This window comes from Herbiconiux aconitum (assembly GCF_024979235.1).
In the GTDB taxonomy this organism is placed as follows: domain Bacteria; phylum Actinomycetota; class Actinomycetes; order Actinomycetales; family Microbacteriaceae; genus Herbiconiux; species Herbiconiux aconitum.
The window spans coordinates 1,984,570-2,215,255 of sequence record NZ_JANLCM010000001.1 but is presented as its reverse complement, the minus strand read 5'-3'; the positions used below and the strand labels follow the sequence as shown (position 1 = coordinate 2,215,255).

General features: G+C 68.2%; 196 protein-coding genes, 2 tRNA genes, 1 pseudogene and 1 riboswitch (2 of these 200 running past the window's edge). Of the genes and pseudogenes, 85 read left to right on the top strand and 114 right to left on the bottom strand.

The features are described 5' to 3' along the window. Positions 1–6,278 carry the 5' portion of a PA14 domain-containing protein gene (locus tag N1027_RS10495; RefSeq protein ID WP_259507534.1) on the bottom strand. 586 nt of this gene lie to the left of the window's left edge, so 6,278 of the gene's 6,864 nt are visible here — the first part of the coding sequence; its start codon is at positions 6,276–6,278; the stop codon falls past the left edge of the window. 140 nt (positions 6,279–6,418) lie between these two features. Between N1027_RS10495 and N1027_RS10490 the strand changes: the two genes are divergently transcribed. The 5 genes from N1027_RS10490 (at position 6,419) to N1027_RS10470 (ending at position 12,706) form a co-directional block, all read left to right on the top strand. Next, on the top strand, positions 6,419–7,444 hold the full coding sequence (locus N1027_RS10490) for a LacI family DNA-binding transcriptional regulator (protein WP_259507532.1): 1,026 nt from the start codon (positions 6,419–6,421) through the stop codon (positions 7,442–7,444). A gap of 236 nt (positions 7,445–7,680) precedes the next feature. Further along, on the top strand, positions 7,681–9,435 hold the full coding sequence (locus N1027_RS10485) for a xylulokinase (protein WP_259507531.1): 1,755 nt from the start codon (positions 7,681–7,683) through the stop codon (positions 9,433–9,435). Positions 9,436–9,464: 29 nt separating this feature from the next. Then, positions 9,465–10,166, top strand: a complete 702-nt coding sequence (locus N1027_RS10480) for an L-ribulose-5-phosphate 4-epimerase (protein WP_372499720.1) — start codon at positions 9,465–9,467, stop codon at positions 10,164–10,166. Then, positions 10,163–11,686, top strand: a complete 1,524-nt coding sequence (gene araA, locus N1027_RS10475; protein ID WP_259507527.1) for an L-arabinose isomerase — start codon at positions 10,163–10,165, stop codon at positions 11,684–11,686. The genes N1027_RS10480 and araA overlap by 4 nt, the downstream gene beginning before the upstream one ends. 183 nt (positions 11,687–11,869) lie before the next feature. Further along, positions 11,870–12,706 (top strand): alpha/beta fold hydrolase, encoded by an 837-nt coding sequence (locus N1027_RS10470; RefSeq protein ID WP_259507526.1) that lies wholly within the window; start codon positions 11,870–11,872, stop codon positions 12,704–12,706. 47 nt (positions 12,707–12,753) lie between these two features. Here N1027_RS10470 and ftsY read toward each other — a convergent pair whose 3' ends face one another. The 5 genes from ftsY to N1027_RS10445 all read right to left on the bottom strand — a co-directional run bounded on the left by ftsY (position 12,754) and on the right by N1027_RS10445 (position 16,458). Beyond that, positions 12,754–13,629: a signal recognition particle-docking protein FtsY gene (gene ftsY, locus N1027_RS10465; RefSeq protein WP_259507525.1), complete on the bottom strand. Its 876-nt coding sequence runs from the start codon at positions 13,627–13,629 to the stop codon at positions 12,754–12,756. Next, entirely contained in the window at positions 13,622–13,918 is a 297-nt protein-coding gene (locus N1027_RS10460; RefSeq protein ID WP_284438734.1) for a mycoredoxin, read from the bottom strand. The genes ftsY and N1027_RS10460 overlap by 8 nt, the downstream gene beginning before the upstream one ends. Beyond that, the gene (locus tag N1027_RS10455) at positions 13,915–14,892 is read right to left on the bottom strand and encodes a ribose-phosphate diphosphokinase (protein WP_259507523.1); all 978 of its coding nucleotides are present in this window, start codon (positions 14,890–14,892) and stop codon (positions 13,915–13,917) included. Before N1027_RS10455 ends, N1027_RS10460 begins: the two co-directional genes overlap by 4 nt. Before the next feature lie 20 nt (positions 14,893–14,912). Beyond that, on the bottom strand, positions 14,913–16,358 hold the full coding sequence (gene glmU / locus N1027_RS10450; RefSeq protein WP_259507521.1) for a bifunctional UDP-N-acetylglucosamine diphosphorylase/glucosamine-1-phosphate N-acetyltransferase GlmU: 1,446 nt from the start codon (positions 16,356–16,358) through the stop codon (positions 14,913–14,915). A 28-nt stretch (positions 16,359–16,386) separates the two neighbouring features. Continuing rightward, positions 16,387–16,458: transfer RNA gene (locus N1027_RS10445), tRNA-Gln, on the bottom strand. A gap of 78 nt (positions 16,459–16,536) precedes the next feature. Here N1027_RS10445 and N1027_RS10440 point away from each other — a divergent pair. After that, positions 16,537–17,037: a MarR family winged helix-turn-helix transcriptional regulator gene (locus tag N1027_RS10440; RefSeq protein WP_259507519.1), complete on the top strand. Its 501-nt coding sequence runs from the start codon at positions 16,537–16,539 to the stop codon at positions 17,035–17,037. A gap of 12 nt (positions 17,038–17,049) precedes the next feature. Here N1027_RS10440 and N1027_RS10435 read toward each other — a convergent pair whose 3' ends face one another. Continuing rightward, positions 17,050–18,852, bottom strand: a complete 1,803-nt coding sequence (locus N1027_RS10435) for an ABC-F family ATP-binding cassette domain-containing protein (RefSeq protein WP_259507517.1) — start codon at positions 18,850–18,852, stop codon at positions 17,050–17,052. A 92-nt stretch (positions 18,853–18,944) separates the two neighbouring features. Here N1027_RS10435 and N1027_RS10430 point away from each other — a divergent pair, with 92 nt between their 5' ends. Continuing rightward, on the top strand, positions 18,945–19,913 hold the full coding sequence (locus N1027_RS10430) for a spermidine synthase (protein WP_259507515.1): 969 nt from the start codon (positions 18,945–18,947) through the stop codon (positions 19,911–19,913). A gap of 199 nt (positions 19,914–20,112) precedes the next feature. On the opposite strand, the gene N1027_RS10425 is transcribed toward N1027_RS10430, so the two are convergent. The 8 genes from N1027_RS10425 to rsmI all read right to left on the bottom strand — a co-directional run bounded on the left by N1027_RS10425 (position 20,113) and on the right by rsmI (position 28,248). Continuing rightward, positions 20,113–20,742, bottom strand: a complete 630-nt coding sequence (locus N1027_RS10425) for a Pr6Pr family membrane protein (protein ID WP_259507513.1) — start codon at positions 20,740–20,742, stop codon at positions 20,113–20,115. Between the two features lie 59 nt (positions 20,743–20,801). After that, positions 20,802–21,737, bottom strand: coding sequence for a 4-(cytidine 5'-diphospho)-2-C-methyl-D-erythritol kinase (locus N1027_RS10420; RefSeq protein ID WP_259507511.1), 936 nt, complete (start codon positions 21,735–21,737; stop codon positions 20,802–20,804). A 90-nt stretch (positions 21,738–21,827) separates the two neighbouring features. Continuing rightward, positions 21,828–22,838: a cell wall-binding repeat-containing protein gene (locus tag N1027_RS10415; protein ID WP_259507510.1), complete on the bottom strand. Its 1,011-nt coding sequence runs from the start codon at positions 22,836–22,838 to the stop codon at positions 21,828–21,830. Positions 22,839–22,970: 132 nt separating this feature from the next. Continuing rightward, positions 22,971–23,855: a 16S rRNA (adenine(1518)-N(6)/adenine(1519)-N(6))-dimethyltransferase RsmA gene (gene rsmA, locus N1027_RS10410; protein ID WP_259507508.1), complete on the bottom strand. Its 885-nt coding sequence runs from the start codon at positions 23,853–23,855 to the stop codon at positions 22,971–22,973. After that, positions 23,852–24,778, bottom strand: a complete 927-nt coding sequence (locus tag N1027_RS10405) for a TatD family hydrolase (protein ID WP_259507506.1) — start codon at positions 24,776–24,778, stop codon at positions 23,852–23,854. Before N1027_RS10405 ends, rsmA begins: the two co-directional genes overlap by 4 nt. Continuing rightward, positions 24,775–26,343, bottom strand: a complete 1,569-nt coding sequence (gene metG, locus N1027_RS10400; RefSeq protein WP_259507504.1) for a methionine--tRNA ligase — start codon at positions 26,341–26,343, stop codon at positions 24,775–24,777. Before metG ends, N1027_RS10405 begins: the two co-directional genes overlap by 4 nt. A 69-nt stretch (positions 26,344–26,412) precedes the next feature. Next, on the bottom strand, positions 26,413–27,336 hold the full coding sequence (locus N1027_RS10395; protein WP_259507502.1) for an NADP-dependent oxidoreductase: 924 nt from the start codon (positions 27,334–27,336) through the stop codon (positions 26,413–26,415). Between the two features lie 87 nt (positions 27,337–27,423). Further along, positions 27,424–28,248 carry a 16S rRNA (cytidine(1402)-2'-O)-methyltransferase gene (rsmI, locus tag N1027_RS10390; protein WP_259507500.1) on the bottom strand — a complete coding sequence of 275 codons (825 nt, stop codon included), beginning with the start codon at positions 28,246–28,248 and terminating at the stop codon, positions 27,424–27,426. Positions 28,249–28,313: 65 nt separating this feature from the next. On the opposite strand from rsmI, the gene N1027_RS10385 reads away from it, so the two are divergent. Genes N1027_RS10385 through N1027_RS10375 form a run of 3 tightly spaced genes read left to right on the top strand, consistent with a single transcriptional unit; the run spans position 28,314 to position 32,605 of the window. Further along, positions 28,314–30,017 carry a dolichyl-phosphate-mannose--protein mannosyltransferase gene (locus N1027_RS10385; protein ID WP_259507498.1) on the top strand — a complete coding sequence of 568 codons (1,704 nt, stop codon included), beginning with the start codon at positions 28,314–28,316 and terminating at the stop codon, positions 30,015–30,017. Then, positions 30,014–31,066 carry a YeiH family protein gene (locus N1027_RS10380; protein WP_259507960.1) on the top strand — a complete coding sequence of 351 codons (1,053 nt, stop codon included), beginning with the start codon at positions 30,014–30,016 and terminating at the stop codon, positions 31,064–31,066. Before N1027_RS10385 ends, N1027_RS10380 begins: the two co-directional genes overlap by 4 nt. 33 nt (positions 31,067–31,099) lie before the next feature. Next, positions 31,100–32,605, top strand: coding sequence for a Vgb family protein (locus N1027_RS10375; RefSeq protein WP_259507496.1), 1,506 nt, complete (start codon positions 31,100–31,102; stop codon positions 32,603–32,605). A 79-nt stretch (positions 32,606–32,684) separates the two neighbouring features. Here the strand turns inward: N1027_RS10375 and N1027_RS10370 are convergent, their stop codons facing one another. Next, positions 32,685–32,999, bottom strand: coding sequence for a DMT family transporter (locus tag N1027_RS10370; RefSeq protein WP_259507495.1), 315 nt, complete (start codon positions 32,997–32,999; stop codon positions 32,685–32,687). Between the two features lie 14 nt (positions 33,000–33,013). Beyond that, positions 33,014–33,077: riboswitch (guanidine-III (ykkC-III) riboswitch) on the bottom strand. A 136-nt stretch (positions 33,078–33,213) separates the two neighbouring features. On the opposite strand from N1027_RS10370, the gene N1027_RS10365 reads away from it, so the two are divergent. From N1027_RS10365 to N1027_RS10355, 3 genes are all read left to right on the top strand, one after another. Then, positions 33,214–34,503, top strand: a complete 1,290-nt coding sequence (locus N1027_RS10365) for an O-acetylhomoserine aminocarboxypropyltransferase/cysteine synthase family protein (RefSeq protein ID WP_259507494.1) — start codon at positions 33,214–33,216, stop codon at positions 34,501–34,503. A gap of 17 nt (positions 34,504–34,520) precedes the next feature. After that, entirely contained in the window at positions 34,521–35,093 is a 573-nt protein-coding gene (locus N1027_RS10360) for a CoA-binding protein (RefSeq protein WP_259507492.1), read from the top strand. Positions 35,094–35,202: 109 nt separating this feature from the next. Then, positions 35,203–38,682: an AfsR/SARP family transcriptional regulator gene (locus N1027_RS10355; protein WP_259507491.1), complete on the top strand. Its 3,480-nt coding sequence runs from the start codon at positions 35,203–35,205 to the stop codon at positions 38,680–38,682. Here the strand turns inward: N1027_RS10355 and N1027_RS10350 are convergent. Both N1027_RS10350 and N1027_RS10345 read right to left on the bottom strand, forming a co-directional pair. Further along, the gene (locus tag N1027_RS10350) at positions 38,679–39,494 is read right to left on the bottom strand and encodes an ABC transporter permease (RefSeq protein ID WP_259507490.1); all 816 of its coding nucleotides are present in this window, start codon (positions 39,492–39,494) and stop codon (positions 38,679–38,681) included. The two genes, N1027_RS10355 and N1027_RS10350, sit on opposite strands and share 4 nt — an antisense overlap. Beyond that, positions 39,491–40,513 (bottom strand): ATP-binding cassette domain-containing protein, encoded by a 1,023-nt coding sequence (locus N1027_RS10345; RefSeq protein WP_259507488.1) that lies wholly within the window; start codon positions 40,511–40,513, stop codon positions 39,491–39,493. Before N1027_RS10345 ends, N1027_RS10350 begins: the two co-directional genes overlap by 4 nt. A gap of 217 nt (positions 40,514–40,730) precedes the next feature. On the opposite strand from N1027_RS10345, the gene N1027_RS10340 reads away from it, so the two are divergent. After that, positions 40,731–41,648, top strand: coding sequence for a sulfurtransferase (locus N1027_RS10340; protein WP_259507486.1), 918 nt, complete (start codon positions 40,731–40,733; stop codon positions 41,646–41,648). A 64-nt stretch (positions 41,649–41,712) separates the two neighbouring features. On the opposite strand, the gene N1027_RS10335 is transcribed toward N1027_RS10340, so the two are convergent. The 3 genes from N1027_RS10335 to N1027_RS10325 all read right to left on the bottom strand — a co-directional run bounded on the left by N1027_RS10335 (position 41,713) and on the right by N1027_RS10325 (position 45,421). Continuing rightward, positions 41,713–43,953: a thioredoxin domain-containing protein gene (locus N1027_RS10335; RefSeq protein WP_259507484.1), complete on the bottom strand. Its 2,241-nt coding sequence runs from the start codon at positions 43,951–43,953 to the stop codon at positions 41,713–41,715. Between the two features lie 97 nt (positions 43,954–44,050). Then, the gene (locus N1027_RS20120) at positions 44,051–44,770 is read right to left on the bottom strand and encodes a DUF1684 domain-containing protein (RefSeq protein WP_259507483.1); all 720 of its coding nucleotides are present in this window, start codon (positions 44,768–44,770) and stop codon (positions 44,051–44,053) included. Between the two features lie 9 nt (positions 44,771–44,779). After that, positions 44,780–45,421, bottom strand: coding sequence for a TetR/AcrR family transcriptional regulator (locus N1027_RS10325; RefSeq protein WP_259507481.1), 642 nt, complete (start codon positions 45,419–45,421; stop codon positions 44,780–44,782). A gap of 90 nt (positions 45,422–45,511) precedes the next feature. Here N1027_RS10325 and N1027_RS10320 point away from each other — a divergent pair, with 90 nt between their 5' ends. Then, positions 45,512–46,363, top strand: a complete 852-nt coding sequence (locus N1027_RS10320; RefSeq protein WP_259507480.1) for an alpha/beta fold hydrolase — start codon at positions 45,512–45,514, stop codon at positions 46,361–46,363. Positions 46,364–46,431: 68 nt separating this feature from the next. Here N1027_RS10320 and N1027_RS10315 read toward each other — a convergent pair whose 3' ends face one another. The 4 genes from N1027_RS10315 to N1027_RS10300 are packed head-to-tail and all read right to left on the bottom strand — an operon-like array spanning position 46,432 to position 49,256. Further along, positions 46,432–47,184: an ABC transporter permease gene (locus N1027_RS10315; RefSeq protein ID WP_259507478.1), complete on the bottom strand. Its 753-nt coding sequence runs from the start codon at positions 47,182–47,184 to the stop codon at positions 46,432–46,434. Beyond that, positions 47,184–48,296 (bottom strand): ABC transporter ATP-binding protein, encoded by a 1,113-nt coding sequence (locus tag N1027_RS10310; RefSeq protein WP_259507476.1) that lies wholly within the window; start codon positions 48,294–48,296, stop codon positions 47,184–47,186. Before N1027_RS10310 ends, N1027_RS10315 begins: the two co-directional genes overlap by 1 nt. Further along, complete coding sequence (locus tag N1027_RS10305) at positions 48,293–48,589, bottom strand: transcriptional regulator (RefSeq protein WP_259507474.1); 297 nt, start codon at positions 48,587–48,589, stop codon at positions 48,293–48,295. The genes N1027_RS10310 and N1027_RS10305 overlap by 4 nt, the downstream gene beginning before the upstream one ends. Next, the gene (locus N1027_RS10300) at positions 48,582–49,256 is read right to left on the bottom strand and encodes a hypothetical protein (protein ID WP_259507473.1); all 675 of its coding nucleotides are present in this window, start codon (positions 49,254–49,256) and stop codon (positions 48,582–48,584) included. Before N1027_RS10300 ends, N1027_RS10305 begins: the two co-directional genes overlap by 8 nt. 107 nt (positions 49,257–49,363) lie before the next feature. Here N1027_RS10300 and hrpA point away from each other — a divergent pair, with 107 nt between their 5' ends. The 3 genes from hrpA to N1027_RS10285 are packed head-to-tail and all read left to right on the top strand — an operon-like array spanning position 49,364 to position 55,624. Further along, a complete protein-coding gene (gene hrpA, locus N1027_RS10295) occupies positions 49,364–53,533 on the top strand; it encodes an ATP-dependent RNA helicase HrpA (RefSeq protein ID WP_259507471.1) in 4,170 nt (1,389 codons plus the stop codon). 12 nt (positions 53,534–53,545) lie between these two features. Next, on the top strand, positions 53,546–54,751 hold the full coding sequence (locus tag N1027_RS10290; protein ID WP_259507469.1) for an MFS transporter: 1,206 nt from the start codon (positions 53,546–53,548) through the stop codon (positions 54,749–54,751). Between the two features lie 30 nt (positions 54,752–54,781). Further along, complete coding sequence (locus N1027_RS10285; RefSeq protein WP_259507466.1) at positions 54,782–55,624, top strand: aldo/keto reductase; 843 nt, start codon at positions 54,782–54,784, stop codon at positions 55,622–55,624. A gap of 72 nt (positions 55,625–55,696) precedes the next feature. On the opposite strand, the gene N1027_RS10280 is transcribed toward N1027_RS10285, so the two are convergent. Further along, complete coding sequence (locus N1027_RS10280) at positions 55,697–56,686, bottom strand: aldo/keto reductase (RefSeq protein WP_259507464.1); 990 nt, start codon at positions 56,684–56,686, stop codon at positions 55,697–55,699. Positions 56,687–56,840: 154 nt separating this feature from the next. On the opposite strand from N1027_RS10280, the gene N1027_RS10275 reads away from it, so the two are divergent. Then, positions 56,841–57,725 (top strand): DUF4349 domain-containing protein, encoded by an 885-nt coding sequence (locus tag N1027_RS10275; RefSeq protein ID WP_259507462.1) that lies wholly within the window; start codon positions 56,841–56,843, stop codon positions 57,723–57,725. On the opposite strand, the gene N1027_RS10270 is transcribed toward N1027_RS10275, so the two are convergent. The 4 genes from N1027_RS10270 to N1027_RS10255 form a co-directional block, all read right to left on the bottom strand. Next, complete coding sequence (locus N1027_RS10270; RefSeq protein ID WP_259507460.1) at positions 57,722–59,074, bottom strand: glycoside hydrolase family 3 N-terminal domain-containing protein; 1,353 nt, start codon at positions 59,072–59,074, stop codon at positions 57,722–57,724. The two genes, N1027_RS10275 and N1027_RS10270, sit on opposite strands and share 4 nt — an antisense overlap. A gap of 284 nt (positions 59,075–59,358) precedes the next feature. Then, the gene (locus N1027_RS10265) at positions 59,359–60,528 is read right to left on the bottom strand and encodes an acyl-CoA dehydrogenase family protein (protein WP_259507458.1); all 1,170 of its coding nucleotides are present in this window, start codon (positions 60,526–60,528) and stop codon (positions 59,359–59,361) included. A 111-nt stretch (positions 60,529–60,639) separates the two neighbouring features. Further along, on the bottom strand, positions 60,640–61,158 hold the full coding sequence (locus tag N1027_RS10260) for a gamma carbonic anhydrase family protein (RefSeq protein ID WP_259507456.1): 519 nt from the start codon (positions 61,156–61,158) through the stop codon (positions 60,640–60,642). Positions 61,159–61,196: 38 nt separating this feature from the next. Further along, the gene (locus N1027_RS10255) at positions 61,197–62,882 is read right to left on the bottom strand and encodes a cation:proton antiporter (protein ID WP_259507454.1); all 1,686 of its coding nucleotides are present in this window, start codon (positions 62,880–62,882) and stop codon (positions 61,197–61,199) included. Between the two features lie 79 nt (positions 62,883–62,961). Between N1027_RS10255 and N1027_RS10250 the strand changes: the two genes are divergently transcribed. Further along, a complete protein-coding gene (locus N1027_RS10250) occupies positions 62,962–63,363 on the top strand; it encodes a DUF3592 domain-containing protein (protein ID WP_259507453.1) in 402 nt (133 codons plus the stop codon). 75 nt (positions 63,364–63,438) lie between these two features. Further along, a complete protein-coding gene (locus N1027_RS10245; RefSeq protein WP_259507451.1) occupies positions 63,439–64,677 on the top strand; it encodes a low temperature requirement protein A in 1,239 nt (412 codons plus the stop codon). Here the strand turns inward: N1027_RS10245 and N1027_RS10240 are convergent. After that, positions 64,646–66,325 (bottom strand): AMP-binding protein, encoded by a 1,680-nt coding sequence (locus N1027_RS10240; protein ID WP_259507449.1) that lies wholly within the window; start codon positions 66,323–66,325, stop codon positions 64,646–64,648. The genes N1027_RS10245 and N1027_RS10240 overlap by 32 nt on opposite strands. Positions 66,326–66,384: 59 nt before the next feature. On the opposite strand from N1027_RS10240, the gene N1027_RS10235 reads away from it, so the two are divergent. After that, on the top strand, positions 66,385–66,537 hold the full coding sequence (locus N1027_RS10235) for a hypothetical protein (protein ID WP_259507447.1): 153 nt from the start codon (positions 66,385–66,387) through the stop codon (positions 66,535–66,537). 66 nt (positions 66,538–66,603) lie between these two features. On the opposite strand, the gene N1027_RS10230 is transcribed toward N1027_RS10235, so the two are convergent. The 5 genes from N1027_RS10230 to N1027_RS10210 all read right to left on the bottom strand — a co-directional run bounded on the left by N1027_RS10230 (position 66,604) and on the right by N1027_RS10210 (position 71,805). Further along, positions 66,604–66,813, bottom strand: a complete 210-nt coding sequence (locus tag N1027_RS10230; RefSeq protein WP_259507445.1) for a hypothetical protein — start codon at positions 66,811–66,813, stop codon at positions 66,604–66,606. 30 nt (positions 66,814–66,843) lie between these two features. Continuing rightward, entirely contained in the window at positions 66,844–67,608 is a 765-nt protein-coding gene (locus N1027_RS10225) for a hypothetical protein (protein ID WP_259507443.1), read from the bottom strand. 74 nt (positions 67,609–67,682) lie between these two features. Further along, complete coding sequence (locus N1027_RS10220; protein WP_259507441.1) at positions 67,683–68,918, bottom strand: FAD-dependent oxidoreductase; 1,236 nt, start codon at positions 68,916–68,918, stop codon at positions 67,683–67,685. Between the two features lie 193 nt (positions 68,919–69,111). Continuing rightward, a complete protein-coding gene (locus N1027_RS10215; protein ID WP_259507439.1) occupies positions 69,112–70,002 on the bottom strand; it encodes a type IV toxin-antitoxin system AbiEi family antitoxin domain-containing protein in 891 nt (296 codons plus the stop codon). A 240-nt stretch (positions 70,003–70,242) separates the two neighbouring features. Next, positions 70,243–71,805, bottom strand: a complete 1,563-nt coding sequence (locus tag N1027_RS10210; protein ID WP_259507437.1) for a DUF7059 domain-containing protein — start codon at positions 71,803–71,805, stop codon at positions 70,243–70,245. Between the two features lie 56 nt (positions 71,806–71,861). Here N1027_RS10210 and N1027_RS10205 point away from each other — a divergent pair, with 56 nt between their 5' ends. The 3 genes from N1027_RS10205 to N1027_RS19880 all read left to right on the top strand — a co-directional run bounded on the left by N1027_RS10205 (position 71,862) and on the right by N1027_RS19880 (position 77,218). Then, a complete protein-coding gene (locus tag N1027_RS10205) occupies positions 71,862–73,463 on the top strand; it encodes a carboxylesterase/lipase family protein (protein ID WP_259507436.1) in 1,602 nt (533 codons plus the stop codon). A gap of 118 nt (positions 73,464–73,581) precedes the next feature. After that, positions 73,582–74,340 carry an HAD-IIB family hydrolase gene (locus tag N1027_RS10200; RefSeq protein ID WP_259507434.1) on the top strand — a complete coding sequence of 253 codons (759 nt, stop codon included), beginning with the start codon at positions 73,582–73,584 and terminating at the stop codon, positions 74,338–74,340. Between the two features lie 232 nt (positions 74,341–74,572). Further along, the gene (locus tag N1027_RS19880; RefSeq protein ID WP_284438732.1) at positions 74,573–77,218 is read left to right on the top strand and encodes a helix-turn-helix transcriptional regulator; all 2,646 of its coding nucleotides are present in this window, start codon (positions 74,573–74,575) and stop codon (positions 77,216–77,218) included. A gap of 9 nt (positions 77,219–77,227) precedes the next feature. On the opposite strand, the gene N1027_RS10185 is transcribed toward N1027_RS19880, so the two are convergent. Beyond that, on the bottom strand, positions 77,228–78,535 hold the full coding sequence (locus N1027_RS10185; RefSeq protein ID WP_259507432.1) for a glycosyltransferase family 2 protein: 1,308 nt from the start codon (positions 78,533–78,535) through the stop codon (positions 77,228–77,230). A 359-nt stretch (positions 78,536–78,894) separates the two neighbouring features. Here N1027_RS10185 and N1027_RS10180 point away from each other — a divergent pair, with 359 nt between their 5' ends. The 6 genes from N1027_RS10180 to N1027_RS10150 are packed head-to-tail and all read left to right on the top strand — an operon-like array spanning position 78,895 to position 86,312. Next, positions 78,895–80,244, top strand: a complete 1,350-nt coding sequence (locus N1027_RS10180) for a nucleotide sugar dehydrogenase (protein ID WP_259507430.1) — start codon at positions 78,895–78,897, stop codon at positions 80,242–80,244. A 46-nt stretch (positions 80,245–80,290) separates the two neighbouring features. After that, on the top strand, positions 80,291–81,313 hold the full coding sequence (locus N1027_RS10175; RefSeq protein ID WP_259507428.1) for an NAD-dependent epimerase/dehydratase family protein: 1,023 nt from the start codon (positions 80,291–80,293) through the stop codon (positions 81,311–81,313). Further along, complete coding sequence (gene glmS, locus N1027_RS10170; RefSeq protein WP_259507426.1) at positions 81,313–83,124, top strand: glutamine--fructose-6-phosphate transaminase (isomerizing); 1,812 nt, start codon at positions 81,313–81,315, stop codon at positions 83,122–83,124. Before N1027_RS10175 ends, glmS begins: the two co-directional genes overlap by 1 nt. A gap of 9 nt (positions 83,125–83,133) precedes the next feature. Next, entirely contained in the window at positions 83,134–84,732 is a 1,599-nt protein-coding gene (locus N1027_RS19875) for a polysaccharide deacetylase family protein (RefSeq protein ID WP_308199791.1), read from the top strand. Next, the gene (locus N1027_RS10155; protein WP_259507425.1) at positions 84,729–85,568 is read left to right on the top strand and encodes a hypothetical protein; all 840 of its coding nucleotides are present in this window, start codon (positions 84,729–84,731) and stop codon (positions 85,566–85,568) included. Before N1027_RS19875 ends, N1027_RS10155 begins: the two co-directional genes overlap by 4 nt. A 51-nt stretch (positions 85,569–85,619) precedes the next feature. Beyond that, positions 85,620–86,312, top strand: a complete 693-nt coding sequence (locus N1027_RS10150; RefSeq protein WP_259507423.1) for a FadR/GntR family transcriptional regulator — start codon at positions 85,620–85,622, stop codon at positions 86,310–86,312. Between the two features lie 2 nt (positions 86,313–86,314). Here N1027_RS10150 and N1027_RS10145 read toward each other — a convergent pair whose 3' ends face one another. From N1027_RS10145 to N1027_RS10135, 3 genes are read right to left on the bottom strand one after another with little or no spacing between them, the layout of a single operon-like run. Next, entirely contained in the window at positions 86,315–87,175 is an 861-nt protein-coding gene (locus N1027_RS10145) for an amidohydrolase family protein (RefSeq protein WP_259507421.1), read from the bottom strand. Further along, entirely contained in the window at positions 87,172–88,146 is a 975-nt protein-coding gene (locus N1027_RS10140; RefSeq protein WP_259507419.1) for an aldo/keto reductase, read from the bottom strand. The genes N1027_RS10145 and N1027_RS10140 overlap by 4 nt, the downstream gene beginning before the upstream one ends. Then, complete coding sequence (locus N1027_RS10135; protein ID WP_259507417.1) at positions 88,139–89,425, bottom strand: L-fuconate dehydratase; 1,287 nt, start codon at positions 89,423–89,425, stop codon at positions 88,139–88,141. The genes N1027_RS10140 and N1027_RS10135 overlap by 8 nt, the downstream gene beginning before the upstream one ends. Before the next feature lie 153 nt (positions 89,426–89,578). Between N1027_RS10135 and N1027_RS10130 the strand changes: the two genes are divergently transcribed. After that, positions 89,579–90,421 carry a fumarylacetoacetate hydrolase family protein gene (locus tag N1027_RS10130; RefSeq protein WP_259507415.1) on the top strand — a complete coding sequence of 281 codons (843 nt, stop codon included), beginning with the start codon at positions 89,579–89,581 and terminating at the stop codon, positions 90,419–90,421. Continuing rightward, on the top strand, positions 90,421–91,170 hold the full coding sequence (locus tag N1027_RS10125; RefSeq protein ID WP_259507413.1) for an SDR family NAD(P)-dependent oxidoreductase: 750 nt from the start codon (positions 90,421–90,423) through the stop codon (positions 91,168–91,170). The genes N1027_RS10130 and N1027_RS10125 overlap by 1 nt, the downstream gene beginning before the upstream one ends. Before the next feature lie 85 nt (positions 91,171–91,255). Here N1027_RS10125 and N1027_RS10120 read toward each other — a convergent pair whose 3' ends face one another. From N1027_RS10120 to aceA, 3 genes are all read right to left on the bottom strand, one after another. Continuing rightward, positions 91,256–92,839 (bottom strand): Na+/H+ antiporter, encoded by a 1,584-nt coding sequence (locus N1027_RS10120; protein WP_259507410.1) that lies wholly within the window; start codon positions 92,837–92,839, stop codon positions 91,256–91,258. A gap of 192 nt (positions 92,840–93,031) precedes the next feature. Next, entirely contained in the window at positions 93,032–94,675 is a 1,644-nt protein-coding gene (gene aceB / locus N1027_RS10115; protein ID WP_259507408.1) for a malate synthase A, read from the bottom strand. Between the two features lie 119 nt (positions 94,676–94,794). Beyond that, the gene (aceA, locus tag N1027_RS10110; protein ID WP_259507407.1) at positions 94,795–96,084 is read right to left on the bottom strand and encodes an isocitrate lyase; all 1,290 of its coding nucleotides are present in this window, start codon (positions 96,082–96,084) and stop codon (positions 94,795–94,797) included. A gap of 178 nt (positions 96,085–96,262) precedes the next feature. On the opposite strand from aceA, the gene N1027_RS10105 reads away from it, so the two are divergent. The 4 genes from N1027_RS10105 (at position 96,263) to N1027_RS10090 (ending at position 98,798) form a co-directional block, all read left to right on the top strand. Beyond that, positions 96,263–96,544, top strand: a complete 282-nt coding sequence (locus N1027_RS10105; protein ID WP_259507405.1) for an ArsR/SmtB family transcription factor — start codon at positions 96,263–96,265, stop codon at positions 96,542–96,544. Beyond that, complete coding sequence (locus N1027_RS10100; RefSeq protein ID WP_259507404.1) at positions 96,541–96,930, top strand: VOC family protein; 390 nt, start codon at positions 96,541–96,543, stop codon at positions 96,928–96,930. The genes N1027_RS10105 and N1027_RS10100 overlap by 4 nt, the downstream gene beginning before the upstream one ends. 10 nt (positions 96,931–96,940) lie before the next feature. Beyond that, a complete protein-coding gene (locus N1027_RS10095) occupies positions 96,941–97,195 on the top strand; it encodes a toxin-antitoxin system YwqK family antitoxin (protein WP_259507402.1) in 255 nt (84 codons plus the stop codon). A gap of 172 nt (positions 97,196–97,367) precedes the next feature. After that, positions 97,368–98,798 carry a helix-turn-helix domain-containing protein gene (locus N1027_RS10090; protein WP_259507400.1) on the top strand — a complete coding sequence of 477 codons (1,431 nt, stop codon included), beginning with the start codon at positions 97,368–97,370 and terminating at the stop codon, positions 98,796–98,798. 96 nt (positions 98,799–98,894) lie between these two features. Here N1027_RS10090 and N1027_RS10085 read toward each other — a convergent pair whose 3' ends face one another. Then, a complete protein-coding gene (locus tag N1027_RS10085; protein WP_372499719.1) occupies positions 98,895–101,987 on the bottom strand; it encodes a GH32 C-terminal domain-containing protein in 3,093 nt (1,030 codons plus the stop codon). 203 nt (positions 101,988–102,190) lie between these two features. Continuing rightward, positions 102,191–103,186: a LacI family DNA-binding transcriptional regulator gene (locus N1027_RS10080; protein WP_259507398.1), complete on the bottom strand. Its 996-nt coding sequence runs from the start codon at positions 103,184–103,186 to the stop codon at positions 102,191–102,193. A gap of 160 nt (positions 103,187–103,346) precedes the next feature. Between N1027_RS10080 and N1027_RS10075 the strand changes: the two genes are divergently transcribed. The 5 genes from N1027_RS10075 to N1027_RS10055 all read left to right on the top strand — a co-directional run bounded on the left by N1027_RS10075 (position 103,347) and on the right by N1027_RS10055 (position 107,733). Next, entirely contained in the window at positions 103,347–104,447 is a 1,101-nt protein-coding gene (locus tag N1027_RS10075; protein WP_259507397.1) for a substrate-binding domain-containing protein, read from the top strand. Positions 104,448–104,517: 70 nt separating this feature from the next. Further along, positions 104,518–105,564: an ABC transporter permease gene (locus N1027_RS10070; protein WP_259507396.1), complete on the top strand. Its 1,047-nt coding sequence runs from the start codon at positions 104,518–104,520 to the stop codon at positions 105,562–105,564. Next, positions 105,561–106,355: an ATP-binding cassette domain-containing protein gene (locus N1027_RS10065; RefSeq protein ID WP_092555057.1), complete on the top strand. Its 795-nt coding sequence runs from the start codon at positions 105,561–105,563 to the stop codon at positions 106,353–106,355. The genes N1027_RS10070 and N1027_RS10065 overlap by 4 nt, the downstream gene beginning before the upstream one ends. Beyond that, a complete protein-coding gene (locus tag N1027_RS10060) occupies positions 106,352–106,654 on the top strand; it encodes a putative quinol monooxygenase (protein WP_259507393.1) in 303 nt (100 codons plus the stop codon). The genes N1027_RS10065 and N1027_RS10060 overlap by 4 nt, the downstream gene beginning before the upstream one ends. An 89-nt stretch (positions 106,655–106,743) precedes the next feature. After that, positions 106,744–107,733: a carbohydrate kinase family protein gene (locus N1027_RS10055; protein WP_259507391.1), complete on the top strand. Its 990-nt coding sequence runs from the start codon at positions 106,744–106,746 to the stop codon at positions 107,731–107,733. A gap of 42 nt (positions 107,734–107,775) precedes the next feature. Here the strand turns inward: N1027_RS10055 and N1027_RS10050 are convergent, their stop codons facing one another. Both N1027_RS10050 and N1027_RS10045 read right to left on the bottom strand, forming a co-directional pair. Beyond that, entirely contained in the window at positions 107,776–107,928 is a 153-nt protein-coding gene (locus N1027_RS10050) for a hypothetical protein (RefSeq protein WP_259507389.1), read from the bottom strand. A 242-nt stretch (positions 107,929–108,170) separates the two neighbouring features. Then, on the bottom strand, positions 108,171–108,332 hold the full coding sequence (locus tag N1027_RS10045) for a hypothetical protein (protein WP_259507387.1): 162 nt from the start codon (positions 108,330–108,332) through the stop codon (positions 108,171–108,173). Positions 108,333–108,611: 279 nt separating this feature from the next. Between N1027_RS10045 and N1027_RS10040 the strand changes: the two genes are divergently transcribed. Further along, a complete protein-coding gene (locus N1027_RS10040) occupies positions 108,612–109,871 on the top strand; it encodes a low temperature requirement protein A (protein WP_259507385.1) in 1,260 nt (419 codons plus the stop codon). Positions 109,872–109,887: 16 nt separating this feature from the next. On the opposite strand, the gene N1027_RS10035 is transcribed toward N1027_RS10040, so the two are convergent. Both N1027_RS10035 and N1027_RS10030 read right to left on the bottom strand, forming a co-directional pair. Continuing rightward, entirely contained in the window at positions 109,888–110,160 is a 273-nt protein-coding gene (locus tag N1027_RS10035; protein WP_259507383.1) for a type II toxin-antitoxin system RelE family toxin, read from the bottom strand. Then, positions 110,157–110,480: a type II toxin-antitoxin system Phd/YefM family antitoxin gene (locus N1027_RS10030; protein WP_259507381.1), complete on the bottom strand. Its 324-nt coding sequence runs from the start codon at positions 110,478–110,480 to the stop codon at positions 110,157–110,159. Before N1027_RS10030 ends, N1027_RS10035 begins: the two co-directional genes overlap by 4 nt. Positions 110,481–110,613: 133 nt before the next feature. On the opposite strand from N1027_RS10030, the gene N1027_RS10025 reads away from it, so the two are divergent. Continuing rightward, the gene (locus N1027_RS10025; protein WP_259507379.1) at positions 110,614–111,246 is read left to right on the top strand and encodes a nucleotidyltransferase family protein; all 633 of its coding nucleotides are present in this window, start codon (positions 110,614–110,616) and stop codon (positions 111,244–111,246) included. Between the two features lie 123 nt (positions 111,247–111,369). Then, positions 111,370–114,099 (top strand): bifunctional diguanylate cyclase/phosphodiesterase, encoded by a 2,730-nt coding sequence (locus tag N1027_RS10020; RefSeq protein ID WP_259507377.1) that lies wholly within the window; start codon positions 111,370–111,372, stop codon positions 114,097–114,099. 330 nt (positions 114,100–114,429) lie between these two features. Here N1027_RS10020 and N1027_RS10010 read toward each other — a convergent pair whose 3' ends face one another. Both N1027_RS10010 and N1027_RS10005 read right to left on the bottom strand, forming a co-directional pair. Continuing rightward, the gene (locus tag N1027_RS10010) at positions 114,430–114,792 is read right to left on the bottom strand and encodes a type II toxin-antitoxin system PemK/MazF family toxin (RefSeq protein WP_259507376.1); all 363 of its coding nucleotides are present in this window, start codon (positions 114,790–114,792) and stop codon (positions 114,430–114,432) included. Next, positions 114,789–115,013: a DUF8778 family protein gene (locus N1027_RS10005; RefSeq protein WP_259507374.1), complete on the bottom strand. Its 225-nt coding sequence runs from the start codon at positions 115,011–115,013 to the stop codon at positions 114,789–114,791. Before N1027_RS10005 ends, N1027_RS10010 begins: the two co-directional genes overlap by 4 nt. A 182-nt stretch (positions 115,014–115,195) precedes the next feature. On the opposite strand from N1027_RS10005, the pseudogene N1027_RS10000 reads away from it, so the two are divergent. Continuing rightward, a pseudogene (locus tag N1027_RS10000) lies at positions 115,196–115,813 on the top strand (XRE family transcriptional regulator); the annotation flags it as partial. Positions 115,814–116,368: 555 nt separating this feature from the next. Here the strand turns inward: N1027_RS10000 and N1027_RS09995 are convergent. Next, on the bottom strand, positions 116,369–119,806 hold the full coding sequence (locus N1027_RS09995) for a hypothetical protein (protein ID WP_259507373.1): 3,438 nt from the start codon (positions 119,804–119,806) through the stop codon (positions 116,369–116,371). Positions 119,807–120,558: 752 nt separating this feature from the next. Here N1027_RS09995 and N1027_RS09990 point away from each other — a divergent pair. Both N1027_RS09990 and N1027_RS09985 read left to right on the top strand, forming a co-directional pair. Then, positions 120,559–120,999, top strand: coding sequence for a hypothetical protein (locus tag N1027_RS09990; protein WP_259507371.1), 441 nt, complete (start codon positions 120,559–120,561; stop codon positions 120,997–120,999). Next, positions 120,996–121,502 carry a hypothetical protein gene (locus N1027_RS09985; RefSeq protein ID WP_259507369.1) on the top strand — a complete coding sequence of 169 codons (507 nt, stop codon included), beginning with the start codon at positions 120,996–120,998 and terminating at the stop codon, positions 121,500–121,502. The genes N1027_RS09990 and N1027_RS09985 overlap by 4 nt, the downstream gene beginning before the upstream one ends. Before the next feature lie 190 nt (positions 121,503–121,692). On the opposite strand, the gene N1027_RS09980 is transcribed toward N1027_RS09985, so the two are convergent. Beyond that, entirely contained in the window at positions 121,693–121,986 is a 294-nt protein-coding gene (locus N1027_RS09980; RefSeq protein ID WP_259507367.1) for a hypothetical protein, read from the bottom strand. A 1,232-nt stretch (positions 121,987–123,218) separates the two neighbouring features. Here N1027_RS09980 and N1027_RS09975 point away from each other — a divergent pair. The 6 genes from N1027_RS09975 to N1027_RS09955 all read left to right on the top strand — a co-directional run bounded on the left by N1027_RS09975 (position 123,219) and on the right by N1027_RS09955 (position 125,914). Further along, complete coding sequence (locus tag N1027_RS09975; RefSeq protein ID WP_259507365.1) at positions 123,219–123,722, top strand: helix-turn-helix domain-containing protein; 504 nt, start codon at positions 123,219–123,221, stop codon at positions 123,720–123,722. Continuing rightward, entirely contained in the window at positions 123,682–123,900 is a 219-nt protein-coding gene (locus N1027_RS20230; RefSeq protein WP_372499705.1) for a HepT-like ribonuclease domain-containing protein, read from the top strand. Before N1027_RS09975 ends, N1027_RS20230 begins: the two co-directional genes overlap by 41 nt. Before the next feature lie 123 nt (positions 123,901–124,023). Then, on the top strand, positions 124,024–124,443 hold the full coding sequence (locus N1027_RS09970) for a hypothetical protein (RefSeq protein WP_259507363.1): 420 nt from the start codon (positions 124,024–124,026) through the stop codon (positions 124,441–124,443). A gap of 111 nt (positions 124,444–124,554) precedes the next feature. Further along, positions 124,555–124,722 carry a hypothetical protein gene (locus tag N1027_RS09965; protein WP_259507361.1) on the top strand — a complete coding sequence of 56 codons (168 nt, stop codon included), beginning with the start codon at positions 124,555–124,557 and terminating at the stop codon, positions 124,720–124,722. Positions 124,723–124,838: 116 nt separating this feature from the next. Then, positions 124,839–125,366: a helix-turn-helix domain-containing protein gene (locus N1027_RS09960; protein WP_259507359.1), complete on the top strand. Its 528-nt coding sequence runs from the start codon at positions 124,839–124,841 to the stop codon at positions 125,364–125,366. Then, positions 125,363–125,914 (top strand): PIN domain-containing protein, encoded by a 552-nt coding sequence (locus N1027_RS09955; protein WP_259507357.1) that lies wholly within the window; start codon positions 125,363–125,365, stop codon positions 125,912–125,914. The genes N1027_RS09960 and N1027_RS09955 overlap by 4 nt, the downstream gene beginning before the upstream one ends. A 446-nt stretch (positions 125,915–126,360) precedes the next feature. Here N1027_RS09955 and N1027_RS09950 read toward each other — a convergent pair whose 3' ends face one another. From N1027_RS09950 to N1027_RS09940, 3 genes are read right to left on the bottom strand one after another with little or no spacing between them, the layout of a single operon-like run. Next, entirely contained in the window at positions 126,361–127,245 is an 885-nt protein-coding gene (locus tag N1027_RS09950; RefSeq protein WP_259507355.1) for an EamA family transporter, read from the bottom strand. After that, complete coding sequence (locus tag N1027_RS09945) at positions 127,242–128,129, bottom strand: helix-turn-helix domain-containing protein (RefSeq protein ID WP_259507354.1); 888 nt, start codon at positions 128,127–128,129, stop codon at positions 127,242–127,244. The genes N1027_RS09950 and N1027_RS09945 overlap by 4 nt, the downstream gene beginning before the upstream one ends. A 22-nt stretch (positions 128,130–128,151) precedes the next feature. Continuing rightward, the gene (locus tag N1027_RS09940; RefSeq protein ID WP_259507351.1) at positions 128,152–129,006 is read right to left on the bottom strand and encodes an SDR family oxidoreductase; all 855 of its coding nucleotides are present in this window, start codon (positions 129,004–129,006) and stop codon (positions 128,152–128,154) included. Between the two features lie 233 nt (positions 129,007–129,239). Here N1027_RS09940 and N1027_RS20115 point away from each other — a divergent pair, with 233 nt between their 5' ends. Both N1027_RS20115 and N1027_RS09930 read left to right on the top strand, forming a co-directional pair. After that, a complete protein-coding gene (locus N1027_RS20115) occupies positions 129,240–130,580 on the top strand; it encodes a HupE/UreJ family protein (RefSeq protein ID WP_259507349.1) in 1,341 nt (446 codons plus the stop codon). 20 nt (positions 130,581–130,600) lie between these two features. Beyond that, the gene (locus N1027_RS09930; protein ID WP_259507348.1) at positions 130,601–130,996 is read left to right on the top strand and encodes an LPXTG cell wall anchor domain-containing protein; all 396 of its coding nucleotides are present in this window, start codon (positions 130,601–130,603) and stop codon (positions 130,994–130,996) included. 59 nt (positions 130,997–131,055) lie between these two features. Here N1027_RS09930 and N1027_RS09925 read toward each other — a convergent pair whose 3' ends face one another. Next, positions 131,056–132,144, bottom strand: coding sequence for a DUF916 domain-containing protein (locus N1027_RS09925; RefSeq protein ID WP_259507346.1), 1,089 nt, complete (start codon positions 132,142–132,144; stop codon positions 131,056–131,058). Positions 132,145–132,266: 122 nt separating this feature from the next. Continuing rightward, positions 132,267–134,237, bottom strand: a complete 1,971-nt coding sequence (locus tag N1027_RS09920) for a purple acid phosphatase family protein (RefSeq protein WP_259507344.1) — start codon at positions 134,235–134,237, stop codon at positions 132,267–132,269. 270 nt (positions 134,238–134,507) lie between these two features. On the opposite strand from N1027_RS09920, the gene N1027_RS09915 reads away from it, so the two are divergent. After that, positions 134,508–135,167: a type 1 periplasmic-binding domain-containing protein gene (locus N1027_RS09915; RefSeq protein ID WP_259507342.1), complete on the top strand. Its 660-nt coding sequence runs from the start codon at positions 134,508–134,510 to the stop codon at positions 135,165–135,167. An 88-nt stretch (positions 135,168–135,255) separates the two neighbouring features. Further along, positions 135,256–135,648, top strand: a complete 393-nt coding sequence (locus N1027_RS09910; RefSeq protein ID WP_259507340.1) for a DUF7144 family membrane protein — start codon at positions 135,256–135,258, stop codon at positions 135,646–135,648. Positions 135,649–135,689: 41 nt separating this feature from the next. On the opposite strand, the gene N1027_RS09905 is transcribed toward N1027_RS09910, so the two are convergent. The 3 genes from N1027_RS09905 to N1027_RS09895 all read right to left on the bottom strand — a co-directional run bounded on the left by N1027_RS09905 (position 135,690) and on the right by N1027_RS09895 (position 139,365). After that, positions 135,690–136,247, bottom strand: coding sequence for a hypothetical protein (locus tag N1027_RS09905; protein WP_259507339.1), 558 nt, complete (start codon positions 136,245–136,247; stop codon positions 135,690–135,692). A 137-nt stretch (positions 136,248–136,384) separates the two neighbouring features. Then, on the bottom strand, positions 136,385–138,607 hold the full coding sequence (locus N1027_RS09900; RefSeq protein WP_259507337.1) for a sensor domain-containing protein: 2,223 nt from the start codon (positions 138,605–138,607) through the stop codon (positions 136,385–136,387). Positions 138,608–138,801: 194 nt separating this feature from the next. Continuing rightward, positions 138,802–139,365 carry a dihydrofolate reductase family protein gene (locus tag N1027_RS09895; protein WP_259507336.1) on the bottom strand — a complete coding sequence of 188 codons (564 nt, stop codon included), beginning with the start codon at positions 139,363–139,365 and terminating at the stop codon, positions 138,802–138,804. Between the two features lie 116 nt (positions 139,366–139,481). Here N1027_RS09895 and N1027_RS09890 point away from each other — a divergent pair, with 116 nt between their 5' ends. Continuing rightward, positions 139,482–139,709: an RNA-binding S4 domain-containing protein gene (locus N1027_RS09890; protein ID WP_259507334.1), complete on the top strand. Its 228-nt coding sequence runs from the start codon at positions 139,482–139,484 to the stop codon at positions 139,707–139,709. A 97-nt stretch (positions 139,710–139,806) separates the two neighbouring features. Here the strand turns inward: N1027_RS09890 and N1027_RS09885 are convergent, their stop codons facing one another. Together N1027_RS09885 and N1027_RS09880 are read right to left on the bottom strand one after the other, a co-directional pair. Further along, positions 139,807–140,346 (bottom strand): hypothetical protein, encoded by a 540-nt coding sequence (locus N1027_RS09885; RefSeq protein ID WP_259507333.1) that lies wholly within the window; start codon positions 140,344–140,346, stop codon positions 139,807–139,809. Between the two features lie 138 nt (positions 140,347–140,484). Beyond that, complete coding sequence (locus N1027_RS09880; RefSeq protein WP_259507331.1) at positions 140,485–141,090, bottom strand: TetR family transcriptional regulator; 606 nt, start codon at positions 141,088–141,090, stop codon at positions 140,485–140,487. A gap of 79 nt (positions 141,091–141,169) precedes the next feature. Here N1027_RS09880 and N1027_RS09875 point away from each other — a divergent pair, with 79 nt between their 5' ends. The 4 genes from N1027_RS09875 to N1027_RS09860 all read left to right on the top strand — a co-directional run bounded on the left by N1027_RS09875 (position 141,170) and on the right by N1027_RS09860 (position 143,411). Beyond that, a complete protein-coding gene (locus N1027_RS09875; protein WP_259507329.1) occupies positions 141,170–141,865 on the top strand; it encodes a GOLPH3/VPS74 family protein in 696 nt (231 codons plus the stop codon). 121 nt (positions 141,866–141,986) lie between these two features. Further along, positions 141,987–142,574, top strand: coding sequence for a small multidrug efflux protein (locus N1027_RS09870; protein ID WP_259507327.1), 588 nt, complete (start codon positions 141,987–141,989; stop codon positions 142,572–142,574). Positions 142,575–142,605: 31 nt separating this feature from the next. Continuing rightward, positions 142,606–143,085, top strand: coding sequence for a PPOX class F420-dependent oxidoreductase (locus N1027_RS09865; RefSeq protein ID WP_259507325.1), 480 nt, complete (start codon positions 142,606–142,608; stop codon positions 143,083–143,085). A 65-nt stretch (positions 143,086–143,150) separates the two neighbouring features. Further along, on the top strand, positions 143,151–143,411 hold the full coding sequence (locus N1027_RS09860; protein WP_259507323.1) for a hypothetical protein: 261 nt from the start codon (positions 143,151–143,153) through the stop codon (positions 143,409–143,411). A gap of 18 nt (positions 143,412–143,429) precedes the next feature. On the opposite strand, the gene N1027_RS09855 is transcribed toward N1027_RS09860, so the two are convergent. From N1027_RS09855 to N1027_RS09840, 4 genes are all read right to left on the bottom strand, one after another. Further along, positions 143,430–143,951: a putative immunity protein gene (locus N1027_RS09855; protein ID WP_259507321.1), complete on the bottom strand. Its 522-nt coding sequence runs from the start codon at positions 143,949–143,951 to the stop codon at positions 143,430–143,432. A gap of 78 nt (positions 143,952–144,029) precedes the next feature. Then, on the bottom strand, positions 144,030–145,031 hold the full coding sequence (locus tag N1027_RS09850; protein WP_259507319.1) for a hypothetical protein: 1,002 nt from the start codon (positions 145,029–145,031) through the stop codon (positions 144,030–144,032). 145 nt (positions 145,032–145,176) lie between these two features. Beyond that, entirely contained in the window at positions 145,177–146,151 is a 975-nt protein-coding gene (locus N1027_RS09845) for a zinc-binding dehydrogenase (protein ID WP_259507317.1), read from the bottom strand. 160 nt (positions 146,152–146,311) lie between these two features. Next, on the bottom strand, positions 146,312–146,710 hold the full coding sequence (locus tag N1027_RS09840) for a VOC family protein (protein WP_259507316.1): 399 nt from the start codon (positions 146,708–146,710) through the stop codon (positions 146,312–146,314). A gap of 101 nt (positions 146,711–146,811) precedes the next feature. On the opposite strand from N1027_RS09840, the gene N1027_RS09835 reads away from it, so the two are divergent. The 5 genes from N1027_RS09835 (at position 146,812) to N1027_RS09815 (ending at position 150,946) form a co-directional block, all read left to right on the top strand. Next, positions 146,812–147,768 carry a helix-turn-helix transcriptional regulator gene (locus N1027_RS09835; protein ID WP_259507314.1) on the top strand — a complete coding sequence of 319 codons (957 nt, stop codon included), beginning with the start codon at positions 146,812–146,814 and terminating at the stop codon, positions 147,766–147,768. A gap of 100 nt (positions 147,769–147,868) precedes the next feature. Continuing rightward, positions 147,869–148,126, top strand: a complete 258-nt coding sequence (locus tag N1027_RS09830; RefSeq protein ID WP_259507312.1) for a BatC protein — start codon at positions 147,869–147,871, stop codon at positions 148,124–148,126. Beyond that, complete coding sequence (locus N1027_RS09825) at positions 148,123–149,451, top strand: cupin domain-containing protein (protein WP_259507309.1); 1,329 nt, start codon at positions 148,123–148,125, stop codon at positions 149,449–149,451. The genes N1027_RS09830 and N1027_RS09825 overlap by 4 nt, the downstream gene beginning before the upstream one ends. Further along, positions 149,448–150,395 carry a ferredoxin family protein gene (locus tag N1027_RS09820; protein WP_259507307.1) on the top strand — a complete coding sequence of 316 codons (948 nt, stop codon included), beginning with the start codon at positions 149,448–149,450 and terminating at the stop codon, positions 150,393–150,395. Before N1027_RS09825 ends, N1027_RS09820 begins: the two co-directional genes overlap by 4 nt. A gap of 71 nt (positions 150,396–150,466) precedes the next feature. Next, positions 150,467–150,946, top strand: a complete 480-nt coding sequence (locus N1027_RS09815) for a MarR family winged helix-turn-helix transcriptional regulator (protein ID WP_259507305.1) — start codon at positions 150,467–150,469, stop codon at positions 150,944–150,946. A gap of 83 nt (positions 150,947–151,029) precedes the next feature. Here N1027_RS09815 and N1027_RS09810 read toward each other — a convergent pair whose 3' ends face one another. The 7 genes from N1027_RS09810 to N1027_RS09780 form a co-directional block, all read right to left on the bottom strand. Further along, the gene (locus N1027_RS09810) at positions 151,030–151,644 is read right to left on the bottom strand and encodes a hypothetical protein (protein WP_259507303.1); all 615 of its coding nucleotides are present in this window, start codon (positions 151,642–151,644) and stop codon (positions 151,030–151,032) included. 99 nt (positions 151,645–151,743) lie between these two features. Next, complete coding sequence (locus N1027_RS09805; RefSeq protein WP_259507301.1) at positions 151,744–158,040, bottom strand: ThuA domain-containing protein; 6,297 nt, start codon at positions 158,038–158,040, stop codon at positions 151,744–151,746. A 244-nt stretch (positions 158,041–158,284) separates the two neighbouring features. After that, positions 158,285–159,514: an ROK family protein gene (locus N1027_RS09800; RefSeq protein WP_259507299.1), complete on the bottom strand. Its 1,230-nt coding sequence runs from the start codon at positions 159,512–159,514 to the stop codon at positions 158,285–158,287. A gap of 193 nt (positions 159,515–159,707) precedes the next feature. Continuing rightward, positions 159,708–160,946: an ROK family protein gene (locus N1027_RS09795; protein ID WP_259507297.1), complete on the bottom strand. Its 1,239-nt coding sequence runs from the start codon at positions 160,944–160,946 to the stop codon at positions 159,708–159,710. A 9-nt stretch (positions 160,947–160,955) separates the two neighbouring features. Beyond that, on the bottom strand, positions 160,956–161,957 hold the full coding sequence (locus N1027_RS09790; protein WP_259507296.1) for a sugar phosphate isomerase/epimerase family protein: 1,002 nt from the start codon (positions 161,955–161,957) through the stop codon (positions 160,956–160,958). 37 nt (positions 161,958–161,994) lie between these two features. Continuing rightward, positions 161,995–163,134, bottom strand: a complete 1,140-nt coding sequence (locus N1027_RS09785) for a Gfo/Idh/MocA family protein (RefSeq protein ID WP_259507958.1) — start codon at positions 163,132–163,134, stop codon at positions 161,995–161,997. A gap of 120 nt (positions 163,135–163,254) precedes the next feature. Then, the gene (locus N1027_RS09780) at positions 163,255–164,307 is read right to left on the bottom strand and encodes a substrate-binding domain-containing protein (protein WP_259507294.1); all 1,053 of its coding nucleotides are present in this window, start codon (positions 164,305–164,307) and stop codon (positions 163,255–163,257) included. A gap of 279 nt (positions 164,308–164,586) precedes the next feature. Between N1027_RS09780 and N1027_RS09775 the strand changes: the two genes are divergently transcribed. The 4 genes from N1027_RS09775 to N1027_RS09760 all read left to right on the top strand — a co-directional run bounded on the left by N1027_RS09775 (position 164,587) and on the right by N1027_RS09760 (position 170,996). Next, entirely contained in the window at positions 164,587–166,107 is a 1,521-nt protein-coding gene (locus tag N1027_RS09775) for a sugar ABC transporter ATP-binding protein (protein WP_259507293.1), read from the top strand. A 47-nt stretch (positions 166,108–166,154) separates the two neighbouring features. Next, positions 166,155–167,162 carry an ABC transporter permease gene (locus N1027_RS09770; RefSeq protein WP_259507957.1) on the top strand — a complete coding sequence of 336 codons (1,008 nt, stop codon included), beginning with the start codon at positions 166,155–166,157 and terminating at the stop codon, positions 167,160–167,162. A 51-nt stretch (positions 167,163–167,213) separates the two neighbouring features. After that, positions 167,214–168,404, top strand: a complete 1,191-nt coding sequence (xylA, locus tag N1027_RS09765; protein WP_259507290.1) for a xylose isomerase — start codon at positions 167,214–167,216, stop codon at positions 168,402–168,404. A gap of 159 nt (positions 168,405–168,563) precedes the next feature. Then, positions 168,564–170,996 carry a lamin tail domain-containing protein gene (locus N1027_RS09760; protein ID WP_259507288.1) on the top strand — a complete coding sequence of 811 codons (2,433 nt, stop codon included), beginning with the start codon at positions 168,564–168,566 and terminating at the stop codon, positions 170,994–170,996. Between the two features lie 60 nt (positions 170,997–171,056). Here N1027_RS09760 and N1027_RS09755 read toward each other — a convergent pair whose 3' ends face one another. Both N1027_RS09755 and N1027_RS09750 read right to left on the bottom strand, forming a co-directional pair. Further along, the gene (locus tag N1027_RS09755; protein ID WP_259507286.1) at positions 171,057–171,917 is read right to left on the bottom strand and encodes an MBL fold metallo-hydrolase; all 861 of its coding nucleotides are present in this window, start codon (positions 171,915–171,917) and stop codon (positions 171,057–171,059) included. A 10-nt stretch (positions 171,918–171,927) separates the two neighbouring features. Continuing rightward, a complete protein-coding gene (locus N1027_RS09750) occupies positions 171,928–173,040 on the bottom strand; it encodes a low temperature requirement protein A (protein ID WP_259507284.1) in 1,113 nt (370 codons plus the stop codon). Between the two features lie 104 nt (positions 173,041–173,144). Between N1027_RS09750 and N1027_RS09745 the strand changes: the two genes are divergently transcribed. Next, positions 173,145–174,008 carry an Fpg/Nei family DNA glycosylase gene (locus N1027_RS09745; protein WP_259507283.1) on the top strand — a complete coding sequence of 288 codons (864 nt, stop codon included), beginning with the start codon at positions 173,145–173,147 and terminating at the stop codon, positions 174,006–174,008. A gap of 119 nt (positions 174,009–174,127) precedes the next feature. After that, on the top strand, positions 174,128–174,490 hold the full coding sequence (locus tag N1027_RS09740; RefSeq protein WP_259507282.1) for a DUF2255 family protein: 363 nt from the start codon (positions 174,128–174,130) through the stop codon (positions 174,488–174,490). Positions 174,491–174,514: 24 nt separating this feature from the next. Here N1027_RS09740 and N1027_RS09735 read toward each other — a convergent pair whose 3' ends face one another. The 15 genes from N1027_RS09735 to N1027_RS09665 all read right to left on the bottom strand — a co-directional run bounded on the left by N1027_RS09735 (position 174,515) and on the right by N1027_RS09665 (position 194,135). Beyond that, positions 174,515–176,974: an alpha/beta hydrolase-fold protein gene (locus tag N1027_RS09735; protein WP_259507280.1), complete on the bottom strand. Its 2,460-nt coding sequence runs from the start codon at positions 176,972–176,974 to the stop codon at positions 174,515–174,517. A 158-nt stretch (positions 176,975–177,132) separates the two neighbouring features. After that, complete coding sequence (locus N1027_RS09730; RefSeq protein ID WP_259507279.1) at positions 177,133–178,128, bottom strand: HpcH/HpaI aldolase/citrate lyase family protein; 996 nt, start codon at positions 178,126–178,128, stop codon at positions 177,133–177,135. Continuing rightward, positions 178,125–179,333 carry a CaiB/BaiF CoA transferase family protein gene (locus tag N1027_RS09725; RefSeq protein ID WP_259507278.1) on the bottom strand — a complete coding sequence of 403 codons (1,209 nt, stop codon included), beginning with the start codon at positions 179,331–179,333 and terminating at the stop codon, positions 178,125–178,127. Before N1027_RS09725 ends, N1027_RS09730 begins: the two co-directional genes overlap by 4 nt. Beyond that, on the bottom strand, positions 179,330–181,786 hold the full coding sequence (locus N1027_RS09720; protein WP_259507276.1) for an SUMF1/EgtB/PvdO family nonheme iron enzyme: 2,457 nt from the start codon (positions 181,784–181,786) through the stop codon (positions 179,330–179,332). The genes N1027_RS09725 and N1027_RS09720 overlap by 4 nt, the downstream gene beginning before the upstream one ends. Continuing rightward, positions 181,783–183,243, bottom strand: coding sequence for an ADP-ribosylglycohydrolase family protein (locus N1027_RS09715; RefSeq protein WP_259507274.1), 1,461 nt, complete (start codon positions 183,241–183,243; stop codon positions 181,783–181,785). Before N1027_RS09715 ends, N1027_RS09720 begins: the two co-directional genes overlap by 4 nt. Then, on the bottom strand, positions 183,243–184,403 hold the full coding sequence (locus tag N1027_RS09710; protein ID WP_259507273.1) for an ADP-ribosylglycohydrolase family protein: 1,161 nt from the start codon (positions 184,401–184,403) through the stop codon (positions 183,243–183,245). The genes N1027_RS09715 and N1027_RS09710 overlap by 1 nt, the downstream gene beginning before the upstream one ends. A 94-nt stretch (positions 184,404–184,497) precedes the next feature. After that, a complete protein-coding gene (locus N1027_RS09705) occupies positions 184,498–185,793 on the bottom strand; it encodes an ABC transporter substrate-binding protein (protein ID WP_259507271.1) in 1,296 nt (431 codons plus the stop codon). A 39-nt stretch (positions 185,794–185,832) separates the two neighbouring features. Next, positions 185,833–186,690, bottom strand: a complete 858-nt coding sequence (locus N1027_RS09700) for a carbohydrate ABC transporter permease (protein WP_259507270.1) — start codon at positions 186,688–186,690, stop codon at positions 185,833–185,835. Further along, positions 186,687–187,649 (bottom strand): carbohydrate ABC transporter permease, encoded by a 963-nt coding sequence (locus tag N1027_RS09695; RefSeq protein WP_259507268.1) that lies wholly within the window; start codon positions 187,647–187,649, stop codon positions 186,687–186,689. Before N1027_RS09695 ends, N1027_RS09700 begins: the two co-directional genes overlap by 4 nt. Then, positions 187,646–188,674, bottom strand: a complete 1,029-nt coding sequence (locus tag N1027_RS09690) for a LacI family DNA-binding transcriptional regulator (RefSeq protein ID WP_259507267.1) — start codon at positions 188,672–188,674, stop codon at positions 187,646–187,648. Before N1027_RS09690 ends, N1027_RS09695 begins: the two co-directional genes overlap by 4 nt. Before the next feature lie 114 nt (positions 188,675–188,788). Then, positions 188,789–189,190: a hypothetical protein gene (locus N1027_RS09685; RefSeq protein ID WP_259507265.1), complete on the bottom strand. Its 402-nt coding sequence runs from the start codon at positions 189,188–189,190 to the stop codon at positions 188,789–188,791. 68 nt (positions 189,191–189,258) lie between these two features. After that, positions 189,259–190,161 carry a sigma factor-like helix-turn-helix DNA-binding protein gene (locus N1027_RS09680; protein WP_259507263.1) on the bottom strand — a complete coding sequence of 301 codons (903 nt, stop codon included), beginning with the start codon at positions 190,159–190,161 and terminating at the stop codon, positions 189,259–189,261. Beyond that, positions 190,158–191,102 (bottom strand): RNA polymerase sigma-70 factor, encoded by a 945-nt coding sequence (locus tag N1027_RS09675; RefSeq protein WP_259507261.1) that lies wholly within the window; start codon positions 191,100–191,102, stop codon positions 190,158–190,160. Before N1027_RS09675 ends, N1027_RS09680 begins: the two co-directional genes overlap by 4 nt. Positions 191,103–191,219: 117 nt before the next feature. After that, entirely contained in the window at positions 191,220–192,953 is a 1,734-nt protein-coding gene (locus tag N1027_RS09670; RefSeq protein ID WP_259507260.1) for an MOSC and FAD-binding oxidoreductase domain-containing protein, read from the bottom strand. Between the two features lie 39 nt (positions 192,954–192,992). Continuing rightward, on the bottom strand, positions 192,993–194,135 hold the full coding sequence (locus N1027_RS09665) for an epoxide hydrolase family protein (protein WP_259507258.1): 1,143 nt from the start codon (positions 194,133–194,135) through the stop codon (positions 192,993–192,995). Between the two features lie 67 nt (positions 194,136–194,202). On the opposite strand from N1027_RS09665, the gene N1027_RS09660 reads away from it, so the two are divergent. After that, positions 194,203–195,162: a helix-turn-helix transcriptional regulator gene (locus tag N1027_RS09660; RefSeq protein WP_259507256.1), complete on the top strand. Its 960-nt coding sequence runs from the start codon at positions 194,203–194,205 to the stop codon at positions 195,160–195,162. A gap of 3 nt (positions 195,163–195,165) precedes the next feature. On the opposite strand, the gene N1027_RS09655 is transcribed toward N1027_RS09660, so the two are convergent. Next, positions 195,166–195,621, bottom strand: coding sequence for a YbhB/YbcL family Raf kinase inhibitor-like protein (locus N1027_RS09655; protein ID WP_259507255.1), 456 nt, complete (start codon positions 195,619–195,621; stop codon positions 195,166–195,168). A gap of 160 nt (positions 195,622–195,781) precedes the next feature. Between N1027_RS09655 and N1027_RS09650 the strand changes: the two genes are divergently transcribed. After that, on the top strand, positions 195,782–196,303 hold the full coding sequence (locus tag N1027_RS09650; protein ID WP_372499704.1) for a ribonuclease H family protein: 522 nt from the start codon (positions 195,782–195,784) through the stop codon (positions 196,301–196,303). A gap of 13 nt (positions 196,304–196,316) precedes the next feature. Here the strand turns inward: N1027_RS09650 and N1027_RS09645 are convergent, their stop codons facing one another. After that, the gene (locus N1027_RS09645) at positions 196,317–196,823 is read right to left on the bottom strand and encodes a hypothetical protein (protein WP_259507253.1); all 507 of its coding nucleotides are present in this window, start codon (positions 196,821–196,823) and stop codon (positions 196,317–196,319) included. 38 nt (positions 196,824–196,861) lie between these two features. Next, on the bottom strand, positions 196,862–199,228 hold the full coding sequence (locus N1027_RS09640) for an arylsulfatase (protein ID WP_259507251.1): 2,367 nt from the start codon (positions 199,226–199,228) through the stop codon (positions 196,862–196,864). Positions 199,229–199,367: 139 nt separating this feature from the next. Between N1027_RS09640 and N1027_RS09635 the strand changes: the two genes are divergently transcribed. Next, positions 199,368–201,611 carry a winged helix-turn-helix domain-containing protein gene (locus tag N1027_RS09635; protein WP_259507249.1) on the top strand — a complete coding sequence of 748 codons (2,244 nt, stop codon included), beginning with the start codon at positions 199,368–199,370 and terminating at the stop codon, positions 201,609–201,611. A 12-nt stretch (positions 201,612–201,623) separates the two neighbouring features. Here N1027_RS09635 and N1027_RS09630 read toward each other — a convergent pair whose 3' ends face one another. Together N1027_RS09630 and N1027_RS09625 are read right to left on the bottom strand one after the other, a co-directional pair. Beyond that, positions 201,624–201,953 (bottom strand): carboxymuconolactone decarboxylase family protein, encoded by a 330-nt coding sequence (locus N1027_RS09630; protein ID WP_259507247.1) that lies wholly within the window; start codon positions 201,951–201,953, stop codon positions 201,624–201,626. Between the two features lie 49 nt (positions 201,954–202,002). Further along, complete coding sequence (locus N1027_RS09625) at positions 202,003–202,404, bottom strand: DUF7144 family membrane protein (RefSeq protein ID WP_259507246.1); 402 nt, start codon at positions 202,402–202,404, stop codon at positions 202,003–202,005. 147 nt (positions 202,405–202,551) lie between these two features. Here N1027_RS09625 and N1027_RS09620 point away from each other — a divergent pair, with 147 nt between their 5' ends. Both N1027_RS09620 and N1027_RS09615 read left to right on the top strand, forming a co-directional pair. Then, positions 202,552–202,977, top strand: coding sequence for a DUF6325 family protein (locus N1027_RS09620; protein WP_259507245.1), 426 nt, complete (start codon positions 202,552–202,554; stop codon positions 202,975–202,977). A 66-nt stretch (positions 202,978–203,043) separates the two neighbouring features. After that, positions 203,044–203,388, top strand: coding sequence for an SHOCT domain-containing protein (locus N1027_RS09615; protein WP_372499718.1), 345 nt, complete (start codon positions 203,044–203,046; stop codon positions 203,386–203,388). Between the two features lie 31 nt (positions 203,389–203,419). Here N1027_RS09615 and N1027_RS09610 read toward each other — a convergent pair whose 3' ends face one another. The 11 genes from N1027_RS09610 to galU all read right to left on the bottom strand — a co-directional run bounded on the left by N1027_RS09610 (position 203,420) and on the right by galU (position 213,340). Next, positions 203,420–203,764, bottom strand: a complete 345-nt coding sequence (locus N1027_RS09610) for a hypothetical protein (RefSeq protein ID WP_259507241.1) — start codon at positions 203,762–203,764, stop codon at positions 203,420–203,422. Between the two features lie 95 nt (positions 203,765–203,859). After that, positions 203,860–204,264 (bottom strand): hypothetical protein, encoded by a 405-nt coding sequence (locus N1027_RS09605; protein WP_259507239.1) that lies wholly within the window; start codon positions 204,262–204,264, stop codon positions 203,860–203,862. A gap of 97 nt (positions 204,265–204,361) precedes the next feature. Further along, entirely contained in the window at positions 204,362–205,570 is a 1,209-nt protein-coding gene (locus N1027_RS09600; protein WP_259507238.1) for a serine hydrolase domain-containing protein, read from the bottom strand. A 48-nt stretch (positions 205,571–205,618) separates the two neighbouring features. Further along, the gene (locus N1027_RS09595) at positions 205,619–207,205 is read right to left on the bottom strand and encodes an MFS transporter (protein WP_259507235.1); all 1,587 of its coding nucleotides are present in this window, start codon (positions 207,203–207,205) and stop codon (positions 205,619–205,621) included. A gap of 94 nt (positions 207,206–207,299) precedes the next feature. After that, positions 207,300–207,824, bottom strand: a complete 525-nt coding sequence (locus N1027_RS09590; RefSeq protein ID WP_259507234.1) for a cell wall-binding repeat-containing protein — start codon at positions 207,822–207,824, stop codon at positions 207,300–207,302. A gap of 103 nt (positions 207,825–207,927) precedes the next feature. Then, positions 207,928–208,003 (bottom strand) — tRNA-Ala (locus N1027_RS09585). A 29-nt stretch (positions 208,004–208,032) separates the two neighbouring features. Further along, the gene (locus N1027_RS09580) at positions 208,033–209,376 is read right to left on the bottom strand and encodes an acyltransferase family protein (RefSeq protein ID WP_259507232.1); all 1,344 of its coding nucleotides are present in this window, start codon (positions 209,374–209,376) and stop codon (positions 208,033–208,035) included. Between the two features lie 67 nt (positions 209,377–209,443). Continuing rightward, positions 209,444–210,325, bottom strand: coding sequence for an SDR family oxidoreductase (locus N1027_RS09575; RefSeq protein WP_259507230.1), 882 nt, complete (start codon positions 210,323–210,325; stop codon positions 209,444–209,446). Between the two features lie 142 nt (positions 210,326–210,467). Next, positions 210,468–211,442: a hypothetical protein gene (locus N1027_RS09570; protein ID WP_259507227.1), complete on the bottom strand. Its 975-nt coding sequence runs from the start codon at positions 211,440–211,442 to the stop codon at positions 210,468–210,470. Between the two features lie 298 nt (positions 211,443–211,740). Then, positions 211,741–212,394: a GNAT family N-acetyltransferase gene (locus N1027_RS09565; protein ID WP_259507225.1), complete on the bottom strand. Its 654-nt coding sequence runs from the start codon at positions 212,392–212,394 to the stop codon at positions 211,741–211,743. A gap of 55 nt (positions 212,395–212,449) precedes the next feature. Continuing rightward, complete coding sequence (gene galU, locus N1027_RS09560) at positions 212,450–213,340, bottom strand: UTP--glucose-1-phosphate uridylyltransferase GalU (RefSeq protein ID WP_259507223.1); 891 nt, start codon at positions 213,338–213,340, stop codon at positions 212,450–212,452. A gap of 86 nt (positions 213,341–213,426) precedes the next feature. Here galU and N1027_RS09555 point away from each other — a divergent pair, with 86 nt between their 5' ends. From N1027_RS09555 to mscL, 3 genes are read left to right on the top strand one after another with little or no spacing between them, the layout of a single operon-like run. Beyond that, complete coding sequence (locus N1027_RS09555; RefSeq protein WP_259507222.1) at positions 213,427–214,011, top strand: 5-formyltetrahydrofolate cyclo-ligase; 585 nt, start codon at positions 213,427–213,429, stop codon at positions 214,009–214,011. A gap of 42 nt (positions 214,012–214,053) precedes the next feature. After that, complete coding sequence (locus N1027_RS09550; protein WP_259507221.1) at positions 214,054–214,377, top strand: FmdB family zinc ribbon protein; 324 nt, start codon at positions 214,054–214,056, stop codon at positions 214,375–214,377. 9 nt (positions 214,378–214,386) lie between these two features. Further along, positions 214,387–214,809: a large conductance mechanosensitive channel protein MscL gene (gene mscL, locus N1027_RS09545; RefSeq protein ID WP_259507220.1), complete on the top strand. Its 423-nt coding sequence runs from the start codon at positions 214,387–214,389 to the stop codon at positions 214,807–214,809. Between the two features lie 3 nt (positions 214,810–214,812). Here mscL and N1027_RS09540 read toward each other — a convergent pair whose 3' ends face one another. Together N1027_RS09540 and N1027_RS09535 are read right to left on the bottom strand one after the other, a co-directional pair. Further along, positions 214,813–215,019, bottom strand: coding sequence for a hypothetical protein (locus N1027_RS09540; RefSeq protein ID WP_259507219.1), 207 nt, complete (start codon positions 215,017–215,019; stop codon positions 214,813–214,815). 44 nt (positions 215,020–215,063) lie between these two features. Next, positions 215,064–218,849 carry an AAA family ATPase gene (locus N1027_RS09535; protein ID WP_259507218.1) on the bottom strand — a complete coding sequence of 1,262 codons (3,786 nt, stop codon included), beginning with the start codon at positions 218,847–218,849 and terminating at the stop codon, positions 215,064–215,066. 154 nt (positions 218,850–219,003) lie between these two features. On the opposite strand from N1027_RS09535, the gene N1027_RS09530 reads away from it, so the two are divergent. After that, positions 219,004–220,101 carry an LLM class flavin-dependent oxidoreductase gene (locus N1027_RS09530; protein WP_259507217.1) on the top strand — a complete coding sequence of 366 codons (1,098 nt, stop codon included), beginning with the start codon at positions 219,004–219,006 and terminating at the stop codon, positions 220,099–220,101. A gap of 123 nt (positions 220,102–220,224) precedes the next feature. On the opposite strand, the gene N1027_RS09525 is transcribed toward N1027_RS09530, so the two are convergent. Beyond that, positions 220,225–220,959, bottom strand: a complete 735-nt coding sequence (locus N1027_RS09525) for a VIT1/CCC1 transporter family protein (RefSeq protein ID WP_259507215.1) — start codon at positions 220,957–220,959, stop codon at positions 220,225–220,227. Between the two features lie 37 nt (positions 220,960–220,996). Continuing rightward, positions 220,997–222,898, bottom strand: a complete 1,902-nt coding sequence (locus N1027_RS09520) for a cell wall-binding repeat-containing protein (protein ID WP_259507213.1) — start codon at positions 222,896–222,898, stop codon at positions 220,997–220,999. 113 nt (positions 222,899–223,011) lie between these two features. Here N1027_RS09520 and N1027_RS09515 point away from each other — a divergent pair, with 113 nt between their 5' ends. After that, positions 223,012–223,725 (top strand): 4'-phosphopantetheinyl transferase family protein, encoded by a 714-nt coding sequence (locus tag N1027_RS09515; RefSeq protein WP_259507211.1) that lies wholly within the window; start codon positions 223,012–223,014, stop codon positions 223,723–223,725. 38 nt (positions 223,726–223,763) lie between these two features. Here the strand turns inward: N1027_RS09515 and N1027_RS09510 are convergent, their stop codons facing one another. Next, a complete protein-coding gene (locus N1027_RS09510) occupies positions 223,764–225,098 on the bottom strand; it encodes a M1 family metallopeptidase (RefSeq protein WP_259507210.1) in 1,335 nt (444 codons plus the stop codon). Positions 225,099–225,106: 8 nt separating this feature from the next. Continuing rightward, positions 225,107–229,147: a Pls/PosA family non-ribosomal peptide synthetase gene (locus N1027_RS09505; protein ID WP_372499717.1), complete on the bottom strand. Its 4,041-nt coding sequence runs from the start codon at positions 229,145–229,147 to the stop codon at positions 225,107–225,109. A gap of 217 nt (positions 229,148–229,364) precedes the next feature. Between N1027_RS09505 and N1027_RS09500 the strand changes: the two genes are divergently transcribed. Then, entirely contained in the window at positions 229,365–229,946 is a 582-nt protein-coding gene (locus N1027_RS09500; protein WP_259507208.1) for a TetR/AcrR family transcriptional regulator, read from the top strand. A gap of 210 nt (positions 229,947–230,156) precedes the next feature. Here N1027_RS09500 and N1027_RS09495 read toward each other — a convergent pair whose 3' ends face one another. Then, positions 230,157–230,686, bottom strand: partial view of a GNAT family N-acetyltransferase gene (locus tag N1027_RS09495; protein ID WP_259507207.1) — the end only. 757 nt of this gene lie beyond the right edge of the window; only the last 530 of its 1,287 coding nucleotides appear in the window; the start codon falls outside the window, past its right edge — the gene reads right to left on this strand; the stop codon is at positions 230,157–230,159.

Below are 230,686 nucleotides of genomic sequence, written 5' to 3'. Positions count from 1 at the left end.
GGAGCCAGGAAACGACCCAGCATGGCCGAGTACATTCGGGCGCCCATCTCGATCGTCGCGATGGAGCCCAGGTGCTCGTATCCCTTGCCCTTTGAACCGACCCAACCGGGGTCGAAGGAGCCGGGCATCGTGTCAGGGATCGACTCGTCGGCTGCAGCACTGCCGATGACCATCGTCGCAAGGTCGATGGGCTGACCGAACGGGTCGTAAAGGTACACGCCCGTGCGGACGCCGGACGGGCCCGCCGTCCAGGTCACATCTCCGTGCAGATTCGGGTAGCACCAGACGGCATCACCCGTCGCCGGGAGTGAAACCGTGACACCGCCGGGCAACGACAGCGTCCGCTGCTCGATGACATTCGTCTCCGACAGCACCAACGATCCCGAGTAGCGGTGGGTGACCGGCGCCGCCGCACCATCGGTCTCCGTGCGGGCGACGATCGCGCCCGTCACGTCACGCACGTAGGTGACCGTCGATGAGACGCCGGCGTCGAGAACCGTCGTCGACATGTGCCGATCGGTGGAGTCGTAGGTGAAGGTCTGATTGCCGAGCTTCGTCATGTTGCCGTGCGAGTCGTAGACGATGTCGGTCGGAGCCAGCGAGCGGGCTGGTCGAATCATCGACGTTGGAGCGGAACCCGCGCCCACGACGGTTTCGGGGGCCGCGGTGAGTCGATCGGAGCTGTCGTAGCAATACGAGGTCGAGTACTGCAGCCCTCCGCCACCTGTCGGGGTGTCCGACGTCCTGGTGCGGTTGCCGTTCGCCCCGGCGCGCGCGGCCGATCCGCAACCGCCATTGCCCGCGTAGTCATAGCTGAGCGAGTGCCCGGGGATCGACGCTGCGGTCAGGCGACCCGCCGTGTCGAACGAGTACGTGGAGGTGTAGATCGCACCCGCTGTCGAGTCAGCGACCGTGGCTCGGATAACGCGGCCGGCCTGAGATCGGATGACGCTGTCTCCGACCGAGCCTGGTTCTCCGCTGAATTGCCAGACGAGGGCCTTGTCGCGGCCGGCCTCGTCTCGGGCGACAGCGGCGAGCTGGGTGCCGTTGCCGGCATTCGTGCCATCGGCCGCCGGGTAGGCGACGGTGGCCAGCAGGCCGCCGGCGTAGCTGGGATCAGCGATGAGTTTGCCGTTGTCGGACACCGTTTCGACTCGCCCGTCGAGTGAGTAGGTGAACGTCGTCGTGTTCGTCACACCGCCGGCAACCACGGCGGTACCCGTCACCCGTCCGAGGATGTCGTAACTCGTGGTGGTCACCGTGCCCCACACATCCGTCTTGGACAGCACCTGGCCGAGCAGGTTCGTCACGGTCGTGATGCGCCCGGTCGTCGGGGACCCGGTGGTGAGATCGTCTTGCACCCACGTCGTCAAGGGGTCACCCGTCGGCGATGCGTAGCCGAACTTCGTCGTGCGTATGGGTGCGGACAGGGATGCCGAGGTCTTCGTCGTCGGGCGCCCACGCGCGTCATACGACACACATGACCAGGCGCTGTCACCTGTCTTCTTGGTGCCGGCGACCCTGCCCATCGTGTCGTAGACGTAGTCGACGGTGATGAGGCCGACGCCGGTCTCGGCGGATGCCTGCGACAACGTCGCTGTCTTCAGCATCCCGTACTGTCGCGTCGACGTGGACACGCCACAGTTGGCCGAAGTGGGTGTGCCATCGATCGGCCAGTAGGCATAGCTCGCTCCGTTCGCAGGGCTCGGGCTTCCCGCGTCGGCCGGAGACAGCTTGCCGATGCGGCGGTTGTAGAGACCCGAGCTCTCATAGACCGTTTGGGTCGTGAGATTCAAGCCTGAGGGGTCGATGCTCGAGGATGTCGCAAGGCCGAGCCAGGGATTCGCGTACGCCGTGGAGGTCATGAGCGACGACACCTGGGTGCGCGAGATGCCGGCGATCCCCGTCGGCGCGGTGTCGTAGTTGATGGAGGTGGTCTCGAGCCCGTAATCAGGCGTGAGCGCCGAACCGGGCGTCACCTCCCAGGTCGCGGCGCCGGGCTTCCACCAGTTCAGCTGCACGTTCGCCGACCCGGTGTTCTCGGCGTAGTCGATGCGGATGCGCGCCGTCTGGCCCGCGGTCGCGTTGAAGACCTTCCAGTCCCCGACGAACGCTGGTCCGTGGTAGGTCCAGTTGTCGATCACGAGCACATCGTCGAGGTAGACCCGCACCGCGTCGTCGGCCCACACGTTGAATCGATAGGCGCCGGTCTGATCGAACCGGATCAGACCGGTCCCCCTCAGCGACCAGGTCTCTGGATCTGCCACCCCCGAGATCGGTGATGCGGTTCCGAAGTCCCGGGCGAAGGCGCCGCCGGAGACTCCGGCGAGACCCAGGTTGAAGTCTTTCGGTTGAGCGAACAGCGACTCGTTGTCCCAGTAGGCGACATTCAGTCCCTGCAAGCCCTGATCGTAGATTGTTCGAGACACAGGGAAGGCGACCATGCAGGGCGTGATGAATCGCCGATCGGCCTCGAAGCAGCTCGCCGGTGCCGGACCGTATCGCTCGGTCATCCTGTCCTGAGCGTTGTACAGGGTCGTCGTCTTCAGGCCCTGCGCGTCGATCGACGACAAAGCCTGGTCTTTGGAGTTCCATTCCGTCTGGGCGGTCAACCCCTCCGCAGTGACCGATGACGTCGCCTGGAGGATCGAGTTGAACGTGACCTTCGCGGCGTGAGCATCGCTTCCTGTGCCCGGGGGCACCGAGAGGCCTGTCGAGTCGACGTAGCTCGTGCCGCTCGCGTAAGTGTATTTCTTGCCCGGCCGGGACGCCTCTGTGACGCCATCACCCGTGGGGAGCCCGACCGCTGACACCCGCCCGACCGAGTCGTAGGTGATGTCGGTGCGGTTTGCGGGGCCGGCGGTTCGGCTTGTGTCGGCCATCAGCCAGTCGTTCGCCAGGGCGTTGCGAATCTGCGTCATCCGGCCTCCCGAGTCGTACGTGAAGGTCACGACCTCGTTTCCGGGGTTGACGATGCGCACGAGATAGCCATTCGGGTCGTACTGCAGCTTTGTGACGCTGGAGTCCGGGAACTCGATCTGACACAGCATCCCGACCGGTGCCGGTGAGAACCCGGCATCGACGACGCACTGACTGTCACCGCGGTAGCGGTAGACGACCCTCCGGTCGTACGAGATCGGAGTGGTGCCGACGCGCGACAGGGGGTCGGCGACGCTGTCGACGAGCCGACTCCCGGGGCGATACGTGACGACGGGAGCGGTCGGTTTCCGCACATCTCCCGGGGAGGTCGCCGACGCGAAACTACCGTCCTTGTTGAACGCGAACAGCGTTCCGGAATCGTCGGTGAACGTCACCGCCCCAGTCGTGTCCAGCGCCACGACGCCGTACTCGCCGCTCGGTGGTGTGTATCCGCCTGCGCTCTTCTTCGTGTACGAGTGCACAGTGCCGTAGACATCGGTGATCTTGACACCCCCCTCGGTGGTCTCGGCCTTGGTGTACGTTCCGGAAACGCCGGCCAGGATGTTCGAGGCGCCCCAGCCGGACGGGAGGATCTCGGGTGCGCGGGTGAACCAGGCTGCGGGAACCGGGGTCTCGGTACCGCCGCCGACCTTGAATTTGAACACGACGCCTGCAGGGCCTCCGTGTTCGAAGTACTCGAACTTGAAGGCATAGGCGCGCCCGCCTGCCGGAACATCGATGGTCGACGTCGACCAGGTGGTCGACGCGCCTGTCGCCCAGTGATCGACGACCTTCGTTGAGTCCAGCCACACCCGGTAGCCGTCGTCGCCCGTGACCCCGAACGTGTATTTGCCCTCAGGAAGCGTGATGATTCCCGTCCAGCGCGTTAGGAACCGGTCGGCCGGTACCAACGGTTTCGCAGCCCCCGGAGCGGCATCGGTCGGTGAGCTGAGGGCCCAGTTGAAGTTGATCGCGGGGTCGATCCGCACCATCGCGACCGCGCGACCATCGAACGAGAACGGCGGAGTCGCGGAGGCCGGCTCGGTCGCGTCGAAATACTCGCCACGAAGTCCGGTGTTCGAGGGCTTCTGCGAGTTGTAGGAGAACGCCATCCCCAGCGGCCCGCCGGCCGTCGACACGACCGGTGAGGAAAACTGCAGCCCGGCGTTGCCGTTCGCGAGATTGACGGTCACGGGCCCCGCGGAATCAGTGGGTGCTGGACCGGGGTCAGTGATCCGCCGGTTCACCCTGAACCGCCCGACCCATGGAGTCGCCGAGTCGGAGTACTGATCCTGCGACAACACCGTCCACGTGTAGGAGGAGCCATCTTGCAAGAAATTCGCCGGAACGGTCCACGTCGTCCCCGTCTGCCAGCCCGACGAGACGATGACACCGGTCTTGGAGTCGGAGCCCGACGCGATCCGGAACCAGTACTTCATGGTCCGCCCGGTGATGCCGGCGGGTGTGCCGACACTCAGTGTGGGTGTCGTCGTTACGACGATCCCGTTGTCGGCAGGGACGGCTGATGCGAGCGTGGTCAGCGGGACCGTGTTCGTCGTGAACGACCAGGTGACGGGACTCTGGCGCACGGTCGAGTCGCCGAGATGACCGTCGGTCGTGTCGCGCACCCAGTACATCCAGCGATACGTCATGCCCGGCTGCAGCTTCGCTTCCGGCACGGTGACCTCGCTCGACCCCACCCAGTCAGAATCATAAGCCGGGTTGGGGTCGGAGGCAGGATTCGACGACGTCGACGCGCGGAACCGGTAGTGCAGCTGCCACGACGGATCGGTGGTGGCACCCTGCACGGACAGCTTCGGCACCAGACTCACATTCACTGCGCCGTTCGCGGGACTCGACGCGCCCGGTCGCCCCGGAGTCGCATACTCCTTCCAATTCACCACCAGCTGGGTCTCGACGTGCTTGTAGGTGAAGACATCGGGGCTTTCATCGCCGACCAGGGTGAAGAACCCGCCCGAGTAGCTCGTGCGCACGTATTCGGAGATCTTGTTCTGCAGCCTCATATCGGTGCTCAGCCCTCCACTGGGCCCGATCGAGAACCCTCCGAGGTCTTGCCCCACGCTCTCGTAGCCGAAGGTCGTCGCCGTCGACAGCGCGACGCCGTACTCGTCGTAGGAACTGTCGCCATAGATGTCCGTGACCTCGAGACCGGCACCGATGACCTGCTTGCCGAAGAACTGCTCGTAATTCACATGGAAGACCGTGCGCCAGAACCCGCCATTGTTCGAATTGCCGACCTGCATGCCATTGCTGGTCATCCCGTTGGACTTGTAGGCGCGCATGAATTCATTCGCCGCCGTCGAGATGGTCGGATCGACCAACACCGGATACACCCGTGCCGGGTCGTTCAGCCAGTCGCGATCGGCGCTCAACGTCAGCGTCCAGGCGTCACCTCGGCGGAGCACGGTGGTTCGCACGGGCGCATCAGCACTCGTGCGCACTCCAGCCACAGCCGACGAGTCGGACATGCTCGGCGAGGGCAGCAGAAACACGACCGCGCCGCCTTCGTCTTTGAACTCGACACCGCCGTCAGCGGTCTTGTGCAGGATCAGCCCGTCGGCATCCACCGCCCACGACCACGACACCCTCCCGCGACTTCCGGGCGCCGCCCCGAGCCGCAGGTTCTCCTTCACACTCGACTTGGTGACGTCGTAGAGCAAATCGGTCTTCGGAAAGACCGCGTCGTATTGCACGTGACTCCTACCGTCGTCTCCGCCGACCGCGTCACGCCGGATCGGGCTGTCCGCTGAATCCTGCAGCGTGAACCCGATGGTGTGATCGGCCCTGCTGAGAGTCAGCACATCGTGATCGCTCGCAGTCGGAGCGAAGGTGGGCGCGAGCGGATGGCGCTCCACCGCGGCTCCCCCGATGCCGAACAGCGACCACGGGCCGGATGCGGCCACCCCGGTCTCGATCGGAACCCACGACCCATCGACCCTCACGTTCTGCACCTCGGGCGACACCACCGTCGTGAGCGTGCTGTCAGCGTTTCGGTACGTGGAGTCGTACTCGCTGCGGGAGACGAGCTCCGCGACATCCGGGTCGAAGTCGGTGACGGCGGTCTCCGAATCTCCCGGGGCACGATCGACCAGCAATGGCGTCGCCGGTTCGGGAGCAGGCAGCGGATTCGGGTCTGGCTCGTCGCTGAAATCACCGCTCGGCACCGCCACAGGGTCGATGACGGGAGGGTCGGATGCCTCAGACTTCAACGACGCTGGGTCGGGCTCCACGATCTCGTCGGAACCGGACGTCACCGGCTCGAGCGCCGCTCCCCACGCGGGAGCACCGGTGCCCACGATCAGAGCGATGGTGGTTATTGCTGACAGGACGAATGGCATCCTGGTGAGGCGACGCGACACAGAGATCTCCACGACAGCGAGACCGCGATCTCGAACGGCGACGTTCCCCCAGATGACCTGGGTCGAGCATACAGAATCTGAGTGAATCTCACAATAGACATGCACGGCATAATCGACGCATGACGCCCGAGCCCATTCCCGACGCCGCCAAGCCGCCGCGTGCGGCGAGCGTGTTCGACGTGGCGAAGGCGGCCGGGGTGTCGCATCAGACGGTGTCTCGCGTGCTGAACGGGCATCCGAGCGTGCGGCCAGCGACCCGGCAGAAGGTGCTCGATGCCATGCGCGCCCTCAGCTACCGACCGAATCTCGCCGCCCGCGCGCTGGTGACGAGCCGCTCGCGCATCATCGGCATCCTGTCGACCTCGAGCGGAGAGTACGGGCCCGCCTCGGGCATCAGCGCCGTCGAAGCCGCCGCCCGGAGCCGGGGATACAGCGTGACCATCGCGAACGCCGACGGCCTCGATCAGGCCTCCATCGACGAGGCCATCAACCACCTGGTCGACCTCTCCGCCGAAGGTCTCGTCGTCATCGCCCCGCAACTGCAGGTCTTGGCGAGTCTCTCCGATCGCTCGTTCAGCGTGCCCTTCGTGACGCTCCAGACCCTCGCGACGGTCGGCACCTCCGAACTCGCCCTCGATCAGGTGGAGGGTGCGCGCATCGCCACGGCTCATCTCGCCGAGCTCGGACACCGACGGATCGGGCACGTCGCCGGGCCTGCCGACTGGATCGACGCCACCTCCCGCCTCGCCGGATTCACGGCTGAACTCGACGACCGGGCGTTGCCGACCGACCTGGTCTCCGCCGGGGATTGGAGCGCGTCATCGGGCTACAGCGCTGGGCAGGACTTGATCGCCCGGGGCGCGACGGCGATCTTCTCGTCGAACGACCAGATGGCGCTCGGTGTGCTTCACGCGGCGAGCGACGCAGGGGTGGATGTTCCGCGCCAGCTGAGTGTCGTCGGCTTCGACGACACTCCCGAGGCCGCGCACTACCTCCCGCCGCTCACCACTGTGCGCCAGGACTTCGCCGAGGCCGGGCGGCGCTGCGTCGCTCTGCTGCTCGGTGAGCAGCCGGCTCCCCCGTCAGCGCTGCCCATGCTCGTGACACGCGCATCGACGGCACCGCCGCCCTCCGACCTCGCCTGACCGCGCGCATCCGGCACACGCCGCGCACCTGACCGCGCCCATCCGGCACCCCGCCCGACTCCCGCCCCGCCCCGCCGATTGTTGCCGCCAACCGCCCCGAAATCGTGGGCCGGCCACCTGGAGCGGCAAGAAGTTCACAGGGAAGGGAGCTCGCGCTTCCAGAGGAGGGGGTGGATGTCGTAAGCTCGATGCGCAATGTGAGCGATCACATTCCGAGCCGAGGGAGTCACTGCACCATGAGCGAGCCAGTCGCGGAGTCCACACTGAAAGCCCGCGACGCCATCCTGAACGGCCGCACGTCGCTCGGCATCGAACTGGGGTCGACCCGCATCAAGGCCTGCCTGATCGGCGACGACCCGTCCACCGTGCTCGCCGTCGGCAGTCACGACTGGGAGAACGAGTTCGTCGACCGCATGTGGACCTACTCGATCGACGACGTCTGGTCGGGCCTCCAGGCCGCCTACGCCGATCTCATCGCCGACGTCGAGCAACGCTACGGCGTGCGACCCGAGACCTACGGCGCCATCGGTGTCTCCGCGATGATGCACGGCTACCTCGCCTTCGACGCCGCCGGCGAACTTCTGGTTCCTTTCCGCACCTGGCGCAACACCACCACCGGGCCCGCTGCCGCCGAGCTCACCGAGCTGTTCGGCGTCAACATCCCGCTCCGCTGGTCGATCGCCCATCTACACCAGGCGGTGATCGATCGCGAGCCGCACGTCGCGCAGATCCGGCACATCACGACCCTCGCCGGCTACCTGCACTGGCGCCTCACCGGCCGCTCTGTTCTCGGGGTCGGCGATGCGTCGGGCATGTTCCCCATCGATGCGGCAACCCACGACTACGACGCAGAACTCGTCGCGCGATACGACGGGCTGGTCGCCTCGACGGCGCCGGGTCTGAAGCTGACGGAGCTGCTCCCCCACGTTCTGGTGGCCGGCAGCCCGGCCGGCGAACTCACCGCCGACGGCGCCGCGCTGCTCGACCCGAGCGGAGCGCTCCAGCCGGGCATCGTGCTCTGCCCGCCCGAGGGAGACGCCGGAACGGGCATGGTCGCTACCGGCGCCGTCGCACCGCGCACGGGCAACGTCAGTGCAGGCACGAGCATCTTCGCCATGGTCGTTCTCGAGCGTCCGCTCGAGAACGTGCACCACGAGCTCGACCTGGTGACCACCCCGGCCGGCGACCCCGTCGCGATGGTGCACTGCAACAACGGGGCGAGCGAACTCGCCGCGTGGGCCGGGCTCTTCGGCCGGTTCTCGGCGGCCGCCGCATCCGCCGCATCCGCATCTGGCGCATCCGTCGCCGCCCCATCGGCCCCATCCGCATCCGTCGACTCCGATGCGGTGTTCGATGTACTCTTCCGCGAGGCCCTCGACGGCGAGGCGGATGCCGGGGGCCTGCTCGCCTACAACTACCTCGCGGGTGAGCCGATCGCGGGCCTGACCGAGGGCCGACCGCTCGTCGCGCGCACGCCCGACAGCCGCTTCACCCTCGCGAACTTCATGCGAGCCCAGCTCTACGGAGTGTTCGGCACCCTCGCGCTCGGCATGCGCGTGCTCGCCGATGAGGGGGTCGCGCTCGACCGGATGTTCGCCCACGGCGGCATGTTCCGCACGGCCGGGGTCGCCCAGCGCTTCCTGGCCGGGGCGCTCGATGCCCCCGTGGCCGTGGCCGAGACCGCGTCGGAGGGTGGCGCGTGGGGCATCGCGGTGCTGGCGTCGTATGTCTCCTACGTCTCGGAGGCGACATCCGACGTCGACGAGCCCGACAGCTCCGGCAACACCAGCGGCGCCCCCGGCTCGGCGGCCGCCTCCGGCCTCGACGCCTATCTCCGCGACCGCGTCTTCGCCGGCGCCGGCATCCAGACCACCGACCCCGATCCGGCCGACGTGGCCGGCTTCGCCGCCTACCTCGACCGTTACCGCGCCGGCCTCGCCGTCGAGCGTGCCGCCGTCGAAGCGCTCACCCTGAAAGGAACGACCGCGTGACCGACCCGACGACAACCGCCGCGCCCGCCATCTCCCCTGAACTGCAAGAGGCGATCGACGGCGTGCGCGCCGACGTCGCCGCCCTGCACGCCGAGCTCACCCGCTACGGCCTCGTGGTCTGGACCGGCGGCAACGTCTCCGGCCGCGTGCCCGGCGCCGACCTCTTCGTGATCAAGCCCTCCGGCGTCGACTACGACGACCTCGCGCCCGAGAACATGATCCTCTGCACCCTCGACGGCACCGTCGTGGAGGGCTCCCCCGGCTCCGACCGCTCACCGAGCAGTGACACCGCTGCGCACGCGTACGTCTACCGCAACATGCCCGACGTGGGCGGGGTCGTGCACACGCACTCCCCCTACGCCGTCGCGTGGGCGGCTCGCGGCGAGGCGATCCCCTGCGTCATCACCGCGATGGCGGACGAGTTCGGCGGCGAGATCCCCGTGGGCCCGTTCGCCGTCATCGGCGACGACTCGATCGGCCGCGGCATCGTCGAGACGCTCCGCGGGCACCGGTCACGCGCCGTGCTGATGAAGAACCACGGCCCCTTCACGATCGGCAAGGATGCGCGCGACGCCGTCAAGGCGGCCGTGATGACCGAAGACGTCGCCCGCACCGTGCACCTCTCCCGGCAGCTCGGCGAGCCGGTGCCCATCGACCCGAACGCCGTCGACTCCCTTTTCAACCGCTACCAGAACGTCTACGGACAAGACCCGACAGGATCCCTCAATTGAGCAAGCTCGCAACCTCCCTCGACCCGTTCGAGATCTGGTTCTTCACCGGCAGCCAGAACCTCTACGGTGAGGAGACCCTCCGCCAGGTGGCCGACCAGTCGCAGCAGATCGTCGCGACCCTCGACGGCGCCTCGTCGATTCCGGTGAAGATCGTCTGGAAGCCCGTGCTGAAGGACTCGGAGTCCATCCGCCGCGCCGCGCTCGACGTGAACGCCGACGACAAGGTGATCGGCGTGATCGCCTGGATGCACACCTTCAGCCCCGCGAAGATGTGGATCGCCGGGCTTGACGCCCTGCAGAAGCCGCTGCTGCACCTGCACACGCAGGCGAACGTCGAGCTGCCCTACGCCGAGATCGACTTCGACTTCATGAACCTCAACCAGGCCGCTCACGGCGACCGCGAGTTCGGCTACATCCAGACCCGTCTGGGCGTGGCGCGCAAGACCGTGGTGGGGCACGCCTCCAACCCGCTCGTGCAGCAGCAGATCGCCGACTGGTCGCGCGCTGCCGCCGGATGGCAGGCCGTCAAGACCCTGAAGCTCGCCCGTTTCGGCGACAACATGCGCTACGTCGCGGTGACCGAGGGCGACAAGACCGAGGCCGAGATCCGTTTCGGCGTGCAGGTCAACACCTGGGGTGTCAACGACCTGGCGGCCGCCGTGGCTGTCGCCGAGGCCGACAGCGCGGCCGTGGATGCGCTGGTCGCCGAGTACGAGGAGCTCTACGACGTCGTGCCCGAACTGCGGGCCGGTGGCGACCGCCACCAGTCGCTCCGCGACGGGGCTGCGATCGAGATCGGACTGCGCTCGTTCCTCGAGGAGGGCGGCTTCGGCGCCTTCACGACGAGCTTCGAAGACCTCGGATCGCTGAAGCAGCTGCCCGGCCTCGCCGTGCAGCGTCTGATGGCCGAGGGCTACGGCTTCGGCGCGGAGGGCGACTGGAAGACGGCCATCCTGGTGCGCGCCGCGAACGTCATGGGTGCGGGCCTCCCGGGCGGAGCCAGCCTCATGGAGGACTACACCTACGACCTCGTCGAAGGCGCCGAAACCATCCTGGGCGCGCACATGCTCGAGGTGAGCCCCTCGCTCACCACGGCGCGCGCCTCGCTCGAAGTGCACCCGCTCGGCATCGGCGGCAAGGACGACCCGGTGCGGCTCGTCTTCACGGCCGACCCCGGCCCGGCCGTGGTGGTGGCGATGAGCGACATGCGCGACCGCTTCCGCCTCGTGGCGAACGTGGTCGAGGTCGTCGAGCCGCGCGCGCCGCTGCCGCACCTTCCGGTGGGCCGCGCCGTCTGGCGCCCGGCTCCCTCGTTCGCGGTGTCGGCCGCTGCCTGGCTGACCGCCGGTGCGGCACACCACACCGTGATGTCGACTGCCGTGGGCATCGAGGTGTTCGAGGACTTCGCTGCGATCGCCCGCACCGAGCTGCTCACGATCGACGCCGACACCACCCTGAAGGGCTTCGCCAACGAGGTGCGGTGGAACCAGGCCTACTACCGCCTGGCCCAGGGCCTCTGACCCTGCCCGCCTCCGTTTCGGGAGGAGCTGCGTGAGAAGAAGGCCCCATGAGGGTGTCTTCTCACTCTGCTCCTCCCGAAACGCACCGAAGTCGTGCTCGGGCCGGTTCAGGATGCGACGGTAGCCGTCGCGACGGTTGTCGAGACGGTCGAACCATGCCCATGAGAGCGGTAGCGTGAGGGTGTGGAGCACGCGATCAACCCGACGGACGGCGCGCGCATCGCCTACCGCGTCACTCCGCCAGGCCCCGAGGCGGCTCCGGATGCCACACCGATCCTGCTCGTGCACGGCACGGCTCTCTCCCAGGCCATCTGGCGCGGTTTCGGCTACCTCCGCGCCCTCTCGCCCGAGCGCACCGTCATCACCCTCGACCTCCGCGGCCACGGCCGCAGCGACACCCCGCACCACCAGCCGGCCTACGGCATGGAGCTCTTCACGGGCGACGTCGTCGCCGTGCTCGACACCCTGGGCCTTGACCGCGTGCACTATCTCGGCTATTCGCTCGGGGCACGCGTCGGCTTCTCGCTCGCGGTGTCGCATCCGCACCGCCTCCGCAGCCTGATCAGCATCGCCGGAGCGCCCGGAACCGGCCAGGGTGCATTCGACCGCGTGTTCTTCCCCGGCGCTCTCGACGAGCTCGAGAGGGGCGGCATGGCGGGGTTCCTGACCGGCTGGGAGGAAGCATCCGGCCAACCCGTCGATGCCGTCACCCGTGCCGCGTTCAGCGCCAACGACGAGGTCGCACTGGCTGCCTACATGCGCGAGACGCAACGCGAAGGCCGGGTGACGGATGCCCAACTGGCCGCCTTCGCCATGCCGCTCCTGCTTGTGGCGGGCACCCGCGACCCCGAGCGCCTGCGCGCCGCTGAGCACGTCAAGAGCGTGCTCCCCGCGGCGGAAATCCTGGTGGTCGACGGAGCAACCCACGGGGCGACTCCTCGGCACCCGGAGGTGCTCCCGGCCCTCCGCGACTTCTTGGCGCGCACGGAACGACGGACTATCGCCCCCGTAGCGGACTGAGGCTCCGTCGTAGCGCGCACCGCGCGCGAAACTCCGTCGTTACGAACTCAGCCGACGAGGTTCTGCGCGAACACATGCGGCGTGAACCCCGTGAGGTCGTTGATGCCCTCACCCTGCCCCACGAGCTTGATCGGAATACCCGTCTTCTCCTGCACGGCCAGCACGAACCCGGCCTTCGCCGAGCCGTCGAGTTTCGTGATGACGAGCCCGGTGACTCCGGCGTGCTGGATGAACGCATCCGCCTGCGCGAGCCCGTTCTGCCCGGTGGTCGCATCGAGCACGAGCAGCACCTCGGCCACAGGCGCCTGCTTCTCGATGACGCGTCGGATCTTTCCGAGCTCATCCATCAGACCACCCTTGGTCTGCAACCGGCCGGCTGTGTCGATGAGCACGATCTCCGTGCCACGCGCCTTCGCCTGTTCGATGGTCTGGAAGGCGACGGATGCCGGATCCTGACCTTCGTGCTGAGGCCGCACCACGTCGGCTCCCGCCCGTTCGGCCCAGGTGGCCAGCTGTTCCACGGCCGCCGCGCGGAAGGTGTCGGCCGCGCCGACGACGACCGTGCGGTTGTAGGTCTTGAGGAACCGCGCGAACTTGCCGATCGTGGTCGTCTTGCCCACGCCGTTCACGCCCACCACGAGCACCACCGCCGGGCGTTCGGTGAGCTTCAGCGTCGGATCGTATTTCGCGAGGCGCTCCTCGATCGCCTCGCGGAGCATCCGCTGCAGGTCTTTCGGGTCGGTGGTGGAGTAGCGCTGCACCTTGGCGCGCAGGTCGTCGACGACGTCTTCGGTAATCGCCGGGCCGAAGTCGGCCTTGATCAGCGCGTCTTCGAGGTCTTCCCAGGTCTCCGCGTCGATGGTGCGCTTCGCGAACATGCCGCGGAGCGCGCCCGAAAGCGACCAGGGAGTGCGATCAGCCAAGGCGGGCCGCCACGTCGCGAGCCGAAGGGTTGGTGGCGGTCGACCCGTCAGGGAACACCACGGTCGGCACCGTCTGGTTGCCGCCGTTCACGGCGGCCACCAGCTCGGCCGTTCCGTCGACCTCCTCGATGTTCACCTCGGTGTAGCCGATTCCGGATGCGTCGAGCTGCTTCTTCAGACGCGCGCAGTAGCCGCACCAGCTGGTCGAGAACATCGTGATCGACCCCTCGGCCGGGGTGAAGGCCTCGAGCGTCGCGGCCGACGAGGGTGCCGCGGATGCGCCGCTCATGCGTCGCCGTCGAACATCGTGGTGACCGATCCATCGGAGAAGACCTCGTTGATGGCCCGCGCGATCAGTGGAGCGATCGGCAGCACGGTCAGCCTGTCCCAGTGCTTCTCGGGAGGCAGCGGCAGGGTGTCGGTGACGACCACCTGGTCGATGAACGGCGACTGCAGGATCTCGGTGGCCGGGTCGGAGAACACGGCGTGCGTCGCCGCCACCACGACTCCGGTGGCGCCGTTGGCCTTCAGGGCCTCGGCGGCGGCGACGATGGTGCGCCCGGTGTCGATCAGGTCGTCGACGAGCAGACAGACCCGGCCCGAGACCTCACCGACGATCTCGTGCACGCTCACCTGGTTGGGCACGCGCGGGTCACGACGCTTGTGGATGATGGCCAGCGGCACTCCGAGCTTGTCGCTCCAGACATCCGCCACCCGCACCCGGCCCATGTCGGGCGACACGACCGTGAGGGTCGCAGGGTCGAGCGACTTGCGCATGTGCTCGAGCAGCACCGGCATGGCGAAGAGGTGGTCGACCGGGCCGTCGAAGAAGCCCTGGATCTGCGCCGCGTGAAGGTCGACCGACATGATGCGGTCGGCGCCGGCGGCCTTGAACAGGTCGGCGACCAGCCGTGCCGAGATGGGCTCCCGGCCGCGGCCCTTCTTGTCTTGACGGGCGTACGGGTAGAACGGGGCGACCACGGTGATGCGCTTGGCCGACGCGCGCTTCAGGGCGTCGACCATGATGAGCTGTTCCATCAGCCACTCGTTGATGGGAGCGGTGTGCGACTGCAGAACGAACACGTCGCTGCCGCGCACGCTCTCGCCGTAGCGGATGTAGAGCTCACCGTTGGCGAATGTGCGGGCCTCGGTTTCGACGAGATCCGTGCCGAGAGCGGCAGCGATGTCCTCCGCCAGCTTCGGATGCGCTCGTCCTGAGACGACGACGAGGCTCTTCTCCGTGCTGGCCTTGATTCCGGACACTGTTCTCCGCTCTTGTTGGGCTATTCGGCAGCGGAGTCGGATTGCGACCCGGCCGCCTGCGCCGCCGTCGCCGCATCCGTTCCGGGCCGGTTCTGTTCGACCCAGCCGGCCATGTTCCTCTGAGGAGCCACGGTGATCGCGAGAGCGCCGGACGGGACGTCTTTACGGACGACCGTCCCCGCACCCGTGTAGGCGCCGTCTCCAATTCTAACCGGCGCGACGAACACGTTGTGCGACCCGGTGCGCACGTGCGACCCCACCTGGGTGCGGTTCTTGTTCACGCCGTCGTAGTTGGCGGTGATGGTTCCGGCCCCCACGTTCGAGCCGACACCGATCTCGGTGTCACCGATGTAGGAGAGGTGCGGCACCTTGCTCCCCTGCCCGATGTGCGAGTTCTTCGTCTCGACGAACGTGCCGATCTTGCCGTCGGCGTCGAGCACCGTGTTCGGCCGCAGGTAGGAGAACGGGCCCACGGATGCGCCGGCGCCGATCACGGAGAGCGTCGCGTCGGTGCGCTTCACGACCGCGTTCTCACCGACCTCGCAGTCGACCAGGGTGCTGTCGGGGCCCACGGTCGCGCCGCGCGCGATGCTCGTGGCGCCCTTGATCTGCGTGCCCGGGAGGATCGTGACGTCTTCGGCGAGGCTTGCCTTGAGGTCGATCCACGTCGTGGCGGGGTCTTGGATCGTCACCCCGCTCAACTGCCAGCCGCGCACGATGAGAGCGTTGAGCTTCGCCGCCGCCTCACCGAGCTGGGCGCGGTCGTTGATCCCGGCGACCAGCCAGGGCTCGCTCACCGGCATGGCAGCCACGTCGGACCCCGCGCGTCGGAGAAGGCCGATCACGTCGGTGAGGTACTTCTCGCCCTGGGCGTTGGCCGTGGTGATCTGCGCGAGCTGGTCGCGGAGTTCGGAGAGCCCGAAGACGTACACACCGGCGTTGATCTCGTGGATCGCGAGTTCGGAGTCGGTCGCGTCTTTGTGCTCGACGATGCGGTCGAGCATCCCGTCGGCAGTGCGCACGATGCGGCCGTAGCCCGCGGGCTCGGTGAGCACGGCGGAAAGCAGCGTCGCGGTGGCGTGGCTCGCGCGGTGGGCGGCGATCAGCTCGGTCAGGGTCGCCGCGTCGAGTAGCGGCACGTCGCCGCTGACGACGAGCACGTCGCCGTCGAAATCACCCGGGAGTGCTGCGACGGCCTGCTCGACGGCCCGCCCGGTGCCGGGTACGTCGTCCTGGTCGACGATGAGGGAGCTCGGGAAGTGGTCGTGCACGACGCCTTGCACGGCGTCGCGTTCATGCCGCACCACGGTGACCGTGTGGGCGGCATCCAGCTGTCCGGCGGTGGCGAGCACGTGACCGATGAGCGGCACGCCCGCGATCTCGTGCAGCAGCTTGGGAGTTGCGGACTTCATCCGGGTGCCCTGGCCCGCGGCCAGGACAACGATGGCGAGCTTCTCGTCGGTCATTCAGTACCCCTCCACTTACTTCAGCATGCTCCGCCTCCAGGACTCGAACCTGGACCTAACAGCTCCAAAGGCTGTCGTGCTGCCATTACACCAAGGCGGACCGCCGGACGCACCGGCAGTTACCCAGTTTGCCAGACGCACAGCCCCACCAAGCGACGCCGGTGAGGATAATGGGGGGATGAACGCCAGGGAGAGCCGCGACTCAGTCGACGAGATCGTCGAAGCGTGGATGCGCGAGCATCCCGGGCTCGACTTCTCACCGCTGAAGATCTTGTCGCGCGTCACCCGGCTCGCGAAGCAGCTGGAGAAGACCCGTCGGGCCTCGTTCGCCACCGCGGATCTCGAGCCGTGGGAATTCGATGTGCTGGCCGCGTTGCGTCGTGCCGGGTATCCGCACGAGCTCAGCCCCAAGGCTCTGCTCGAGCAGACCTACGTGTCCAGCGGCACGATGACCAATCGCATCGACGGCATGGTGCGGCGCGGTCTGGTGGAGCGGCGCACGCATCCGAACGACGGGCGCGGCGTGCTGGTGTCGATGACCGACGACGGTCGCGACCGGGTGGATGCCGCGATCTCGCACCTGGTGCAGGCCGAGACCGAGCTGCTCTGCGGCCTCTCGAAGGCCGACCAGGAGCGCCTGGCCACGCTCCTCCGCCGCCTCTCCCTCGACATGGCCTGACGCCCGCAGACCTCAGTTGAGGAGCTCGGAGAGCTCCAACCAGTGGGTCTCGAACTCGGCGATCTGACGCTCGAGCGGCGCGACCTCCGCCGTGAGCGCCCCGAGGCCCTGATAGTCGGACTGGTCGTGCTCGGCGATCTTCACGTGCAGCGCATCGATCTGCTCGGTGTACTTCGCGATCTTGCGCTCGAGCGACGCCAGTTCTTTCTGCGCATTGCGGAGCTCGGCACCGTTCAGCGCGGGCTTCGCGGCTTCGGCGGCACGCGCATCCGTCGCCTTCTGATCGGAGACCGCAGAGGCAGCCGATGCCGCCCCCGACTTGCGGAGCGCCAGGTACTGCTCGAGCCCGCCCGGCAGGTGGCGGAACTTGTGGTCGAGCACCGCGTACTGCTGGTCGGTGACGCGCTCGATGAGGTACCGGTCGTGCGAGACCACGAGCAGGGTGCCCGGGAAGGAGTCGAGCAGGTCTTCGAGGGCCGCGAGCATGTCGGTGTCGAGGTCGTTGGTGGGCTCGTCGAGGATGAGCACGTTCGGCTCGTCGAGGAGGATCAGCAGCAGCTGCAGGCGCCGCTTCTGCCCGCCGCTCAGGTCTTTCACGGGCGTCGAGAGCTGCGCGCTGGTGAAGCCGAGGCGCTCGAGCAGCTGGCCGGGCGTGAGCTCCTTGCCACCCGCGATGTAGGAGGTGCGCTGCCGCCCGATCACCTCGCTTACCCGGTCGTTCCAGACGTCTTCGAGTTCGGAGAGCTGCTGGGTGAGGCTCGCGATCTTCACGGTCTTGCCGTGCTTGACGCGCCCGCTCGTGGGCTGCACGGTGCCCGTGACGAGCCCGAGCAGCGTGCTCTTGCCGGCCCCGTTGACGCCCAGGATGCCGGTGCGCTCGCCGGGAGCGATGCGCCACTCGACGTCCTTCAGCACGAGCTTGTCGTCGAAGGAGACCGAGACGTCGAGCAGGTCGACGACGTCTTTTCCGAGGCGGGCGGTGGCCATCTGCGTGAGCGAAACCGTGTCGCGGGGCGGCGGCTCGTCGGCGATGAGCTCGGCTGCCGCATCCATCCGGAACTTCGGCTTCGTCGAGCGCGCGGGCGCGCCGCGGCGGAGCCACGCGAGCTCCTTGCGCATGAGGTTCTGTCGCTTCGACTCGGTGGCCGCCGACATCCGGTCGCGCTCCACGCGCTGCAGGATGTAGGCCGCGTAGCCGCCCTCGAAAGGCTCGACGATGCGGTCGTGCACCTCCCAGGTGGCGGTGGAGACCTCGTCGAGGAACCACCGGTCGTGCGTCACGACCGCGAGACCGCCACTGCCGGCCGGCCACCGGCGCTTGAGGTGCTCGGCGAGCCAGGCGATGCCCTCGACGTCGAGGTGGTTGGTGGGCTCGTCGAGGAAGATGACGTCCCAGTCGCCCACGAGGAGCGCGGCGAGCGCGACACGGCGGCGCTGACCACCTGAGAGGGTGCCGATGACGGCGTGCCAGTCGAAGTCGGAGAGGAGGCCCGCGATGACGTCGCGGATCTTCGCGTCGCCCGCCCAGACATGCTCGTCGATGTCGCCGACCACGGCCTGCGCCACGGTGAGGGCGGAGTCGACGGTGTCGGCCTGGTCGAGCATGCCGAGGGTGACGCCTCGGCGCCGGGTGACGCGGCCGCCGTCGGGTTCGATGCGCCCGGCGAGGAGTTTGAGCAGGGTCGACTTGCCGTCGCCGTTGCGCCCCACGATGCCGACGCGGTCGCCTTCGTTCAGGCCCAGCGTGACGGAATCGAAGATGACTCTGGTCGGGTATTCGAGATGGAGCGCCTCAGCGCCCAGGAGATGAGCCACCCATCGAGGTTACCTGCTTCGCTCGGGAGGGAGCCGCGCGCGGACCGCCCGGCCCGACCGACCGAGGCCGAGCCCGCGCCTAGACTGTGCGGATGCACGCCGACCGCCGCGCCTTCTCGATCGACCTGGCGCACCACCGGGCCGAACTGGTGCTCTACTACCGCAAGAGCCAGAGCTACGAGCTGATCGTGGGCGGCATCCCGCAGTCGCGGGTCTCCCTCGCCTATCCCGAGCTGCTCGACTACCCCTACGTGCGTCACATCGCGCGGATGCTCGACGCCGCCGCTCCCGCGGGCGTGCCGCTGCACACGGTGCACCTCGGCGCCGGCGCGCTCACGCTGCCGCGCTACGTCGCGGCCACGCGGCCCGGGTCGCCGCAGCTCGTAGTGGAGTACGAGCGGTCGCTCGGCGAAGCCGTGCTCGAGGCCCTGCCCCTGCCGGCCGGCGCCGACGTGACCATGCTCTGGGGCGACGCCCGGGAACTCGCCGCTGGGGCTCCCGACTCGAGCGCGGCATCCGACTCGCTTTCGCCGCTGACGCCACCTCGTGGGGAGCAGCAGCCGTTGCAGTCGCCGCCTGCACCACGGGCGTATTGGGGCTGGCACGACGTTCCCTTCACGATCGTCGACCTCTGGGATGCCGCGCGCGTCTCGGCCCACGTCTCCAGCGCTGAGTTCTACACGCTGGTGGCGGCACGGATGGCGCCCGGCGGCGTCATGGCTGTGAACCTGCTCGACGGCGGCGCCTTCGAGTACGCCCGCAGCCAGGCGGCGACCCTCGCGACTCTCTTCGAGCACGTGGCCGTGGTGCTCGACACGGAGCCCTTCGGGCATCCGCCGATCGACAACGTGGTGGTGTTCGCGAGCGATGCCCCGCTCGCCGTCGCGGCGCATCCGGAGCTCCTCGACGACAACGACAACGACGAAGACGACCTGGCCGGCCCGCGTCCCACCGTCTTGAGTGGTACGGACCTCGCCCGGTGGATCGGCGACGCCTCCCCGGTGACGGATGCGACGGCCATCGACTCCCCCGACCCCGACGACCCGCGCTTCCCTGGCTGAGCAGAAGGGGCAGGCCGGCCCGGAAACAGGAGGCCGACCTGCCGCTGCGCGCTAAGGCCGCGGCTTAGGGGGAAGTGTGCCCATGCGGTCGCCTCTCTCAGATCGGGAATCGGACTCGGCCACCGTAACCCGCCCGGCCTGAGCAGGGAGCTGAGTAATTTCTACCTGTGGCCGCGATTGCCGGCGGGACACGCCGGGGCTAGCGACGGAGGATGCGGGTGCGGCTGAGGCCGATGACCGCACAGGCCATCAGACCGATGAACCCGGCGATGGCGATGACGTAGATGACGACGGCGCCGTATCCACCCGGCTGCGCAGGGTTGAGGAACGGATACGGATACCAGCCGACGATCGGCCCGCGGATCATGGTGTACACCGCCCAGGCGATCGGGAAGGCGATGATCGCCCAGATCGAGTTCCACTTCAGCGGCGACTTGCCGGGGGTCAGAATCCAGACCAGCACGATGTAGATCGGCGCGATGAGGTGCAGCACCTCGTTCGACCACCCGAGCGTGCGGCCCTGCTCGAGGGTGATGTTGCGGAGCAGCAGGTTGTAGACCACACCCGTGGTGGCCATGTAGGTCACGACGGCGGCCAGCGACAGGTTGTACCAAGGCGGGTCTCGGCGCACCGTGAACGAGTAGCACGCCCCGATCAGCAGGGCGATCGCGGCCAGCGCGTTCGAGAGGATCGTGAAATAGCTGAAGAAGTTCACGAGGAACAACGGCACGTCGGGCGTGACCTCGAGGCTGTAGATCAGTTGACCCACGATCGCGGCGATGATGATCCCGGCCGCGATGATGCGGATGACCCCGAACACTGTGCGCATGGCGTCACTCTAGCGAGGAGCCGCCGCCCTCCCGGGGAGGCGACCGTTGCGTCGTCGGGTCAGTCGCCCACGACCCGCGCGCCGGCCACCGGGCCCGTCACCCGCACCACGTGGTAGCGAGCGGCCGAGAGCGCGATCTGCAGTTCGAGGGCGCTGTCGATGTCGGCGGCGAGGAACGCGACCGTCGGCCCCGATCCGGAGACGATGCCCGCGAGCGCACCGTTCTGCTCACCCACTTCGAGAACGGATGCGAGCCCCGGGTTCAGATGCAGCGACGGCGCCTGGAGGTCGTTGTGCAGCGACTCGGCGAGCATGTGCGGATCGCCCGCCCGCAGGGCCTGCAGCACGTCGGTGTCGACCACCGGCTGGCCTCGGGCGGGGAAGATGTCCTGCGAGTGGCGTTCGCGGTGCCGATCGAGTTCGCGGTAGACCTCGGGGGTGCTCACCCCGTGATCGGGCAGCACGAGAATCCAGTGGAATTGACCCTTGGCGAGAGCGGGGCTCAGCTGGTCGCCGCGGCCCGTGCCGATCGCCGTGCCCCCGGTGAAGGCGAAGGGCACGTCGGCGCCGAGCTCGGACGCGAGCACCAGGAGTTCTTCGCGCCCGACATCGGTTCCCCAGAGGGCGTCGCAGGCCAGGAGTGTGGCCGCGGCATCCGCTGACCCTCCGCCCATGCCGCCCGCGATCGGCACGTTCTTGTCGATCGCGAGGCTCACGCCACCGCGGAATCCGGTCTTGCGGGCCAGCAGGCGGGCGGCCCGGATGGCGAGGTTCGAACCGTCGGTCTCGAGGGCGCCGGTGTAGATGTGGCCGCCGAAGCGCACCGAGAAGTCGTTCGCCGGCGAGGCATAGACGTCTTCGTAGAGCGAGACGGCCTGGTAGGCGGTGGCGACGTCGTGATAGCCGTCGTCCATCACCGCGCCGACCTTGAGGAACACGTTGATCTTGCCCGGGGCCCGCACGTGCACGGTCTTCTCTAGGCCCCGAGTGGTCATGCGTCCAACCTATCCCACGAGCCGTGGTCGCCTGTTCAGGGGGCGATCAGGGCTCGCTCCGGGCGACACGAGCCAGTCGTGCCACACAGCTTAGGCCGGCAGATATCCGCTCAGTTGCGTCAGGACGGCGTCGGAGATGGTGTTGACACCGCCGAGCACGACGATCGCAGTGGGGTCGAGGCGCTTCAATTCCGCGTCGATGACCTCCGGGATGTCGGTACGCGTCACGAGGAGCACCGGTGCGCCGACGTGGATCGCTGCGGCGGAACCGGAAAGGGCATCGGGAAAGACCGCACCGGAGGAGATGTACACGGTGTGCGTGTCGGCGACGGTGAAGACGCTGGAGGAGACCGCCGCTGAAACCGCGAAACGGTCGGCGCCCGCAACTCGGGACGTGTTGGCGGTGATCGACTTCAGGGTGTCAAATACCGTTGACGAAATCGTGTTCTCCCCGCCGAGCACCACGATCTTGCCTGGCTTGAATACGCCGAGCGCTTCGCGGATGAGCGCGGGAACCTCGCCCTTCTGGACGAGGAGCACGGGGCCGTCCTGCTGTCCGGCCGCCGCCGAACCGGAGAGGGCGTCGGGAAAGACTTCGCCGGAGGCTATGTACACCGTGGGGTTCTGCGGCCACAGTCCGCCGAACGCGATCTTCGCCGAAACGGCGTAACGATCGGGTCCGTCCACTCGCACGACCTTCGAGGCAAACCCCTCCAGGGCGGCCTCAATAACTGGACCGACGGAGTTGACACCGCCGACGACCACGATTCCTTCGGGCTTGAGCCGAGTCAGTTCCGCGAGTACGGGATCGGAAATCGAGTCCTTGCCCACCAACAGCACCGGCGCGTCGTAATTTCCCGCCACAGCCGACGCAGACAGGGCATCGGCGAATTTCTCCCCCGAAGCCACGAAGACGAGTCGCGATGCCGGGAAATCGTGGTGTGCGACCGCGGCCGAGACCGCGTACCTGTCGACACCTCCGATGCGTTCGACCGTCGCGCCCAGCGTCGCATCACCACCAGTTACGTGAGCGTCATCGCCGCCGCCAAGCGCGGCATACGCAGCCGTCGGGGCCAGCACGATCGCGGCGGAAACGGCCATGACACCAACAGCCGACGCCAGCCGACCGCGGATCATACGAAAAGCCTCAGACACGCGCCACACTCCATCGTTCCATGATGAGTAATGCTCGCTATTCTCTCACCGGATCCACCGCGGCGTTATGAGTACTCGCTACTCCTCGACGGCGAGGGAGGCGCGCGCCACCGCCAGGAAGTCGTGCACCGTCAACTCCTCGCCGCGCGCGGTAGGAGGAACGCCGGCCGCCGAGAGCACTTCTGAGGCCCTCGCCGAATCGCCCAGCACCACCGACAGCGCCTGCCGCAGCATCTTGCGGCGCTGCTGAAACGCCGCGTCGACGATTTCGAAGGTGCGCACCCGCAGCTCCTCGGTGTCGAGCCCGGCGCCCACCCGTTCGAAGCCGACGAGCACGGAGTCGACGTTCGGCACCGGCCAGAACACCTGTCGGCTGACGGTGCCGGCCGTGCGCCAGTCGCCGTACCAGGCGGCCTTGACGCTCGGCGACCCATAGATCTTCGATCCGGGGTCGGCGGCCAGCCGGTGCCCGACCTCGGCCTGCACCATGACCACGCCCGACTGGATCGAGGGAAAGTGTTCGAGCAGGTGCAGCAGCACCGGCACCGACACGTTATAAGGCAGGTTCGCCACGAGCCGCGACGGCGACGAGGGAAGCGACAGGATGCGCAACGCGTCGTCGCGCACGACCGTCAGCGCCGCATCCGGTGCCAGTTGCGACACCGTCAACGGCAGTTGCTCGGCGAGTCGCCGATCGATCTCGACCGCCACGACGTCGGCACCGGCCTCCAGGAGGCCGAGAGTCAGCGATCCGAGACCAGGACCCACTTCGAGCACCACGTCGCCGGGCTCGACGCCCGCGACGCGCACGATCTTGCGCACCGTGTTCGCGTCGATCACGAAGTTCTGGCCGAGCTTCTTCGTGGGCGTCAGATCGAGCAGCGCCGCAAGGTCGCGGATCTCGGCCGGACCGAGCAGAGAGACGGATGCGGGCGACGAGTCGACGCCGTCGGCCCCGCTCACGAGGCCTGCACCGGGTCGTCTTCCCAGCGCCCGTACACCAGCTCGGTGTTGGAGGAGATCTGCGCCGCGAGCATCGACACGTCGGTGCCGAGGTGCGCCGCCATCGCCCGCAGGGTGTGCGGAATCAGATAGGGCGCGTTCGGCCGGCCGCGGAACGGCGCCGGGGTGAGGTAGGGCGCATCCGTCTCGACCATGATGAGCGAGCGAGGCGCGACCGACAGCGCGTCGCGCAGTGCTCCTGCGTTCTTGAAGGTCACGTTGCCGGCGAACGACATGTACCAACCGTTCTCCGCGCAGAGCGCCGCGAACGAGGCATCGCCCGAGAAGCAGTGGAACACCGTGCGCTCCGGGGCGCCCACGCGGCGAAGCGTCGCGACGACCTCGTCATGAGCATCCCGGTCGTGGATCTGCAGCGCAATGCCGTTCTCTTTGGCGATCTCGATGTGCGCCTCGAACGAGCGGTACTGTGCGGCCCGGCCGGCCTCGGAATCGGTGCGATAGAAGTCGAGACCCGTCTCACCCACGGCGCGCACCCGCGGCCACGAGGCCAGCTCGGCGATCTCGGCGAGCGCGTCGTCGAGCCCGCCGGCCTCGTCGTACGACGGCGCATCGTTGGGGTGGATGGCGACAGCGGCGAGCATCCGCGGTTCCCGCGCCGCTTGCTCGGCCGACCAGCGGCTCGTCTCCAGGTCGGTGCCCACCTGCACGACACCGCGCACGCCGACCGCCGACGCGCGATCGAGGTGCTCGTGGTAGTCGATCGGATCGTCGCCGTCGGCGACCTCCAGGTGCGTGTGGTTGTCGTAGACCGGCACGACGAGTGCCTCGGGCAGCGGCGGGTAGGTCTGGTCGCCGCGGTCGGAGGGCTCGCGTTGCCGAAGATACGCGGGCGGTTCCCCGGATTCCGGAGAAGGAGACGTCACGACGCGTCGACCTCGATTCGCGGGAACAGCGCCTCGAGGGGTTCGACGCGAGCACCGCCCGCCCATTCCCAGGCCGAACGGATCGGCTGGTCCTGCACAGTTCCGGTTCCCGAAAGCGCCGTCCACAGTTTTTCGGCGGCGGCGGGCAGCACCGGCGAGAGAAGTACCGTGAGCGTACCGAGCCCGCGCACTGCGGTGTTCAGCACGGTGGCCAGCCTGTCGGCCTGCGACGGGTCTTTCGCCAGAACCCAGGGCTCTTGGAGAGTGATGTATCCGTTCAGCTCGTCGACCAGTTCCCAGACGCGCGCGATGGCCTCGTGCACGGCCAGTCGCTCGATCGCCGAGTCCGCCGCCACCGTCACCCGGCGCTCGGTCGCGCGGATGGCGAGATCGGCCTCCGTCACGGCAGCGTCGACGGCCGCCGGCACGGTGCCGCCGTGGTAACGCGTCACCATGGCGATCACGCGAGAGGCGAGGTTGCCGAACCCGTTGGCGAGTTCGGCCTGGTAACGCGCCGAGAGGTCCTCCCAGCTGAAGGAGCCGTCCTGCCCGAAGTTGATGGCGCGCATGAAGTAGTAGCGGAAGGCATCCGACCCGAAGGTGTCGGTGATCTGCTCAGGCGCGATGCCGGTGAGCTTCGACTTCGACATCTTCTCGCCACCGACCAGCAGCCAGCCGTGGCCGTAGACCTGCTTCGGTACTTCCAGGCCCGCGGCCATCAGCATGGCCGGCCAGATGACGGCGTGGAAACGGGCGATGTCCTTGCCCACGATGTGGGTCGCCGGCCAGCGCCGTGCGAACTCCGCCTCGTCGGTTCCGTAGCCGATCGCCGTGACGTAGTTGAGAAGAGCGTCGAACCAGACGTACACGACGTGCGATTCATCCCAAGGCACCTTGACGCCCCAGTCGAAGGTCTGGCGCGAGATCGAGAGGTCGGTGAGACCGCGGCGCACGAACGACACGATCTCGTTGCGCACGCTCTCGGGCTGCACGAAGTCGGGGCGCGCCTCGTAGAGGTCGAGCAGCGGCTGGGTGAAGTCGCTCATGCGAAAGAAGTAGTTGCGCTCCTTCAGCAGTTCGACGGGCAGCGAGTGGATCTTGCAGACCAGCTGACCTTCGTATTTTCCGGTGCCCTCTTCGAGGTCGGAGAGCTGCTTGTACTCCTCGCAGCCGACGCAGTAGTAGCCCTCGTATTCGCCGGTGTAGATGTAGCCGGCGTCGTAGAGGCGCTGCAGGAAGAGCTGCACATTGACCTCGTGCCGCTCTTCGGTGGTGCGGATGAAGTCGTCGTTCGAGATGTCGATCGTGTTCAGCAGCGGCTGCCACGATTCGGCCACGAGCTTGTCGGCCCACTCCTTGGGGGTCATGCCGTTCGCCGTGGCGGTGCGCAAGATCTTCTGGCCGTGCTCGTCGGTTCCGGTGAGGAACCAGGTGTCGTCGCCCGCCTGACGGTGCCATCGGGCGAGCACGTCGGCCGCCACCTCGGTGTAGGCGTGCCCGATGTGGGGCACGTCGTTCACATAGAAGATCGGCGTGGTGACGTAGAACGAAGAGCCGTCGGACATGCTGACCATCCTAAAGGCCGCAACCAGCCGGGGGGTTCGTGTGACAGAAGACGGAACGGATGTGCGGAGTCACTCCATCCGCAGCACGATCTTGCCTCGCACGTGCTGCGTGTCGAGGTGGTCGTAGGCTTCGGCCACGCGTTCGAACGGGTAGATGGTGTCGATCGGGATGCGCAAATCGCCTTCCACGATGAGTGCCGCCAGCTCGCTCAGCGTGCGGGCGCCGCCACCCGCGGCGTTGCCCTCGCCCTTCACGCCGTATCGCTTCACGGCGGCGAAGTCGGCGATGGTGTCGATGCGCGCCGGACTGACGCCGAGTTCGATGGCAGCCGCGACGTTGCCGCTGCCGTGGGTGTCGATGAAGGCGTCGACCCCCTCGGGAACCAGGGCGCGGATGCGCTCGACCACGCCGTCGCCGTAGGTCACCGGCATGATCTCGAGACCCCGCAGGAAGTCGTGGTCCTCGTCTCGAGCGGTGCCCACGACCGTTGCGCCGGCATGGCGGGCGAGCTGAGCGGCGAACACGCCGACGCCTCCGGCGGCGCCGGCGACCACGACCACGTCACCGAGATCGGCGCCGACGGCGCGCACGGCGGCGAAGGCGGTGGTGCCGGCGACATACAGCGTCGCCGCCTCTTCCCACGTCACGGTGGCGGGTTTCGGCACGACGTTCGTTGCCGGCACCACGACATCCGTCGCCTGCGCCGACCGGCTGTCGCTGAACCCGATCACCTCTTCTCCGACGCCGATACCCTGCACCCCAGCGCCCCGCGCCGTCACCCGGCCGGCGAAGTCGCTGCCCTGCCCGGATGGGAAGGTGGCGGGAAAGACGGCGTCGTACAGCCCGCGACGAATCGCCGCTTCTCCGGGATTGATGGATGCGGCCAGCACCTCGACGCGAACCTCGCCCGGTCCGGGCTCGGGCCTCTCCACCTCGACCACGCGAAGCACTTCCGTGCCGCCGTACCGCTCGAATCGAACCGCTCGCGTCATGGGGTCCTCCTTCTCACGCCTGCCAGATGCAACGCCGTCGCTCGCAACCGTATGCCCGGCGCGACGGATCGGCGCCCCGAGCTGCGGTCAGGAGGGGCGACGGGCCGCCAGCGCACCCTCGTAGAGGTCGCGCTTGCCGAGGCCGGTGGCCTCGGCGATGCTCGCGGCCGCGTCTTTCAGGCGGTAGCCGTCGGAGACCAGCTCGAGCACCTGCGCGATACCCGACGGGAGGTCGGCCACGAGGGCCTCGGCTCCCGCAACGACGATGCAGATCTCGCCCTTCACTCCCCCGGCCGCCCATGCGGCCAGCTCCGCCGCGGTGCCGCGCCGCGCCTCTTCGAACATCTTCGTCAGCTCGCGCACCACCACCACCCGCCGCTCCGCACCCAGCACCGTCGCGAGGTCGGTCAGCGCATCCGCCAACCGGTTCGGCGACTCGAAGAACACCATCGTGCGGGGCTCGCGTTCGAGCATCCGGAAGGTCTGCAGGCGCTCCCCCTGCTTGCGCGGCAGGAAGCCTTCGAACGTGAATCGATCGGTCGGCAAGCCCGACAAGGCAAGCGCCGTGACGACGGCCGACGGGCCGGGAATGACGGTCACATCGACACCGGCCTCGACGGCCGCGACCACCAGCTGGTACCCGGGGTCGGAGACGGTCGGCATGCCCGCGTCGGAGAGCAGCACGAGGTCGGTCTCCCGCGCCAGCTCGACGAGCGACGCCGACTTCTCGCGCTCGTTGTGCTCGTGCAACGGGATGAGACGGGGCCGGTTCTCGATTCCGAGACCGCGCAGGAGCTTCGCGGTCACCCGGGTGTCCTCGGCCGCCACCACAGTCGCTTCGGAGAGCAGTTCGATCAGCCGCAGCGACGCATCCTTGAGGTTCCCGATGGGCGTGGCCGCGAGAATGAGCATGCCCACAGTCTCGCACTGCCGCTGCACGGCCGATTGCGAACAGACGCACCCGTTAGCATGGCCCGGTGAGCACAGAGGTGACGACCCCGCCCGAGCCGGGGCGTGGGCCCGGCGGAGGAGACGGCGAGACGGCGAACGAGTCGGCGACCGGTGCCGACACCGGCGCGTCCCCGGTCTCTGTCGCCGCCATCGAGCCGATCGGTTCGCGCCTCGACGACTGGTGGCTCCGCACGGTGAGCACTCCCACCCGCCAGCGCATCTGGCGCTGGGGCGGACCGATCGCCGTCACGCTCCTGGCTGCCGTTCTTCGCCTGGTGAACCTGGCGCATCCGCATTCCCTCGTCTTCGACGAGACCTTCTACGTCAAAGACGCCTGGACCACCTGGAACCTCGGCTACGAGGCCTCGTGGCCGGCCAACCCCGATCAACAGTTCGCGGCCGGCGACACGAACATCTTCCGCACCGAGCCCTCGTTCGCCGTGCATCCGCCGCTCGGCAAGTGGATCATCGCCCTCGGCATGGCGGTGTTCGGGGCCGACAGCTCCTTCGGCTGGCGCATCTCGGTGGCGGTCTGCGGCATCCTGCTGGTGCTACTCACGACCCTCATTGCCACGAAGCTGTTCAAGTCCACCTTGCTCGGCACCATCGCCGGCTTCCTGCTCGCGATCGACGGGCACGCCATCGTGATGAGCCGGATCGGCATCCTCGACGGCATCGTGGCATTGTTCTGCCTGCTCGGTTTCGGGGCGATCCTGATGGACCGGCAGTGGCACGAGGGGCGGCTCGCCGCCGCGGTCGCCGCACGCAGCGGGCCACCCGGGCCCGACGGTGCGCTCTCCCGTCCCTCCTGGGGTCCGGTCATCTGGTGGCGCCCTTGGCTGCTCGCCGCGGCCCTCGCCTTCGGCTTCGGCTCAGGGGTGAAATGGTCGGCCTTCTACTTCTTGGCCGCGTTCGGCATCTACCTCATCGTGGTCGACGCGCTCGCCCGACGGCGTCTCGGCATCCCGTTCTGGTTCAGCGCAGCCGCACTCAAGCAAGGGCCGGCGACGTTCCTCCTGTTGGTTCCCGTGGCCGCCGTGTCGTACTTCATCACCTGGATCGGCTGGTTCGCGACATCCGGCGGCATGTACCGCACCTGGGCCCAGACCTCGAACGGTGAATGGACCGGCGCACTCTCCTGGGTGCCGCTGTCGCTGCAGAACTTCTGGCATCTCGAGACGGCGGTGTACAACTACCACGTCAACGAGCACTCGCCGCATCCCTACCAGGCGAATCCGTTCAGCTGGCTCTTCCTGGTGCGACCGACGCAGATGTATGTGCAGTCCGTCGACCCGAGCCAGTGCGGCGGGCAGATCTGCTACGAGAACATCACCTCGATCGCCAACCCGATCATCTGGTGGTGCGCGACGGCGGCCTTGTTCTATCTCGTCTACCGCCTGGTGCGCAAGCGCGAGTGGCAGGTGGGGTTGGTGCTGATGGGCATGGTCGCCGGGTATCTGCCGTGGCTGCTCTACGTGAACCGCACGATCTTCCAGTTCTACACGATCACGTTCGAGCCCTACATGATCCTCGGATTGACCTTCGTGATCGGCCTCGCACTCGGGTCGAGGGCAGACCCGAGATGGATGCGCACACGCAACCTCACGGTCGTCGGGGTCTTCCTGGGGTTGTGCGTCGTCGTGTCGGCGTTCTTCTATCCGGTGTGGGTCGGGATGCCGGTGCCCGCCTGGTTCCTGAGCCTGCACTACTGGCTTCCCACGTGGCGGTGACCGGGCGGGTTCCCTGGCTGGCAGGCCTCGCCGTCGCGGGGGCGGCTGCACTCGTGGCGTTCGGCATCCACCTGGCGATCCCCGCAGTTCCGATGCTCACCGCGGCCGTCGGGCTCGGAATCGTCGCGGGGCAGATCCCGGCCGTGCAGCGTGTGCTCGACGGGGTGTTGAAGCCGGGCCTCGGCATCGCGGCGCGACGGCTGCTGCGCATCGGCATCGTGCTGTTGGGCCTGAAGCTCAGCCTGGTCGACATCGCCGGGCTCGGCTGGGAGGCGATCGTCGTGATCGTGCTCATCGTGTCGATCACGTTCGCCTTCACTCTCCTGCTCGGCAAACTGCTGGGGCTGCCGGGCACGCAGCCCCTCTTGATCGCCGCAGGGTTCTCGATCTGCGGCGCATCAGCGGTCGGTGCGATGAGCGCGGTCACGCGCTCGAAAGACGAAGACACCGCCACGCCGATCGCGCTGGTGACCCTGTGCGGAACCCTGGCGATCTTCGTGCTGCCGGTGCTGCGCATCCCGCTCGGCCTGTCGGCGGAGGACTTCGGCGTGTGGGTCGGGCTCAGCGTGCATGACGTGGGGCAGGTGGTCGCCACGGCGCAGATCGCCGGGCCCGCGGCACTCGCCTCGGCTGTCGTCGTGAAGCTCACCCGGGTTCTGACGCTCGCCCCGATGGTGGCCATCGTGGGGCTCGTCGAGCGGCGGGCGGATGCGCGGAACGCGGCGCGCGGCGTCGACCACCCCGATTACGTGGAGCGTCCGGCGGCGAAGCGGCCGCCGATCGTGCCGCTGTTCATCGCGGGCTTCATCGCGGCCGTTCTGGTGCGCACCTTCGTGCTGCCGTTACTGGGCGACGCCGCGTCGGCTGGCATTCTCACGGCCGCCGACATCGGACAGACCATCCTGCTGGCGATGGCGCTGTTCGCGCTCGGGTCGAACATCCGGTTCCGGGCGCTGGCGCGCACCGGATGGCGGGCGCTCATCGTGGGGCTGGCGTCGTGGGCGTTCATCGCACTGCTGGCGTTGGCGGGTGTTTGGCTGCTGGCCTGATCCGTTTGTGAGCATTGCTCGAAGTATGCGATAATGAGGCATATTCGCTACATTTCGAGATGGGGCTTCATGCGGATTTCACGACTTGCCATACTTCCACTCGCCGCCGGGCTCACGTTCGGGGGCGTCGCCGGAAACGCTGCGGCGGCACCGGTCGTCACCGATGTGCTAGCGACCCTTCTACCGGGGTCCGTGCCAAACACTGTCGTCGTCGACGGGGCGTCGAATGTGTACACCCTGAACCCACCATCGCGCACGATTTCCAAGATCAGCTTCGACGGAACGCTTACGCCCGCCTGGGCGAGCTTCCCGGCGGGTACGGCACCCAGCGAGATCGTGACGACGACGGACGGCACTGTCTACACGGCCAATCTCGGCACCGCCACAATTTCGCGAGTCATGCCCGACGGAACGGTGACCCCGATCTATGCATCCCTGGCCCCACTGTCCCAGCCGGTCGGATTGGCAATCGCGAACGATGGCACCCTCTTCACTGCCAATCAAGCGTCCAACTCAATCTCCCGCGTCTCTCCGACAGGCATTGTGACGGCGAGCTTTGCGCTACTCACCGCTGGATCGAAGCCGTTTGACATCGTCGTGACCCCTACCGGCGATCTCTACACACTCAATCTGAATAACAGCGTCTCGAAGGTCTCGTCTGCGGGAATGGTCACGCCGGCGTTCGCGACCTTGGCAGCTGGCGTCAATCCCGTCAACCTGATGGTCAGCTCGACTGGGCATGTGTTCGTGCTCGAACAGATGACGAATCAGATCGAGGAATTCGACACTACCGGCGCGCGGGTGCGCACCATTCCGCTCCCGACCCAGCCTGGACAGATCGCAATGGATGCGCAGGATAATCTGTTCGTGTCGCTGCGCGGAACCAAGACAATCGGATTCATCCCGAACGGCGGTTCGCTGGTTCCGTCGATCGCGACCCTCAATCCGGGCGCCGACTACGGTCCATTGGCAATCACGACGACCAATACCGTCTATGCCGTCGGGCTGTCCCAGCCGATCGTCTCGCGGATCTCGCTCGGAGCGAAGATCACCTCGGCTCCGGTCAGCGGGAAGGTCGAGTCGGGCAAGCCGTTCAGTGCGACCGTCACGGCGAGCGGCTACGAGCCGATGGCGTTCTCGCTGACGGGTACGGTGCCTCCCGGAGTGTCGATCAACAGAGCCACCGGCGTCATCAGCGGACCTTCCACCACAGTCGGCACCTACCGGTTCAGTGTCCTTGCATCGAACATGTTCGGGGCGTCCAGCACCCAGGAGGCGACGCTGACGGTCACAGCGGCACCCGTGCCGACACCCACTCCCACCGGCACTGCATCGCCGGGGCCGGGTCCGGGGCCGGCCTCGGGAGCAGGATCCGGTTCGGCCGGCAGCGAAAGCAACGGGGGCGGGCGCGCCGCCGGCGCATCCGGCTCACTGGCGAATACCGGTGCAACCTTCCTCCTACCGGGCACCCTGGCGCTTCTTCTCTCCGCCGCAGGTGTCGTCGGACTCGTGACGGAACGCCGCCGACGCCACGCCTAGGGAGTTCCTCATCGAATCGCCAAGACACGCCGCTTACCATCGCCGGTACTGCGGCGTGTCTTGGAGACTCGGCGATGCCTCAGTGCAGGAGCTTGAGGCCCACCACACAGGCCACGATTCCGAGCACGAGCAGCACCTTCACGAGAGAGAACGCCTCCCCGCCGAAGGCCATGCCGTAGCCGACCGTGAGGGCCGCGCCGATTCCGACCCAGACGGCATAACCGGTGCCCACCGGTATGCTCCGCAAGGCGAAGGCGAGACCGGCCATACTCGCAAGCAGACCACCCGCGAAGATCAGGCTCGGCCAGAGCTTCGTGAAGCCCTCCGACTTGCCGAGGGCAGTGGCCCAGACGGCTTCGAGAATCCCGGATGCGATCAATACGACCCACGACATGACAGTCCACTCCTTGTGGTCAGTCTTGTCGCTCTCCGGGTACTGCGCCCTCGTCCGGAGGCCGCTCGGCGGCCTTGCCACCACCGTGTCACGGCCCCCTGATCAGCCCCTGTGCAGACGCACCCCTCCTCCACAATCACGCCCGCCCGAGAAGTTGTTACGGTGCGAGTCGGAGGCGCCGTAACGTGGCGTTCGCGGCTAGTACGGTGAATCCATGGCAGATCGCGAATATGGCTTCCGCACCCGGGCAATCCACGCAGGCAACATCCCCGACGCAGTGACCGGTGCGCGCGCGCTGCCCATCTATCAGTCGAGCGCCTTCGTGTTCGACGACACAGCAGATGCCGCTGCCCGCTTCGCCCTGCAGAAGTACGGCAACATCTACAGTCGCCTCGCGAACCCCACGGTCGCCTCCTTCGAAGAGCGCATCGCTAGTCTCGAGGGCGGGCTCGGCGCGGTGGCCACCGGCAGCGGCCTGTCGGCACAGTTCATCACCTTCGCTTCGCTCGCCGGCGCGGGCGACCACATCGTCGCCAGCGCGAATCTCTACGGCGGATCGATCACGCAACTGGATGTCACGCTGCGCCGCTTCGGCGTCGAGACCACCTTCGTGAACTCCTCCGACCCGGCCGACTACGCGGCCGCCATCACCGACCGCACGAAGCTCGTCTTCGCCGAGACGATCGCGAACCCCTCGGGTGAGATCGCCGACATCGAAGGCCTCGCCGCCGTTGCTCACGCGGCCGGCGTTCCGCTCATCATCGACTCCACCATCGCCACGCCGTACCTCAACCGACCGATCGAGTGGGGGGCCGACGTGGTCATCCACTCGGCCACAAAGTTCCTCGGTGGGCACGGCACCACGCTGGGCGGTGTCGTGGTGGAATCCGGCCGCTTCGAGTGGCACAGCGACCGCTTCCCGGCCTTCGGCGAGCCGGTGCCCAGCTACGGCGGGCTGCAGTGGTCGGGCAACTTCGGCGAATACGCCTTCCTCACGCGGCTCCGGGCCGAGCAGCTCCGCGACATCGGGCCGGTGCTCGCACCGCATTCCGCGTTCCTGCTCGCCCAGGGCGTCGAGACCCTGCCGTTCCGGATGCAGGCCCACGTCGACAACGCGAAGATCGTCGCCGCCTGGCTCGATGCCGACCCGCGGGTGGAGTACGTCAACTGGGCCGGGCTCGCGGCGCATCCGCACCACGAACGAGCCGCCAAGTACCTGCCACTCGGTGCCGGCTCCGTGTTCAGTTTCGGAGTGAAGGGCGGGCGGGATGCCGGGCGCACCTTCATCGAGTCCGTCGACCTGGCGAGCCACCTGGCCAACATCGGCGACGCGAAGACCCTCGTCATCCACCCGGCTTCCACCACCCATGCCCAGCTCACTGAGCAGCAGCTCGTCGACGGCGGGGTGCTCCCCGGGCTCGTGCGCATCAGCGTCGGAATCGAAGATCCCGACGACATCATCTACGATCTCGACCAGGCGCTCGCAACGGCGACCGCCGCCTGACCCGGCGCGGAGGAATCATGACCACCACCGAACTCGTCGCAACCCAGCTGACCAACGGTCTCACCTGCGAGCTGCCCGCCGATTCTCCGCTCGCGAAGCTGCTGAAATCGCAGCGCACCTGGGTGGGCCCATCGGCGAAGGAGCGTCTGCGCATTCTTCGCAACGCCAAATCGGTCGCGATCGTCGGAGCTTCACCCAACCCGGCCCGGTCGAGCTACTTCGTGGGCACCTATCTTCAGCAGTCGAGCGACTTCCGGGTCTACTTCGTCAACCCGAACGCCGACGAGATCCTGGGCCAGAAGGCGTACCCCGATCTTGCCTCGCTGCCCGAAGTTCCCGACATCGTCGACGTGTTCCGGCGCGCCAGCGACATCCCCGCGGTCATCGACGATGTGCTCGCCGTCGGGGCTCCCACGGTGTGGGTGCAGCTCGGCATCTGGAACCAGGAGGCCGCGGAGTACGGCGAGTCGAAGGGTTTGACCGTCGTGATGGACCGCTGCATCAAGATCGAACACGCCCGTTTCCACGGCGGCCTGCACCTTCTCGGTTTCGACACCGGGCAGATCTCGGCACGCAAGATCATCCGCTAGCCGCCGGCGAGCCGGAACCGAAGCCGACCTCCGCGGCGGGAGCGCCGCCAGCAGTGGGAGCGCCGGGGGTTCCGGGGCGCGAGCGCGCCGACGAACTAGGCTTGCGCGAGTGAGCGAGCGTTCGGCTGCGGAGGGCCCACCATCCGTGCGAGTGGCGGTGCTCGGCGCGGTCGCGGTTCGCGCCGAATCCGGCGGAGCCGTCGAACCCGCCGGCCACCGCGCCAAGGCCCTGCTCACCGCCCTCGCCCTGGCCGCGCCCCACCCCCTCTCGGCCGACCGGCTCGTCGACGACGTCTGGGAAGACCAACCGCCGCGCGGAGCCCGCGCCGCGCTGCAGACCCAGGTCTCGCGCATCCGTTCCGCCCTCGGCGACGACGTGATCGAATCGCTGCCGTCGGGCTACCGATTGACGGCGTCGACAGACGACATCGATCTCACACTCGCCGAGAGCCTGCTTCTCGCCGCTCGAGCGCACCTCGCCGAGAATCGCGCGGCAGAAGCGCTCGCCGTCGCTCGGTCGGCGATCTCCCTCTGGCGCGGCGACCCGGGAGCCGACCTCGACTCCGCGGTGCTGGCCTCCGCCCTGTCGGAGCGGGCGGACCGCGCACTCGACGGCCTGGAGACGGTGGTCGCCTCGGCCGCCCTCGCCCTCGGCGACGCCATTGCCGCCGAGGAGCTCGCGCGGCGGCTGTGCCTGAGATCCCCTTTCGATGACAGCGCGCACTTCCTGGAGATGCGGGCACTTGACGCCCTGGGGCGCTCGACCGAGGCGGTCGCCCTTTACGCGACCTTCCGGGCACGCGTGCAGGACGCATTCGGAACCAGCCCTGCGCTCGAGTTGCAAGCGCTCAACCTCGAGTTGCTCGCGCGCGACGACGTGCGGCCCAACTCCCCCGCCGCAGGCCCCGCGGTCGAGAGTCACGAGCAGGCAGCAGCAACAGCAACGACAACGACAACCGCAGCGACAACGACAACGGCGGCGGCGGCGGCGGCAAGCGCAACGACACCACGCCGCGCGGCGATGGCCCGCGGCATCCGCGCCGCACCCAACGCTCTGATCGGGCGCGACGACGCCCTCATCGAGATCGAGCATCTGCTCGCCACCTCGCGGGTGACCACCGTTCTGGGCCCAGGCGGTCTCGGCAAGACCCGGGTCGCACACGAGCTCGCCGCGCGGGCGCTCAGCCGTTTCGGTGCGGTCATCGTGGTCGAGCTGGCGAGTGTGCGTAGCACCGACGACGTCGTCTTCGCCCTCGCCTCGGCGCTCGGCATCCGCGAGGTCGCGTCGAGCAAGCGGATCGGCGACCGGGTGGTGCGTGACGACCTGCGCGGCCGCATCGTGGCGCGCCTGGCCGACGCCCCCACCCTCCTCGTGCTCGACAACTGCGAGCACATCATCGACGCGGCGGCCGAGTGGAGCTCCGACCTCACGGCCGAACTGCCCGACCTCACCATCCTCACCACCAGTCGCACCCCGCTCGCGATCTCGAGCGAGCGCGTCTTCGCCCTCGCCCCTCTCGGCGCATCCTCGATCACGGCCGGTGAACGAGCATCCGCTCAGGGCGCGACGGCGCGCGACTCCCCCGCAAGCCCTCGCACACGCCCCGAGGACGACGCCGCCGTGCGTCTCTTCGTCGACCGCGCCACTGCCGCTCGCCCGGGCGCCGCGCTCCCCCTCGACGCAGTCGCCCGCCTCTGCGCTCGTCTCGACGGACTTCCGCTCGCCATCGAACTGGCGGCGGCCCGCATCCGGTCGATGCCGATCGACGAGATCGAGCGCCGCCTCTCGAACCGCTTCGCCTTGCTCTCCGGGGGTGACCGCGCTGCACCCGAGCGCCACCGCACCCTGCTCGCGGTGATCGAGTGGAGCTGGAACCTGCTCGACGCCGCCGAGCAGCGAGCGCTCTCGCGTCTCTCCGAATTCGCCGACGGGTTCAGCGCCGAGGCCGCCCAGGCGGTCGTAGGCTGCGCGATCGACGACGTGCCCGACCTGCTCGACGGCCTGGTCGCCCAATCGCTCGTGATGATGCGCGAAACGGATGCCGGGGTGCGCTATCGCATGCTCGAGACGGTGCGCGAGTTCGGCCAACTGCAACTCGACGCCGCGGGCACGCGCGAGGAGGTGCGCGACGCCGTCTTCGAGTGGGCCGACCAGTTCGCGCGCGACCTGCACCGGCGCACCGACGGCGCTGAGCAGGTCGCGACCTTCGCGCGCGTGGCTGTCGAGGAGGACAACCTCATCGACGTGCTCCGCCGCGCGATCGACGCCGACCGAGCCGAAGTCGTCACCTCCGTCTTCGCCCTGCTCGGCTACTACTGGTCGTTGAGGAGCGCGCACAGCGAGGTGCTCGCCTTCGGCAAACCGGTCTTCGAGAGCATCCGGGAGTACGAGCCGGAGCCCGAGCGGGTCGACCTGCTGGTGGCCGTGCTCCTCGTCATCAGCATGACCACGATGATCACCGAGCTGCGTTTCGCCGTGCGTCCGAGGTCGCGGCTGCGAAAGGTCGTGCGGACACGGGCCGTGCTAGACCCTCGCCTCAGAGCGATGTCGTCACTGATCCTCAACGCCGGAAACACCGAACGCGCCGCCGAGAAGATTCAGGATGCGATCGCCTCCGACGACCGGGGCACGGCCCTCCTCGGCGCCCTGATCGGCAGCGTCGCCGCCGAGAACGAAGGGCAGCGGGAGGTCGCGGTCACCCTCGCCCGCAGTGCGGTCCGCATCGCGGACTCCCTCGGTGACACCTGGGGCGGCGCGATGGCCGGCCAGATGCTGGGCGCGTTGCACAGTCAGAGCGCCGAACCGGAGGAGGCTCTGCGCTGGGCACGGAGGGCGCGGGTCGGGCTGTCGAAGCTCGGCGCGACCGAGGACATCCGTCAAATCGAATGGACGATCGCCACCAACGACATCGCCGTCGGCAACCTCGACGAAGCGACCGAACTCTTCGACCGGCTGATCGACACACCGGGTCAGGCCGACGGTATCGAGGTGGCGTCGATCGGCTTGGCCGGCCAGGCCGAGGTGCTCCGGGCTCGCGGACGGGTCGAGGAGGCCCGCGAGTTGCTGGTGAAGGCACTGCGGAGTTTCGATGTTCCGCGCTCGCGCGCGTCGCCGTGGTTCCGCATCGTGATGTCGTCGATGCTCTCCTCGTTGGTGATCGACGACACCGGATCGACCGAGGAACGACGGCTGCTGGCCCGGCGACTGCGCTCGCGCACGCTCGGGAGTCTTCGCACGCCCCTCGGCATCATCGATCGCCCGGTTCTCGGCGCGTCGGTGATCGGGCTCGCCGTATGGGCGGAGGACAGCGGAACGGTCGACCCGCGCGTCGGGCTCGAGCTGCTCGCTCTCGCCGAATCGATGGGCGCCCGGCAAGACCCGCCGGCTCTGCACCTGCGCCCGCTGTTCGAACGGTTCGGTCGCCGCTTTTCGGCCGATGAGATCGCCGGAGTGCGGAGCGCCGTGGCCGAGTTGCCGCACGAGGAACGGCCCGAGCGCGTCGCAGAACTCCTGCGAGCGCCCGGGCCGTGGTCGTGGGCGTGGGGCCGGCAATCGCCAGGCGCGCAAGCGCCCAGCTGGCCTGCTTAAGCCTTCTTCATGTAGGCCCGCACTGTCAGCGGCGCGAAGATCGCGACGATCACCGCGGCCCCGAGCAGCGACAGCCAGGCATCCACCGTCCAGGCCCCGGTGTTGGCGAGGTCTCGCACGGCGGTCACCAGGTGGGAGACCGGGTTGATGTTCACGAACCATTGCAGGAACGGAGGCATCGTGTCGGGGTTGACGAACGCGTTCGACAGGAACGTGAGCGGGAACAGCACGAGGAACGAGATGCCCTGCACGCTCGACGCGCTGCGGGCGATGACGCCGAAGAACGCGAAGATCCAGCTGATCGCCCAGGAGCTCACGATGACGAGCAGTCCGGCAAGAATCACGTTGCCGATGCCGCCTTCGGGCCGATAGCCCAAGATGAAGCCCATCACGAAGGTGAGCGTGGTGGCGATCGCATACCGCACGGTGTCGGCGAGGAGGGCGCCCGCAAGGGGCGCGATCCGCGCGATCGGCAACGACTTGAAGCGGTCGAACACGCCCTTGTCCATGTCTTCCCGCAATTGCACGCCGGTGACGACGGATGTCGTGATGACGGTCTGCACGAGGATGCCGGGGATGAGGGTGGGCAGGTAGTCCTGCACGCTGCCGGCGATCGCTCCACCGAAGATGTAGCTGAACATCAGGGTGAAGATGATCGGCTGCAGTGTCACGTCGATCAGCTGTTCGGGCGTGCGCCGGATCTTGAGCAGCCCTCGCCAGGCCATGCTGAACGAGTTCTGCACCGTCTGACCGAAGCTGACGTGGTTCTTGAGGGTGCGGTTGACCCCCGGGGTGATGGTGAGCGTGCTCATCGCGCATCCTCCAGTTCGCGTTCGGGGTTGTCGGACGCCGCGGCCGCAGCCGCGTCGGCCTCCTCTTCCTCAGTGGCCGAGTGGCCGGTGAGGGCGAGGAAGACCTCGTCGAGCGTGGGTTGCTGCACCGACAACTCGGCCACCGCGATGTTCTCCTGACGCAGTCGCAGCAACAGGTCGGTGACGGTGTCGGGGTCGGTCATCGGCGCCGTGATGCGGCCGGCCTCGGGCGAGAGCACCGATTCCACGCCGAGCACGTCGAGGATGGCGAGGCGCGCACGCTCGAGGTTCGCGGCATCCGCGAGTTTGAGCAGCAGCGACGACGACCCGACCGAGCCCTTCAGCTCGTCGGCGGTGCCCTCGGCCACGACGATGCCGCGGTCGATGACGGCGATGCGGTCGGCCAGCTGGTCGGCCTCGTCGAGGTACTGCGTGGTGAGCAGAACGGTCGATCCGGTCGCCACCAGGCGACGGATGGTGTCCCACATCTGAGCGCGCGTGCGCGGGTCGAGGCCCGTGGTCGGCTCGTCGAGGAAGATCAGAGGTGGCTGCGAGATGAGGCTCGCGGCGAGGTCGAGGCGACGGCGCATGCCTCCGGAGAAGTTCTTCAGGGGGCGCTTGGCCGCTTCGGTCAGTCCGAACTCCTCGAGCAGTTCGGCCGACTTACGCCGCGAATCGGCGCGGCTCAGCCCGTTCAGACGCGAGAAGAGCACGAGGTTCTCGGTGGCGCTCAGCGTTTCGTCGACACTCGCGTACTGCCCGGTCACCCCGATCAGCTGCCGCACGATCTGCGGTTCGCGACGGATGTCGTGACCGAAGATCGTGGCGTCGCCGCCGTCGGGCTTGAGCAGCGTGGCGAGCATCCGGATCGTCGTCGTCTTGCCGGCGCCGTTCGGGCCGAGCACTCCGTACACCGTTCCGGTGCGCACGCTCAGGTCGACGCCGTCGACCGCCCTGTTGTGGCCGAACACCTTGACGAGTCCGTGTGCTTCGACCGCCCATTCCGTTGAATTCGGCATTCGATCTCCTTTCGATCGTTGTCGTGTTGCACGTTCTCTCCGAGTGTGAAGGGGCCCGCTTACCGGGCGCTTACACGCCGCTGTCGTGGGGTGTCAGCAGGATGTAAGCGGGCGGCGGAACCGGATGCGCGCCACAGCGCCGACACACCGTTACGTTCTCGTTACTCTCTATTGCAATCCTCAGGGTGCGGCCTGCCGGAGCCAATACCGTGGACACGTGACCGCAACCGACAGCCCTCGCCTCTCGCCCCTGCTGGCGTCGCCCCTCGTGTCGACGCAGTGGCTGGCCGACCACCTCGGCTCGGAGGGGCTCGTCGTGCTCGACGCGAGCGTGCTGTCGATTTCGTCACCCGCCGGGTTCGGCCCCGCGAACTCCTGGCTGAGCGGGCTCGACGAGTACCTCCTCGCCGGGCACGTCCCGGGCGCCGTCTTCGCCGACCTGCTCGAGGTCTTTTCCGACCCCGCGGGGTCGTTCGGATTCGCCCGCCCCTCAGTCGAGCGGTTCGAGGAGGCCGCGACATCCGTCGGCGTCGACAACGACACGACCGTCGTGGTCTACGACACCGCGGCCGGGCAGTGGGCCGCGCGCGTGTGGTGGCTGTTCCGAGCCTTCGGCTACGACCGGGTGGCGGTGCTCGATGGCGGCTACGCCAAATGGATCGCCGAGGAGCGCCCGGTCGAGACCGGCAACGTGCTTCCGCGGTCGGGTGCGATGTTCGCCGCGGTCGAGCGGCCCGGGCTCTGGGCGTCGAAGGCCGACGTCGAGGCGATCGTGGCGGGCTCGACGGATGCGCCGGCCACGCTGGTGTTCGCCGGCCCGCCGAGCGACTTCACCGGCGCGACGTCGCCCCGTGCCCGCGCCGGGCACATCCCGGGCAGTGTGAGCGTACCGGCCGGGCGTCTCGTCGACCGTTCGACCAAAGCGTTTCTGAAGGGCGATGCGCTGCGCGAGAAGCTTTCGCCCGTGCTGGCCGGCGACCGCTCGCGGGTGGTGACCTATTGCGGCTCGGGCATCGCGGCGGCCTCCACGGCGCTGGCGCTGACCGTGCTGGGAGAGGGGTCGGTCGCCGTCTACGACGGCTCACTCAACGAGTGGTCGGCCGACCCCGACGCTCCCCTCGAGACCACGGTCTGAGTGCTCCGACTTCTTGCCACCAACGGCTCTTCATCTCGGATCTAGGGCCGAGAGCGGCGAGAAATCAGGCGCGGAGGGCCGAGGCGGAGGTCACCGGAAGGCGGCAGACGAAATCGAAGCAGCGATAGGCCGTCGGATGCCCGTCGCGCGTGCCGCGATCGGCGAACAGCTCGAAGCCGGCCTCGGCGAGCATCCGCGCCTCCGCAACTGTGGCGACGGCGACGACACCCGCTCCCGACCACATGCGCACCGCTGCTCGGAGGCCGTCGGCCTGCATCGCGGCGTCGTGGTCGGTGTCGTCCACGGCGGCGGACGCCGAGCTGACAGCATCCGGTTCGATCAACACCAGCTGCTCCGCGGGGCGGGCCAGACGCGCCAGCAGTTCGAGGGTGGCACCGAACGAGATCGGCCGGGCCGTCGCCTCCGCCGCCAACGGCGCGAGGGCGGCGAGTGCCGCCTCGCGATAACGCGATTCGGCGGTGAGCGTGTGCAGCAGCAGAGCGGCGGATGCGGTGGCACTGGTTCCGGAAGGATACGCGCCTTCCGAGGGGTCCAGTTCCACCGCGAGCCCTTGCGCGCGGAGCACCCGGTCGCCGCCGCCCGGCGCCCGGAAGATGGTGGGGGTTGCACCGGCGGGCGCAGGTTCCTCGGCCGGCGACGCGCCTCCGGCTCCGCCGTTCCTCGGCGCCGCGTCACTCCCCGCCGCGCCCAGCATGGCGTCCATCGCCGCGCGGCCCGGCACCGCGTCCAGCACGTCATCGTCCAGCACGGCATCGACGAGCATCCGCCCCACCATCGCGTAACGCACCGACCCCGTCACCGCGGCGAGCCTGAGGAGGCCCTCGGCAAGCATCCCGTAATCCTCGAGCGTGGCCGCCGCGGTCGACACCCGACCGTCGATCGACGCCCGAACGAGGTGCATCCCCGTCGCGACGCCCGCCGCCGCCCCGCCGCCGCCCGCGTCCGCACCCGCAGTCGCCGGCACGCCGCCGTGAGCACCCGCGTCCGCACGAGCGTCCGCACCGGCAGTCCCCTGCACGCCGCCGTCAGCCCCCGCATCCGCGTCCGCACCCGCCCGCACGCCGCCGCGAGCATCCGCACCCCCGTCCGCGCCCGCCTCCCCGCCGACGTGCGCCTCGATGAGGTAGTCGGCCGCGTGCTCGGCCGCCATCGCCCAGTCCTCGCGACCGAACACCAGTGAAGCGCGGGCGAGCGCCCCGATCGCGAGGCCGTTCCACCCCGAGAGCACCTTCTGATCGAGCGCCGGCGGCACCTGCTGCAAGCGGCCGGCCGCGTCGAGCCCGTAGTAGCCTCCCTCGACCCGCGCGCCGTCGACCGTGCTCTCCGAGTCCTGGGCCGAGGCGAATCCGCCCGATGGCAATTGCATCACCTCGAGCAGGAACCGCGCGATTCCCTCGGCCGCCGTGCGCGCCCAGGGCAACCCGGCGTCACGAGCCCACACCGCGGTGTACGCGTCGAGCAGCAGGGCGTTGTCGTAGAGCATCCGCTCGTAGTGCGGGTCTGTCCAGTCCCGCCGGGTGGAGTACCGAAAGAATCCGCCCTCCACCGCATCCCGCAGCTCCGATCCAGCCATGGCCTCGAGCGTGCGGATGGCCAAGGCGGTCGACGCGGGGGTGCCCGCCTCGAGCAGAAACCGCAGCACGGGCGCCACCGGGAATTTGGGAGCCCCGCCGAAACCGCCGTACTGCTGATCCTCGTACTGCCCGAGCTCGGCGACGATCGCCTCGAACGGAATCGTCGCCGGATCGAACCCGTCGACACCGGAACGGTCGGCCAAGGCCTCTTGCCCGACAGCGAGAGCGGTGGCGACCTGTTCGGCCGAGAGCAGCACATCGGCGTTGCGGGTGGTCCAGGCATCCGTCACCGCCTCGAGCACCTGCCGGAACGACGGATGCCCCTGCAGCGGTGTCGGCGGAGAATACGTTCCGCCGTAGAACGCCTTGCCCTCGGGAGTGACGAACACGTTGAGCGGCCAGCCGAGATCCTGGGTGAAGGCCCCCGCGGCCGCGAGGTAGACGGTGTCGACTTCCGGATGCTCCTCCCGGTCGACCTTGATGGCCACGAAGTGCTCGTTGAGGTAGGCAGCCAGAACCGGGTCGCTGAACGACTCGCGAGCCATCACGTGGCACCAGTGGCAGGTGGAGTATCCGATCGACACCAGCACCGGCACTTTTCGGCTGCGCGCGGCGGCGAACGCCTCCTCACCCCAAGGGAACCAGTCGACCGGGTTCTCGGCGTGGGAGCGCAGATACGGGCTGATCGCGTGGGCCAGGCGATTCGTCATGCGTCAAGCCTCCCACTCGGCACCGCGCGCCCCTAGGCCCGGCCGGAGAAAGCTGCGCGAGCTTTTCCCATGGTGCGACGGCCATCCGCGATGCGGCCTATCGGGTCACGACGTTCTTCTCGCCGGCGCGGATCGGCAGCGACAACCGATTCTGCGCGGGCGGCAGCGCGCAGACGTAGAAGTCGGCGAAGACGCACGGCGGAAGGTAGGCGCGGTTGAAATCGACCTCGATCTCGTTCGAGCCGGGCTGCCCGTGCAGCCGGAGGAAGCGGAATCGGTAGGTCTCGCCGCCGCTCGTCGCATCCGAGAACACCACCTGCATGCTGTGGCGCGATCCGGTTGCCACGAATTCCACCTGCTGGCCGCCGATCTCGAGCGACACCGTTCCGGCCAGCGCCTCGTTCTCGACGTAGCCGTCGATCTCCTCCACCGCGAGGGTCTCGCCCTCCGAGGCGGGCGAGAATCGGCCCAGCACCACCCATGCCTCGTCGGGCATATAGGAATCCACATCAACGACGGATGCGCGGGTCGGGGCATCCGGATCGAGCACCCGCAGCGCCACCTGATCGTCACGGCGGAAGTGCCGCAGCACGCGGCCCCCGACGAGAACCTCGCCGCCCTGCTCGATGGTGAAGTCGTCGCCCACGATGTCGGCTCCGTCGAGATACCACTCACCCTCGATTCCCTCGAGCCGTTGCGGATCGGGCGAGAGCCAATGCGTGGCCACCAACGAAGCGAGACCGTGCGGCCCGGTGATGGTGCGCAGCCGCGCTGTGTGCCAGGTCTGCCAGGACTCGTCGAACTCGTGTTGCGTCACCCGACGAGCCTACGCCGGGATCGCGGCCCCCCTGCCATAGGCGGCGAGGAAGACACGCGTCGCTTCGGCGCAGTGCCGGCGGATGGACTCGGGGTCGCGGGGCACGTCGTCGCCGAGCAGCATCGCTTCGTTGATCGGGGACATCACGAGCCAATTGAAGAACGACGCGGCGGTGCGCGGGTCGGTGTCACGCATCCAGCCCTTCTCGATGAAATCGCTGAAGGCCGTGGTGAGTGCAGTCATCGACCTCATCGGGCCGGCCCGCCAGAGCGCCTGCCCGAGGTCGGGGAAGCGCCCGACTTCGCCGATCACGAGGCGTCGCAATTGCAGGATGCGCGCATCGAGCACCACGCCGAGCTGCCGTCGCCCGAACTCCTCGAGAAAACCGCCCACGCCGCCGGCCGAGCGCGGCAGGGGCATCTCCTCGTGCACGCCGTCGCCTGCGCCCCGCGTCATCGAGGTGACGAGGTCGACGAACAGAGCCTCCTTGCTGCCGAAATGCTTGTAGACGGTCTGCTTCGACACCTGCGAGAGTGTGGCCAGTTCATCCATGTTCGCGCCGCGGAAGCCGTCGCGCAGAAAGATCTGCTCGGCGGCCGCGAGGATCGCTTCGTGCTTGCGCTGCGAGCTCGGTCGCGAGATATCGCTCATCCGGCACTCCCTCTTGACTCTCAGTACTGGCCAGTCTACTTTGTTCGCAACGGAACTGGACAGTCCAGTCTATAAACTTCGGAGGAAGCAATGACCGAGTACACCACAACGGCTCGCGGCGACCGCGTCGCCTACGACCTGCGAGGCTCCGGGCCGGCCATCGTCTTCGTGGCCGGGGCGGGTCCCTTCCGCGCCATCGACCCCTGGACCACCGAGACCGCCGAGCGCGCCGCCGACCTCGGCCTCGCCACGCTGGTCTTCGACCGCCTCGGCCGCGGCGAGAGCGAAGCCGACGGGGTGCTCGATCTCGACCGGGAACTGGATGCGCTGCGCGCGGTCATCGAGGTCGCCGGCGGCGCCGCGGTGCTCTGCGGGCACAGTTCTGGATGCTCGATCTCGCTCCACGCGGCGGCGGTCGGGCTCCCTGTCACGGGGCTCGCGCTCTGGGAGGCTCCGCTCGCGGGCGATGCAACCCAGACGCGTGCGTGGTCGAACGAGGTGGAGCGTCTGATCGACGCCGGCGACTTCCCCGGCGCGCTCAGCCAGTACATGAAGGACATGCCGCCGGAGTGGCTGGACGAGATGAAGGCCACGCCCGAGTGGGAGTACATCGCCGCAGGTGTGCGGAGCAACCGGGCCGACGGGCAGTCGATGGTGTGGGCGACGGCGGCGCTCGAGGCGGCCGAGGCGAACGGGGCGGCCGAGACGAACGGGGCCGAGGGGCGGGGTGTTGCTGGTGCGCTCGCAGGCATCCGCGTGCCCGTACTGGCGATGTACGGGCTCGAGACGTTTCCCGAGATGCCGGTGGCGGCGGAGCGGATCGCCGCCGCGATCCCCGGAACGGTCGTGAAGGCCGTCCCCGGCGCGGAGCACTCCTGGGAGCCCGCGCCCATGGCCCACGAGCTCGCCGCTTTCGTGAAGGCTGTGGCCGCCCGCGTGTGACCCGCAACTCATCGCGCCTCGCCAAAATCCGCCCCAGAATCGATGTGGAAGGGCGGATTTTGGCGAGGTCAGCGGAAGCGGCGGCCCTCGTCGCGACGGAAGAGCACGAGCGCCAGCACCAGCGTCACGGCGGTCCAGACCGCCCACCCCAGCACGGCCCACCCCGGCAGCTCGCCGCCCTGCACCGCCCACACCACGATCTCGCGGGCCGAGCGGGACGGCAGGAACATCGAGAGCGTGTTCAACCAGTCGGCGAACAGGATCGGCGGCAGAAACAGCCCGCCACCGAACGCCAACCCGAACATCAGCACCTGCACCACCGCGATCGCCGCCTTCTGCGGCAAGGCGTACCCCACGCAGATGCCCATCAGCATGAACGGCAGTGACGAGATCGCGAGCGCCACGAACCCCGCGAGCACGTTCGGCAACGGAGCGGATGCGGCCGTGAACAGCCCACCCACGACGATCACCGGGATGATCGACACCAGCGCCATCAACCCGGTCGAGAAGATGTGCGCGAGCACCCGCGAGATGCCGGGGGCGGGCAGGGTGCGGAGATACGGGTCCCAGGCCTTCTCCCGGTTCTCGGCGATGCCGAGCCCGAAGCTGAACAGTCCGTTGGCCAGCACCGCGAACACGCTCAGCGAGATGATGGCCTGGGTCGCGTAGAGCGGGTCGTCGGCCACCACGCGCTGCGGCACCACGAAGAACAACAGCGACAGCACCGGGAAGACGAGCGAACCGATGATGGCGATCGGGATGCGCGAGGTCTCGATGAGCGAATACTTCGCGTGCACGAAGGTGAGCCGGGCGACGCTCATCACGCCACCTCCTTCCGCGTGGGTGCGGTGGTCGTGGTCGATGACGGATGCCGGGTGGAGTGCCGGCTCGGGTGGCGGTCGGACTCGACGGGTGCGCCGGGTGGCGCCTCGTCGACGGCGGCGTCCGTGTCGGCCGCATCGGCAGCATCGGTGTCGGAGTGGGTGAGCGTGAGAAACGCCTCCTCCAGCGTCGCCCCGCGGATGCGCAGCCGCTGGAACGGAACACCCTCACGCACCAGCGCCGTCACGAAGGCATCGGAGTCGGTGACCGAGAATGTCGGCTCCCCCCTCTCGTCGAATTCGGTGCGCACCACGCCGGGCAGCTGCTCGACCACGCCGAGCACGCTCGCCGCACCCCGCGCATCCGAAGCCATAGCACTGCTCGCCGCACCCGCCCCGCCCCGCGCATCCTGAGCCCCGGCCGCAGGCAACGCCAGCGAAACCCTCGTCACCCCCACCTGCGCCAGCACCCGGCCGAGGTCGTCGTCGGCGAGCACACGCCCGCCGTCGATCACCACGACGCGTTCGGCGAGCGCCTCGATCTCCTCCAGGTAATGGCTCGTGACCACCACGGTCGTGCCCGAAGCGTGTTCGCGGCGCAACGCGTTCCACAGGGTGCGGCGCGCATCGACGTCGAGCCCCGTGGTCGGCTCGTCGAGCAGCACCAGCTGCGGCCGCCCCACGAACGCGAGCGCCACGCTCAACCGCCGCTTCTGGCCGCCCGAGAGCGACCCCACCTGCCGTCGCAGCAGGTCGTCGAACCCGAACCGCGAGGCGAGGGTGGCGGTCGGCACCCGGTCGGGGAAGTGCGCGCCCACGAAGTCCACCACCTCGCCCACCCGCAGCGGGTCGGGCAACGCGGTCTCCTGCGGGGTGCAGCCGAGCCGGATGCGGGTGCGGGCGTCGCGGGGCGAGCTTCCGAAGAGCGTCACGGTTCCGGCATCCGGAGCCCGCAGTCCTTGGAGGAGCGACAGCAACGTGCTCTTTCCGGCGCCGTTCGGACCGAGAAGTCCCACGATCGAGCCGCTCTCGATGTCGAGGGAGACGTCGTCGAGGGCGGTCACGGCGCCGAAGCGGCGGGTGACGTTTTCGAGTGAGGCCAAGGTGGTCATGATCGCCCTCCCAGGAGGTCGCGGAGTGATTCGGTGTAGTCCTCGAAGGCACGGCGACCGCGCCGGGTGAGGGAGATGTAGGTCACGGGCGTGCGCGCCTCGTGCGTCTTCGCCACCTCGACGTAGCCCGGGTCTTCGAGCTTGCGGAGGTGCGTGGAGAGGTTGCCGGCCGTCATGTCGAGCAGCTCCTGCAGCCGCGGGAAGGTGATGGCCTCCTCCGGGTCGAGGGTGGCGAGGGCCGACACGATGCGCAGCCTTGCCTGCGCGTGGATCACCGGATCGAGCTCAGACATGTCCGGCCGCCTTGCGCCGAAGGCGCGCCGTGTACACCGCGACGATCACCGACATCACGAGCAGCGACCCACCGCCCGCGATCGCGAGGAAGAGGTAGTGGTTCGGGTAGCCGAAGAACGGCGCGATCACCGCGATCAGCACGATCCACCCACCGAGGAACACCATCGGCTTGGCCTGGTAGAGCGAGGCCGAGAAGAGGAACAGGATGCCCGTCATCATCACGTAGGCCACCGGGTAGAAGATCGCGACGAGATCGCCGGTCATGCCGTTGAACTGCAGGCCGGAGGCGAACAGCCACACGGCCACCATGCTCACCGACCAGGTGACGCCGTAGACGGTGCCCTGGAAGGATGCCGCGGCGCTCGGCCGCACCCCTCGGCTGCTGCGCACGCCGAGCACGATCGAGATCACGATGGCCACCGTCACGATCGCGGCGAAGGCGATGGCGGCGACCGGCAGCGGGATGGAGAACGCGGGCTTCGCGCCGTCGATCAGCCAGAGGAGCACGAAGCCGACGCTCCAGGCGATGCCCCACGCCAGTTCGATCACCCACACGAACGCCGACTGCTGGTATTGCACGCTTTGCTGCTGACGGTTCAGCAGTGCGAGGGCGGCAGCGGGGTCGAGCACCTCGTCGGGTGCATCCGTTCGGTTCTCGTCATCCATGGCGACCTCCTGAAGTTTGCGTCGCAAAGTTCTTTGCGTATGTACTTTGTAGCGCAAAGTGCTTTGCGCGTCAACAGGATGCGTGCTCGTCGTACGATGAAAGGCTGATGGCCACCCCCTCCCCCCTCCACATCGTCTTCCCTCCTGAGCTGCCCGTCAGCCAGAAGAGAGACGAGATCGCGCGCGCCATCCGCGACAACCAGGTGGTGATCGTGGCGGGAGAGACCGGATCGGGCAAGACCACACAACTGCCCAAGATCTGTCTCGAGCTCGGCCGCGAGAACATCGGGCACACGCAGCCCCGGCGGCTCGCTGCCCGCACCATCGCCGAGCGCATCGCCGAAGAGCTCGGTCAAGAGGTGGGCGGACTCGTCGGGTACCAGGTGCGGTTCACCGATCGGGCTTCGGCTGCCACCCGCATCAAGCTGATGACCGACGGCATCCTGCTCAACGAGATGAATCACGACCGGATGCTCAGCCGGTACGACACGATCATCATCGACGAAGCGCACGAGCGCAGCCTCAACATCGACTTCCTGCTCGGCTACCTCAAGCAGCTGCTGCCGAGGCGCCCCGACCTCAAGCTCATCATCACGAGTGCCACCATCGACCCCGAGAGCTTCGCGCGGCACTTCGCCGATGCCGCAGGCGAGCCCGCTCCCATCGTGGAGGTCTCGGGCCGCACCTTCCCGGTCGAGATCCGCTATCGCCCCCTGGCCCCCGACGCCGAAGGCGAGGACGCCGACACCGACGTCGATGCTCCCGGCCCGTCCGCTCCCGCCTCCGCCTCCGCGGGGGCCGATCATCGAGTCGCCAAGAATGGTCGGAATGGCGGCGCGGATTCCGACAATTCTTGGCGACTCGATGGCGGCAGCGGCGGGCGCGGGGGCGGTGGTCGCCGTGGCGGCACCGCCACCCCGCGCGAGCGCGAGCCCAAAGACCTCTTCGAGGCGATCGGCGACGCCCTCGACGAGCTCGCCCGCGAGAAACCGGGCGACGTGCTCGTCTTCCTCTCGGGCGAGAACGAGATCCGCGACGCCGAGGAGTCACTGCGCGGCCGGCTCGCCTCGAGCGGGCGCGCCGGCGACACCGAACTCCTCCCCCTCTACGGGCGGCTGAGCGCCGCCGACCAGCACAAGGTGTTCCAGCGCTCGAGCACCCCGGGCGTCCGCCGCCGCGTCATCCTCTCCACCAACGTCGCCGAGACCAGCCTCACCGTTCCGGGCATCAAGTACGTCATCGACTCCGGCACCGCCCGCATCAGCCGTTACTCCGTGCGCTCGAAGGTGCAGCGGCTGCCGATCGAGCCGATCTCGCAGGCATCCGCCAACCAGCGCTCGGGGCGCTCCGGGCGCACCAGCGACGGCATCGCCATCCGCTTGTACTCCGAAGAGGACTACACGCGGCGGCCCGAGTTCACCGACCCCGAGATCCTGCGCACGAACCTCGCCGCGGTCATCCTGCAGATGATCTCGCTCGGCCTCGGCGACATCGCCGCCTTCCCTTTCTTGCAGCCACCCGATTCGCGCGGCATCAAAGACGGGCTCGACCTGCTCGCGGAACTCAACGCGGTCACCACGGCAAAGGATGCGGGCCCGTCGTTGACGAAGATCGGCCGCGACCTCGCGCGCCTGCCGATCGAGCCGCGGTTCGCCCGGATGGTCGTGGAGTCGAAGCAGACCGGCACGAGCCGCGAGGTGCTGGCGATCGTGGCGGGGCTCACGATCCAAGACCCGCGGGAGCGCCCCCTCGAGAAGCGCGGCCGCGCCGACGAACTGCATGGGCGCTTCGCCGACCAGACCAGCGACTTCCTCACCCTGCTGAACCTCTGGAACTACCTCGAAGAGAAGCAGCGCGAGTTGTCGTCGAGCGCGTTCCGGCGCCTCTGCAAGGCCGAGTTCCTCAACTACCTCCGCATCCGCGAGTGGCAAGACGTGTATCGGCAGCTGCGCCAGCTCGCCAAGCCTCTCGGGCTCACCATCGGCGAGCCGAGCGTGAACCCTGACGGCATCCACAAGTCGATCCTCTCGGGTCTCCTCTCGCAGATCGGATTGCGCGACCAGGCCAAACGCGACTACCTCGGGGCTCGCCAGACGCGGTTCATGATCTTTCCCGGTTCGGCGTTGGCGAAGAAGCAGCCGTCGGCCGTGATGAGCGCCGAACTCGTCGAGACCAGCCGCTTGTTCGCCCGGATGAGCGCCGCCATCGACCCGGCCTGGGCCGAGCCGCTCGCGGGCGACCTGCTGAAGCGCAGCTATTCCGAACCGCATTGGGAGAAGAAGCAGGGCGCTGCCGTGGCCTACGAGCGGGTGACGCTCTACGGCGTGCCGATCGTGGCGCGGCGGCGCATCCAGTTCGCCCGGGTCGACGCGGAGTATGCGCGGGAACTGTTCATCCGGCACGCGCTGGTCGAGGGCGATTGGGAGTCTCAGCAGGCCTTCGACCGGGCCAACCGTGCTTTCCGCCGCGACCTCGAACAGCTCGAGGAGCGCTCCCGGCGGCGCGACATCCTGCTCGACGACGAAGCGGTTTTCGAGTTCTACCAGGCACGCATCCCTCGCGACGTGGTGTCGCAGCGCACCTTCGAGGGATGGTGGAAGAAGGCGCGGCACGACGACCCCGAGCTGCTCACGATGACCGCCGACACGCTGCTCCCCGAGGGGGCGCCCGAGGTCGACGAGACCGAGTTCCCGGCGCAGTGGCAGCAGGGCGACCAGCGACTCGCGCTGCGCTACCGCTTCGAGCCGGGCGCCGACGACGACGGGGTGACCGCGACGGTTCCGCTCGCTCTGCTGCCGCGGCTCGATCCGGTGGCGTTCGAGTCGCAGGTTCCTGGGTTCCGGCAGGAGCTCGTGACCGCGCTCGTCCGCTCGATGCCCAAACGCCTGCGGGTGAACTTCGTGCCGGCCACCGACTGGGCGGTGCGCCTGCTCGATGAGTTGGGGCCGGATGCGGTCGACGGATCGGATGCGAAAGGCGGGTTCCTCGCGCGACTCGCGGCCCTGATGACGCGGCTCGCGCACGTGCCGGTCTCCACCGACGACTTCGACCGCGAGCGGTTGCCCGACCACCTCCGCGTGACGTTCCGGGTGGTGGACGAGCGCGGCGCGACCGTCGGCGTGGGCAAAGACCTCACGGCGCTGCAGGCACGTCTGGCCGACGCGGCGCGGGCGAGTATCGCCCGGTTGTCATCGGCTGCGACGGCGCCCGATTCGCGGGATGCGCGCGCCGGCGGTCGCAGCAGCGGCCGCGGCGCGGGCGCGAGCGGCGGTGCGGATGCGGCGGGTGGGCCTCGCGGTGACGCAGCGAGCGGCGCCGGTGCAGCCGCCGCCGGGGTCGGCGCGGGCGCAGATGGTGCCGCCGGCGCGGCGGCCCGCATCGCCGGCGCACCCTCGGGCGGCGCGGTCGAGCGCTCCGGACTCACCGACTGGACCATCGGCGACCTCCCCCACTTCGTCGACACCCGCCAGCACGGCGGCGTGATCCGCGCCTACCCGGCACTCGTCGACGAGAAGTCGAGCGTAGGCGTGCGCCTCATGGCCACCGCCGACGAGCAGGCGCGCGCGACACCGGCCGGGGTGCTGCGACTGCTGCTGCTCGCGGTGCCGAGTCCGGCATCCTATGTTCGCGAGCACCTCACCCAGAACGAGAAGCTGCTACTCGCCACGAGCCCCTACCAGAACGTGCAGGCGCTGTTCGACGACGCGATGCTCGCCTGCGCCGACGAAGCTCTGCGGGCGCTGCACCCCGACGGCCTCGTCTGGACCCGCTCCGAATTCGACGCCGTGCGCGACCGCCTCTCGGCGGCGGTGCTGCCGTTGCTCGACCAGACGGTCGCGACGGTGGTGCGCATCCTGGGCGCGGCCCGCGACGCCGATCGCAAGCTCAAGACGGTGACGAGCATGGCGCTGCTGCCCGCGATCACGGATGCGCGCGAGCAGCTGGCCGCTCTCGTGCGCCCCGGGTTCATCAGCCAGACCGGCCTCGCCCGCCTCGGCCATCTCCCGCGCTACCTCGCGGGCATCACGTACCGCCTCGAGAAGCTCCCCGACAACCCCGCCCGCGACCGCGCCTGGATGAACGAGGTGCAGACCGCGACCGAGCGCCTCGTCGACGCGGGTGGCAGCGTCCCCCTCCGCCCGCACGCCCCCGAGAACCTCGTGCGCGCTCGCTGGCTCATCGAGGAACTCCGGATCGGGTTGTTCGCCCAGCCCCTCGGCACGGCGGAGCCCGCATCGCTGCAACGCATCACCAAGTTGTTGGCCAGTACCACGTAGACTCGTTCGGTTATGAGCAGCTACACCGAACTCCTCAAGACGCGTGGCGTCGCCCGCATCATCGCCGCTCAGCTCACCGCTCGATTCCCGTTCGGGATGCTTTCACTCGCGTTCCTGCTGCACATCGAGCACACCTACGATTCCTACGGCGTCGCAGGCCTCGTGCTCGCCGCGCTCAGCATCGGGCAGGCCATCGCGGGGCCACTGACCAGCCGGTTGATGGGCGTCTGGGGCATGCGCCGCGTCATCCTGCTCACCATGATCGTGTGCGCGATCGCCATCTCCGGCATCGCGCTGCTGCCGCTGTCGATCCCGGCCGCCATGTCGGTCGCGTTCGTCGCCGGCCTCACGATGCCGCCCATCCAGCCGGCCGTGCGCACCATCTACCCGAAGATGGTCAACTCCTCCCAGCTCACACCGCTGTTCTCGCTCGACGCCTCGGCGCAGGAGATCATCTGGGTTCTCGGTCCTGTCATCACGACCTTCGTGTCGATCCAGATCGGCACCGTCTGGGGCATCCTGCTCGCCGTCGCCTTCCTCGTGGGCGGCGGCATCTGGTTCCTCACCAGTCCGGAGCTCGGCCGCGTTCGCATCCCGCGCTCGAAGCGAAGGCTCGGTGCGGTGCTGAAGAAGCCGCCGGTGCTGCTGGCCACGATCGTCGGGTTCCTGCTCGTCGCCACCTGCGCGGCCATCGAGGCCGGGGTCGTCGCCACCTTCGGCGAGGGCGGCGCACAGGCCGGCATCGTGCTCGCCATCTTCGCCGTGGGCTCCCTCATCGGTGGTCTCTCGCTCGGCCACAAGCCGATCGGGCCGTGGGCGCTCGCCCGGCGCATGGCGATCGTGTTCGTGGGAACCGCGCTGGCCGCCGCCTCGCTCAACATCTGGTGGCTCGCCATCACCCTCTTCATCGCCGGCATCGGCATCGCACCCGCCCTCGCGGTGATGTTCGCCATCGTCTCGACGAGCGTGCGGTTCAGCGACACGGCGGAGGCCTATGGCTGGGTGGGCACGGGCCAGCTGATCGGAGCGGCGGTCGGATCGGCCCTGGCCGGCTTCCTGATCGACGGCGTCGGAGCGATCGGCGCCTTCGTGGTGGCCGCAGCGCTTGCCCTCCTCGGCTTCTTGGTGCCGCTCCTCGGCAAGCGCTTCCATCCCGACCTCCGCGGTCGCGACGCGAGCCCGCTGCCCGACACGGAACCAGTGCAGCTCACCGGTTAGGCTCGCAGCCCCCCGCGCGATAATCGAATCATGGTCGACGCACTCTCCCCCACCCTCCCGCTCCACGACGGGCGGCGCATCCCGCAACTCGGACTCGGCGTCTACAAGACCACGGATGCCGAAGCCGCCGAGGCGGTCGAGTTCGCCCTGCGGCACGGCTACCGCCTCATCGACACCGCGTCGATGTACCTCAACGAGACGGGCGTGGGCGAGGGAGTTCGGCGGAGCGGCCTGCCCCGAGAAGACGTCTTCGTGACCACGAAGGTCTGGTTCACCGAGAACGGCTACGACAGCACGCTGCGCTCGTTCGACGAGAGCCTCGACCGGCTCGGCACCGACTACGTCGACCTCTACATGATCCACTGGCCGGCTCCCGCCAACGACCTCTACGTGGAGACCTGGCGAGCCCTCGAGCGTCTGGCGGCTGAGGGCCGGGCACGATCCATCGGTGTCGCCAACTTCCACACCAAGCACCTCGACCGGCTCCTCGCCGAAACCGGCACGACTCCGGCCGTCAATCAGGTCGAGCTGCACCCGTGGCTGCCGCAGGCGGAGGTGCGTGCGTACGACGCGGCCCACGGCATCCTCACCCAGTCCTGGTCTCCGCTGGCCCGCGGCCACGTGCTCGATGCCGCGCACGGCGGGGAGGTTCTGGCCGCACTCGGACGCAAGCACGGCAAGAGCCCGGCGCAGATCGTGCTGCGCTGGCACGTGCAGCTCGGCGTCTCGGTGATTCCGAAATCGGTGACTCCGTCGCGCATCCGCGAGAACATCGACGTCTTCGACTTCGAGCTCGACGCCGACGACCTGGCCGCCATCGCCTCCCTCGCGACGGGCGAGCGCACGGGCGTCGACCCCGACGACCGCAACTGAGCTATAACGCACAGAATGCGAGGGACCGATCGCCTATACGGGGTCGGTCCCTCGCATTCTGTGCATGACGGATTACCAGCGCGGGTGGATGGCCTCGCGGAAGTAGCGGTCGTAGATCTCGTGCACGCCCTCGTCGAGTGCGGCGGGCACCGAGAGAAGGCCGGCCGCGGCGTTCGACTCCGCCTGCGCACGGCTGCGGGCGCCGGGGATGACCGAGGTCACGCCGGGCTGGCTCGCGATCCAGGCGATCGCCGCTGCGGCCGGCGTCGCATCCGGCATCGTCGACGCCACCAGCGCCGAGAACTCGCGTGCCGCGGCGACGCCCTGCTCGTAGTCGACGCCCGAGAAGGTCTCTCCCACGTCGAAGCTGCCGCCGTCGCGGTTGTAGTTGCGGTGATCGTTCGCCGCGAACGTCGTGTCGGCCGTGTAGCGACCCGACAGGAGCCCCGAGGCGAGAGGCACGCGCGCGATGATGCCCACGCCCGCGGCCTGCGCTGCCGGCAGCACCTCGTCGAGCGGCTTCAGCCGGAACGCGTTCAGGATGATCTGCACACTCGCGGTGCCCGGGCGCGCGATCGCGGCGAGCGCCTCGTCGCAGGTCTCGACGCTGACGCCGTAGGAGGCGATCGCGCCCTCCTCGACGAGGGTGTCGAGTGCGTCGTAGACCTCGTCGCTCGAGAACACGGGGGGCGGCGGGCAGTGCAACTGCACGAGGTCGAGCCGGTCGACTCCGAGGTTCGCGCGGGAGCGATCGGTCCAGGCCCGGAAGTTCGCGAGCGTGAATTCGCCCGACTCCTGCGGCCCACGACGTCCCATCTTCGTGGCCACGGTCAGGGGCGCCTCGGGGTTCTCGCGCAGGAACCGCCCGATCACCGTCTCGCTGCGCCCATCGCCGTAGACGTCGGCTGTGTCGAAGAAGGTGACACCGGCGTCGACGGATGCGCCGAGCACGTCGAGTGCGGCCGTCTCGTCGACGTCGCCCCAATCTGCTCCGAGCTGCCAGGTGCCGAGGCCGACGATGGATACCGAGCGGCCGGTACGGCCGAGAATGCGCTGCTGCATGATGCTTCGAGCGTAGCGCGCTCCGCCGTCGAGGATGGCCCGGGTGGCCAGTTCACCACTCGTTCAGACATCCGGCGTGCGTGCGGATAACGACCGGATAACCATCCGCGGAGTTCCAGGCAGCACACAGAGATCCCTCTCTACAGTGAGCCTCATGAGACGAATGATCCTCGCTTCCTCGGCCGTGGCCGCCGTGCTCCTGCTGGCCGGCTGCGCCGCCTCCGGCGGGTCGTCGTCGGCGCCGTCCGGCGTCGTCGCGCCCGATCAGGGAACCCGGGAGGGTTCGGCGAGCGGCGAGGGTTTCGCCGACGACGCGGCGACCACCGACCAGAGCGTCATCACCACGGGCTGGATCACCGTCACCGTCGACGACCCGATCGCCGCCACCGACGACGCGGTCGCTCTCGTCGAGTCGCTCGACGGGCGAATCGATTCCCGCACCCAGCAAGCGGGCTCCGACGACCAGCGGGCCAGTGCCCAGCTCACCATCCGGGTGCCGGCCGACGCGGTCGACAAGACCATCGACGAGCTGAAGAAGCTCGGCACCGTCGAGCAGGTCTCGCTCAGCACCAACGACGTCACGCTGCAGGTGCGCGATCTGGATGCGCAGATCAAGGCCCTGCAGGCATCCGTCGACCGGCTGCTCGCGCTCGTCGACCAGGCCGCCACCACGGCAGACCTCGTCGAACTGGAGACCGCGATCTCCGACCGGCAGGGCCAGCTCGACAGCCTGAAGTCGCAGCGGGAATACCTCGCCGACCAGATCGACTACTCCACCATCACGCTCGACCTGCAGGAGAAGGGCGCGCTGGCCCCCAGCGTTCCGGGAGACTTCTGGAGCGGCCTCGCCACCGGATGGGCGGCGCTGACGGCCGCCGTCTCAGGCTTCGTGGTGGCACTCGGATTCTTCATCCCGTTCCTCATCCCGATCGCCGTGATCGCGGCGATCGTGCTGCTCATCGTGCTGCTCGCCCGCCGCGGCGGCAAGACGCCCCGCACCCCCGCACCGCCGGCTCCCCCGGCCCCGCCCGCCCGCTAACGCGCCGGCGCCGCGGGCACCGCCACAGGTACCGGGTGCTGCTGCAGCCAGAGGTCGCGACGCAGCGACAGGTCGCGGAGCGCCGCCTCGTCGATGGTCTGCTCCGAGACCTGCCCGGCGTGCACTGCAGCCACGATCGCCGCTGTCATGGCGGGCAGGTCGAGCTGCGTGTTGTAGAGCAAGAGGTCGTTGCCCGCGTTGAGGGCGGCGATCGCATTCGTTGTGCGGTCGGCATACTCCGGAACACCGGATGCCTCCAGCATGAGCAGGTCATCGGTCACGGCGACCCCGTCGAAGCCGAGGTCGTCGCGCAGCACCGCGTGCCAGGCCGCCGAGAGCGATGCCGGGGCCGGGTCGACGGCGCTGTAGACGAGGTGCCCGAACATCACCATCGGAGCGCCCGCGTCGATGCCCGCCTGGAAGGGCGGCGCGTCCTCGGCCTGCCACTGCTCGAAAGGCAGATCCGTCGTGGGAAGCGAGGAGTGCGAATCGCCCGGAGCGGCGCCGTGCCCCGGAAAGTGCTTCACCGTGCTCAGCACCTTGCCGTTCTCGGCCTCGACGGCGGCGGTGACGCGCTCGCTCGCGGAGGCGGCATCCGTTCCGAGCACCCGCTCGTAGATGAACGACGACGGATCGGCCGTGACATCGGCGATCACCCCGAAGTTCACCGTCATGCCGGTCGACTGGAGCAGATCGGCCCGCTGCGTGAAAGCATCCGTCGTCGCCTGCACGGGTTCGTTCTTGAGCGTCTCGGCCGAGGCGAAGGTGTCGGCGCCGAGGCGCGCGACGATGCCGCCCTCCTCGTCGATGGCGACCAGGGTGCCGAGCCCGTCGTCGCCCGGCAGGGCGGCGGTGAGCGCGGCCGCCTCCTCGGTGCTTCCGGGCACGTTGTCGCCGAGCAGCAGGAGTCCGCCGGGTGCCGATGTCGTGAGATAGGCCTGCAGGGCCGCCGGATCGGCGCCGGCCACGTGCACCATGAACAGTGACGCGATCTTCTGGTCGAGGGTCATCGAGGCGAGACGTTCTTCGGCGAACGACCGGATGCGTTCGTCGCGACTCGGGGCCGGGAAGGCGGCGCGCTGACGGGTGAGCACCTCCGCTGCCCCGGTCGGCGGCACGGTGGCAGAGCCACTGCCAGAGCCATTGCCGCTGCCGCTGCCACTGCCCCTGTCACCGCCACTCGGCGACGGCACGCCGGCCGCTGCCGCCGCTCCACCGCTCGACGGAGACACCGTGCTCACGATTCCGGAGGCGGGCACGTTCGATGCGCAGCCTCCGAGGGCGGTCAGGCCGAGCATCATCGCGCCCACGACGAAGCGCAACCGTCGCGGCCGGAACGCACCGCGCATCCTCGCCTTCCTGTCACCCCGCGCCGCCATGTCGCGGCTCGCTTCCACTTCGCCCCTCACCGCCACTCGGCCACTCGCCGCCATGTCGCGGCTCGCCTCCACTTCGCCCCTCGCCGCCACTTCGCCCACCGCCGCCACCGCGGACCCCACCGCGGCCCTCACCGCAGCTTCACCCCTCGCCTCCGTTTCGGGAGGAGGAGACGCGAACGACGCCCGAATACGGGGGTCGTCTGCTTCTCCTCCTCCCGAATTCGCGCGGTGCACTCGATCCGACGCGGAGACCATCACTCGGGGATCGGCCCGAGCAGCGCGTTGGCGACGGTGTTGTGCGCCGACTCCCCGTCGGAGGGATGGAAGATCCCCGCCACGACGTCGCGGTAGAGCCGTCCGAGCTCGGCCGACGAGTAGATGGCCGAGCCTCCCGCTACCCGCAGCGCCTGGTCGACCACGAACCGCGCACTCTCGGTCGCCCGCACCTTGAGGCCCACGAGCTTCGGGAACCATGCCGGGCCGTGCTGCAGCAGCGCGTCGACGTCGGCGGCGAGCGCCTCGATCTGCGGCGGGATGGCGTCGTGCGCGATCCCCGCCTCCGCCACCTTCCAACGGATGTCCGGGTCGTGGGCATACGGGCGGCCACCGGCTTTCAGCGAGGTGCGCCGGTGCGCAGCCTCGACGGCGAGCTCGATGGCCCGCTGGCTGATGCCCGTGTAGACGGCGGCGAGCAGGATCTCGAAGTTCGAGAAGATGCCGAAGATCAGCGGGTCGGCGCTCGGCCCCTCGGGCAGCGTGCGGAACACCCGGTCAGCAGAAGCGACAGCGCCGTCGAGCACCGTCGTGTTGCTCTGCGAGGCGCGCATGGCGAGCGTGTCCCAATCCTCGACGGTGGTCACCCCCGTGGCCGAGCGATCGAGGAAGGCGTGCACCAGCATCGGCGCCGACGGGTCGGAGGCGTCGCGACCGAAGACGCCGAGCCTGGTCCAGACCGGGGAGAGCGAGGTGAAGATCTTGCGGCCCGTGAAGGCGTACGAGCCGTCGGGCAGCGGATGCGCATCCGTCGTCGACCCGAACAGCACGAGGTCGTTGCCCGCCTCGCTGTTGCCGAAGGCGAAGACCTCACCGGCGGCCGCGTCGCGCAGCACCCACTCGAGAGATGAGTCGCCGCGGTCGAGCAGCACCTTCGCCACGCCCGTCCACACCAGGTGCATGTTGATGGCGAGCGCCGTCGCCGGCGCCGCCGTGGCGAGCCGCGTCTGCTCCCGGGCCACCCGGGCGAGGCCGAAGCCGAGCCCGCCCAGGGCGACGGGGGTGAACATCCGCAGGTAGCCGACTTCCTGCAAGTCGCGCAGGTCATCGTGCGGAAAAGAGTTCTCGCGGTCGTGAACCGCCGCCCGCGAACGGATGCGCGCCAGCAGCTCGTCGTCGATCAGCGAGTCGGAGGGGGTCGTCGTTGCCACCCGCTCAGGCTACTCGCGCATCCTGAGCCCGTGCGGCGAACCGTCGTCGCCGAATCGCCAGTATCCGTCGGTATCGGATGCGTTGTAACGGCGTGTCTTGGCGATTCGCCGCTACCCGACGATCGTCGCCGCGGCGTGCGCGGCGGTGAGGCGCAGGTAGGTCTCCGCATTGCGGCGGATGCCCGCCCGCTCCTCTTCGCTGAGCTCGCGGCGCACCTTCGCCGGCACGCCGGCCACGAGAGATCCGGGCGGCACGATGGTGCCCTCGAGCACCACGGCCCCGGCCGCGACCAGCGATCCGGCGCCGATGACGGCACCGTTCAGCACCGTCGCGTGCATACCGATCAGGCAGTCGTCGTCGATGGTGCAGCCGTGCAGCACCGCACCGTGCCCCACGCTGACCCCGGCGCCGATGGTGGTGGGGATGCCGGCATCCGCGTGCACCACCACGTTGTCCTGCAGGTTCGAGCCCTCGCCCAGCGAGATCGAATCGGTGTCGCCGCGCAGCACGGCACCGTAGAACACGCTCGAACGGGCGGCCAGGCGGGTGCGGCCGATGACGGTGGCGGTCGGCGCGATCCAGGCCGACTCGTCGATCTCAGGGGTGGCGCCATCGACGGTGATGATCATGGTTCTCCAAGCAGAGGATGAGGGGAAACGGAACGAGGTCAGAGGCGGTTGCCGAGACGCGACACGATGGCCGCCTCCTGGTAGTCGAGCTGCTGCAGGAATTCGCGGGCGGCGTCGTCGTCGAGTTTGTTCGCGTCGCGCTCGGCCACCACGGCGTCGCGCTGGGCCTGCAGCACGCGGCGGTAGAGCGACCCGAAGGTCTGTCCGAACTCGCCCGCCGTCGGATCGGGTGCCCGCTCCGCGTCGTCGGACTGCCGCGCCACCAAGGACTTGACCCGCTCGAGCAGCTCCGGCGGCATTCCCGGGGGCGGCGACGCCATGAAGGTGGCGAACTCCTTCTTCGACGCCTGTTCGGCCACCTTGCGGGCGAGCGCTTCCTGTTCCTTGTCGTATTCGTCCTGCTTCGGGTCGCTGAGGTGCAGCGCCCGAATCAGCGCGGGCAAGGTGAGACCCTGCACGAGCAGGGTGCCGACGGCGACGATGAAGGCGATCGCCTGGATCTCGGCCCGCCCCGGGAAGGGCTGCCCGTTCGCGAGCAGCAGCGGCACACCGGCCGCGGCGGCGAGGGTGACCACACCGCGCATCCCGGTCCACGACACCACCACGCTCTCGCGCCAGTTCAGGAACACCGGGAACTGCCGTGGCCGCCGCCCGCGCGCGACCCGGATCGCGTTCTCGCGGGCGATCCGTTCGCGCACGCGCACGTCGCTCGCCACTTTGCGGCGCATCAGCTTGTCGGTGACGATGTTGCGGCCGAAGGCGAGAAACACCCAGACCGGCCGGATGAGGAGCACCACCAGCAGCACCAGCAGCCCCGCCCCGAACACCGCCCAGACCGACTGGCCCGCCTCGGTCAGATCCTGGATGACGAAACGCAGCTGCAGGCCGATATAGGCGAAGACGAAGGCTTCGAGCAGAACGTCGAGCGAGCTCCACACCTGACGCTCCTGCAAGCGCGTCTCGTAGCCCGCCCGGCTGGAGTTCGTGCCGACCACGAATCCGGCGGCCACCACCGCGAGCACGCCGGAGGCCTCGAGCTGTTCGGCGAGGAGGTAGGCCGCGAACGGCACGATCAGGCCCAGCACGGTCTCGAGGCCGGCATCCTTCAACAGCCGACGGATGAGCATCGAGACCCAGGCGAGCGCGACGCCCACCACGATCCCCACCAGCGCGCTGTAGAGGAACAGCAGCACCGGGTTGTCGAAGATGGTGTGGGTGCCCGCCACCGCGGCCACGCCGATCGAGAAGAGCGTCAGCGCCGCCGCGTCGTTGACGAGGCTCTCGCCGGTGAGGATGGACATGACCCGCTTGGGCAGGCCGAGCTTCTTGCCGATGGAGACGGCGGCGACGGCATCCGGCGGCGACACGATCGCACCGAGGATGATCGCGGTTCCGAAGGTGAGCACCGGCACCGCCCATGACGCGAAGAGCCCCACCACGAGGGTCGTCACGACGACGAGCCCCACGCCGAGGCCGACGATGGTGCGCAGATTGCGCATGAAGGAGAAGAACGAGAAGTTGAGCGCCGCCGAGTAGAGCGACGGCGGGAGCACGAGCCCCAGGATGATGTCGGAGTCGAGTTCGACGCCGGTGAATCCCGGAATGAAGGAGGCGGCGAAGCCGACCAGCGTGATCACGAGCGCCGGCTGCAGGCCCCGGCGCTGAGCGAGTCCGGTCAGCGCGATCGCCCCCACGATCACGAGAAGGAGCTGCACACCGTTCACGCTGCCACTCTAGCCGGGGGCCCCACTCCCGCCGGGGCCAGCACGCGGCTGAGGGCTCCGGCCCAATAGGGTGTTGACCATGGAGGATGCGATCGACGCCGTGTCGTTGATCACCGAGCTCTTCAGCTGGATCGGCCTCGGCGCCGGCGCCCTGCTGCTCGTGGCGGGGCTCCTGCGGGGCGCGTACTTCCGTGGTTGGAGCGAGACGCTCGGCGTCGTGGTGATCGACGCCAACGGCGACCTCGCCTACCGCTGGCTCGGCGAAGACGGGCTGCTCTACGAAGCACCCTCGATCGACGACGACACCCAGGTGCTCGAACCCGGCGAGGACGTGACGGTCTACGTCAGTCCCCGCGACCCCTCGGTCGGGCGGATCGACAATCCCAAGCACGAGGGGCGGGCGTTGCGCACCACCGCCTGGATTCTGCTCGGCCTCGGCGGGTTGGCCGTGGTGCTGCAGTTCGTGCTGCTCTTCCTCTGAGGCACGTCGGCCGCAGGTTGCCACCGCGGGTCACCACCGCGGGTCGCCGCCCGGCGCCGCTCTAAGCTGGTGCGCATGTCGAAAGACGCGCGCCCTCTGAACAGCCTGATCCCGATGGTGCGGATGCGCGCCCGCGACATCGACGAGCCCGGCCGAGTCTCCAGCCCCCTCGAGCTGCTGTTCGACCTCACCTTCGTGGTGGCGATCTCCTCCATCGTCGGCCAGCTCGCCCACGCCATCGCCGAAGACCACCTCGACACCGCCCTGCCGAACTACCTGATGGTCTTCTTCGCCATCTGGTGGGCGTGGCTGAACTTCACCTGGTTCGCGTCGGCCTACGACACCGACGACGTGCCCTACCGCCTTCTCACGATGGTGCAGATGGGCGGAGTGCTCGTGCTCGCCGCCGGGGTGCCGAGCGCGTTCGAGACGGGCGACTTCACCCTCATCACGCTCGGCTACTTCATCATGCGCATCGCGCTCGTGGTGCAGTGGCTCCGGGCCGCCGCGCAAGACCCCTCGGGTCGCGCGACCGCGCTCCGCTACGCGCTCGGCATCGCGGTGGTGCAATCGCTGTGGATCCTGCGCCTGTTCTTCACCCAGGGATTCCCGTTCGGTGCTCAGGTGGCGATCTTCGTGATCCTCGCGCTGTGCGAGATGGCGGTGCCGCTCTGGGCCGAACGAGGACAGATGACGAGCTGGCACCCGCATCATGTCGCCGAGCGCTACAGCCTCTTCACCATCATCCTGTTGGGCGAATCGGTGCTGGCGTCGAGCGTCAGCGTGCAGAGCGTCGTGAGCGCCGGGTCGTCGTCGGGCGAGTTCGTGGTGCTCGCGGCATCCGGTCTCGCGCTGTTGTTCGGACTGTGGTGGGTGTACTTCTTGGAGCCGGCGCACGAGGGCCTCGAACGCAACCGCGACCGGGCCTTCTACTGGGGGTACGGGCACTACGTCGTGTTCGCATCGCTGGCCGCCCTCGGCGCCGGCCTCGAGGTGAGTGTGGAGGCGATCGGCCACCATCTGGAGGCGCCGCCGATCGTGGTGGCTTACTCCATCGCCATTCCGGTGTCGGTGTTCCTCGTGTCGCTCTGGGTGCTGAACCGTCCGTTGAACGGTCCGACGGTGATCCCGCCCGCCGTGTCGCTCGGCGGGGCGGGCGTCGTGCTGTTGCTGCCTCTGCTCACAGGCGCGTTGGCTCTGGCGGGGGTGGTGCTGGGGATCACGATCGTCATCGCGCTGGTGATCGCGCTCACGATCCTCCTGCGCCGGCCGAGGGCTACTGCTACTCCAGCAACTCCCGCAGCTCCCGCCTGAGCACCTTGCCGACGTTCGACTTCGGCAGGTCGTCGCGGAACAGGATGCGCTTGGGCCGCTTGTAGCCGGCCAGCTCGCCCTTGAGGTAGGCGCGCAGTTCGTCTTCGGTGAGCGAGTCGTCGGCCTTCACGACGAACAGCACCACCGCTTCACCCGAGTGCTCGTCGGGCACGCCGATCACTCCGGCGTCTTTGACTTTCGGATGCGCCATCGCGACCTCTTCGACCTCGCTCGGGTACACATTGAAGCCGGAGACCACGATGAGGTCCTTCTTGCGGTCGACGATCGTGATGTAGCCGTCGTCGGACATCGACGCGACGTCGCCGGTGAGCAGCCAGCCGTCTTTCAGAACGTCGGCTGTGGCATCGGGCTGATTCCAGTAGCCCGACATCACCTGCGGGCCGCGCACGCACAGTTCGCCTGCGTCGCCGAGCGGAACGACGTTGCCCTCGTCGTCGCGGATCTCGATGTCGGTCGAGGGCAGCGGCAGCCCGATGGTGCCGACGCGCGGCGCCATCCAGGTGGGGTTGACGCTCACCACCGGTGAAGCCTCCGTGAGGCCGTAGCCCTCCACCACGTCGTTTCCCGTGGCATCCTTCCACGCCGTGGCGGTCGATCCCCGCAGAGCCATACCGCCCGCAACGGTGAGCTTCACCCCGGAGAACTCGAGCGACCGGAAGTCGGCGCGGTCGAGCAGCGAGGCCGCGAGGGTGCTCACCAGGATCAGCACGCTCGGCTTGGTCTTGGCGATGGTCTTGGTGAGCCCGGCCGTGTCACGCGGATTGGTGATGAGCACGTTGTGCGCCCCGAAGTTGAAGAAGGCGAGGCAGTTCACCGTGAGGCAGAAGATGTGGTACATCGGCAGGGCCGCGATCACCGTCTCGACACCCTCGTCGAGCCGCAGCCGCATCGGCGCGAGCATCTGGGCCTGATTCGACATCAGGTTGAGGTGGGTGACGACGGCGGCCTTCGTGCCACCGGTGGTGCCGCCCGTGTACTGCAGCAGCGCGGTGTCGTCGCGCGTCACCTCCGGCAGGGCGACGGATGCGTGTCGCACGCCCTTCGCGAGCGCCTCCCGGAATCCGACGGTTCCGGTGAGGCCGTGCTTCGGCACCATCTTCTGCACGTGCTTCACCACGAAGTTGGTGACCACGCGCTTCGCGGGGGGCAGGAGGTCGCCGACATCCGTCAGCACGACGTGCTTGATCTGCGTTTCAGCGATGATCGTGTGGAGTTTGTCGGCGAAGTTCTCGAGCACCACGATCGCCACGGCGCCGGAGTCGACGAAGACCTTCCGCATCTCGTGAGCGGTGTACAGAGGGTTGGCGTTCACCACCACGAGACCGGCCTTCAGGGCCCCGAACGCCGCCACCGGGTACTGCAGCAGGTTGGGCATCTGCAGCACGATGCGGTCGCCTTTGGCGAGGCCGAGCTCGCCCACGAGGAAGGCGGCGAAACGGTCGGAGAGGGCGTTGATCTGCCGGAAGGAGAGCACCGTGCCGAGGTTCGAGAATGCCGGGCGGTCAGCGTACTTGCGGCAGATCGATTCGATCAGACTGCCGATGGAGTCGAATTCGACCGGATCGATCGTCGGTGAGAGCTCGGGAGAGTAACTGTTCAGCCACGGACGGCTCTCGTATGCGTTCATCGCCTTCTTCGGTGTCGACGGGCTGGGCTGAGACTTACGGTACCCGCTATCGTCGTCACATGAGCAACGACGACGACGAGTACGAGAACCGCCCGTCCGGCTTCATCGGGCGACTCGGTCACGCCCGGATGCTCGCTTGGATCGTGATCATCGGGCTTGTCGCGCTCAGCATCGGCGCCATCTCGGTGGTCATCGTGCTGCAGAGCGCCTAGAGCGACTCCAGCTCTTCGACCGTGCTTCTTCGACCGCGGTGCGTCGCGTCCACGCGGGCGACGCGCTTACGCGGTCGCCGGCGCTGAGTCGTCGTCGGGTGTGGCGTCGTCGATGAGCTCCTGGTCCCACTCCTTCAGAGCCTGCTCGGCCTCGCCGCGCGTGTCGAAAGGACCGAGCGAGGGTGCGCCCGGAAAGTCGTCCGGGTTCAGGTCGGTCGTGACGTAGTAGGTGACGGTGTCGTCTTGCTCGTGCTCGACGATGCGCAGGTCTGTCATAACGTCAGACTCTACCGACTCGGCGAGGCATCAGAAGTCGAAGCCTCCGCCGAAGTCGCCGCCTCCGAAGTCGCCGCCTCCGAAGTCGCCCGATCCTCCCGACCAGTCGCCGCCACCGCTGTCGCCCCAGCCGCCGCCGTCGCCTGCCCCGCCGTCAGCGCTGACACCGCCGTCGGATGCACCACCCGCGTCGCCGCCGGCATCCGAACCGCCGTTGTCGCCCGAGTTGTCGTTGTTGTCGCCGGAGTTGTCTCCGTTGTTGTCGGTGCCGTCGCCCGCGGCCTGGTCGGCCCCCGGGTTCGGCAGGAAGGCGCTGACGAGCGCCGAGCCGATCACGTAACCTGCGACTGTTCCGAGCAGGGAGCTGGCCACCATGCTGCCGAAACCCATACCCTGGCCGCCGCCGTTGCCACGGCCGGCCCCGTTGAACGAGCGCTCGAGCGTGCCGGGCTGGCGGATCTCGGAACGGGTCGCCGCCTGAGCGAGCGAGCGCGGGTCGTCGCCTCGCGGCTGCTCGCCGGGGGGCGCGTTCTCGCTGAGCTGGGTGAAGAGGATGCGCCGCTGCTCGGGAGTCAGCTTGGTGAACGCTTCCTCGTGCACCTGCTCGATGGTCTCGGGCGGAGCGGTGCGCAAGAGGTAGCGGTAGCGCTCGACCGCGATCTCGTCGTCGGTGCGAGCGGGAGCGGCCGTGTTCGCGGGCGGCGGCGGGTAGCTCTGGCCGGCCGGTGCGGGCGGCGGGTAGGAGGCGGACTGCTGCGGTTCTTCTCGGCCAAGGAGGCGGTCGAGGAATCCCATGGTGATCGCTCCGATCTCAGCGGGCGCCGGATGCGCCGTCGCTTTCGTCCAGTCTGGCGTCGGCGACTGGGGAATCACTGTGCCCCGACCACGACCTCGCTGATGGTCTCGGGCCGGAATCCGCGGCCGATCAATCGCGGGGCGATCGAGCGGATCGTGGGCACGAGAATATTGAGGCCCGCCCGCTGGGCCGGCGTCGGCGGGTTCGCCAGAAGCGGCTTCGACTGCGGCTTGCCGATGGCGCTGTGCAGTCGCAGCTGGAGGGCCTGCATGGCGCGCACGGGAGGAAGGCGACGGCGCTCGATGGCCGCCAGGTCGCGCTCGCTCACCCCGTCACCCAGCAACGGCTCGGCCAGCCGGTTGGCGGTGGCAACCGCATCCTGGATCGCGTAGTTGACCCCCACACCGAACGCGGGCGACATGGCGTGCGCGGCGTCGCCGATGCAGAGGAGTCCCGGGCGGTGCCAGGTCTCGAGGCGGGCGACTTGAACGGTGAGGAGCTTCACCTGATCCCAGTCGGTGAGCGAGTCGACCACCGGCTGCAGGGGTTTCGCCGTGCTCGCGAGAGACTCGCGGAAAGCCTCGAGCCCCGCCGCCTGCACCTCGGCGAAGCGACCCTTGGGAATGACCGACCCGGCCTGGATGTGGTCGCGTCGATCGATGGTGAGCACGAGGGCGTTGCGGTCGAGGTAGGCCAGGGTCGAGGGCGGCGAGACCGGCGGCTTCGGCAGCGCGAACCAGAGCACGTCGATTCCCACGCCGAACTCGCGCGGTTCGAGGCCGGTCGCGGAGCGAACCGTGGAGCCCCGACCGTCGGCGGCGACAGTGAGTCGGGCGACGACTTCGAGCTCGCCGTCCGCATCCGTCGCCGTCACGCCCGTCACGGCGGAGCCGGCGCGGCGAACCCCGGTGGCGTTCGTTTTCATCAGCAATCGGAACGAGGGGAACTCCTGGGCCTTGCCCGCGAGGAAGTTCAAGAAGTCCCACTGCGGCATGAAGGTGAGGAAGTCGTCGGGCGCCGGAAGCCGGCCGAAGTCGACGGCGTGGATGCGCACCCCGTTCACCACGAAGTCGAGGGTGTGCACCTCGCTGTGCGGCAGTTCGAGGAACTCGTCGCGGAGGCAGAGCTGCCCGAGGAGGCTCAGAGTGGAGGGATGGATGGTGTCGCCGCGGAAGTCGCGGAAGAAGTCGGCGTGCTTCTCGAGCACGACGACGTCGACTCCGATGCGCCCCAGCAGGTATCCGAGCATGATGCCGGCGGGCCCGCCCCCCACGATGCACACGTCGGTCTCGATCACGCGTGTCGCCATGCCCCCACTGTACGGTCGCCTCCCGCCGCGCGACATCCCCCGCTCCTGTCCCCCACCGCCCGGGCGCTTCCGTCCGGTCCCCACCGCCCCGGCGCCTCCGTTTCGGGAGGAGTAGCGCGCAACGACGCCCGTATGCGGGGGTTCGTTCCCGCTTCCTCCTCCCGAAAACGTGGTGACACTCCCGCAAACGAGGTCACGCACCGAATGCCGCTCGTCGCTGACGCCCCGACCAGCGGTGCTCACCACGAGCCACCAGCGACCGAACGACCTCGAACGCAGCCTGCCAGCCCAGGGTCACCTGCTCGTAGCTCAGCCGAACGACCCTGAAGTCGAGTGAGTGCAGCACGAGGTCCTTCATTCTGTCGCGCTCGAAGTCCTCCTTCTTGGAATGCCATTCCCACCCATCGAGCTCGAGAACGAGGCGATCGCCGATCAGGTTGTCGACGATCCCTGCCCCAGTGATCGTCACCTGCGTGCGGTACCGGATGGTCGCGGCTCGCAAACTCAACCGCGCCTTCGTTTCGAGACCGGACTCACTGCCCGCGTCGACCATGTCGAAGAAGCGGGCGTACCGTGCCGGCAGGGGGTCGAGAAGGTCGGCGAGCTGGAACGTCGACAGGTCGCCGCGGTTGAGCGCCGAATCGAGCGACGCCACGGCGTCCATCCACGGCTGGCACATCACCGCATGGCCGAGCGCGACGGGCAGCGGGTCGAACGCGGTCAGGCCCAGCGGCTGGGCGGGCAAGGCGCGATGGATGACGGTCGGCGTTCGCGAGTGACGACCATCCGCCGCCGAGGGCGAGTGCCCCGAGTGCCGGCCCGCGGAGATGTGCGGGTGGGGATCACGGATGGCCCAGACGCGATGCGCGCGGAGCACGTCGAGGCACGAGATCCTGCCCCCGAGCCGGATCGCGCCGATGGCGGGCGAGGACGCGCCCGCGGCCGCCAGCCATCCGCGAGTGACCCGCTCGAGTTCGCCTCGGCGCAGACTCCGGGTGATGTCGGCAGGCGAGAACCCGGCGGAATGCAGATGGGCGGCACTGGCCACCGCGCCCTGATGGTGGGTGAATTCGAGGATATCCATGCCGACAGCATCGGGATTCTCGTCAGCTGCTGGAGTGGCCGCGGGCGATCTGTGGAGAAGTGTCGAGATTCGGGAGGAGGTGCAGAACACGAGGCGCCCTGGAGGGGTTCGTGTCACGCAGCTCCTCCCGAAACGGAGGCGGGGCGGAAGGCGCGGCGCGCGGCGAGGCGGTCGGCGAGGCGGGCGGCGCGGCGTGCGGCGCGGCGATCGGCACGCAGACGACGCGGGCCGCGCGCGGGGTCAGGGGGCGGCGGGGAGGAGGAAGGCGTCGGCCAGGAGGGCGCGGATGGGCGGGAGGAGGTCGGCGCGGAGCGCCTGCTCCGAGACCGCGAGCAGTGACGCGATCGCCGCGATGATCGCGCCGACACTCAGGTCGCCGTCGCACGCTCCCACGAACGCCGCGAGGCCCGTGTCGAGCGGAACCGACCGCGCGAAGCCGCCGCCCTGGCGCAACGTCATCACGACCGGGTCGTCGTGCCCGGGCCAGTAGTGCCGCTCTTCGGTGACGTCGGAGGCGTAGACGAGCGTCTCGCGAAGCAGCGCCGCATCGTCGCGATACACCGCCCAGTCGTGACCGGCGAGACTGACCGCGAGGTGATCGCCGAGCCCCGACGGGTTGGAGCCGATCGCCGAGTCGACGCGCTCGTAGCGGGCGAGCGTCGGCTCTCCGCCGAGCGCCGGGCGGCGCAGCAGCACGTATCCGAATCCCACCTCGAGCACTCCGCGTGCCTCGAAGTCGTCGAGCCAGGCGCCGTACAGGGGGTCGAACCCGGGGGTGCCCGGGCGCGTGCCGCCGTCGCGGATCCAGGTCTCGGCGTAGCTCGCCGCATCCTGCCGTTCCCGCTCGATCACCCAGGCGTCGAGCCCTGGCCCGTCTGCGCCCTCGACCCATCCCCGCACCCGTTCGAGACCGTCGAGCTCAGCGGATGCCCGGTACTCCCAGTTGCCGAGCAGCTGAGCGATCCCGCCGGGTGTCAGGTGCTCGCCCGTCTGCCGCACCACCTGCTCCACGAGGGCGTCGCCCACCATGCCGCCGTCACGGTATTCGTACTGCGGCACGCCCTGCACCCTCGGCGTGATGACGAACGGCGGATTCGAGACGATCCGGTCGAACCGCTCGCCCTGCACCGGCTCGAACAGGCTGCCGTGGCGGAACTCGATCGAGTCGATGCCGTTCAGTCGCGCGTTCAGGGCCGCCAGCTCGAGCGCCCGCCGCGAGATGTCGGTCGCCACGACGCGCTGGGCGTGGCGGGCCGCGTGCATGGCCTGGATGCCGCATCCGGTGCCGAGGTCGAGCACCGAGTCGGCTGGTGTCGGAATCATGAGCCCGCTCAGGGTGTTCGACGCCCCGCCGATGCCGAGCACGTGGTCTTCGTCGAGCGCGCGGCCGAGCGCCGCTTCACCCAGGTCGGAGACCACCCACCAGCTGCCGGCGCCGAGGGAGTCGACGAAGCTGTACGGTCGCAGGTCGAGCAGCGCGCGCACGTTCACGTCGTCGGGCCCGGATGCCGCCCCCACCAGTCCGAGGGCGCTCGCGCCTTGCACACCGAGTCGCGGCAGCGCCGCCGCCAGCTCGTGTGCGGGCACCGCGTCGCCCAGCACGAAGAGTGCCGCCAGCGTGGCGGCCGGCGGCAGCGGGTCTCCGGATGCGCGGAGTCGCCCGAGCGCCCGCTCCGCCGGCAGCCGTCGCCCCCGGAAAAGCGCCGACGCCGCCTGCTCGCCCCACAGCGAGTCGAGCACGTCGACCCGGTAGCGGGCGGCGGTGAGGTCTTCGCGCAGGAGGTCGATCGATTCGTGGTCCACCCGACCATTCAACCCGGTCCCGGCGCGCGGAACGGCCGAATCGCTACAGTGGCCTCATGCCCGCTCTGCCCGTCGACTCGGACGTCGACCCGCTCGTCGTCGAGGTCGCATCCGGAGCCGTGCGCGGCTCGCTTCGCGAGGGCCTCCGCAGCTGGCGCGGCATCCCGTACGCCGAACCTCCCGTCGGCCCGCTGCGGTTCCGCAGCCCGCGGCCACCGCAGCCGTGGACGGGCGTCCGCGACACGTTCGAATACGGCCACGCGGCCCCGCAGCACGAGAACAAGGCGATCTCCCTGCCCGAGGGCGTCACGCAGTCGGAGGACTGCCTGACCCTCAACGTGCTGGCCCCGGCCGCAAGCTCGACCCTGAAACCGGTCATGGTCTGGATTCACGGCGGCGCCTACTTCGCCGGGTCGAGCGCCCAGCCCCTCTTCGACGGCACCCACCTCGTGCAGAACGGCGACGTCGTTTATGTGGGCATCAACTACCGTCTCGGCGCGCTCGGGTTCCTCGACTTCTCGTCGCTCAGCGACGGGGAACCAGCCGGCGGAGACGCCCCCAGCGACGCCGCCCACTTCGAGACGAACCTCGGGCTCCGCGACATCCTGGCCGCCCTCGAATGGGTGCAGCAGAACATCGCCGCGTTCGGCGGCGACCCGGGCAACGTCACTCTCTTCGGAGAATCAGCGGGCGCCGGATGCGTCACCACACTCCTCACTTCGCCCGCGGCCTCCGGACTCTTCCACCGCGCCATCGCCGAGAGCTCTCCGGCGACGTCGGTCTACTCGGCGGAGCGGGCGGCCCGCGTGGCCCGCCGCTTCCTCGCCCTGGCCGGTGTGCCGCACGACGAGCCGCACCGCCTCCGCGAGCTGCCGGTCGCCACGCTGAACCAGGCCGCCTTCGACCTCGTCGGCGCCGTCTCGGCCGAGAGCCCCGGCACGCTCGCCATCGCCCCGGTGGTCGACGGCGACATCGTGCCGGTGCATCCGATCGACGCCTTCCGCGACGGAACCGAGCTCGCCGTGCCGCTCATCATCGGCACCAACCACGACGAAGCGTCGTTGTTCAAGCTGATGAAGTCGCCGCTCATGCCGATCACCTCCGTGAGCGTGCACGCGATGTTCGACGAGATCGCCGCCGAACGCCCCGATCTGATGGGTGCCGAGGCGCAGGTCGAGGCCGCGTATCCGCGCTATCCGCGCCGTCAGTCCCCCGCCGAACTCTCCCGTGACGCGGGCTTCCGGATGCCGTCGATCTGGCTTGCGGCCGCGCACAGCCGCGTGGCCCCCACCCGGATGTACCGCTTCGACCACTCCCCTCCCCTTCTGAAGATGCTCGGCATCGGCGCGACCCACGGCGCCGAGATCGCCTATGTCTTCGGCAACCTGAAGATCTCAAAGAAGGACTTCAGCTTCGACCTCGGTGGCCTGGTCGAGGCGCACCGGGTGTCGGCCGCGCTGCAGCGGCGATGGATCGCGTTCGCAACCGCAGGCCACCCCGACGGCGCGTACGGCGGCGACCCCGACGCCCCCGACTGGCCGCTCTACGACGAGAACACCCGCTCGACGCTCGTCATCGACCACGGTGAGAGCATCGTCGACGACCCGGATGCCGCAATCAGAACGGCCTGGGGCGACGAGGTCATCGGCTTCGACTAGTGTCGATTCCTGCTCGCCGGTCGCCGTCTGCGACAATCGGACGTGCGTCGCACGCTGCCGCGACGCATCCGTCGACGACGACATCCCGCCTGATCCACGACACTAGGAGACCTTCGCCGTGACGACACCCGTGCGCCTCGTCGCATTCGACCTCGACGACACGCTCGCCCCCTCGAAGGCACCGCTCGATCCTCGCATGGCCGATCTCCTGGTACGCCTGCTCGACACCGTGGAGGTGTGCGTGATCTCCGGGGGCCAGTTCGGGCAGTTCCAGTCGCAGTTGGTCGCGAACCTTCCGGCCGGCACCGACGACAAGCTCGCCCGGCTGCACCTGATGCCCACCTGCGGCACCCAGTACTACCGTCACGACGACGGCGCGTGGAAGCAGATCTACGCCGAGAACCTCAGCGACGACCAGAAGTCGCGGGCGATGACGGCCCTGGAGGCCAGCGCGAAGGAGCTCGGCCTCTGGGAGACCGAGACCTGGGGCCCCATCATGGAAGACCGCGGCTCGCAGATCACCTACTCGGCCCTCGGCCAGGCCGCCCCCATCGATGCGAAGGCCGCCTGGGATCCGACGGGCGAGAAGAAGGAGCGCCTGCGCGCCGCCGTGGCGGCTCAGCTGCCCGACCTCGAGGTGCGGTCGGGCGGTTCGACCTCCGTCGACATCACTCGCGAGGGCATCGACAAGGCCTACGGGATGTCGCGGCTCTCCGAGCTCACGGGCATCCCGCTCAGCGAGATGCTGTTCGTGGGCGACCGGCTCGACGAAGGCGGAAACGACTACCCGGTGAAGGCGCTCGGAGTGCCTACACACGCCGTGGAGGGATGGCACGACACCGCCACGTTTGTCGAAATCTTCCTGGCAGAGCACTGAGCAGAGTGAGCCCGAACAAGCGACTCCTTGTTTACAACCGTTGAATAGGGTATGAATTCGAATACCCATCAACACCGCATCGACCCAATGCGGCCGAGTAGACAGTGTCGTCATGACGAGTGCTATGCAGTTCGCGACCCGAGTCGCTGAGACAGATAGCGAGCGCGCCCGAAGCGCTGGCCCGCGTCATGGTGTGGAACCGCCAGGCTGACCGTTCCGAATGGGGGCAATGATGGAGTTCATCGCACATCGGGATGAGCTCGACTTCGTCGCGCATATCGCAACGGCCCCCGCAGAGAGTGCGGTGGTGTTCGTCGGCGAGCCGGGCATCGGCAAGTCCAACCTGCTCGAAGCCGCCCGCCGGGAATCGTCCATCCAGGCGGTGCTGCTGCACGCGAATCCGGCCGAGGCGGCCTGGCCCCTGTCCGGCTTCTCCCGGGTCTTCGCGTCGATCGACGACTCCCGCGCCGTGGAGTTCGGCGGCCGCTTCACGCTCCGCTCCACCGAGCCGCAGTTCATGTTCGCCGCCGCGCGCGACCTGCTGTCACTGCTCCGTGGGCTGAGCCTGCCACCGCTGCTCGTGTTGATCGACGACATCGACAAGATGGATCTCGAGAGCCAGACGCTGCTGGGCTTCATGGCGGGGCGGCTGGCCGGCACCGGCCTGCGGTTCGTGGCGAGCGCCGAGCGCCTCGCCGAGGACAGCCCGCTGGCCGGCTTCCAGCAGCGCGAAGTGCACCGCTTGAGCATCGACGAGTCGGTCGAATTGGCCTTGTCCGATCTGGGGCCCGGTACCGATCCGGGAACCTTGCAGATCATCGCGCACCAGGCCGACGGCAATCCGCTGGTGATGATGGAGGCGGCCCGCTCGCTCAGCCATGAGCAGACCCTCGGCCGGGAGCCGCTCGTGCTGCCCTGCCGGCCGAGCGAGACCATCAAGAACACGGCGGCCTACCGCCTGGCCGGCATCGCCGAGCCGCAGTGGCGGATGCTCGAGACCATCGCCTTGGCTCCGGTGAGCCACATCACGGCGCTCACCCGCACCAGCACCGACGACATCGATGCGCTGGAAGACATCCTGTACTCCGGTCTCGCCCTCGCCCACGGGCAGTACGTGCACCTGGTCGAACCGCTCCTGCGCTCCTACCTCTACTGGGACATGAAGCCGCGGGAACGCCGGGAGCAGCACGCCCGGCTCGTCGAACTCAACGAGGGCGTCGACGACCGCCTGCAGGTGTGGCACTCCAGCTTCGCGACTCCGGACGCCGCGCTCACCGACGATCTGCTGGTGGCGGCGACGCGCTTCGCCAACGACGGCGACATCAACTCCGCGGTCGAGCTCGCCGAGCGCGCCCTGCTCATCGCGATCGACCTCGAAGATCACCACGCCCTGCTCTTCCGCTTCGCGTCGGCGCTCAGCAGCCACGCCGAACTGGATCTCGCCGAGCGCTACCTTCTGCACGTGCGCTTCGACCAGAACTCGTCCGCGCTCAACATGCGGTTGGCCGGCGATCGCATCGCGATCGAGTTCGAGAAGTCGCAGATGGTGCCGACCGGTGACGTCGAGGCGGCGGTGAGTCTCTACGGCGACGACGATCCGTCGGGCGCCGTGCACCTGCTCTCCCAGGCCTCGGTGCTGCACGCCGTGCGGTGGGAGGTCGACGAGGCGCGGCGCAGCTGCCTCCTGGCCGAGAAGTTCACCTCTCGGGCGAACCCGCGGGCGCTCGCGGCGCACAAGGAGGCGCTCGGCGTGGTCGACGCCACCGACAACGTGCCGGGCAATGAGCCGCCGACGGCCCGGATCAGTTCCGAATCGTTGCAGGCGCTCTCCCCCCAGTCGCTGGTGACCTTCGCCGCCACCCTGACTTACCGCGAGCGCTACGCCCAGGCGCGTCGCGTCTACGCGGTGCTGTTCAGCAAGCCCGAGGCCGATCCGCTCGCCACCGACTGGGCGCACACGCTCGCCTGCACCAACGAGCTGCGGGCGGGCGACTTCCATCGCGCACGCCTGGCCATCGAGGACTGGCTCGCGATCTCGCTTCCGGTCACCAGCCGTCGATCGGTGCGATCGCTGATGCTGGCTTGGTACGCCTTCTCGAAGGAGCGCTTCGACGAATCGAAGGCTCACGGCGAGGAATGCCTCGAACTGGCTTCGGCCGAGCGCAATCCCTCGGTGTTGGCGCGCCTGTTCACGCACCGCGGCCAGGTCGCCCTGCTCGAGAAGAACTACGACGAAGCGGTGCGCGTGCTGCTGCTGGCGGATGCCACGGCCGCCCAGATCGAGAATCCGTCGCTGCTGCGGCACGTCGCCGATCTGGTGGAAGCCTGCGTCGCGACCGGACGGATGCGTGAGGCCGAAGCCGTGCTCCGCCGCATGATCGAGCAGCAGAAGCTCCGGCCCACCAAGTGGCTCGACCTCGCGATCGCGCGCTCCCGCGCCCTGGTGGCGCCCGACGACGTCTCGCCGACCCTCTTCCGCGAGGCGGCGGCGGGCTACGACGGCACCGTCTACAGCTACGACCACGGGCGCACTCTGATCGCCCAGGCCGAGCGCCTCGGCCGGCTCGGCCATGCCCAGGCTGCCGAGCACGCGGCGACGGCGGCCACCGCCGCCTTCGAGCAGGCGGGCGCGACGCTCTGGGCCCGCCGCTTCGTGGTGCAGGCCGAGACCCCGCCCGCCGTGCCGGCGAGCGCCGTGCTGGCCCTTCTGACGCCCGAGGAGCGCGAAGTGGCGGAGATGGTGCGCAAGGGCTTCCGAAACCGGGAGATCGCCGCTGAGCTCTACATCTCGCTGCGCACCGTGGAGCTGCGGCTGACGCACATCTACCGCAAGGTGGGCGCGCGATCGCGATCGCACCTTGCGTCGCTTCTCAACTGAGCGCGGGGCTCAACTGAGCGCGGGCGCCTCAGTGGCGTGCGCGCCACCCTCGGTGCGCACGGGCCGCCGCGACGGGCTCTTCCAGCTGCCGGTCGAACGGCTGAACACCGCTTCGAAGAGCGCGACCATGCAGAGCAGGGCGTCGACGATCCGGAAGAACGGGAAGAAGAAGCCGTAGGCGAGGTAGATCGGGCGCTTCGACACCACGGCGGCCAGCACGCTGAGCAGGTAGTCGGGAATCACCACGCCGAGCACGAGGGCGAGCGGCGGCAGGATGCCCGAGATGTCGTCGGCATAGCCGGAGGGGTCGAGTCCCAGGTCGTCGAGCGTCGCCGCCCCGGTGGAGATGAGCACGGCGGGGATCAGCAGGATGAGCACGACACTTGCCAGCACGAGCTCGGCGATGAAAAGGGTCAGCGCCAGCCAGAAAGTGCGGAGCCGGAAGCGGTGGCGGCCGACGGTCTGCCAGAACCCGAGGTTCCAGCGCTGCACCTGCTTGACGTAGTCGAATAGGGTGTCGGGGTCCTGGGTGAGCGCGATCGCCGCATTCGGGTGGAAGGCGATCCGGCCGAGGCGCTTGGCGTGCACCTCGAAGGTCATGTTGTAGTCCTCGATCTTCAGGCCCTGAGCGGCGATGTCGATGTCGGCCAGGATGCGCGTGCGGTACATGCTGGCGAACCCCGGCACGATCGGCACCGCGTTGACGTAGCGAGCGGCCTGCCCGAACTTGAAGAGGTATTGCATCGCGATGTAGACCCGCTCGCGGTAGGCCACGAGGAGACGGCCGAAGAAGGTGGGTGAGCGCGGCACGAAGAGTGTGGAGGCGCGCCCCGCGACGGCAACGACGGAGGGGTCGGCGAACTCGCCGAGACCGCTCTCGAAGTAGTCGGCGGTGAGGTGGGTGTCGGCGTCGAGCAGCAGCAGCACCTCGAACCGCTCGGCGATGCCGAACTGCTTGATGGCCTCGACGAGCGCGCCGGCCTTGCCACGGTTGGGGCTGAGCTCGAGAACGGTGGCGCCGTGCGCGCGGGCGATGACCGCGGTGTCGTCGGTCGATCCGTCGGAGACCACGAAGACGTTGATGTCGTGACCGAACTCCGCGAGCGAGGCGATGGTGTTGCCGATCACCACCTCTTCGTTGTGCGCGGCGATCAGGATGGCCACCTCCTCCCGCGCCGGCCCGCCGGCTCGGAGCCGAACGGGCACGGTGTCCTTGCGGCGCATGCGGGCGGCGACGACGCGCATCCCGCCCACGGTGGTCCACAGGATCGTGTTCACCCCGAGCACCAGCACGAGAACGATCAGGAACGAGATCATGGCAGCTTTCCCCCTTTTGTCACGGGGCCCACGTTAGTTCGTCGACCGTCGCCCACCTCCCGCATCTCCGTGCGGGAAACCGCACTTCACCGCCACCGACCGCAGTCGGACGCGAACCCTGCGTTGAAAACCGCAGTCCTCCCGAAAGCGATTGACTCTCCCGACGGCTGCCGGAGACAGTGTGTCCGGGGGCAGAGGCCGAATCACTCGAACTTCATCTCTCACCCCGACCCGATTGCGTCGCACGGCGACGAGATGGATGAGCCTCTCACCCGGAGGAACCCACTCATTCGTCTCGTCGTCGAAGACCGCCGTGATCCCACCGCTATTGACACGCGCCAAAAGATCAAGGAGACACCGTGACCACGTTCGACAGCATCACCCGCCCGCAGCGAACCGAGGAAGCCGAAAGCTGGGACGCACCGGTTCAGCCGGCCGCCGCAGCCACCGGATTCGAATTCGACGTCGCCATCGTCGGACTCGGCTACGTTGGGCTGCCGACCGCGCTCGCCTACCACGGCTCCAACAGCCGGGTGCTCGCACTCGACGTCTCCGAACGCCGGATCGACGTCATCCGCTCAAAGCAGGCCGACCTGCTGGAGGTCGACCACGCCCGCCTGTCGGTCGCCCTCGACCACCCCGGCTTCGTGCTCAGCACGAACCCGGACGACCTCAGCCGCGCCGCAGCCGTCATCGTCTGCGTGCCCACTCCGGTCGACGAGCACCTCATTCCCGACCTGTCGATCCTGAAGGGCGCCACCGCCATGGTGGTCGACCACGCCGTGGCCGGCCAGGTGCTGATGCTCACCTCCACCTCCTACGTCGGCTGCACCGACGACCTGCTGGTGAAGCCGCTGGTCGAACGGGGCTTCACCATCGGCTCCGACGTCTTCGTCGCCTTCAGCGCCGAGCGCATCGACCCGGGCAACGCGTCCTTCGACCACGACGAGGTTCCTCGCGTGGTCGGCGGAGCAACCGCGGAGTGCGAAGAGGAGGCGACCAAGCTCCTGCTCCGCTACGTCACCAACGTGCACCGCGTTCGCTCGCTCGCGGCGGCCGAGATGACCAAGCTCTTGGAGAACACGTTTCGCGCTGTCAACATCGCCCTCGCCAACGAATTCGCCGACATCTGCCGATCTCTCGACCTGAACCCGGCCGACGTGGTCGACGCGGCAGCCACCAAGCCCTACGGGTTCATGCCGTTCCTGGCAGGCCCGGGCGTCGGCGGCCACTGCATCCCGTGCGACCCGCACTACCTGCTCTGGCAGCTGCGCAAGCAGCGCGTCGCGGCCCCGATGATCACGCAGGCCATGGTGGAGATCGCCGCCCGGCCGAACCGCGTGGTCGACCGGGTGCAGGAGGTGCTCTCGAACGCCGGCTCCGGCATCACTGACACCCGTGTGCTGGTCATCGGCATCTCCTACAAGCCGGATGTCGCCGACCTGCGCGAATCGCCGGCCCTCGAGATCCTCGACGGCCTGATCGAACGCGGCGCCACGGTCGCCTTCGTCGACGGCCACTTCGACGGCGTCACCTTGCCGAGCGGAACCCACCTCACCGCCGTCACCGACCCGAGCGCCTTCGGAGCCGAACTGGTGCTGCTGCACACGCGGCACTCCGACGCCGACCTCACCTGGATCGAGCCGCACCAGCTCGTTCTCGACACCACCTACCGCGGGGTCGACGTGCCCCAGCGCGTGATCCTGTAACACCCGACCAACCCATCCGACCCGAACTCGAATAGGACAAACAACGATGCGCACAGTAATCACCGGCGGAGCCGGCTTCATCGGCAGCCATTTGGTGGAATACCTCCTCGAACTGGGAGACGAGGTCGTCGTTCTCGACGACATGTCGACCGGGGCGCCCCGCAATCTGATCGACTCACTCGTCAACCCCCGGCTCTCGATCGTGCACGGTTCCGTGCTCGATCGGGATGCAGTGATGGCGACAGTGCGCGGGGCCGACCGGGTCTTCCACCTGGCCGCTGCGGTGGGCGTCAAGCTCATCGTGGAGCAGCCGCTCACGAGCCTCCGCACCAACATCCACGGCACCGAAAACGTGCTCGACGCCTGCGTGGAGCACGGTGCGACCCTGCTGCTCGTGTCGACCAGCGAGATCTACGGCAAGAACACGGCCGACAAGCTGCACGAGGACTCCGACCGCATCCTCGGCTCGCCGCTGAAGTCGCGCTGGACCTACGCGGCTGCCAAGGGCATCGACGAGGCCTTCGCCCACGCCTACTGGACCGAGTACGGACTCGACGTCGCCATCGTGCGGCTGTTCAACACCGTCGGCCCGCGGCAGACCGGCCGCTACGGCATGGTCGTGCCGAACCTCGTCGGCCAGGCCTTGCGCGGTGAGCCTCTCACGGTCTACGGAGACGGCAACCAGACGCGCTGCTTCTCCTACGTCGGCGACATCGTGCCGGCCCTGGTGCGCATCGTCGAAGAACCGACCGCCTACGGCAACGCGTTCAACCTCGGTGGCGCCGAAGAGGTCTCGATCATCGACCTCGCCCGCCGCATCATCGACGTCACCGGCTCGAAGAGCAGCGTCACCTTCGTCTCCTACAGCGACGCCTACGCCGCCGGATTCGAAGACATGCGCCGCCGGGTGCCGGACAACAGCCGTGCCTACGGCCTCGTCGGCTTCGTTCCGGCCACGCCGCTCGACGAGATCATCCGCCGTGTCGCCGAGGAGATGCTCACCTCCCGGTCGCTCGAACACGAGGCGATCAGCTCCCCGCACGTCGCGCTCGACACCTGGGGCTCCTGATGTGCGGCATCGTCGCGTGCCGGATGGATGAGGCCGCAGGCCCCTTCCTGATCGACGCGCTGAAACTGCTGGAGTACCGCGGCTACGACTCCGCCGGGGTCGCCATCCGCACGCTCGACGGCACCATGGCGTCGTCTCGCACCACCAACCGGGTCGAGACGCTCGAACGTCAGCTCGACGAGTGGGCCGGCCCCGCGCTCTCCGGCACGGGCATCGGTCACACCCGCTGGGCGACGCACGGCGCCGTCACCGAGTCGAACGCGCATCCGCACGCCGACTGCCGTCAGCGCGTCAGCATCGTGCACAACGGCATCATCGAGAACTCGGATGCCCTGCGCCGCCAGCTCGAGCAGACCGGGCACCTGTTCGCCTCCGAGGTCGACAGCGAGGTGGTGAGCCACCTGATCGAGGAGGAGCTGCTGATCACGGGCGACCTCCGCTCCGCGGTCACCGCCGCCACCCTGCGGCTGCACGGCTCCTGGGCGATCGTCGCCCTCGACGCCGAGACCGGCCGGATGGTGGCTGCGGCGCACCGCTCGCCCCTGCTCGTGGCGCGATCGGCCCGAGGCGTCTTCGCCGCCAGCGACATCAACGCCATCGCCGAGTTCGTCGACGAGTTCCAGGCGATGACCGACGGCGACGTGGTGGAGCTCGGCGAGGAGTTCGTCTGGACCAGGAGCGGGGCGCACTCCGCGGCCCCCGCCTATGCGACGTCCAACTGGTCGGGCGTGACGCACGGCCTCGCCGGGCACACCGACTACATGAGCAAGGAGATCGCCGAGCAGCCCGAGACCGCGGCGCGCATCATCGACCGCCTCGCTCCGATGATCGCCGACGGGTCGCTGTGGTCGGGTCTCAACCTCCCGCCCTTCGAACGCGTGGCCGTGCTCGGCTGCGGCACTTCGCTGAACGCCGGGCGGGTCATCGCCAACGCGTTCGGCGCGCTCGGCGACGTGCCCAACAGCTCGCTGATCGCGAGTGAGGCGTCGTCGGCGATCATGGATCCGCGAACCCTCGTCATCGCCCTCAGTCAGTCCGGCGAGACCGCCGACGTGCTGCGGGCGATCGACGACCTCGATCTCGGCACCTCGTCGCTCATGGCGCTCACCAACAGTGAGCACTCCACGCTCGCGCGGCGCGCCGACTCCATGCTCAACTGCAACGCGGGCCCGGAGATCGGCGTCGCCGCCACCAAGACCTTCGTCGCCCAGGTGATCACCGGGGTGGCGATGGCGCTGTCGGCCCTCGCGGCGACACGGAGGATCGATCGGGACTACGCCCGGCGTCAGACCGACGACCTCCGGCGCATCCCGGACCTCCTCGCTCATGCAATCGCGGCATCGCAGAAAGCGATCCCGCCGCTCATCGAGGAGATCCGGGATGCCCAGGGCTTCCTCTTCCTCGGCCGCGGCGCGGGCGTGGTCTACGCCGCCGAGGGCGCGCTGAAGCTCAAGGAGCTGAGCTACCGCTGGGCCGAGCACTACCCGGCCGGCGAGCTGAAGCACGGTCCGCTGGCGCTCGTCGAGGCGGGCACCCCGGTCGTCGTGATCGACTCCGGCGACCGCCGCATCGAGAGCAACATCTCCGAGGTCGAAGCCCGCGGGGGCCGCATCATCCGCATCGGCGGCGCCGGCAGCACCATCCCCGCACTCGGCCTGAGCCTGGGCACAGCGATGCCCGGTGGCATCGACCGCTGGGGGCCGCTGGAGTCCGTCGTGCCCCTGCAGATCCTCGCTCGCGACCTGGCGCTCGCGCTCGGCCGCGACGTGGACAAGCCCCGCAACCTGGCCAAATCAGTCACCGTGGAATAGGAGTTCATCGTGCAACGAGGCACCACCACACCCACTCGAGCGCGTTGGCGCCCGTTCGCGACCCTCCTCGCCGTGTCGGCCCTGGTCGTCGCTGTCGCCGTTCCCACGGCGGCCGCGGCGGCCCAGGCGCCGGCCGCGGCCCCCGCTGCTGCGAAACCGCAGACGGTGATCAGTCTCACCTTCGACGACGGCAACGCGAATCAGCAAGCCGCCGCGACGGCGATGAACGCCCTCAAGATGAAGGGCACGTTCTACATCACCTCCGGTTTCGTCGGAGGGGCCGGCTACTTCAGCCGAGCCCAACTCGACACCCTGAAGGCCCAGGGCCACGAGATCGGCGGCCACTCGGTCAACCACCCCGACCTCGCCGTGCTGCCCGCCGACGAGGTGGCCCGCCAGATCTGCAACGACCGCAGCACGCTGATGAGTTGGGGCTACACGGTCAAGAGCTTCGCGTATCCCTTCGCCTCCAGCATCCCGTCGAACGAGACGGCTGCGAAGAACTGCGGCTACAACAGCGCACGGATGCTCGGCGACCTGCAGAGCCGCTTCGGCTGCACCGGCTGCGGCTACGCCGAGAAGATTCCGCCGGCCAAGCCGTTCTACCTGAAGGCGCTCGACCAGGTGGAGAACACCTGGACCCTCGCCGACCTCAAGGCCTCGGTCACCAACGCCGAGAAGACCGGCGGCTGGGTGCCGTTCACCTTCCACAACATCTGCGCCAGCGGATGCGAGATGAACGTCACCCCGACCGTGTTCACCCAGTTCGTGCAGTGGCTCGCGCCCCGTGCCACCACGAACAACACGGTGGTCAAAACGGTCGACCAGGTCATCGGGGGCACGCTGAAGGCCGCGAAATCCGGCCCCGTCACCGCACCCGCCGGCCCCGGCGTCAACGCGGTCGTGAACCCGAGCATGGAGACACCGGGCTCGTTCGGCCTGCCGAGCTGCTGGATGACGGGCGGCTACGGCAACAACACGCCGACCGTCACCTGGACGTCGCCCGGCCGCACCGGAACCGTCGCGGGATACACCTCGATCGCCAACTACGTCGACGGCGATGCGAAACTCCTGCCCACCTTCGATCTCGGGGCCTGCACACCCACGGTGGTGCCCGGCCACACCTACTCGATGAGGGGCTTCTACACGTCGACGACGGTCACCCAGTTCGCCATCTACCTGCGCACCAGCTCGGGTGTCTGGCAGTACTGGACCTCCAGCCCGTGGTTCCCGTCGAGCCTGACCTTCACCGAGGCGGTCTACACGACCCCCGCTGTGCCGGCCGGATTCACCGGGATGAGCTTCGCACTCAACGTGTTCAGCAACGGCACGCTGGTCACCGACGACTACGCCCTCTACGACAGCGTCGGAGCCCCGGCACCGTCGATCGCTCCCGCACCGGCCCCCTCGGTGGCGCCGAAGGTCGAAGGCCCGGTCGAGGTGCACATGAACCCGGCTCCCGATCCGGCGACCACCGAGGCCCCACCGGCCGAGACGGCCCCGGCAAGCCCCGCGCCGAGTGAGCCGCCGGCCACGACTCCGGCCAGCCCCGCCCCCGTCAGCCCGACACCGACTCCCCCGGCCGGTGCGAGCGGTGGAAGCCAATGACCCGGTCTGGCCGGAACGGAGCCCCCGCGACGATGCGCCTCGCGCGCATCGCTGCGGGGGTTCTGCTCGTCGGCCTGACCGGAGCGGCGCTCACCGGATGTTCGTTGTTCAAGCCGTGCCTCGGACTGGCCGGATGTGGAGGAACCGTGGTGACACCGACGTCGACTTCCGCGCCGGGCGGCGGCACGAGCTACCCCGTGCACACCGACATCGTGGGCACCACGTTCTGGGTGGGCGAGATCTTCGATCCGAACGCCGACGACGGTAGCCAGGTGCTCTCCACCTACGACAGCAACTGGCTGGCGAACTACGGCGGCTGCGACGGCACCACGGCCGGTGGGAGTTGCGAGACCGAGGCGCGCTCGGCCGCGAACGACTACTTCCCGACGGAGATCACCCCGAAGGAGAATCCGTTCTACCTCGATCTGCCCTTCGACGACGTGAACGATCCCGCCGCCTTCGCCCGCCGCGACCAGGTCGTGCCGTGGGCCGGTCAGGAACCCTACGCCTCGCACTCCGGCGATTCGAACTTCAGCTACATGAAGAACCGCTGGGTGGCCCTCAGCTACAACGGAGCCACCTGCTACGCGCAGATCGAAGACGCCGGGCCGGGTGAGTACAACGACGCGGAATACGTCTTCGGTGCCGACGACGCCCGCCCTCTGAACTCCCGCTACGGCGGAGCGGGAATGGATGTCTCCCCCGCGGTCGTGGGATGCCTGGCCTTCGACGAACTGAACGGCGAGCAGGGCGGCATCTCCTGGCAGTTCGTCGACGACTCGGCCGTTCCGCCCGGGCCGTGGACCAAGGTGGTGACGACCAGCCAGGTGCAGTGACCCGGCCACGATCATCCTGAGCTCTCGACCGCGCAAAGGTAGGATCACTGCATGGCCGTGACCGACGAAGCGATCCTCAAGATCAAGGACATGATCCTGCGCGGCGAGCTCGCGCCCGGCGATCGCCTGCCGCCGGAGAAGGAACTCAGCGAGCGCCTCGGCCTCTCCCGGAGCTCCATGCGCGAGGCCGTGAAGGCGCTCGAGGTGATCCGGGTGCTCGACGTGCGGCGCGGCGACGGCACCTACGTCACGAGCCTCGAACCCCGGCTCCTCCTGGAGGCGATGAGCTTCGTGGTCGACCTGCACGACGACGACTCGATCCTCGACCTCTTCGCCGTGCGACGCATCCTGGAGCCCGCGGCCGCGAGTCTGGCCGCCGGACGGATGGATGGCGAGCGGATCGAGCTCCTTCGCCGTCAGATCGCGGGAATCGACGGGTCGGACAGTGTCGAAGACCTCGTCGCGCACGATCTCGAGTTCCACGCGGCGATCGTCGATGCGGCCGGCAACTCCTACCTCTCGACCCTCATCGAGTCGCTCTCCGGCCACACCATCCGGGCCCGCGTCTGGCGGGGTCTCACGCAGGACAACGCGGTGGCGCGCACGCTCTCCGAGCACGCGGCGATCGTCGACGCTCTCGAGATCGGCGACGCGAAGCTGGCCGAGGCCCTCATGATCGCGCACATCTCCGGGGTCGAGCGGTGGCTGCGGCAGTGGAGCGTCCGCGTTCCGGCCGACGACTGAGTTCAGACATCGGATATCTGCAACGAATACACCGCCGCGGCCGTCGCGCCGAGCACGGCATGCCGTTCTTCGTCGGAGAGCTCGCCGACGAGCTTCTCCAGCACCTCGAACGTCGGCCCGTAACCACCATCGGGCACGGTGATGGGCCAGTCGCTGCCCCAGAGCAGCCGCTCGGGGCCGTAGGAGTCGAGCGCGATGTCCCAGACCTCGCGGAGCGCGTCGACCGAGTACCCGGCGCCCGGGATGCGCAGCCCGGAGAGCTTCGCGACCGTGTTGGGTCGCTCGGCAGCGCGCTCGAACTCCGCCCGCCAGTCGACGAAGTCGGGCCGACCGCGCGGGGGTTTGCCGAGATGGTCGATCACCACGGTGAGCTCGGGCAGCGCCGAGGCGAGCGCCGTCACCGACGCCAGGTGGCGCGGCCAGGCATCAGGCACGTCGAACGGCACGTCCCGGGCGGCGAGCAGCTCGAGCGAGCGGCGAACGGCCGGCAGCTCGAGGAAGTCGTCGCGCGGGTCGTCGTGCACCAGGTGGCGAACCCCGCAGAACCGCGGATGCTCCTGCCACCGATCCAGCTGCGCTTCGGCGGCCGAGGGCTCGTCGAGCCTCACCCAGCCCACCACGCCGGCCACCCAGTCGTGTTCGTCGGCCACCCGGAGCATCGCCTCGGTGTCGGCCTCCGTGTCGTCGGCCTGCACGAGCACCGCTCCGTCGACGTGAGCCCGGGCGAGCTCCGCTCCGGCCTTGGCCGGCTCGAAGTTCGCATACAACTCCCCGGCATCCGGAGTCAGCCAGGCATAGCCGCCGCGTTCCAGGTTCCAGAGGTGGAGGTGGGAGTCGATGACCCGGCCCGTCGTGGCGGTCATGCGCCGACCAGACCGAGGGCGTGCAGCCGCGCCCAGAATACGTCGGGAATGGTGGCGTGCATCCGTTCCACGTTCTGCCGCACCTGGTCGGGTTTGCTGCTGCCAACGACCACGGAGCGAACTCGGGGGTCACGGGCCGTGTACTGCAGGGCGGCCGCCGGCAGCTCGACGCCGAACTCACGGGCCACCGTGCCGATCGCTTGCACGCGGGCCAGCGTCTCGGCGGGCACTCCACCGTATTCGTAGCGGGAGTCGGAACCGGGGTCGTTGGTCGCCAACAGTCCGGAGTTGAACACCGAGGCGTTCACGATCCCCACACCGTTGATGTCGCAGGCCTCGAGCACCTCGGGGAAGACAGGCTGCTCGGCGAGGGTGTAGCGACCGGCCACCATCAGCAGGTCAATGAACCCGCTGCGCGCGCTCGCCAGCAGCGCCTCGGTCGACATCGACCCGACGCCGACCGCGCCGACCACTCCCTGTTCGCGAAGCGAGGCGAGCGCCGGCAGCGACTCGTCGAGCCCGCGTTGCAGGTCGCCTCGCTCCGGATCGTGCAGGAAGAGCACGTCGACCCGGTCGAGACCGAGCCTCTCGAGCGATTCGTCGAGGCTCTGACGCACGCCGTCGGGCGTGAAGTCCCACACCCGCTTCAGGTCGGCGGGCACCAGGAAGGAGTTCTCGGTGTCGAACGACCCCGCTCCCTCGGGGTTCGGGCGCAGCAGGCGGCCGACCTTCGTCGAGACCACGTACTGGTCGCGCGGCTTGGTGCGCAGGAACTCGCCCAGGCGCCGCTCCGAGAGACCGAGCCCGTAGTGCGGCGCGGTGTCGTAGTAGCGGATGCCCGATTCCCACGCGGCGTCGAGAATCGCGCGGGCCGACTCGTCGCTGAGCTCCCGGTACATGTTGCCCAGGTTGGCGGCGCCGTAGCCGACTGCTCCGAAGGGCAGCTCCGCGGCGGATGCGGGCTCAGGCATACGCCTCGAACTCGAACTCGCGGCGGCTGGACGCCAGCATCTCCGCACCCGAGCCCGGAGCCAGAGGCGGCCAGTAGCATCCGCCGTGCACGTCGACCGGTGCGGCGAAATGCTCGTGCAGGTGGTCGACGTACTCGATCATGCGGTCGTCTCGCCGGCCGCTCAGGGCGATGAAGTCGAAGTACGAGAGGTGCTGCACCATCTCGCACAGGCCGACTCCGCCCGCATGCGGGCACACCCGCACGCCGAACTTAGCGGCCAGCAGCAGAATCGCGATGTTCTCGTTGACTCCGGCAACCCGGGTGGCGTCGATCTGCAGAACGCTGAGCGCATCCGCCTGCAGGAACTGCTTGAACATCACCCGGTTCGCGCCGTGCTCCCCGGTGGCCACCGGGATCGGCGCGACACCGACCGCGATGGCGGCGTGCCCGAGCACGTCGTCGGGGTTCGTGGGCTCCTCGATCCAGGCGATGTCGAAGGGGGCGAGGTGGCGCATCCACTCGATCGCCTGAGCCACGTCCCAGCGCTGGTTGGCGTCGACGGCGATCCGGATGTCGGGACCCACCGCCTCGCGGGCGATCCCGAGCCGCCGCACGTCGTCGTCGACGTCGCCGCCCACCTTCAGCTTGATCTGCCCGAATCCGTCGGCCACCGCCTCGCGGCAGAGGCGAGCGAGCTTCTCGTCGTCGTAGCCGAGCCAACCGGGCGTCGTCGTGTAGGCCGGGTAGCCGGCAGCGAACAGCTGCGCCTCGCGCTCGGCCCGCCCGGGAACGGCGGCGCGGAAGATCTGCAGCGCCTCCTCGGGCGTGATGGCGTCGGTCAGGTAGCGGAAGTCGACGAGCTCCACCAGCTCCTCCGGCGACATCCGCGCGAGCAACTGCCAGAGCGGCAGACCGGCGCGCTTGGCCTTGAGGTCCCAGAGGGCGTTCATCACGGCGCCGATCGCCATGTGCATGACGCCCTTCTCCGGTCCGAGCCAGCGCAGCTGCGAGTCGTAGACGAGTTCTCGCCAGGTGGCGCCCATCGACGCGAGCAACTCCTCGACGTCGCGGCCGACGAGGTGGCCTTCGAGCGCGCGGATGCCGGCGACCTGCACGTCGTTGCCGCGCCCGATCGTGAACACGAAGCCGTGGCCGGTCAGGCCGTCGTCGGAATCGGTCACGATCGTGAGGTAGGCGGCGGAATAGTCGGGGTCGGGGTTCATGGCATCCGACCCGTCGAGCATGGTCGAGGTCGGAAATCTGATGTCACTCGTCTCGAGTGCCGTGATAGTGCTCACAGAGCTGTCTCCTTTGGCCGTCCGGCTGAGCATAAACATCGGATGTATGCGATGTCAAATGCCCATTCAGGGCCCTTCCGCCCGGTTACGCCCTGTCTAATGGCGCTATAGTTCTGATGTTATCGGCCCATATTCGACGAAGAAAGCAGCTCCATGAAATTCCTGCGACTCGGTGCACTCGGTCAGGAGCGCCCGGCGCTCCTGCACGGCGACAGCTACTTCGACCTCGCCGCGATCACGGCCGACATCGACGGACCGTTCCTCGCCTCCGACGGCCCGGCACGGGTGCGCGCCGCTCTCGACGCCGGCGAGCTGCCGGTGCTGCCGAACGCCGCGGCCGAACGCATCGGAGCGCCGATCGCCCGGCCGTCTGCCATCGTCTGCGTGGGCATGAACTACGCCGCACACGCCGCCGAGTCGGGTTCCGCGCCGCCCGAGGCGCCCATCATCTTCCTCAAGACCCCGAACACGGTCGTGGGCCCGAACGACGTCGCCCGAATCCCTCGCGGCAGCACCAAGACCGACTGGGAGGTCGAGCTCGGTGTCGTCATCGGCAAGCACACCTCCTACCTCGACTCCCCCGCCGACAGCCTCGCCCACGTTGCCGGATTCGTGGTGGCGAACGACCTCTCCGAGCGGGAGTGGCAGCTCGAGATCTCGGGCGGCCAGTGGTCGAAGGGCAAGAGCGCCCCCGGGTTCAGCCCCGTCGGACCCTGGCTGGTGACCCCCGACGAGGTCGACCACACGAACCTCCGCCTCCGCTCTTTCGTGAACGGCGAGCCGCGGCAGGATTCCAGCACCGCCGACCTCATCTTCGGCGTCGAGCAGATCGTCTACCAGCTCAGTCAGTACATGGCGTTCGAGCCGGGCGATCTCCTCCTCACCGGCACCCCCGAGGGTGTGGCGCTCTCCGGGCGGTTCCCCTACCTCGCGGCCGGCGACGTCTGCGAGATCGAAATCGAGGGTCTCGGGCGTCAGCGTCAGGCGTTCGTCTGATGATCGAGTTCGGCGGTCTCGTCGCGGTGGTCACGGGCGGCGCCTCCGGCATCGGAGCGGCGATCGCCGATCGGCTCCACGAGGGCGGGGCGCAGGTCGCCGTGCTCGACCTGAATCCCGACGGCGCGCATCCGGAGCATTTCGCGGTCGCCGCGAACGTCGCCGACGACGCCTCGGTGCAGGCGGCGATCGCTGCCGTCGCCGAGAAGTTCGGCCGCATCGACATCGTGGTCAACAACGCCGGCGTCGGTGCGGTGGGCACCGTGGCCGACAACGACGACGACGAATGGCACCGCGTGTTCGACATCAACGTGGTCGGGATGGCCCGTGTGACGCGCGCCGCCCTTCCTCACCTCCGCCTCTCGCCGTCGGCCGCCATCGTGAACACCTCCTCGGTCGCCGCCACGGCGGGGTTGCCGCAGCGCGCGCTGTACACGGCGACCAAAGGCGCCGTGCTCTCGCTCACCCGGGCGATGGCGGCCGATCACCTGCGCGAGGGCATCCGCGTCAACTGCGTCAATCCGGGCACGGCCGACACCCCGTGGGTCGCGCGATTGCTCGACTCGGCCGACGATCCGGCAGCGGAACGTGCTGCGCTCGACGCCCGTCAGCCGCACGGCCGGCTGGTCGCGGCATCCGAGGTCGCCGACGCTGTGGCCTATTTGGCCAGCCCGCTCTCCGGTTCCACCACCGGCACGTCGATCGCCGTCGACGGCGGCATGCAGAACCTCCGCCTGCGCCCCGAGTAGCCCTCGCGGCCGGACTTCTCCAAACCACACGCCAGCCCCGCCCGCAGGTGGCATCGGTCGCCGCCTCGATTGGAGAAGTCCGAGGTCAGTCGGTCTTCTTCGGCCGCCCGATGTTGAGTTCGGTCTCTTCGACGTCGATCTTCGCCAGAACGGACTTGATGGCGCGCTCCTGGTAGCGCCCCTCAGCACGCGCGTTCAGCACGGCTTGGCGCTCGGCCTCGATCATGACCCGGCGCAGTCGGTTGTAGGCCGTGGCCGGCGGCTCGACCCCGTCGGCCGCCGGGTTCTCGAGAGCGTCGGTGAGGAACGTCGCGTTCAGCCGCAGGCGCTGCAGCACGCGCTCCTCGTCGGCTTCGCTCGCTTCTTCCTCGAGCCGCGCGAGCCCCATGGCCTGGGCCTCGGCCATCAGCATGTGCGCCTCGGTCTGCTCCTGCGAGTAATCGGGTGGGGGAAGCCTCAGAAGACGGATGATCACGGGCAGCGACAGCCCGGCGAGCAGCGTGCCGACCACCACGATGAAGGCCAGGAACTGCAAGAAGGCACGCCAGGGCGTCTCCTCCGGCAGCAGGAAGACGGCCGCGAGCGTGACCACTCCCCGGATGCCCGCGAACGACACCGCGATGCCGTTGCGCCAACTCCACCCTCGTTGGCGGAGGTGCCGGGGGCCGTAGCGGTAGAGCGCCGTCGTGAACACCATCCACACGAGGCGGGAGAGGAAGAGCACGAGCAGCACGACGACGGAGATGAACACCGTCTCCCCCACGCTCGGGCCCGAGGTCAGGGCAGCCTGGAAGATCGAGAACAGGCTGAGCCCGATGAAGAGGAACACCGCGTTCTCGAGCAGGAACTGAATGGTGCGCCAGTTCAGCGACTCGGCGATGCGCGACTCGGCGGTCTGGATGACGGGTGCCTTGTAGCCCAGGTAGAGTCCGGCCACCACGACCGCCAGCACCCCTGAGCCGTGGATGAACTGGGCCGGGATGAAGGCGACGAACGGCGTGATCAGCGACAGGCTGGTGTCGAGCACGGGCGATCGCAGCTGCTTGCGGATGAACGCCATCACGAAGGCGACCGCGAGCCCCACCCCGACGCCTCCCACCACGGCGATGCCGAAATCGAGCGCCACCATGCCCGGGTTCACGGTGGCGATGATCGCGGCGACCGCGGCGTTCAAGGCCACGAGAGCGGTGGCGTCGTTCAGCAGGCTCTCGCCTTCGAGCACCGTCACCAGTCGGCGTGGAAGGCTGAGGCGACCGGCCACCGCGGTCACGGCCACCGCATCCGTCGGCGCCACCACCGCACCGAACGCGAACGCGGCGGCGAGTGTGATGGCCGGGATGACCAACCAGGCGGTGAGACCCACCGTCAGCACGGTGAACGCGACGAGGCCCACGGAGAGCAGCAGGATGCTGTCGCGCCGGGCGCGCACGTCGGCGAAGGAGGTGCGCATGGCGGCGGCGAACAGCAGCGGCGGCAGCAGGCCGTAGAGGATGAGGTCGGGCTCGACTTCGATGTTCGGCACGCCCGGGATGAACGACACCACCGCGCCGACGAGCACCAGCACCACGGGTGCCGACCAGCCGACCCGCCGCGAGAGCCCGGTCACGGCGACGGTGACCACGACGAACGAGACGACCCATACGATCGTGCCCACGGTATCCGTCGTCATAAAAGGCAATTATGAAGCACGATCAACGAGATACCGAGACACAAAAGCAACAGGCCGTACTCGACGACCCAGGGTGAGCGCGAGGCCGCGAAGCGACCTCACGCGAACATGTCGCGCGGCGCCGGGCAGGGACCGGCGCCGCCCGTGGAGGCCGCGCGAAGCACGGCCCCCACGGCAGGTAACACAGCCCCGTCACGCCGCGGCAAGCTCCCGCGCCGGCACCGTGTCCACGAGGTAGTGGGCATACGCCGGAATCGTGAGGAAGGTCGGGAAGTCGTCCTCCAGCGCCACCAGCCGCACGATGTTCTCGGCGTCGTCGAAGCGGTCGGCGAGCGAGCGGTCCAGCCCTCGCATGACGTCGTGCAGCACGTTCTCGACGGACGCTCGGGTGATGCGCGTGCCCTCTTCGGTCACGATGCCCTGGTGAATCCACTGCCAGAGCTGCGAGCGCGAGATCTCGGCGGTCGCCGCATCCTCCATCAGGTTGTCGATCGCCGCGGCGCCGATCCCGCGCAGCCAGCTCTCGATGTAGCGGAGTGCGACCGACACGTTCGACCGCACTCCCGCATCCGTCACCCGCGGTTCGAGGGAGCTCAGGTCGACGAGCTCGGCGGCCGTGACGTGCACCTCGGGGCGCTGCCGTTCGAGCTGGTTCGGGGCTTCGCCCAGCACGGCGTCGAACTCTGCCCGGGCGGTGGCGATGAGGTCCGGATGCGCCACCCACGTTCCGTCGAAGCCATCGCCGGCCTCGCGCCGCTTGTCGTCGGCCACCTTAGCGAGTGCTCGCTCCGTGACCTCGGGGTCGCGGCGGTTCGGGATGAAGGCGCTCATGCCTCCGATGGCATGTGCTCCCCGCTTGTGGCAGGTCTGCACGAGCAGCTCGGTGTAGGCGCGCATGAACGGCACCGTCATGGTGATCCGGTCGCGGTCGGGGAAGACGTAGCTGCGGCCGCGGTCGCGGAAGGTCTTGATCATCGAGAAGATGTAGTCCCAGCGGCCGGCGTTGAGGCCCGCGCAGTGGTCGCGCAGTTCGTAGAGGATCTCGTCCATCTCGAACGCCGCCGTGATCGTCTCGATCAGCACCGTCGCCCGAATGGTGCCGCGCGCGATGCCGAGGGCGTTCTCGGAGAAGGTGAAGATGTCGTCCCACAACCGCGCCTCGAGGTGGTTCTCGAGCTTCGGCAGGTAGAAGTACGGGCCGCGGCCGTTCGCGATGAGAGCCTTCGCGTTGTGGAAGAAGTAGAGCCCGAAGTCGACGAGGCTCGCGCTGGCCGGGCGGGTGTGCCCGGCGCGGTCCCGGTAGCCGAGGTGCTTCTCCACCAGGTGCCAGCCGCGGGGGCGGAGGATGATCGTCGGTGTCTGCGCGCCGACCCGGTACTCCTTGCCCTCGTCGCTCGTGAAGTCGACCTGGCCGCGGATGGCGTCGAACAGGTTGATCTGGCCGCCGATCACGTTCTCCCAGGTGGGGCTCGTGGCGTCTTCGAGGTCGGCGAGCCACGCCTTGGCGCCGGAGTTGAGGGCGTTGACCGTCATCTTGCGGTCGGTCGGGCCGGTGATCTCCACCCGGCGGTCTTCGAGGCCTGGGCCGGCTCCGGCGACGCGCCACTCGATGTTCTCGCGAATAGCGGATGTCTCGGGCAGGAAGCGCAGGTTGCGGCCGTTCTCGATGGCCTTGCGCTGGAGCATCCGGTCGTTCAGGCGCTCCTGGCGGCGGCCGGCGAACTGGTCGTGCAGCCGGGCGACGAACGCGAGCGCCTCGGGGGTGAGGATCTCGTCGAAGCGGTCGCCATGCTCGGCGTGGACGGTGATGGCGGTGGATCTGGTGTGGGGAGACATGTCAGGCCTTTCGTCTGTCGAAAACGTCGGAGTTTCGGGCGGATCAGCGGAAACGACGGACTCTCAGTCCGGCGAGGGAGAGAATCCCCGTCGTTTCGCGTTGCGCCGGTGGGTGCAGCTCAGTGGAACTGCTCGGATTCGGTCGAGCCCACGAGCGCGAGAGTGGCGCTCGAGGGGTTCAGGGCCGTGGCGATTCGATCGAAATAGCCGGTGCCGACTTCGCGCTGGTGGCGCGTCGCCGTGTAGCCGTCGGCTTCGGAGGCGAATTCGGCCTCCTGCAGCTCGACGTAGGCGCTCATGTGCCGTTCGCCGTAGCCGCGGGCGAGCGTGTACATGGAGTGGTTGAGGGCATGGAAGCCCGCGAGGGTGATGAACTGGAACGCGTATCCCATGCTCGCGAGCTCGCGCTGGAAGCTCGCGATCTGCTCGTCGTTCAGCTTGCTCTTCCAGTTGAAGCTCGGGCTGCAGTTGTAGGCGAGCAGCTTGCCGGGGAATTCTGCGTGGATCGTGGCGGCGAAGCGCCGGGCCAGCTCGATGTCGGGTTCTGACGACTCGACCCAGAGCAGGTCGGCGTAGGGCGCGTAGGCGAGGCCGCGGGCGAGCACGGTCTCGATTCCGGGCGTGGTGCCGTAGAAGCCCTCGGGGGTGCGGGTGCCGTCGAGGAAGGGGCGGTCGCGCTCGTCGACGTCGCTCGTGATGAGGTTGGCGGCGAGCGAGTCGGTGCGGGCAATGATGATGCTGGGCACGCCGGCGACGTCGGCGGCGAGGCGGGCGGCGTTGAGCGTGCGGATGTGCTGCGAGGTCGGGATGAGCACCTTGCCTCCCATGTGTCCGCACTTCTTCTCGCTGGCCAGCTGGTCTTCCCAGTGCACGCCCGCGGCGCCGGCGGCGATCATGGAGCTCATGAGTTCGTAGGCGTTCAGGGGCCCGCCGAAGCCGGCTTCCGCATCCGCGACGATCGGCGCCATCCACTCGCGGTCGGGCAGGCCCTCGGAGGTCTCGATCTGGTCGGCGCGGAGCAGCGCGTTGTTGATGCGACGCACGACGGCCGGAACGGAGTTGGCCGGGTAGAGGCTCTGGTCGGGGTAGGTCTGTCCGCTGAGGTTGGCGTCGGCGGCGACCTGCCAGCCCGAGAGGTAGATGGCCTTGAGGCCGGCGCGCACCTGCTGCACGGCCTGGTTGCCGGTGAGGGCGCCGAGAGCGGGCACCCATTCCTCGGTTTGGATGAGTTCCCAGAGGCGTTCGGCGCCGCGCTTGGCGAGGGTGTGCTCTTCTTGAACTCGGCCGCGGAGGGCGATGACGTCTTCGGCGCTGTAGTCGCGCTCGATGCCGTTCCAGCGGGCATCCGTCTTCCACGACGTCTCGAGGGCGGCGGCGGTCTGGGTCTGGTCTCCGGGTCGGCTGGTCATGACGAATGCTCCAATGCGGTCTGCCATCGCAGCGGGAAAAGCTGCTCGAGTTCGACTCTGCGGCCACCGCAACCGTTCATTGCGGGATTCGTCGCCAGAAGTTCTCGCGTTCTTCCGCTTTCCCGAAGAAGCGGACAGGCATTGACAGGCAAGTCCTTACTTGCCTATTCTCAGAGACGTGGCCGACGTGTACAAGGCTCTTGCCGACCAGACGCGGCGCGCACTGCTCGACGAGCTCCTGGAGCGCGACGAGCAGACACTGTTCGAGCTGTGTTCCCGGCTCGCGATGAACCACGACCTGACGCCCTCACGGCAGGCTGTGTCGCAGCATCTGGACGTGCTCGAGCAGGCCGGTCTCGTGCACACCGAGCGCCGCGGCCGCTACAAGTTCCACACCATCGACACGACTCCGCTCTCGCAGATCACCGAGCGATGGCGCCCGAGAAAGGCCACCCCATGAAACTCCAAACCGTGAGCATCTTCGTCGACGACCAGCAACACGCCCTCGAGTTCTACACGACGCGCCTGGGGTTCACGGTGTCCGCCGACATCCCAATGGGCGAACACCGCTGGCTCACCGTAGTCGACCCCGAACGACCAGACAGCACCCAGATCTCGCTCGAGCCGAAGGGCCATCCGGCCGTCGTGCCGTTTACCGACGCACTGCTTGCCGACGGCATCCCGTTCTGCGTCCTCGGCGTCGACGACGTGCAAGCGGAATACGACCGCCTGCTCGCGCTGGGCGAGACGTTCACCCAGCCTCCCACGGCGATGGGGCCGGTGATCATCGCCGTGCTCGACGACACCTGCGGCAACCTGCTGCAGCTCGCGCAGTGGGTCGGTTGAGGAAGCGACGATGACACCTGCGCAGGGCGACGAGGCGACCGACCCCAACCAGCTCGTGCCCCACACACAGTTGCACCGCGATGGCTCGGTGCGGGCACAGGGACAGAATCTCGACGGGGAGCCGCATGGCTACTGGGAGTGGTTCCGGCTCGACGGCACGATCATGCGGTCAGGCACCTTCGAGGCAGGAGCTCAAGTCGGCGAATGGGTGACCTACGACAAGAACGGTGCCCCTTACAAGACCACTCGGATGAAGCCCGAGTAACCCTGTAGCGACGGTCGAATTGTCGCCTGAATTCCGCTAGCCACAGCATTTCGCACACCCTCGCTGCAGATTCCGGCAGAAGTTCTGGACTTCTTCTGTTTTCACAAAGAACCGGAGATGAGAAGCTGTCGGCATGCCCCCATCCGTTCCCGGGCCCGTCGATGATGACTACATGCTCGATTCATTGACGATCGGCCGTCGAATCCGCCAGCTCCGCTCCGATCGCGGACTCACGCTCGACGACCTCGGCGCCGCCATCGGCCGCGCACCGTCGCAGGTGTCGGTGATCGAGAACGGCAAGCGCGAGCTGAAGCTCGGCGAGTTGCAGCGTTTCGCGCGGGTGTTCGACGTCAGCGTCGACCAACTGCTCTCAGCGGAGCCGCCGTCGCGCCGGGCGGCGCTCGAGATCGCGCTGGAGCGCGCGCAGCGTGGACCGTTGTTCGCGTCGCTGGGTCTGCCGCCGCTTCCGGTGCGCAAGTCGCTGAGTGACGATGCGATCGAGACCATCCTGGGCCTGCACCGTGAGCTCGAGCGCATTCACGGCGAGCGCGCGGCCACCCCCGAGGAGGCCCGGCGGGCGAACACGTCATTGCGCAAGGCGATGCGTCAGCGCCACAACTACTTCGCCGAGCTCGAGCAGACGGCGGCGCAGTTGCACGCGGCCGTAGGACACACCGGCGGTCCTTTGTCGCAGCGCGTCGCATCCGATCTGGCGTCGCATCTCGGTTTCACGCTCCACTACGTCGGCGACCTCCCGGGTTCGACGCGCTCGGTCACTGATCTGAAGAACGGCCGCATCTACGTACCGCTCGGCCAATCACCGGATGCCGACCCGCGCTCGGTCGTGCTGCAGGCCCTGTCGTCGCACGTGCTGCAGCTGTCAGAGCCGCAGGACTACGCGGAGTTCCTGCAGCAGCGGGTGCAGACGAACTACCTCGCGGCGGCCCTCCTCATTCCCGAGAAGGGTGCGGTCGAGATCCTGTCGGCGGCGAAGGATGCGCGTGAGCTGTCGGTCGAGGACCTGCGCGATGCGTTCGGGGTGAGCTACGAGACGGCGGCGCACCGCTTCACGAACCTGGCCACGGAGCACCTCGGCATCCCGGTGCACTTCTTGAAGGTGCACGAGTCGGGCACCATCTCGAAGGCCTACGAGAACGACAACGTGCAGTTCCCTACCGATGCGCTCGGTGCGGTGGAGGGCCAGACCGTCTGCCGCTTCTGGAGCGCCCGCCGCGTCTTCGACGTCGAAGACCGCTTCAGCCCCTACCACCAGTACACCGACAAGCCCGCCGGGACGTACTGGTGCACGTCGCGCATCCAACCCTCTTCGCGAGGTCAGTTCTCGGTGTCGGTCGGCACGGCGTTCGCCCACGCGAAGTGGTTCCGGGGTCGCGACACCGCCAACCGCTTTGCGTCCGGATGCCCCGACGACAGCTGCTGCCGGCAGCCGCCCACCGAGCTCGCCGCCCGCTGGAGTGGGCAGGCGCAGCCCAGCGCGCGTCTCAACTCGTCGCTGCACGCGGCCATGCCGACGTCGGGCTTCACCGGGGTCGACACCACGGAGGTCTACGAGTTTCTCGACCGCCATGCGCCCACGGTGTGATCTGCGGCCGTTCGGTACGCCTGAGGCGATCGGACGGGAAGCCCCGAGGGGCCGGCGCCGATCGACGCCAGCCCCCGGAGGGTGTCACCGGTGGTTTCACACGGGCGGGCGGGAGGCGCGGCGCCGCATCCGGAGGCCCACACCGCCACCCAGCAGCAGGAGTGCGACGGCCAAGACCCCTGAGATCCCGGCCATACCGGTCGATGCGAGGCCGCCCCCGGTTCCGTTCGATCCGTCATCTGCAGCGTCGGGCGCCGGCGCCGCCGGGTCTGACGGCGTCGGCGACGGCGTGCCGCCGGCCGACGGCGCCGCGACGACGATGGCCTCGCTGGGAGAGGATGCCGGCCCTTCTCCCACGATGTTCGACGCGGAGACAACGAAGGCGACGGTGGAGCCGGCGTCCAGGCCGCTGACCTCGCATTCGGTGCCGGTCGTCGCGCAGACCACCGTGTCGTCCTCACCCCCGCCCACGGCGCGCACCGCATAGCCTGTCACCGGCGACCCTCCGTCATCCGCTGGTGCCGTCCAGCTGACCGTGGCCGACCCGGGTTCGACCGATTGCGCCTCGACCGCGCTGGGCGCACCGGGCACGGCGAGCACCGGCTGGGGGTCGTACATCCCGCCGTAGAGAGGGGTGACGGTCAGGCTCTCGATCTCGGCCGAGCCTCCGGTCGAGATCAGCGAGATCCCGGTCGACGACGGATCGGGGAAGATCTGATCGCTGATCGTCGTCAACCCACCTTGCGCGAACGCCTGAACAGAGGCGTTGTCGACGTAGATCTCGAGCGTCAGCCGCCCGTCGGCGTCGAGCGCCACCGGCGCCGACTCGACCGACGAGAAGGTCGGGTTGAACGAGACGTCGCCCGAGGTGGTGCGATCCAGGTCGAGGGTTTCGGATGCGGCGTCGTAGATCAGCGGAGTGGCCTGCGTGCCGTCCTCCGAGGTGCGCAACTTGAGTCCGAAGCGCGTCGCGGTGCCCGGCTTCAGCACGGCATCCACGCGATAGACGGCTCCCACATCTCCGACGGGCAACGCGGTCTCGCCCTCGGGAACGGCGCCGGCCGGCACGGTGACTGCAGCGAACGGCTTGGACAGGCTGTCGACCTGCTCGACGACGTCGCTGACCAGTTTGGGGCTGCCGTCGACGGTCTTGAGCGAGAGCTCGCGGGGCAGCGCCATGGCGCTCCGCCACTGACCGGTGGGGATCTGGTTGGCGTAGTCCCAGTTGTTCAGCCAGGCGACCATGATCCGCTTGCCGTCGGGTGCGTTGTCGTACGTCACTCCGGCGTAGTAGTCACGGCCCCAATCGAGCCAGTCGTACGACTCGATGCGGGGCGCTACGGGCTGGTCGGAGAACACGAACTGGTCGGCGAGGAGGTGCCCCCAACCGGCGCGGTTGTTGTCGACGATCGTGATCTGCGCGGTGCGTCCGGCGAACTCCGAGACGTCCCAGGACTTCCAGTCCAGGCTCTCGCTGTTGTTGCCGGTGGTGCTCCGCACGACCTGGCCGTCGACGACGAGGTTCACCGTTGTCTCGCTGCTCCGCACGAGAGCCGGAACGTCGGCCAGCACGATGTTGTCGAGGGTGAGGTGCCCCCATCCACCGGTCGCCTGGTCGTCGACCCGGATGCTCGCCTGCTTTCCCCGGTAGGCGGAGACGTCCCAGCGCTTCCAGTTCAACGCACCGTCGTTCTCGCCCGATGCGGTGTCGACGACGACGCCGTCGACGAGGAGCTCGACCTGGAGCGTCTGACCACTCGCCGCGTCGCGGTTACCGCCGCCGACGAGCATGCTCACGTAGTCCTTGTCGATGGTGAAGGCGTGCGAGGTGAGCGTTCCGATGTTGTCGTCCCCCTTCGGTCCGCCCTCCCAGGTGTTGACGCGCTTCGCTCCGATGGCGTAGTCGCCACCATTGGTGGAGGGGTTGCGGTCGGCGGTGAAGTCGCCGGTCAGGGTCCAGCCGTGGTCGGCCAGACTCTCCGTTCCCGCGTACTCGAAGCCGTCGAAGAGGAGTTCGCTGCCGGCGGGCGCCTCGTTGCCGAGCTGGCCGCCCTCGATGTGCGGGTGGTTCCCTCCGCCGACGAGGAAGCTGATGTTCCTCGACGAGACGGTGAAGCCCGGCGAGGTGACCGTTCCGATCGGCCAGTCGCCGTCGTTGAAGCCGTTGATGAGCCCGGCACCGATCTGTCCGTTGACGGCCTGCTGACCGTCGACCGCTCCCGTGGCGGGAGCTCCGCCGAACGGGCCGTTCTTCCAGTTCCCCGGTTCGTTGGCCACGGTCCAGCCGTCGTACGTACCGTCATCGAAGCCCGCGAAAAGGTCTCCCGGGGGAACTGTGTCATCGTTTCGGGTGGTGTCCGAGGTGAACGTCGTGCCGTCGAAGTCACCCACGAAGTACTGGCCACCGGAGCCGCCCGAGACGCCGCCGGGGTTGAGGTTCACCACCATGACCCATTTCGTCTCGGCGGGGTTCCCGTCGACGGGTAGCGGGAACAGATCGGGGCATTCCCAGACGCCGCCGGTGGCGTTGGCCGGTCCGAAGTCGCTGAGGTAGGTCCAATCGATCAGGTCATCGGAGCGGTAGAGGAGCACGCGGTGCTCGGTCGCCTCGACCGTCACGACGACCCAGTACGACGACTCGGGCGTGCCGCCGTCGTACCAGAACATGTGCGGATCGCGGAAGTTGTTAGAGTCGCGGTCGAGCACCGGGTTGCCGGAGTACTTCGTCCAGGTCTGCCCGGCGTCGGTGCTGAAGGCGAGCGACTGGGCCTGTTCGCCCGTCTTGTAGGCCGCGGTGTACATCGCCACCAGCGGGGGGTTCTCGGCGGTGCCGAGGCCCGAGGTGTTGTCGTGGTCGACCACGATCGATCCCGAGAAGATGTCGGCGTCGGCATCCTGAGGAATGGCCAGCGGCTGTTCGGTCCAGTGGACGAGATCCGGGCTGGTGGCGTGCCCCCAGCTCATGTTTCCCCAGATCGTGCCGAACGGGTTGTACTGGTAGAAGAGGTGGTAGACCCCCTCGTAGTACACCAGGCCGTTCGGGTCGTTCATCCAGTTCTTCTCGGGGCTGTAGCCGAGATACGGACGATATGGCTCGGCCGGCGGCGCGGCCGCCTGGGCGACCGCCGGTGCCGATTCGCTGCTCGCCGAGGCGGGAGCCGCGACAAGCAGGCCGGCCGTCGCCAGCACGGATGCGACCAGGGCCGCAGCGGCCTTCGTCGCAGTTCCTGTACGCCCGCGACGGGGGTGCGGATGAGATCTCTCGTGGTGCACGTGGACGCCCTTCGATGCGCGTGTCACGGATGTGACATCGATGTCAGATTGGATGTCCGCGACACTACGCACTGTCCACCGGACAATGCAAGGCCCACCTCCGCGCGAGGTCCGGAGGGCTATGCCGGTCGGATCTCGCCCGAACCCCGTTCGATCAGACGGGTCGGAACGATGAAATCGCGGGCGGGCTCCGACTCACCATCGAGGCGCTCGAAGATGCGGCGCGCGGCGATGGCGCCGATGGCCGATGGGTCCTGGGCGACGACGGTCACCGCCGGCGAGAGCAGCGAGGCCATCGGGACATCATCGAAACCCACGAGCGCCACCCGGTGCGACGACCCCTGCGCGCGCAGGGCGGTGATGGCGCCGATGGTGATGAGGTTCTGAGCGCTGAAGATCGCTGTGGGCGGGTCGTCGAGCGCCAGAAGCTCGTTCACCGCGAGCTCGGCGTGCGCCTCCTCCCCCAGGTTCTCGATCACGAGCCGGGGATCGGGGACGACCCCCTCGAGCCTCAGGGCGTCGAGGTATCCGCGCTTGCGCTCCTTGGCGGTGTAGATCTCCTCGCTGTCGCCGAGGAAGGCGATGCGGCGGTGGCCGCCTGCGAGCAGGTGACGGGTCGCGCGCGCGGCGCCCTCGAGATTGTCGGTCAGTACCGTGTCGGCGATCAGACCGTTCGGCCTCCGGTCGACGAACACCACCGGCATGCCCTGCTCGAGTTGAGGCCCGAGGTAGGCCTGACTGGGCTGGATCGTGGTGAGGATGAGCCCGTCGACGCGTCGGCGCAGGAACGCCTCGACCGAGGCCCGCTCGCGCTCGGGGTCGTCGTCGAGGCTCGAGGCGAACACGGCGACGTGCCGCTGGACGGCCGCATCCTCGACCGCACGGTGCACGGCCGCCGAGAACGGGTTGGCGACACTGCCGACGAGGAGGCCGAGGGTGTCGGTGCGGCGGTCGGCGCGCCGGAGGTTCCCGGCTTGCACGTCGGGCTGGTACTGCAGCTGCTCAGCGGCCCGCATGACCCTCGCGATGGTGTCGGCCGAGACGTAGCGCTCCTGGTTGATCACCCGCGACACGGTCTTCACGCCGACTCCGGCGAGGTCGGCGACATTCTTCATGGTTGGACGTTTTCGAGGCATGCCACGATCTGATAACGATGTCATAAACGCGCTTTCTGATTGCTTCTCAGGGTTGACTCTACTGGTCCAACCCGTCTATACCTAGATCTGACATCGTTGTCGGAGACGACAGATCTCCCGATTGCAGAAGAGGACTTCAATGAAGAATCGCACATCGACGACCGCCAGGCTGGGAAGCCTGGCCTCCATCGCACTCGTGGCCTCCGTCGGTCTCGCAGCCTGTTCCAGTGGCAGTGGGAGCGGCGGCAGCACCGACTCCGCGTCGGGAGACGAGGTCGGCGTGACGCTGATCGTCAAGACCACCACGAACCCGTTCTTCGTCGCCATGGAAGACGGGGCGAAAGCCGCCGCCGAGAAGGCGGGCGTGAATCTGACTCTGGCTGCCGGCAAGGAGGACGGAGACGAGGACACCCAGATCCAGGCCATCGAGAACGCCATCTCCAAGGGCGACAAGGGCATCCTGATAACCCCCAATGGCCCCTCGGTCGTCGACGCGATCCAGAAGGCCCGGGATGCCGGGCTCTACGTCATCGCTCTGGACACGCCGCCCGACCCCGCCGATGCCGTCGACATCACCTTCGCCACCAACAACTTCGCCGCCGGCGAGTCGATCGGCACCTGGACGGCTGCTCAGCTGAACGGCAAGAAGGCCACCATCGCCCTCCTCGACCTCTTCGACGACAAGGTCGTGTCGGTCGACTACAACCGCGACCAGGGCTTCCTCACCGGCATGGGCATCGACACCGCCGACGACCAGAAGAACGGCGACGAGGCAGCCACCGGCTCCTACAGCGGTGGTGACTACGAGATCGTCGGCAACGAGGCGACCAACGGCGCCGAAGACGGCGGCCGCACCGCCATGGAGACCCTGCTGTCGAAGAACTCCGACATCAACGTCGTTTACACGATCAACGAACCGGCCGCCTACGGCGCCTACCAGGCCCTCCAGGCCGCCGGTAAGGAAAAGGACGTGCTGCTGGTCTCGATCGACGGCGGCTGCGCCGGCGTGAAGAACGTCGAAGAGGGCATCATCGGCGCCACCGCCCAGCAATACCCCGTCAAGATGGCCGAACTCGGCGTCGAGGCCATCGCGAAGCTGGCCACCGACGGCACCGCCCCGGAGACCACGCAGGGTCTCGACTTCTTCGACACCGGCTCGGCCCTCGTGACCGACACCCCCGTCGATGGCCTGGACAGCATCACCTCCGCCGACGCAGGCAAGATCTGCTGGGGCGAGTGACCGATTGATCGGGGGCCCGCCACGGCGCGCCCCCGATCCCTTCCCCTTCATCTCCACCAGAAAGGCTCTCGTGAGCACTCCAACTCCGACGTCGACTCCGCCGACGTCCTCGCTCGACCTGGCGACCGAGTTCCTCGACCGCCGCACACCCCTCGACCGCATCCGCGGCGTGCTGCACCGCTACCCGGCCGTCAGCCCGGCAGTGGTTCTCGTCATCGCCGTGATCGTCTTCGGCATCCTGAACGACCGCTTTCTCGCCCCGGCCAACCTCTCGCTGATCACTCAGCAGGTCGCCGTCGTCGGCACCCTCGCGGTCGCCCAGACCCTGATCATCCTGACCGCCGGCATCGACCTGTCGGTGGGAGCGGTGATGGTTCTCGCCTCGATGGTGATGGCGCAGACGGCCACGCAGAACGGCGTTCCGGCTCTGCTCGCGCTGCTCCTGGGCCTGCTCGTCGGCATCGCCGCCGGCCTGTTCAACGGCCTGCTCGTCACCCGGCTCAAGCTGCCGCCCTTCATCGTCACCCTCGGCACGCTCAACATCTTCGTGGCACTCACGTTGCTCTACTCCGCGGGTTCCACCGTGCGCGGTGGCGACATGCCCCCACTGCTCACCTGGACGGGGACGACGTTCGACATCCTCGGCGTGCGCTTCAGCTTCGGCGTGGTGATCATGCTGCTGCTCTACGTGATCGTGGCGCTCATCCTGGGCAAGACCGCCTGGGGTCGCCACGTCTACGCCGTCGGCGACGACAAAGAAGCCGCCCGTCTGGCCGGAATCAGCGTCAACCGGGTGCTGCTCAGCGTGTACCTCGCCGCCGGCGCCATTCTTGCCATCGGCGCGTGGATTCAGATCGGCCGCACCAACGCCGCGAGCCCCAACGCGGGCGCCGACCTCAACCTCGACTCCATCACCGCCGTCGTGATCGGCGGCACGAGCCTCTTCGGCGGTCGTGGCACCGTCTGGGGCACGCTGCTCGGGGCACTCATCGTGGGCGTGTTTCGCAACGGGCTCTCCCTCGCCGGCCTCGACGTGCTCTACCAGACGCTCGCCGTGGGTGTGCTCATCATCGTGGCCGTGGCCGTCGACCAGTGGATCAGAAAGGTACGCAAGTGACCATCACCGAGAACACTGCTCCCGAGTCGGCCACGCGCACGCCGGTGCTGCAGGCCCGCCGCCTCGTGAAGACCTTCGGCCGCGTCGTCGGACTCGACGGCGTGAGCCTCGAGCTCTACCCCGGAGAGGTTCTCGCCATCATCGGCGACAACGGAGCCGGCAAATCGACGCTCATCAAGTGCCTCACCGGCGCCGAGATCCCGGATGAGGGCGAGCTCTTCCTCGACGGAAAGAAGGTCACCTTCAAACGGCCTCAGGATGCTCGCGCAGCGGGAATCGAGACGGTCTACCAGAACCTCGCCGTCTCTCCCGCACTCGATGTGGCCTCGAACCTCTACCTCGGCCGGGAGATGCGGAGATCCGGCATCCTGGGCTCGGTCTTCCGGGTGCTCGACACCGCTGGGATGCGGAAGGCGGCTAAGGAAGAGCTCACGAACCTCGGAATCTCGACGCTGCAAGACGTCACGGTGCCCGTCGAGAACCTCTCCGGTGGGCAGCGTCAGGCCGTGGCGGTGGCGCGGGCCGCGGCCTTCGGGTCGAAGGTCGTGGTGCTCGACGAGCCCACCGCGGCGCTCGGCGTGCGGGAGTCGAACCAGGTGCTCGAACTCATCCGCAACCTGCGCGATCGAGGGGTGCCGGTCATCCTGATCAGCCACAACATGCCGCACGTGTTCGATGTCGCCGACCGCATTCACATCCAGCGGCTCGGCAAGCGCGCGGCGACGATCACGCCGCAGTCGCACTCGATGACCGACGCCGTGGCGATCATGACCGGCGCGGCCACGGCGTGAGCGGGCGGAAGGTGCTCGTCGCCGAGTTCACCGCACTGCCGGGCGAGGAGGAAGCCGTGGCTGCGCTCTTGGCCGGCTTCGCCGTGCAGGTGCGAGCGGAGCCCGGGTGCGTCGAATTCGCCCCGTTCCAGCTGGCCGAACAGCCGTCGCGCTTCTTCGTCTACGAGGTCTATCGCGACGACGACGCCTTCGCAGCACACATCGGCGCTCCCTACGGAGTCGAGTTCAACGCCCGGCTCGGGCCGTTGATCGTCGAAGACGGCTCGCAGCTCACCTGGCTCCAGCCCCTCGAGGGCTGACCGCGACAGACGGCTCTGCTCGCGATCGACGGCTCCGGCCGCGGTCCTGAACGCGGGCGGAGCCGTCACCACGCCTGAAAGGCCGACCTGTGTCCCACTTCCGCACCTCCGTCGTCGCGATCGGCGAGTCGCTCATCGACGTCGTGAAAAACCCGGGCGCCGACCCCGTCGAGCATCCGGGTGGCTCGCCGATGAACATCGCCTTCGGACTCGGCCGACTCGGCCGGCGTGTAACGCTGATCACCCGCATCGGTGAGGATGCCCGTGGCGAGGCGATAGCCGCCCACCTCGGTTCAGCCGGGGTCGAGCTCGCTCCCGGTTCCCCGACGCCCGAGGCGACTTCGACGGCCACCGCCCGGCTCAGGCCGGACGGATCGGCTGACTACTCCTTCGATCTCCGGTGGTCGCTGCCCGCCGGCCTGTCCGCTGCGCACCCGGTGCTGGCTGCGGCCGGTGTCGTCCATGCCGGTTCGATCGGCGCGTTCCTCGAGCCCGGTGGCACCGCCGTCAGCCAGCTGCTCCGGGAGCTCGCCGCACGTGCTGCGGGCGGGGGAACACCGCTCATCACTCTCGATCCCAACATCCGGCCGTCGATCGTGCCCGGGCACGCTCGGGTGCTGGAGCGCTTCGGCGAGCTCGCCGAATCTGCGGCGGTGGTGAAGCTGAGCGACGAAGACGCGGATTGGCTCTACCCTGGCGCAGACGCCGATGACGCCGCCGACCGCATCCTGCGGCTGGGCCCGGGTCTCGTCGCGGTCACGCGAGGTGGCGAGGGCGCTCTCCTCGCCACGTCCTCAGCACGGTTGCCCGTGCCCGGGGTCGCGGTCACCGTGGCCGACACGATCGGCGCCGGCGACTCGTTCATGAGCGCTCTGATCGATAGGCTTGCCGCCCTCCTGGACGAAGGGATTCCCGCCGGGTCGCTGCGTGAAGGGATCGCTCTCGAGCCGACTGTGCTTGCGCAGATCGGCGACTTCGCGGTTCGCAGCGCGGCGATCACCGTCTCTCGGGCCGGCGCGAACCCTCCCACTCTGGCCGAGCTGGGCCAGCGCCTGGTGGAGGCGCCAGGCGTGGCGTGAGCGGCTTGAGTCGACGCGGAGGGGCGCGACGGCTTGGGTGATTCAGCGTCGCAACGCGCCGCGGTCGTTCACATCGTGGTCGATGGGGGCCCAGAAGTTCGTGGCGAACACGACCTGGTCGCGCTTGCCGACGACCGCCTCACCGACCGGAGGCGGTGCCTGTTGATGCCGTAGTAGAGCAGCCAGACGACGCAACCGGCGAATGGGATCAGGATCATCGACACACACCAGATCACTCGGGCCCCGGGAGAGAGGCGGTCTGCGCGCACCAGCGTCGTCACGGCAACGACCAGAATGGCGATCCACAGTGCGAAGATCCCGTACCCGAGGATCGTGGGGAGGAGCGGCATGGCCGGCTCAGCTGTCTCGGTCATGAGGTGTCTTTTCTTAGGAGTTGGATTGCCAGGCGCGGCTCGGGACCCCGACCCACGCAAGCATCAGCACAGATATTCGACATTCAGCACCGAGTCGCTGAGGGTGTTCGGTCCGCCGAGCAGCAGCAGGTCGACCGGGTCGTAGCGACGGATGCCATCCCACACCGAGCCGGGGTAGCAGTCGCGCTGCGCGAGGAAGAGGGGGGCGTCGATCGTTGCGGCCACCGGCCCCACCCGACAGCGCGTCGGCGAACACCGATCCCGACGCCAGCATCGCGGTCTCTCCCGTCGCTCTCGCGACAGCTGTCGCATAGCAGAGCCTAGATCATCCGCGATCTCGCGACGGACCCCAATCCGGAAGCGGTTCCGCGGTCGCGACACCTCTAACGCTGTGCGTCCGGATGCCCCGACGAGTCCTACTTCCGTCGCCCGCCCGCGACCCTCGCCTTCCGGTGGTCCGAGCGACTCCCCTATAGGCTGGACGCCACCGTATCTTCGAGCGGCATGGCTGCTCCCCTTGGAGGTGGAAGTGCTGGGCTCGCCAGACCGATCGATGTTCCGTCGCAACGGGGCACCGGGTTCCGTCCGATGACCGCGGCCCCCGAGAGCAAGTCGAGTCGCGGCGCTCACTGGCTCGAGCTCTTCTTCGACCTGGTGATGGTGGCGTACATCAGCCAGATCGCCCATACCCTTCACGGCGACCCGTCGTGGACGCAGACCCTGGCGTTCTTCGCTTTCCTTGCCATCGCGTGGTGGGCCTGGGTCAACGCGACAATCACCATGAACCTTTTCGGTGCTCGCATCACCCCGATGATCTGGATAACCGTCACTCTCGGAATGGTCGCGCTCGGTGTGATGGCGGCATCTGTCGCGGAAGCCACGACGGACCGCGCTGCGGCGTTCGCGCTGGGCAATGCGGCGATCAGACTGGTGTGGGTGTTTCCCTGGTTGAAGAACCGCCGCGCGAGCGGCGCACCCTGGTGGCGGCCGATCCTTTACAGCGTCGTACCCGCGTCTCTCTGGCTCGTCTCGATCTTCACAGCCCCGCCCTGGCAATACGTTCTGTGGGCGACAGCGCTCGCGATCGAGATCGCGATTCTCAGCTTTCTCGGGCGCAGCAAGCAGACGTGGCTCAATGAAACACTCAACGTCGAGCATCTGTCCGAGCGCGTAGGCCTGCTCGTGGTGATCGTCTTCGGTGAGTCCATCTTGACGATCATCTCCGAGCTCGATTCGCACTGGTCGGCGACGTCGGCGTTGACCGGCTTCCTCGGTTTCGCAGCGGTCTCGATGCTGGCCTGGATCTTCTTCGGCCGCGCGAGCTCAGGGGTCACCCTGGGCCTCCGACGACTTCAGCTGGCCGGCAGCGTCGGAGGCATCCGCGACACGGTGATGTATCTGCCGTTCGTGCTGGTGGCCGGCGTCGCGATGTTCGCCTCAGCATTGGGCACCGCAGTCGCCGAGGCAGGCCACCACCTGCCGCAGGGAGCAGCGTTGTGCCTGGGTGCCGGAATCAGCCTGTTCTTCCTGGCCAGCGCCGCGGAATCACTGCGGTACGGCGCGCCGTGGCGTGACGTGGCGATCTGGGCGCCGACGGGCATCGTGTTGCCCTGGATCCTGGTTCCGCTTGCGGCTTCCCTTCCCGCAGAAGCCGTGATCGCTGCATCCGTCGTCATCATCGCGGTGCTCGTCGTGCTCACCGAGATCAGCACGCGACGCCTTCGCACACGGCGGGATGAGCGAGAACTGGTCGCTGAGAGCTGACGAGCCCCCACTCGGGTCAGGCGCGATACGCATCCCGGCGGTGAATCACGGACAACACCTCGATGATGAGACGGTCGTCTTCTATGCGGTAGAGGATGCGATACTCGCCGCGCCGTGCGGAGTACAGCGGGAAGAGGGGCTCGTCGAGCTGCTTGCCGAGCCGCGTCGGGTTGTCGCGGAGGGCACCCATGATGAACCTGAAGGCCGCTGAAGCGACGGATTCGGGAAGCTTCTCCGTCAGGGCGCGCTTGGCGGAGCGGGTGAAGCGCACCTCGTACTGTGCACTCACTCTGCGCGCGGTGCGGGCTGACCGCCGACGCGGAGCTCGCCGCCGAGCCGCCGCGCTTCGATCATCGCGTCGCGCACGTCATCGGCGTCGACGACGTCACCGGCCTCGAGATCGCGCAGACCTTCCCGGATGTCGTCGAGCGCAGTCGAGTCGCTGAGGATGTCGATCGTCTCGAGCAGTACGTCGTAGTCCTCGGCCCCGAGGATCACCACTGCCCGGCTGCCATTGCGGGTGACTTCGAACCGCTCGTGGGTTGTCGATGCAGATTCCACGATCTTGGAGAAGTTCGCTCGGGCTTCAGCAACGGGCAGAGTGGTCATGTACAGAATTCTAGCGCAATTCAAGGCATGTGCGCCGTGTTCATGCGACCGCACGCATGCCCGTTCCAGCAACTCGAATTGCCACCATGCAATCGTGATTGCACGTTCGCAACTTCAGTTGCATAATTGGTGAATGGATCTCGAGTCTCCTCTTCGCACGATCGCCTCCCCGGTGGAAGCCGAAACGCTGCGTGTGCTGGCCGGAGCAGACGCCGAGTTCAGCGCTTCAGAGGTTCACCGACTCATCGAGTCCGCGTCACCCTACGGTGTTCGCAAAGCCCTCGCTCGCCTCGCCGACGCCGGGCTTGTTCTATCGACGGTCCACGGCAATGTGACCTTCTGGCGTGGAAACCGCCAGCACGTTCTCTGGCCAGCAATCGAGTCGGCCGTCGATGCTCGTCGAGTGTTACTGGATCGCCTCCGTGACGAATTGGCGAAGCGCAACGGACTTGCGGCCTATCTCTATGGATCATTCGCGCGGAGATCAGCCGGCCCGGATTCCGATATCGACATTCTCGTCGTCTATCCGGACGACACGTCGCACGACACCATCGTGGATTTCGCCTTCGATCTCAGCGAGCAGATCAGGGCTTGGACCGGCAACGAGGGGCACCTCTACAACGCGACGCGCACGTGGCTCCAAGAGTCGATCGAGGGCGCCGACCCGGTCGTGATGTCCATCCGTCAGGATGCGGTGACATTGATGGGCCCTGAGTTCGAGCAGCTGCTCCGCGAGATCCGTTCAGAAAAGCTCGCGCATGCCTAAGAGCAGCACAGTGAGTCTGGACAAGGCGGGACGCTGCGGTTGCGCCAGAAGAGAAGGGTGAAGATGCCCCAGGGCGCTGAGGTCGAGCTTTTCTCGGGCGAACGACAGCGACGCGAGGAGTGCGTGAACGAGCCACTCCGCACTCCCGGAACGATCCAGCCCTTCGGGGTGCTCATCATCGTCGACATCGCCACCTTCACCCTCCGTCATGTCAGCGACAATGCTGACGAGATCTTCCGGCGATCAGCGACATCGATCCTCGGCACCCCCCTGGAAGACCTGATCGGCCGGGAGAGCACCGGGCGTCTGCGCGCCCGTGCCCGTGACCCCCTGACTCGAGGAGACCCCGTTCCGATCATGGTCGCGGCAGGTCAGGTCGATGTCATCCTGCACGTGGACGGCCAGCTGGCCATCATCGAGTTCGAGCCTCGACTTCCCTCTCCTAGGGGAGCAGAGACCGACGATCTCTACTCCGTTATTCAGCGGCTGCAACGCTTGGTATCCAGCGATGCGGTGCGCGTCGCCGTCGTCGAAGAAGTACGGCGGCTGACCGGATTCGACCGGGTCATGATCTACCACTTCCACCCGGATGGGCACGGGGAGGTCGTGGCCGAAGATCGGCTCCCCGAGATGGATCCCTATCTCGGATTTCATTTCCCCGCTTCCGACATCCCCGCCCAGGCACGCACGCTCTACCTGACGAAGCATTCACGAAGCATTGCGACCAACTCGTACACGCCCGTCGAGATCCTCAGCTCCTCCGAGGGCATATCGGACCTTCCACTCGACCTCAGCCAGGCGGAGCTGCGATCGATCTCGCCCCATCACCTCCAGTTCATGGCCAACATCGGCCAGGCCTCATCGCTCTCCCTCTCGCTCGTTCGTGACGGGCACCTGATCGGCATGATCACGTGCGCCCATCGAACACCCCGCCTCATGCCCTCTGTGATGAGACGAGGGCTCGAAGTCCTTGCAGGCCAGGTCGCCCTCCAGCTCGACAGTCTCGACCAGGTCGCACGGATGGCGCGCGAACTCGACGCCTCGCGCATCCGCACGTCTCTCGTCGATCAGGTCGAGCTCGGCGGTGGCGTCGCTGACGCGCTGACGAAGCGGTCGACGACACTGCTCGACCTTGTGCCTGCGGACGGAGCCCTCATCTCCTATGGCGGGACGATCACCCGGCTGGGTCATGCGACACCGTCGGTCGACGGAGAGGCTCTGACAGCCTGGGTGACGGAGAACAGGGCGCTGCTTCCCTTCGCGACCGCGTCGCTGGCTGCAGACGCTCCCGGCCTCGCGAGATCGCTGCCGATGATCGCCGGCATCCTCATCGTGTCCCTCGGGTCGGGCTCGGGGTTCATCGCCTGGTGCCGGCTGGAGGTTTCGCGGTCGATTTCGTGGCTCGGGAGCCCCGCCGCTTCGAACAGGGCGACGCCTGTTTCACCGCGGAACTCGTTCGCGCTCTGGCAGCAGGCCGTCGCTGATACGTCGACAGCCTGGCGGGAAGCCGAGGTGAATGGAGCGACCGGACTGAGCAGCGACCTCAACGGCACGTTCATGCGTCGACTTGAATCGCAACTGGCCTACTTCGCCGTGCACGATCAGCTGACAGGCCTTCCCAATCGCCTCTCTCTAGAGCGACACCTGGATGATGCGCTGAGCCAGTCCGATCCGGAGCAGATCACCGCACTGTTCATCGACCTCGACCGATTCAAGGCGGTGAACGACAGCCTCGGCCACCGTGCCGGGGATGCGCTCCTCCAAGAGGCAGCGAGACGAATCGCCGACACGGTGACGCCAGAGGAGTTCGTCGCCCGATTGGGCGGCGACGAGTTCATCGTGCTCTGCTCGGGCGAGCGCGCGAGCCGATCTGCAGACCTGGCCGATCTGATCGTGGCTGCCTTTCGGGAACCGATCGTCTTTCAAGGCAGCACTGTGCTCGTGACCGTCTCGGTGGGCCTCGCGTCGAGCACCCCAGGTGGAAGCACGGCTGAGCTCCTGAGCGAAGCGGATCTCGCGATGTATTCCTCGAAGGATCTGGGCCGAAACCGTATGTCGCGATTCGAAAGCCTCCTCGGCGAGAAGGCGTCATCGCGCTTTCACATGGAGCAGGCCCTGAGAGTCGGGATCGGAGGTGGCGAGTTGCTGCTGGAGTATCAAACCGTGTCGCGGACTTCCGACCAGGCTGCTGTCGGTGTCGAGGCCCTCGTCCGCTGGCACCGAGACGGGCTCGTCCATGCTCCGCCGAATGATTTCATTCCGTTGGCGGAGTCCACGGGGCTCATCATCCCGCTCGGGCGCTGGGTGATCTCCGAGGCAGTCACGCAACTCGGTGCGTGGCGGCACGCGGGGGTCGTCGGCGCCGACTTCACGATGGCCATCAACCTCTCCCCTGTGCAGCTCTCCGACTCGGAGCTGCTGCGAACTCTCGACGCTGCTTGTGACAGCGCGGAAGTCTCGAAGTCGTCGGTGATACTCGAGATCACCGAGAGCTCTCTGGTGTCGGAGGGCTCGCCGATGACCGACGTGCTGAACTCCATTTCCGGCGCCGGCTATGTCTTCTCCATCGACGACTTCGGGACGGGTCATTCGTCGTTGTCGTACCTGCGTTATCTGCCGACGGGCCAGATCAAGATCGACCGGTCGTTCGTCTCAGGGCTGCTCACGAACCCCCGCGATGCCGCCCTGGTTGCGGCGGTCATCGGGCTTGCGCACGACTTCGGAATGATCTGTGTGGCCGAAGGCGTCGAAACCTCGGCACAGCTCGAGGCCCTGCAACGACTCGGTTGCGATCTGGCTCAAGGTTTTCTGCTCGGCGCGCCGGTGAGCGCGGCAGACGTGAGAATCACGTAGGGCCGGCAGCCGTAGTCCCGTCTGAGAGCCAACCCGTCTGCCGCTTCTGGAGCGCCCGCCGCGTCTTCGACGTCGAAGACCGCTTCAGCCCCTACCACCAGTACACCGACAAGCTTGCGGGCACCTACTGGTGCACCTCGCGCATCCAACCCTCGGCGCGGGGTCAGTTCTCGGTCTCGGTCGGCACGGCCTTCGCGCACGCGAAGTGGTTCCGCGGTCGCGACACCTCAATCGCTCCGCGTCCGGATGTCCCGAAGACCTCTCCACTAAGGTAGGCAGCCCCGCCGTTCCATAACCCGATGATGTTGTCAACGTCACGGTCTAGACCACCTATAGCGACAGGTGGAATCGCAGCGCATGGTCGACCTGCTGCATCACCCAGCCGGGCGCGGCACCACGCCTACCGGCGAGCCGCTCGACCGACACCCTGCGCACCTGCTCCGCCTGCACCTTCGATGTATTCGTCAAGCCCATCGACTCGAGCGCCTCGCCGTCCGACACGAGCACCTGGAACTCTCCGCGCGCGTTCGTCACGTTCGTGGTCAACGGCACGATGGTGATCGTTCCCCGACCCATCGTGGTCGCCGCCTCATTGGCGCCATCGTTGCTCACCACGAGGCAAGGTCGAGTCTTCGACGCCTCGCCGGATGCAGCCGGGTCGAGGCGCACGGCCACCACATCTCCTCGTCTCATGCTCCGAGGCCGTCAGTCTCGACCGCCTCCCAGGCGCGAGACTCACCGGAATCAATCCACTCGTCGTTCGCCGTCGCGTAGTCACTGACTGCTGCGCGCTCTCGAGCAAAGCGAACGAGGTCGTGGATGGCAGCCGAACGGTTCCCCGACCTACTACGTGCGAGCTCGTCGATGTACTCGACATCGCTCTCGGAGAGGCTCACGCTCAGCTTCGTAGTCATACCGCGATACTACCGCAGTCCGACCAGCCACGGAGCAGTCTCAACAACGGCTGCTACTGCGTCGCTACAGTTCGGCGGGACCGACCGGACGAGCAGGCGCTCGTTGATGCGATCGACGCGCTGGCCCCCCAGCCGCAGCTGACGGCGCCCGCCGACTACGCCGAGTTCCTGCAGCAGTGGGTGCAGAGGATGCGCGCGAGCTGTCGGTCGAGCACCTGCGCGACGCGTTCGGCGTGAGCTACGAGACGGCAGCGCACCGCTTCACGAACCTGGCCACGGAGCACCTCGGCATCCCGGTGCACTTCTTGAAGGTGCACGAGTCAGGCACCATCTCGAAGGCCTACGAGAACGACAGCGTCCAGTTCCCCATCGATGCGCTCGGTGCGGTCGAGGGCCAGACCGTCTGCCGCTTCTGGAGCGCCCGCCGCGCCTTCGACGTCGAAGACCGCTTCAGCCCCTACCACCAGTACACCGACAAGCCCGCGGGCACCTACTGGGGCACTTCGCGCATCCAGCCCTCGGCGCGCGGCCAGTTCTCGGTGTCGGTGGGCACGGCTTTCGCGCATGCGAAGTGGTTCCGGGGTCGTGATACCGCTAACCGCTTCGCCTCCGGATGCCCCGACGAATCCTCCTGCCGTCGCCCGCCCGCGACCCTCGCCTCCCGCTGGTCCGGCCACGCCTACCCCTCGGCCCGCCTCAACTCCTCCCTCCACGCCGCCATGCCCACCTCAGGCTTCACCGGGGTCGACACGACGGAGGTCTTCGAGTTCCTGGAGCGCCACGCGCCCGCGGCTCTGTAGTCGCAGCTCAAGCGGGCGGCCAACGCTAGCCGCATTCGATCGACTCGGCTTCAACTCGCAGCACGCAAAGATCGCAGCAAATTGAGGTTCGTTCACCCCTCCATGGATGCGTTGGAATCGTTCGTCGGCATCCGGACGGCGTCCTCGAAGGAGGATTGCCTGCTCTGCGAGCATGACACCCTTGCCGCTCAGCCCAGCCGAAGGTCCTCAACGTATCCCGCCCCTACGTGATCAAGCTCCTGGAGACCGACGAGATCACCTACCGGATGGTGTGCACACACCGGCGCGTGAACAAGAGTTCGCTGCTCGCGTTTCAAAACTCGCGATGAGGCGCGAGCGCATGACGCAGCTGACGCCCTGATGCAGCTGTGTCAGGACATGGGCCTCGATCGGTGACCGTCGTCGCTGTCCATGACGCGAATGTGCTCGACTCCTCGCTCCCTCGTGATCTCCCGATCCGGATCGACATCGCGGGCACCATGCGAGCGCACTGGTCGGCGCGGATTCTGGATGAGGTGCCCCGGAACCTTCGCGTAACCAGACCCGACCTAGCACCTAATCGAACTTGTCTGCCGCGAGGGCGTCACGCAGATCGTTGATAGTCAGAACCTCGAACGGGCCGCCCACGTACCCGGCAGGGATCGGGTGACGCGTCACGAAGATGGGTCGAACCTCGAAGGACTGATCTGCTGTTGGTAGTTTGAGCGCGGTGGCGATCTCCACCTCATGAGAGACCAAATCACGTCGCTTGCGCTCGAGCTGCGTCGCATATGCCGGCTTATTCTTTCTGTCGAGGTAGAAGTCGTCGAGTTGGGCGCGCATCTGGGACAGCGCGTGCACCGAGGCAGGGTCCTTCGCCTCTAACAGAAGTAGCGTGCGCTTTCCAGCTTTGCCCGCGACGGCGTCGATCTCGGACGAGAGGGCATCAAGATTCAAGCGGCCGGGTTTCGTCTCCCTAATGTTGGTCTCCACGCTCCATCCATACTCGACGAGCACCCGCGAAACGTCCTCTTCCAGGAATTTGTTCCTCGCGTCGCGGAATCGCTCGAGCGCTTGGTCGAGGTCTTTGGGTGGTTGGGGTTGCGTCCACGGCAGGACGCCCTGGGAGAGGTAGCTCTGGTAGACCTTGAAGCTTGTAAGCAAGTAGTGCGGAGCGATGACCACGGTCCCGTCCTCGAGCTCCGGGATTGGCTGGGCTAGAAGGCGGCGCTTTCTCTGACGCGTACGCCACGGCTGCCACTCCGTCTCAGCAAGAGAGTCGGTGTTTGACGTAAGCAAGGTGAGCGCCGCTTGAATCTTTTCATGCGCATCGCGGTCCGTTCCGAGCTCGGTAGCGTTGAGCACCTGTCGGATCACCTGGTCAGGCGTAGCAATGGCGACGTCGCCCGTCATGCTGCCGGCGGGCCACGTCGCGAGACCTCCGAACACCGCGTAGAGATCGATGGACCCTATTCCGTACGCGGCCACCATCGCTGCATCGATGTCTGTATACGTCGGATCCGCACGATCTCCCTCGGTTTCCTCCCGGAACTGCTCGGCTGCCATCGCCAGACTCAGTTGGTGCTGGTCGAGGCGATAGGGGGCGCCAACATGGTGCTCGATTGGTTGGTCGTCGTCCACTATTGCGATCTCATACAAATCGCTGATCTCCAGAGCGACGGGAGTCACCTGCAAATGGATTCCCTCGCTTCGTATGGTTGCTTCGACAAAAGCGTTTGCCGCAGCCATAAGGCTGGCCCACGCGGTGTCGTTGAGCCGGGCGTCCCCGCGTAGGTTCTCCCGCAAAGTGACCTCTATGATCACCTCGTTCGCGCGCCGGAGCAGAAACGCGTCACTCTGGATCCTGTTCGCCGTGACAACTGGATCCCACGTCAGCGCCAGAGATTGCTGCGACCGGCGAATTCCGCGCAGCTCGCGATCCCTTTCGGCAGCACCTCGTTCGAGTTGCTGCATACCGAACTGGATAAGGTCGTCGCGGTCGTACTGAGCCAGCTTGGTCCGTAGCGCGTCGAGAGCGGCACATGACAGAATTTCCCGATCCAAGCGCTTCGCTTCTTCTCCTCCATACGTGCCCGGCGCTACCCCAGCGTGCTTCACTGCGCCCGCAATCGCTCGGTCGATCTCCGAGCTCAGCGACTCGTTGAAATCAACTGGGGAACGGAGATCATTGTGCTGCGTGATCGTGTTGATGATCTGAAAGGTGAGAGTCGGCGGGGCGGCTCTCCAGGCGCGAGCCACCGCAACGCTCTCGTTTTCGGCTGCACCGCCCGAGCGAAGCAGTTGCTGAATCAGAGTCGCCATCTCATCGCGGATGGACTGGTCAGCGCCCCTACCGTGGAAGGACTCGAGCACCGAGAAGTTCAGGCCGGCGGAAACTTGGTGGACACCATCGGAATCAACCTCGTGGTCGATGATCGAAAACAGAGGTCCTGGCGTAAATCCGCTCTGCGGAACGAACTCGAGGACGTGGCTTTGCGGCGCATTTTGTGTATGCGCAGAGTTCCAGTCCGCCTCAACTTGTGCCACTCCGAACGACATGGCCGCAGCGACGTCCATGACGATCCTCCACTGATTGGCAGGCCAGTCATCGGACCAAGTCACGGCAAGCGGGTGCTGGCCAACGTGCAGCACCCAAGCGTTGAGCTCGCGAGCGACCTCACGGATTCCGGGTGCTCCATCTGTCGCCGGAGTCCTCCAAGAAACTACGGTGGGAACGTCGGTTTCAACTCGTTCGGTAAGCCCAGATGCATGAGGCACAGGCAGGCGGAGCTTAGAGAGGGCAACCTCAACGTCGGTGTGTGTCGCGGCGAGCTCCCACTCGGCTTCCCCGGCGTGGGGCGCAAATGCGATCATGCTTGGGCTCGCGCCGCCAGCAAAGAAGGTCTTGCCCCGGGTACGCCAGGGCTCCCAGCGGTCGATAATCTCCCACCCCGTCATTTGCGGTCCAGAAGGGTTCGCCAAGTCTTTACAGAACTGAGCGAGATCGAGGTCATCATCAGCGGTTTGCGCGATCCAGCGCAGGTCGTCAAGGGACATGGAAGCCAGTCCCGGTCCCCCCGGGCTAGAAGCGATGTGGTGCGGCGAGGAGGCAACAAGCAGCGGAATGACTTCGGTTCCCGGTGGAATTTTCACGCCCCGGTACGCGAACGGGACAGAAAGCTGCGTGGGTGACGGGCTACCGTCAGCGATTCGCTTGACGATCGGCTCGCCGCGAATTCCAGCCCCATTCTCTAATTCGGAGAACATTTGCACGGCCAGAACGACATCGCGGTCGACGGGCACGATCCACTGCACCACGTTGCGCGGTGACACCGAGGGTCCGTCGTCTAGATCGTTGGGGCCCAAGATCGATGAGGAAAATCGCCATAGGAAGCTCCGAGCAGCTGCCGCCGACTCCTGGGCAAATCGCAAGCGAGCCTCAGGAACATAGGCCACGGAGGCAGCTAGCTCGCCCACTGCGTAGCCCAAGACCTCAGGTAGGAAGGCCAGCGGGAGCCATCGGTATTGAGTCCCGCGCCGAACTCGAGCGCATCTCCCAAACGCGCTCTGTGGATGCATCGGATCAAAGGTGACTGTGGACGCATCCTTGGTCAGCCAATCGAGCGCTAGGTTGAGACCCTCATTGCCATCCGAAGCTTCGGCGGCTAGAAGCGCACGCGATGCAATCAGCTCGGCTTCTTGCAGGACCTCTGTCGGCTCGGCCTCTCCTTCAAGAGTGGGCACTGGCCAACTGGGCGACAGAACTACCAGCGAGGCATCGATGTGGGCCGTGATGACGTCAACAACATCCTGGATGCCGAATCCGTGGAGGCGACGAACGAAGAAGTCGAGGGCGCGCGACGTGAGGGCCGCTCGGTCAATGTCCGCGACAGGACGTTCGATACATCCTGGGAAAAGACGTCGTACAGAATCGCCAATCCGAAGTCGCACGTCCAAGCGCGGATCCGCGGCGACGAAGTCCTCGTTCCACACCAGATCCGGATACTGGCTCACCGCTCCTTTGAGAAGTGTGTCTAACGACTCCACGTCCACGGGGTGGCCAGACTCAGTCCAATCGGCGCGGATGCAGGCATATGCCACGGCTCCCACGGACGCCCACCGATGACGAAGGTTAGGTGACGCGCCTGCTGCAACTATTAGCGCCCAGATGTCGTCCGCTTGATGCGCCCGCACAAGCCGGTCGAGGCCGCCGAGAGCGTTCGGCCTCGCCTTCTTTGGTTTCTTCGCCTTGTCTCGCCCCATAGGTTGAGCCTATGAGCTGTGACCGACGTCAGGCATCGCGCGAGCGTGCGCACAAGAGTGCGTCGCATCCTGAATCGGGTCTTCGAACACGCCCACCACTCGCCTGTTCGACTCGGAGCAGGTGTCGGGAGGGAGCTTGCTGCCGCCGAAGCCCTCCCAGAGGCCGAAGAAGCGCGTCGCGGGAGTGGTGGTGAATGCGGCGAGCACCTCGGAGAGCGCCTGCGCGGCGGAGGGAGTGAGGGTGCCGGCTCGCGGCTGGCCGCGCTACTCCTGGCCGTCGGGGTCGACGTCGATCCTCGTCCACTGGGCGAGCGGGCCGAACGGGCGACCGTTGCCAGCTGCGATGCACGTCGTCGCCCTGCTCGATTTCTTGATTGAGAGTGGAATGAAAGAAACGCCTCACGCCGCCCATTCGCCGGCCCTAGGCAACCGCCGCGCAGGTGCCAGACCATCGGCTTGGGTGATACGTCACTCGTGTCGTTGGCAGCCTGTACGGTTTGGCAATGCCAACTGACGAGGACTACTACTCGGGGTTCCGTATGTCTCCGATCACTGACCCTAAGGAACTTGCTGCGGTTGATGCTCTCCGCGCTCGACTCGCCATGGTGCCCGAAGCGATCGCAGCGTGGAGGCGCGTGGCGAAGGTGCATCCCAAGAGCGGTTCGCAGATCGCGCTCGATAATGCTGCGAGCGGGTGGCGGCAAGTTAGCCACGGATTGACGCACCAGCTGAATCACGCGGCAGACACGCTCAACGCGCTGACTGTCCTCATCCCACCAACTGGGCCGCTCACGCTGCCCTACGTCGCTCACTACTCTGTCGCGCGCTCCGCACTGGAGGCAGCGTCCCTCGCGCTTTGGATCCTTGCGCCGGACGACCCGAGGGTGCGCATGGAGAGGCATATCCGCAATGCGTGGCGAGAAGTTAGCGCCGATGCGGAATGAAGGCAGTGGCGCTCAAATCGGCCGCTGCAGACCCATCGATGGGGCTGACTCAGATGCTCGACAAGGGCCGGAAACAGACCAAGGCCTGGAAGCACAAACACGTAAGTCAGATTCGAGGGTGCGCAAAGGGAATCGGCGTGCTGGATCCCACCTTGTCAGATCGCACGGTTGGATTCGCTGAAATCGTCCGCGATGCCTCCGCCGCCGCGGGCGTGCGAGGAGTCTTCGGCGAAATGGTTTGGCGGGAAATTAGTGGGCTTTCGCATCCCTCGATGATGAGGTCGGTGCTCTCTCAAGACGTGGAGGAAATAGTGGATCACGGGGACGGCACGCTTGGCGCAGTGTTCACCAGCGATGCTACGAAAGGCAAGTACTCGGTCGAAGCAGCGCTCCTCGCCTTCACGAACGCTGTGCAATTGTTCGGGCAGCGAAAGATAAGGCCGGGCGACCCACATCAGTACGCTGCGCCTTCAATAGTGAACGAATCGCCGGGTGCGCGCTAACCAGAGCGCCATCGGCACCTCGCGAAACTCGCCGGTTCGACTTGAACAGCTGGACTTCGGGAAGGAAACTCCCGCTTGCCAGCAGCGGCACGACCGCCGCAATTGTCGCGATTCCGCTGCGCTTTCGCATCCTCACTCAGCGCGCCAGGGAGGCACACCGATAAGGCATATCCAAGTCGCGTGGGCGGCCTTACTCCTTGCCGAGGCACGAACCCAGATCGACCCCGGCCAGCACCAGCGCGTCGACCTTCTCCTTGCGCGTCTTAGGAACAGCGAGGCCGTTGTCTCTCAGGCACGCGTCGAGCGGCGCAGCGTCTGCCCGTTCGTCTTGATGGGCGATCTGCCACGACTCGTTCACGTCGGCGAATTCGATCTGGTAGCAGCGGTCTGCGGTTCCGTCGTCGGTCGCCTGCGCCAGCTGGCGGTAGTCGATGATCGTGCTGTTGGCATCCAGCACCTCGACCGTGTATCCGTTATCAGACATGCAAGCTTGGAATCCCGCGAAGCCTGCCTCGTACTCCGCTCGGTCGACGATCCCATCGGCTAGGGCCTCTTGCTGCGCGAGTGACGGCGGATAGACCTCGGCGCCCGCATCTGCTTCGCCTGCGTTCGCAGCAACGCCTGCGCATCCGCACAGTCCGAGACCAACGAGGGCGAGAGCCACGCTGATCACGATGGTTCGTTTCATGGTTCGCATCAGAACTCCTTACGTCGTGAACGGCCAGCCACCTGAGTAGCCCCAAGCTTTGTAGCCGCAGTCATGCGAGGCGCCCAGAATGGTGCCGCCAGGGTGGTAGGTGACGATCCCGGAAGCCACTTGCCATCCGCTCGTATATTTCGGACTTCCCGGGTAGGCCTGATATCGAACCTGAACCTTGGCGTCACCGCAGCCCAACTTTTGGTTTGGGTTTGTCGGTGAGGCAGTCTGCCCGCCTAGCGATTGCGAGCTCTTGCCCGTGACCGACAGCCCTTGAGTGCAGTTCTTATAGCTCGTACCGGTGGCAGTGGCCGACGTGCTCCCGATGACTTGGATGCCGACGATCAACGCCAGCGCGGAACCCAGCGCCAGCAGGCGCCGACCGAGGTGTCCATTTGGTTGTCCCATCCCGCCTCTTCCTTGAGTGGTTCTCGCTTTCGTGATGACCATAGAGGGGCACTTCGTTGGCGTCTATAGTTATTTGATAATTGCTCGATTTATGCTGGCGCTACGAAATCGATTAGTGCCGATCGGGGCCCGGACGGCGTGTGGACGATAGAGCAGGGGTGCGGATGAAGGAGCAATACACGGTCTTGGTGGCCCTGAGCGCGGTGGTCGCGGTCGGGCTCAGCGCCTGTACGGGAGTCGCTGCGCCTTCGTCCTCTTCGAACGCCGACGCCGGCAATTGGTCCTACAGCGCAGCATCCGGCGATGTGGAGTACGGGGCTTCCTGGAGCCCTGACGGCAGTCGGCTGATCCTCACGTGGGGTTCGGACGGGTGTGGCCCTCGCTTGGAACCGATCACAGTGGACACGCCCACAAAGCTTTCCGTGGAGCTGTCGCCCACCGACAGGTCGTGCACCGCGCAGGAGGTCCCCTTCATCGGTGAGGTCGCAACGCCTGAGGGAGTTGATCAACACAAGCCCGTCGAGTTGGACCTTCCAGGCGGGTCGACGGTCATCACGCCGTTGCCCTCGTAGATCGACAGAACCACCTCGACGCCTCGTCATTGTGGTGGCATGTCGTCAGCGGCGAAACTCCTTCGAAGCACGCGCGTTCAGTGCGGGCTGACTCAGAACCAGCTGGCGCAGAGGTCCGGCGTGACGCAGAGTGTTGTGAGCGCCTACGAGAGCGGCCGGCGAGAACCGTCGCTGAGCACGCTCGCCCGACTGATGGATGCCACTGGCCTGCAGCTCGAAACCCGCGTGATCGAAGCGGGCCCGGCGTCCAGGCCGAACCTGCGCGAGTTGGTCCACTCTCATCGTGACGAACTCGGCGCAGCTCTTGGGCCGCTCGGCGCCTCCCGCATCCGGCTCTTCGGAAGCGTTGCGCGAGGAGAGTCGAATGAGCAGAGCGACGTCGACTTGCTCGTCGCGCTCGGCGCGGGCGTTGGACTGTTCGCATTGTCGCGCATGCGCGGCGAGGCAGAGCGAATCCTCGGGGTCGATGTCGACGTCGTGCCCGAAGACTCCCTGAAGCCGGATGTTCGCGAGAGCGTTCTGGCCGAAGCGGTCTCGTTGTGAGCCGCAGCGATCAGCGGCTGCTCGAAGAGATCTCCATGGCCTGCGAGGCCGTCATCGATTACGCGAGCCGGACGTGCCATGGAAGGACATCTCGCGGATGCGCGATCCGCTGGCGCACCACTACTTCGACACCTCGCCTGAGTTGCGACGGCCCGAGACTCCTCTCCGCGCTCGATAGACGACAGGCACCGCGCCTGCTCCGAAGACTGCGCCAACAACCTCTGGTTCAAGGAGACGTTCGACGCTTTCGTGGACTAGACGAAGGACTCGACGGCACCATCTGGCTCGGTAGCATGAGCGCATGATCGCTCTCGCCGCATCAGCACGAGCGCTCAGAGTCTTCCAACTCATATGGGTGCTCGGCTTCCTCGTCGGAACAACCACTCACACGGCGGATCTTATCGTCGGCGGCTTGAACGCCTACAGCGACTTCCCTCTAGGCGTCCGGCTGTTCTGGGTGACTCTGACGATCCTGGATCCGGCCACCGCTGCGCTGATCATCTTTCGACGGCGCTCCGGCATCGTGCTCGGCATCGCCGTGATCGTCGCCGACATCGCAGTGAACTGGACCGTCTTCGCTCTGGTCGGCGGACTCTCGTTGTTCGGCGTCATCAGTCAGAGCCTGTTTGCGGTGCTCATCCTCGTCACGGCTCGCCCCCTGTGGACATGGTTCGGGCCATCTTCTACACGAGAACGCGGCAGCCTGAGCAGAGAGGCCTGACCGCCCAGCATTCCGAGACGGTCGGCCAGGGCCTGGGAGCTAGGAGGGCTGGCGAACGCTGTCGGAGTCTCCGCTTCACTTATTGCATTTGGCGCGCGACAATGCCCCTACTTGATCAAGCTCCTGGAGAGTGGCGAGATCCTGTATCGGGTGGTCGGCACCCATCGCCGCGTGAACACGGATTCGCTGCTCGCGTTCAAGGCTCGTGCTGATGCTCGAGCGCATGATGCCGCTGATGCCTTGGTGCAGATGAGCGAGGATATGGGCTTCGACCGGTGACCGTCGACGCCGTTGCTTCGTCGGGTGGAAATGGCTTGGATCTAGCCCGAAACGACGGAGGAAACCACTCAATCTGGTGTTCGATTTTTTCGTTTTGGCCGAGTATGATGGGCGCTATGAGCACCTCACCCAACACGCCACGCGGTGCCCGCAAGGCACAGACCTACCTCCCCGAGGCCAACGCCCGCGAGGAGATTCTCGATTTCGCCGAGTTGATGCGCGAGCTTGAGGCCTTCCTCGCGCAGAACTCGTCCAAGGCTGCACTCGTCGACCCCCAGGGCAATGCCCGTCCCATCCCGGATGAGATCTTCCGCATCCTCGACCAGGTGACGAACGCCCTCGCCGCGGGTGCGGGCATCACGATCGTGCCGCAGGGCATGTCCATGACCACGCAACAAGCCGCGGATTTCCTCGGTATCAGCCGCCCGACGCTGGTCCGTCTCCTGGAGGCCGGCGACATCGCTTACGACAAGCCCGGCCGTCACCGTCGTGTCCAGCTAGAGGACTTGGTCGCCTACCAGGCGAGCTTTCGCTCTGAGCGCCGTGCTGCGTTGCGCGAGTTGCAGCGCGCCAGTCTCGGGGCGAAGGTTCAGGTCGGTAACCCGGCTGACGTGAAGCGGCGTGCGGAGCTGGACGCTGAGTGAGCTTTCCGGCTTTCTTCGACACCAACGTTCTCTACGGGGCGCTGCTCAACGACTTCATCCTCGAACTCGCCGACAGTGGACTGTTCCGGCCGCTGTGGTCGAAGGATGTGCTGTTCGAGCTGGCGAAGAACCTCGTCAAGAACGGCGAGGATCCGGCGCTCGTCGAGAAGCGCGTCGGCACGATGGAGCGATACTTCGCTGATGCGCTGGTCACCGGCTACGACGACCTGGTGCCGACAATGACGAACGACAAGAAGGATCGGCACGTCCTCGCAGCCGCCGTCCGAGGTAGTGCCGAAGTGCTTGTGACCTTCAACGTGAAGGACTTTCCGACGGAGTCCGTCGAGCCGTTCGACCTCGAGGTCGTCCACCCCGACGCCTTCCTTCTGGATCAGCTCGATCTGTACCACGCGCCGACGCTCCGCGCCCTGGTTGAACTCGTCGAAGGGTACGACTCTCCGGCGATGACCGTCGATGACTTCTTGCTCGCGCTTACCCGTGCAGGAGTGCCGAAGTTCGTGGATGCGGCCCGGTCGAAGCTCTATTGAACATCCGCCTGAGCGAGTCGCGTGAGAGCGCTGGCGCACCAAGAGAGCGTCGATCAGGTTAGGCATATCAGGTCACGCATAGGCGCGCTGACTTCGCGATCTGCGCCGCGACCGGTAGCCATGGATTGGAGTACTCGACCATCAGGGCACCCAGCATCCAGGCCGAATCTGCGCGAGTTGGTTCATACCCATCGCGACGAGCTCGGTGCAGCGCTCGGCCCCCTCGGCGCATCCCGACGTCGACGTCGTGCCGGAGGACTCACTGAAACCGGACGTCCGCGAGAGTGTTCTTGCTGGTGCAGTGTCGGTGTGAGCCGCCGCAATCAGAGGCTGTTGGAGGACATCTCCGTCCATGAGCGCACCGTCTTCCAATCCATAACCGCCCTGGGTCAGGATTATGAGTAACCGCGTTAGTCATAAAGACGACGAGCCGAGCGCACCCGACTTCAGGTGGTTGCGAGCACTGCGCTGGCAGTGAGCGCGAGTGCGAGACCGATGATCTGGAGGAGAGTGAGACGCTCTCGGAGCACGATCGCGGCGAGGATCACCGTTCCGATCGGATACAGAGCGTTGAGAACGCTGACCACCGGGAGGACATCCGCGGTCGCCCCTGAATGGAGAGCGGCCTGGATGAGGACGTTCGCGGATGCGTCGAGCGTGCCGCAGATCGCGAGCTGCACCCATAACCTGCCGCTCCGACCTGGCGACAGAGTGGCGGCAACCCCTTGTCGTCCCCGTTCACGGCTGACGACGACGGCGACTCCGATCCACATCACAGCGGCTTGCACGATGCGTGCCACGACGAGTGGCGCCAGCCCGTCCTCGGGTGCCGTCGCCGCGTAGGCGAGCACCAGCCCGCCGAACCCGCAGCCTGCTACTCCCGCAGTGACTAGCCCGCGACCTGTCAGCCGCGAACCGGAACGATCCTTGACGGCGCCGACCAGTGCGACAGCGACGACGGCCACGATGATCGCCACCACACCGAGGGCCGAGAGCTGTGAGCCCGCGAAGACCAGGCCGATGCTCACCGGGACGATGACAGACACGACGGATGTCACCGGCGAGAGCACGCTCATCGGCCCGACTGCGAGGGCGGTGTAGAGCATGAGCACTCCGATCGAGCCCGACACTCCGGCGATGACGCCCCAGAGGAGCGCATTCGTCGTGAACTGCCCGCCGAGCACCGCGAGACCGACGAAGAGCGGAACCAGTCCTATGAGCGCCGCCCAGGCTGTCGCCACGATCGGACGGATCGATCGCGACGCCAGCCCACCTAAGAAGTCGGCGAACCCGTAGGCCAGCGCCCCGGACAGTCCGAGGAGAATCGTCATCGTTTCGGCCTGCTCTCACTTCCTGCCTGGGGTCCGCCGGGGACGGTTCCGGCCCAGCTCGCCAGCAAGGAGAGCGACTGCTCTGACACGGAGCCCGGTTCCGTCGTGTAGATGTAGAGCGTCTGGGATGGCTCTCCGGGAAGGGTGAGGGTTTCGAAGTGGATCTCGAGCTCGCCCACCAGAGGATGATTCAGGCGCTTGGTGCCGTGCGTGCGCTGGTGCACCCGGTGCGCTGACCACCACTGACGGAACTCGCTGCTCGCTACGGACAGCTCACCCACGAGCTGCTGGGTGCCCTTGTCGTCAGGCGTCATCGCCGCGTCCAGACGCAGCGCCTCGACCGCAGTGCGGGCCTGCTCATCCCAGTCTCTGAACAACGTTCGCGCTCCGTCATCCAGCAGCATCCAGCGAGCGTAGTTGCGAAACTTGGCGGGCATCGATTCGAAGTCCGCGAACAGCGCCCGCGCGAGCGCGTTCGAGGCGAGGATGTCGGTGCGACGGCCCAGGATCAGCGCCGGCTGGGTGCTGAAGGAGTCGAGGAGCCGATAGAGCCCCGGTCGAACGCGCTGCACGGAGGGGCGAGAACGGGCGGCCGGGGTTCCCGCCGTGCTGACCAGGGTGCGGAGATAGTTCTCGCCCGCGGCGTCGAGGTCCAGCGCTCTGATGAGAGCGTCGATGACCTGTATCGACGGGGTGACGCTGCGGCCCTGTTCGAGGCGCGTGTAGTAGTCGGTGGAGACGCCGGCGAGCAGGGCGACCTCTTCTCTGCGCAGGCCGTGGACCCGCCGGATCCGGCCATCAGGAAGCAGCCCTGTCGACTCGGCGTTCCGGCGTGCGCGAGCACGACGCAGGAACTCCCCCAACTCCCGGTGCGGATCGGTCATGCCTCTATTGTCCCCATGTCGATCAGCGCACGTAATCGGTGCTGTGCGCGAGTTCACGGCCCGCGAGGACGTCGGCCTTCAGCGAGTCGGCCTTGCCTTCGGCCAGGCCGGAGGAATCCGAGCCGAGCTGCTGGTGCAGCGGACCGCTCTCCCTCTGAGCGATGGTGACGAACGCCGCGGCCGCCTTGGCCGGGTCGCCGGGCTGGGTGCCGGGCATCGCTTTGTGCGCGGTGATCATCTCGGCGATCTCCGGATACGCGTTCGAGCGGTCATCCGTCAGAGCGAGGGAGTCCTCCGTCAGGAACGCGGTGTCGAAGTAACCGGGCTCGACGATGGTGACGCTGACGCCGAATCCTGCGACCTCGGCGGCGAGCGACTCGGAGAGACCCTCGATGGCGAACTTCGCCGCGCTGTAGAGGCCCCAGCCCGGGAACGCCAGCAGGCCCACGATCGAAGAGACGTTGATGATGTGCCCGCTGCCGGCAGCGCGCATCTGCGGCAGAACAAAGCGGATGACGTTCCAGGTGCCGATCACCTGCACATCGAACATCGCGCGGATGTCCTCGGTGCTGGTGTTCTCGACGGCGCCGAGGATGCCGTAGCCGGCGTTGTTCACCACGACATCGATCCGGCCGAACGTCTCGGTCGCCTCGGCGATCGCGGCACTCACCTGCGTCTCGTCGTTCAGCTCCACCTCCAGCGCAAGCAGGTTCGCGGTCTCTACTTCGCCGAGCGCGGCGAGGAGACGCTCTGAAGAACGCGTGGTCGCCGCGACCTGATCGCCGCGACTCAGCAGGTGCTTCACCAGCGCGAGGCCGAGGCCACGCGAAGCACCGGTCACGAACCAGACGGCCGGACGGTCAGTGGGGTAAGTCATTGGGGTTCCTTTCCTTGGGGTGCTTCCAGCCTCCCCCAGCGCCGGCCGAGCACTTTCGCCACACCTGGCCCACGTGTGCCTAGGTCTGCCAGTCCCACCCGCACTACCCTCGGGCGCTGAGCCCTCCGCCGCAGCGCACTCCGTTACGGGCCGATCACTCGGTTTTGCCCGCCGTTCGTCTGGAGTTGGCCCGGGAGAACCGGGCGGCAACTCCCGGCGACTACCGTGCCTCTGTGCATCCGATTCTCCTCAGACGAGCCCGGCCGTGGATGGTCGTGCTGCTGGCTGTCGCCGCGGCTCTTCTCGTGCTTCTGCCCGCCCGCAGCGCATCCGCTCACCCCGCCGGCACCACCGGAGTGTTCGTCACCATCCAATCGGATGCGGTCGATGTCGAGATGCAGATCCACAAGGCCGGCTTCACCGCGGCCACCGGGTACGACGTCACCGATCAGGCGGCGCTCGACGCGGTCTCGGAGAACCTCATGACGTTCATCCTCAACCGCGTGAGCGTGTCGGACGGCACCTCCGCCCTCGAACCCACCGTGACCCAAAGCCCCGAGCTCGTGCCCGTGAACGGCGAGGATGCGATCGTCACGACCGTGCGGTTCTCGGATGCCGGCCGCAGCATCGAGGGTGCGATCAAGCTCGATTACGACTTCATCCTCGATGTCGTGCCCGCGCACCAGGTGTACGTGGCACTCGTGAGCGACTGGGCCAACGGGCAGGTCGCCGAGGGCGATCCCCAAGTGGTCGCCGTGCTGGGAGGCGGCGTCACAGAGGTGACGCTCGATCGCACGGAGCAGACGCCGCTGCACGGATTCTTCTCCGTGGTCTGGCTCGGGATGCTGCACATCGCGGAGGGGACCGACCACCTCCTCTTCCTCGCGACACTGCTCGTGGTGGCTCCCTCGCTCGCCGTTCGCGCGAGCAAGAAGACGGGATGGGGATTCCGCTGGACCCAACCGATCCCGCTGAAGAAGACCATCGGTCGCGCCACCCTCATCATCACCTCCTTCACCGCCGGGCACCTGGTGACGCTCGCCCTCGTGTCGCTCGGTCTCATCTCGTTCCCCACGAAACCCGTCGAGATCCTGGTGGCCGTCTCGATCATCGTCGCTGCGATCCACGCGTTCCGCCCCCTGATGCCGCGGGGTGAACTGCTCATCGCGGGAGTCTTCGGCCTCGTGCACGGAACCGCGTTCGCCACCACGATCCTCGATCTGAACCTCGGCTTCGGCGAGAAGATCGTGGCGATCCTCGGGTTCAATGTCGGTGTCGAGCTGGCTCAGCTCACCGCGGCGGTGCTCGTTCTCCCCCTGTTGATCCTGCTCTCGCACGCGCGCGCCTACTCGGGATTCCGCACGGTGGTCGCCGGCGTCGCCGTGGTCGCGGCGACCACCTGGATCGTCGGCATCAGCACCGATCAGGAGTCCGCGTTACAGCCCGTGTTCGACCAGATCGCCCAGTTCCCGATCGTGTTCTACCTGGCGCTCGTGGCGATCGTGGTGGCCCTGTGGTACTTCACACGCATCCGGCAGTCCGAGCCCACCCAGCTGGAAGCGTCGCGGCGGTGAGCCGGTCGTCGAACACACGGATGCGTGCCCGTGCGCTGACCTCGTGCGTCGCGCCGGCACTGGCGCGCGGCCTTGGCGGCGTCGCGCTGACGGCCGCTCTTCTGGTGCCCGCCGGCACAGCACTCGCGACGACCGACGACGATCCACCGGCTACGCGCACCGAGGAGATCGGTGTGGACATCCCCGATCGTTCCGGGGGCCCGACGACACCCACACCCACACCCACATCGACGCCGACCGCGACGCCCACGCCCACCTCCACTGCCGCGCCCGCTCACGGCGGCGCGAGCGGCGGACTCCCCGACACGGGAATCGACCTCTCGGCCCTGTGGCCCCTCGCCGTGTCCGCACTGGGCCTGACGGCGGCGGGAACCGTCGTGCTCGTATCTCGCCGTCGGCGCCACGCCCGGGACTGAACCCGCGCGCACGGAAAAGGGCCCCCGATCCTGATCGGGGGCCCTTTTCTGACCAGCGACTACTCGACTGTGGCGCCGGCCTTGGCCCGCTCCTGCTCGAGCGCCTTGGCGACGGCCTCCTCCATCTCGGCCTCCCGACGCTTCTCCGCCGCCTTCTTCCGCGTTGCGCGGTTCCGCAGCAGGAAGAACACGCCGGCCGCCACCAGGAGCACGATCACCAGCAGCGTCCACGGGATGGCGGGGCCGGCCGCCGTGCCCGACACCTCGGTGATCGGCGACGTCGAGCCCGAGGCATCCAGAACCAGCGGCGTGACCGTGGTCGAGGCGAGCAGCGCGAACAGTGGCGGCACCCCGGCCAGGCTCACGGTCTGCGTCCACGACTCGCCGGGCAGCAGTTCGGGCACCGCGTCGACGGCGGGCGCATCCAGACCGAACATGCCGAACGGGCCGCTCACGTGGGTGGCGGGCTGGGCCGAGATGGCCGCATTGCCCGAGTTGTGCAGCGTGTAGCTGACCGTGGCGTCGCCTCCCGCGAATGGGTTGAGACCACCGCCCCAGGAGACGGACATGTTCTCGACCGCCAACGCCGGCGCGATCTCACCGCCGACGCGCAGGTTGACCCGGATGCCGAGACGACGGTCGACATTCACACCTTGCTCGGCGTCGGGCACGGTCAGCGACGTGACCACCCCGCCCGCGTAGTCGCCAGGGGTGGCCTCGGCCGGCACGGCGACCGTGAACGGCACGGTCGCCGTCTCACCGGCCGCTACCGTCACCGAGGGGTTCTCGGTGGTGACCCAGGCGCCCACACCGTGCGATTCCTCGCCAGCCACGAGCAGCGAGAGCTGGCCGTCTTCCGAGGTCGAGCCGTCGGCCGCGTAGACCCGCAGTTCGACGGGGTCGGCGCCGTGGTTGGCCACGACGATCGAGTCGTAGATCGTGCCGCCCGGATCGATCGTGTAGCTGTAGTTCGTGCGCTCCGACCCGTACTCGTTGGAGGCCGTTCGCACCGTCCAGGTGACCGGGTCGCCTTCGGCGGCCATCGCGGGGGCCGCGACAGGCGCGAGAACGAGGAGCGCGGCGACGAGCGCGGTGGACAGTTCACGGATGCGGGCCCAGCGACGGGCGGGAGTGGATCGTGCGTTCACGAGAGACCTTCGAAGTGAGGGAAAAGGGAAGGGGGAAAGGAGAGGGCGAAAACGGGGATGTCCGTGGGTGAGGGAACGAGTCCCCCACCCACGGACGTGGTGCTGATGCGCTGGGCTCGGGGTCAGCCGGCCAGTGCGGTGAGCGTCAGGGTGGCGCGGTAGCTACCCTTGGCGGTCTCGACCGGGAGCTTCAGGTCGAGGTCTGCTCCGAGAAGCGCCTCACCCTTCGGGTGGTCCTGGGCTCCCGAACCGAGCACTCGGTCGATCGAGAGGCCCTTGCCGCCGTCGAAGCCCGACGCGACCGGCGCGCCTGCCACAGCGCCGGCACCATCGGTGACGACCTTCGGGCTCCAGCCCATGTAGCTGCCGGAGAAGGTCTTGTCGCCGTCGGTGAAGTCACCGAGCACCGAGGTGATCGACCAGGGCGAGAGCGACGAACGGGTGTCGGCCACCTTGATCGGGTTGATCTCACCGGTCGCCTCGAACGCGCCGTTGTTCTCCTGAGCGGTGCCGAGGTCGACGAGGCCGTTCTGACCGTCGATCGTCCAGCCGAACTCGCCGGGAGCCGCGGCCGGGACGTCGACCTGGATGTCCTCACCATCGCCGTGGAACGGGTGGATGGTCACGGAGTCGATGATCGAACCCACGCCGTCGACGGGGGCGTTCGTGGCGGCGGTGCCGCACCAACCCACCTTGCCGAGCTCGACCGCCGAGTTCGGCGCGTCGCAGGTGCCGGAGCGGACGCCCTCGACCACGAGCGCGTCGGCCTTGACCTGCACCTTGACGTAGCTGCGCACGTGCTCCTGGTTCTCCACCGAGTCATACCAGTAGTTGCTCGGGTTCAGCGGGTCCGCACCGTTGCCGGCACCGGTGGTGCCGCTGTCGTCGGGCGCAGTGATGTCGTAGTACTTCGAGCCGGAGGCCGAGTTCGCCGTCATGTAGATGACGCCGCCCTCACCCACGAACACGTCGTTCTGACCGGGCTGCTCGTCGGGGTTGGCCTTCTCGCCGTTCTTGATCTCGTAGCTGCGGGTGTACACGTGGTCGTGTCCCTGCAGAACGAGGTCGACACCCAGGTTCGAGAAGGTGGTCGGGAAGTCCACACGGCGAACCTTGTTGTCGCCATCCTTCGCGTGGTCGGCCGCCGAGTAGATCGAGTGGTGGTAGGTGAGCACCGTGTACTTGGCGTCGGCGCCGTGAGCGTTGACGACGTCGGTGACGTACTGCACGTGCGCCGCGTCACCGCCGCCGGTGGCCGAGTTGTAGCTGTTGCTGTTCAGGTCGATGAAGAGCACATCCTTGTAGATGTACCAGTAGTCTCCGCCCGAGTCGGTGGCCGTGTTGCCGTTGCGGTAGTACGCGGCGGAACGGTCGGTGTTGGGCGTGTAGAAGTGCTGCTCATACGCCTTGCCGCCCACGTCGTGGTTGCCGATCGTGGCAGCCCAGGGGTACTGGCGCAGCTGGTCGGGTGCCATGAAGGCATCCCACTGCGACTCGGTGTTCGCGGTCTCGACCTGGTCGCCGCCCGACACGAGGAGTTCGGCGTTCGGGTTGGCGGAGAGGGCGACGTTCATGGTGTCGACCCAGCCGGCCTGGTCCTTCGGCACGTTGCCCGACGATCCGATCTGCGGGTCACCGAAGAACAGGAAGTCGAAGTCACCCTCGAACGACTGCGTCTTGAACGAGTAGGTGGGCGACCAGTTGCCCTCGGAACCGACGCGGTAGGAGTACTGCGTGTTCTCGGCGAGACCCGAGAGGGTGGCGTGGCGGTTGAAGCCGGTGGTCGTGGTGTTCGCAGCTCCGGATGCGGCGAACGTGGTGACCGAGGTCACGAAGTCGCCGCCGACGAGGGCGGAGCTCGGAGCGAGCTGCACGAGCTGAGCGGTGTCGGTGGTGGAGTACCAGCTGATGTTGCGCTGGGCCTCGTCCGAGCCGACCCCGAGGACGATGCCGGTGTACGACGCGGTGTCGGCCGCGGAGGCGGAGGTCGGCGCAGCGAGCGCGCCGCCGAACACCAGTGCCGCACTGACCGCTGCGGCAGAGAGCCACAGGGCAGCTCGGCCGCTCGGCCGGGTTGGGACAACCAGAAGCATGAGTCTTCCGTTCTGTAATTGGAGGTGATAGTTGGTGGCAGAGGGGGTCCACGATGTGCAGGCCCCACGAGAAGAATCGAGGCTAAAGATTTCCTGATACTTAACGAGCGGTAATTTTCGTGCGCTCATCCAGCGAAACTTCGTGCGATCTCGGAGCTCCCCCGTCGGAGAGAAAGACGTTTGCCAGAACAAGGCCGAGCCGCAACCATCCCGACACCGGCGTGCGGCATCCTTGGGGCGTCAATCGCCTTTCGCTCGCAAGGAACCGCCGTGCCTTCACTCCTCCCACTGCTCAGACTCGCCGTAGTGGCCCCGCTCGTTCTCGGCCTGGCGGGATGCGCAGGGGCCGACTGGAACACTCCGCAGCCGTCGACGACACCGCTCGGAACCCCGGCAGCCGGCTTCGTACCGGATGTCGAGCCATCACCGGAGGCGACCGTGAACCCTGCCGCAGGCTCCTGGACCGACGTGAGACCGGCTCCCGGATACCGTGTGGTGCTTCTGACGTCGGGAGACGATGTCACGACAGAAGCCCTCTCGACCGCGGTCGAACAGTGGGCGGAGGAGACGGATGCCGACCTGCGCCACGTCGAGGCCGGCAGCGACCCCATCCCCGGAATCGTCGAGGCCATGGACATGAATCCCGAATTGATCGTCACGGCGGGAGAAGATCTGGTCGATTCGCTGGCGATGGTGACGCCGAACCATCTCGACGTGCCGTTCCTGGTGCTCGGCGCCGAACTCGCCGAGCCCACCTACAACGTCACGGCCGTCGACTGGGCCGGTGCAGGGTTCCGGGGCGAGGGGCTGGGCAGCGCGACGCATTTCGACGAGCTCTCGTTCAGTCCGGAACGCTGCGCTGACGCCATCCGGGCGGGTGCGGCCGCCGTGCTCACCGGGATGACCGGGGTTGTGCTCTGGATCGACTGAGTTCAGCTGCCTGTGACGACGTGGTCGATGACAGTAGGGTGATGCGCAACACGAGTCGGACAACGCCGGCTCGGAGAAAGGGGTAGCCGTGCGTCGACCAGGTGGAGTCACCCTTGTGGCCGTGATCGTCTGGATCTCGGGGGCACTGCAGGTGATCGGCGGCGTCATCGGACTGATCACCGCGTCGACGACGGCCGAGGTGAACGGAGTGCCCGGCTCGGCCGGGACGCTCACGGCCACCGCGATCGTGGCGATCGTGCTCGGCGTGATCACCATCGCGGTCGGCGCGGCCCTCCTGCGGGGCAGCCAGCTCGCCCGGGTGCTCACGACGATCGTGCTCGCCCTCAACCTGGCCAGCGCCATCTACCTGCTCGTGGCCGTGCCGACGAGCCTGTGGCAGGGCGTCATCAACGGCGTTCTCGCGCTGCTCGGCATCGTCCTCCTGTACACCCGCAGCGCGAACGCCTACTTCCGCCGGTAGCCCGCGGCCGGACGCCGGACGGCGGCTATTCGGGCGCGCGTCTACCGCGGAGCGTCGTCCGATTCGAGGTCGGAGGGGCTCGACTCGGCCATCGCCGCGGTCAGGTCGAATTGCTTCATGATCAGGGCCACGGTGCTGGCGAAGGCAGCTGCGAGGGCGAGAACGATCGAGGGGATGAAAGCTGTCGCGGGAGGCACCCATCCCCCGAGGATCCACGGAAGCGACACCAGCACGACAACCGCCCCTGTGCACACCCACTGATTGACGACGAGGCCGATCGATTCGCCCGAACCTCGGCGCTTCAGCATCCGCCGCCCCGTGTCCACGGTGGAGAGGAGCACGATGACGCTTATCCCGATGAACGTCAACGCGCCCCAGATCGGGTCGAACACCGCGAGAGTCAAGGCCACGAAAAGTGGGAGGGCGTAGACGGCGAACACCCAGCGCACGCCGGAGCGCAGGTAATGGTCGGCCGCATCCGACGCCATCATCATGCGGTGCAGATCGGTGTCGAGATAGAAGAACACCCCGACGATGAACGTGCCGATCAGTGTTGCAGCGACCCCGCCGAGACCCAACAGGAACTCACTCGAATTCATCAGCATCGTCGGTCACCCCGGTCGCGATAGATGGTCGTTTACGGAGAAGGCTATCGCCTCCGCCTCCTTCGCGATCGGATGACAAGAGTTGCTGACGGCGGAACTCCTACGCTGACAGGGCGCCCAGGCGCGGAACTTCAGCCCACCGACAGGTCACCCGCAACGAAGTGCGTCAGCCATGCGAGAAGGTCGTCGTGGCCGATCGGGCGGGCGATGTGATGGCCTTGGAGGCGGTCGGCGCCGAGGCGACGCCCGATTTCGAGCTGATGCGGTGTCTCGATTCCCTCCGCCACGACTTCGAGACCGATCTGATGGGCCATGTCGACGAGGCCTGAGATCAGAGCTTCGCCGACGGGGCCGTCTTTCTGAATGAAGGCCCGGTCGATCTTCAGCTCCGTCAACGGGAGATCGTACAACTCGATGAGCGACGTGTTGCCCGTGCCGAAGTCATCGAGCGACACCCCGATCCCGAGGTCTCGGATCCCCTGCAGCCGGGCGATGATCTGCGGAACATCCGTCAGATGCTGCGACTCCGTCAGCTCGATCTTCACCAGATTCGCGGGGATGGCGTGTGCGGCGATCACGGCGGTGATCGCGTCGACGAAGCCCCGCTCCATGAGCTGAATCACCGGCACGTTGACTGACACGGCTACGGGGTGGCCCGATGCCAGTGAGTCCCGTGCGAGCGCGCACGACTGCCGGAACACCTCCAGCCCGATCTCGTGGATCACGCCGTTCTTCTCCGCGATCGGGATGAATTCCACCGGAGAGACGTCACCCAGCTCAGGGTTCCGCCAGCGGGCCAGCGCCTCGACGTCGGTGATGGTGTTGCTGCGCACGTCGAACTGCGGTTGAAAGTGGGTGGTGATCTCTCCCCTGCCCACAGCACCGTGCAGCGCCGTGTCGATGCTCAGCTCACGCGGATGCATGAATCGCGCAGGCGCCCCCATCCGAGCAGCCTTCTCTCGATACATCGCGGTGTCTGCCGCGGTGATGAGGCTCTGCGCCTTCAGGACGACCGGCAGCGCGGAATCGATGTCGCCGCTCACGGCGATTCCGATGGATGCGGAGACGAAGATGTCCCGACCACTGAGCCGAAGCGGCTCTCTGAGCTTCTGACGGATGCGCGCGGCGACATCGTGCGCATGCGTCTCGTCCTGCTGGTGGGCGAGGAGGACGACGAATTCGTCTCCTCCAAATCGAGCGACGACATCCGACTCTCCGGTGACCTCCAGAAGAACAGAGGCGACGTGACGCATGACGACATCGCCGGCGTGGTGCCCGAGCGTGTCATTCGTGCGTTTGAAATCGTCGATGTCGAGGTACAGGATGGTGACCCCTGTGAATACGGGCGGCGCGGCAGCCAGTTCTCGCTGAAGGGATTTCTCGAACAGCACCCTGTCCGGGAGACCCGTCAACGAATCGTGCGTGCTGGCCCAGACGGCCCGCTCGAGGAGCCGCGAATTCTCGAAGGCCACGGCCGCCATGGCGCCGAGGCTCTCCAAGCGCTCTCTGAGGAACTCGCTGATGGCGATCGGAGGTGTCGCATTGGCCCAATAGGCCACCAGGATTCCGCGCAACTCACCACGAGACGTGATCGGCATGGCCGCGAAAGCAGTGACCTCCAACTCGTCCAGCAAGCGTTGCCTCCGGTCGGTCGGGTTCGGTCCTACCAGGATCGGGTGCCCCGTGGCCACCAGCGCGGCCAGCTCGGGCGATTCATAGGTCGAAGCGGAGTATCGGCGCAGTGTGTCCGAGAGGTGGGCCGGCCACCCCGATTGGGCGCGCAGTCTCAGTTGCTCCGAGGGCGCATCCCAGAGGTCGACGGTCGAGCGGTCGGCTGCGCAGACCACCTTGACGCCTTCTGCAATGGAATCCGCCAGATCAGCGGCGCTCGAGTACTCGCCCAGCAGCCGCGCCACCATGAGCAAGAGGCGTGCCGTCTCCGCTTCACGCTTCTCGCTCTCCCTCAGGGCGACGATCTCTGAGATGTCCCGCTGAACGCTGACGAAGTGGGTGACGTCGCCACCGGGTCCATGGATCGGGGTGATGGTCAAGCCGTTACAGAACTTCTGCCCGTTCTTGCGGTAGTTCACGATCGGCCCGCGGAACGTCTCCTGAGCAGCGATCGCCGCGTGGATGGCTCGGACAGCCTCCGGGTCGGTGTCCTCGCCCTGAAGGAGCCTGCAATTACGCCCGAGAATCTCGGCTTCGGAATAGCCGATGAGGTCCTGGACGGCCTGGTTGGCATAAATGATCCGTTCATCGGCATCCGTCACGATGACGCCTTCAGAATTCAGAGCAAGAGCCCGCGCGAGAAGCTCACTCGACACCGCATCCCCGCTGGTGCTACTCGTCATATGTGCCCAATTAGGCTCACCCCCGCACAGGCGCCGACGAACGAACCTGTGGTCGCTCAGCGTAGTGCCCGTCGATGGCCACGTATAGGAGCGAGAGTTACGAGCACGTGACCTTCCTCCGGTCCAGAGGTCACACATCAACCATTTCGGCGCCTCTCACGCGACCGTGACCGTGCATCTACGAACAGAAGGGGTCACGCGGCGACGGGCCGGTAGCGCAGGGCCATGGCCCCCGACCGGAACTCCTGGCGATCGACGAGCTCGAGTTCGACCCGCTCGCGCAGTCCCGCGAACAATGTCGGCCCGTGCCCGGCGATCACCGGATGCACGACGAACGCGTACTCGTCGATCAGCCCCAGATCGGCCAACGCCAGCGGCAACGCCACACCTCCGACGGACAGGCCCTCCCCCGGTTCCTGCTTCAGCTGCTCGACCGCTTGCCGCAAGTCGCCTCGCACGAGTTCGGCGTTCCAATCGACCTCGTCCAGCGTGCTCGACACGACGTACTTCTTCGTGCTGTCGATGCTCTCGGCGAACGGGATGTCCCACTCGTCCATCCAGTCCGGCCACCCTCCCGCGGCCGGCCGGCGCCAGGCCGACTCCATCATCTCGTAGGTGACCCGGCCGTACAGCAGAGCGTCTGCTCTCTCCATCTCAGCGGTCCAGAAGCGCATCGAGTCTTCGTCAGGCGCGATTCCCGCCTCGTGATGAACGCAGCCGTCGAGGGTGACATTGATTCCGTAGCGCAGTGGCCTCATCCGTTGCTCTCCTTCGATGCAGGCGGAACATTTCACTGGTGCGCAACCAGGGTACTGTCGGGCGGACAGTCCCGCGAAGGCCCAGTTGAAGGCGCGCGGTCGGCTAGCATTCCGGCATGACGAACTCCGATCCGATCGACGACGTCTCGATCGGCGGGGACAGCATCCGCCTCGGGCAGTTCCTGAAGTTCGCTGGGCTGCTCGACACCGGTGGAATCGTGAAAGAGGCCATCATCGACGGCCTCGTGAGCGTGAACGGCGAAGTCGATCGCCGCCGTGGACGGCAGCTCCAGCTCGGCGACGTCGTCAGCTTCGACGGGCGCAGAGCCCGCGTCTGCCCGTGAGGTGTCGTTTCGGCTCGGGACCAGCGTCGCCGAACCGTTAGCCGCACCTCGAGCGAGAGGCTCGAACGTGTCGAGGCGTGGGAGACGGCGAGCGAGGTCAGAACACCTGCACGGAATAGGTGAGCTGCGTGACGAGGTCGCCCTCGGCATCCGCTGATCCGACAACGGTGACGTTGACGGTGTAGATGCCCGTCGCGGCACCGAGCGGCACGGAGGGAACGAGGGAGAACTCAGGAAACGAGTTGGAGTCGACCGCGGCATCGAGGGTCAGCGTGAGGTCGCCTTGCTCGCCGGAGAGGGTGGATGGCCAGCTCGGCTCGTCCGTCGACAGGGCGAGGTGCACGATGCTGCTTTCGTCCCAGCTGAGAGTGATGATGTAGCCCGCCGGCACCGCGACGAGATCGTTGTTGCTCGACATGCGCAACGAGCGCGTTCCTTGAATCTGCCACGCGCTGTCGCTCCAACCGGTGCTGCCGGACGGATACAGCGTGACGCTGTATCCGTCACCGCTGGCCGCAGCCGCCGGGGTGGCGATCGCCACCGCTATGACCGGCGTCGCCCACGCCCCGGCTCGAAGCACCGTGCGGCGCGTGAGGCCGTGCTGACGTTCGGACTCGTCCGGTTGTTCGGGATGCATTGGCGGCCTGACCGTCGGGAGCGGGCGGGGGGTGTTGACCGATTGAACGCCAGGAGCGGGGCGATGTCAATGGTGCGACGGGATCGGTGAAGGTCGCACGAAACCGGCGCCTTCCACGAAGCATCCCTCGGGAGGCGTTTACTGGGCCGGGCGGGCCGGCATCATGAGGTCGAAGACCGCGTCCACAGCGAGCGCCAGCGTGGCCGCCTGTTGCTCGAGGTAGTCGGCGCGGTGAGGCAGGGCGCGTTCGATCGAGAGTCCATCGACGACAGTGAGGAGGAGGTGCGTGCGCTTGACCGTGTCGCCGGGCACGAGTGCGCCCTCGGCCTCCAGGATGGCGAGCCAGGCTCCGACCCGGCGCTCCGCCTGGGCGACGATCAGTTCGTAGCCGGCACGCGCATCCGGAGTCGTGTCAGCCCCGGGAAAGGCCCGGAAGATGCTCTGCCAGACCTCGAACGCGTCGGCATCACTTTCACCGAAGGGTTCGAACAAGCGCCACAGACACTCCCGCAGTCGCTCCCGGGGCGGCACCGAGGTGTCTCGGATGCGCTCGTCGGGCATGGCCGCGTCATACGTGGCGGTGAGCGCGGCGTTGATGAGGTCGCGCTGGGTGGGGAAATAGTGGCGCAGGGTGCTCGCTCCGACGCCGGCGTGCGCCGCCACCGCGCGCACGCTCAGCCGCTCCGCGCCGTCGCGCATCATCTCCGTCACCGAGGCGAGGATGCGATCGCGTGTGCTCTCCATGAAACCTCCCGCGTCGAGTCTATGCGGTTGGCACAGTGTATTGGTACACCGTGCTAGTACAGTGTGCTAGTGTGTTGGCATGAACACAGAGACCGCATCCGTACCGCACACCGACCGGCTGATCGCCGAGGACGTTCTGCTCGTGCTGTTCCAGCCCTCTTCGGGCACGATCGCCGGCGAGAACACCCTCTTCTACGTACTCGGGGGCGCCGTGCTGACCGATCTTGCGCAGCTGGGGCGGGTCGAGATCCAGGATGCGGGCTGGCGGGGCACGATGATCAGCGCCGCCGGCGAACCGCCCGCCGATGAACTCCTCCGCCCCGCGTGGGACTACGTCGCCGAGAAGCCGCGCGGCGTGCAGAGCGTGCTCGCGGCGAGCGGACCGACCCTGCGCGGCCCCCTGCTCGACCGGCTGGTCGAGCGCGGAGATCTCGACCGAGCGCAGAAGAAGATGCTCGGATTCATCCCGACGACCGCGCTGAGCGAGGGCCACTCCGGCCACCGCACTGAGCTGATCGACGCCATGCGCGCCGTTCTCGTCGACGGCGAAGCTCCCACCGAGCGGATCGCCGCGATCACTGCACTCGTATCGGCGAGCGGCGGCCTCCCCGTCCTCCACTCCGAGATCCCGTGGTCGAGCGATACGGCCACGCGGGCGAAGGCGCTTGAACAGGGCGACTGGGCCGCGGATGCTGCCTCGGCCGCCGTCACCCGCACCATGACCGCCGTCGTCACGAACGCCCTCGTCGCCGCCCTGGTGGTCGCGAACCGCTGATCCCGATCGCCTGACCCGCTTCATCCGATTCCGCTGCGTAGCTCGTAGCACTCATCGCCATGCCCATCAACCACGGCCGGCTGAGACCTCATCCGGCCCACCACCTCATTTGGAGAGAACAGTGGACGTCGTCACCTTCATTCAGCACCTCATGTCACAGGTGCCCTTCTTCGTGCAGCCCCTCATCGTCGCGCTGGCCGCGATGATCCCGTTCGTCGAGGCGGAGCTCGCCTCCGTGCTCGGCGTATGGGCGGGCCTGAACCCCGTGGTCGCGGCCGTCGCCGCCGCGGCGGGCAATTTCGCCTCCGTGTTCGTGGTGGTCGTCTTCGGCGCCCGTATCCGTGCGGCGATCGTCGCCCGGCGGGCCCGGCGCGTGGCTGCCGCTCAGGCCACCTCGGCCAGGCAGCTCGTAGCAGCCGGGCCAGCCGGGGCAGCCGGGGAGCCCGACCTCCCCGCGCAGCCCGCCGCCGAGCGGAAGCCCGAGTCGAAGGGCGTTCAGCGCTTCAAGCGTTTCCTCGTGCGCTTCGGCGTACCCGGTGCGAGCATCCTCGGCCCGCTCGCGATTCCCACGCAGTTCACCTCAGCCATTTTGGTGTCGACCGGTGTCGCGAAGGGCTGGGTACTGCTGTGGCAGGCGATCGCGATCTCGCTCTGGACCACGCTCACCACCCTCATTGCGACCGGCGTGCTCGCCCTCGTCGCCGGCTGATGGCGCGGCATCCGTCGCCTACCGTTGACCCATGGCCAGAACCATTTCCACCAACACAGTCGTCGACCGCGACGGCATGCTCGAATTCGTTCGACCTCGGCACCGGATGCTCGTCGCCACCACGCGCGCCGACGGCCGGCCGCAGACGTCGCCGGTCTCCGGCGGCGTCGACGAGCTGGGACGCATCGTGATCTCCACCTACCCGGGCCGCGCCAAGACGCGCAACGCCGAACGCCGCTCCGCCGCCTCGGTGCTGGTGCTGTCGGACGAGTGGAACGACGCGTGGATCCAGGTCGACGGCGACGCGGAGGTGCTCCACATGCCCGAAGCCGTCGAGGGGCTGGTCGACTACTTCCGCTGCATCGCGGGCGAGCACCCCGACTGGGCGGAGTACCGCGAGGCGATGGCGCTGCAGAACAAGTCTCTACTGCGCATCACGCCCACCCGCTGGAGCCCCATCTCGACGGGCGGTTTCCCGCCGGATGTCGCGGCCCGGCTCGATGCCCGCTGAGCGCGCGCCCTGCCGCTGAAATCACCCTCACCCTCGCCGACGACGACGAACTGCGCGACGCCGTTGTGACCCTCGCCGTGCATACGGGAATCGCCGCATCCGACGTGATCTGCCTCCGCCGCCTCGGCTACTACTGGCAGAGCAGAAACCACCACGAAGCGATCGAGCACCTGCGCGGGGCCGACGCCGGTTCGGCGGGGCATCTGACGACGCTTCTTTCGCTGAAGACGCGCGGGGGTTATGGCCACGACACGATGTCACCGACCAACGTGTCACGGTCGGTGCGCGCCATGCAGCATCTCGCTACCGCGGCGCGCGCTGCCTGAACGCTGCAGGCTCGACGATCACAGCGCCGACTGGATCGCGCGGATGTTCGCTCCGAGAGCCCCTGACGTGAGGAGCCCCGCACCGAGTGGGCCCGACGGGTCGGTTCCGAGCAGCGGCAAGCGCTTCAGCGCCTCCCGAACCGGAGCGGTGAGATGCTCGAGCTGCCAGGCGATCTCGGCCTGGCCACCGTCTTCCGGCGCGGCCAGAGCCGCGGCCTTCGCCGCGTACGCCGCGGCACCGAGAGCGTGCGCCCCCATGTGTGCCACGCCCGACGCCTGGCCGGCGGCCCACGCCGCAGCTTTGGCCGCGGGTGCGCTCACCACCTGCGCAGCACGATTCGCGACGAAGCGTCGCCGGATCTCACCGGCAGCATCCAGCTCCCCGCGAGCAAATGCCCTGGCGCGTGCGATGGCGTCGCGAGGCCGGTCGTCGGCGGGCGCCTCCGCCTCGAACAGCGGCAGCACCCGCTCGGCGCAATCCGCTGCCCATGCGGCCACCAGACGTCGGTCCTGCTCACTGAGCGACTGCGGAGAACTCATACCAGCACCCTGACACACGCGCCGCCAAGAGCGGCCTCGACGCTGGCGGCCAGGCCGGCAACGTCGGCGCCGCGGCGTTCACCGTGCCCCGAGCTTCGAGCAATCGGGGCCGCTCATCTCTCCGGGCGCGAGCACATCCATCACCGAGACCGACCACCACTGCGGGGTGTCATCGCACAATTCCCGCGAGGTGATGTCGGCGGCGAAGATGAACTGTGCCGTGCCGAACGGATCGGGCACGAACACCCCGCCCGAGCCCTGCAGGAGCACGAAACCGGGCCGCGCCTCGCCACCATTGATCGAGACGAGTTCGAGAGGCGCGAAGCGAATCGGCTGGGTCAGGATGTTCACACCGAACAGCGCGATGAAGCCGATGATCCCGACGAAGGCCAGCCGGGTGATCGACTTCTTGCGGGGCTCGCTGATCTCCGCCGACCGCGCGTTCCACTCCTCAGCGACTGCCGCGAACGCCTTCGGCTCGGGTTCGGGTTCGATCGCCCGCTCGACCGGAGTCAGAGGCGCCGAGCCAGGTGAAACGAGCCGGAGCATCGCGCGACCCTCCGCCCAGAGCGAGCGTAGCGCGGAGTCGAGCGGCGGTGCGGCCTGCTGCAGAGCGGTCTTCACCGTTTCCGGGGTGAGTGGCGCGGCCGGCTTACGGCGCCCCTGGAGCACGATGATTCCCACGACGACGAACACCACCACCAGCCCGACGAGCAGCACCCAGGGCGCCGTGCTGAAGATCACGGCTCCGAGCAGCACCACCACCGCGGTGCCGACGACCCTGGTCCAGAAGTTGTACTCGCTGTCGAACACCAGGGGCATGGCAGCAACCATGATGCCGACCATGATGTAGATGGCGAGGTTGAGCAGCACGACCACGAGCAGGCCGCCGAAGGTGAGGTTCTGAGCCACCGCGACGGCGAGCCCGACGTCTCCCCGCACCTGCACGAACAAGTTGATGGTGATCACCAGCACACCGATCAGGGGCAGCCGCGTCAGCGCGTGCTTGACGAAGGTCGCTCGAATGGCCGCGTGCTCCTGCGCCTCGGCGGCGAGGTCGCGGGCAGCACGCGGCCGCACCCGCGACCCGCGTCTCCCACTCTGTTAGGGCGCGCCGTCTTTCGTCATCGGTCCATCCCCCCAAGCGCCCGTCACTCCCCTGACGCCGTCGCTCCACGCTAGGGCACGGGGAGACTCCCGTCACTCCCCCGGCGCATCGCTCCCCTCAGAAGCGGAGGAGGATCTTTCCGACGCGACCGGGGGCGGCGTTGGCCGCCGCAGCGGCGCGGGCGTCTTCGAATGAAAAGACCGCCTCGACGGGCAGCTCGACCTCGCCCGAGCCGATGCGCTCGAACAGTTCGGCGAACAGCGCGCCGCGCTTGGCGGCATCCATCTCCCGGCTCACACGGCTGCCCCAGAAGCCCTTCACCGTGATGGCTTTGAAGATGAGAGCGCCCGACGAGATCTGCAGATCGCCCGAACCCATCGCGCCGAACGACAGGAGGGTGCCGCCTTCTCCGAGCAGGCTGATCAGGTCGCCGGCCGAGCTGCCGCCGACCGAGTCGACCGCCATCAGAGGGCTCGCATCACCGAGCACCGCAGCCGCGGCATCCTGCCAGCCCTCGTGCTCGGTGGAGACCACGTCGTGGATGCCGATGGCCGCGAGCTCGTCGACCCCGGCGTCGCGCCGCACCAGGCCGAGAACGCGCACCCCGCGACGGGCGGCGAATTGCGCGACGAGGCGGCCGACCGCACCGTTCGCGGTGTTCTGCACGATCCAGTCGCCCGGCGCGACGTCGAGGTGGTCGAGCAGGCTGAGCGCGCTGAAGGGCATGGCGACGAGCTGCGCCGCGGTCTCGTCGGAGATGGAGTCGGGCACCGGCACGAGGCCGGCGGCTTTGGCTACGAAGTATTCGCTCCACACTCCGAAGCTGCCCGCGACGACGCGCTGGCCAACCTGCAGCCCGGTCACATCCGGGCCGAGCGCGTCGACCACGCCGACCGCCTCGGTTCCGGATGCCGCCGGCAGCTCCGGCTTGAATCCGTAGGTGCCGCGGATGGTCCACAGGTCGTGGTTGTGGATGGCCGAGAGCACCGTGCGCACGCGCACCTCGCCTGGGCCGGGCTCGGGGAGCGGGAGGTCGGTGACCTCGAGAACGTCGGTGGCTTCGCCGAAGGTGGCGTGGGTGAGTGCGCGCATGCTTCCACGCTACCGACCTGCCCTGATACTTCTCCCGCATCCTGATCACCGTCGGCACCACGACCGGGGCTCGGCTTCTCGGCGCGGGCGTGCTGCTCCTGTTCGTGCGGCGGCGGAAGGCGGCGGCCGACTCCACGTCCTCCCGAAATCGCTGTTGAGGTCAGGCGGACCGGGCCGCCAGGGTGTCGAGGTAGTGCTGGTTGTACATGATGCCGAGGATGTTGCCGAAGGGATCGACGACCGACGCGGTCACGAAGCCGGGGCCGTGCTCGCGAGGCGGCTCGTGCAGCGTTGCGCCGAGCTCGATCAGGCGGGCGAGGGAGGCCTCGAGGTCGTCGACGTGCCAGAACACGATCTCGCCGCCCAGACCGTCGGTGCGGGTGGCCGGGGCGTACTGGGCGTCGATGATGCCGAGCTCGTGCTCGTAGTCGCCGATGCGGAACTCGGTGTAACCGGGCACGTGGTAGTAGGCGGGGATGCCGAGCATCTCGGAATACCACTTCTCGGCGGCGTCGAGGTCGGGGGCGTAGAAGCTCACGGTGGACAGGCCTCGCAACATGGGGTTCTCCTTCGATCGTGGTGCGTCTTCGTTCGTGATGAATCCAGTTTGCGCCTCTAAAGTGCTCATCAATTGACTACTTTTACGACGAGAATGGAAAGATGCGCGCAGATCGTCTCGTCGCCACCGTTCTCCTCCTGCAGGCCCGCGGGCGGGTCACCGCCGGCGAACTCGCCGAAGAGCTCGAGATCTCGGTGGCCACCGCCCGGCGCGACCTCGAGGCGCTCTCGGGGGCGGGCATCCCCGTCTACCCGCAACCGGGCCGCGGCGGCGGCTGGTCGCTGCTCGGTGGATCCCGCACCGACCTCAGTGGGTTGAGCTCGCCCGAGGCGCAGGCGCTCTTCCTCCTGCTCGGCCCGGCCGCCGCGATCGATCCCGCCGCGAAGTCGGCGCTGCGCAAGCTCGTGCGCGCCTTGCCCGACACCTTCCGCGCCGACGCCGAGGCGGCGGCAGACGCCGTCGTCGTCGACTCCGCGGCGTGGGGCCGGCAGGAGCGCCGGCGGCCCGCATTCGTCGACACGCTGCAGACGGCGGTGGTGCAGCGGCTCGTGGTGCGCATCCGCTACGCCGGCTGGTCTCGCGCCGAGGCCGAGCACCTCGTCTCTCCGTGGGGACTCGTGGAGAAGAACGAGGTCTGGTATCTGATCGGCGGTGCCGAGGGCCGCGAAGGCGAGCGCACCTTCCGTGTCGACCGGATGCGTGGCGTCGAACTGACGGATGCCCCCGCCGTGCGCCCCGAGGGCTTCGATCTCGGGGCGGCGTGGGAGCGGGTGGTGGCCTCCGTGGAGGGCGAACGCGCTGCCGTGACGGCGATCGCTGTGGTGGAGTCGCCTTTGCTGTCGTATCTGCGTTCGCAGTTCGGACGGCACTGCGAGGTGCTCGAGCAGCTGCCCGACGGGCGCAGTCGTGTGCGCATCGCCGCGCCGACGGGCACGATGATCGCCCGGCAGCTGGCCGGCTGGGGAGCCTTCGCCGAGGTGCTCTCGCCGCCCTCGGTGCGGGAGGAGCTCGCGTCGATCGCCGAACAACTCGCCGCCCTCTACTCCTCCACAACATGAGCTCGGGTCACACGTGGAAACAGGGGGTACGGGCCGTCGGGGGTTCGGCATAAGCTCGGTTCGACGGCATCTACCGCCGGTGGCGAATGGAGAGACTGGGATGGCAATCAACGACGACGACATCACGACGGAGCCCGGTGAGGGTGGTGAAGGCACGGCCGACGGCGGCGCCAACCCCGGCGGTCACGACGGCGGGGCCGACGGCTCGGCGGCCGGCGGCGAGGGCACCGCAGACGGTGGAGCGAACGCCGACGGTCACGACGGTGGAGCCGACGGCTCGGCCGACGAGGGCGAGGGAACCGCAGACGGCGGCGCCAACCCCGGTGGCCACGACGGCGGGGCCGACGGCTCGGCGTGACGATCGAGATCGAGCGCGGGTCGGTCGCCCGACCCGCGCTCTCCCGGTGCATTTCGCTCGCGCCTGAAGATTTCGCGCGCGACTTCTGGGGGCGGCAGCCGCTGCTCTCTCCTGCGGGCACGCTTGCCACAGGTTTCGGAGACCTGTTCTCCGAGCGAGCGGTCGACGAGCTGATTTCGCAGCGCGGCGTTCGCACCCCCTTCATCCGCATGGCCCAAGAAGGATCGGTGCTCGCCACCTCGGCGTTCACCGCACCCGGCGGGTTCGGTGCCGAGGTCGGCGACCAGGTGAGCTCCGAGAAGGTGCTCGCCGAGTTCGCCGCCGGCGCCACGATCGTGCTGCAGGGGTTGCACCGCCTGTGGCCGTCGCTGATCGACTTCACCCGCCGCCTGGTCGACGACCTCGGGCATCCGGCGCAGGTCAACGCCTACGTCACACCCGCATCGTCGCGCGGGTTCGATCCGCATTACGACGTGCACGACGTGTTCGTGCTGCAGATCGCGGGTGAGAAGCACTGGCGCATCCATTCGCCCGTGCATCCCGATCCTCTGCGCGATCAGCCTTGGGGTGACCACCGCGACGCGGTCGCCCGCGAGGCGCAGAACCCTCCGGTCATCGACGCCGTGTTGCGGCCGGGCGATGCCCTCTACCTTCCCCGCGGCTGGCTGCACTCGGCCGAGGCCCTCGGCGGAACCTCGGTGCACCTCACCGTCGGGGTCTCGGCGTACACGCGCGCCGACGTCGTGCGCGCGCTCGTGTCGACGCTCGGCGAGGTCGCGGAGCTGCGCAGCTCGCTGCCGCTCGGAATCGACCTGTCCGATCCCGAGGCGCTCCGCCCGCTGGTCGACGAGACCGTCGCCGAACTCGTGCGGGCGTTGACGGCGATTCCGGATGCGCACGAGGTCGAGTCGAACGCTGAGGCTCCCGAAGGCTTCGGCCCCACCGATCCGGCAGCCACCCTCTCGCGCCGGCTCTCGGCCCGCTTCGCGGACGCCACCCGTGCCGAACCCGTTGCGCCGCTCGCGACCGTCGACGCCATCGCGGCGCTCGGTGCCGCGTCGACGGTGCGGTGGCGGGGCTCGCTCGCGGCTCGGATCGAGTCGTCGGGCGATCGCGTGCGCATCGTCACCCCGTCGAAGACCGTCGCGCTTCCGCGTGAGGCCGAGGCAGCCGTGCGGCGGTTGCATGCGGGCGGTTCGGGCGGTGCCGACGCGGCGCGCGACGGCTCGGTCGTCCTCGCCGACCTCCCCGGGCTCGACCTCGACGACGCGATCGTGGTGACGCGCCGCCTGCTCCGCGAGGGCATCCTGGTTCCGGTCGGATGACCGATACGGGGTGGCTCCCCTGCAGCGACCGGTCTCGGGAGCGCGACGACCCGCTCGCCGCCACGGGGTCGCGGGGGCTGCAGTGGTTCCTCGTCGAGGTCTCCGGGGCATGGGGCAACCGCGCCTTCCTCGACCCGCCGTTCGACGAGGAGCTCGGCCGCGCCCTGGTGACCCGCATCGAAGCGGCCGGGATGCGCCCGCTCGCCATCCGCCGCACCGGCCGTCGCCCGCCGCAGGACGCGTGGAAGTGGGCCGTCGTCGACTCCCGGCCCGGTCAGGAGAGCGTGCGCTGGGGCGAGGTCGCGGCGCCCGCCCACCTGCTCGACGTGCCGCTCGACGGGTCGACCGGAGTGGCATCCGATCGGCCCGTCTTCTGCGTCTGCGCCCACGCCCGCCACGACCAGTGCTGCGCGGTGCGCGGCCGTCAGGTCGTGACGCGACTGGCCGAGGCCTTCCCCGAGGAGACCTGGGAGTGCTCCCATCTCGGCGGCGACCGCTTCGCCGGCACCATGGTGCTGCTGCCGCACGGCCTCTACTACGGACGGGTCGACGACGGCGACGCGGCCGGCATCGCCGAGTCGTATCTCGACGGTCGCGTGCAGGAGAAGTTCTTCCGCGGCCGCAGCTCGCTCACGCATCCGGTGCAGGCGGCGCAGCACTTCGCCCGTCTCGAATTCGGCGACGACCGGATCGACGCTTACGCCCCGCTCGAGGAGCATTGGCACGACAGCGGCACCTGGACGGTGGTGTTGCGCGACGCACACACCGACACCGACACACACACCGGCACCGGCACCGGCACCGGCACCGGCACCGGCACCGACACCGACACCACCATCACCGTCGAACTGGCCGAGGCTCTCTCCGAACCCCTGCTCTCGACGTGCGCGGCCACCCGCCTGGGCCAGGTTCGCCAGTGGCGACTCGCCTCGATCTCTCGCTGAGCCGGCGAAGGCCGACGAAAGCCGGCGCGCGACCCCCTTTGTTGTCGCGACAAGAGACTTAGGATCAAGACATGGAGACCCCGCGCTGGCTGACCCCCGATCAGCTCCAGGCCTGGATCCGCTTCGAATCCGTGGTCGAACTGCTGCCGACGGTGCTCGATTCGCAGCTGCAGCACGACGCCCAGCTCACCCACTTCGAGTACCTCGTGCTCGCCAAACTCTCGGAAGCACCCGAACACGTGCTGCGCATGACGCACCTAGCGGCCACGACGAATTCGACCCTCCCACGCCTGTCGCACGTCGTGAGCCGCCTCGAATCGCGCGGCTACGTGGAACGCCTGCCCTGCCGCGAAGACCGCCGCGCCACCAATGCCCACCTCACCGACGACGGGTGGAGGAAGGTCGTGGCGACGGCCCCGGGCCACGTCGAGAACGTGCGCGCCCACGTCATCGATCTGCTGAACGACGAACAGATCGGTCAGCTCGACGACATCATGACGACGCTGCTCCAGAAGCTCGATCCGCAGAACTCGCTGCGCCGGCTGCCCTGAAGCGATGCGGGCAGACGTCTGCCCCGGCGGGTTGGGGCGCCGGGGCAGACGGTTCGGGGGCTGGGCGTGTCGGGAGAGAACGCCTAGCGCCGCGAGAAGAGGCGCGCGCGGTTGATGTAGACGAGCGCGCCGGCGACGGCGAGCACCACCACGATCGCGCCGATCCAGAGACCGACGGTCAGCGGCGAGACGGAATCAGCGGACGTGGAGGCGGAGGCACCCGCAGCGACGTCGGCCGAGTCCCCGGATGCGCCGCCCTGTTCGACGGGCGCGATGGTCTCGCCCGGCTCCACCGGGGGCGCCAGCTCGGCCACCGTGATGTCGACCGTGGTCGACGCCGAACTCGGAGCCGTGGTCGTGACGGTGACCGCCCACTGCCCGTCGGGCAGGAACGACTCGGGCGTGACCCAGATGCCCTCCCCTTCCGCCGACGAGACGAGTGCCACCGGGCCGACGCTCTCGCCCGAGGGTGAGACGGCGGTGGCCACCGGGTCGATGACCTCCGAGACCGGATGCCCGTCTTCCACGTAGGTGGCCGACACGATCAGACCGCCGGCGCCGTCGGGCGACACGGTGAGCTGGAACGGTCCGCCGTGGGCTTGGGCGGCCGGTGCCGCTCCGAATACGGCGGCGAGAGCGAGGAACAGCCCCAGCAGCACGGCGAGTGCCGAACGCCGAGGCGTGGTGATCGTGTGCATCGTTGCCTTTCAAGAAGATGCCGACCCGTCGGTTCGTGCCGCTCAGCGAGGCTGAAAGCGACACGAACCGACGGGTCGTGCGAGGTGGTGCGGGTGGTGCTACTCGGCGGAGCCGTTCGCGCGGCGGCGGTTCAGGAGGAGCAGTCCTCCCAGGCCTCCGACGAGCAGGATGATCGCCAGCGGTACCAGATTCTGCCAGCTGTCAGCACCGGTGTTGGCCAGGCCGCCGCCCGAGCCGGAGCCCGAACCGTTGCCGGCGCCGTTGCCGCCGCCACCTCCGGGGTTACCCGGTGTGGGGCCGCCCGGGTTGCCGGGGCCGGGGTCGACCGCCGCGGCGGTGACCGTGATGGCCAGGCTCCGCGCCAGCTCGACGTCGCCGATCCGGATCACCACGTGGTGCTCGCCCACCTCGAACCCGGCCGGAACCTGCAGCGCGTAGCTGAAGCCTCCGTCGGCATCCGTGGTGACCGTGCCGATCTGCAGCGGCTCGGAGTAGAGCCACACCGCGAGCTCGGTCTCCGGGGCGAACCCGGTTCCCGTCACGGTGATCAGCTCACCCTGCTTGACGTTCCGGTCGTCCACCACGACGGTGGGCGTCGGTTCGGGCTGCTCGGTCGCGGCGACCTCGACGGTGCCGGTGGCGCCGACGTTGCCGGCGACATCCACCGCCCGGAAGGTGACCGTCGACGCCTCGGTGCCTGCTACGGCCACCGGCGCGGTGTAACTGCGCCAGACGTCCGCGGCATCGCCGCTCAACCGGTACTCGACTCGGGCGACACCACTGGTGGCATCGGTTCCGGCCAGGGTGACGGTGCGCGACTCGGCGGAGCCGGTCGCGGCCGGCACCACGGTGTCGATCTTGACCAGTCGCTGCACGGTGGCCGAGTAGTGGCCCTCGCCGTCGGTGGCCCGCACCGAGACCGTGGTCTCGCCTTCGGCCGACAGCACCGTGGAGGCGCCGAGCGGGGCGAAGGTGGTGCCGTCGGTCGAGTACTCGACCGTGGCGGTGCCCTCGTCGTCGCTGGTCGTGCCGACGGCGGTCAGGGTGACCCCCGTCGTGTACCAGCCGCCCAGCCCGTTGGCGGTCGCCGGGTCGAGAGTGACCTCGACCGTGAGCGTCGGCTCCTCGGGGTCGACCGGCACAGCCGGAACCTCGAGGGTGCCTTCCGCCGACGGGTTGCCCGCGACATCCGTCACCTGGTAGTGCACCGTCTGGGCCGTGCCGTCCACCGCGACGGGCGCGGTGTAGTCGGTCCAGGCGCCGTCGCCGATGCGGTACTCGATCGCGTCGACGGTGCTGGTCGCATCCGTCGCCGTGATCGCGACCGTCCGCGCATCTCCGTCGACCGCGAGGTTCGCGGAGGCGGAAGGTGCGGTCGCGTCGATCTTGAACGAGACCGAACCGACCTCACTGGTCGAACCCGGGGCCGACGCACGGTATTGCACCGTGTGCGAACCATCGGTCGTGACCTGCACCGGATGCGTGTACTCGAGCCAGCCCGAACCGTCGAGGTTGTACTCGCGGTAGACCGTGCTCGTGCCACCGCCCTGGCTCTCCACCGTCACGGTGACGGCCTGGGTGTACCAGTTCGCCAGTCCGTTCGGGTCGGTCGGCGCGACGGTCGCGCTGACCGTGACGGGCTCCTCGGGCTCCTCGGCTTCGACCACGTGGAAGTAGTCGAAGACCGCGGTGTTCGAGACCTGGCCCTGGTTGGCGTTGCCGAGTGCGTACAGACCCACTCGGGCGCCGTCGAGGCCGGCGTTGGTCACCGTCTCGGTGATCTGCGTCCAGGTGGTGCCGTCGGTGCTCGACCAGCCGGTGAACACGTCACCCGACTTCGCCAGGCGGAGCCAGACGATGCCGTCGGCCGGTGCCGGAGCGTTCGGCTGCGGGTCCTGCACCGTGGCCCCGATCTCGCTCCGGATCTCGAGGTTGCGTGCGATCGCCGATCCGGCCGCGTTGGTGGCCAGGATGTCCAGCTTGACGTAGTTGTCGTCGTCGCCGTACGCGATCAGGCCGCCCTGCTGGTAGCTGCGATCGAGGTCGGATGCGTCGACCTTCGTCTCGATCACCCAGTCGTCGCCCTCGGGCTGGTTCTGCACCACGAAGTTCGGCACTCCGGTGTCGCCACCGTAGATGTCGTTCGGCGTGGTGTCGATCCGCAGTGCGCCATCGCTGACGCGGTAGCCCTCAGGCTGCTCGTTCACGACCTGCCAGCGGCAGCCGTCGAGCGCGCTGCCGTCGAACTCGTCGTTCGGCGTCGCGGCCACGGCGGTGTCATCCGGCGTGATCTGGAACCAGTCGAACTGGGCGTCGATCACGTCCATCGGCGAACCGCTGTTCGCGAAGGCGACCAGACCGATGCGCGGGTTGACGATGCCGGCCAGCGGCTTCGTCTCGCTCATCGCCGTGTAGGACGCACCGTCGGCCGAGTAGGAGGCGTTCAGGTTCGTTCCGTCACTGGTCATCCGCACGAAGAAGGTGTCGGGGAAGTCCACGCCCAGGTTCGCGGTGTTCGACGCCGCGACCTCGTTCGGGGTTCCCGCTTCTTCACGCACGTACTGGAAGATCCGCTGCGCGGCATCCGACGTGCCTGCTCGGCCCTGGAGCACGAACTTGGCGTAGTTGTCGTCGTCGCCGTACACGATCAGACCGGCCTGCTGGTATTGCACGCGGGCTTCGAAGGTCACCTTCGCGGTGGCCTGCCAAGCGCCCGAGGGCAGATCCTGCAGCGTGATGTTCGGAACGGTTCCCGCTCCGGCACCGTAGATGTCGGTCTTGGAGGCCGGGATCACCAGATGCCCGTCTTCGACTCGCGCGTCCTGGTTGGGCCGCACGATGCGGTTCCAGCGGCTCGTGTCGAGCGTGGTTCCGTCGAAGCCGTCGGAGCGACCGGCCAGGCACAGGTTCTCGCCTGCCACGTTCACCGTGATCGTCTGGCTCTTCTCGGTGTAGGAGCCCTGCTCGTCGTAGACCCGCACGCGCACCTCGTAGCTGCCCGGCTGGTCGTAGACGAACTGCTCCGCAGCGTCACCGTCGACGAAGCCGCCGCCGAGACCGGCATCCCAGCGGTAGCTGAGCGCGGTGCCCTCCGGATCGGTCGCGTCGACCGTGGCGTCGACGACGAGGGGCGCGGTGCCCGACTTCGGCGAAACGCCCAGCGTGACGGCCGGCGGCGAGTTGGAATCGACACCGTCACCACCCCAGGTCATGTAGTTGACGTTGGCTCCACCCTGGGTGAGCACGAAGTAGACCGTGCCCGTCTCGGTCGGCAATCCGCCATCGAACTCCACTGTGAAGTCCGAGTAGGTCTGCCAGTCGGGGCTGCCGTTCTTCAGGGTCGGCGTGAACGGGATGTTCCCGAGCAGCTGCCCGTCGACCGGGTCGTTCCAGCGCACCGCGATGTTCGCATCACCCGCGAAGCCCTTGGCCAGGCGCAGCGTGACGCTGTCCATGCCCTTCAGGTTGACGGGGTTGTACGACCACCAGTCACCGGTCTCGACGTTGCTGACGTTGCGTCCGCCACCGGCGCTGTCGCCCGTGGATTCGGTCTTCACGCCGTCATCCGCGCCACCGGTGCCGTTCACCCGACCGGTCTGGTCGAAGTACTCGGCCTCCATGTGGGTGGAGTTCAGCACCGTGGTGGCGTAGCCGGTCTGCGGCACGCCCACGGCGCCGCCGTCGTCGGTGTAGTTGGCGTTGACCACCCAGAACAGGTTCGCTTCGAGGCCGTGGCCGGCGTCGCGAGCTGTCGGGAAGCTCCCTTCACAACCGTGGATCTCTCCGAAGTCGTGGTTGTGGGAGTCGTGGCCGAGAGCCGGGATGAGCTTCACGTTCTCGCAGTCGATCGGTGCGTTCGCATCCGGGTCGGTGACCGTCACCTTGTAGGAGACGTCGTCTCCCCAGGTGAAGAATCCGCCGTTCTCCGGGAACTCGATCGAGACCTGCGGGGTCGCGTTGCCCACCACGATGCGCACGTTGGCGATCGCGGTCTTGCCGTCTTCATCCGTCGCGGTCAGGCGGGCGGTGTAGTCGCCGTTCTGGGCGTAGGTGTGGGCGGGGTCGGGCTCGGTGGTGGTCGGCGATCCGTCTCCGAAGTCCCACTCGATGGTGAACGGCTTGGAGATCGGGTGACGCGTGCCCTCAGACGAGAACTGCACGTCGAGCGAAGGTCCGGGGCCGTTCGTCACATCAGCGGATGCGCGGGCGATCGGTGAGGGATTGGCCTGCACGTAGTCCACGCGGTAGACACCGGAGTTCGCCGTGTTGCCGCCGAAGTCCGATCCCCAGTCGATGATGTAGAGCGCGCCGTCGGGGCCGAACTCGAAGTCCATCGACTTGCTGAAGCCCTTCGACGGGTCGAAGATGTCGGGCAGGATGCGGTTGATGTCCTGGATCTTCGAGTGGCGACCCACGGTGTCGGAGGTGTCTTCGTTCAGCTGGAACGAGAACATCCGCCCCGAGTTCCACTCGGCGAAGAGGGCCTTGCCGTCCCAGTACTCCGGCCACTTGGTCTCGGACGGGTTGGAGGCGTCGTACTGGTACACCGGTCCGCCCATGGGCGCGCCGCTGTTGCCGATCTCCTGGTAGATGGCGGTGGTGCCGTTCTCGGTCCACCACTCCGGCACGATCACCGGCGGAAGAGTCGTGAGGCCCGTGTTGTTCGGGCTGTTGTTCACGACCGCGGCCGGGTTGAACGCGGGGCCGGAGGCCTGGGTGCTGAAGTTGTAGTCGTTGTAGCACTTGATGCCCACGCAGAACGGCCAGCCGTAGTTGCCGGGCTGCTTCACGATGTTCCACTCGACGGTGCCGCCGGGGCCGCGATTGGCGTTGGCGGAGCCGGCGTCGGGACCGTAGTCGGCCACGAGCAGGTTGTTCGTGTAGGGGTCGAGACCGATGCGGAACGGGTTGCGGAAGCCCATGGCGTAGATCTCGGGCCGGGTCTTGCCGGCCGAGTCGTCGGCCTCCGGGAAGAGGTTGCCCTCGGGCACCGTGTAGCTGCCCTCGTCGGTCGGCGTGATCCGCAGGATCTTGCCGCGCAGGTCGTTGGAGTTGCCGGCGCTCCGTGAAGCGTCGTAGTCCTGACGACCGGCCCGCTCGTCGATCGGCGCGTAGCCGTCGGACTCGAAGGGGTTGGTGTTGTCACCGAGCGCGAGCACGAGGTTGCCGTCGTTGTCGAACAGCATGTCGCCGCCCGCGTGGCAGCAGGTGTTGCGCTGCGTGGTGACCTTCAGTACGGCCTTCTGGCTGGCCGGGTCGAAGGTCTTGGCCGCCGGGTCGTAGGTGTAGCGCGAGATGCGGTTGTGCGGTCCGTCGGAGCCCACGTCAGACGGAGCCCAGTAGACGTACACCCAGTTGTTGGTGTCGAAGTCGGGGTCGAGCGCGATGCCGAGCAGGCCGTCTTCGTTCGCCTGCGTCACCGGGAGGGTGAGGGCGGTCGAGGTCTGGAGCGACACCGGGTCGATGCGCTGCACGCGGCCGTTGCGCTCGGCGTAGAAGACCGTCGAGTCGCTCGCGATGTCCATGGCCATCGGGTTGCCGGTGTCGGTGTCGAGCGGAACGAGCTCGTAGCTGTCGCTCTGCGTGGCGCTGCAGTCGGCGTTCTCCGCGCCGGCAGCGGTCTTGATGCCGCCGAGCAGGTGCGAGAGGAAGGCGGGGTCGCTGTAGGAGGCATCCGTGTGGCCACCACCGGTGTACCAGGAGCGCCCGCCGTCGTAGTTCTGGCACCAGGCGGTGGGGTGGTCGATGCCCATCGTGCCGCCGGTGTACGACTTCTCGTCGAGCGACGCCAGAACGTGCACGTTGGTGCGGGGGTTGGTGCGGAAGTTGTACCACTCGTCGAAGCGCGTCCAGCTGTCACCGAGGTGCTCGGTGCTGGGGTGCGCGTGGTCTTCGACCTTCACCGTGGCGTTCTGCTCGGCCGGGTGACCGCTGAAGTACGCACCGACGAGCTCGCCGTACCACGCCCAGTCGTACTCGGTGTCGGATGCGGCGTGCACGCCCGCGTAGCCGCCACCGTTCTCGATGTAGTCCTCGAAGGCGCCCTGCTGCTCGGCGCTCAGCACGTCACCGGTGGTCGAGAGCCAGATGACCAGGTCGTACTGCGCGAGGTTCTCCTCGGTGAACGACGCGCCGTCTTCGGTCGTGTCGACCGCGAAGTTGTTCTCCTGACCCAGCTTCTGGATCGCCGCGATACCCGCGGGGATCGAGCCGTGCCGGAATCCGGCGGTCTTCGAGAAGACGAGCGCCTTGAAGTCGGGCTCGACTGCGGCCGGCGCCGCCTGCGGCGCTCCGGTAACCGTCGTGGTCGACGCGGATGCCGCGCCGGCGGTGGCCAGGACGCCGGTGGCGACCATGGCGAGTGCCGCAAGTGACGCGACGAGTCGCGACCTCACGGAGCGATGTGGTTGGACAGCTCTGTTCAACGTGGTAGCACCCCTCGATACCTGGCGCGCCTGAGCGACGCGCAACTTCTGTGATCCTAGGGAGGCTTTTGTTGCGAGTCAAGATTAATAGCGAAGGCCGCTAAGACGCGGCAATCCGGAGCCCGGATGCTCGAAGCACCCGATTAGAAGAACAGCGTAGATAAACCCAGATCAACAGCTGTTTTGGACACTCTTTCCAGCCACAGCTGTCGAATTACGACGTGAGAGCGCCGGCCGGATCGGCGAGCAACGGAGCGAACGCCAGCTGGGCGGCACCGACCACCAGGAGGTCTCGGCCGAGCGACGATCGCGTGATGCGAGCGGTCTCCCCCGATCCGAGCATCGCCGAACGGGCCACGGCGCCCTGGAGCCTCTCCGGCGCCGACTCGTACAGCGATCCGAGGAATCCGCCCAGCACGATCAGCTCGGGATTGAACAGGTTCACCGCGTTGCGGATGGTGATCGAGAGGAAGTCGAGCTGCCGGTGCACGAGCGCCACCAGCTCGGGATCGGCGCCGGCCGGATCGGCAAGCCGCTCCCGCAGCACCTCGTCGAGCTCTTCGACCCGATTCGCGGGCAGCCCCAGCGCATCGAGCAGCTGCTGGCGCTTCACCTCGGTCTCGAGGCAGCCGTAAGCGCCGCAGTGGCAGAGCGTGCCATTGCTGTTCACCAGGGTGTGACCGAGCTCGCCGGCGTAGCCGCTCTCGCCGGTGAGCAGAGTGCCGTTGTTCACCACGCCGCCACCGATGCCGCTCGCACCGCCGTTGAGGTAGACCAGATTGCGCACGCCGCGGCCCGATCCGAAGATGCTCTCCCCGAGCGCCCCCACTGCGGCGTCGTTCGCCGCATGCACCGGCAGCCGCAGCGACTGCTCGAGCATCTCCGAGAGCGGCGCATGGTGCCAGCCCAGGTGCGGCGCGAGGTTCACGAGGCCGTCGCCGGCGCGCACGAGTCCCGGAACGGCGAGTCCGACTCCGACGGTCTTGTAGTTCGTTTCCAGTTCATCGCGCATGCCGGCCACCACGGCCGAGACGATGTTCACGACCTCCTCGACCGAGGGCACGCGAACCGTGTCGTAGCGGATGCGCTTGATCACCTGGCCGCCGAGCGCCACGAGACCGATGGTCACAGCGTCGAGCTCCGGATTGACCGCGAGCGCGACGGTGCGCCGACCCGGCTTGATCATGAGGCTCGGGCGGCCGACCTGATTCGTGGTGTCGGGCTCGGTCTCGTCGACCAGCTGCAGGCTCACCAATTCCCCGACGAGGGCACCGATAGTGGAACGATTCAACCCGGTGTCCCTCGTGAGTTGCGCTCGCGTCACCGCCCCGGTGGTGTGCACCAGATTGAGCACGGCGGAGAGGTTGTTGCGTCGAACGTCGTCGAGGTTGTTTCCGCGCGCTCCCGATCGCACCGGGAGTTTCGCCCTGTCGCTCACGACCATCGCGCACCGCCTTCGCCCCGGGATTCCGGAGGAGATCGAAACCACCTCGTCGGCCAAGGCAGGAACTCGATATTATCAGCGTCGAGACAACAAATTAGCGCCGTGAGCATGCGGGTCGCAGGTTCACATCTCACGCATTGCACACGTGCAGCCGTCTCTCAGCTCGGCGTTCGGCGGCGCCGCCGCCGGCGACTCAGCGCGCGGCCCCCCGGGCGACTTCGGGCGCGGCCGAGCGCAACGCCCCGGCCGGGTCGGAGAGCAACCCCGAGAAGGCGAGCTCCGCGGCGCCGATCATGAGCAGATTCGAGCCGAGCTCGGCGGTGATGATCGACACCGAACGGGCGGTGGCCTGCAATCCGTCCTCACGCACGCGCTCGGTGAGGCGCCCGGGCGCCAGGGAGTGCAGGGTGGCGAGAAAGCCACCGAGCACGATCTGTTCGGGATTCAGCACGTTCACGGCGTTGCGGAGGGCGATCGCGAGCACGTCGATCTGCCGGAGCACCTCGGCCTCCACCGCCGGGTCGTCCGATGCGGCTAGCGCCCGCTCCAGATCGTCGCTGTCGCCGCCGGCCAGGCCCACCACGTCGAGGAGCCGCTGCCGCGAGACTTCCGTCTCCAGGCATCCGATCGCCCCGCAATGGCAGAGCCCACCGGACGAGTTCACCAGAGTGTGCCCGAGTTCGCCGGCGTACCCGTCGGTGCCGGTCAGCAGCACGCCGCCCGTCACCACTCCCCCTCCGATGCCGGAGGAGCCTCCGTTGACGTAGAGCAGATCCATCGACCCGTGCCCGGCGCCGAAGATGATCTCTCCTCCCGCACCGAGCGAGGCGTCGTTCGCCGCCCAGACCGGATATCCGGTGGCCGTCGCCACCATCTCGGCGATCGGCTCGCCCTGCCAGCCGAGGTGAGGCGCATAGGTGACCACGCCGTCTTCGGCGCGCACGAGCCCGGGCACGGCGATGCCGATGCCCACGATCCGGTAGGTCGCGTCGAGTTCGCCGCGCATCCCCTCGATCACGGCGGCAGCGATGTTCGCCACCTCCTGCGCCGTGGGAACGTGCTCGGTGGGGTACCGGATGCGTTTCAGCACCCGCCCACCGAGCCCCACCAGGCCGATGGTGATGGCGTCGATCTCGGGATTGATCGCCAGCGCCGCCGTCGACGGGTTGGCGTGCACCTGCGGGCTCGGCCGACCCACGTTGGTGCTGGTGCCGGGTGAGGATTCGTAGAGCAGCTCGAGGTCGCCGAGCTGCGCGGTGAGGGTGGCGACCGTCGAGCGGTTCAGCCCCGTCACCCGGGCGAGCTCCGCCCGGGTGAGGGTTCCGCGATGGTGCACGAGCGACAGGATGAGCGACAGGTTGGTGCGCCTGGTCTGGTCGTTGGTGGTGGCCGTCGACGCCGATCCGAAGATCGGGGGCTCTGTCACTGACATCCCTCTGCTCTAACGGGTGCTGAAAGCGGCGTCGAAGGCCGCGGTGGGGGCGTCGAAGGCCAGGCGCTTCACGAACTCCAGCGCTTCGGGTGCGCCGACCAGCCGATCCATGCCGGCGTCTTCCCACTCGACCGAGATCGGCCCGTCGTAGCCGATGGCGTTCAGGGCGCGGAAGCTCTTCTCCCACGGCACGTCACCGTGGCCCGTGGAGACGAAGTCCCAGCCGCGACGCAGATCCGCCCAGGCCAGGTGGGAGCTCAGGCGCCCGTTCCGCCCGTTGCCGGTGTTCATCTTCACGTCCTTGCAGTCGACGTGGTAGATGAGGTCCTGGAACTCCAGGATGAAGGCCACCGGGTCGAGCTCTTGCCAGACGAAGTGGCTCGGGTCCCAGTTCAGGCCGAACGCGGGGCGGTGGCCGATCGCATCCAGGGTGCGCACCGTGGTCCAGTAGTCGTAGGCGATCTCGCTCGGGTGCACCTCGTGGGCGAACCGCACCCCCACCTCGTCGAAGACGTCGAGGATCGGGTTCCAGCGGTCGGCGAAGTCCTGGTAGCCGGCGTCGACGAGCTCCTGCGACACGGGCGGGAACATCGCGACGTACTTCCAGATGGCCGAGCCGGTGAAACCGACGACGGTCTTCACACCGAGTGCCGCGGCCAGACGAGCGGTGTTCTTCATCTCCTCGGCGGCGCGCTGGCGCACACCCTCCGGGTCGCCGTCGCCCCACACCACGTCGGGCAGGATGTCGCGGTGCCGCTGATCGATCGGGTCGTCGCAGACGGCCTGACCTTTCAAGTGGTTGGAGATCGCGTAGACCTTCAGCCCGTACTTCTCGAGCAAGGCCAGCTTGCCCTCGACGTAGCCCGGCTCATCCCAGCGCCACGGATCGAGGTGGTCGCCCCAGCAGGCGATCTCCAGTCCGTCGTAGCCCCAGCCGGAGGCGAGCCGTGCAACCTCCTCGAAAGGCAGGTCGGCCCACTGGCCGGTGAAGAGGGTGATCGGTCGTGCCATGTGTTTTCTCCTCTTATACGTGTGATGGGGTGTCAGGTCAGACCGCGGTCCAGGCGCTGCCGTTGCCCGAGCTGGTCTCGACGGCCTGGAGAACGCGTTGCACCTGCAGCCCGTCGGCGAACGACGGACGGGGCTGCTCCCCCGCCACGATCGCTTCGACGAAGTCGCGCGACTGGTGCGAGAAGCCGTGTTCGTAACCGAGCATGTGCCCGGCGGGCCACCAGGCGCCGACATACGGATGCTCCGGCTCGGTCACCAGGATCTTCGTGAATCCCTGCGTGGTGGCGTCGGCCGTGCCGTCGAAGAACTGGAGGGCGTTCAAGTCTTCGAGGTCGAAGGCGATGGCACCCGTCGATCCGGAGACCTCGATGCGCAACGCGTTCTTGCGGCCGGTCGCAAAGCGGGTTGCCTCGAAACTCCCGAGAACGCCGTCGTCGAACCGCCCGGTGAAGAGGGCGACGTCGTCGACGGTGACCTGCCCGCGCTGATCGGAGGCGGTGCCGGAGAGGCCGCGCGCATCCGCCAGCAGGGGGCGCTCGGAGACCAGGGTCTCGAGAATGCCGGAGATCGACTCCAGGCGGTGCCCGGTGATGAACTGGGCGAGGTCGATGGCGTGGGCCCCGATGTCGCCGAGCGAGCCGGAGCCGGCAAGAGCCTTGTCGAGCCGCCAGGTCATGGGCGCTTCGGCGTCGCTCAGCCAGTCTTGGAGATATTGCGCGCGCACCTGGCGCACCGTGCCGATGCGCCCGGCGGCCACGAGGTCGCGGGCGAAGGTGGCGGCGGGCACCCTGCGGTAGGTGAAACCGACCATGGCGCGCACACCGTTGCGGGCGGCGCGTTCGGCCGCCTCGGTCATCGCCTCGGCCTCGGCCACGGAGTTGGCGAGCGGCTTCTCGCAGAGCACGTGCTTGCCGGCCTCGAGGGCGGCGATGGCGATCTCGGCGTGCGAGTCGCCGGGGGTGACGATGTCGACGATGTCGATGTCGTCGCGCGAGATGGTCTCGCGCCAGTCGGTCGACGTCTCGGCCCAGCCCCAGTTCTCGGCTGCGGCAGCGGTGCGATCCGCATCCCGCCCCACCAGCACGGTCATTTCAGGGGTGGCGCCGAGGTCGAAGAAGCGGGGGGCCACTCGCCAGCCTTGGGAGTGGGCGGCTCCCATGAATCCATAGCCCACCATGGCCACCCGGAGTGGTGCCGTTGTCGTCACTGTCTGTCGCTTCCTCTAGCGGTGGTCGGGAGAGAGGGAGGGCCGGAACGGCCGCGCGTGCAGTGCGCGGCCGCTCCGGCCCGGTGTCGCTTACGACTCGAACGCGCTCGGGAGGTAGACCTCGACGTTCTCCTTCGTGACGACGGGTGCGTAGAGCTGGATCTTGCGCGGCACGGCCGACTCGACCAGGTCGCTCATGCCCTTGCCCTGCACGATCAGGCGAGCGAGGCTGATGCCGTCGGCTGCCTGGGTCGACGGGTAGATGACCGTGGCCTTCAGCACCGTGTTGTCGGCCTGGATGTCGCGCATCACGTTCGCCGAACCGGCGCCACCGACCATGAAGAACTCGTCGCGGCCCGCAGCGTCGATCGCGGCGAGCACGCCGACACCCTGGTCGTCGTCGTGGTTCCAGATGGCGTCGATCTTCGGTGCGGAGGCGAGCAGCTGCGAGGCGGCCGCTTCACCACCCTGCACGGTGAAGTCCGCGGCGACGCGGTTCGAGACCTCGAGGCCGCAGTCGTCGAGTGCGTCGGCGAAGCCCTGGCTGCGGTCCTGCGTGAGCGGGAGGCTGTCGATGCCGGCGATCTCGGCCACGACGGCGTCGTCGGTGCCCTCGAGCTGCTCGCAGATGTAGGTTCCTGCGCTCACGCCCATGCCGTAGTTGTCACCGAGGATGGTGGTGCGGGCGGCGAAGGTGCTCGAGAATTCGCGGTCGACGTTGATGACCGGGATGCCGGCCTCCATCGCCTTGATCGCGACATCCGTCAGCGCGGCGCCGTCGGTCGGCAGCAGCACGATCGCGTCGACCTTGTCGTTGATGAAGGTCTCCACCTGGCTGATCTGCAGGTTGGCGTCGTTCGTGCCTTCGGCCACGACCAGGTCGACGTCGTCGTACTTCTCGGCCTCGGCCATCGCGGCGGTGTTGATGGCGCCGAGCCAGCCGTGGTCGGCAGCGGGGCCGGAGAAGCCGATGGTGATCGACTCACCGCTGGCCGCGTTGTCTTCGACCGTGTTCTCTTCGACTGCGGAGTCGTTCGCGGTCGTCGAACCCCCCGAGGTGCAACCGGTCATCAGCGCGACTGCCGCGAGTGATGCTCCGGATGCGAGCAGCAAGCGGCTGCGCAGCGAGCGTGGTGCAAGCATGTGTTCCTCCTTGGTAGTGATTGCAGGTATCTGCTCGTCGACATGGAGGTCCAACGGTGCCTCCGTCCACATTGACGTTTCATGCAACATAACAGACATGACGGCGTTTGTCCCTCGTTCTTTTTGTCTCGATCTGGTGAATATTGTTCGTAGACGGCAGGCAGCAACAAAGGCGGAAACTCAAGGATTATCAAGTAGTTCCGGCATGAAACAACTTCAGAACAGTCCACGATCGGCTATTTAGATGCAGGCCTGTAACAATTCTGCTAACTTGCGATCATGATCACTGTCGACCAGGGAGTACCACTGCTCAAAGTGCGAGGACTGACAAAATCCTTCGCCGGCGTGCAAGCGCTGAAAGGGGTGGATCTCGAAATCCTCCCGGGCGAGGTGCACTGCGTGCTGGGCCAGAACGGCGCCGGCAAGTCAACGCTCATCAAGACCCTTTCCGGGGTCAACCAGCCCGACGAGGGCGAGATCGTGTGGCAGGGCGAAACGGTGACCATCGCCGATCCCGTCGCCGCCCTCGGCCTCGGCATCGCCACGATGTACCAGGAACTCGACGTGGTCGACGGCCTGACCGTGGCCGAGAACATCTTCCTCGGCCACGAGTTCGCCCGCGGCGGGGTCACCGAGCGCCGCAAGACCAGCCGTCGTGCGCACGAGATCATGACGAGGCTCGGCCACGGCAACATCTCCTCCAACCGAGAGGTCGGATCGCTCTCCGCGGCCAACAAGCAGATCGTGAGCATGGCGCGCGCGCTCAGCCACGACACGAAGCTCATCATCATGGACGAGCCCTCCGCCGTGCTCGACTCCGAAGAGGTGAAGAACCTCTTCCGCGTGGTGCGCGAGCTCACGGCCGACGGCATCGCCGTGATCTACATCTCGCACCGCCTCGAAGAGATCCGCGAGATCGGCGACCGCATCACCGTCATCAAAGACGGCAAGACCATGGCCACCAACCTGGCTGTGGCCGACACCCCCACGCAAGATCTCATCCGCTTGATGACCGGTCGCACCGTGGAGAACGTCTTCCCTCCGGCCGTTCCCTTCGCCGCCGACGCCCCGGTGCTGCTGTCGGTGAAAGACCTCAGCATCAAGGGCGTGTTCGAAGACGTGAGCTTCGATGTGCGCGCCGGCGAGATCGTCGGACTGGCCGGATTGGTCGGATCGGGTCGATCCGAGATCATCGAGACCATCTACGGGGCCCGAAAGCCCAGCTCCGGAACCATCGAGGTCGACGGCAAGAAGATCGACGCGGGGTCGGTGCGTGCCGGGGTGCACGCCGGCATGGGCCTCTCGCCCGAGGAGCGCAAGAGCCAGGGCCTCATCCTCGACGAGCCGGTCTACCGCAACGTCACCCTCGCGAGCTTCACCCGCTGGGCCAAAGCGGGCTTCCTCAACGAACGCGCCGAGCGCCAGGTCGCCCGCAAGCAGCTCGAGGCGCTCGAGCTGCGGCCCGCCGATCCCGACCGCCCGGCCCGCACCCTCTCCGGCGGAAACCAGCAGAAGATCCTCCTGGCCCGCTGGCTCGTGCACGGCACCCGCGTGCTGCTGCTCGACGAACCGACCCGCGGCGTCGACGTCGGCGCCCGGGCCGAGATCTACACCCTGATCCGCCGGCTCGCCGCCGAAGGCACAGCGATCGTCGTCATCTCCAGCGAGATCGAAGAGGTTCTCGGTCTCTCCGACCGCGTCCTGGTCGTCGCCGAAGGACGAATCATCCACACCACCACCGCGAGCGACATCGACGAGCACGGCGTGCTCGATCTGGTCATGAAAGGAAGTGCCGCGTGAGCGAGCAGAATTCGCCGGTCGCCCCCGCCCTGGCGGGCGAGGGCCACATCTCGGGCGGCATCCCGCCGCAGAACGAAAAGCGGAGCGTGCTGAACCGCGTGCTCGGTGGCTCCGCCGGGCGCAGCATCGGTCTGATCATCGCGCTCCTGGCGCTGTTCCTGGTGGGCACCATCACAGCCGGTGACCGCTTCGCGAACTTCGAGAACGTGCTCACGATCATCCGTTTCGCCTCGATCATCGGGGTGATCAGCATCGGCATGACCTTCGTGATCACCGCCGGTGGCATCGACCTCTCGGTCGGTTCGGTGATGGGCCTCGCGAGCGTCGTGGCCACCCTCTCCTGGGTTCAGGACTTCGCCGATTCCACGAACTGGATCGTCATGGTCGTGATCGCCCTCGCGGTCGGCGCCGGGGCGGGGTTGATCAACGGCATCGTGATCGCCTACGGCAACGTGGTGGCGTTCATCGCCACACTCGCCATGCTCGTCGCCGCCCGTGGTCTCGCGGAGGTGCTCGCCAACCGCACCACGCAGATCGTGCGGCAGCAGGGCTTCCTCGACTTCTTCCGCGGCGACATCCTGGGGGTGTCGATCCTGATCTGGATCTTCGCCATCGTCGTGGCCGCCGGCTGGTTCCTCTTGAACCGCACCACCTTCGGCCGTCGCACGGTCGCCATCGGCGGCAACCTCGAGGCGGCGCGTCTGGCCGGCATCAAGGTGAAGCGCCACATGATGTACCTCTACGTGCTCTCGGGCCTCACCGCCGGTATCGCCGGCGTCATGATGCTCGCCCGCACGACGGCGGGCACCTCGACCCACGGCACGCTCTACGAGCTCGATGCCATCGCCGCGGTCGTGGTCGGTGGAACGCTGCTCATCGGAGGCCGCGGAACGATCATGGGCACCGTGCTCGGCGTGCTCATCTTCTCGACGCTCACCAACGTGTTCACCCAGAACAACCTCTCCACCTCGGTTCAGGCCATCGCGAAGGGCGTCATCATCGTCATCGCTGTTCTGCTCCAGCAGCGCTTCGCGAACCGCGCCGCCCGCAAATAGCCACCACCTCCTCTCCGCCTCTCGGCTCCATTTCAGAACAGAAAGCCCACCATGACACTCACTCCCACGCGCGACGACAAGTTCTCCTTCGGTCTGTGGACCCTCGGCTGGAACGCGCAGGACCAGTTCGGCGGCCCCACCCGGCCCCACCTCGACACCGTCGAGGCCGTTGAAGGACTCGCTGAGCGCGGAGTGTGGGGCATCACCTTCCACGACGACGACATCTTTCCGTTCGAGTCGACGGATGCCGAGCGCCAGCACGAGATCGACCGCCTGAAGAAGGTCACGGCCGACACCGGCATCGTGGTGGAGATGGTGACCACCAACCTCTTCTCGCACCCCGTGTTCAAAGACGGCGGCTTCACCTCGAACGACCGGGCCGTGCGCCGCTTCGCGCTGCGCAAGGTGCTGCGCAACATCGACCTCGCCGCCGAGCTCGGCGCCACCACCTTCGTGATGTGGGGCGGCCGCGAGGGCAGCGAGTACGACGCGGCCAAAGACATCCGGGGCGCACTGGAGCGCTACCGCGAGGCCGTGAACCTGCTCGGCGACTACGTGGTGGAGAAGGGCTACGGGCTGAAGTTCGCCATCGAGCCGAAGCCGAACGAGCCCCGCGGCGACATCCTGCTGCCCACGGTCGGTCACGCGCTCGCCTTCATCGAGACGCTCGAGCGCCCCGAGCTCGTCGGCCTGAACCCGGAGACCGGGCACGAGCAGATGGCGGGGCTCAACTTCACCCACGGCATCGCGCAGGCGCTCGACGCCGGCAAGCTCTTCCACATCGACCTCAACGGGCAGCGCGGCGTGAAGTTCGACCAGGATCTGGTGTTCGGCCACGGCGACGTGCAGAATGCGTTCTCGCTCGTCGACCTGCTGGAGAACGGCGGCCCCGGCGGCACGCCCGCCTACGACGGCCCGCGTCACTTCGACTACAAGCCCTCACGCACCGAAGACTTCACCGGCGTGTGGGAGTCGGTGTCGGCGAACATGCAGATGTACCTGCTGCTCAAGGAGCGGGCTGCCGCGTTCCGCGCCGACCCCGAAGTGCAGGAGGCGCTGGCCGCCTCGAAGGTCGACGAGGTCAACACCCCGACGCTCAGCGCCGGTGAGGGTTACGACGCCCTCATCGCCGATCGCTCGTCGTATGAGGACTTCGACACCGCCGCGTACTTCGGTGGCAAGGGCTTCGGCTTCGTGCGGCTGCAGCAGCTCGCCATGGAGCACATGCTCGGCGCGCGCTGACCTCAGCCTCCTCCTCCGGCTCCTCGCGAGTCGCCAAAATCCGCCCTTTCCCGGCTCGGGAGGGGCGGATTTTGGCGTCTCGCGAGGAAGGGGTGGGCGTTCAGGTACTCGTCGCCTGCGATTCACCTTGCGTTCGCCCGACACGGCCAGCGTGGGGATGTGCTGAACAGACTCCCGCGCCCGCTCGCCCTCGTAGCCGCCTCAGCCCTCGTGCTGACCGGCCTCTTCGCCGTTCCGGCCGCCGCCCAGGCCGCCGACGGTGCCCCCTCCGACGCCGCCGCCTCGGCCCTGAAGATCAATGAGATCGAGACCGACGGCAAGCCCGACTGGGCCGAACTCATCAACACGGGCACGCAGCCTCTCGACGCCTCCGGCTCCGTGCTGACGGGTCGCGAGAACGGCGTCGCCCTCACGCTGCCGAGCGGCACCGTCATCGCGCCCGGTGCCGTCTACGTCGCCGAGAGCGACGACTTCAAGCTCAAGAAGGGCGACGAGCTGAGCCTCTTCGCAGCCGACGGCACGACGCTGCTCGACTCCTACGAGTGGGGCGACTTCCACCTCCACACCTACGGCCGCGTTCCGAACGGCACCGGCGACTTCGTGGAGCAGGCGACGCCCTCTCAGGGCGCACTCAACCCCGAGTCGACCGATCCCGCCGAGCCGGGCGATGACACCGGCTGGGAATCGATCAAGCTCAACGAGGTGACCTCCGCCAACGACGACCCGACCCACGACGGCTACGAGCTGGTGAACACGGGCGACACGGATGTCGACGTCGCGGCCTGGAAGCAGGCCGACAGCAGCAGCAACCCGGCCCCGCTCGACGCCCCGAACGGCACCGTGGTGCCCGCGCACGGCTACCTCGTGCTGCTCTCGAACCAGGGCCTCAGCTCCGACGGCGACTCGGTGAAGCTCTACCGCGCCGACGGTTCCACCATCGTCGACATCGCCAGCTGGGGGCCGAACGACGCGCAGCCGGGATCGTGGTCGCGCTGCGGCGACGCCACAGGCGCCTTCGTTCACACCGCAGCCGCGAGCTGGGGTGTCTCGAACGCCGACGCGTGCGCCGGCACGATCATCCCGCCGAGCGACCCGGGCAACGGCGGCGAGGCCGACTGCCAGACCGAGGCGGCATCCGGCAGCGGACCGGCGATCACCGGCGGCATCGCCTGGCCCGGCAGCCAGGACTGGAAGGTCTCCGACAACGAGTGCCAGTTCGTGACCCCGATCTCCGGGCAGGACGTCTCGGGCCTCGACATCGACCCGAGCGACCCCGATGTGATGTGGGCCACGAAGAACAAGAGCTCCGTCTACCGCCTCGTGAAGAGCGGTGACCTCTGGGTTCCCGACACGGCCAACGGCTGGGGTTCTGGCAAGGCCATCGTGTTCCCGAACGGGGGCGGCCAGCCCGACTCCGAGGGCATCACGGTGGGCCCCGACGGATTCCTCTACGTCACCACCGAGCGCGACAACGCCGCGAGCGGCGTGCCGCTCGAGAGCGTGCTGCGCTACGACCCGAACGCCGCCGGAGCAACCCTTCAGCCGACCACGCAGTGGGTGCTCACCGCCGACCTCGCCGACGCCATCGACCCGGTGAAGGCCGACTCGAACCTCGGATTCGAGGGCATCACCTGGGTGCCGGACTCCTACCTCACCGAGAACGCCTTCGTCGACCAGAGCACGGATGCGGCCTACGACCCGGCCGACTACCCCGGCCACGGCACCGGCCTGTTCTTCACCGCGCTGGAGAAGAACGGTCACCTCTACGCCTACGCACTGAACAGCGACGGTTCGTTCCACCGGGTCGCGTCGATCGACACCGGTCTGCCGATGATCCAGGACACGCAGTGGGACCCGGATGCGCAGCGCGTGTGGGCCGTCGCCGACAACACCTCGGCCGGCTCGAGCACCCTGCTCAAGATCGACGCCGACGGCGCCTTCGCGGTCGACCGCGTCTACGACCGCCCCACCGGCCTGCCCGACTACAACCTCGAGGGCTTCGCCATCGCGCCGAACTCGACCTGTGTCGACGGCGTCAAGGAGGTCATCCGGTCGGACGACGGCAACAACGGCGGTCACTCGCTGTGGTCGGGCACGATCTCGTGCGACCTCGCCCTCGGGCCGCAGGGCCCCAACCCGCCGGCCGAGGGCGACCCGACCGTGACCGCGACCCCGTCGACGGTGAAGGCCGGTGGCACGACCACCATCGAGGCGAAGGGGCTCGTCGCAGGAACGCGGTACGCCGTGGTACTCCACTCCGACCCCGTGACACTGGGCAGCGTGGTTGCGGATGCCGAAGGCACGCTGACCCTGGAAGACGTCGTGATCCCCGCGGCCACGGTCGTGGGAGCGCACACCATCACGGTCGCCGCCTCGTCCGACCCCGCAACGGTGATCGCCAGCGCGCAGCTCACGGTGACCGCCGCGGCGTCGACGACGGGGCCCGCAAGCACCGGTGGCACCACCGGCACCGCAGCCCTGGCCTCCACGGGCGCCGAACCGCTCCCCTGGGTGGCGGTCAGCTCGGTGCTCCTGCTGCTCGGCGCGGGCCTCGTGCTGATGCGCCGGCGCACCCGTCGCGAAAACGCCTGACCCGCACCGCAACCACATCGCGGCCCTCTCGCTCTGCGAGCAGGGCCGCGATGTCGTTCGTCAGTGCTGAGGCGGCTGGGCGTCGAGCTCTGCGTAACCGGCGGTCAGGGCCGAGCGGAGAAAGCCCTCCGGCCACAGCGTGAGAGGCCCCGCTGGAAGGTCGACCTCGCCGACCGGGATGCGCTCGGCATGGGCGGCACGCACGAATTCGGCGACGCCGCGCAGGTGGTCCGCCTGCCGCACCACGAAGGCGCGATCGACCACCGCTCCGTGACCCGGAACGACGGCGTCTCCCGGTTCGATGCGGTCGAGCAGCTCGTCGAGCGCGCCCGGCCAGCCCAGCGGAAAGCATCCGGAGCCGAACATCGGCGGCCCCGACTCCTCGATCACGTCGCCGAGAAGCCAGACCCGCGCATCCGGTACGAACACGGCGAGGTCGGTGTCGGTGTGCCCCGGCGCGATCGGAATGAGCTCGATCGGGCGGCCGCCCGGATGCAGGGTGATCGGTGCGTGCACCAGATCGGTGGGCGGGGTGAGCACTACCTCGGCCCACTGCTTGTCGGGCTCGCGCGCCGGGTCGGCTTGCACCGCAGCCAGACGCGGCGCCTCGAACTCCTCGTAGTGGCGCGGGATGAGGGCGTGCCCGTAGATCGGCACGCCGCTGAACCCGGGTTCACGGGTGAAGCGCTCGTTGCCGAAGCTGTGATCGTAGTGCGCGTGGGTGTTGACCACGGCCACGATCGGGCGAGCGAACCGCGCCTCGACGTCGTGCACGATCTCGTCCGCCTCGGCCGAGTTGTTGCGCGTGTCGACGACCGTGACACCGGTCTCGCCGACGATCGCCACCACCGAGACATCGAGCGGGTCGTAGCGGCGCTGATAGACATCGCCGGCGACGAGGGTCCACTCGGAGCTGTTCATCCCGCCCACGCTACCCCGCGCGCACCCGCCGGGCCACGATCGGTCCGGTGGCGGCGTGCAGCAGGCTGTCGACGAGCATCACCAGTACGACCACCCACGGAGCCCAGGCGACACCGAACACGATGACCACGGCCGACGTGGCCAAGCTCAGAACCCCCCAGGCGGCGAGCAAACGCATCGGCAACCCGTACCGCCACGCGGTGAGCACCTGCGCGCCGTGGTAAAGCGCGGTGCCACCACTCAGCGCGACGACGGTCGAGAACTGGAGGTGGTCGTGATCGGCTTGTTCGACAGCACCGCCGAGACCCGCGGCCACGCCGATGAGGCCGAGCACGATGAGGTAATGGGCGCCGGCCAGCACGTCGCGGATGACGCCGGACGAGCTGTGCCCGAGCACCCGCTCGGTGACCCGCGTGCCGCTCTGGAAGTACATCCACCAGAACGAGCAGATGAGAGCGAAGCCGAGCGCCGCGATCAGCCATGCCGCGGCCGACTGGCCGATTCGCACCGACAGGATCAGTTCGACCACCGCCTCGCCCAGCACGATCATGGTGAACAGGCCCACCCGCTCGATGATGTGCCCGGCGACGAAGTCGGTGCCGTCGATCCCCCGCACGAAGATCGCCCCCTCGACGAGCACGAGTGCCGCCCACACCCAGGGCCGGTAGGCGTCGGGCACGGCGATCGAGGCGAGCCAGAGCGCGGCCAGACCGGGGCCGTAGACGGTCGGCTGAAGGATGCCGCCGCCTTCTCGCCGCCGTTGGGCCGCCCAAACGGGCCACACCGCCAGGCGCGCCAGGGCGTACCCGAGGGCGAACAGGGGCGCCCCGGAGGTCATCACCTCGGGAATCGAGATGGCGATCAACGCGACACCGGCCATCGAGACCAGGATGGACAGGCGTGCGCCGGTCGAGGAGTCACCGGCCCGGTTGACGAAGGTCGTGACGTTCAGCCAGGCAGCCCAGACGGGCACGAGGATGGCCCCCACGAGCACGAAGTCGGCGACATCGGGATCGCCGTGCAGAAGGTCGGTGATCTGCTTGATGATGACCACGAAGACGAGATCGAAGAAGAGCTCGAGCCAGTCGACGCGGCGGTTCGTCGCGGGGGTGGCGTCAGCCATCGGCATCCTTCCGGGCGGCTCGCATCGGAACGTGTGGATGCATGGTACTGCCGGCGGGGCGTCGATGTCTGGCCGATGTCGGTGGTTGGGCGGAGACTGGAGGCGTGCCAGAGCTTCCCGAAGTCACCGCGCTCGTCGCCGACCTCGGCGCGCGCTTGGCGGGGAGAGTGGTCGACCGCGTCGACGTCGTGTCGTTCGCGGCCCTGAAGACCTTCGATCCGCCGGTGTCGGCTCTCTCCGGCGAGACCGTGCGAGGCGTGACGCGGCACGGCAAGTTCCTCGACTTCGAGATCGGATCACTGCACCTGCTGGTGCACCTGGCGCGGGCCGGCTGGCTGCGCTGGCGCGAAGGGCCTCCCCCGCCCCCGTCCGGCAGGCCCGGCAAGGGGGCCTTGGCGGCGCGTTTGGTGCTCGACGACGGGTCGGGTTTCGACGTCACCGAAGCCGGCACGAAGAAGAGTCTGGCGCTGTACGTGGTGCGCGACCCGGCCGAGGTGCCCGGTTTGGCGCGGCTCGGGCCCGATCCGCTCGACCCGGCCTTCACCGAAGAAGTCTTCGCGAGCATCCTGGCCGCCGCCGGGCGCGCGCAGATCAAGGGCGTGCTGCGCAGCCAGTCGCTCATCGCCGGCATCGGCAACGCCTATTCCGACGAGATCTTGCACGCCGCCCGGATGTCGCCGTTCAAACCCGCGGCCATGACGCCCGCCGAGGTGACGGTGCTCTACACCGCGCTGAACGACACCCTGCGGGGCGCGATCGCGCGGGCCGAGGGTCTGGCGGCCTCCGAGCTGAAGGCCGAGAAGAAATCCGGCCTGCAGGTGCACGGCCGCACCGGCCAACCGTGCCCGGTCTGCGGCGACACGGTGCGGCAGGTCACCTTCGCCGACTCGAGTCTGCAGTACTGCCCGACCTGCCAGACCGGCGGCAAGCCGCTGGCCGACCGCGTGCTCTCCCGACTTCTCAAGTAACTCCGGCCCTTTCCGGGCCCCGGCCTTCCGCCGGATTCGGCCCTTCCGCCCGCGCGCGGTCGGTGAGACCATGGGCGCACGAAGCGGCGGGAGCGCCGCCAACGGGAGAGGACGCCGAAATGAATGCCGTCGACTACATCGGGGAGACCGACACGATTCACATCGTGACCGACACGAAAGACGGGCGAGAGATCGAGACGCCGATCTGGGGCGTGGTCATCGATGGTGTGCCGTACATCCGGAACGCCTACGGGCCGTCGTCGAAATGGTATGCGCGGGCCCGCCGGGCGGGGCACCTGGCGTTCGCCGACGGAGCGACACGCTATCCGGCGGCCACGGAGATCGTCGACGACGCCGCGGAGCTCGACCGGGTGGATGACGCCTACCGGGCGAAGTACCACGATCAAGGCTCAGCACTCGACCAGGTCATCGCACCCGCGGTGCGCGGCTTCACGCTGCGCATCCGGCCCGACGGCAGCTGAAATCCGGCCGTCCGCCGACGTCGTTCACGCCCGGGCGTGGAGGCGACGGCGCAGAACCAGAACGGACACGCCCGCACCGAGAACGAGGAGGGCGATCGCGAGAGCGCGCGCCAGCTCGAGTCCGGTCTCGCCGAGCGCGCCCGATGCGCCGCCGACCGCGGAACCATCCGCTCCGGCACCCGGTGCGCCGCCACCGGCGCCCTCCCCGGGCGCTCCCGGGCCGCCCGGGTGCCCGGGTTCGCCCGACCCGTCCGCGGCGAACGGCACTGAGGTGAGGAAGACATCCGCTCCGCCCGCGTTCGACGCATCTGCGATCGATCCGTAGGTCACCGCCTGCAGCCAGGCCTGGCCAGATGCGCCGGGTGCGATGAACAGATTCGCCTCGTCGTAGACATCGGCACCATCGCGCTGCGGCGTGCCGAGCTGACGCACGTCGCCGGGCGCACCCGAGCTGTCGACAGCGAGGGTGAACACGTCCACCCCACCCGCCGGAGAGCCGAACGCTCCGCTCGTGTGACCGGCCACCAGCATCCGGTCGTCGGCGCCCACCAGCACCCCGGCGGCCCGATCGTCGGCCGGGGTTCCGGCCTGCGTCAGCCACTCCGACGATCCGTCGACACCGAAGGCGGCGACGACGGCGTCGTTGCCCCCTGACGACGACGCACCCAGGGTGCCCCCGGTGAACCCGGCCGCCACCACACCGGTCGCGGTCGCGGCGAGCGCCGACACCTGATCGGTCTCGCTCGTGCCGAATTGCTGCAGCCAGAGCTGCTCGCCCTCGGCCGAGTACTCGGCCACCCATGCGTCGTACCCGCCTGCAGAGGTGGCACCCGGCATCGCGCCGCCCGCTGTTCCACCGACGTAGACACCGCCATCCGGTGCGGGCGCCGCCGCGAAAGCTTTGTCTTCGCCGGGGCTGCCGAACTGAGCGGACCAGGTGACCGCGCCCGCGGCATCCACGTGGGCGACGACGGCGTCCTTGTCGCCTGCCGGCGCACCATCGCCGACGACTCCCGACGAATACCCGGCGAGAAAGGCGCCGCCCTGCCCGTCGGCGGTGACACCATAGGCACGGTCAGCCGCGGCCGGATCGCCGAACGCGGTGCTCCACAACACCGAACCCCGAGGCCCGATCTTCGCTGCGAAAGCGTCGTCGTTCTGGGCGCCCGCGTGGTCGGTGCGCTGGTAACCGGCCGTGATCACGGAGCCGTCGCCACCGCCCGAGACCACTCCGTACATCCGTTCGTTCAGTGCCGTGGCAAGGGGCGTCACCCACTCCGATGTTCCGTCGGCGGAGAACTTCTGCACGAGCACATCCGTTCCACCGGCGGCGGTCTGCCCGAGGGCATCGCCGGCCACGTTCACCGCCTGCACGACGCCGCCGTCGGGCGAGCCGAGCACACCACCCGCGAAGTCGTCGCCGGCCGAGCCGGTCTGCACGCCGGTCAGCGGTTCCACCGGCTCGGTGGCGAGATAGCCGCTGATGTCGCGCATCCCCTCGCGGAAGCCCTGCTCCCACACGCCCCAGTCGTGGCCGCCGTCGTACGCGCGGAACTCGGCCGTGATGCCGGGCACCCGCTTGGCCTGGTTGTAGAGGGTGGCCGCTTCGTAATCCAGGTCGTGGATCGCGTCTTCGGGCGCCGGGTTCACGTATTCGTCGTCACCGACAGCGATGAACAGGTGCACCGGGCGGGCGGGGTCGAACGCGGCGAAGGTCGCCGGGTAGTTGAGCGCCTGGTAGCGGCTCTCGTCGTAGAGCGCGTCGCCCACTCCGTAGGCGCCGAACTCGCGCGTCGACGAATCGACGGGAGTACTCGGGTAGTAGACGGCGGGGCTCAGCACGAGGCCTGCGGAGAAGAGCTCCGGATGCGCGGTCGCGAAACGCAGAGCGCCGGCCCCACCCATCGAGTAGCCGCCCACCACCCGTGCGGCGCGGTCGGCGATGGTGGCGTAGTGCGAGTCGACCCAGTCGATCAGATCGGTGGTGAACGCGGACTCCACGGCGACGCCCGGGCTCGTGCCGGGGGCGGTTCCGGTGTACTGGGAATCGACGTAGTAATTGCCGCGGTCGCTCCACGGGGCGTCCGGCATGATGACGACCATCGGCGGGATGCTGCCGTCGGCGATCATCTCGTCGAGGTCGCCGGCGACCTGCTGCCAGGCGGACTGACTGTCGCCGCGGCCGTGCAGGAGGTAGACGGAGGGGTAGCGGGTCGACGCATCCGGGTCGTACCCGGCGGGCAGGTAGGCCGTGTAGTCGATCGGGCCCCCGACGACCGCGCTCTGCAGCTGACCGGGCACGAGCTGGCCGGCGGGTGGCGCGGCGGCGGATGGCGCGGCGGCCGGCACCGCGGCGGCGGGTGGCGCGGCGGCGGACGTCTCGTGCACGGTGCTCGCATTCGCGCTGACACCTCCGGCCAGCAGTCCGGCTGCCACCAGCGCCATGGTCGCGGTCGTTGCCGCGGTCGTTCTCGTCCACCCCATCGTGGTTCCCCTTGTCTCGTCGGCGTCGGTGCCGTGGTTCGTCGTGCGTGGTTCGTCGTGCGTGGTGCGTGGTGCGTGGTGCGCTCGTCGTTCCTGATTCGTGGTGCGTCGTTCCTGGTTCGTAGGTCGTGGCGCGTGTTTCGTCGGCTGCGGTCGCGTCAGCCAGTGGGCGGCAGGTCAGCGGGTCGGCCGGCCCCTACTCCGCCGGAGCGCCCGGCGGAGCGCGCGAGGATCGCCCGCGCTCGCGGCAGCATCGCCGCATCGACCATGTCACCGTTCGCGAGGGTCGCGACCCCGCCGTCGCCCACGGCGGCGAGCACGTCGCGCGCCCAGCGCAGCTCGTCGGCACTCGGGGCGAACACCTCTGCGATCACCGGCAGCTGCGAAGGGTGGATCGCGACCCGCCCCCACCAGCCCAGCTCACGACCCCGTGCGGTGTCGGCGCGAAGGCCCTCGAGGTCGGCGATGGCCGGGTAGGCCGAGAGCATCGGAGCCGGCAGCCCTGCGGCCAGAGCCGCGAAGAGTAGACGGAGGCGTGCGTACTCCATCACTGCCGGAGCCCGGGTGCCGAGTTCGCTCGCGAGATCGGACTCACCCAGCGCCAGTCGCGTCACGATCGGGTGCGCGGCCAGCTCCGCCGCCCGCTCCACTCCCTGCGCACTCTCGATCAGGGCTGTGACGGGCACACCGGGAAGCAGCTCCCCGACCCGATCGAGCTGCACTGTCGATTCGACCTTCGGCAACCGCACCTCGAAGGCACACGCTGCGGTCCCCGCCGGTTCGGTCGTCGCAAGCACGGCGAGGGCGACGAGGTCGTCGTCGTTCCCCTCGTTGACCCGCACCTGCAGAACCGGACCGTCAGCGCGCGCACCACGCGCATCCGCTCCGCCTTCGCCGCCGCCACCGACGACGCCGCCATCGCCGCCGCCAGCCTCACCGTCGCCGCCACCGTCGCGGAGCCACGCCACCACCGCCGCCCGCGCCCTCGCTTTCGCCGCGGGCGCCACCGCATCCTCCAGATCGAGGATGATGAGCTCGGCCCCCGTCGCAACAGCCTTCCCGAAACGGTCGGGTCGGTCGCCGGGAACGTACAGCCCGGTGGTCAGCACACGGCCCGCGCCGTCGCGCCCGACGAAAGAACTCTCCCCACTCACACGACACCCCGTTCCCGCAGAGCGGTCAACTGTTCCGGGGTCACCCCGATCTCGGCGAGCACCGACGCGCTGTCGGCCCCGTGCCGGCGACCGGTCCAGCGGATGCCCCCGGGCGTCTCGGAGAGCCGGAACAGCACATTCTGCATCTTGATCGGCCCGAGCTCGTCGTCGTCGACGGTCTGCACCGTGCCGATCGCGGCGTACTGCGGATCGGCGAGCACCCCGCGCACATCCGACACCCGGGCGATCGCGGCCTGCGCCTGCTCGAACCGGTCGATGACCTCGGCCGTGGATCGTGCCGCGATCCACGCCGCCACCGCTCCATCGAGTTCGTCGGCGTGCTCCGCTCGCGAGTGCCCGCTGGCGAACCACGGCTCGCTGACCAGGTCACCCCGCCCCACCAGGGTCATCACGCGTTCGGCGATCGACTGCGAACTCGTCGACACGGCCACCCAATCGTCGTCGGCCGTGCGGTAGACGTTGCGCGGCGCATTGTTGACCGAGCGGTTTCCGGTGCGCGGTTGCACCAGGCCGAGCTGGTCGTAGGCGGTGATCTGGCCGCCGAGCAGCATCAGAATCGGCTCGATGATGGCCATGTCGATCACCTGGCCCTTGCCGGAGTGCTCGACCCCACGCACCGCCACCATCACCGCGTACGCGGTGGCGAGGGCGGCGATGCCGTCGGCGAGACCGAACGGCGGCAGCGTGGGCGGCCCGTCGGGCTCTCCCGTGAGGGCGGCAAACCCGCTCATCGCCTCGGCGAGGCTGCCGAAACCGGGTCGACCGGAATACGGTCCCACCTGCCCGAATGCCGTGACCCGCGCCACGACGAGCCGCGGATTCGCCGCGTGCAGAGTCTCCGGTCCGAGGCCCCAGCGCTCCAGCGTTCCCGGCCGGAAGTTCTCGATCAGCACATCGGCCTCGGCGGCGAGCGACAGCAGCAGCTGCGCCCCCTCCGGGTCGCCGAGGTCGATGGTGACGGTGCGCTTGTTGCGCCCCAGCGTCTTCCACCAGAGGTTCACTCCGTCTTTCGCCGGACCGTGCCCGCGCGCGGCATCCGGCTTGCGCGGATGTTCGACCTTGATCACATCCGCCCCGAAATCTCCCAGGAAGGTGGCCGCGAGCGGCCCGGCGAACAGCGTCGACACGTCGAGCACCCGCAGACCGGTGAGCGGCGGGGTCGCGGATGCGATGGGCTCGGTCATCGAGCGTCACCCCCGTCAGAGGTGTCGTCACCCGGATCGCGGCTGGGGTCGTCGCTCAGGCCGTCGCGAGCGTCGAGATCCCACGCCAGTCGGAAGCCGATGCTCGGCGAGCGATCGAGCCCCAGACCGGCCAGCACGTACTTGAGGCTGAATGACGGTTCGCGCGGCCCGCCGTCGGTGTACCAGTCGGAGCCGAGGCTCTCGTGCTCGCTGCCGCCCTTGAGCATCACGAAGCGGGTGACGCCGTCGTCGTGCTCGCTCTCGGTCCAATTCCAGACCAGCGGATGCGCGCGGCCGAACCGCGCATCCGTCGCCGCCACCTGCCACTCGAACTCGGTGGGCAGGCGGGCACCGGCCCAAGCGGCGTAGGCGCGGGCATCCGTGAGGTCGATGGAGGTCACCGGCCGATCGGCCTCACCGAGCGGTGGCGCGAGCCGCGACCGTTCGGCGACGCCGCTCGCGGTCACCGGCTCCGTGTCGTCAGCGGTCGACGCGCTGTGCGACCAGCCGAGCAGGAAGCGGTTCGCCACCGCGGGCTGGTAACCGGTCGCGGCGAGGAACGCCTCGAACTCGGCGTTCGTGACCTCCCGCGCTGCCACCGCCACGGCGCCGAGCGTCACGCGGTGCTGCTCGCTGCGCGCGTCGTGCAGGCGCGGCGGCAGCGGCTTCCACTCCTCCACATAGGGAGCGCCCTGGTAGGTGCCCGTCTCGCGCCGGCGGAACGTCATGGTGAGCTCCCGCTCCCCCGCAGCCACCGGCACGACGCCGGCCTGCGCGGGGAGGTCGGAGATCGCAATCGTCGCGGCGATCGGGCTCCCAGACGAGTCGGTTGCCCCAACGATTGCGGTCTCCGACGGCTCGCCCGCCGACGGCGCCGGGATGCGTCGCGCGGCGACCCGCGCCGGGAACGTCGAGTCCGCCGACGGCGCATCCGCCGCGGCCTCAGCCAGCAGCCCGGCCAGCCACTCGGGTTGCTCGCCCCGCACTCGCAGCACGGCCGCGATCCCACGGGCCGGCACGGTGACGGGGGCGACGGTGCCCGGTAGCCACGATGCCTCAGCCGAACCGACGACTGCCTGCCCGCCGATCTGCCGCCCCGCGGTGACATCGAAGAGCCCGAAGCCGCGGACTTCTCCAAACGTCGCGGCATCCTCCGCCCCAGAGGCGCCCGGTTGAGACGACGTTTGGAGAACTCCGGCGGAAAGGGCCTCCGACGAGTCGGCCGAGAGCGCGTCGGGGTCGAGCAGGGGGCCGGTGTAGTCGGAGTCGGAGCGGTTCACGGCCGTCCAGAGGGTGAGTGCGCCGAGTTCGAAGCGCGACACGTACACGCGCGCGGCGAGGGCGTCGGCCGAGGCGTCGGCGAGCGGCATCCACTCCCCCTCGACGAGCACGGAGGAGAGCGCCCGCTGCACCCGGAGCATCCGCCGCAGCGTCGACTTGTCGCGTTCGTTCCAGCCCACCCAGACGCCGAAAACGGTGTCCCACACCAGGACCCCCGTGCCGTTCATGTGCGCCGACTGCAGTTCGGCGCTGTGGTCGCGGTTCCAGCGCCTTGTCGAGTGCATCATGTGGCGGCGCTCGAACCAGTGCGTGCGCATCACGCCCGGCGCCTCGCTGTCGGCGAACCACTGCGCCCAGCTCAGCTGGTGGTCGACGATGCGGTGATTCGGCACCCGCGACTCGCCCTCGAGCACCTGCGGCGGCGTCGCGTTCAGCAGCGAGTCGATGAGGCGGGAGTCGCCCTCTTTCATCGTGTCGAGGAACACGCCGTCGACGCCGAGCTCGCCCACGATCAGGGCGAGTTCGGTGGCGTCGTCGTGGGGTGCTCGTCGGGTGCCCGTGTCCCACGGGTTGTAGTCGATGAAGACACGGATGCCGCGGCCCTGGAACTCGGCCACGAGCTCACCGAGTCCCGGAACCTCTCGGTAGAAGTCGAACTGGTTGCGGTCGTCGATGCCGATCACCGGGTAGGCGTGCCAGAGCACGACTCCGTCGAAACTGCCGTGATCGGCCGTGCGGGCGAGGAAGCCGTCGACGTCGAAGCGGTGGGCGGCGCGGTCGAAGAGCCGCTCGTCCCAGAGCCAGACGAGGGCGACGCTCGAGGCGGATCGCGTCCAGCGGGTCGACGGCCGCTCGTAGAGCGAGCCGTCGTAGGCGAGCCGCGCCCGGGCCGCGTCGCGCCAGCGGGCGAGGTCGGCGCGCCAGGCGGGCCAGTCGGCCGGGTCATCGGGAGCGGCGAAGATCTTCGCCACGTCGCCGATATCAGGTGCCAGTTCGCCGCCGGCGGGCAGGACGGTCGGCAGGTCGATGGGCCGTGGCACGAGCGGATTCAGCTCGTTGGTGTTCTCTTCGTCGATGTCGACCACCGTGTCAGCCGCCGTCCTGGCGTCGCCCACGATGGCCGAGTTCGCGCCTGTGGCAGCGGCCGCGCCGTGCACGGCTGCGCCGCTCATCGGGCAGCCCCATCCGCGGCATCGGCAGAGGTCGCGGCCGCGACGGCGACCGTGCGACGCGCCAGCTCGTCGAAGCCGATGCCGTCGAAGCCCGGCACGCTCGAGGCGAGGCGGTTGTGAAGCGGCGAGATCCAGCGCGACGGCAGAGCGGATGCGCCGAGCAATGCCCCCGCCAGAGATCCCGCAGTTGCCCCCACCGAGTCCGTGTCCCAGCCGCCCGTGACCGCAGCGGTGATCGTCGCCTCATAGTCGCCCGCGCCGCGGGTGAGCGCGAAGGCGAGCACGGCAGCGTTGTTCAGCACGTGCACCCAGTGCAGCTCGCCGTATACGGCGTAGATGCGGTCGAGCGCCTCCTCCGAGTCGAGCGCCGAGCGCCCGAGCGAGGCGCCGAGCGCGATCGCCTGCGCGTACCGACTGTCTGCGGGCACCACCGACAACCCCGCCGCGATCACCGCGTCCACCGCGTCCGCGGCGCCGTCGGCACCGGCCGCCCGACCGCCGGCACCGGCTCCGCCCGCCACCACCGCGGCCGAGCAGGCCGCCGCCGCGAACATCGCCCCATAGACGCCGTTGCGCCCGTGGCTCAGGCGGGCGTCGGTGAAGGCCAGTCGCGCGGCGGCCACCGGATCTCCCGGGTTCGCCCAGCCGTAGACATCCGTTCGGATCTGCGCTCCGATCCAGTCGCGGAAGGGATTGCGCACCGCCCCCGCGACCGAAGGCTCGTAGCCGTCGAGCAGGTTGCGGTAGGCGATCCGCTCGGCGGTGAACACGCGTCCGCCGGGCAGATTGGCGAGCCACGACTGCGCGACGTCGTCGGTGCTGAAGGATGCGCCGATCCGCTCGAGCAGATCGAGCGCGATCAGCGGGAAGTTGAGGTCGTCGTCTTCGGGCATGCCGTCGATGTTCTCGATCAGGCTCGTCGGCCGGCTCTTGCGGTTCCACGGGTACCGCTCCGCGAGCGCCGGGTCGAGCCCGATCTCCGTGAAATACGACGAGATCGGCCAGTTGCCGGTGTTCTGGGCGATGGCGCGAATGCCTTCGCGCGGGATCTTCTCCACCGGCTTGCCGAGCAGGCAGCCGGCCGCGCGGCCGAGCCAGGCGCCGTGCACCCGATCGAAGAACGCCGCGCCGAGCACGAGCAGCGCCTGTGACGCGCCCGCAGCAGCAGCGCCCCCCGGCGCCAGCGCCAGGATCTCCGACAGCTCGTCGGGCTCAACGAGCCGCACGGCATCCGGCACCGCCCTCTCGTCGAGCTGCGACAGGATGCCCCGCCCCAGCTCCCGCAACGACTCCGGGGCCGGATCGGGCGTCGCCCCGTTCACCGGGGCGAGCAGCGGCCCGCCGGCATCCGTCCACGACGCCACCAGGTCGTCGATCGGCACACCGTCGAGCTCGGCCGCCCGGAAGGCGTGCGGAACGAGGTCTTCGGGCTGGCTCCAGCTGAGACGCAACCCCATCACTCCGCTCCGACGCCGATGCCGGCGCCGACGAGCTCGTCGAACGCCCGTGCCCGGTGTTCGAAGCGAACACGATCCTTGGCCCAGATGTCGCGAGCCACCGACGCCATCAGGGGCCCCGTGGAGTCGAGGTCGAGCTTGCTTGCGGCGCCGATCTGCTCGACCCAGGCATCCGGAACTGCGGCGCGGCCGCCCAGCGCACCGGCGATCGACCCGCCCATCACGGCGATCGAGTCGGAGTCGCGACCGTAGTTCACCGAACCCAGCACGGTCTCGGAGTAGTCGCCGTCGGCGAGCACCAGCATGCCGAGCGCCACCGGCAGCTCCTCGATCGACTTGGTGCGACTCGGGATGCGGGCATCCATCGCGGGAGCGCGGTAGTTCGGGCCGACGGTGTCGAAGGGCTCGACGGCCGTACGGATGCCGGCCAACGACGACCGCCAGTCGCCGAGCGAGGAGGCGGCCGTCACCACCGCATCGATCGCGTCACGTGTTCCGTCTTTCGCCAGGGAGAGCGCCACCGACACCACGGAAGCGACGGATGCGCCCGGTCGCATGGCCTCGGCCACGCAGGCTGCGTAGACTCCCGCGGCCTCCCGCCCGTAGCTCGACTGGTGGGCTCCGGCGACGTCGATCGCCTCGGCGTAGGCGCCGAGCGGCGACCCCGCATTCGCGATGCCGACGGGCGCCATGTACATGGTGGCCCCGCAGTTCACAATGTTGCCCACACCGGCCTCGCGGGGGTCGACGTGCCCGTAGTGCAGACGCGCCACGAGCCACTTCTCGGCCAGGAACAGGCGCTGCAGCAGGATGGCCTCGGTCTCGAGCTCCGGAATCCAGCGGCGCTCCCCGATCAGTAGCGGCACGAGGCGCTCGGCGATCGCATAGGCGTCGAGGTGGTCGCGCAGGCCGTCATAGACCTCCACCAGCGCGTTCGTCATGAGGGTGTCGTCGGTGATGTGGCCATCGCCCTTGTGGTACGGCGCGATCGGGCGGGCGTTCCGCCAGTCGTCGAGGAACGGGGGCACGATGCCCTCGATGAACCCCGAGTAGCGCTCTTGGATGGCCCCCGGCGTGTTGCCTTCGGCCGCGCCGCCGAGGGAGTCGCCCACGGCCGCCCCGGCGAGTGCGCCCGTTGCCTTGTCCTCGAGCAGGTCCATGTGCGTTCTCCTTCGTGAACTTCTTGTGATGCGAATGCGATCGGCCGGAGCCGGAGCCGCGTGCCCACCCGAAACGGCGGCACGCGGCATCCGGTCATCCGCCGATCGAGTCCCAGCCGTCGGTCAGCTGCTTCTTCAGGTCGTCGAGACTGATCGAGTTCGCGAAGTATTGCTGCAGCCCCGGAGTGGCGTACTGGTCTTTCCACTGCGGGTAGTTGGTGGCTTTCTGGAACGGAGCACCCGAGAGGTCTTCACCCGACTTCAGGATCGGAGACCAGACCGGCACGTCGGTGGTCTGCTCGGCCACCACGTCACGGGCATCCGACGAGGTCGGGATGAGCCAGTCACCCTGGGCCAGCGCAGCCTGGTTCTCGGGGTTCATGAAGTAGTCGATGAACTTCGCGGCCTGCTCGGGGTACTTGCTCTGCGCCGAGACCGACATGGTCTGCGGGTTCGCGGCCTGCACCGGTCCGTCGCTGCCGGCGAGAGGCGGCAGTACGGTCCAGTTGAAGCCGGCCGGGGCCGACTCGGTGATCTGCTGGGCGAGGAAGTTGCCGCCGATGTACATGGCGTACTTGCCGCCGAGGAAGCCGGGGAGAACATCCGAACCCGACTGGGTCAGCGTGACCGGGTCGAGCGAGGCATCGTCGTAGGCCATGGCGTGGATCTTCTCGGGCACCGCGAGCTCGCCCTCACCGACGTCGATCGTGGCCGATCCGTCGTCGGAGACGTCGAAGAAGGTGCCGCCGAACCCGAGCGCGGTGTTCATCACCGCAGCGGTCGGCTGCTTGAGGCCCCAGCCGACGCCGAAGTTTCCGCCGCTGGTGAGCTGCTTCGCATCGGCCTGCAGGTCGTCCCAGCTGAGCGAGTCGCCGCTCGGCACCGGCACGCCCGCCGCCGAGAATGCGTCGGTGTTCGCGAACACGACGTAGGTCTGCAGCAGCGTCGGCGCGGCCACGATCTTTCCGTCGGAAGTGGTGACCGTCTCCCACACGTCGTCGGAGACGGCGCTCTTCACGTCGTCGCTGAGGTAGGGGCTGATGTCGGCCAGGTAGCCCTGGTTCGCGAACCCCATGATGTCGCTCGACTCGTCGTGGATGATGTCGGGCGCGGTGTCGCCCTGGAACTGCGTCACGAGCTGGTCGTGCACGTTGTCCCAGCTGCCCTGCACCAGGTCGATCTGGATGTCGGGGTTGTCGGCGTTCCAGTCGTCGACGATCTTCTGCGTCGCGGCGACCGTGGAGTCCTGGTAGGCCAGGCTCTGGAAGGTCAGGGTGACGGGGCCGTCGGGAGTGCTCGTCGTGGCGGTGCCTCCGCCGCCGAACGCGCATCCGCCCAGCAGTCCGGCGACAGCGAGGGCTCCAATGCCCAGCAACGCCTTTCTTCTCATGGTTCTCTCCTTTGTTGTGATGCTTCTCTTGGGTGGTCGTCAGCCTTTGACGGCGCCGCTCATCAAGCCCGACGTGAGTCGGCGCTGGATGAGGGCGAAGAAGATCAGGCTCGGGATGGTCGCCAGCAGCGATGCCGCGGCCAGCTGACCCAACTGCACCTGGCCCTCTGCGCCGACGAATCGGGCGAGGGTCAACGGCAGGGTCTGCAGCTTCGGATCCTGGATGAGCACCAGGGCGAAGAAGAACTCGTTCCACGACGAGATGAAGGTGAACAGGCTCGTGGCCACGAGTCCGGGCGCGAGCAGCGGCAGCACGATCGAACGCAGCACCCGGAAGCGGCTCGCGCCGTCCATCGCGCCGGCCTCCTCCAGCTCGGCGGGCACGCCGGCGACGTAGCCCTGCAACATCCAGAGCGCGAAGGGCAGCGACCACACCGTGTAGACGAGCACCAACCCGAAGAGGTTGTTGATGAGCCCGATCTGCTTCAGCACGAGGAAGAGCGGGATGATGATGAGGATGAACGGGAACACCTGGCTGAGCAGGATCCAGCCGGTCGCGACGCCCCGCAGCTTCGTGCGGAACCGGGCCAGGGCGTAGGCGGCCGGCAACGAGATCACCGTCACGATGAGGGTGGTCAGCACGGCCACGAAGAGGCTGTTGCCAGCGGCCTGCCACAGGTTCGCCTTCTCGATCGCGGCGGCGAAGTTGTCGAAGTTGAACTGTTGCGGCAGGAACGCGGGATTGGGTGACTGCAGTTCTTGCGGCGTCTTGAACGCCGTGATGAGCAGGAACAACAGCGGGAAGCCGAGAAAGATGATGTAGGCGGCGAGAGCGACGTACTGCAGCGGCCGCGTGATGCGGCGGCTGCGCGTGCCGGCCAGGGTAGCGGTCGTCATGAGAGGCGGCTCCTTGCCTGGCTGCGCAGATAGAAGAACAGGAACGCGGCGATGATGATCACCATCACGTTGCCCATCGCCGCCGCGTAACCGAAGTTGCCGTAGCGGAAGGCCTCGTTGTAGGCGAAGAGCATGGGCAGCATGGTCTGACCTCCTGGCCCGCCGGCCGTGAGCACGTAGACCAGGGCGAAGGAGTTGAAGTTCCAGATCAGGTCGAGGGTGGTGATGGCCACGATGACCGGCCGGAGCGACGGAAGCGTGATGTGCCAGAAGCGTCTGAACGTGCTCGCGCCGTCGATGGCGGCGGCCTCGTGCAGCTCGGCCGACACGTTCTGGAGGCCTGCGAGCAGGGTGATCGTGGTCTGCGGCATCCCGGCCCAGACGCCGACGACGATGACGGCGGGGAGCGCGGTCGAGAAGTCGCCGAGCCAGTTGATGTCGCCCGGCAGGCCGATGGAGCGGAGGAAGCCGTTGATCGGGCCGTAGGTCGGGTTGAGCATCAGGCGCCACATGATGGCGATGATCACGGGCGGCATCGCCCACGGCACGAGCGCGAGGGTGCGGGCGAGCCAGCGCAGCTTCAGGTCGAGGTTCAGCAGCAGGGCGAGCCCGAGTGCGCAGAAGAACTGCAGGATCGTCACCCCGAACGCCCAGATCAGCCCGATCCGGAACGAGTTCCAGAACAACTCGTTGCTGAGCAGCTGCGCATAGTTGTCGAGCCCGTTGAAGGTGACGGTCTGGTTGAGGCCGGCTTTCGCATCCGTGAACCCGAGCAGGATGCCCTGAGCGAGCGGGTAGACGCTGAAGAGCACCACGGGAATGAGGGCGGGCAGCACGAGCAGCCACGCGTCGCGGCCTCCGCGGTGGATGCCGCCCACCTTCGGGCGCTTGCGGCGCTTGCCGTCGTTCGGGTCGGGCGGGGTGGTCGGGATGATCACCGACTGGGCCGTCGTGGTCACAGCTCGGCCTCCGCGCATTCCTTCACCGAGGAGGCTCGCACCACCAGTTTCGGCTCGATCACGACCTGCTCCACCGGGGCCTGCGGGTTCTCGAGACGGCGCAGCAGCAGCTTGGCGGCGACGCGGGCGCGCTTGATGGAACGCAGGTCGACGCTCGTGATGGCCGGCTGAGCCAGGTCGGCGATGTCGGTGTCGTCCATGCCGACGATGGCGATGTCATCCGGAATCCGCAGTCCGCGCTTGGAGATGACCTTCATGGCCGCCACGGCGAGGAGGTCGTTGGCGCACACGATGGCATCGGGGGTGGTCTGGTCGAGCAGGGCGGCTGCGGCCTTGAGGCCGGCGCGGTAGGTGAAGTCGCTCGCGTTCACCTGGGCGTCGGCGTTCTGCGGGCGGCCCTGCTCGGTGAGGGCGCGCAGGTAGCCGTTGAGGCGAGCGGCGCCCGGCACGGTGTCGACCGGACCGTTGATGAAGGCGATGCGCTGGCGACCCTGCTCGATGAGGTGGTCGACGGCGAGGGCGATGCCGCGCACGGAGTCGGCACGCACGTTGTCGAGTTCGACGCCGGCCGGGAGCGAACCGATGATGACGATCGGCAGGCGGCTGGCGCGCAGCTGGGCGCCGAGTTCGTCGGTGACGCGGAGGGGGCTCAGGATGAGGCCGTCGGCGAAGCCGCGGTTGAGGCCGGTGAGCAGGTCGATCTGGTCTTGCGGGTCGCTTCCGGTCGACGAGATGACCAGGCGATAGCCGGCCTTCGTCACCACGCGGGAGATCTCGTGCATCATGCCGACGTAGACCGGGTTTCCGACGTCGGCGACGGCGAGGGCGATCTGGTCGGTCTTGCCGGCCTTCAGCGAGCGGGCCGTGGCATCCGGAACATAGCCCAGTTCGTCGGCCGCCTGTCGCACACGTTCGACCACCTGCGGCGAGGCGGGCAGTCCGTTCATCACGCGCGAGACGGAGGCGATGGAGACGCCTGCACGCTCGGCGACCAGCACCAGCGTGGACTTCTTCGTCTGGGGCACGGCACTCCTCACGTCATCGGAAGGCGCCCTTCGGGCGACTGTAAACGTTCTCGTAAACGTTTACAGGAGACACGCTAACCCGCCGTCGCCCGGTTCGCAACCCGGGCCCGGGCGCTAGCGCTGGGCGGCGAGGACGAGATTCATGATCGTCAGGCCCAGTGTGAGGGTCACGAAGGCGATGCTGAGGCCAATGCCGGCCTTGGCCCGACCGCGACCGCTCATCGCGTCACCGGCGGTCTCCCGCAGGCCGGCACGGCCGTAGCGGATCGCCTCCACGCAGAGCGCCCCGATCACCAGCGTGTGCACGATCATGCCGATCCACGTCAGCACCGGCGACGTCGCGCCTCTCAGCAGGTAGGCCTCGAGAAAGTTGACGACGAGGTTCGCCGCAGGAATCAGCCAGGCGAGCAAGAGCGAGCGGTTCGCCGACTTACTCCACCCCGCCGTGTTGACCGGCGCCGAGCGCGTGACCCGGCTGGCGGAGGACGGAGACGAGGCGGCTGTGGGATCGGACACGGGGGCAGCTTAGCGACTTCTTCGACACCCGTCGGAAGCGGTCGGTGACAGCAGCCCGGTTATGGTGCTCAGACGTCGTTCCAGCGGCGGAGCTTGTCGGGGGCCAGCACGATCCAGATGTCGCGGATCGCGTCGGCCGCGACACTCACGCTCACCACACCGACCACACGCCCGTCCCGGCGCGCCACGATGCCGAGGCGATCGTTGACCGGCTGCGCCGTCACCGTCACGGCCGGCGACAAACCGGCCAGCGCAACGAGCAGCCGCGCCACCCTCTCGGCGTCGCCGATGGGCGCGGGCGCGACATCCGCCGTGCCTCCGGTGTCGACCAGGGCGATCACGTCGTCGTGCAGCAGCTCGCGCACACGGCCCACGTTCTTCGCCTCCACGGCGCTCAGCAGATCGAGCACGACGGTGCGATGGCGATCGGGCGGCGACTCCTGCAGACGCTGCTGCTGGATCTGACGGCGGGCCGAGCGGGCCAGCTCCCGCGCCTCATCCGGCGACCGGCCGACCACGTCGGCGATCCCCCGATATGCCACACCGAACACGTCGTGCAGGATGAACGCGACCCGCTCCTCGGGCCTCAGCGAATCGAGCACCACGAGCAGCAGCATGTACATCGAGTCGTCGAGCGTGACACGGTCGGCCGGTTCGCTCGGCGACGACGCCTTCGACGACGCGGATGCTGTCGACGGCGACGCCTTCGACGACGATGCGGGCGCTGACGACACCACCGGCAGCGGCCCCGGCGTGTGCCCTAGCAGGTCGAGGCAGATGCGGGCGAGGATCTCGGTCAGCCGGTCGCGGCGTGATCCGGTCGATGCGCGCTCTTCGGGCGAGAGTTCGAGCCACCGCGCGAACGTGAGGTCGACGGCGCGTTCGGCTTCGGCTGGGGTGGCCAGTATCCCCCGGGCGATGTCGACGAGCCGTCCACGGTCGCTGAACAGGTCGTCGCTGCCGGGCGTCACAGGCCTGCGGTGGGTAGGACGCGGCCGAGCTTCTCGGGGTTCATCGTCCACAGGAGCTGCTCGATCCCGTCGTCGCCGATCGTGACGGCGAGCGAGGTGGTGACGACCCCGTCTTCGACCACGGCGACGCCCGGCCGGCCGTTGAACTCGACCCACTCGATGGTCTTGCCGATCCAGAAATGGCTGGAGAACGCGGCGATGAACTTGGCCACGCGGCTGCGGCCCATCACCGGGATGCGTGCGGCGAGCTTGGCACCGTTGCCGTCGGTGTAGCTCACCACGTCGGCCGCGAAAAGCTCTTCGAGAGCCGTGACGTCGCCCGTCTGGGCGGCCTGCATGAAGGCCACGAGCAACCGCTGCTGCTCGGTGGCCGCCACCGCCGTGCGGCGTTCGGAGGCGAGTCGCTTTCGGGCACGGCTGACGAGCTGCCGCGTCGCGGGCTCCTTGAGCTGAACGATCTGAGCGATCTGGTCGTAGGGGTAGTCAAAGGCCTCGCGCAGCACGTAGGCGGCCCGCTCGGTGGGCGTCAGCTTCTCGAGCAACAACATCATGGCGAACTCGAGCGCCTCGCCCCGTTCGGCACCCAGCTCGGGGTCGTCGCGCGTGTTGATCGGTTCGGGGAGCCACGGCCCGATGTAAGTCTCCCGGCGCATCCGTGCCGACTGCAGCATGTTGATCGAGAGCCGCGTGGTGGCCGTGGCGAGAAAGGCCGCGGGTTCGAGCACGACGCTCCGGTCGTAGGTCTGCCAGCGCAGCCAGACGTCTTGCACGATGTCTTCGGCATCGGCGGAGCTGCCGAGCATGCGATAGGCGATGCCGAAGAGGCGGCCGCGCACCTCGGCGAACACGGCGGCCGCGTCGTCGAGCCCGCCGGTGTCGTTCCGGAGGGTCGTCGGCCCCGGCTCGAGCTCGTGCTCCGACTCGGGCGTCTTCTCGGCCATGGTCGTGTCCTCCTGTGCGGGCGTTCGTGCGACGGATGGGGATCCCTACCCACTCAGACCGGGCACCATCCGAACCTGTGACGGGATCGCGCAGATCGTCGTGAACATTTTTCTGGATCAGGCGTCGAGCACGATGTCGCCGGTGGGAAGAGCACAGCAGACCAGCACCTGGCCGTCGGGCGGCAGTTCGAGCGGGTCGGGGTCGTAACTCACCTCTCCGGCGATCAACGGAGTCACACACGTGTGACACACCCCCGCACGGCAGGAGAATCGGGTGGGCACGTCGCTCGCTTCCGCGAGACCGAGCAAGGAGCTGTCGTCGCTGCGCCAGCGCACGGTCAGGCCGCTCCGGGCGAAGGTGACGGCCGGCCCGGTTCCGGGAGGGCCGGTCGGTTGATGCGGGCTGACGCTGGCATGCGCCACGACGCCGGGGTGGATCGGAGCCAACGTGGTGAACACTTCGCTGTAGATCGAGCCGGGGTCGAGCCCGAGGTCGCCGAGCGCGCTGGTGACGTCGGCGATGAACCCGGCCGGCCCGCAGACGTAGGCCGCCGCCCGTGTCGGCACCCCGAGCTCGCGCAGCCGCTCCTCGGTCGGCCGACCCGCGAGGCTTCCCTCGATCGGGGTGGTGTACCGCGTGTAGAACGTGACCGCGTGGGCGTTGGGCAGCTCCTTCAGGTAGTCGCCGGCCTCGCGGGCGAAGATCTGCTCGTCGGGTGTCCTGGCCGCTTGGATCCACCAGATCTCCCGCTCGCTGCCCGCCTCGGCGAGACGACGGAGCATCGAGATCACCGGTGTGACGCCCACTCCGGCCGAGACCAGGAGCACGGGATCGGCGGCGTCACGCAGCACGAACTCTCCGCGTGGCGCGGCGACCTCCAGATCGGCGCCGACACGCAGCTGGTCGTGGATGTAGCGGCTGATCTGCCCGTGGTCTTCACGCTTGACCGTGATGCGATAGCTGGTCCCGTCGGGTATGCCCGAGATCGAGTAGCTCCGCACCGCGGTGGCGCCGTCGGGCAGCGCGACACGCAGCGTGAGGTATTGCCCGGGCAGCGGGGTGTCGATCGGCGGCCCGCCGTCGGCTGTCAGGTAGACGGATGTCGTGACAGCCGTCTCGGCAACGGTCTTGCTGACCGTCATGGGCCGGAACCCGTTCCAGCCCGGCCGCGTGCCGATGGTCGGGCCGATCACCGTGGCATCCGCGAGGTCGGTGCCGAGCAAGTCGTGGAACGACTGCTGCCAACCCGGGCTGAGTGCGGGGATGTCGACCGCTTTGCGGAGGTCGTCGTCGGAACGGTGCGGGAGGTAGAGCAGGCCGTCCGTGCGGGTCACGGTGAGGGCGTGCGGCCCGGTTCGCGTCTTCACGATCGCGTCGCCCGCCCGCACCTCACCTTCCGTGATGACGCGGAAGTAGAACCCTGGTCGGCGATGGCCGACGAGGAGGGCGGGCATCCGGGGTTCGGCCAGTCGGAGCCCCACCCGGAAGCAGGTGACGCGGGGCTGGGTGACTTCGAATTCGGCGTCACCGATGCGGTAGCGGTCGCCGATGCACACCTCGTCGTCGGGCAGGCCGTCGACCGTGAAGTTCTCGCCGAAGCAGCCCGGCGTGAGGTCGTCGCGCCCCAAGAATTCGGCCCAGTGCGCGTAGGACTGCTGCTGGTAGACGAACACGGCGCGCTGCTCACCACCATGGCCGGCCAAGTCGCCCTGCCCGTCGCCGTCGATGTTGAGCCGGCGCACCATGCGGGCTCCGTCGACCGGCGTCTTGTAGATGCCCGTGTGCACCGTCTCGCCCTGCCACGGCACATCCTTCGGCAGTCCGACGTTCAACGAGAGCAACGTGCTCATGGCAGCACTGTAGTCGCGAAGCAGCTCGATTCCGAGGGCTCAGCTGAGCGCGGCGAAGAAGGCGCGGATGTCGCCGACCACGAGATCGGGGCGCTCGAGGGCCGCGAAGTGGCCGCCCTCGTCGAAGCGACTCCAGTGCACGATGTTGTCGTTGTCGCGCTCGGCGAAGACACGGATGGTCTGGAAGTCGTCCTTGAACACCGCGACACCGGTCGGAGCACTGTTGACCTGCGCCTTGGCCTCCGCTCGTGCGTTCTCGAGATAGCTCCGGCTCATGCCCGCGGCGGCGTTGGCGAACCAGTTCACGCTCACTTCGAGCAGGATCTTCTCCAACGGCACGAGCGAGGTGCCGTTGCCGAAGTTGTTGAACAGTTCGCTGTAAGCCAGCAGTCCGAGCGGCGAATCGCTGAGCCCCACCGCCACGGTCTGCGGTCGCGAGGCGTTCATCGCGTTGTAGCCACCGACCGACTGGAACCACTGCATGTGCTCGAGTCCCGCGTAATCGGCCGGCTCCAGCTTCTCGAACTCCGCCGGGTCGCCCGAGGGGAACGAGAAGAGCTGCAGCACGTGCAGGCCGAGGAAGCCGTCGGGGTTCAGCAACCCGAGTTCGCGTGCCACCATGGCGCCGTTGTCCGAGCCATGGATGCCGTAGCGCTCGTAGCCGAGACCGCGCATGAGCTCGTCGTAGGCCCGGGCGACCCGCGCTGTGGTCCAGCCCGACTCCGTGAGCGGCTGCGAGAATCCGTAACCCGGCGCATCCGGGATCACCACGTCGAAGGCGTCCTCCGCGCGACCGCCGTGCGCGACCGGGTCGACGAGCTGGTCGATCAGGTCGAGGTAGTCGACGGACGACCCCGGGTAGGTGTGGGCGAGCAGCAGCGGTGTGGCATCCGGGTTGCCGGAGCGCACGTGGATGAAGTGGATCGGCTGCCCGTCGACCTCGGCGACGAAATGGGGCACGGCGTTGATCCTCGCCTCGGCGGCCGGCCAGTCGAACTCGCGCCAGGCGGCGAGGGCTTCGCGCAGGTAGCTGTTGGGAGTGCCGGCGTCCCAGTCGTCGGCGGGCGAAGGCTGCGGCAGACGGGTGCGGGAGAGCCGGTCGTGCAGGTCGGCGATTTCGGTCTCGGAGACCGAGACGGTGAAGGGGCGGATGGCGAGCTGAGGAGTGGTTGCGTTGTCCATGTCCTCGACGATACGGACCCATTAGGTAGGATGCGTTCCTAATGAGAATCGACGTGAAGGAGATCTCATGACCGACCCGACAGCGCGCTTGCTGGCCCTGCTCGCCCTCTTGCAGAGCGGCCCGGAACGCACCGGGCGCGAGCTCTCCGAGCGCCTGGACGTCTCGGCTCGCACGGTGCGGCACGACGTCGAGCGCCTTCGCGATCTCGGCTATCCGGTCGACGCGACCCGGGGCTCCGCCGGCGGCTATCGCCTCGGCGCGGGCGGCAAGCTCCCCCCACTCCTCCTCGACGACGAGGAGGCCGTGGCTGTCACGGTCGGTCTGCGCGTGGCGGCCGGGATCGCCGGCGTCGAAGAGGCCGGCACGCGCGCCCTCTCGAAACTCGAGCACGTGCTCCCCTCGCATCTCCGCCCCACCGTCGACGCCCTGCGTTCGACCATCGACCGCGCGCCCGAGAACGTCGGCACGGATGCCCCCGATCCCGAGGTCGACGCCCGGGTGCTCCAGGCCATCGCGGCCGCCATCCACGACGTCGAGTGGTTCCGCTTCGACTACGACGGCGCGCCACGGCTGGTGGAGCCCTACCGCTTGCTCAGCTGGCAGCGGCGCTGGCACCTGGTGGCTCGAGATCCGAAAGACGCCACGTGGACGACCTACCGCGTCGACCGCGTCGAACCCCGGATGCCGACCCGTCGCCGCTTCGACCCGAAACCCCTGCCGGGCGGGGATTACACGGCGTTCGCGCTGCGCACGATCGCCTCCACCGGCTGGAACGTGCACGCCCGTCTCCGGATCGCCGCCTCCGCCGAGCAGGTGCTCGCGCGCATCAACCCCACCGTCGGCGTCGTCGAGCCGATCGACGACGAGAACTCCGTGCTGGTCACCGGCGCCGACAGCCTCGACACGGTGGCTGCCTACATCGGGATGCTCATGATGGACTTCACGGTCGAGTCACCCGAGGAGTTGATCCCCCGGCTCAGCCTGATCGCCGACCGCTACCGGCGGGCGGTCGACGGCTCCTTCTGACTCTCAGTCCCGAGAGAAGGTGCCGACGTACCGCGCGGTCTCCAGCACGGAGTCGGCGTATTGCGCCAGGAACTCCTCCCGGGTGGGGGTGCCCTCGACGGGCGCGCCGAGTGCGTAGGCGTGGAAGAAGTAGTGGTGAGGGCCGTGCCCGGCCGGCGGCTGCGGGCCGTACCAGGTGGGCTGCCCGGCGCCCATCGGTCCCACTCGCACACCCTCGGCCGCGAGATCGAGCGTCGTGGCGTCGGCGGGGATGCCGTAGACCACCCAGTGCGTGAAGCCGTTCGGCAGCGGGGCGTCCGGATCGTTGACGATGAGCGCGAGTTCGACGGTGCCCTCGGGCGCGCCGGAGAGCTCGACGATGGGGGTCTCGTTGCCGCCATCGGCCGAGAGGCGCTCGGGGATGCGACCGAGGTTCTCGAAATCAGGGCTCGAGACGGCGAGCTTGGCGAACATGGCCATGGTGGTGTCCTTTCGATCGGAGACGGCGCGCTCCCACGCGTCGCATCCACGATCCTGCTCCCCGATCCTCGGAGAACAATGATCGGCACGGAGAGCGACCGAGCCGTTCACCGCCGGCCCGTGACCGGCATCCGGTGCCGACGCCGCTACCCTGGAGGGGATGACAATCACCGCTTCCGCCGACGGCTCGGCCCTCGGCAACCCCGGACCGGCAGGCTGGGCCTGGTACATCGACGACAACACCTGGGGAGCCGGCGGCTGGCCGCACGGCACCAACAACATGGGCGAGTTGAAGGCGGTGCTCGAGCTGTTCCGGGCCACCGCGCACGTCGACGACGACTTGCACGTGCTCTGCGACAGCCAGTACGTGATCAACACGGTGACCAAGTGGATGCCGGGCTGGAAGCGCAAGGGCTGGCGCAAGGGCGATGGCAAGCCGGTGATGAACCTCGACCTGATCAAGGAGATCGACGAGGCCGTCGCCGGTCGCCGGTACACCTTCGAGTGGGTGAAGGGTCACGTCGGCCACGAGCTGAACGAGGCGGCGGATGCCCGTGCCCGCGGCGCAGCGGAGGCTTTCGCGCGCGGTCGCACGCCTGACACCGGCCCCGGGTTCCCGGGCGGGCCGGCACCCTTGGTGGAACCCGCGCCGGTCGCGCGCGCCGACGACACCCTCTTCTAGGGCGCGCCCCGCCTCACTGCACCACGATCTTCAGGAGCATCGCCAGGATGCCGAAGGCCGCCGTCGAGCACGCGCCGGCGAGTCGCCAGTACCACCGCGTGCCACGGCGTCCGAAGGCGATCCAGCCCACCACTCCGAGAATCACGACGCCCACCCACAGCGCCACCCAGTAGGCGATCGCGCCGCGGTTCTGCCCGAACAGCCCCACGACGAGGAAGGCGACCGGCGGGATGCCGGCCAGCAGGAAGCCGCGCGACTTGTGCAGCGCGATGCGGAGCGACGCACCGATCCGCACCGGTTCTTCGTCGGTGTGGCGGCGCTGATCAGAAACCGTCTGCACGTAGACGTCGGTCGACCAGAACACCAGCACGCTCAGGATGGTGATGGCGAAGACGTCGAGTATTCCGGAGCTCTCGTCGGCCACCGCGATGACGACGTTGACGAGCACCGTGCCCGAGACCAGCTGCGGCGTCACGAAGTCGTGCCGCAGACTCGCGGTCGAAAGCGGTTCCCGCGTCATCGCGATCGATTTTCAGGCCCGCAGGGCCACGCCCGACGTCATTGGCGAGCCATGGTGATCCGGAATCGTTCCTCCGGATCGATGAAATGGTCGTTGTCGTCGTCGCCGAGGTCGATCTGCACCCAATTGATGGAGCCCTTGAACCGGCTCGTGCCCGTGAGGTAGTCGGGCGTCACCGCCGTGCCGGACTCGTAGCCGACATCCGTCGTCTCATCGGCCGAGAAGATCATGGCCTGAGTCGCCCCCACCCGGCCGGCGCCCACCGCTTCGCCGTCGTAGAACAGCGTGACGTCGCCGCCCTTGCCGAGACCGCCGCCGTCGTAGGCGAACTCCATGCGCACCTGGTGGATGCCGGCCGGAATCGGGCGATCCGCCTCGGTCGGAAACTCCTGGATGCCGAGCACGTTGTAAACGAATTTCGCCCGGCCGTCCTTCACGTACAGGCTCCAGCCCCCGAAGCGGCCGCCCTGCGCGACGATCACCCCTCGGGCACCGCCCTCGGGCACCACGAGTTCGGCCGTGACCTGGAACGACTTGTTCTTGATGCTCACGACGCTGTTCTCGGAGAGTCTGCCCATGCCCGAGAACAACAACTGGGTGTTGCCGTGGATGAGGGTCGGCCTGCCCGCGACCTCCGGCGTCGCCCGCTCGACACCGCGGTCGTCGATCGGCAGCACGTTGTATTTGGTGGCCTCGATGATCCACAAACGCTGCAACTTGGCCAGCATCTCCGGGTCGTCGGCGGCGAGGTTGCGCGCCTGGCTGTAGTCGACGTGTCCGTCGTAGAGTTCCCAGACGTCGTCGTCGAACGCCGGCAGGGTCGGGCCCACCATCTCCCACGGCGTGCGGTGCTTCGTCACCGCGCTCCAGCCCTTGTAGTACAGCCCGCGGTTGCCGAACATCTCGAAGTACTGCAGGTCGTGGCGCTCGGGCGCCTCGGGCTCGTCGAAGGTGTAGAGCATGCTCGTGCCCTCCATCGGCGACTGCTGAACACCGTTGACCATCGTGGGCTCCGGCAGCCCGGCGGCCGCGAGCACGGTGGGTGCGATGTCGATGCAATGCGTGAACTGCGACCGCAGCCCGCCCTTCTCGGCGATGCCGTTCGGCCAGTGCACGATCGTTCCGTTGCGGGTGCCGCCCCAGTGCGAGGCCACCTGCTTGGTCCACTGGAACGGAGTGTCCATCGCCCAGGCCCACCCCACCGCGTAGTGGTTGTACGACGAGGGGGTGCCGAGCTCCGGCAGCTTCGAGTTCAAGAACTCGGGGGTTTCCAGGGCCGCCATCCCGTTGAAGTTCGCCATCTCGTTGAAGGCGCCATTGAGGGTGCCTTCTGCGGAGGCGCCGTTGTCGCCGACGATGTAGTAGATGATCGTGTCGTCCAGCACCCCCAGGTCGTCGATGGTGTCGATGACGCGACCGATCTGGTGGTCTGTGTGCTCCATGAATCCGGCGTAGACCTCCATCTCGCGCTCCAGCACGGGTTTGAGGGCGTCGGGCATGTCGTCCCACGCCGGGATCTCCGCGTGCCGGGGCGTCAGCAGTGCGTCGGCCGGGATCACGCCGAGTTCCTTCTGCCGGGCGAAGGTGCGCTCGCGTTGCGCGTCCCATCCGTCGGCGAACGCGCCCTTGTACTTGTCGGCCCATTCCTGCGGAACATGGTGCGGCGCGTGGGTCGCGCCGGGCGCGAAGTAGACGAAGAACGGCTTGTCCGGCATCAGGGCCTTCTGGGTGCGGAGCCAGTTCACGGCGTGATCGGCGAGATCCTCGGTGAGGTGATACCCCTCTTCGGGAGTGGCCGGCGGTTCGACCGCTGTGGTGCCGTCGTACAAGGCCGGGTCCCACTGGTTGTTCTCGCCGCCGATGAACCCGTAGAAGGTCTCGAACCCGCCGCCGGCGGAGGGCCACGCGTCGAACGGACCCATGGGCGACGATTGCCACACGGGCACCTCATGGCATTTGCCGAACTGGGCTGTCGAATACCCGTTCAGTTTCAGTGTCATCGCCAGCGGCGCCTTCGTGTTCGGGCGCACCGAGCTGTTGCCCGGCGCCGCTGTCGCGGTTTCGGTGATGCTGCCCATGCCGACCGAATGGTGGTTGCGACCCGTGAGCAATGCCTGCCGTGTCGGCGCGCACAGTGCCGTCGTGTGGAACCGGTTGTAGCGCAGCCCACCGGCCGCCAGCTTCTCGGCGTTCGGCGTCTGGCACGGACCGCCGAATGCACTCGATGACCCGAAACCCGCGTCGTCGATCAGGATGACCAGAACATTCGGCGCCCCCGCCGGGGGCCGCAGCGGCTCGATCGGCGGATACGAGGTGTCGGGGTCTTTGGCATCGTAGGTCGTGAGACCTGGAGCCGGTCGATCGGGAATGGGCAGCATCGAACGGGCGTGGCGATCCGGATTCATGGTGGTCCTCCTCGTGATTTCCCGACGGTAGCGCCCGAGCGCGGCCCCGGCTTCATCCCGATCGGATGAGGTGTGCGGGTTCCCACAGGGCAGCGCCCGACCCCTTGAGTCGGCGGATGCGCGACTCTATGATTCGAGCGTGGCCGAGACGATTCGGGCCGTGCGACCGAGGGCGGGAACTCTCGATCTGCTGCTGCTCGATACCAAACTCGCGATTCCCGCCCCCCGGGACGGATTCGTGAGTCGGGCAAGCCTGATCGACACGGCGCGTGACAGCGGCCGAGCGGTCGTCGCCATCACCGCCCCCTCGGGTTACGGCAAATCGAGCCTTCTTGCCCAGTGGGCCGCGGTCGAAGACCGGCCCGTCGCCTGGGTCTCCCTCGACCGCTTCGACGACGACGCCGCAACCCTGCTCACCCTTCTCGCCTCCGCCTTCGCGCGCGCGACCGGAGCCGATTCGTCGATCGCCGACGACATGCGCGGGCACGGTCCCTCGGTTCTCGGGCGGTCGGCGCCCCGGCTCGCCGCAGCGTTCCGCACTAGTCCGCAGCCGTTCGTGATGATGCTCGACGATCTCCACGAGCTCAACTCACCGGCGTGTCACGACGCACTGACCCTGGTGATCGCAGGCATCCCGCCCGGTTCGCAGTTCGTCGCAGCGAGTCGCGTCGAGCAACCCCACCTCCCGCGGCTGCGCACCTCGGGTGCCACCCTCGAACTCGGCGTCGACGACCTGGCCTTGGACGCCAACGGCGCTCAGCAGATCTTCGCCGAAGCCGACCTGCTGCTTTCTCCGGATCTCGCCGACACCGTCACCGCCCGCACCGAGGGGTGGCCGGTGGGGGTATACCTCGCCGCGAAGATCGCTCATGACGGCGCCGACCTGAGCATCGCCGTCTCCGGCGACGACCGCTACGTCGCCGACTATCTCTATCGGGAATCGCTCTCCGGCCTTCCCGATGACGTGCAGCGGTTCCTTCGCCGCACCGCAGTGCTCGAGAGCTTCTCGGCCGAGCTCTGCGACGGGCTCCTGGATGAGCGTGGCTCGCAGCTACGCCTGCTGGAACTCGAGGCGATGAACGTGTTCCTCGTGCCGCTCGACCGACGCCGCGAGTGGTACCGCTACCATCCGCTCTTCCGCGAGTTCCTGCTCGGCGAACTGCGACGGGTGGAACCGGCGTCGATCCCCGAACTGCACACGCGGGCTGCAGACTGGTACGAGTGCAACGGATCGGCCGCGATGGCGATCGAGCACCTGCTCCAGACCCCGGATGGCGATCGCTGCGTGCGACTGGTCGCCGACGTCGCCCTCGCCACCTACCAGGCGGGCCAGCTGCAGACCGTTCAGCGCTGGATCACGGCACTCGGAGACCGCGCCGTCGCCGCCTACCCGCCGCTCGCGGTGCTGGCGGGCTGGAGTGCGGTGGTGTCCGGGCATCCGGTCACCGCCGATCGCTGGGCGGATGCGCTCGAGGGCTTCTCCTACGACTCACCGCCCGCCGATGGATCGGCTTCGTTCGAATCAGGACGGGCGATGCTCCGCGCCATGATGTGCGCCCACGGCCCGGAACAGGCCATCGCCGATGCCGCGTTCGCGCTGGCGGAGGAGCCCGACTGGAGTGTCTGGCGCGATCAGGCGCTCTGCCTGGCCGCGGAGGGTCAGCTCTTGGCCGGCGATGTCGAAGGAGCGGAAGCGCTGTTCACCGAGGCGTCGGACGTGGCCGTCTCCAACGGCAACCACGACGTGCACGTGCTCGCCGACGCCGAACTCGCTATGGTCGCGATGGACCAGGGACGGTGGGTGGAGGCCGCGGGCCGTATCGACAGCGCCGTCGCATCGATCGCCGAGCACCGCTTGAACGACTACGCCACCGCAGTGCCGGCGTTGGCCGGAGCGGCGCGACTGTCGCTGCATCGCGGCGTACCGACGGTCGAACGCGACCTCGTGCGGGCGATGCGCGCCCGCCAGTTCAGCACCTACGCCGCCCCCACCCTGGCCGTGCGAGCCCGGCTGAGTCTCGCGAAGACCTATTTCGCGGTCGGTGACGGCACGACGTCGCGTCACCTGTTGCGAGAGATCGCCGACATCGAACTCCGGCGGCCGGCGCTCGGCGCGCTCGGCGACGACGTCAGAGCCTTTCGGAGCGTGGTCGACTCCGCCGCACCCGGGGCCGCGAACGGTGTGCCCCCGTTGACCCCCGCGGAACTGCGGCTGCTGCCCTATCTGCAGACCCACCTCACCATGCCCGAGATCGGAGCCCGCCTGTTCGTCTCGCGCAACACGGTGAGCACCGAAGTGGGGTCCATCTACCGCAAGCTCGGTGTCTCGTCGAGGAGCGACGCGGTCGATCGCGCGACGGCCATCGGCCTGATCGGAGGCTGACCGGATGCGGGCTCAGCCGGCCATGTCGTCGAGATCGTAGCCGAGCGCGAGCGCCAACTCCGGCGCCGCGGCCACCACCCGAGGAGTGCCCACCACCGCGCTGATGCCGACCAGCACGTCGACCAACTCGTCGGCCGATGCCCCGGCACTCACCGCGGCATCCGCCTGTTCACCGAACGAGGGTTCCGCCGCCCCGACCGCGACCAGCGCGGCGAGCCGCACCAAGGCCAACGTCTTCGGGTCGAGGGTGGCGGCTTGGAACGACGCCCCGGGGTTACCGTCCACGGCACCGGCCTCGTTGATCGCCAATCGCCGCAGTCGCTCGGTGTAGTCCGTCGTCACCTCGTTCTCCCTCTCTCGCCGGCGAACTACGCCACCGGATTGCGCGCCGTCAGTTCGCCGCGCGGAGCTCGCGACCGTGAGCCGTCAGCGCGTAGATGATGAGCACGTCGATCGCAATGACGAGCACGGCCCACCACGGCTGCGCGGGCAACAGGAACATCTGCACCAGGGCGCTGATCACCGCGAGGATGATGGCCACCACCCGGGCCCACGTCTGGCCTGTGAAGAGAGCGGCTCCGGTCAGCACCATCAGCACACCGATGATGAGCGTCCACCACCCCCAGCCCTGAACGTCGAACAGCAGCAGCGATCCGCCTCCCACCGCGTAATAGGTGTCGGGCCCGATCAGCGCGGCCAGACCCTGGATGACTCCGAAGAATCCGCTGACGATGAGAATCACCCCGGCGAAGAGCGCCCAACCGACCCACCCGGTCACTTTGACATCAGTCATGATCCCAACCTCTTTCCTGGTCGAATCGACTGTGCCTGTTTGAGCACCGGTTCGGCATCATCCGATCAGCATGAGCCGCGTCGGCGGCGACCGCACTAGCGTCGACTCACCGCGATGACGAGCGGCACGACGTGAAAGGACGAAGCCATGACCGATTTCGAATACGGCCCGGTCGAGATCTATCTCATCGGGTTCTCCGGCGAGCGGCCGGGCACCGACGTGGTCGACGCGATCCGGGATCTCGTGCGTGCCGAGACCGTCAATCTGCTCGACCTCTTGTTCGTGACCCGCTCCGACCTGGGCGAGCTCACGGTGCTCGAGATCGAAGAGCTGGCCGACGACTACGGGTTGAACGACCTCGAGGTCGCCGAGATGGGATTGGCCGGTGACGAAGACGTCGAAGACCTCGCCGAGTCGCTCGCGCCGGGCACCTCGGCGGCGATCCTGGTGGTCGAACACGCCTGGGCGCGCGAGTTCGCGCAGGCCCTCGATCGCGCCGGCGGGATGGTGCTGGGTTCGGAGCGGATCCCGGCCCCCGTCGTCAATGAGCTCGTCGCGATGACGAGCGCCTGAGCATCCGGATTCGGTGTTCAGCGAGTCGAGAAGAAGCAGAAGGAGACGACCATGCTCGGTCGGAGGATGAGACGCGGTGGACTGATCCGCGCGGCGGCGACGACGGCGGTCGTCGCAGGAACGGCGACTGCGGTGTCGGGCGGGATGCGCTCCCGCCGTGACGCGAAAGATCAGCAGGCCGCGGAGGCGGCCGCCTACGAGCAGGAGCAGCAGCAGGCCCAGATGGATGCCGCTGCGCAGCAGGCGGTGGCGGCTCAGCAGGCGGCGGCCCCGGTGGCCGCACCGGTCGCTGCGGCGCCGGCCGCGGGTGGTGATCTCATGGCTCAGCTCCAGCAGCTGGCCGATCTGCACACCCAGGGCATCCTGTCCGACGACGAGTTCGCGGCGGGCAAGGCGAAGCTGCTCGGCTGAGTGTGTCAGCCTTCGCCGCGAAGCGAGACTGTCAGACCGTGGCGAGGAAGATGAACTGCGCCGCCAGCACGGCCAGCACCACGGCACCCAGAACGATGCCGATGAGCGGCACACGACTTGCGGCGCGGCGACTCACTATGCCCATGATCAGCACGACCACCGCCGGGATCAGGTTGAGGATCGACGCGATGACCGAGAACGCGAAATACCAACCGAACTCCTCGGTGTCGACGGAGGCCAGCGTCACGAACAACAGGATGAGTGTGACGATGAGCCCGACTGCGGCGAGCGCCGCGAAGACGATCGTCGTGACCTTCACACCGGAAGAGAGCGCGGGCCGGTTGAGCGGGGTCGAGGACAGTGTGGCTGAGGACATGGTCCCGACCTTACGGCCCGGGTGCCGTGAGCGGCAGCCCGCGTTCGGGGTGGGTGTCGAACGATCACGCAGCCGCCGGACGGTGTGACGGTCGGTCAGCCCTGCTGGCCGTGCCGCAGCAGGCTGGGCCTCAGCCGCACCCAGACCAGGCTGATCAGGTCGTGCGAGAAGTCGATCGTGATGGCGGCGGTCACCTCTCCGGCGCGCTCGAGCACGAGACCGGCCTGGCTGTTCACGGGTCGCTCGGAGATGACGAGGTTCGGGTCGGTGGCCATCCCGTGACGGAGCACCGTGACGGCCTCGTGCGCGCCCTTCACCACTGCGATGGTGGGATTCTCGGCATCGGCCGACTCGACAACCACGGCGACATCGGGGTCGAGCAGGGTCGCCAGCCGGGTGTCGTCACCCCGCTCCGCCGCGACACGGAACGTATGCACCGAGCGCACGTGCGACGGGCGCGCCAGCCATTCCCAGGTGGCGGTCCACAACGCCTTCTTCATCATCTCGCCCTTCCGTCATGACGCCCGGCTCGGTGCGGGGTCTACTCGTTAAGACAAGTGACGGGGCAGAAATGTGACGCCGACGTCTCCCTCGGCGTCACCCTTCGAGCGAATGCTCCGGTGACACGACGCCGGTGAACGCGCGGAAGATGTCGGTCGCGGTGGTCGCGGATGGGTCGGTGGCCTTCGAGGGCGTGGTGTAGACCACCATCGTCCACCCCTCTTCCGGCAGGGTGCCGCCGGCACCGCTGTACCCGGGGATGGTCGGATTCAGGAACATCCATTCCTTCACCACCAGGAACCCCATCGCCCAGTACTGGTCGGGCTTGTTCGTGCCGATGCCCACGGTCGTCGGGGCCCACTGGATGTCGTGGTACTCGCTCGAGAGCAACTCGCCCGAGGCGAGCGCGTCGAGGAAGGTGCCGACATCCTGGGCGTTGCTGCCGACGCCCCCGGCGAAGTGCGCCCACGTGGGGCTCCAGCCCGTGACGTTCTCCCACACACCGCGTTCGCCGTCGTAGCCCTGGAGAATGGGCTGCTTCCAGTTCCCGTCGCGGGTGAGCGTGGTGTCGTGCATGCCGAGCGGATCGACCACGCCGTCCTGGATCAGCTTCTCGACCGGCGTGCCGGTAGCCAGCGCGAGGATGCCCACGAGCACGGCCGAATTCGTGTCGGAGAACTGCCAGTCGGAACCTGGTGGGAAGACGGGGCCGCCCGCCGTGCCGATCGCGATGATGTCGTCGACGGTCCACACCCGGAACGGATCGGCGTAGAGGTCGGCGAGGAAGTCGGCCTGCCCCGTGAACTGCGAGTATCCGGCGGTGTTGTGGAGCAGCATCTCCACCGTGATGATGTCGGCGTCGGGGAGATCCGGGTACCACTTCGACACCGTGTCGTCGAGCGAGATCACGCCGGCCTCGACCTGCTGCAGGAACGCCGTCGTCAGCATCGGCGTCGTCAGGTTGCCGAGCATGTGGTGCATGTCGGGCGTGGCCGGCACACCGGGCATCGAGTCGCCCAGGGCGCCGAACAGCAGAGGCTCGCCGTCGTGCCAGACTCCGGCGATGACGGCCGAGAGCTTGTCGTCGTCGAACCGCGAGTGCAGGATGTCGGCCAGAGCTTCGGATGTCTCGTCGCCGGAGAGACAGAGCTCGTCGCGCACGCGAGTTCCGGCCGGGCACCGTTCGGCGGCGGCCAAGGCCGCTGAATCCGTTGTCGATGCCGGAGTCGGCGTCGACTCCGTGGCCGTGCATCCTGTCAGCAGCAGCGCGCACCCCAGTGCGACGGCGATCCCCCTCGATCTCATACCGCTCACTGTAGTGAACTCGGTCAGGGATGTGGTGCCGGGGCGCCGTCACGCCGCCAGAACACCCTCCCCGGTGCCGCTTGACTTCGGGTCGGGTAGTCGACGCATCCGGAATCCGTTGAGCAATCCGACCCCACCGGCCAGGATCGGGATCAACAGAGCGATCTGCAGAGCGATCGGCCGCGCTTCGGTGTTGATGCGGATGATCTCAGCCTTGATGTCGTCGGGTTGGCCGACGAGAAGGTCGGCCAGGGCAGCGTTGGAGAGGATCTCGGCGTCTTCTTCCAGCACCTGCGCGACCTGTTGCTTCTCGTCGGAAGGCAGCACCTCGCTGTCCATCGCCAGCGAGGTGAAGATCAGCGAGAGTGAGGCGAGCATGATCGCGCCGGCGAAGGCGAGACCGAACGACAGTCCGAACGAACCGGCGGCCGAATTCACGCCCGCCGCCTCGCTGACCCGCTCATCCGAGACCGGAGACAGGGTGTAGTTGTTCAGTTGCGACACCAGCAGCCCGAGCCCCGCCCCCGAGACGATCAGCGGGCCGAGGAGCCACCACCCGGAATCCGCCCGCGGCACCAGCGGGATGAGGATGACGAGGCCCACCGTGAGGAGCAGGAACCCCCAGAGGATGAGGGTGGCCGGTCGGCGCCGGCCCACGCGTTTTCCGGCCAGCAGCGCGACGCCGAACATGCTCAGCGACAGCGGCGCGATCGACAAGCCCGCTTGGAGCGCGTTGTAGCCGAGCACCATCTGCAGATAGATGGGCAGCACGATCATGGTGCCCCCGAGCGCGATCTGCTGCATCGTCTGCCCGGTCACGCCCAGCCGGAACAGCTTCGACCGGAACAGGTCCGGATCGATCAAGGTCGCCTTCGACCGGCGCTTGCGTCGGATCAACCAGTAGGCCAACCCGCCGAGCCCGATCGCGCCGACGGCGAGCAGAACGCCGACGGCTCCTCCGCCCTCCTGCCAGACGAGGATGCCCACGACGATTCCGCCCATACCCACGACCGAGAGCAGGGCGCCCACCACGTCGACCTGCCGGGAGCCGGTGTAAGGAACGTCGTGCACCAGCTTGATGCCGATCAGCACGACGGCGATCACCAGCGCCTCCAGAGCGAACGCGACCCGCCACGACAGGAACGTGGTGATGAAGCCCCCGATCAGCGGCCCGACCGCGGCCGCGATCGCTGCCGAGGCGCCGACCGTCGCGTAGACCCTGGCCTGCGCGGCCCCCTCGAAGTTGCCGTGGATGAGGGATTGCATCGAGGGCAGCAACAGCGAGGCCCCGATGCCGCCGATCACGGCCCAGAACACGATGACGGGCAGGAGCGACTGGGCCAGTGTCATCGCCACAGCCCCCGCCGCGTAGCAGAGCAGACCGATGATGTAGGCGAGCTTGCGCCCGATGAGGTCGCCCACCTTGCTGCCGATGAGGATGAACGCGGCCGAGACGAGCGCTTCGAGCGCGATCGCCGACTGCACCCCACTGACCGTCGAGTCGATGTCTCGCACCACGGCGGAGATCGAGACGTTCATGATCGATGTGTCGACCACGAGCACGAACATCGCCATGGCCAACAGCAGCGCCAGCTTGCCGTTGAACCGCACTGGAACCGCGCCAGGCGTGCTCATACCGGTGAGGGTAGGCAGGCAGAGAAGAAGCACGCATCACGTCGAACGGATGAGTTCAGGTGCTCCCCGTCTCGCCCGCGCCCGCGGGAATCCCTTAGCGCACGGCGAAGCCGATACTGCCCGTCGCGAGGAAGATGTCGTCGGAGTCGCCGGCGCACGTGGTCGCCTCGGCACCCGGAGCGATGTCACAGAAGGCGTAGTCGACCACGTTCCGCGACACCTCGTAGCGATCCGCACCCGCCAGACGCACGGTCGCGGGCTGCAGCGTCGCGAGCTGGTTGTAGACGCCGGCGGAGACGGTGTTGACACCGCCCACCACGACGATCCTCTGCGGCTGGAGGGCAACGATCGCCTGACGCGTGATCTCGGGGATGCTGTCCCGCGAGACGAGCAGGAGCGCGCCACCCGGATGGGCCGCGGCCGGGCCGGCGCTCAAGGCGTCGGGGTAGTTCTCGCCGCTCGCGATGTACAGCACCGGCACCACGTCGCCGACGCTGTCCATCGTGACGTTGACCGCCACTTCGTATCGGTCGGCGCCCTCGTACTGGTAGACCTTGTAGGTCTTGCCGTCGGATTTCAGCAGCTCCGTGGCGCCGGTCGCCGGCGCTTCGCCGGGCACCGGGGCAGCCGTGCGGCGCCGGGGTGCGGTGGATCGATGGGAAACACCTCGACGAGCGCAGAAAACGAAAGCCCCCGGATCACCGATCCGAGGGCTTTCGTGGTGGTGGAGCTACGGGGATTCGAACCCCGGACCTTCTCATTGCGAACGAGACGCGCTACCAACTGCGCCATAGCCCCGCTGACGCTTTCGCGACAACCCAGACAGTTTACGACGAAAAAGCTGCCGAACGCGAACTGGGCGACGGGCGCCCCGCGGGCCACCGTCCGAGCAGCAGGATCGCGGCCGACAGCAGCACGCTGCCGATGATCGCGATGGGCAGATCCATGAAGAATTCCATCACGAGGAACGGCGGCACGAAGGCCAGCACGGTCGCGAGCGCCACCACGCCGGTCGGCGGAGTCACGCCCACTTCGCGTGGCGCCTCGAAGCGTCCGACCAGGAACGACAACCCGAACACGGCGGCCATCACCAGCACGAACATCACGGGCCTCGTCCACCACCAGGCCAGGCTCGCGGGGGCGGGGCTCGCCCCGGGGATCAGCAGCGCCACCCCGGAGAGGATCAGAATCACCGGCAGGTGCCAGAGATAGATCGTCATGAGCCGCGAACCGATCACGAACACGAACGCCCGCGCCGCGTGCGTGTTCATGAGCTTCGCGAGCGCCGGCCGCAACAGCTTCAGGATGCACGCCTGCGCCACCGCGAGAGCCACCAGCGGCAGCGTGGGCGGGTTGAGATTGGTGAGCATGTCGTCGGCGTAAGGCCCCCACAAAGTCATCGGCACGAGGCTTGCGTAGGCCACCAGGGCGATCGCCACGAGCGTCCACCAGCGGCGCGCGGCGAACCAGCCGTCGGCATACCAGAAGCCGAGCTGCTGCACGAGCAACCAGACGAAGAAGAGATTGGCGAGCCCGATCTGGTCGATCCCTGTGCCGAAGCGCAGCGCATCCACGACGATGGCGCCGGCCAGCAACACCAAAAGGGTCGCCCGTGGCGCCCGCAGGTGCCACGACACCATCAGCGGCACGAGCGCCTGGCAGAGCGTGTACGCCGCGAGGAACCACAGCGGGGAGGCGGCGCCCACCACGGCGAGGTCGACGAGTTGCGGATCGATGCCGACGACGCGTGCGCCACCGATCACGACCGCGTAGAACACGAACAGCGGGAGCGCCGGCTGGGCGAGCCGCAACACGCGGTTACGCACGTAGTCGCCCGCGGTGCCACCGCGCCGGGTGAGACTGCGCCACGCAGTGATGGCCGCGAAGCCGCCCACCACGAAGAACAGCGGCATGATCTGCCCGGCCCAGGTAACGGGCGCGAACCACCACTGCGACTCGAGCGGCCGCGACACCTCGACGGCGCCGTCGGGCCCGAAGCCGACACCCACCATCAGCAGGTGGATGACCACCACGAGCAGCACGCAGAACACCCGCGCCAGGTCGAGGGTGAGATCACGCTTCGAGAGATCGATCGACGAGGCGCTCGCGGCGGCGCGCGACGTCTCCCTGAGGGGTGGTGCCGGCATCCGGATCGCAGCGTCGTCGCTCATGCAGTCATCATAGGAAGATGACTCATGTCTGCACCGGCATATGTCGGCGCGGGGGCGGATCGCCCGCTCAGAGCGGCTTCCCGCCGGTGACCGGAACGATGGCGCCCGACACGTAGGAGGCCTCGGGTGAGGCGAGGAAGACGTAGGCCGGCGCGAGCTCGGCAGGCTGCGCCGCGCGGCCGAGCGGGGTGTCCTGCCCGAAGGTGGGGAGCTTGTCGGGCCAGGAGGTGGCCGGAATCAGCGGCGTCCAGACCGGGCCGGGCGCCACGGCGTTCACGCGGATGCCCCGGGTGCCGAGTTGCTGGGCCAGCGCTTTCACGAAGGCCACCTGCGCCGCCTTCGTCATCGCGTAGTCGATCAGGGCGGGCGACGGCTGGAAGGCCTGGATCGACGACGTGACGATGATCGACGCACCCGGCTTCAGGTGCGGAATGGCTGTGCGCGCCATCCACATGATCGAGTAGAGGTTGGTCTTGAAGACCCGGTCGAATTCCTCGGTGGGCACGTTCTCGAGGCCGTCGCGGTTCTCCTGGTAGGCGGCGTTCAGCACGAGGATGTCGAGACCGCCGAACTCGGCGACCGTGCGGTCGATGAGGCCGGTCGAGTAGTCCTCGTCCTGGGCGTCGCCGGGCAGCAGCAGGGCTCGACGCTCGGTGGCACGGATCCAGCGGGCGGTGTCGTCGGCATCCTCCTGCTCCTCGGGCAGGTAGGAGATGGCGACGTCGGCGCCTTCGCGCGCGTAGGCGATGGCGACCGCTCGGCCGATGCCGGAGTCGCCGCCCGTGATGAGAGCGCGCCGCCCGTGCAGGCGACCGGTGCCGACATAGCTCTCTTCGCCGTGATCGGGGCGCGGGTCGGTCTTGCCGATCAATCCCGGCTGGTCCTGCTGTTGTTTGGGAAACCCCTCGGCGGAGTACTTCGTCACCGGATTCTCGTCGACCTCGCCCATGGTCACCCCTCTCGCTCGGATGCCCCTTCCACGCTACGCCGCCCCTCCCCCGTCGGCAACGGGTGGGCACCCGCGCCGAATCGCCAAGACACGCCGCTACCGGCCGCCGGATTCCGACAAGAATTGGCGAATCGACGAGAGGTCAGCCGGCGCGGCGGCGGGCCAGCACGGCATCGAGGTCGAGGTGCGACGCGGTGTCGTCGTCGACGATGCCCATGCGGGCGAAGCGCGATGGAGCGGGCGGCGCCACCGGCTCGACCTCGCGCGCGACGGGCAACTCGGCCACCGTCTCGTGCTCGGCGGCGAGGCGGGAGCGCAGTGCGTCCTCGGCCTCGGCAGCGGCGCGGAGGAGTGACTCGCGGTGCTGGTCGTCGACAGCCGCCGGAACGGGTGATTCGACCATCGCGATCGCTGCGACTCCCGTTTCGAACTCGTCCGGCTCGAAGGTCGCATCCTCGAGCCCGAGCGGGGCAGCGGATGCGCGGCCCAGGTAGAGCGGGCGCGGCACCGACACGGGAACCCAGCCGCTGTCCGGCACCGTGGATTCTTCGACCGCGACATCCGCGGCGTCATCGACATCGGAGACGTCACCCTCGGCATGGTCGACGAACTCCTGCGCGACGAGCGCGACGACCGGCCGCGGCAGGCGCAGTCCGCGGCTCGCTCGCGCGAGCTTCACGAGCACGGTGATGCTCACGACGGAGGCGATGACGCCGGCGACCAGGATGATCCAGGCCCCGGTGTAGACGGCCTGCATGCCGCCCAGCACGGCCACCGCGACCGACAGCGCGAGCACGCCCGCGGTGATGGCCCGGGAGCGGCGCAGCCGGTCGGCGGTGCGAACGGCCGCGGGAATGGCAGCCGCTTCCCGCTCGACGGCACGGTGCTTCAGGATGCGTTCCTGCTCGGCGATGCTGCGCGCGCTCGCCTCGATGCGCACCTCTTCGGGCACTTCGGAGGTCTCGGCGAGAATGCGCAAGGTCTGCTGCAACCGCACGGCGTTGCGCTCGGTCGCGAGGTATTGCCGCGAACGGGACCACGAGGGAATGAGGTAGGCGAGCCACAGAATCGCCGCGAGGGCGATCATGAAGCCTCCGCCGAGCCATTCTGTGGTCATGCCCCTACGGTAGGGGCGATGAGCCGCGGCAGGCTGGCACAGGTGGCGCGTGTTGGGGTTCTGGTGGCGAAGTTGGCACGAGCTACCCCTAGGGCACGAGAGTGGAAGCCGCGGGCCGCGCTCGACGACCCAGGGTGAGCGCGAGGCCGCGTCAGCGACCTCACGCGAACATGTCGCCTCGCGCCGCAGCAGCGGCGGCGCGAGCAGCGAGCGACGCGACAGCCGCAGGCCGGCGCATCGCGGAGAATGTGGCGAGGCGGTACCCGCGATTCCACAGGCAATCCGGCAGTACCCGCTTCTACCGCGGTTGCACCGGCAGGGGCCGCAGCGCCGCGATGCGCTCCGCCTCGGGCACCGCACCGTCGCCCACCGGCACCCGGCCCTCGCGCCAACGGCGCAGCACGCCGACGGGCAGCTCCTCGCGCACCAGGGCGAAGCAGAAGTGGTCGCGCCAGTCGCCGTTGATGTGGATGTACCGCCGCCGCAACCCCTCGTAGCGGAAGCCCAGCTTCTCGACCACGCGCAGGCTCGGCGCGTTCTCCGGACGGATGCAGATCTCGATCCTGTGCAGGCCCACCGAGTAGAAGCAGTAGTCCGCCGCGAGCGCCACCCCGACGGGCGTGATGTTCTTGCCGGCGAACCGCTCCGACACCCAATACCCGATCGATGCCGACGCCACCGAGCCGTAGCTGATCGACGAGACGTTCAGCTGCCCGGCGAGCTCTCCGTCGTACTCGAGGATGAACGGCAGTCCGAGCCCCGCCCGGGCGTTCGACTGCAACGAGCGGATGCTCGCCCGGGTGTCGAACGACATCGGCCCGTTCGGGTTCGTCGCCTCCCACTTGCGCAGCCACGAACGGTTCTCGATGAGTTCGCGTTCGAGCGGCTTGGCATCGCGCACGCGAATCGGCCGAATCGCGATCGGACCCTCGGAGAGTGTGGGCACAAACATTTGCTCGAACACTACCGCGTCACGAGGTGATGAGAGTGCCCGGATGGGCCGCTCCCTACAGCCCGGCGACGAATCCCTTCAGCCACGGGCGCAGCTCCGGGCCGAGGTCGTCACGCTCGGCAGCGAGCTGCACGATCGCCTTGATGTAGTCGAGCTTGTCGCCGGTGTCGTAGCGACGGCCGCCGAACACGACGCCGTAGACGCCGCCCGCGATCGAAACGTCGTCGGCGAGGGTGAGCAGCGCATCCGTCAGCTGGATCTCGCCACCCTTTCCGGGCGGGGTGTTCTCGAGGATCTCGAACACCTCGGGCTGCAGCACGTAGCGGCCGATGACGGCGAGATTCGAGGGCGAGGTGCCCTGCTCGGGCTTCTCGACCAAGCCGGTCACGCGCACGAGGTCGTCTTCATCGGTCGCTTCGACCGACGCGACACCGTAGAGGTGCGTCATCGAGGGATCGACCTCCATGAGCGCGATGACCGTGGCCGAGCGCGCCTCCTGCACCTCGAGCATCCGGCTGAGCAGTGGGTCTCGGGCGTCGATGATGTCGTCACCCAGTAACACGGCGAAGGGCTGGTGCCCGACGTGCATCTTCGCCCGCAGCACCGCGTGGCCGAGGCCGAGCGGATCGCCCTGCCGCACGTAATGCATCTCGGCGAGCGCCGTCGACTCGTTGACGACGCGGAGCATGTCGCCTTTGCCCTTCTGCTCCAGCGTCGACTCGAGTTCGGTGACCCGGTCGAAGTGGTTCTCGATGGCCGCCTTGTTGCGCCCGGTCACCACGAGCACGTCGTTGAGGCCGGCATCCACCGCCTCTTCGACGACGTATTGGATGGCCGGTTTGTCGACGACCGGGAGCATCTCCTTCGGCATCGCCTTGGTGGCCGGAAGGAAGCGTGTGCCGAGGCCCGCCGCCGGAATGACTGCTTTCGTCAGATGTGTCCCCATGAGGGTCAAGCGTATCCAGATTTGATGGCTGGGAACTGCCAGCGCCGAAACACCTCCGTCATCTTCAGCCACTTACAATTGCTGGCATGACCTCCGAGGTTGCCCACGCCAAGCGGGCACTGCGCGCCGAGCTGCGTGAACGCCGCCGAACCCGTCCTGCCCATGTCGTCGACAGCGCGAACCTCGGCTTCACCGAGAACCTGATCACCCTCGCGCGGGAGACGGATGCGCGAACCATCTCGGCCTACCTGTCCACCTCGTTCGAGCCGAACACGCGCCCCTTCCTCAACTGGGCGCGGGCCGACGGCCGGCGGGTGCTGCTGCCGATCGCCCGGCAAGACGGCCTGCTCGACTGGGCCGAGGGCGACGGCGAGACCGAGACCGAGGGGCTGTACGGCCTGCCCGAGCCGGTGGGCGGCATCCTCGGCCCCATCGCGATCAACGACGCCGACCTGATCCTCATCCCCGCGTCGGCGGTCGACGGGCGCGGCACCCGCATGGGCTGGGGCCGCGGCTACTTCGACCGCACCCTCGGCTCGATGGAGAACTGCCCACCCGTTTTTGCCGTCGTCTTCGACGATGAGATCCTTGACGACGTGCCGCGCGAGCTGCACGACGCGCCCGTCAACGGCGCCGTCACCCCCACGCGGATCATCCGATTCGCCCACTGAGCGCAGCTCCTGCCTCGACGCTCTATCTCCACGGAGGCTTCATTGCCCACATACTCCTACCGCTGCACGGAATGCGAGAACGCGTTCGACATCCAGCAGTCGTTCACCGATGACACCCTCACCGACTGCCCCGTCTGCGGCGGCAAGCTGCGCAAGGTGTTCAGCCCGGTGGGCGTGACCTTCAACGGCTCAGGCTTCTACCGCACCGATTCGCGGGCGAAGCCGGGTTCGGGCTCCGGGTCGGCGAACGGGAACGGCGGCTCCTCGTCGTCGGATTCGTCGTCGTCGTCGGGCTCGTCCACCAGCACTCCGAGCGCGCCCTCGACGCCCGCTCCGAGTTCGCCGGCCAAGACGGCTGCGCCCTAGGCTGGAGCGATGCTCAAGGGATTCAGAGAGTTCATCCTCCGCGGAAACGTGATCGACCTGGCGGTCGCCGTCGTCATCGGAGCCGCGTTCACCGGCGTCGTCAACGCCATCGTCACCAACATCTTCAACCCGCTGATCGCCGCGATCTTCGACGCCAGCGACCTCGAGAACGTCGCCGTCGTGACCTTGAACGGCTCCGACATCAAGTTCGGATCGGTGCTGGGCGCGCTCATCCAGTTCCTGCTGGTCGCCGTCGTGGTCTACTTCGTCTTCGTGCTGCCGATCAACCACCTGAAGCGGGCGGCTTTCGCCATCAAGAAGACTCCCGCGGAGTCGATCGAGGAGTCGAAAGAGGAGCTGCCGCCCACCGAGACGGAGCTGCTCATCGAGATTCGCGACCTCTTGGCCCGCCAGAACACCCCCACGCCGTAGCCCTCACCAGTGCGGCGGCACGTCTCGCTTGAGGCGGTCGTCGTTCGGCCCCGTGCTGGGGCGTGAACCGGGCCCGCGGTCGCCCCAGGCCTCGTCGGTGTCTTCGGATGCCTTCACGGGCGTGCCCTCGGGCGTCGACTGAGGCGTCGGGTCGCTTCCCGGCACGGGGTCGGTGGAGGCCCGGCGGCTGCCGGTCTTGCGTACGGTCACGCAGAAACCCTACGCGAGTGCTGCGCCCGAACCGTCAAGAACGCTCAGATGTGCACGTGGATGGGCGAGGTCTCGACGAGGGAGAGCTCCCGCACGCCGATGACGTTCGCGATGCGAGCGGCGACGGCCTCCGGGTTCGCGAACAGCTCGAAGGAGTGCACGCGGAGGTAGTGCCAGCCCAGGCGGCGGAGCATGTCGGGGCGCAGCCGGAGCGACTCCCGGAGCGATGTGGAGTGCACCACCGCATCCGTCTCGATCGCGATGGCGCGGCCGTCGTGGGAGGCCACCAGGGTGAGCTTGCCACGGTGCTCGAACGCGACATCCAACCCGCGTGAACCGAGTCGACGGGCGAGGTCGATGAGCAAGGCGTCGCCGGGGCTCGAGAAGGTGTCGGGGGTGGGCCCGTTCTCGGCCTCCTGCAGGATCTGCCGCAGGGCGACCACTCCGAAGTTCATGCGGTCTTCGTCGATGTCGGTGGGGTTGAAGCACGACACGATGTCCATGGATCGGCGGGCTCTCGTCATACCGACCGCGAGCAGTCGCTCGCCACCGGGACGAGCGAGCCCGCCGAAGTTGGTGAGCACCCGTCCGTGCGCGGTCTTGCCGTAGCCGACCGAGAAGATGACCCGATCGCGGCTCTGCGCGACGGACTGCTCGAGCGTGGCCACCATGAACGGTTCGGCGCGCTCTTTGAGGATGAAGTCGGCCAGGTCGCTGCGCTTCGCGAACGCCGCGAGCACGGCCTGCTGCACGCGCACGGCGTGCTTCGGCGAGGCGGTGATGACCATCAGCGACTCGCGCGGGTAGTTGATTGCGTGGTCGAGCACGAGAGACACGACCTCATCGACCTCGGCGTCGACGCTCTCGACCGCTCCGGTCTCGGAGTCGGGCATGCCGCCGCGGCCCTCGACGTAGTGCAGCGCCAGGGAACCGTGCCCGAGGAACGTTCCGGCCCAGGGCAGGGAGTCGATCTTGCCGCCGTAGAAACGGTGGTTCACGAGCTCGGCGAGGTCTTCGCCGCCGGCCCGGTAGCTGCGGGTGAGCGAGAGGGTCGGCACGATGTCGGCGAGTCGGGCCAGGGCCGACTCGGAGTGCAGCTCATCGACCGCTGTCGCATCCGCCGCCGAGCGCACGCGCTGCTCTTCGAACGGACGGATCGCGATCTCGAAGTGCGAGGGCGTCTGCGTGACGGGATCGCCGAACGCCACGACCTGACGGCCACGACGGATGGCGCCGACGTTCTCGGCGAGCGTCGTGGCTCCCGCGTCGACCAGGATCACGGTGTCGAAGGTGATCGCATCCGTGATCTGCGACACCTCGTAGGGCGACGCGAGCCAGACCGGAGCGAGCACCTTGCCGAGGTGCGGGGCAGCCTCGTGCAGGCTGAACGAATCGACGCGGTCGGACCGGAGGAGTCCCTTCAACGCCGCCGCCTCGTCGGGGTGGTCGACCAGGCCGACGCTCCAGGTCTCGGCGAGCTGCCAGGAGAGCAGTTGCCCGTTCATGGAGGCGTGCGCCTCGTCGACGAGACGGAAGTCGCCTTCGAGGCGGTCGAGCACGCCGGTGTTGGCGCCGAGCAGGGCCCGGTCGTCGGCGAGCATCATCTCGAGCACCGACTGCCACCAGGCGAGCTCGAGTTCGTCGGCGACGCCGACCTCGGGCACGTGGCGGTTGGAGAGGTCGACCATGAGCGGGTCGAGCGAATGCTCGCGCAGGGAGTCGAGGAGCGACGTGCGCTCCTGCAGGTTCGCGAGCACCTCGGAGTCGGCGGCGAGGCCCTCGACCATTCCGATGAGCTGATCGATCGGCAGAGCGGCGAGCTGGCGGGCGGTGCCGACGGTGCCGAGCGGCAGGTCGAGCTGCGCGAGGTCTTCGGTGACCCGCTGGAACGCGACCTGCACGTCGTTGATGCCGACCGGGATCTCCGGCGGGATGCCGGCGGCCGCGAACCGGTACCAAAGCGTGCGCTGCTGCTGGATGCGCCGCAGGGCGTCGTTGATGTCGCCCACGTGCACGCCGGGCCGCACGTACTCTTTCGCCAGCGCCTTGAGGCGACGACGGGAGGTCGACGACAGCTGCGGTGCGTCACGGCGCGGGCTCGTCGCGGCGATCAGATCGGTGAGCGAGCGGTCGAACACCACGGGCAGGAACTTGTCGAGCGTCTCCCGCAGGTCGGCGAGCAGGCGCAGGTAGGTGCCGAGCTCGTTCAGAGAGGTGAACGGGCGCATCCGGGTCTGGCCGATCAGCTCGTAGGCGCCGGTGAGCAGGCGCGGCAGATCGGTGGCGTTCAGGCGCTTCGCGAGCTGATGGGCGCGGTGGGCGTCGTCGCTCGACGAGAACTGGGCGCCGTACCAGGGCGAGTCGTCGGGACCGTAACGGAACTGGCCGAGCTCGGCAGCCCGACTGAGCGTCTTGGCGGCCTTGCCCCGGCCGGTGGCCAGGGATTCGAGCGCCGCGCGGTCGAGTCGCGCCGTAGTGGCCGGCGGGTTCGGCAGCAGAGCCAGACGAGCGAGCTCGCGCAGCGCGTCGAGCACCGAGACCTTCAGCAGCGGATCGACCCGCGACATCGAGGTGCGGTAGTCGAGCAGCACGCTTCGGAGACGCACGAGCGCCTCGTCGACATCGGCGACGCGTGGCTGCTGGGCCTTCTCGTTGCGGCCGATCGACTGGATCAAGTCGCGCCGCAAGGTGCGCGGCGAGACGGCGACGCCGGGGAGCCCGACATCCGACAGCCGACGGTTGATGCCACCGAGGCTGAGCCGGCGCGGGCTCACCACGAGCACGCGCTTGTTCTGGGCCACCAGGGCGCCGATGGCGTTCACGATGGTCTGCGTGCCGCCTGTGCCCGGCAAGGTCTTGACCACGAGCGAGTTGCCACCCGAGATCTGGGCGATCACGTTCTCTTGCTCGCTGTCGGCATCGAGCAGCAGAGTGTCGGTCGAGGGCGCGCGGTGGTCTTGCGGTGAGGGGTCGACCGGGTGGTAGCCGTCTTGCACGGCGCGTCGGGCAGCGAAGTTGCCGGCCAGGGCGTCGAGAACAGGATGCGAGATGTCGGCGCTGTCGGCGAGCATCCCGCCCGCCACATCGGCGAAAGTGGAGACCACGAGGCGCGGCTGCACCTGGAACCAGGGCAGGTGCGAGGTGAGGCTGCGCAGACGATCGATGACCGGCTGCGGCTTGAACACGCCATTCGAGGCGGCGAGGGCGATGAGTGCATCGCGGTCGACGCTGATCTGGAACTGGTCTTGCAGAACGCGCACGAGTTCGGGATTCACGAACGGCACCCCGCGGAGCTTCAGCTCGAAGTCGCGGCCGTAGCGGCGCACCGAGATGGGGCGCAGAAGCACGGGCGCACGGAACTGCTTCTCGGGAGCGTCGTCGGCGTCGCTCGCTTTGCCCCGCCATTCGGCCAGGCCGATCGCCAGGTGCACGGAATCGATGCCCCGCACGCTCCGCAGCTCCACACCCTTGTCGGTGATGGCGCCCGCGGCGATGCGGGCGTTGCGGAGGGCGAGCTCGTCACGGATGAGGCTCGACAGCAGCGTCGCGTTCCCGGTGATGAACTGCGCGAGGCCGCCCGGATGCGTGGTGCTGAGTTCGATGCGCGAGCGCGCCGAATCGTCGAACACCACAAGCGGCGACTCACCGCCGAGCGACGCGATCTCGCCGCGCCAGCGGTCGCGGGTCGGTTCGACGAGGCTCTCCGTCGAGAACACCTGGCCTATCGGGCTGTTGGACGAAGACCGGCCATTGCGACCCCAAGCCGACTCGACGGAGTCAGCTGCAGACGACGTTTCGTCTGAGTCTCGTTTCTTATCGGCACGCCACACATCGCCACAGTACGTGCGCAGGCTTGGAATAGCCGTCAATCGGCGCGAGTTTCGCAAACTTGCGCGGAATTCCGCCTGAATCGATGCTGCAAACCACAGTTTTGACGCGCCTGGACGGAATAATCCGGGTGCGCACAGGGCTGAGAAGAGGGTCATGACTCAGCTCTCCGTGCTCGATCTCATCCCCGTCCGCACCGCCCAGTCCTCCGGCGATGCCATCGCCGCGAGCCTCGCGCTCGTGCGCACCGCCGAACGGCTCGGCTTCACCCGGTTCTGGGTGGCTGAGCACCACAACATGCCCGCCGTGGCATCCACGTCGCCGTCGACCCTGATCGCCCATTTCGCGGCGCAGACCTCGCGCATCCGGCTCGGCTCAGGCGGCGTCATGCTGCCGAATCACGCGCCGCTTTCGATCGCGGAGCAGTTCGCCCTGCTCGAGGCGATGCATCCGGGTCGCATCGACCTGGGCCTGGGGCGCGCGCCGGGCTCCGATCCGGTCACCTCCTACATGCTGCGCGGTCAGCGCACGACGACAGACGCCGACCCCGCCGAGACCTTCCCCACCGACGTCGAGACCGTGGCCGCGCTGCTCGGCTCCGACCGAGCGACCGCGAGCGGCCCCTTCGGCGAAGACGACCAGCCGGGCGTGGGCCTGAACATCCGGGCCCGCGCGTACGAGCTGAAAGCGACCCCGCGCATCCGCACCGCCCCGGAGATGTGGCTGCTCGGATCGAGCAACTTCAGCGCCACACTCGCCGCGAGCCTCGGCATGCCGTTCGTTTTCGCGAACCACTTCGGCCAGCCGGGCATCGACCAGGCGCTAGACCTCTACCGCAGCCGCTTCGAGCCGTCAGAGGCGCTGGCCGCCCCGAAGACCTTCCTCACGGTGAACGTCTCCGTGGCCGACACCGACGACGAGGCGCAGCTCGTGACGCTGCCGCAGCTCATCTCGATGGCGCGGCTCCGTACGGGCGGGGCGCTCACCCCGCAGCTGACCATCGACGAGGCGCGCACGACCCAGTTGACGGTCGCGGAGCAGGAGTCGGTGCTCGAGCAGTCGCGGCTCTGGCTGATCGGCACGGCCGAGTCGGTGGAGGGGCGCATCCGTTCGCTCGCTGAGAAGCACGGGGTCGACGAGGTCATGGTGTCGCCCGTGGGCGGCGCGTGGGCCGCCGATCCGCTCGACACGACGCCTTCTCGCGAGCGCGCGCTCGAGCTGCTGGCGGCCCGCTTCCCCGAGCTCGCCGCGTAACGCGACCGCGGCGGCGCGGCTGAGCCGTAATGCACGATTTGCGTGGGACCGACCCCGTAGAGGGCACCACTCCCACGCAAATCGTGCGTTACAGCTCGCCCTCGACAACGGATGCGCCACCCGTTAGACGACGCCCGTCGTTCCCAGCAGCGTGCCGATCGCGAAGGTCGCCGCGAGCGCGAGCGTGCCTCCGATCACGACCCTGAGGGTGGCGCGCCAGATGCGGGCACCACCGATCCAGGCGCTGACCGCCCCGGTGAGGATGAGCGCCACGATGACCACCACGAACGTCGCCGCCACCCGGATCTCGGCCGGGAACAGCAGGATCGAGAGGAACGGCAGCAATGCCCCCACCGTGAACGCGAGCGCCGAGGCACCGGCCGCCTGCCACGGACTCACCAGGTCGTCAGCGTCGATGTTGAGTTCGGCCGAGAGGTGGGCGGCGAGGGCGTCGTGCGCCGTGAGTTCCTTCGCCACCTGCAGCGCCGTCTCGGAGCTCAGCCCGCGCTGCTGGTAGAGGCCGGCGAGCTCGGCGAGCTCCTCCTCGGGCATCTCGCTGAGCTCCTGACGCTCCTTCGCGATCAGCGACTTCTGACTGTCGGCCTGGCTGCTCACCGACACGTACTCGCCGAGCGCCATCGAGATCGCTCCACCCACCAGGCCCGCGATGCCGGCCGTGAGGATCGGAGCGACGGATGCGGTCGCCCCCGCGACCCCCACCACGATCGCCGCCACCGAGACGATGCCGTCGTTCGCCCCGAGCACGCCCGCGCGCAGCCAGTTCAGGCGGCTCGCGAGACCCTCGACGTGCGGTTCGTGGGGGTGGCCCGGCGCCCCGGGAAATTGTGTCGCTGACATGTCACCAGCCAACCACAGGCGCCGGGGGCAACGGGGTTCAGCAGTTCGTGAGGCGGAACACTCCATCGCTCAGCGAGTTCGGTCCACCGAGCAGGGTGACGCGTGTGTTGTCGAAGAACTTGAAGCTCGCCTTGACGTTCGCGGGCACGCAATTGCCGGGCACCACGATGAGCGGTGCGCCCTTCGCGCCGGCCAGGGCCGACCCCGCGAGCGCATCGGGGAAGTTGAGCCCGGTCGCGAGGAATACGCGGTCGCTCGTGCCGTAGGCGGCCTTGTTGATGTTGAGGGACGCCTCGAAGCGGTCAGCTCCCGATTGCCGCGAGACGGAGGCGCCGGTCTGAGTCGCGATGGTCGACGCGATGCCGGAGGAGACCGAGTTCGGGCCACCCGCGATCGTGACGTTCTTCACCTTCAGGGTCTTGAGCAGAGCGGATGTGTCGCCGTCGACGCTCGACAGGGTTCCGTTCACGAGCACCACCGGCATGCCGTTGTGTCCGCCGGCGCCGCTGGCGCTCAAGGCGTCGGGAAAGTTCAGACCGGTTGCGACGTAGGCCCCGGATGCGCCGTTCGCGAACGCATGCTGCGCCACGTTCCGCGACACCTCGAACCGGTCGGCGCCACCGATGCGGTCGACCTTCAGCCCGCTGTTCCGGAGTTGCGACTCGATCGCCGATGACACGGAGTTAGGGCCCCCCACGATCACCACGGCCTCGGCCTTGAGCTTCGTGATCTCATCCGAGACCGCGGTAGGGAGGGCGTCGGGCAGGGTGAGCAACAGGGGCGCGTCATCCTGCACGGCGGCAGGGCCGGCGGAGAGGGCGTCAGCGTAGCCGGTGCCCGTGGCGAGGTAGACCGTCTTCGTGCCGCTCGGATACGCCTGCTCGGCGATCGCGACCGCCACCGCGAAGCGGTCGGCGCCCTGGATGCGGTCGACGTCGATGTGCGGGTACCCGAACCAGTCCGTGTACACGAACCAGAAGTTGAGGTTGCCGAGGCTCGAGCAACCATTGCCGTCGCTGCCGGGCACCTTGGCCTCGGGGTTCGGCTGGTAGGGCGTGTAGTCGTAGAGCGCTGCGGTGGCGACGGTGCGGATGACAACCGGAGCCGAGCCGCAGCCGGGATTCGGGTTGTAGTCGATGTCGGTCGACTGACCGACCGGGAACGCCGCCGGCGGATGCAGCTGCGAGTTCTTCAGGTCCTGCGCCGCGTTGTAGACCTGCTTGAAGAAGCCCTTGTAGGCGGAGTTGCAGCCCGAGCCGGTGTCGTCGCAGCCGTAGAAGGTCGCGTGGTCGTAGATGTCGTTGCCCGGGGCAGAGTTGCCGATGAGCGAGGACTCCTTCTGGATGAGGGCGAGTAGGGCCTTTTGGCTCACTCCGCAGGCATCGCCGACGGTGGCGATGATCGCGGCGGCGGAGGTGAGCCCCGCGGGCACTGACTTCGTGCAGTCGGCGTTGGCCGGCTGGGCGGCGTTCGCCGAGAAGACTTTGATGTCGATGCAATTGCCGTTGTCGCAGGCCGGAACGTTCTGGGTGAGGAAAGCCTGCACCTGACCGATCGACATCGCTAAACCGTTGTACATGTTCGCATCGCTGATGATGTCTCCGGCACGGAAGCTGGCGACGCTGCCCGCGGCGAGGTACAGCTCGAAATCGTGCGGCACGGACGTGGAGGGGGCCCCGCTGGAGCCGGCGACGTCGGTGGCAGGATCGGCGGATTCCCCGTCGGACGGGTCAGGGCTCGCTGGATCCGTCGCTGCCGAAGCGTGGGTCGCGGGGTCGCTTGGCGCTGCCGAAGCGTGGGTCGCGGCGTCGCTCGGCGCGGGCGGAGCAGCGGGCTCGTCGGCCGCCGCCGTGCCCACCGCGCCTCCGGCCACCAGCCCCATCGCGAGCAAGGCGCCGAGCAGACCGGTCAGGGGTTTCGCGAGCGTCGACTTCGTCATCACTCCGCGATGCTAGCGTCGATCGACAGCTGTTGGACATTCCTTCGCGGTGAACTTTCAGTGCTTTCCCACGCGCTACGCTCGTGGCGAGCAGAGGAGGCGAGCCGGAGGCCATGCCACGACCCGTACCCTCCCTCTCCGATCCCGGCCCCACCGACGTGCTCATCGCCCTCGTGCCCGACCGCGGCGACCGCGCGGCCGACCACCGCTGCCTCGCCGCGCTCGCCACCCTGGCCAGGTCACCTGTCCCGACCACTCCACCGCACGACTCGCCTCCCGCGCCGACCCTGACCATCGCCCAGCACTGCGCCGTGTGCGGCTCCGACGCCCACGGTCGGCCGATGCTCGTGACCGCCGACGGCCGGGCCATCCCGGGCGTGCACCTCAGCCTCAGCCGCGCCGGGGGCTGGGTCGCGCTCGCCGCGACCCTCGCCGGCCCCATGGGCATCGACATCGAGTCGCTGGATGCTGTGCGAGCAGCAGCCTTCGACGACGTCGCCTTCGACGCCCGCGAACGAGCCGCGCTCCGCATGATCGACGAAGCCCACGGCCCCGCTGCGATCGACCGGATGCGCGCCCTGGCCTGGTCGGCGAAGGAGGCGGTGCTGAAAGCGGCCGGCACCGGCCTCGCCACCGATCCGCGCGAGGTGCACCTCGACCTCCACAGCGCCGAGGGTCAGCCGATCGTCCGTCCAGCAGGCCCTTTTGACGAACGCCCCGTGACCTTGCATCCGCTGGCCGCAGCCGGCCTCCTCGGACACGTCGCCGTCACTACTCACGCAACTCTGCGCATCCGCTGGCAGCAGCTGTCCCCCGATTGCGCTTAGTGCACCGCGCCGAACCGGCGTTCAGGGCGTAAGAACGCTCACGTCAACTTGGGCAGCGACTTCCCGTAAACCCACCGCTCCACGATCGGCCCCACGAGATCGCTCCCCGAGCGAGCCTCCATGATCTCCACGAAGTCTTCAGTCGAGACCAGCCCGAAGCGGCACTCTGCCACGTAGGCGCGGAGGGAGTCGAAGAAGACGATGTCGCCCAGGGTGCGACGGATGGCGTGCAGCGCGAGCGCCCCCCGCTTGTACACCCGGTCGTCGAACATCGATTGCGGGCCGGGATCGCCGATCACGATGTCTTTCGGTCGCGTGCTCAGCTGGGTGCGGTGTGCCGCGGCGTTGGCGTCGGCGGATTTGCCTCCGCTCGCCTCGGCCCAGAGCCATTCGGCGTAGCACGCGAACCCTTCGTGCAGCCAGATGTCACGCCAGCGTGCCAGCGTCAGGCAGTTGCCGAACCACTGGTGCGCCAGTTCGTGGGCGATCAGCCGGTCGGTGCCGTGCAGACCGTCGACGTGGTTGCGGCCGAAGATCGCGAGTCCCTGAGCCTCGAGCGGAATCTCGAGCTCGTCGGCCGTCACCACCACCGCGTAGGAGTCGAACGGATACGGTCCGAACAGCCGGCAGAACAACGCCATCATGTCGGGCACCTGGCCGAAGTCGATCGCCACCTCGCGTTCGAGCGCCTGCGGGTAATGCAGCGTTTGCGGCACCGGTTCCGACGCGACCGATCGCGAACGGTAGCGGCCGATCTGCACCGTCGCGAGGTAGGTCGCCATCGGCTGCCGCATCTCGAAGGTCCAGATGGTGCGCCCCGAACGGTTGGCCCGCGACACCACCGGCCCGTTCGATACCACCGTGTAGCCGGCTTCGCACGTCAGCGTGATGCGGTAGAGCGCTTTGTCGCTCGGGTGGTCGTTGCAGGGAAACCAGGATGCCGCTCCACTCGGCTGCCCGGCCACGATCACGCCGTCGGCGAGCTCTTCCCAGCCCACTTCGCCCCAGGGGCTGCGGATCGGATGCGGCGCCCCTCGGTAACGCACCACCACGGTGAACTCCGCGCCGTCGGCGAGCGGCCGTTCGGGTGTGATGACGAGTTTGCGGGGCGTCTCGGCGAGCTTGCGCGGCCGCTCTCCGTCGACGGTGACCTTCACCACGCTGAGCCCGGCGAAATCGAGGCTGAACCGCTCGAGCGGCATCGTCGTGCGCGCCCGGATGATCGCGACCCCGTTCAGCCGGTTCGTGGCCACCCGGTAGTCGAGATCGAGATCGTAATCGAGCACGGAGTAGCCACCGTTGCCGCTCGTCGGAAGATAGTCGTCACCGGCCGATGCGGCACCCAGAAAAGGTGAGGAAAGATTGGCTGCCATGGATGCTGTCAAGTCTGCCACGGTGCGATCGGATTGCCTGCCCAGAGCGATCCGCTCGGCACCCGCTCACCGCGCATCACGAGTGACGCCGGCCCCACGCTGGCGTTGCGGTCGACCGCCGCGGCCGGAAGGATGACGCTGTGCGGCCCGAGGGTGGCGCCTTCGGCCAGCACCACGGAGTCGAGTTGCATGATGCGGTCGTGGAACAGGTGGGTCTGCACCACGCATCCGCGGTTCACCGTCGATCCGTCGCCGAGGGTGATCAGGTCGGCCTCGGGCAGCCAGTACGACTCGCACCAGACCCCGCGCCCGATGCGCGCTCCGAGGGTGCGCAGCCACACCGCGAGAGCCGGGGTTCCGGAGGCGTTCGCCGCGAACCAGGGGCGGGCCACCGTCTCCACGAAGGTGTCGGAGAGCTCATTGCGCCACACGAACGACGACCAGAGCGGATGCTCGCTCACCACGATCCGCCCCACCAGCAGCCACTTGGCGGCGGTGGAGATGAGAGCGGCGACAGCGCCGGCGGCGAGCATCACGACACCCGAGAGCAGGATCGCCCAGCCGAGGCCGACCTCGGTCCAGAGCCATTCCAGGGTGATCAGGATGCCCAGAGCGATCCACGCGGTCACGACGACGGGCACGATCCGCAGGATCTCCCAGACCGCGCGGGCGAGTTTGAGCGACGCCGGGGGCCGGAAGGTGCGGGCCTCGTCGAAGTCGGAGACGGTTCGCCGCAGCCGCACGGCCGGGTTTCCGAGCCACGAGGAACCGCGCTTGCCGTTCTTCGGCGCCGACGACAGCACGGCGACCAACCCGTTGCGCGGCACGCTTCGGCCCGGGCCCGCGATGCCGCTGTTGCCGAGAAAGGCCCGGCGGCCGATCTTGGCGCGCCCGATGCGCAGCCAGCCCCCGCCGAGCTCGTAGGAGGCCACCATCGTGTCGTCGGCCAAGAACGCGCCCGGCGCGATGGTGGTGAGCGCGGGCAGCAGCAGCACCGTCGACGCTTCGACGTCTCTGCCCACCTTGGCCCCCAGCATCCGGAGCCACCATGGCGTCGCGAGGCTCGAATAGATCGGGAACAGCAAGGTGCGGGCGCTGTCGAGGATGCGTTCGGTCGACCAGGCCTGCCAGCCGATCCGGCTGCGCACGGGGTAGTAGCCCTCCCGGAGGCCGATGCCGAGCAGGCGCACCGAACCCACCACGAGCAGTGCGTACGCGGCGCCCGCGACGATCACGGCGAGCGGAGTGGCGAGCGCGGCCCGAGCGGCGGCTTCACCGAGCGTCGCAGGGTCGCCGATCGCGGCGCCCACGACGAGGGCGCCGAGCAGCACCGAGATCGCGGGAAGCGCGGCCATGCCGAGAGAACCCAGCGCGTAGGCCGCCAGCCAGCGGCGAGCGGGCAGCGGGCGAGCGGCGGGCCAGGGGCGTCGGGCGGAACCCACCCGGGTGGCGGGAGATCCGGCCCAGCGTTCCCCGCTCGGCACCCGGCCCGACACCGCGGCACCGGCCTCGACCTCGGCGCCGCGGCCGATGTTCGCTCCGCCCAAGAGGGTGCCGCGTGAGCCGACGGTGGCATCGGCACCGATGTGGATGCGCCCCACGCGGAACGTGTCGCCGTCGAGCCAGTACCCGGCCAGGTCGACCTCGGGCTCGATGGCCGCACCGGCACCGACCGTGAGCATCCCGGTCACCGGCGGCAGGGTGTGCAGGTCGACGCCCGGACCGATCTTCGCACCGAGCGCGCGGGCGTAGTAGCTGATCCACGGGGCTCCGGCGAGGCTCACCGACCCGGCCATCTGGGCGACCTGCTCGGCCAGCCAGACGCGGAGGTGCACGGTTCCGCCGCGCGGGTAGTCACCGGGGCGCAGGCCGGTGAGCAGCAGCCGGGCCGCCACCACCGAGATCGCCATCTTGCCGGGCGGGGTGACGAAGAGCACGAAGCCGAGCAGCACCCACCACCAGGAGACGGTGGGAAAGAAGGTCTGTGCGCCGGTCACCGAGAGCAGATTGTTCGCGGCGGCGAGGTAGACGAACCAGCGCAGCCCCACGATGACGTGCAGCGGGATGCCGAGAAGCGTCTGCGCGATGCGACTCGAGGCCGGAGTCAGCAGCACCGGGCGGTCGGCTCCGCGACCGGACCCGTGATCGGCCGGGGCACGGCTGTCGAGCTCTTCGGCGAGTGAACCGATACGGGGGTGGTCGTAGATGTCGGAGACCCGGGTGTCGGCGAAGCGTTCGCGGATCGCGGAGACGAGCTGCGCCGCCGAGAGCGATCCGCCGCCGTGGGCGAAGAAGTCGTCGTCGGGGCTCTCGACCGGCACACCGAGAATGGCCGACCAGCTCTGCGCCAGCCAGGCCGCGGTGGGCGAGAGATCGACCGGCGCGCCGGCTCCGCTCCCGCTTCCGTCTCCGGATGCCGGGAGCGGCCAGGGCAACGCCGCCCGGTCGACTTTGCCGGAGGTGCGGGTCGGCAGCGACTCGACCACGGCGAGGAGGGGCACGAGCGCGGCGGGGAGCTCTTCGCGCAGGCGGGCGTTGGCGGCATCCCGGTCGAACACGGCTCCGTCGGCCAGCGCGAGGTAGCCCACCAGCACCTGGTTTCCGGCGGCCGTGGTCTTCACCGCGGCGGCGGCCCCGACCACTCCGTCGAGAGCCTGCAGGGCCGCATCCACTTCCCCGAGTTCGATGCGACGGCCGCCGAGCTTGACCTGGTCGTCGGCGCGACCGACGAAGACGAGCCCGGCCTCTTCGAAGCGCACGAGGTCGCCCGAGCGGTAGGCGCGCTCCCAGCCGAGGCTCGGGAACGGCGCGTACTTCTCGGCGTCCTTCGCCGGATCGAGGTAGCGCGCGAGGCCCACCCCGCCGATGATGAGTTCGCCAGTCTCGCCCTCGGCAACGCGGGCTCCGGATGCGTCGACGACCGCGAGCTTCCATCCGTCGAGCGGCAGGCCGATGCGCACGGGGCCGGTGCCGAGCAGGGCGGCGCAGGCGACGACGGTGGCTTCGGTGGGGCCGTAGGTGTTCCACACTTCGCGACCGCGCGCGGTGATGCGCGCCACGAGCTCGGGTGGGCAGGCTTCACCGCCGAAGATGACGAGCCGCACGAGTTCGAGCGACTCTTCGGGCCAGAGTGCCGCGAGGGTCGGCACGGTGGAGACCACCGTGATCCCGTGCGCGATGAGCCACGGTCCGAGGTCGACGCCGGAGCGCACGAGCGAGCGCGGAGCGGGCACGAGGCAGGCGCCGTTGCGCCAGGCGAGCCACATCTCCTCGCAGGAGGCGTCGAACGCCACCGAGAGACCGGCCAGCACGCGGTCGCCCGGACCGATCGGCGAGTGCTGCAGAAACAGGCGCGCCTCGGCGTCGACGAAGGCAGCGGCCGAGCGGTGCGTGACGGCCACCCCTTTCGGCACGCCGGTGGAGCCCGACGTGAAGATCACCCAGGCGTCGTCGTCGGGTGTCGGGAGGCCGAGGGCAGGGATGGTTCCGGTGGGTGTGGCGAGGCTCGGCGCGAGGTCGGCCGCGGTGGCGGTGGCGGTGGCGGCCACCTCGGCCCCGTGGTGGCCAGCGGCCCCAGCGTCTGCGTGGTCGGGGGCGGTAGCGGCTTCACCGGTTGCGCGTTCGGTGGCGGTGGCGTGGTCGGCGGCGGCGTGGTCGGCGGCGGCGTGGTCGGCGGCGGTGGTCGCTTCACCGGCTGCGTGGTCGGCGGCGGTGCCCCCGCCGGTTGCGGGCCGCGGCGCGAAGACCCCGCCCGCCCCCACGATTCCCACGACGCGCGCTTCGCCGAAGACGAGCTGCGCGCGCTCTTCGGGATCGTCGGCGTCGACCGGAACGTAGGCCGCACCCGCCGCCAGCACCGCGAGGATGGAGACATACAGCTCCCGCGTTCCCGACGGAATCCGGATGCCCACCTTGTCGCCCCGGCGCACGCCCGCACGGCTCAGCACCGCCGCTTGCGCCGTGACGAGGCGCACGAGTCGGCGGTAACTGACCGCACCGTCAGGGGAATCGAGAGCGAGCGCATCCGGATTCTCCACCGCCGTCTGCATCAGGATGTCGAGCAGCGTGCGCACCGGAGTGGCCCGCGCGCCCGCGTCGAGCACGCGCTGCAGATCGGTCGTGTCGTCAGTCACTCGAGAACCTCTCCGGGTCGGCGTCAGGCTCATACCTCACCGTACGCGCGCGCAGCTTAAGGAGCGCAGGTGACTCGCAGGTGAACGGAGGGTGACTCGACAGGCAGAACGAATGTTCTGTTATTGTGAGTCTGTGTCCACCACCTCCGCGCCGCCTGCTTCCGCACCGAAGGTGTCGGAAGCGCGCGAGAGACTGGTGCGCGTCGCGTCGGAGCTCTTCTACCGCGAGGGCATCCACAGCGTCGGAATGGATCGCATCCTGGCCGAGGCGAGCGTGACCCGCGCCACCATGTACCGCCACTTCTCGGGCAAAGAAGCACTCGTGGCCGCCTACCTCGAACGGGAGGACGCGGTGATCCGGGGCTACTTCACGGTGGAGGGTGACCCGTCGCCCGCCGACCTGATAACGCTCGCGATCGAGGGCATCGCCGACGACATCGGCCGCTACCACACCCGCGGCTGCCCGTTCATTAATGCCGCGGCGGAATACCCGGATGCGTCGAGCGAGGTGCGCATGATCATCGCCCGGCACCGTGAATGGTTCCACGCGACGTTGCGCGACGCGCTGGAGGCGGCGAAGGTTCCGGATGCCGACGCAGTCGCCGGGTCCCTCGTGATGCTGCGCGACGCCGCGCTGGTGGGCGGCTACCTCGATGGAGTCGAGGTGGCGCGCCGGGTCTACGTGGCGACGGCTCGCTCGGTCGCCGGCCTCTAGCCCCCGCCCGCATCCGGCACTCGCCAGCATCCGGCCCTCGCCAGCATCCGACCCGCGCCCACCACCCCGCCCGCATCCGACCCGCGCCCACCACCCTCCCCCTCTCCCCGCCCCGTCGAAACGACGGAGTTTTCGGCGCTTCGCTTGAAACGACGGATTCAGACACCGACACTGCCGCGAAACTCCGTCGATTCGGAACGGGCGAGCGGGTCAGAAGTGCGTGATTCCGTAGGGCTGCTGGGCCGGCGCGAGCAGGCGGGCGAAAGCCGCCGCCGCGCCCGGCGATCGCTCGGAGATCTGACCGGCCGCCGCCAGCACCCGCGGGTCGGCGCCGCCGAGGTAAACCGACCCCAGCGCCGAGGCGTCGAGTTCGAGGTCGGGGGCCGCCGCGTCGTCTCGGGTGACCTCGGCCCGCCCGCCCTCCACGCGCATCCGGTAGCCGCCCGCCGCGTGCCCCAGCGGGTCCGACACGGCGAACACGGTCGACCCGTCGTTGACGTACCCACGCGCCTCGAATGCGGCGACGACGTCGAGGATGCGCATCCAGAGCCAGTCGTTCACGTTCTTCACCGAGACCAGTCGCCAGTCGGCGAGCGCCCAGCGCAGCGGGTCGTCGGCAGGGGCGGCCGCGTAGGTCACCGTGCCGACGAGGTCGAGCGAGGCGAGGAATTGCCACAACCCCAGGTAGGCGTCGGCGTTCTGCGCCACCAGGTCGACGACCTCGACTATCTGCGGATCGG

Excerpts from the sequence above, each read along its gene's own strand:
- N1027_RS09675 (WP_259507261.1), bottom strand. The coding sequence starts at position 191,102 with ATGGCCGAGAAGACGCCCGAGTCGGAGCACGAGCTCGAGCCGGGGCCG.
- N1027_RS09810 (WP_259507303.1), bottom strand. The coding sequence starts at position 151,644 with ATGCACACGATCACCACGCCTCGGCGTTCGGCACTCGCCGTGCTGCTG.
- N1027_RS10440 (WP_259507519.1), top strand. The coding sequence starts at position 16,537 with ATGAACGCCAGGGAGAGCCGCGACTCAGTCGACGAGATCGTCGAAGCG.
- N1027_RS09705 (WP_259507271.1), bottom strand. The coding sequence starts at position 185,793 with ATGAGAAGAAAGGCGTTGCTGGGCATTGGAGCCCTCGCTGTCGCCGGA.
- N1027_RS09985 (WP_259507369.1), top strand. The coding sequence starts at position 120,996 with ATGAAGGCAGTGGCGCTCAAATCGGCCGCTGCAGACCCATCGATGGGG.
- N1027_RS09665 (WP_259507258.1), bottom strand. The coding sequence starts at position 194,135 with ATGGACAACGCAACCACTCCTCAGCTCGCCATCCGCCCCTTCACCGTC.
- N1027_RS09565 (WP_259507225.1), bottom strand. The coding sequence starts at position 212,394 with ATGTTTGTGCCCACACTCTCCGAGGGTCCGATCGCGATTCGGCCGATT.
- N1027_RS10305 (WP_259507474.1), bottom strand. The coding sequence starts at position 48,589 with ATGTCTGAGCTCGATCCGGTGATCCACGCGCAGGCAAGGCTGCGCATC.
- N1027_RS10130 (WP_259507415.1), top strand. The coding sequence starts at position 89,579 with ATGAAATTCCTGCGACTCGGTGCACTCGGTCAGGAGCGCCCGGCGCTC.
- N1027_RS10460 (WP_284438734.1), bottom strand. The coding sequence starts at position 13,918 with ATGAGCGGCGCATCCGCGGCACCCTCGTCGGCCGCGACGCTCGAGGCC.
- N1027_RS09605 (WP_259507239.1), bottom strand. The coding sequence starts at position 204,264 with ATGAAGAAGGCGTTGTGGACCGCCACCTGGGAATGGCTGGCGCGCCCG.
- N1027_RS09820 (WP_259507307.1), top strand. The coding sequence starts at position 149,448 with ATGACCGATACGGGGTGGCTCCCCTGCAGCGACCGGTCTCGGGAGCGC.
- N1027_RS10285 (WP_259507466.1), top strand. The coding sequence starts at position 54,782 with ATGGTCGACGCACTCTCCCCCACCCTCCCGCTCCACGACGGGCGGCGC.
- N1027_RS19880 (WP_284438732.1), top strand. The coding sequence starts at position 74,573 with ATGGAGTTCATCGCACATCGGGATGAGCTCGACTTCGTCGCGCATATC.
- N1027_RS10080 (WP_259507398.1), bottom strand. The coding sequence starts at position 103,186 with ATGAAGAATGTCGCCGACCTCGCCGGAGTCGGCGTGAAGACCGTGTCG.
- N1027_RS09920 (WP_259507344.1), bottom strand. The coding sequence starts at position 134,237 with ATGCTTCTGGTTGTCCCAACCCGGCCGAGCGGCCGAGCTGCCCTGTGG.
- N1027_RS10310 (WP_259507476.1), bottom strand. The coding sequence starts at position 48,296 with ATGACCACCTTGGCCTCACTCGAAAACGTCACCCGCCGCTTCGGCGCC.
- N1027_RS09815 (WP_259507305.1), top strand. The coding sequence starts at position 150,467 with ATGGAGACCCCGCGCTGGCTGACCCCCGATCAGCTCCAGGCCTGGATC.
- N1027_RS09775 (WP_259507293.1), top strand. The coding sequence starts at position 164,587 with ATGATCACTGTCGACCAGGGAGTACCACTGCTCAAAGTGCGAGGACTG.
- N1027_RS10415 (WP_259507510.1), bottom strand. The coding sequence starts at position 22,838 with ATGGCCGTTTCCGCCGCGATCGTGCTGGCCCCGACGGCTGCGTATGCC.
- N1027_RS09530 (WP_259507217.1), top strand. The coding sequence starts at position 219,004 with ATGACTCAGCTCTCCGTGCTCGATCTCATCCCCGTCCGCACCGCCCAG.
- N1027_RS10095 (WP_259507402.1), top strand. The coding sequence starts at position 96,941 with ATGACACCTGCGCAGGGCGACGAGGCGACCGACCCCAACCAGCTCGTG.
- N1027_RS09740 (WP_259507282.1), top strand. The coding sequence starts at position 174,128 with ATGAATGCCGTCGACTACATCGGGGAGACCGACACGATTCACATCGTG.
- N1027_RS09835 (WP_259507314.1), top strand. The coding sequence starts at position 146,812 with ATGCGCGCAGATCGTCTCGTCGCCACCGTTCTCCTCCTGCAGGCCCGC.
- N1027_RS10185 (WP_259507432.1), bottom strand. The coding sequence starts at position 78,535 with ATGATCTCGTTCCTGATCGTTCTCGTGCTGGTGCTCGGGGTGAACACG.
- N1027_RS10125 (WP_259507413.1), top strand. The coding sequence starts at position 90,421 with ATGATCGAGTTCGGCGGTCTCGTCGCGGTGGTCACGGGCGGCGCCTCC.
- N1027_RS09725 (WP_259507278.1), bottom strand. The coding sequence starts at position 179,333 with ATGACCGAGCCCATCGCATCCGCGACCCCGCCGCTCACCGGTCTGCGG.
- N1027_RS10290 (WP_259507469.1), top strand. The coding sequence starts at position 53,546 with ATGAGCAGCTACACCGAACTCCTCAAGACGCGTGGCGTCGCCCGCATC.
- N1027_RS10375 (WP_259507496.1), top strand. The coding sequence starts at position 31,100 with ATGAGGCATATTCGCTACATTTCGAGATGGGGCTTCATGCGGATTTCA.
- N1027_RS10140 (WP_259507419.1), bottom strand. The coding sequence starts at position 88,146 with ATGCCTGAGCCCGCATCCGCCGCGGAGCTGCCCTTCGGAGCAGTCGGC.
- N1027_RS09875 (WP_259507329.1), top strand. The coding sequence starts at position 141,170 with ATGAACACAGAGACCGCATCCGTACCGCACACCGACCGGCTGATCGCC.
- N1027_RS10090 (WP_259507400.1), top strand. The coding sequence starts at position 97,368 with ATGCTCGATTCATTGACGATCGGCCGTCGAATCCGCCAGCTCCGCTCC.
- N1027_RS10120 (WP_259507410.1), bottom strand. The coding sequence starts at position 92,839 with ATGACGACGGATACCGTGGGCACGATCGTATGGGTCGTCTCGTTCGTC.
- N1027_RS09940 (WP_259507351.1), bottom strand. The coding sequence starts at position 129,006 with ATGACTTACCCCACTGACCGTCCGGCCGTCTGGTTCGTGACCGGTGCT.
- metG (WP_259507504.1), bottom strand. The coding sequence starts at position 26,343 with ATGTCCGACGGCTCTTCGTTCTACGTCACCACGCCGATCTTCTATGTG.
- N1027_RS09710 (WP_259507273.1), bottom strand. The coding sequence starts at position 184,403 with ATGGACCTGCTCGAGGACAAGGCAACGGGCGCACTCGCCGGGGCGGCC.
- N1027_RS10100 (WP_259507404.1), top strand. The coding sequence starts at position 96,541 with ATGAAACTCCAAACCGTGAGCATCTTCGTCGACGACCAGCAACACGCC.
- N1027_RS09505 (WP_372499717.1), bottom strand. The coding sequence starts at position 229,147 with ATGCAGACGGCGGTGGAGAATCCGGATGCGCTCGCTCTCGATTCCCCT.
- N1027_RS20230 (WP_372499705.1), top strand. The coding sequence starts at position 123,682 with ATGTTCGCGAGAGCGTTCTGGCCGAAGCGGTCTCGTTGTGAGCCGCAG.
- N1027_RS09715 (WP_259507274.1), bottom strand. The coding sequence starts at position 183,243 with ATGGGGTTGCGTCTCAGCTGGAGCCAGCCCGAAGACCTCGTTCCGCAC.
- N1027_RS09890 (WP_259507334.1), top strand. The coding sequence starts at position 139,482 with ATGACGAACTCCGATCCGATCGACGACGTCTCGATCGGCGGGGACAGC.
- N1027_RS09670 (WP_259507260.1), bottom strand. The coding sequence starts at position 192,953 with ATGAGCACGTTGCTCTCGTTGAACGTCGGACTGCCGAAGGATGTGCCG.
- N1027_RS09660 (WP_259507256.1), top strand. The coding sequence starts at position 194,203 with ATGACCGACCCGACAGCGCGCTTGCTGGCCCTGCTCGCCCTCTTGCAG.
- N1027_RS09735 (WP_259507280.1), bottom strand. The coding sequence starts at position 176,974 with ATGGGGTGGACGAGAACGACCGCGGCAACGACCGCGACCATGGCGCTG.
- N1027_RS10030 (WP_259507381.1), bottom strand. The coding sequence starts at position 110,480 with ATGACCACTCTGCCCGTTGCTGAAGCCCGAGCGAACTTCTCCAAGATC.
- N1027_RS10270 (WP_259507460.1), bottom strand. The coding sequence starts at position 59,074 with ATGCGCGGTGCGTTCCGGCCGCGACGGTTGCGCTTCGTCGTGGGCGCG.
- N1027_RS10250 (WP_259507453.1), top strand. The coding sequence starts at position 62,962 with ATGGAGGATGCGATCGACGCCGTGTCGTTGATCACCGAGCTCTTCAGC.
- N1027_RS10220 (WP_259507441.1), bottom strand. The coding sequence starts at position 68,918 with ATGGCGACACGCGTGATCGAGACCGACGTGTGCATCGTGGGGGGCGGG.
- N1027_RS10325 (WP_259507481.1), bottom strand. The coding sequence starts at position 45,421 with ATGAGCGATATCTCGCGACCGAGCTCGCAGCGCAAGCACGAAGCGATC.
- N1027_RS10145 (WP_259507421.1), bottom strand. The coding sequence starts at position 87,175 with ATGACCGCCACGACGGGCCGGGTCATCGACTCCCACCTCCACCTCTGG.
- N1027_RS09570 (WP_259507227.1), bottom strand. The coding sequence starts at position 211,442 with ATGACCACAGAATGGCTCGGCGGAGGCTTCATGATCGCCCTCGCGGCG.
- xylA (WP_259507290.1), top strand. The coding sequence starts at position 167,214 with ATGACACTCACTCCCACGCGCGACGACAAGTTCTCCTTCGGTCTGTGG.
- N1027_RS10005 (WP_259507374.1), bottom strand. The coding sequence starts at position 115,013 with ATGACTACGAAGCTGAGCGTGAGCCTCTCCGAGAGCGATGTCGAGTAC.
- N1027_RS09885 (WP_259507333.1), bottom strand. The coding sequence starts at position 140,346 with ATGCATCCCGAACAACCGGACGAGTCCGAACGTCAGCACGGCCTCACG.
- N1027_RS09790 (WP_259507296.1), bottom strand. The coding sequence starts at position 161,957 with ATGGCACGACCGATCACCCTCTTCACCGGCCAGTGGGCCGACCTGCCT.
- N1027_RS09625 (WP_259507246.1), bottom strand. The coding sequence starts at position 202,404 with ATGACTGATGTCAAAGTGACCGGGTGGGTCGGTTGGGCGCTCTTCGCC.
- N1027_RS09525 (WP_259507215.1), bottom strand. The coding sequence starts at position 220,959 with ATGTCAGCGACACAATTTCCCGGGGCGCCGGGCCACCCCCACGAACCG.
- N1027_RS09785 (WP_259507958.1), bottom strand. The coding sequence starts at position 163,134 with ATGGTGGGCTATGGATTCATGGGAGCCGCCCACTCCCAAGGCTGGCGA.
- N1027_RS10490 (WP_259507532.1), top strand. The coding sequence starts at position 6,419 with ATGACGCCCGAGCCCATTCCCGACGCCGCCAAGCCGCCGCGTGCGGCG.
- N1027_RS10425 (WP_259507513.1), bottom strand. The coding sequence starts at position 20,742 with ATGCGCACAGTGTTCGGGGTCATCCGCATCATCGCGGCCGGGATCATC.
- N1027_RS09980 (WP_259507367.1), bottom strand. The coding sequence starts at position 121,986 with ATGTCTGATAACGGATACACGGTCGAGGTGCTGGATGCCAACAGCACG.
- N1027_RS09990 (WP_259507371.1), top strand. The coding sequence starts at position 120,559 with ATGCCAACTGACGAGGACTACTACTCGGGGTTCCGTATGTCTCCGATC.
- N1027_RS09970 (WP_259507363.1), top strand. The coding sequence starts at position 124,024 with ATGATCGCTCTCGCCGCATCAGCACGAGCGCTCAGAGTCTTCCAACTC.
- N1027_RS09595 (WP_259507235.1), bottom strand. The coding sequence starts at position 207,205 with ATGAGCACGCCTGGCGCGGTTCCAGTGCGGTTCAACGGCAAGCTGGCG.
- N1027_RS09610 (WP_259507241.1), bottom strand. The coding sequence starts at position 203,764 with ATGTCCTCAGCCACACTGTCCTCGACCCCGCTCAACCGGCCCGCGCTC.
- N1027_RS10360 (WP_259507492.1), top strand. The coding sequence starts at position 34,521 with ATGACCACCACCGAACTCGTCGCAACCCAGCTGACCAACGGTCTCACC.
- N1027_RS09615 (WP_372499718.1), top strand. The coding sequence starts at position 203,044 with ATGAGACGCGGTGGACTGATCCGCGCGGCGGCGACGACGGCGGTCGTC.
- mscL (WP_259507220.1), top strand. The coding sequence starts at position 214,387 with ATGCTCAAGGGATTCAGAGAGTTCATCCTCCGCGGAAACGTGATCGAC.
- N1027_RS09840 (WP_259507316.1), bottom strand. The coding sequence starts at position 146,710 with ATGTTGCGAGGCCTGTCCACCGTGAGCTTCTACGCCCCCGACCTCGAC.
- N1027_RS09865 (WP_259507325.1), top strand. The coding sequence starts at position 142,606 with ATGGCCAGAACCATTTCCACCAACACAGTCGTCGACCGCGACGGCATG.
- N1027_RS09515 (WP_259507211.1), top strand. The coding sequence starts at position 223,012 with ATGCCACGACCCGTACCCTCCCTCTCCGATCCCGGCCCCACCGACGTG.
- N1027_RS09830 (WP_259507312.1), top strand. The coding sequence starts at position 147,869 with ATGGCAATCAACGACGACGACATCACGACGGAGCCCGGTGAGGGTGGT.
- N1027_RS10040 (WP_259507385.1), top strand. The coding sequence starts at position 108,612 with ATGGCTGCTCCCCTTGGAGGTGGAAGTGCTGGGCTCGCCAGACCGATC.
- N1027_RS10225 (WP_259507443.1), bottom strand. The coding sequence starts at position 67,608 with ATGGGATTCCTCGACCGCCTCCTTGGCCGAGAAGAACCGCAGCAGTCC.
- N1027_RS10350 (WP_259507490.1), bottom strand. The coding sequence starts at position 39,494 with ATGAGCACGCTCACCATCACCCCGGGGGTCAACCGCACCCTCAAGAAC.
- N1027_RS10280 (WP_259507464.1), bottom strand. The coding sequence starts at position 56,686 with ATGCAGCAGCGCATTCTCGGCCGTACCGGCCGCTCGGTATCCATCGTC.
- aceB (WP_259507408.1), bottom strand. The coding sequence starts at position 94,675 with ATGTCTCCCCACACCAGATCCACCGCCATCACCGTCCACGCCGAGCAT.
- N1027_RS09895 (WP_259507336.1), bottom strand. The coding sequence starts at position 139,365 with ATGAGGCCACTGCGCTACGGAATCAATGTCACCCTCGACGGCTGCGTT.
- N1027_RS10420 (WP_259507511.1), bottom strand. The coding sequence starts at position 21,737 with ATGACCACTCGGGGCCTAGAGAAGACCGTGCACGTGCGGGCCCCGGGC.
- N1027_RS10150 (WP_259507423.1), top strand. The coding sequence starts at position 85,620 with ATGGCCGTGACCGACGAAGCGATCCTCAAGATCAAGGACATGATCCTG.
- N1027_RS10175 (WP_259507428.1), top strand. The coding sequence starts at position 80,291 with ATGCGCACAGTAATCACCGGCGGAGCCGGCTTCATCGGCAGCCATTTG.
- glmS (WP_259507426.1), top strand. The coding sequence starts at position 81,313 with ATGTGCGGCATCGTCGCGTGCCGGATGGATGAGGCCGCAGGCCCCTTC.
- N1027_RS09755 (WP_259507286.1), bottom strand. The coding sequence starts at position 171,917 with ATGAACAGCTCCGAGTGGACCCTCGTCGCCGGCGATGTCTATCAGCGC.
- N1027_RS09795 (WP_259507297.1), bottom strand. The coding sequence starts at position 160,946 with ATGTCAGTGACAGAGCCCCCGATCTTCGGATCGGCGTCGACGGCCACC.
- N1027_RS10485 (WP_259507531.1), top strand. The coding sequence starts at position 7,681 with ATGAGCGAGCCAGTCGCGGAGTCCACACTGAAAGCCCGCGACGCCATC.
- N1027_RS10370 (WP_259507495.1), bottom strand. The coding sequence starts at position 32,999 with ATGTCGTGGGTCGTATTGATCGCATCCGGGATTCTCGAAGCCGTCTGG.
- N1027_RS10215 (WP_259507439.1), bottom strand. The coding sequence starts at position 70,002 with ATGGATATCCTCGAATTCACCCACCATCAGGGCGCGGTGGCCAGTGCC.
- N1027_RS10025 (WP_259507379.1), top strand. The coding sequence starts at position 110,614 with ATGGATCTCGAGTCTCCTCTTCGCACGATCGCCTCCCCGGTGGAAGCC.
- N1027_RS09780 (WP_259507294.1), bottom strand. The coding sequence starts at position 164,307 with ATGCTTGCACCACGCTCGCTGCGCAGCCGCTTGCTGCTCGCATCCGGA.
- N1027_RS09645 (WP_259507253.1), bottom strand. The coding sequence starts at position 196,823 with ATGACGCGGGAACCGCTTTCGACCGCGAGTCTGCGGCACGACTTCGTG.
- N1027_RS09960 (WP_259507359.1), top strand. The coding sequence starts at position 124,839 with ATGAGCACCTCACCCAACACGCCACGCGGTGCCCGCAAGGCACAGACC.
- N1027_RS10075 (WP_259507397.1), top strand. The coding sequence starts at position 103,347 with ATGAAGAATCGCACATCGACGACCGCCAGGCTGGGAAGCCTGGCCTCC.
- N1027_RS10365 (WP_259507494.1), top strand. The coding sequence starts at position 33,214 with ATGGCAGATCGCGAATATGGCTTCCGCACCCGGGCAATCCACGCAGGC.
- N1027_RS09655 (WP_259507255.1), bottom strand. The coding sequence starts at position 195,621 with ATGGCCATGTTCGCCAAGCTCGCCGTCTCGAGCCCTGATTTCGAGAAC.
- N1027_RS10205 (WP_259507436.1), top strand. The coding sequence starts at position 71,862 with ATGCCCGCTCTGCCCGTCGACTCGGACGTCGACCCGCTCGTCGTCGAG.
- glmU (WP_259507521.1), bottom strand. The coding sequence starts at position 16,358 with ATGACCGACGAGAAGCTCGCCATCGTTGTCCTGGCCGCGGGCCAGGGC.
- N1027_RS09855 (WP_259507321.1), bottom strand. The coding sequence starts at position 143,951 with ATGAGTTCTCCGCAGTCGCTCAGTGAGCAGGACCGACGTCTGGTGGCC.
- N1027_RS10235 (WP_259507447.1), top strand. The coding sequence starts at position 66,385 with ATGAGCAACGACGACGACGAGTACGAGAACCGCCCGTCCGGCTTCATC.
- N1027_RS10155 (WP_259507425.1), top strand. The coding sequence starts at position 84,729 with ATGACCCGGTCTGGCCGGAACGGAGCCCCCGCGACGATGCGCCTCGCG.
- N1027_RS10335 (WP_259507484.1), bottom strand. The coding sequence starts at position 43,953 with ATGACGAATCGCCTGGCCCACGCGATCAGCCCGTATCTGCGCTCCCAC.
- N1027_RS09600 (WP_259507238.1), bottom strand. The coding sequence starts at position 205,570 with ATGAGATCGAGGGGGATCGCCGTCGCACTGGGGTGCGCGCTGCTGCTG.
- N1027_RS09750 (WP_259507284.1), bottom strand. The coding sequence starts at position 173,040 with ATGGCTGACGCCACCCCCGCGACGAACCGCCGCGTCGACTGGCTCGAG.
- N1027_RS09510 (WP_259507210.1), bottom strand. The coding sequence starts at position 225,098 with ATGGCAGCCAATCTTTCCTCACCTTTTCTGGGTGCCGCATCGGCCGGT.
- N1027_RS10320 (WP_259507480.1), top strand. The coding sequence starts at position 45,512 with ATGACCGAGTACACCACAACGGCTCGCGGCGACCGCGTCGCCTACGAC.
- N1027_RS10010 (WP_259507376.1), bottom strand. The coding sequence starts at position 114,792 with ATGAGACGAGGAGATGTGGTGGCCGTGCGCCTCGACCCGGCTGCATCC.
- N1027_RS09880 (WP_259507331.1), bottom strand. The coding sequence starts at position 141,090 with ATGGAGAGCACACGCGATCGCATCCTCGCCTCGGTGACGGAGATGATG.
- N1027_RS09845 (WP_259507317.1), bottom strand. The coding sequence starts at position 146,151 with ATGCGCGCACTCACCCACGCCACCTTCGGCGAAGCCACCGACGTTCTC.
- N1027_RS09900 (WP_259507337.1), bottom strand. The coding sequence starts at position 138,607 with ATGACGAGTAGCACCAGCGGGGATGCGGTGTCGAGTGAGCTTCTCGCG.
- N1027_RS10260 (WP_259507456.1), bottom strand. The coding sequence starts at position 61,158 with ATGATCATCACCGTCGATGGCGCCACCCCTGAGATCGACGAGTCGGCC.
- N1027_RS10300 (WP_259507473.1), bottom strand. The coding sequence starts at position 49,256 with ATGGATGACGAGAACCGAACGGATGCACCCGACGAGGTGCTCGACCCC.
- N1027_RS09555 (WP_259507222.1), top strand. The coding sequence starts at position 213,427 with ATGACCTCCGAGGTTGCCCACGCCAAGCGGGCACTGCGCGCCGAGCTG.
- N1027_RS09640 (WP_259507251.1), bottom strand. The coding sequence starts at position 199,228 with ATGAATCCGGATCGCCACGCCCGTTCGATGCTGCCCATTCCCGATCGA.
- N1027_RS10240 (WP_259507449.1), bottom strand. The coding sequence starts at position 66,325 with ATGAACGCATACGAGAGCCGTCCGTGGCTGAACAGTTACTCTCCCGAG.
- N1027_RS09580 (WP_259507232.1), bottom strand. The coding sequence starts at position 209,376 with ATGAGCGACGACGCTGCGATCCGGATGCCGGCACCACCCCTCAGGGAG.
- N1027_RS09945 (WP_259507354.1), bottom strand. The coding sequence starts at position 128,129 with ATGACCGATCCGCACCGGGAGTTGGGGGAGTTCCTGCGTCGTGCTCGC.
- N1027_RS09975 (WP_259507365.1), top strand. The coding sequence starts at position 123,219 with ATGTCGTCAGCGGCGAAACTCCTTCGAAGCACGCGCGTTCAGTGCGGG.
- N1027_RS09650 (WP_372499704.1), top strand. The coding sequence starts at position 195,782 with ATGACAATCACCGCTTCCGCCGACGGCTCGGCCCTCGGCAACCCCGGA.
- N1027_RS10430 (WP_259507515.1), top strand. The coding sequence starts at position 18,945 with ATGCACGCCGACCGCCGCGCCTTCTCGATCGACCTGGCGCACCACCGG.
- N1027_RS09575 (WP_259507230.1), bottom strand. The coding sequence starts at position 210,325 with ATGGGCGAGGTCGACGAGAATCCGGTGACGAAGTACTCCGCCGAGGGG.
- N1027_RS10230 (WP_259507445.1), bottom strand. The coding sequence starts at position 66,813 with ATGACAGACCTGCGCATCGTCGAGCACGAGCAAGACGACACCGTCACC.
- N1027_RS09930 (WP_259507348.1), top strand. The coding sequence starts at position 130,601 with ATGCGTGCCCGTGCGCTGACCTCGTGCGTCGCGCCGGCACTGGCGCGC.
- N1027_RS10315 (WP_259507478.1), bottom strand. The coding sequence starts at position 47,184 with ATGAGCGTCGCCCGGCTCACCTTCGTGCACGCGAAGTATTCGCTCATC.
- N1027_RS09800 (WP_259507299.1), bottom strand. The coding sequence starts at position 159,514 with ATGGTCGTGAGCGACAGGGCGAAACTCCCGGTGCGATCGGGAGCGCGC.
- N1027_RS10245 (WP_259507451.1), top strand. The coding sequence starts at position 63,439 with ATGTCGAAAGACGCGCGCCCTCTGAACAGCCTGATCCCGATGGTGCGG.
- N1027_RS09520 (WP_259507213.1), bottom strand. The coding sequence starts at position 222,898 with ATGACGAAGTCGACGCTCGCGAAACCCCTGACCGGTCTGCTCGGCGCC.
- galU (WP_259507223.1), bottom strand. The coding sequence starts at position 213,340 with ATGGGGACACATCTGACGAAAGCAGTCATTCCGGCGGCGGGCCTCGGC.
- rsmI (WP_259507500.1), bottom strand. The coding sequence starts at position 28,248 with ATGCTCATTCTCGCGGCCACGCCCATCGGGAACCTCAAGGATGCGTCG.
- aceA (WP_259507407.1), bottom strand. The coding sequence starts at position 96,084 with ATGACCAGCCGACCCGGAGACCAGACCCAGACCGCCGCCGCCCTCGAG.
- N1027_RS09950 (WP_259507355.1), bottom strand. The coding sequence starts at position 127,245 with ATGACGATTCTCCTCGGACTGTCCGGGGCGCTGGCCTACGGGTTCGCC.
- N1027_RS09905 (WP_259507339.1), bottom strand. The coding sequence starts at position 136,247 with ATGAATTCGAGTGAGTTCCTGTTGGGTCTCGGCGGGGTCGCTGCAACA.
- N1027_RS10395 (WP_259507502.1), bottom strand. The coding sequence starts at position 27,336 with ATGACGCGAGCGGTTCGATTCGAGCGGTACGGCGGCACGGAAGTGCTT.
- N1027_RS10345 (WP_259507488.1), bottom strand. The coding sequence starts at position 40,513 with ATGCCGAATTCAACGGAATGGGCGGTCGAAGCACACGGACTCGTCAAG.
- hrpA (WP_259507471.1), top strand. The coding sequence starts at position 49,364 with ATGGCCACCCCCTCCCCCCTCCACATCGTCTTCCCTCCTGAGCTGCCC.
- N1027_RS09700 (WP_259507270.1), bottom strand. The coding sequence starts at position 186,690 with ATGACGACCGCTACCCTGGCCGGCACGCGCAGCCGCCGCATCACGCGG.
- N1027_RS09720 (WP_259507276.1), bottom strand. The coding sequence starts at position 181,786 with ATGAGCGGCGCAGCCGTGCACGGCGCGGCCGCTGCCACAGGCGCGAAC.
- N1027_RS09620 (WP_259507245.1), top strand. The coding sequence starts at position 202,552 with ATGACCGATTTCGAATACGGCCCGGTCGAGATCTATCTCATCGGGTTC.
- N1027_RS10275 (WP_259507462.1), top strand. The coding sequence starts at position 56,841 with ATGAGACGAATGATCCTCGCTTCCTCGGCCGTGGCCGCCGTGCTCCTG.